The organism is Acidovorax sp. FW305-C-20-28 (genome assembly GCF_058783375.1).
In genome coordinates, this window is record NZ_JBYSYM010000002.1 from 109,288 (window position 1) to 338,045 (window position 228,758).

193 protein-coding genes, 1 other RNA gene, 1 pseudogene and 1 riboswitch (2 of these 196 only partly in view) are annotated in these 228,758 nt (G+C 67.3%); of the genes and pseudogenes, 115 read left to right on the forward strand and 80 right to left on the reverse strand.

Annotation, left to right across the window (positions count from 1 at the left end):
• The 6 genes from AC3WOH_RS03865 to fabB all read left to right on the forward strand — a co-directional run.
• Positions 1–6 carry the final stretch of a hypothetical protein gene (locus AC3WOH_RS03865; RefSeq protein WP_492228091.1) on the forward strand. The gene continues 951 nt to the left of window position 1, outside the view, so the window shows 6 of its 957 coding nt (coding positions 952–957); the start codon falls outside the window, past its left edge; it ends in the stop codon at positions 4–6.
• Between the two features lie 278 nt (positions 7–284).
• The gene (locus AC3WOH_RS03870; RefSeq protein ID WP_184858788.1) at positions 285–1,016 is read left to right on the forward strand and encodes a GNAT family N-acetyltransferase; all 732 of its coding nucleotides are present in this window, start codon (positions 285–287) and stop codon (positions 1,014–1,016) included.
• 126 nt (positions 1,017–1,142) lie between these two features.
• Entirely contained in the window at positions 1,143–2,018 is an 876-nt protein-coding gene (locus tag AC3WOH_RS03875; protein WP_492228092.1) for a CorC family transporter, read from the forward strand.
• Positions 2,018–3,616, forward strand: coding sequence for an apolipoprotein N-acyltransferase (lnt, locus tag AC3WOH_RS03880; protein WP_492228093.1), 1,599 nt, complete (start codon positions 2,018–2,020; stop codon positions 3,614–3,616). The genes AC3WOH_RS03875 and lnt overlap by 1 nt, the downstream gene beginning before the upstream one ends.
• A 179-nt stretch (positions 3,617–3,795) precedes the next feature.
• Complete coding sequence (gene fabA, locus AC3WOH_RS03885) at positions 3,796–4,326, forward strand: 3-hydroxyacyl-[acyl-carrier-protein] dehydratase FabA (RefSeq protein WP_184858783.1); 531 nt, start codon at positions 3,796–3,798, stop codon at positions 4,324–4,326.
• Positions 4,323–5,537, forward strand: coding sequence for a beta-ketoacyl-ACP synthase I (fabB, locus tag AC3WOH_RS03890; protein ID WP_492228094.1), 1,215 nt, complete (start codon positions 4,323–4,325; stop codon positions 5,535–5,537). The genes fabA and fabB overlap by 4 nt, the downstream gene beginning before the upstream one ends.
• A gap of 52 nt (positions 5,538–5,589) precedes the next feature.
• On the opposite strand, the gene AC3WOH_RS03895 is transcribed toward fabB, so the two are convergent.
• Positions 5,590–6,495, reverse strand: a complete 906-nt coding sequence (locus AC3WOH_RS03895) for a LysR family transcriptional regulator (protein WP_492228095.1) — start codon at positions 6,493–6,495, stop codon at positions 5,590–5,592.
• A 155-nt stretch (positions 6,496–6,650) separates the two neighbouring features.
• Here AC3WOH_RS03895 and AC3WOH_RS03900 point away from each other — a divergent pair, with 155 nt between their 5' ends.
• The 8 genes and pseudogenes from AC3WOH_RS03900 (at position 6,651) to AC3WOH_RS03935 (ending at position 14,690) form a co-directional block, all read left to right on the forward strand.
• Complete coding sequence (locus AC3WOH_RS03900) at positions 6,651–7,721, forward strand: type II asparaginase (protein WP_492228096.1); 1,071 nt, start codon at positions 6,651–6,653, stop codon at positions 7,719–7,721.
• Positions 7,722–8,027: 306 nt separating this feature from the next.
• A complete protein-coding gene (glyQ, locus tag AC3WOH_RS03905) occupies positions 8,028–8,951 on the forward strand; it encodes a glycine--tRNA ligase subunit alpha (protein WP_492228097.1) in 924 nt (307 codons plus the stop codon).
• Positions 8,952–8,974: 23 nt separating this feature from the next.
• Positions 8,975–11,110: a glycine--tRNA ligase subunit beta gene (gene glyS / locus AC3WOH_RS03910; protein ID WP_492228098.1), complete on the forward strand. Its 2,136-nt coding sequence runs from the start codon at positions 8,975–8,977 to the stop codon at positions 11,108–11,110.
• Positions 11,111–11,145: 35 nt separating this feature from the next.
• Complete coding sequence (gene gmhB / locus AC3WOH_RS03915) at positions 11,146–11,712, forward strand: D-glycero-beta-D-manno-heptose 1,7-bisphosphate 7-phosphatase (RefSeq protein ID WP_492228099.1); 567 nt, start codon at positions 11,146–11,148, stop codon at positions 11,710–11,712.
• A 76-nt stretch (positions 11,713–11,788) separates the two neighbouring features.
• A complete protein-coding gene (locus tag AC3WOH_RS03920) occupies positions 11,789–12,535 on the forward strand; it encodes a lysophospholipid acyltransferase family protein (protein ID WP_492228100.1) in 747 nt (248 codons plus the stop codon).
• A gap of 22 nt (positions 12,536–12,557) precedes the next feature.
• Positions 12,558–13,511, forward strand: a complete 954-nt coding sequence (locus tag AC3WOH_RS03925) for a M48 family metallopeptidase (protein WP_492228294.1) — start codon at positions 12,558–12,560, stop codon at positions 13,509–13,511.
• Positions 13,512–13,805: 294 nt separating this feature from the next.
• Positions 13,806–14,078 (forward strand): annotated as a pseudogene (locus AC3WOH_RS03930) (MBL fold metallo-hydrolase); the annotation flags it as partial.
• A gap of 195 nt (positions 14,079–14,273) precedes the next feature.
• Positions 14,274–14,690 carry a rhodanese-like domain-containing protein gene (locus tag AC3WOH_RS03935; protein ID WP_492228295.1) on the forward strand — a complete coding sequence of 139 codons (417 nt, stop codon included), beginning with the start codon at positions 14,274–14,276 and terminating at the stop codon, positions 14,688–14,690.
• Positions 14,691–14,751: 61 nt separating this feature from the next.
• Here the strand turns inward: AC3WOH_RS03935 and lysM are convergent, their stop codons facing one another.
• Complete coding sequence (lysM, locus tag AC3WOH_RS03940) at positions 14,752–15,234, reverse strand: peptidoglycan-binding protein LysM (protein WP_184858766.1); 483 nt, start codon at positions 15,232–15,234, stop codon at positions 14,752–14,754.
• Positions 15,235–15,427: 193 nt separating this feature from the next.
• On the opposite strand from lysM, the gene AC3WOH_RS03945 reads away from it, so the two are divergent.
• Positions 15,428–16,195, forward strand: coding sequence for a type III pantothenate kinase (locus AC3WOH_RS03945; protein WP_492228101.1), 768 nt, complete (start codon positions 15,428–15,430; stop codon positions 16,193–16,195).
• A 27-nt stretch (positions 16,196–16,222) separates the two neighbouring features.
• On the opposite strand, the gene AC3WOH_RS03950 is transcribed toward AC3WOH_RS03945, so the two are convergent.
• The 3 genes from AC3WOH_RS03950 to AC3WOH_RS03960 form a co-directional block, all read right to left on the reverse strand.
• Positions 16,223–16,996, reverse strand: a complete 774-nt coding sequence (locus AC3WOH_RS03950) for a tetratricopeptide repeat protein (protein ID WP_492228102.1) — start codon at positions 16,994–16,996, stop codon at positions 16,223–16,225.
• A 53-nt stretch (positions 16,997–17,049) separates the two neighbouring features.
• Entirely contained in the window at positions 17,050–17,712 is a 663-nt protein-coding gene (locus AC3WOH_RS03955; RefSeq protein WP_184858760.1) for a TetR/AcrR family transcriptional regulator, read from the reverse strand.
• A 218-nt stretch (positions 17,713–17,930) separates the two neighbouring features.
• Entirely contained in the window at positions 17,931–18,500 is a 570-nt protein-coding gene (locus AC3WOH_RS03960; protein ID WP_184858758.1) for a phasin family protein, read from the reverse strand.
• A gap of 242 nt (positions 18,501–18,742) precedes the next feature.
• On the opposite strand from AC3WOH_RS03960, the gene AC3WOH_RS03965 reads away from it, so the two are divergent.
• The 13 genes from AC3WOH_RS03965 (at position 18,743) to AC3WOH_RS04025 (ending at position 36,732) form a co-directional block, all read left to right on the forward strand.
• Positions 18,743–20,731 (forward strand): SDR family oxidoreductase, encoded by a 1,989-nt coding sequence (locus tag AC3WOH_RS03965; protein WP_492228103.1) that lies wholly within the window; start codon positions 18,743–18,745, stop codon positions 20,729–20,731.
• 111 nt (positions 20,732–20,842) lie between these two features.
• The gene (gene rfbB / locus AC3WOH_RS03970; RefSeq protein WP_492228104.1) at positions 20,843–21,931 is read left to right on the forward strand and encodes a dTDP-glucose 4,6-dehydratase; all 1,089 of its coding nucleotides are present in this window, start codon (positions 20,843–20,845) and stop codon (positions 21,929–21,931) included.
• Complete coding sequence (gene rfbD / locus AC3WOH_RS03975) at positions 21,928–22,818, forward strand: dTDP-4-dehydrorhamnose reductase (protein WP_492228105.1); 891 nt, start codon at positions 21,928–21,930, stop codon at positions 22,816–22,818. The genes rfbB and rfbD overlap by 4 nt, the downstream gene beginning before the upstream one ends.
• A gap of 13 nt (positions 22,819–22,831) precedes the next feature.
• The gene (gene rfbA, locus AC3WOH_RS03980) at positions 22,832–23,716 is read left to right on the forward strand and encodes a glucose-1-phosphate thymidylyltransferase RfbA (RefSeq protein WP_492228106.1); all 885 of its coding nucleotides are present in this window, start codon (positions 22,832–22,834) and stop codon (positions 23,714–23,716) included.
• A 19-nt stretch (positions 23,717–23,735) separates the two neighbouring features.
• Positions 23,736–24,299, forward strand: coding sequence for a dTDP-4-dehydrorhamnose 3,5-epimerase (gene rfbC / locus AC3WOH_RS03985; protein WP_492228107.1), 564 nt, complete (start codon positions 23,736–23,738; stop codon positions 24,297–24,299).
• 32 nt (positions 24,300–24,331) lie between these two features.
• The gene (locus AC3WOH_RS03990) at positions 24,332–25,288 is read left to right on the forward strand and encodes a glycosyltransferase family protein (protein ID WP_492228108.1); all 957 of its coding nucleotides are present in this window, start codon (positions 24,332–24,334) and stop codon (positions 25,286–25,288) included.
• Positions 25,285–26,433, forward strand: a complete 1,149-nt coding sequence (locus AC3WOH_RS03995; protein WP_492228109.1) for a DUF1972 domain-containing protein — start codon at positions 25,285–25,287, stop codon at positions 26,431–26,433. Before AC3WOH_RS03990 ends, AC3WOH_RS03995 begins: the two co-directional genes overlap by 4 nt.
• Complete coding sequence (locus AC3WOH_RS04000) at positions 26,430–27,311, forward strand: glycosyltransferase family protein (protein WP_492228110.1); 882 nt, start codon at positions 26,430–26,432, stop codon at positions 27,309–27,311. The genes AC3WOH_RS03995 and AC3WOH_RS04000 overlap by 4 nt, the downstream gene beginning before the upstream one ends.
• Before the next feature lie 394 nt (positions 27,312–27,705).
• A complete protein-coding gene (locus tag AC3WOH_RS04005; RefSeq protein WP_492228111.1) occupies positions 27,706–31,557 on the forward strand; it encodes a glycosyltransferase in 3,852 nt (1,283 codons plus the stop codon).
• Between the two features lie 55 nt (positions 31,558–31,612).
• The gene (locus tag AC3WOH_RS04010; RefSeq protein WP_492228112.1) at positions 31,613–33,406 is read left to right on the forward strand and encodes a methyltransferase domain-containing protein; all 1,794 of its coding nucleotides are present in this window, start codon (positions 31,613–31,615) and stop codon (positions 33,404–33,406) included.
• A 25-nt stretch (positions 33,407–33,431) separates the two neighbouring features.
• Positions 33,432–33,938 carry a hypothetical protein gene (locus AC3WOH_RS04015; protein WP_492228113.1) on the forward strand — a complete coding sequence of 169 codons (507 nt, stop codon included), beginning with the start codon at positions 33,432–33,434 and terminating at the stop codon, positions 33,936–33,938.
• Between the two features lie 378 nt (positions 33,939–34,316).
• Entirely contained in the window at positions 34,317–35,489 is a 1,173-nt protein-coding gene (locus tag AC3WOH_RS04020) for a hypothetical protein (RefSeq protein WP_492228114.1), read from the forward strand.
• A 136-nt stretch (positions 35,490–35,625) separates the two neighbouring features.
• On the forward strand, positions 35,626–36,732 hold the full coding sequence (locus AC3WOH_RS04025; RefSeq protein WP_492228115.1) for a hypothetical protein: 1,107 nt from the start codon (positions 35,626–35,628) through the stop codon (positions 36,730–36,732).
• Between the two features lie 140 nt (positions 36,733–36,872).
• On the opposite strand, the gene AC3WOH_RS04030 is transcribed toward AC3WOH_RS04025, so the two are convergent.
• The 10 genes from AC3WOH_RS04030 to AC3WOH_RS04075 all read right to left on the reverse strand — a co-directional run bounded on the left by AC3WOH_RS04030 (position 36,873) and on the right by AC3WOH_RS04075 (position 46,918).
• Positions 36,873–37,535 carry a hypothetical protein gene (locus AC3WOH_RS04030; RefSeq protein WP_492228116.1) on the reverse strand — a complete coding sequence of 221 codons (663 nt, stop codon included), beginning with the start codon at positions 37,533–37,535 and terminating at the stop codon, positions 36,873–36,875.
• Positions 37,536–37,973: 438 nt separating this feature from the next.
• Complete coding sequence (locus AC3WOH_RS04035; protein ID WP_492228117.1) at positions 37,974–39,104, reverse strand: glycosyltransferase; 1,131 nt, start codon at positions 39,102–39,104, stop codon at positions 37,974–37,976.
• Positions 39,095–40,279 (reverse strand): class I SAM-dependent methyltransferase, encoded by a 1,185-nt coding sequence (locus tag AC3WOH_RS04040; RefSeq protein WP_492228118.1) that lies wholly within the window; start codon positions 40,277–40,279, stop codon positions 39,095–39,097. Before AC3WOH_RS04040 ends, AC3WOH_RS04035 begins: the two co-directional genes overlap by 10 nt.
• Positions 40,276–41,019: a hypothetical protein gene (locus AC3WOH_RS04045; protein ID WP_492228119.1), complete on the reverse strand. Its 744-nt coding sequence runs from the start codon at positions 41,017–41,019 to the stop codon at positions 40,276–40,278. Before AC3WOH_RS04045 ends, AC3WOH_RS04040 begins: the two co-directional genes overlap by 4 nt.
• A gap of 33 nt (positions 41,020–41,052) precedes the next feature.
• Positions 41,053–42,000 carry a lysophospholipid acyltransferase family protein gene (locus tag AC3WOH_RS04050; protein WP_492228120.1) on the reverse strand — a complete coding sequence of 316 codons (948 nt, stop codon included), beginning with the start codon at positions 41,998–42,000 and terminating at the stop codon, positions 41,053–41,055.
• Positions 41,997–42,815, reverse strand: a complete 819-nt coding sequence (locus tag AC3WOH_RS04055; RefSeq protein WP_492228121.1) for a class I SAM-dependent methyltransferase — start codon at positions 42,813–42,815, stop codon at positions 41,997–41,999. The genes AC3WOH_RS04050 and AC3WOH_RS04055 overlap by 4 nt, the downstream gene beginning before the upstream one ends.
• A gap of 119 nt (positions 42,816–42,934) precedes the next feature.
• Complete coding sequence (locus AC3WOH_RS04060; RefSeq protein WP_492228122.1) at positions 42,935–43,945, reverse strand: GNAT family N-acetyltransferase; 1,011 nt, start codon at positions 43,943–43,945, stop codon at positions 42,935–42,937.
• The gene (locus AC3WOH_RS04065) at positions 43,942–45,258 is read right to left on the reverse strand and encodes an ABC transporter ATP-binding protein (RefSeq protein WP_492228123.1); all 1,317 of its coding nucleotides are present in this window, start codon (positions 45,256–45,258) and stop codon (positions 43,942–43,944) included. Before AC3WOH_RS04065 ends, AC3WOH_RS04060 begins: the two co-directional genes overlap by 4 nt.
• Positions 45,248–46,051, reverse strand: a complete 804-nt coding sequence (locus AC3WOH_RS04070; RefSeq protein WP_492228124.1) for an ABC transporter permease — start codon at positions 46,049–46,051, stop codon at positions 45,248–45,250. Before AC3WOH_RS04070 ends, AC3WOH_RS04065 begins: the two co-directional genes overlap by 11 nt.
• A gap of 66 nt (positions 46,052–46,117) precedes the next feature.
• Complete coding sequence (locus AC3WOH_RS04075) at positions 46,118–46,918, reverse strand: Crp/Fnr family transcriptional regulator (protein ID WP_492228125.1); 801 nt, start codon at positions 46,916–46,918, stop codon at positions 46,118–46,120.
• Positions 46,919–47,132: 214 nt separating this feature from the next.
• Here AC3WOH_RS04075 and AC3WOH_RS04080 point away from each other — a divergent pair, with 214 nt between their 5' ends.
• From AC3WOH_RS04080 to AC3WOH_RS04115, 8 genes are all read left to right on the forward strand, one after another.
• Positions 47,133–48,581 carry a FecR family protein gene (locus AC3WOH_RS04080; protein WP_492228126.1) on the forward strand — a complete coding sequence of 483 codons (1,449 nt, stop codon included), beginning with the start codon at positions 47,133–47,135 and terminating at the stop codon, positions 48,579–48,581.
• On the forward strand, positions 48,582–50,750 hold the full coding sequence (locus AC3WOH_RS04085; RefSeq protein ID WP_492228127.1) for a CHASE2 domain-containing protein: 2,169 nt from the start codon (positions 48,582–48,584) through the stop codon (positions 50,748–50,750).
• A 55-nt stretch (positions 50,751–50,805) separates the two neighbouring features.
• Entirely contained in the window at positions 50,806–52,335 is a 1,530-nt protein-coding gene (locus AC3WOH_RS04090; RefSeq protein WP_492228128.1) for a tetratricopeptide repeat protein, read from the forward strand.
• Positions 52,336–52,649: 314 nt separating this feature from the next.
• Complete coding sequence (locus AC3WOH_RS04095) at positions 52,650–54,320, forward strand: beta strand repeat-containing protein (RefSeq protein WP_492228129.1); 1,671 nt, start codon at positions 52,650–52,652, stop codon at positions 54,318–54,320.
• A gap of 434 nt (positions 54,321–54,754) precedes the next feature.
• Positions 54,755–56,545 (forward strand): beta strand repeat-containing protein, encoded by a 1,791-nt coding sequence (locus tag AC3WOH_RS04100; RefSeq protein ID WP_492228130.1) that lies wholly within the window; start codon positions 54,755–54,757, stop codon positions 56,543–56,545.
• 182 nt (positions 56,546–56,727) lie between these two features.
• Positions 56,728–59,073: an O-linked N-acetylglucosamine transferase family protein gene (locus tag AC3WOH_RS04105; RefSeq protein ID WP_492228131.1), complete on the forward strand. Its 2,346-nt coding sequence runs from the start codon at positions 56,728–56,730 to the stop codon at positions 59,071–59,073.
• A 105-nt stretch (positions 59,074–59,178) separates the two neighbouring features.
• Positions 59,179–60,720: a methyltransferase regulatory domain-containing protein gene (locus AC3WOH_RS04110; protein WP_492228132.1), complete on the forward strand. Its 1,542-nt coding sequence runs from the start codon at positions 59,179–59,181 to the stop codon at positions 60,718–60,720.
• 201 nt (positions 60,721–60,921) lie between these two features.
• Entirely contained in the window at positions 60,922–61,470 is a 549-nt protein-coding gene (locus AC3WOH_RS04115; RefSeq protein WP_492228133.1) for a hypothetical protein, read from the forward strand.
• A gap of 44 nt (positions 61,471–61,514) precedes the next feature.
• Here AC3WOH_RS04115 and AC3WOH_RS04120 read toward each other — a convergent pair whose 3' ends face one another.
• From AC3WOH_RS04120 to AC3WOH_RS04160, 9 genes are all read right to left on the reverse strand, one after another.
• On the reverse strand, positions 61,515–62,405 hold the full coding sequence (locus tag AC3WOH_RS04120; protein ID WP_492228134.1) for a beta-keto acid cleavage family enzyme: 891 nt from the start codon (positions 62,403–62,405) through the stop codon (positions 61,515–61,517).
• Between the two features lie 11 nt (positions 62,406–62,416).
• On the reverse strand, positions 62,417–63,586 hold the full coding sequence (locus AC3WOH_RS04125) for an acyl-CoA dehydrogenase family protein (RefSeq protein WP_492228135.1): 1,170 nt from the start codon (positions 63,584–63,586) through the stop codon (positions 62,417–62,419).
• 4 nt (positions 63,587–63,590) lie between these two features.
• Entirely contained in the window at positions 63,591–65,561 is a 1,971-nt protein-coding gene (locus tag AC3WOH_RS04130; protein ID WP_492228136.1) for an acetyl/propionyl/methylcrotonyl-CoA carboxylase subunit alpha, read from the reverse strand.
• Positions 65,558–66,373, reverse strand: coding sequence for an enoyl-CoA hydratase/isomerase family protein (locus AC3WOH_RS04135; RefSeq protein WP_492228137.1), 816 nt, complete (start codon positions 66,371–66,373; stop codon positions 65,558–65,560). Before AC3WOH_RS04135 ends, AC3WOH_RS04130 begins: the two co-directional genes overlap by 4 nt.
• A 17-nt stretch (positions 66,374–66,390) precedes the next feature.
• Entirely contained in the window at positions 66,391–67,572 is a 1,182-nt protein-coding gene (locus AC3WOH_RS04140) for an acyl-CoA dehydrogenase family protein (protein ID WP_492228138.1), read from the reverse strand.
• A gap of 57 nt (positions 67,573–67,629) precedes the next feature.
• Positions 67,630–69,243: an acyl-CoA carboxylase subunit beta gene (locus AC3WOH_RS04145; RefSeq protein WP_492228139.1), complete on the reverse strand. Its 1,614-nt coding sequence runs from the start codon at positions 69,241–69,243 to the stop codon at positions 67,630–67,632.
• Positions 69,240–70,148, reverse strand: coding sequence for an SDR family oxidoreductase (locus tag AC3WOH_RS04150; protein WP_492228140.1), 909 nt, complete (start codon positions 70,146–70,148; stop codon positions 69,240–69,242). The genes AC3WOH_RS04145 and AC3WOH_RS04150 overlap by 4 nt, the downstream gene beginning before the upstream one ends.
• Positions 70,149–70,151: 3 nt before the next feature.
• Positions 70,152–70,880: a TetR/AcrR family transcriptional regulator gene (locus AC3WOH_RS04155; RefSeq protein ID WP_492228141.1), complete on the reverse strand. Its 729-nt coding sequence runs from the start codon at positions 70,878–70,880 to the stop codon at positions 70,152–70,154.
• Between the two features lie 177 nt (positions 70,881–71,057).
• Positions 71,058–73,031 (reverse strand): glycosyltransferase family protein, encoded by a 1,974-nt coding sequence (locus AC3WOH_RS04160; protein ID WP_492228142.1) that lies wholly within the window; start codon positions 73,029–73,031, stop codon positions 71,058–71,060.
• A gap of 70 nt (positions 73,032–73,101) precedes the next feature.
• Here AC3WOH_RS04160 and AC3WOH_RS04165 point away from each other — a divergent pair, with 70 nt between their 5' ends.
• The 22 genes from AC3WOH_RS04165 to AC3WOH_RS04270 all read left to right on the forward strand — a co-directional run bounded on the left by AC3WOH_RS04165 (position 73,102) and on the right by AC3WOH_RS04270 (position 99,184).
• Positions 73,102–74,220, forward strand: coding sequence for a carboxypeptidase regulatory-like domain-containing protein (locus AC3WOH_RS04165; RefSeq protein ID WP_492228143.1), 1,119 nt, complete (start codon positions 73,102–73,104; stop codon positions 74,218–74,220).
• A gap of 247 nt (positions 74,221–74,467) precedes the next feature.
• The gene (locus AC3WOH_RS04170; RefSeq protein ID WP_492228144.1) at positions 74,468–74,608 is read left to right on the forward strand and encodes a hypothetical protein; all 141 of its coding nucleotides are present in this window, start codon (positions 74,468–74,470) and stop codon (positions 74,606–74,608) included.
• 278 nt (positions 74,609–74,886) lie between these two features.
• Complete coding sequence (locus tag AC3WOH_RS04175; RefSeq protein ID WP_492228145.1) at positions 74,887–76,203, forward strand: M12 family metallo-peptidase; 1,317 nt, start codon at positions 74,887–74,889, stop codon at positions 76,201–76,203.
• 164 nt (positions 76,204–76,367) lie between these two features.
• A complete protein-coding gene (locus AC3WOH_RS04180; RefSeq protein ID WP_492228146.1) occupies positions 76,368–76,976 on the forward strand; it encodes a hypothetical protein in 609 nt (202 codons plus the stop codon).
• A complete protein-coding gene (locus AC3WOH_RS04185) occupies positions 76,973–78,748 on the forward strand; it encodes a type I secretion system permease/ATPase (protein WP_492228147.1) in 1,776 nt (591 codons plus the stop codon). Before AC3WOH_RS04180 ends, AC3WOH_RS04185 begins: the two co-directional genes overlap by 4 nt.
• A gap of 18 nt (positions 78,749–78,766) precedes the next feature.
• Complete coding sequence (locus AC3WOH_RS04190) at positions 78,767–80,521, forward strand: type I secretion system permease/ATPase (RefSeq protein WP_492228148.1); 1,755 nt, start codon at positions 78,767–78,769, stop codon at positions 80,519–80,521.
• A 54-nt stretch (positions 80,522–80,575) separates the two neighbouring features.
• Positions 80,576–81,937 carry an HlyD family type I secretion periplasmic adaptor subunit gene (locus AC3WOH_RS04195; RefSeq protein ID WP_492228149.1) on the forward strand — a complete coding sequence of 454 codons (1,362 nt, stop codon included), beginning with the start codon at positions 80,576–80,578 and terminating at the stop codon, positions 81,935–81,937.
• A 4-nt stretch (positions 81,938–81,941) separates the two neighbouring features.
• Entirely contained in the window at positions 81,942–83,330 is a 1,389-nt protein-coding gene (locus AC3WOH_RS04200) for a TolC family outer membrane protein (RefSeq protein WP_492228150.1), read from the forward strand.
• 196 nt (positions 83,331–83,526) lie between these two features.
• Positions 83,527–84,627: an MraY family glycosyltransferase gene (locus AC3WOH_RS04205; RefSeq protein WP_184858662.1), complete on the forward strand. Its 1,101-nt coding sequence runs from the start codon at positions 83,527–83,529 to the stop codon at positions 84,625–84,627.
• Between the two features lie 223 nt (positions 84,628–84,850).
• Positions 84,851–85,741: an acetylglutamate kinase gene (gene argB / locus AC3WOH_RS04210; protein ID WP_492228151.1), complete on the forward strand. Its 891-nt coding sequence runs from the start codon at positions 84,851–84,853 to the stop codon at positions 85,739–85,741.
• Between the two features lie 16 nt (positions 85,742–85,757).
• On the forward strand, positions 85,758–86,450 hold the full coding sequence (locus AC3WOH_RS04215) for a response regulator transcription factor (RefSeq protein ID WP_184858658.1): 693 nt from the start codon (positions 85,758–85,760) through the stop codon (positions 86,448–86,450).
• Between the two features lie 77 nt (positions 86,451–86,527).
• Complete coding sequence (locus AC3WOH_RS04220; protein WP_492228152.1) at positions 86,528–87,979, forward strand: sensor histidine kinase; 1,452 nt, start codon at positions 86,528–86,530, stop codon at positions 87,977–87,979.
• A gap of 182 nt (positions 87,980–88,161) precedes the next feature.
• Complete coding sequence (slmA, locus tag AC3WOH_RS04225) at positions 88,162–88,824, forward strand: nucleoid occlusion factor SlmA (RefSeq protein WP_492228153.1); 663 nt, start codon at positions 88,162–88,164, stop codon at positions 88,822–88,824.
• Between the two features lie 222 nt (positions 88,825–89,046).
• The gene (locus AC3WOH_RS04230) at positions 89,047–89,781 is read left to right on the forward strand and encodes a TetR/AcrR family transcriptional regulator (RefSeq protein WP_492228154.1); all 735 of its coding nucleotides are present in this window, start codon (positions 89,047–89,049) and stop codon (positions 89,779–89,781) included.
• 4 nt (positions 89,782–89,785) lie between these two features.
• Positions 89,786–91,582, forward strand: a complete 1,797-nt coding sequence (locus AC3WOH_RS04235) for an acyl-CoA dehydrogenase C-terminal domain-containing protein (protein ID WP_492228155.1) — start codon at positions 89,786–89,788, stop codon at positions 91,580–91,582.
• A 47-nt stretch (positions 91,583–91,629) separates the two neighbouring features.
• The gene (locus tag AC3WOH_RS04240) at positions 91,630–92,070 is read left to right on the forward strand and encodes a DUF2147 domain-containing protein (RefSeq protein ID WP_492228156.1); all 441 of its coding nucleotides are present in this window, start codon (positions 91,630–91,632) and stop codon (positions 92,068–92,070) included.
• 92 nt (positions 92,071–92,162) lie between these two features.
• Positions 92,163–94,586 carry a 3-hydroxyacyl-CoA dehydrogenase/enoyl-CoA hydratase family protein gene (locus tag AC3WOH_RS04245; RefSeq protein ID WP_492228157.1) on the forward strand — a complete coding sequence of 808 codons (2,424 nt, stop codon included), beginning with the start codon at positions 92,163–92,165 and terminating at the stop codon, positions 94,584–94,586.
• 25 nt (positions 94,587–94,611) lie between these two features.
• Positions 94,612–95,127: a DUF4442 domain-containing protein gene (locus AC3WOH_RS04250; RefSeq protein ID WP_492228158.1), complete on the forward strand. Its 516-nt coding sequence runs from the start codon at positions 94,612–94,614 to the stop codon at positions 95,125–95,127.
• Between the two features lie 14 nt (positions 95,128–95,141).
• On the forward strand, positions 95,142–96,341 hold the full coding sequence (locus AC3WOH_RS04255) for an acetyl-CoA C-acyltransferase (protein ID WP_492228159.1): 1,200 nt from the start codon (positions 95,142–95,144) through the stop codon (positions 96,339–96,341).
• 198 nt (positions 96,342–96,539) lie between these two features.
• Positions 96,540–97,436 (forward strand): alpha/beta hydrolase family protein, encoded by an 897-nt coding sequence (locus tag AC3WOH_RS04260; RefSeq protein ID WP_492228160.1) that lies wholly within the window; start codon positions 96,540–96,542, stop codon positions 97,434–97,436.
• Between the two features lie 30 nt (positions 97,437–97,466).
• Positions 97,467–98,312, forward strand: a complete 846-nt coding sequence (locus AC3WOH_RS04265) for an acyl-CoA thioesterase (protein WP_492228161.1) — start codon at positions 97,467–97,469, stop codon at positions 98,310–98,312.
• 86 nt (positions 98,313–98,398) lie between these two features.
• Entirely contained in the window at positions 98,399–99,184 is a 786-nt protein-coding gene (locus AC3WOH_RS04270) for an enoyl-CoA hydratase (RefSeq protein WP_492228162.1), read from the forward strand.
• 810 nt (positions 99,185–99,994) lie between these two features.
• Here the strand turns inward: AC3WOH_RS04270 and AC3WOH_RS04275 are convergent.
• Both AC3WOH_RS04275 and AC3WOH_RS04280 read right to left on the reverse strand, forming a co-directional pair.
• Positions 99,995–102,157 (reverse strand): 3-hydroxyacyl-CoA dehydrogenase NAD-binding domain-containing protein, encoded by a 2,163-nt coding sequence (locus tag AC3WOH_RS04275; RefSeq protein ID WP_492228163.1) that lies wholly within the window; start codon positions 102,155–102,157, stop codon positions 99,995–99,997.
• A gap of 13 nt (positions 102,158–102,170) precedes the next feature.
• Entirely contained in the window at positions 102,171–103,376 is a 1,206-nt protein-coding gene (locus tag AC3WOH_RS04280; protein WP_492228164.1) for an acetyl-CoA C-acetyltransferase, read from the reverse strand.
• Positions 103,377–103,591: 215 nt separating this feature from the next.
• Here AC3WOH_RS04280 and AC3WOH_RS04285 point away from each other — a divergent pair, with 215 nt between their 5' ends.
• The gene (locus AC3WOH_RS04285) at positions 103,592–103,879 is read left to right on the forward strand and encodes a hypothetical protein (protein ID WP_492228165.1); all 288 of its coding nucleotides are present in this window, start codon (positions 103,592–103,594) and stop codon (positions 103,877–103,879) included.
• An 84-nt stretch (positions 103,880–103,963) separates the two neighbouring features.
• On the opposite strand, the gene AC3WOH_RS04290 is transcribed toward AC3WOH_RS04285, so the two are convergent.
• Positions 103,964–104,596: an outer membrane beta-barrel protein gene (locus AC3WOH_RS04290; protein ID WP_492228166.1), complete on the reverse strand. Its 633-nt coding sequence runs from the start codon at positions 104,594–104,596 to the stop codon at positions 103,964–103,966.
• 199 nt (positions 104,597–104,795) lie between these two features.
• Here AC3WOH_RS04290 and AC3WOH_RS04295 point away from each other — a divergent pair, with 199 nt between their 5' ends.
• Positions 104,796–105,101 carry a hypothetical protein gene (locus AC3WOH_RS04295; RefSeq protein WP_492228167.1) on the forward strand — a complete coding sequence of 102 codons (306 nt, stop codon included), beginning with the start codon at positions 104,796–104,798 and terminating at the stop codon, positions 105,099–105,101.
• Between the two features lie 11 nt (positions 105,102–105,112).
• On the opposite strand, the gene AC3WOH_RS04300 is transcribed toward AC3WOH_RS04295, so the two are convergent.
• The 7 genes from AC3WOH_RS04300 to AC3WOH_RS04330 all read right to left on the reverse strand — a co-directional run bounded on the left by AC3WOH_RS04300 (position 105,113) and on the right by AC3WOH_RS04330 (position 113,113).
• The gene (locus tag AC3WOH_RS04300) at positions 105,113–106,276 is read right to left on the reverse strand and encodes an acyl-CoA dehydrogenase family protein (protein ID WP_492228168.1); all 1,164 of its coding nucleotides are present in this window, start codon (positions 106,274–106,276) and stop codon (positions 105,113–105,115) included.
• A 116-nt stretch (positions 106,277–106,392) separates the two neighbouring features.
• Entirely contained in the window at positions 106,393–107,553 is a 1,161-nt protein-coding gene (locus tag AC3WOH_RS04305) for an ABC transporter substrate-binding protein (protein ID WP_492228169.1), read from the reverse strand.
• An 87-nt stretch (positions 107,554–107,640) separates the two neighbouring features.
• Positions 107,641–109,497, reverse strand: coding sequence for an AMP-dependent synthetase/ligase (locus tag AC3WOH_RS04310; protein ID WP_492228170.1), 1,857 nt, complete (start codon positions 109,495–109,497; stop codon positions 107,641–107,643).
• 5 nt (positions 109,498–109,502) lie between these two features.
• Positions 109,503–110,324, reverse strand: a complete 822-nt coding sequence (locus tag AC3WOH_RS04315; protein WP_492228171.1) for an ABC transporter ATP-binding protein — start codon at positions 110,322–110,324, stop codon at positions 109,503–109,505.
• Positions 110,324–111,160, reverse strand: a complete 837-nt coding sequence (locus AC3WOH_RS04320) for an ABC transporter ATP-binding protein (protein ID WP_492228172.1) — start codon at positions 111,158–111,160, stop codon at positions 110,324–110,326. Before AC3WOH_RS04320 ends, AC3WOH_RS04315 begins: the two co-directional genes overlap by 1 nt.
• Complete coding sequence (locus AC3WOH_RS04325; RefSeq protein ID WP_184859350.1) at positions 111,157–112,233, reverse strand: branched-chain amino acid ABC transporter permease; 1,077 nt, start codon at positions 112,231–112,233, stop codon at positions 111,157–111,159. Before AC3WOH_RS04325 ends, AC3WOH_RS04320 begins: the two co-directional genes overlap by 4 nt.
• A 4-nt stretch (positions 112,234–112,237) precedes the next feature.
• Positions 112,238–113,113 (reverse strand): branched-chain amino acid ABC transporter permease, encoded by an 876-nt coding sequence (locus tag AC3WOH_RS04330; RefSeq protein ID WP_492228173.1) that lies wholly within the window; start codon positions 113,111–113,113, stop codon positions 112,238–112,240.
• A gap of 191 nt (positions 113,114–113,304) precedes the next feature.
• Here AC3WOH_RS04330 and AC3WOH_RS04335 point away from each other — a divergent pair, with 191 nt between their 5' ends.
• The 3 genes from AC3WOH_RS04335 (at position 113,305) to AC3WOH_RS04345 (ending at position 115,422) form a co-directional block, all read left to right on the forward strand.
• The gene (locus tag AC3WOH_RS04335) at positions 113,305–114,102 is read left to right on the forward strand and encodes a crotonase/enoyl-CoA hydratase family protein (protein ID WP_492228174.1); all 798 of its coding nucleotides are present in this window, start codon (positions 113,305–113,307) and stop codon (positions 114,100–114,102) included.
• 83 nt (positions 114,103–114,185) lie between these two features.
• Positions 114,186–114,671, forward strand: a complete 486-nt coding sequence (locus AC3WOH_RS04340) for a thioesterase family protein (protein WP_492228175.1) — start codon at positions 114,186–114,188, stop codon at positions 114,669–114,671.
• A 175-nt stretch (positions 114,672–114,846) separates the two neighbouring features.
• Positions 114,847–115,422, forward strand: coding sequence for a bactofilin family protein (locus tag AC3WOH_RS04345; protein ID WP_492228176.1), 576 nt, complete (start codon positions 114,847–114,849; stop codon positions 115,420–115,422).
• Positions 115,423–115,474: 52 nt separating this feature from the next.
• Here the strand turns inward: AC3WOH_RS04345 and AC3WOH_RS04350 are convergent, their stop codons facing one another.
• Positions 115,475–115,900 carry an acyl-CoA thioesterase gene (locus tag AC3WOH_RS04350; RefSeq protein WP_492228177.1) on the reverse strand — a complete coding sequence of 142 codons (426 nt, stop codon included), beginning with the start codon at positions 115,898–115,900 and terminating at the stop codon, positions 115,475–115,477.
• 128 nt (positions 115,901–116,028) lie between these two features.
• Here AC3WOH_RS04350 and AC3WOH_RS04355 point away from each other — a divergent pair, with 128 nt between their 5' ends.
• Both AC3WOH_RS04355 and AC3WOH_RS04360 read left to right on the forward strand, forming a co-directional pair.
• Positions 116,029–117,870, forward strand: coding sequence for an ABCB family ABC transporter ATP-binding protein/permease (locus AC3WOH_RS04355; RefSeq protein ID WP_492228178.1), 1,842 nt, complete (start codon positions 116,029–116,031; stop codon positions 117,868–117,870).
• A 53-nt stretch (positions 117,871–117,923) separates the two neighbouring features.
• The gene (locus AC3WOH_RS04360; RefSeq protein ID WP_492228179.1) at positions 117,924–118,856 is read left to right on the forward strand and encodes a 2-hydroxyacid dehydrogenase; all 933 of its coding nucleotides are present in this window, start codon (positions 117,924–117,926) and stop codon (positions 118,854–118,856) included.
• Positions 118,857–118,878: 22 nt separating this feature from the next.
• Here AC3WOH_RS04360 and AC3WOH_RS04365 read toward each other — a convergent pair whose 3' ends face one another.
• The 6 genes from AC3WOH_RS04365 to AC3WOH_RS04390 all read right to left on the reverse strand — a co-directional run bounded on the left by AC3WOH_RS04365 (position 118,879) and on the right by AC3WOH_RS04390 (position 128,087).
• Positions 118,879–120,366, reverse strand: a complete 1,488-nt coding sequence (locus tag AC3WOH_RS04365) for a TolC family protein (RefSeq protein ID WP_492228180.1) — start codon at positions 120,364–120,366, stop codon at positions 118,879–118,881.
• Entirely contained in the window at positions 120,363–123,536 is a 3,174-nt protein-coding gene (locus tag AC3WOH_RS04370) for an efflux RND transporter permease subunit (RefSeq protein WP_492228181.1), read from the reverse strand. The genes AC3WOH_RS04365 and AC3WOH_RS04370 overlap by 4 nt, the downstream gene beginning before the upstream one ends.
• Before the next feature lie 52 nt (positions 123,537–123,588).
• Positions 123,589–124,887 (reverse strand): efflux RND transporter periplasmic adaptor subunit, encoded by a 1,299-nt coding sequence (locus tag AC3WOH_RS04375; RefSeq protein WP_492228182.1) that lies wholly within the window; start codon positions 124,885–124,887, stop codon positions 123,589–123,591.
• A gap of 245 nt (positions 124,888–125,132) precedes the next feature.
• Complete coding sequence (locus tag AC3WOH_RS04380; protein ID WP_492228183.1) at positions 125,133–126,170, reverse strand: DctP family TRAP transporter solute-binding subunit; 1,038 nt, start codon at positions 126,168–126,170, stop codon at positions 125,133–125,135.
• Positions 126,171–126,228: 58 nt separating this feature from the next.
• Complete coding sequence (locus tag AC3WOH_RS04385) at positions 126,229–127,527, reverse strand: TRAP transporter large permease (protein ID WP_492228184.1); 1,299 nt, start codon at positions 127,525–127,527, stop codon at positions 126,229–126,231.
• The gene (locus AC3WOH_RS04390; protein WP_492228185.1) at positions 127,524–128,087 is read right to left on the reverse strand and encodes a TRAP transporter small permease; all 564 of its coding nucleotides are present in this window, start codon (positions 128,085–128,087) and stop codon (positions 127,524–127,526) included. The genes AC3WOH_RS04385 and AC3WOH_RS04390 overlap by 4 nt, the downstream gene beginning before the upstream one ends.
• 222 nt (positions 128,088–128,309) lie before the next feature.
• Between AC3WOH_RS04390 and AC3WOH_RS04395 the strand changes: the two genes are divergently transcribed.
• The 9 genes from AC3WOH_RS04395 (at position 128,310) to AC3WOH_RS04435 (ending at position 136,782) form a co-directional block, all read left to right on the forward strand.
• Positions 128,310–129,236, forward strand: a complete 927-nt coding sequence (locus AC3WOH_RS04395) for a LysR family transcriptional regulator (RefSeq protein WP_184859376.1) — start codon at positions 128,310–128,312, stop codon at positions 129,234–129,236.
• Positions 129,237–129,432: 196 nt separating this feature from the next.
• A complete protein-coding gene (locus tag AC3WOH_RS04400; RefSeq protein WP_492228186.1) occupies positions 129,433–130,326 on the forward strand; it encodes an amino acid ABC transporter substrate-binding protein in 894 nt (297 codons plus the stop codon).
• Between the two features lie 115 nt (positions 130,327–130,441).
• Positions 130,442–131,341 carry an amino acid ABC transporter substrate-binding protein gene (locus tag AC3WOH_RS04405; protein ID WP_184859379.1) on the forward strand — a complete coding sequence of 300 codons (900 nt, stop codon included), beginning with the start codon at positions 130,442–130,444 and terminating at the stop codon, positions 131,339–131,341.
• Between the two features lie 111 nt (positions 131,342–131,452).
• Positions 131,453–132,208 (forward strand): amino acid ABC transporter permease, encoded by a 756-nt coding sequence (locus AC3WOH_RS04410; protein WP_184859381.1) that lies wholly within the window; start codon positions 131,453–131,455, stop codon positions 132,206–132,208.
• A 3-nt stretch (positions 132,209–132,211) separates the two neighbouring features.
• Positions 132,212–132,880: an amino acid ABC transporter permease gene (locus AC3WOH_RS04415; protein ID WP_492228187.1), complete on the forward strand. Its 669-nt coding sequence runs from the start codon at positions 132,212–132,214 to the stop codon at positions 132,878–132,880.
• A 30-nt stretch (positions 132,881–132,910) separates the two neighbouring features.
• Positions 132,911–133,648, forward strand: a complete 738-nt coding sequence (locus AC3WOH_RS04420; protein WP_492228188.1) for an amino acid ABC transporter ATP-binding protein — start codon at positions 132,911–132,913, stop codon at positions 133,646–133,648.
• Positions 133,649–133,788: 140 nt separating this feature from the next.
• Positions 133,789–134,775 (forward strand): hypothetical protein, encoded by a 987-nt coding sequence (locus AC3WOH_RS04425; protein WP_492228189.1) that lies wholly within the window; start codon positions 133,789–133,791, stop codon positions 134,773–134,775.
• Between the two features lie 56 nt (positions 134,776–134,831).
• The gene (locus tag AC3WOH_RS04430) at positions 134,832–136,319 is read left to right on the forward strand and encodes a hypothetical protein (RefSeq protein WP_492228190.1); all 1,488 of its coding nucleotides are present in this window, start codon (positions 134,832–134,834) and stop codon (positions 136,317–136,319) included.
• Positions 136,320–136,323: 4 nt separating this feature from the next.
• A complete protein-coding gene (locus tag AC3WOH_RS04435; protein WP_492228191.1) occupies positions 136,324–136,782 on the forward strand; it encodes a hypothetical protein in 459 nt (152 codons plus the stop codon).
• A gap of 20 nt (positions 136,783–136,802) precedes the next feature.
• Here the strand turns inward: AC3WOH_RS04435 and AC3WOH_RS04440 are convergent, their stop codons facing one another.
• A complete protein-coding gene (locus AC3WOH_RS04440) occupies positions 136,803–137,729 on the reverse strand; it encodes a MurR/RpiR family transcriptional regulator (protein WP_492228192.1) in 927 nt (308 codons plus the stop codon).
• Between the two features lie 101 nt (positions 137,730–137,830).
• On the opposite strand from AC3WOH_RS04440, the gene AC3WOH_RS04445 reads away from it, so the two are divergent.
• The 5 genes from AC3WOH_RS04445 (at position 137,831) to htpX (ending at position 142,908) form a co-directional block, all read left to right on the forward strand.
• A complete protein-coding gene (locus AC3WOH_RS04445) occupies positions 137,831–139,000 on the forward strand; it encodes a M20 family metallopeptidase (protein WP_492228193.1) in 1,170 nt (389 codons plus the stop codon).
• 26 nt (positions 139,001–139,026) lie between these two features.
• Entirely contained in the window at positions 139,027–140,028 is a 1,002-nt protein-coding gene (locus tag AC3WOH_RS04450; RefSeq protein WP_492228194.1) for a Bug family tripartite tricarboxylate transporter substrate binding protein, read from the forward strand.
• 50 nt (positions 140,029–140,078) lie between these two features.
• Complete coding sequence (gene pyrC / locus AC3WOH_RS04455) at positions 140,079–141,125, forward strand: dihydroorotase (RefSeq protein ID WP_492228195.1); 1,047 nt, start codon at positions 140,079–140,081, stop codon at positions 141,123–141,125.
• Positions 141,110–141,868, forward strand: a complete 759-nt coding sequence (locus AC3WOH_RS04460) for a DUF3025 domain-containing protein (protein WP_492228196.1) — start codon at positions 141,110–141,112, stop codon at positions 141,866–141,868. Before pyrC ends, AC3WOH_RS04460 begins: the two co-directional genes overlap by 16 nt.
• Before the next feature lie 164 nt (positions 141,869–142,032).
• On the forward strand, positions 142,033–142,908 hold the full coding sequence (gene htpX / locus AC3WOH_RS04465) for a protease HtpX (RefSeq protein WP_184859404.1): 876 nt from the start codon (positions 142,033–142,035) through the stop codon (positions 142,906–142,908).
• Between the two features lie 75 nt (positions 142,909–142,983).
• Here htpX and AC3WOH_RS04470 read toward each other — a convergent pair whose 3' ends face one another.
• Positions 142,984–143,682 (reverse strand): SDR family oxidoreductase, encoded by a 699-nt coding sequence (locus AC3WOH_RS04470; RefSeq protein WP_492228197.1) that lies wholly within the window; start codon positions 143,680–143,682, stop codon positions 142,984–142,986.
• 52 nt (positions 143,683–143,734) lie between these two features.
• Entirely contained in the window at positions 143,735–144,868 is a 1,134-nt protein-coding gene (locus AC3WOH_RS04475; protein WP_492228198.1) for a thiolase family protein, read from the reverse strand.
• Between the two features lie 91 nt (positions 144,869–144,959).
• On the opposite strand from AC3WOH_RS04475, the gene AC3WOH_RS04480 reads away from it, so the two are divergent.
• Together AC3WOH_RS04480 and AC3WOH_RS04485 are read left to right on the forward strand one after the other, a co-directional pair.
• Positions 144,960–145,541: a TetR/AcrR family transcriptional regulator gene (locus tag AC3WOH_RS04480; protein WP_492228199.1), complete on the forward strand. Its 582-nt coding sequence runs from the start codon at positions 144,960–144,962 to the stop codon at positions 145,539–145,541.
• Between the two features lie 149 nt (positions 145,542–145,690).
• On the forward strand, positions 145,691–147,262 hold the full coding sequence (locus AC3WOH_RS04485) for a methyl-accepting chemotaxis protein (RefSeq protein WP_492228200.1): 1,572 nt from the start codon (positions 145,691–145,693) through the stop codon (positions 147,260–147,262).
• A 10-nt stretch (positions 147,263–147,272) separates the two neighbouring features.
• On the opposite strand, the gene AC3WOH_RS04490 is transcribed toward AC3WOH_RS04485, so the two are convergent.
• Positions 147,273–148,310 (reverse strand): GlxA family transcriptional regulator, encoded by a 1,038-nt coding sequence (locus tag AC3WOH_RS04490; protein ID WP_492228201.1) that lies wholly within the window; start codon positions 148,308–148,310, stop codon positions 147,273–147,275.
• Between the two features lie 107 nt (positions 148,311–148,417).
• Here AC3WOH_RS04490 and AC3WOH_RS04495 point away from each other — a divergent pair, with 107 nt between their 5' ends.
• On the forward strand, positions 148,418–149,764 hold the full coding sequence (locus tag AC3WOH_RS04495) for an amidohydrolase (protein ID WP_492228202.1): 1,347 nt from the start codon (positions 148,418–148,420) through the stop codon (positions 149,762–149,764).
• Between the two features lie 6 nt (positions 149,765–149,770).
• On the opposite strand, the gene AC3WOH_RS04500 is transcribed toward AC3WOH_RS04495, so the two are convergent.
• From AC3WOH_RS04500 to AC3WOH_RS04570, 15 genes are all read right to left on the reverse strand, one after another.
• Positions 149,771–150,313, reverse strand: coding sequence for a VUT family protein (locus tag AC3WOH_RS04500; RefSeq protein ID WP_492228203.1), 543 nt, complete (start codon positions 150,311–150,313; stop codon positions 149,771–149,773).
• A gap of 9 nt (positions 150,314–150,322) precedes the next feature.
• Positions 150,323–152,053 carry an NAD(P)/FAD-dependent oxidoreductase gene (locus AC3WOH_RS04505; RefSeq protein WP_492228204.1) on the reverse strand — a complete coding sequence of 577 codons (1,731 nt, stop codon included), beginning with the start codon at positions 152,051–152,053 and terminating at the stop codon, positions 150,323–150,325.
• Positions 152,054–152,138: 85 nt separating this feature from the next.
• The gene (locus AC3WOH_RS04510; RefSeq protein ID WP_492228205.1) at positions 152,139–153,215 is read right to left on the reverse strand and encodes a J domain-containing protein; all 1,077 of its coding nucleotides are present in this window, start codon (positions 153,213–153,215) and stop codon (positions 152,139–152,141) included.
• Positions 153,216–153,248: 33 nt separating this feature from the next.
• Positions 153,249–154,268 (reverse strand): lysylphosphatidylglycerol synthase transmembrane domain-containing protein, encoded by a 1,020-nt coding sequence (locus tag AC3WOH_RS04515; protein WP_492228206.1) that lies wholly within the window; start codon positions 154,266–154,268, stop codon positions 153,249–153,251.
• A 12-nt stretch (positions 154,269–154,280) separates the two neighbouring features.
• The gene (clsB, locus tag AC3WOH_RS04520; RefSeq protein WP_492228296.1) at positions 154,281–155,525 is read right to left on the reverse strand and encodes a cardiolipin synthase ClsB; all 1,245 of its coding nucleotides are present in this window, start codon (positions 155,523–155,525) and stop codon (positions 154,281–154,283) included.
• Positions 155,526–155,527: 2 nt separating this feature from the next.
• Positions 155,528–156,295: an endonuclease/exonuclease/phosphatase family protein gene (locus AC3WOH_RS04525; protein ID WP_492228207.1), complete on the reverse strand. Its 768-nt coding sequence runs from the start codon at positions 156,293–156,295 to the stop codon at positions 155,528–155,530.
• Between the two features lie 155 nt (positions 156,296–156,450).
• Positions 156,451–157,368: a cysteine synthase A gene (gene cysK, locus AC3WOH_RS04530; protein ID WP_492228208.1), complete on the reverse strand. Its 918-nt coding sequence runs from the start codon at positions 157,366–157,368 to the stop codon at positions 156,451–156,453.
• A 76-nt stretch (positions 157,369–157,444) separates the two neighbouring features.
• Complete coding sequence (gene rtcA, locus AC3WOH_RS04535) at positions 157,445–158,527, reverse strand: RNA 3'-terminal phosphate cyclase (RefSeq protein WP_492228209.1); 1,083 nt, start codon at positions 158,525–158,527, stop codon at positions 157,445–157,447.
• Positions 158,527–160,353, reverse strand: a complete 1,827-nt coding sequence (locus AC3WOH_RS04540) for a vWA domain-containing protein (protein WP_492228210.1) — start codon at positions 160,351–160,353, stop codon at positions 158,527–158,529. Before AC3WOH_RS04540 ends, rtcA begins: the two co-directional genes overlap by 1 nt.
• 5 nt (positions 160,354–160,358) lie before the next feature.
• On the reverse strand, positions 160,359–161,423 hold the full coding sequence (locus AC3WOH_RS04545) for an AAA family ATPase (RefSeq protein ID WP_492228211.1): 1,065 nt from the start codon (positions 161,421–161,423) through the stop codon (positions 160,359–160,361).
• 15 nt (positions 161,424–161,438) lie between these two features.
• A complete protein-coding gene (locus tag AC3WOH_RS04550) occupies positions 161,439–162,278 on the reverse strand; it encodes a nucleotidyltransferase domain-containing protein (RefSeq protein ID WP_492228212.1) in 840 nt (279 codons plus the stop codon).
• Positions 162,279–162,352: 74 nt separating this feature from the next.
• The gene (locus AC3WOH_RS04555; RefSeq protein ID WP_492228213.1) at positions 162,353–163,570 is read right to left on the reverse strand and encodes an RtcB family protein; all 1,218 of its coding nucleotides are present in this window, start codon (positions 163,568–163,570) and stop codon (positions 162,353–162,355) included.
• A gap of 39 nt (positions 163,571–163,609) precedes the next feature.
• Positions 163,610–164,419, reverse strand: coding sequence for a hypothetical protein (locus AC3WOH_RS04560; RefSeq protein WP_492228214.1), 810 nt, complete (start codon positions 164,417–164,419; stop codon positions 163,610–163,612).
• A gap of 51 nt (positions 164,420–164,470) precedes the next feature.
• A complete protein-coding gene (locus AC3WOH_RS04565) occupies positions 164,471–165,208 on the reverse strand; it encodes a hypothetical protein (protein WP_492228215.1) in 738 nt (245 codons plus the stop codon).
• A gap of 964 nt (positions 165,209–166,172) precedes the next feature.
• The gene (locus AC3WOH_RS04570) at positions 166,173–167,726 is read right to left on the reverse strand and encodes an RNA-binding protein (protein WP_492228216.1); all 1,554 of its coding nucleotides are present in this window, start codon (positions 167,724–167,726) and stop codon (positions 166,173–166,175) included.
• 198 nt (positions 167,727–167,924) lie between these two features.
• On the opposite strand from AC3WOH_RS04570, the gene rtcR reads away from it, so the two are divergent.
• Complete coding sequence (rtcR, locus tag AC3WOH_RS04575; protein WP_492228217.1) at positions 167,925–169,547, forward strand: RNA repair transcriptional activator RtcR; 1,623 nt, start codon at positions 167,925–167,927, stop codon at positions 169,545–169,547.
• A 10-nt stretch (positions 169,548–169,557) separates the two neighbouring features.
• Positions 169,558–170,007, forward strand: an RNA gene (gene rnpB / locus AC3WOH_RS04580) — RNase P RNA component class A.
• A 39-nt stretch (positions 170,008–170,046) separates the two neighbouring features.
• Here rnpB and AC3WOH_RS04585 read toward each other — a convergent pair.
• From AC3WOH_RS04585 to AC3WOH_RS04610, 6 genes are all read right to left on the reverse strand, one after another.
• The gene (locus tag AC3WOH_RS04585; protein WP_492228218.1) at positions 170,047–171,258 is read right to left on the reverse strand and encodes a M48 family metallopeptidase; all 1,212 of its coding nucleotides are present in this window, start codon (positions 171,256–171,258) and stop codon (positions 170,047–170,049) included.
• Complete coding sequence (locus tag AC3WOH_RS04590) at positions 171,258–172,523, reverse strand: YjgN family protein (protein ID WP_492228219.1); 1,266 nt, start codon at positions 172,521–172,523, stop codon at positions 171,258–171,260. The genes AC3WOH_RS04585 and AC3WOH_RS04590 overlap by 1 nt, the downstream gene beginning before the upstream one ends.
• A gap of 105 nt (positions 172,524–172,628) precedes the next feature.
• Positions 172,629–173,417 carry an rRNA pseudouridine synthase gene (locus AC3WOH_RS04595; protein WP_492228220.1) on the reverse strand — a complete coding sequence of 263 codons (789 nt, stop codon included), beginning with the start codon at positions 173,415–173,417 and terminating at the stop codon, positions 172,629–172,631.
• A 77-nt stretch (positions 173,418–173,494) separates the two neighbouring features.
• Entirely contained in the window at positions 173,495–175,171 is a 1,677-nt protein-coding gene (locus AC3WOH_RS04600) for an MBL fold metallo-hydrolase (RefSeq protein ID WP_492228221.1), read from the reverse strand.
• Positions 175,172–175,213: 42 nt separating this feature from the next.
• Positions 175,214–175,966, reverse strand: a complete 753-nt coding sequence (locus tag AC3WOH_RS04605) for a maleate cis-trans isomerase family protein (RefSeq protein ID WP_492228222.1) — start codon at positions 175,964–175,966, stop codon at positions 175,214–175,216.
• Positions 175,967–176,061: 95 nt separating this feature from the next.
• Positions 176,062–177,024: a Bug family tripartite tricarboxylate transporter substrate binding protein gene (locus AC3WOH_RS04610; RefSeq protein ID WP_492228223.1), complete on the reverse strand. Its 963-nt coding sequence runs from the start codon at positions 177,022–177,024 to the stop codon at positions 176,062–176,064.
• Between the two features lie 101 nt (positions 177,025–177,125).
• Between AC3WOH_RS04610 and AC3WOH_RS04615 the strand changes: the two genes are divergently transcribed.
• The gene (locus AC3WOH_RS04615; RefSeq protein WP_492228224.1) at positions 177,126–177,995 is read left to right on the forward strand and encodes a LysR substrate-binding domain-containing protein; all 870 of its coding nucleotides are present in this window, start codon (positions 177,126–177,128) and stop codon (positions 177,993–177,995) included.
• Between the two features lie 9 nt (positions 177,996–178,004).
• Here the strand turns inward: AC3WOH_RS04615 and dkgB are convergent, their stop codons facing one another.
• Together dkgB and AC3WOH_RS04625 are read right to left on the reverse strand one after the other, a co-directional pair.
• Positions 178,005–178,817 carry a 2,5-didehydrogluconate reductase DkgB gene (dkgB, locus tag AC3WOH_RS04620; RefSeq protein WP_492228225.1) on the reverse strand — a complete coding sequence of 271 codons (813 nt, stop codon included), beginning with the start codon at positions 178,815–178,817 and terminating at the stop codon, positions 178,005–178,007.
• 38 nt (positions 178,818–178,855) lie between these two features.
• The gene (locus tag AC3WOH_RS04625; RefSeq protein ID WP_492228226.1) at positions 178,856–180,058 is read right to left on the reverse strand and encodes an MFS transporter; all 1,203 of its coding nucleotides are present in this window, start codon (positions 180,056–180,058) and stop codon (positions 178,856–178,858) included.
• 112 nt (positions 180,059–180,170) lie between these two features.
• Between AC3WOH_RS04625 and AC3WOH_RS04630 the strand changes: the two genes are divergently transcribed.
• Positions 180,171–181,055, forward strand: coding sequence for a LysR substrate-binding domain-containing protein (locus AC3WOH_RS04630; RefSeq protein ID WP_492228227.1), 885 nt, complete (start codon positions 180,171–180,173; stop codon positions 181,053–181,055).
• Here AC3WOH_RS04630 and AC3WOH_RS04635 read toward each other — a convergent pair.
• Complete coding sequence (locus AC3WOH_RS04635) at positions 181,052–181,759, reverse strand: glutathione S-transferase N-terminal domain-containing protein (RefSeq protein ID WP_492228228.1); 708 nt, start codon at positions 181,757–181,759, stop codon at positions 181,052–181,054. The two genes, AC3WOH_RS04630 and AC3WOH_RS04635, sit on opposite strands and share 4 nt — an antisense overlap.
• Before the next feature lie 133 nt (positions 181,760–181,892).
• On the opposite strand from AC3WOH_RS04635, the gene dapF reads away from it, so the two are divergent.
• From dapF to AC3WOH_RS04650, 3 genes are read left to right on the forward strand one after another with little or no spacing between them, the layout of a single operon-like run.
• Entirely contained in the window at positions 181,893–182,771 is an 879-nt protein-coding gene (gene dapF, locus AC3WOH_RS04640) for a diaminopimelate epimerase (protein ID WP_492228229.1), read from the forward strand.
• Positions 182,768–183,466 carry a DUF484 family protein gene (locus AC3WOH_RS04645; RefSeq protein WP_492228230.1) on the forward strand — a complete coding sequence of 233 codons (699 nt, stop codon included), beginning with the start codon at positions 182,768–182,770 and terminating at the stop codon, positions 183,464–183,466. Before dapF ends, AC3WOH_RS04645 begins: the two co-directional genes overlap by 4 nt.
• Before the next feature lie 24 nt (positions 183,467–183,490).
• Positions 183,491–184,477, forward strand: coding sequence for a tyrosine recombinase XerC (locus tag AC3WOH_RS04650; RefSeq protein ID WP_492228231.1), 987 nt, complete (start codon positions 183,491–183,493; stop codon positions 184,475–184,477).
• 9 nt (positions 184,478–184,486) lie between these two features.
• On the opposite strand, the gene AC3WOH_RS04655 is transcribed toward AC3WOH_RS04650, so the two are convergent.
• Positions 184,487–186,844: a putative bifunctional diguanylate cyclase/phosphodiesterase gene (locus AC3WOH_RS04655; protein WP_492228232.1), complete on the reverse strand. Its 2,358-nt coding sequence runs from the start codon at positions 186,842–186,844 to the stop codon at positions 184,487–184,489.
• 263 nt (positions 186,845–187,107) lie between these two features.
• Between AC3WOH_RS04655 and lepB the strand changes: the two genes are divergently transcribed.
• The 26 genes from lepB to AC3WOH_RS04785 all read left to right on the forward strand — a co-directional run bounded on the left by lepB (position 187,108) and on the right by AC3WOH_RS04785 (position 218,763).
• The gene (gene lepB, locus AC3WOH_RS04660; protein ID WP_492228233.1) at positions 187,108–187,776 is read left to right on the forward strand and encodes a signal peptidase I; all 669 of its coding nucleotides are present in this window, start codon (positions 187,108–187,110) and stop codon (positions 187,774–187,776) included.
• Positions 187,777–187,816: 40 nt separating this feature from the next.
• The gene (locus AC3WOH_RS04665) at positions 187,817–189,052 is read left to right on the forward strand and encodes a class I SAM-dependent rRNA methyltransferase (RefSeq protein WP_492228234.1); all 1,236 of its coding nucleotides are present in this window, start codon (positions 187,817–187,819) and stop codon (positions 189,050–189,052) included.
• 220 nt (positions 189,053–189,272) lie between these two features.
• Positions 189,273–190,343: a CobW family GTP-binding protein gene (locus tag AC3WOH_RS04670; protein WP_492228235.1), complete on the forward strand. Its 1,071-nt coding sequence runs from the start codon at positions 189,273–189,275 to the stop codon at positions 190,341–190,343.
• 265 nt (positions 190,344–190,608) lie between these two features.
• Positions 190,609–191,394: an RNA polymerase-binding protein DksA gene (gene dksA / locus AC3WOH_RS04675; RefSeq protein WP_184859488.1), complete on the forward strand. Its 786-nt coding sequence runs from the start codon at positions 190,609–190,611 to the stop codon at positions 191,392–191,394.
• Between the two features lie 53 nt (positions 191,395–191,447).
• Positions 191,448–193,157, forward strand: coding sequence for an STAS domain-containing protein (locus AC3WOH_RS04680; protein WP_492228236.1), 1,710 nt, complete (start codon positions 191,448–191,450; stop codon positions 193,155–193,157).
• Positions 193,158–193,226: 69 nt separating this feature from the next.
• Positions 193,227–193,790 carry an ATP-dependent protease subunit HslV gene (hslV, locus tag AC3WOH_RS04685; protein ID WP_184859493.1) on the forward strand — a complete coding sequence of 188 codons (564 nt, stop codon included), beginning with the start codon at positions 193,227–193,229 and terminating at the stop codon, positions 193,788–193,790.
• Between the two features lie 103 nt (positions 193,791–193,893).
• A complete protein-coding gene (hslU, locus tag AC3WOH_RS04690) occupies positions 193,894–195,222 on the forward strand; it encodes an ATP-dependent protease ATPase subunit HslU (RefSeq protein WP_492228237.1) in 1,329 nt (442 codons plus the stop codon).
• A gap of 253 nt (positions 195,223–195,475) precedes the next feature.
• A complete protein-coding gene (gene mraZ, locus AC3WOH_RS04695) occupies positions 195,476–195,904 on the forward strand; it encodes a division/cell wall cluster transcriptional repressor MraZ (RefSeq protein ID WP_184859982.1) in 429 nt (142 codons plus the stop codon).
• Positions 195,905–195,913: 9 nt separating this feature from the next.
• Positions 195,914–196,843, forward strand: coding sequence for a 16S rRNA (cytosine(1402)-N(4))-methyltransferase RsmH (gene rsmH / locus AC3WOH_RS04700; RefSeq protein WP_492228238.1), 930 nt, complete (start codon positions 195,914–195,916; stop codon positions 196,841–196,843).
• Positions 196,840–197,175 carry a cell division protein FtsL gene (gene ftsL / locus AC3WOH_RS04705; protein ID WP_492228239.1) on the forward strand — a complete coding sequence of 112 codons (336 nt, stop codon included), beginning with the start codon at positions 196,840–196,842 and terminating at the stop codon, positions 197,173–197,175. Before rsmH ends, ftsL begins: the two co-directional genes overlap by 4 nt.
• On the forward strand, positions 197,172–198,917 hold the full coding sequence (locus AC3WOH_RS04710; RefSeq protein WP_492228240.1) for a peptidoglycan D,D-transpeptidase FtsI family protein: 1,746 nt from the start codon (positions 197,172–197,174) through the stop codon (positions 198,915–198,917). The genes ftsL and AC3WOH_RS04710 overlap by 4 nt, the downstream gene beginning before the upstream one ends.
• Positions 198,914–200,401 carry a UDP-N-acetylmuramoyl-L-alanyl-D-glutamate--2,6-diaminopimelate ligase gene (locus AC3WOH_RS04715; protein ID WP_492228241.1) on the forward strand — a complete coding sequence of 496 codons (1,488 nt, stop codon included), beginning with the start codon at positions 198,914–198,916 and terminating at the stop codon, positions 200,399–200,401. Before AC3WOH_RS04710 ends, AC3WOH_RS04715 begins: the two co-directional genes overlap by 4 nt.
• Positions 200,392–201,834 carry a UDP-N-acetylmuramoyl-tripeptide--D-alanyl-D-alanine ligase gene (locus tag AC3WOH_RS04720; protein ID WP_492228242.1) on the forward strand — a complete coding sequence of 481 codons (1,443 nt, stop codon included), beginning with the start codon at positions 200,392–200,394 and terminating at the stop codon, positions 201,832–201,834. The genes AC3WOH_RS04715 and AC3WOH_RS04720 overlap by 10 nt, the downstream gene beginning before the upstream one ends.
• A gap of 48 nt (positions 201,835–201,882) precedes the next feature.
• Positions 201,883–203,061 (forward strand): phospho-N-acetylmuramoyl-pentapeptide-transferase, encoded by a 1,179-nt coding sequence (gene mraY, locus AC3WOH_RS04725; RefSeq protein ID WP_492228243.1) that lies wholly within the window; start codon positions 201,883–201,885, stop codon positions 203,059–203,061.
• A gap of 2 nt (positions 203,062–203,063) precedes the next feature.
• Complete coding sequence (locus AC3WOH_RS04730) at positions 203,064–205,190, forward strand: Mur ligase family protein (RefSeq protein WP_492228244.1); 2,127 nt, start codon at positions 203,064–203,066, stop codon at positions 205,188–205,190.
• Positions 205,190–206,467 (forward strand): putative lipid II flippase FtsW, encoded by a 1,278-nt coding sequence (ftsW, locus tag AC3WOH_RS04735; protein WP_492228245.1) that lies wholly within the window; start codon positions 205,190–205,192, stop codon positions 206,465–206,467. The genes AC3WOH_RS04730 and ftsW overlap by 1 nt, the downstream gene beginning before the upstream one ends.
• Positions 206,464–207,534 (forward strand): undecaprenyldiphospho-muramoylpentapeptide beta-N-acetylglucosaminyltransferase, encoded by a 1,071-nt coding sequence (murG, locus tag AC3WOH_RS04740; protein ID WP_492228246.1) that lies wholly within the window; start codon positions 206,464–206,466, stop codon positions 207,532–207,534. The genes ftsW and murG overlap by 4 nt, the downstream gene beginning before the upstream one ends.
• Positions 207,531–208,976 carry a UDP-N-acetylmuramate--L-alanine ligase gene (gene murC / locus AC3WOH_RS04745; RefSeq protein WP_492228247.1) on the forward strand — a complete coding sequence of 482 codons (1,446 nt, stop codon included), beginning with the start codon at positions 207,531–207,533 and terminating at the stop codon, positions 208,974–208,976. Before murG ends, murC begins: the two co-directional genes overlap by 4 nt.
• Positions 208,973–209,962, forward strand: a complete 990-nt coding sequence (locus tag AC3WOH_RS04750; RefSeq protein WP_492228248.1) for a D-alanine--D-alanine ligase — start codon at positions 208,973–208,975, stop codon at positions 209,960–209,962. Before murC ends, AC3WOH_RS04750 begins: the two co-directional genes overlap by 4 nt.
• Complete coding sequence (locus AC3WOH_RS04755; RefSeq protein ID WP_492228249.1) at positions 209,962–210,756, forward strand: cell division protein FtsQ/DivIB; 795 nt, start codon at positions 209,962–209,964, stop codon at positions 210,754–210,756. The genes AC3WOH_RS04750 and AC3WOH_RS04755 overlap by 1 nt, the downstream gene beginning before the upstream one ends.
• Before the next feature lie 64 nt (positions 210,757–210,820).
• The gene (ftsA, locus tag AC3WOH_RS04760) at positions 210,821–212,050 is read left to right on the forward strand and encodes a cell division protein FtsA (protein WP_184859518.1); all 1,230 of its coding nucleotides are present in this window, start codon (positions 210,821–210,823) and stop codon (positions 212,048–212,050) included.
• 154 nt (positions 212,051–212,204) lie between these two features.
• Positions 212,205–213,458 carry a cell division protein FtsZ gene (ftsZ, locus tag AC3WOH_RS04765; protein ID WP_492228250.1) on the forward strand — a complete coding sequence of 418 codons (1,254 nt, stop codon included), beginning with the start codon at positions 212,205–212,207 and terminating at the stop codon, positions 213,456–213,458.
• 130 nt (positions 213,459–213,588) lie between these two features.
• On the forward strand, positions 213,589–214,512 hold the full coding sequence (gene lpxC, locus AC3WOH_RS04770) for a UDP-3-O-acyl-N-acetylglucosamine deacetylase (RefSeq protein WP_492228251.1): 924 nt from the start codon (positions 213,589–213,591) through the stop codon (positions 214,510–214,512).
• A 12-nt stretch (positions 214,513–214,524) separates the two neighbouring features.
• Complete coding sequence (locus tag AC3WOH_RS04775) at positions 214,525–214,698, forward strand: hypothetical protein (RefSeq protein WP_492228252.1); 174 nt, start codon at positions 214,525–214,527, stop codon at positions 214,696–214,698.
• A 31-nt stretch (positions 214,699–214,729) separates the two neighbouring features.
• Positions 214,730–214,857, forward strand: a riboswitch (TPP riboswitch).
• A 133-nt stretch (positions 214,858–214,990) separates the two neighbouring features.
• Positions 214,991–216,886 (forward strand): phosphomethylpyrimidine synthase ThiC, encoded by a 1,896-nt coding sequence (gene thiC, locus AC3WOH_RS04780; RefSeq protein WP_492228253.1) that lies wholly within the window; start codon positions 214,991–214,993, stop codon positions 216,884–216,886.
• Between the two features lie 176 nt (positions 216,887–217,062).
• Positions 217,063–218,763: a methyl-accepting chemotaxis protein gene (locus tag AC3WOH_RS04785; RefSeq protein ID WP_492228254.1), complete on the forward strand. Its 1,701-nt coding sequence runs from the start codon at positions 217,063–217,065 to the stop codon at positions 218,761–218,763.
• Between the two features lie 73 nt (positions 218,764–218,836).
• On the opposite strand, the gene AC3WOH_RS04790 is transcribed toward AC3WOH_RS04785, so the two are convergent.
• The 10 genes from AC3WOH_RS04790 to gspG all read right to left on the reverse strand — a co-directional run.
• Positions 218,837–220,225 carry a GspE/PulE family protein gene (locus AC3WOH_RS04790; RefSeq protein WP_184859528.1) on the reverse strand — a complete coding sequence of 463 codons (1,389 nt, stop codon included), beginning with the start codon at positions 220,223–220,225 and terminating at the stop codon, positions 218,837–218,839.
• Positions 220,226–220,239: 14 nt separating this feature from the next.
• Positions 220,240–222,882, reverse strand: a complete 2,643-nt coding sequence (gspD, locus tag AC3WOH_RS04795) for a type II secretion system secretin GspD (RefSeq protein WP_492228255.1) — start codon at positions 222,880–222,882, stop codon at positions 220,240–220,242.
• A 4-nt stretch (positions 222,883–222,886) separates the two neighbouring features.
• Positions 222,887–223,705 (reverse strand): type II secretion system protein N, encoded by an 819-nt coding sequence (gene gspN, locus AC3WOH_RS04800; protein WP_492228256.1) that lies wholly within the window; start codon positions 223,703–223,705, stop codon positions 222,887–222,889.
• A 17-nt stretch (positions 223,706–223,722) separates the two neighbouring features.
• Positions 223,723–224,412, reverse strand: a complete 690-nt coding sequence (locus tag AC3WOH_RS04805; RefSeq protein ID WP_492228257.1) for a type II secretion system protein M — start codon at positions 224,410–224,412, stop codon at positions 223,723–223,725.
• On the reverse strand, positions 224,409–225,665 hold the full coding sequence (gene gspL, locus AC3WOH_RS04810; protein WP_492228258.1) for a type II secretion system protein GspL: 1,257 nt from the start codon (positions 225,663–225,665) through the stop codon (positions 224,409–224,411). Before gspL ends, AC3WOH_RS04805 begins: the two co-directional genes overlap by 4 nt.
• Positions 225,666–225,715: 50 nt before the next feature.
• Positions 225,716–226,717, reverse strand: a complete 1,002-nt coding sequence (gspK, locus tag AC3WOH_RS04815) for a type II secretion system minor pseudopilin GspK (RefSeq protein ID WP_492228259.1) — start codon at positions 226,715–226,717, stop codon at positions 225,716–225,718.
• Complete coding sequence (locus tag AC3WOH_RS04820; protein WP_492228260.1) at positions 226,717–227,415, reverse strand: prepilin-type N-terminal cleavage/methylation domain-containing protein; 699 nt, start codon at positions 227,413–227,415, stop codon at positions 226,717–226,719. The genes gspK and AC3WOH_RS04820 overlap by 1 nt, the downstream gene beginning before the upstream one ends.
• 26 nt (positions 227,416–227,441) lie before the next feature.
• Positions 227,442–227,813, reverse strand: coding sequence for a type II secretion system minor pseudopilin GspI (gene gspI / locus AC3WOH_RS04825; protein WP_492228261.1), 372 nt, complete (start codon positions 227,811–227,813; stop codon positions 227,442–227,444).
• Positions 227,810–228,238 carry a prepilin-type N-terminal cleavage/methylation domain-containing protein gene (locus AC3WOH_RS04830; protein ID WP_492228262.1) on the reverse strand — a complete coding sequence of 143 codons (429 nt, stop codon included), beginning with the start codon at positions 228,236–228,238 and terminating at the stop codon, positions 227,810–227,812. Before AC3WOH_RS04830 ends, gspI begins: the two co-directional genes overlap by 4 nt.
• Before the next feature lie 360 nt (positions 228,239–228,598).
• Positions 228,599–228,758: the 3' portion of a type II secretion system major pseudopilin GspG gene (gspG, locus tag AC3WOH_RS04835; protein WP_492228263.1), read on the reverse strand. It continues 305 nt past the right edge of the window; 160 of the gene's 465 nt are visible here — the last part of the coding sequence; the start codon falls outside the window, past its right edge; it ends in the stop codon at positions 228,599–228,601.

The following is a 228,758-nucleotide window of genomic DNA, read 5'->3' on the forward strand; positions in this document are numbered from 1 at the left end:
CCCTGAGGGGCGGATTGCCAACAGCGGGCGCTCCCCGCCTCGCCAGGGGTGTTGCTCTTGCATCCTGTGCGTGGCAGGCTTAACGTGGCGTTGCCAAGCCGGTGGCCCATGGGGCTGGCATGGGCCCGGTGTAGCAGCCATTTTGCTATGAAATAAGGAGCAAACCATGCAGGATGGGCATTGCATGACCCCGTTTTTGAAGGAATTCGACGTGCCTCACTATTTTGCTGCGATGCAGCAAAAACCGCTGGAAATTCCTAGGGAAAACCCTTATATTTGGAGCCATGTTCGCTACCAAAGACTGGCTCAAGGCATCCTGGGACGCGGGCCGGGGCATGCTGCGCCCGGTCACGGGACGCCCGCATGAAAGCGAGGACACCATGTCTGCACCGCTGATGGTCCCCATCCGTTCGCTCGGCCCCTCGTACCGTGAGCGCATCACGGCCCACCTGTTGCAGCTGGAGCCTGCCGACCGCTACCTGCGTTTCGGCTATGCCGCCAATGACGAGCAGATCCGCCGCTATGCGGACCAGCTCGACTTCAACCGTGACGAGATCTTCGGCATCTACAACCGCCGCCTCGAACTCATCGCGATGGCCCACCTGGCATTTTCCGAGCATCCCGAGTACAAGCATTGCGCGGAGTTCGGCGTCTCCGTGCTCAAGCAGGCTCGGGGCCGGGGCTTTGGTGCGCGCCTGTTCGAGCGCGCCGTGATGCATGCCCGCAACGAAGGGGTGAACATGGTGTTCATCCATGCGCTGTCGGAAAATACCGCCATGCTCAAGATTGCGCGCAACGCGGGCGCCCAGGTGCGCCGCGATGGCTCGGAGTCCGAGGCCTACCTGCAGATCGCGCCGGCCAGCCTCGATACGCGCGTGGCCGAGCTGGTCGAGCAGCAGTTCGCCGAGGTGGACTACCAGCTCAAGCGCCAGGCCAAGCAGTTCTGGGACTTTCTGGCCGGGGTGCAGGAAGTGCGCAGTGGCGTGCAGCACGCGCGCCACCAGTCCGCCGAATAATAGGCGGCGCAGCACGGGGTAGGCCGGCCCGCACGGGGCAGCGGCCGCCTGGACGACAGGCGCTGTCACAACAATCCGCTATCCTAGAGCCCCTGATCCACTACCGCACGTCCTGCACAAGAGACAGTGTCTGACCCGCACCCCGGGCGATTGCCCGAAAAGGAAGACAAGCGCACCTTCCTGCAGAAAGTCGCCGAGTTCATCCACCCCGGACCGGACTCGACCGAAGAGCTGATCGAAACGCTGGCCGAGGCCGAGGACAACGACGTCATTGGCGCGGAATCCCGTGTGATGCTTGAGCGTGTCATCCGCATGGCCGACATGACGGCGGGCGACGTGATGGTGGCCGCGCCACGCATGGACCTGGTCAACATCGACGCGCCGTTCGAAGACCTGCTGTACCTGGTCATCACCACGGCGCACTCGCGCTTTCCGGTGTTCCAGGGCGAGCGCGAGAACATCATCGGCATCCTCATGGCCAAGGACCTGCTCAAGCTGCAGCGGGCTCCTGAGCTCAACATCCGCGCGCTGTTGCGCCCGGCCGTGTTCGTGCCCGAGAGCAAGGGCCTCAATGACCTGCTGCGCGAGTTCCGCGGCAACCGCAACCACCTGGCCATCGTGATCGACGAATTCGGCCGTGTGGCGGGCCTCATCACCATCGAGGACGTGCTCGAACAGATCGTCGGCGAGATCGAGGACGAGTTCGACATTCCCGAGGACGCGGGCGACATCTTCGCCCTGGCCGACCGCACTTACCGCGTGAGCGGCGACACGCCCATCGAACGTGTGGCCGAATCCTTCGAGGTCACGTTGCAAGGCAGCGACCGCGAGGAGGCGTTCGACACCATCGGGGGCCTTATCGCCCACGAGATGGGCCATGTGCCCCGGCGCGGCGAGCATGTGCAGCTCGGTGGCCTGCATTTCGTGGTGCTGCACACCAAGGGCGGCGCCGTGCGCTGGTTCAAGGTGTCGCGCATCGAAGAGAGCCAGGCTGGCGACTGATGGGGCTGGCGCGCGGAACGCAGGCATCCAGGATCGCCTTGCCCTTGTGGATCGCCGTGCTGGCCGGGCTGGCGCAGGCGGCCTCGCTGGCGCTGCCCTGGAATGGCCAGCCTAAGTGGTGGCTGCAGATCGCATCCCTGGCCGTGCTGGCCTGGCAGGTGCGCGCAGGCGCCCCCACCTGGCGCCGCAGCGCGCTGCTGGGCTTTGTCTTCGCCACCGCGTGGCTGTGCGGTACCTTCTGGTGGCTCTACATCTCCATGCACACCTATGGGGGGCTGGCCGCGCCGCTCACGGTGGCCGCCATCCTGGGGCTCGCCGCCTTCCTGGCCAGTTACTACGCGCTCGCGCTGGGGGTGTTCGGTCGTCTTGCGGTGGAGCACCGTGGAGGCGCCGCACTGCTGTTCGGTGCTGTCTGGCTGCTGGCCGAAATGGCGCGGGGCTGGCTGTGGACCGGGTTTCCCTGGGGCGCGGGTGGCTACGCCCACGTGGATGGGCCGCTGGCTGTGCTGGCGCGCTACGTCGGCGTCTATGGCCTGGGCTTTGCCACGGCGGTCCTGGCCATGCTGCTTGTGCAGGTGCGTGCCAGCGACCTGCGCAGCCTGCGCGCCTGGGCGCTGGTGCTGGGCGGGCTGGCCCTGCTGGGGCTGGCCACCGCGGACCGCCACTGCGCGGTGGAGCTGTGCCACACGCCGGCGGCACGCGCCCCTGCGCCGCTGCAGCTGGCGCTGTTGCAGGGCAATATCCCGCAGGACGAGAAGTTCCAGCCCGGCTCCGGGGTTCCCCTGGCGCTGCAGTGGTACCGCGAGCAGCTCGACAGCGCCAGCGCCTCGCTGGTCGTGGCGCCCGAGACGGCCATCCCCCTGCTGCCGCAGCAGCTCATCCCCGGCTACCTCGAAGGCATCGCCAAGCGCTACGGCAGCGGCTCGCAGGCCGTGCTGCTCGGCATTCCGCTGGGGGACGAGGCCGAGGGCTACACCAATTCCGTGCTGGGCGCCCGGCCCGGCCTGACCGCGCCCTACCGCTACGACAAGCACCACCTGGTGCCGTTCGGCGAGTTCATCCCGCCCTTCTTCAAGTGGTTCACGCAGATGATGAACATCCCGCTGGGCGATTTCAACCGCGGCGGCCTGGGCCAGGCCCCGTTTGCCTTTGCCGGCCAGAGGATCGCCCCCAACATCTGCTACGAGGATCTGTTCGGCGAAGAGCTGGGCGTGCGCTTTGCCGACCCGGCCGGCGCGCCCACGGTGTTCGTCAATTTCAGCAACATCGGTTGGTTCGGCAACACCGTGGCCATCGACCAGCACCTGCACATCAGCCGCATGCGCGCGCTGGAGTTTGAGCGGCCCATGGTGCGTGCCACCAACACCGGCGCCACGGCCATCATCGACCACCGGGGTGTGGTCACCCACCAACTGGAGCGCCACACGCGGGGCGTGCTGCTGGGCGAGGTGCAGGGCCGGGGCGTGGACGCGCAGCAGGGCTGGGCGATCACGCCCTATGCTTGGTGGGTGTCGCGCTGGGGCCTGGTGCCCCTGGCCGCGCTGGCGGGCGCCATCGTGGCCCTGGCCGCCGTGGTACGCGGCCGAAAAAGCCGGTGATTTCCGGGGGGATGGGGCTTGATCCAGGTCAGCCGAGACCGGGTGCCCCAGTACCCTGACAGGCCAATCCGATGCCGGGCCGGCCGGTGCCTTGATAATAGAGGGCGCAAGCGGGGGCTTGTATTGCGCACAACGATGATTTGAAGCGGCAAGGCCGCTGTTCTGGAGCACGACTGAAAATGGCAGATTCCTTTTCCTACGAACAACTGATCGCCTCGGGTGAGGGCAAGCTGTTCGACGCAGACAGCGGGCGTTTGCCGCTGCCGCCCATGCTGATGTTCGACCGCATCACGCACATCGACAGCGATGGGGGTGAGCACGGGCTGGGAAAGATCCGCGCCGAGCTGGACGTGCGTCCCGACCTCTGGTTCTTTGCCTGCCACTTCCAGGGCGACCCGGTCATGCCCGGCTGCCTGGGCCTGGATGCCATGTGGCAGCTGATCGGCTTTTACCTGACCTGGCTGCGCCTGCCCGGCAAGGGCCGCGCCCTGGGCGCCGGCGAAGTCAAGTTCACGGGCGAAGTGGGCCCGGACGTGAAACTCGTCACCTATGAGATCGACATCAAGCGCGTGATCAAGCGCAAGCTGGTCATGGCCATCGGCGATGCCCGCCTGTACGCCGACGGCAAGGAAATCTACGTGGCCAGCGATTTGCGCGTGGGCCTGTTCAAGCGCGAGGAAGCAGGCGCAGCCGCTGGGGAGGCCGCATGAAACGCGTCGTCATCACGGGCACGGGCATCGTCTCGTGCATTGGCAACGACAATGCCACCGTCACCCAATCCCTGCGCGAGAGCCGCCCTGGCATCCGCGCCATGCCGCAGTTCACCGAGCTGGGCATGCGCAGCCAGGTGGCGGGTGTACCGCAGATCAACCTCGAAGAGCTGATCGACCGCAAGCAGCTGCGCTTCATGGGTGATGCGGCCGCCTACGCCCACATCTCGCTGGCCAACGCGATTGCCGAGTCGGGCCTCACGCCCGAGCAGGTCTCGCACCCGCGCACCGGCCTCATCATGGGCTCGGGCGGCGGCTCGCCTGCCAACCAGATCGAGGCGGCCGACATCCTGCGCAGCAAGGGCATCCGCCGCGTCGGGCCCTACCAGGTCACGCGCTGCATGAGCTCCACCGTGTCCGCCTGCCTGTCCACCAACTTCGGCATCAAGGGCATCAACTACTCCATCACCTCGGCCTGCAGCACCTCGGCCCACTGCATCGGCGCGGCTGCCCAGCAGATCGCCTGGGGCATGCAGGACGTGATGTTCGCCGGCGGCGGCGAGGAAGTCAGCTGGGGCATGGGCCTGCTGTTCGACGCCATGGGCGCCATGTCCAGCGCCTACAACGCCACGCCCGAGAAGGCCTCGCGCGCCTACGACGCCCACCGCGACGGCTTCGTGCTGTCGGGCGGCGGCGGCGCCGTGGTGCTCGAAAGCCTGGAGCACGCGCAGGCGCGCGGTGCCACCATCCTGGGCGAGGTCATCGGCTTCGGCGCCACCTCGGACGGTGCCGACATGGTCGCCCCCTCGGGCGACGGCGCCATCGCCTGCATGCGCCAGGCCATCGCCACGGTGGACGGCCCCATCGACTACATCAACACCCACGGCACCTCCACGCCGGTGGGCGACGTGCCAGAACTGCGCGCCATCCGCGAGGTCTTCGGCGACGCGATTCCGCCGTTTTCGTCCACCAAGTCGCTCACCGGCCACTCGCTGGGCGCCACCGGTGTGCAAGAGGCCATCTACTGCCTGCTGATGCTGCGCCAGGGCTTCATTGCCGGCTCGGCCAACATCGAGACCCTGGAGCCCGCCGCCGAGGGCATGCCCCTGGTGCGCGAGACGCGCGATGCGCCGATCCGCACCGCGCTGTCCAACAGCTTCGGCTTTGGCGGCACCAACGCCAGCCTGGTGCTCCGTCGCTGGGATAACTGACCCGCGCGGTTTTCAGCGCAACCCGCCATCCCGCAAGGGATGGCGGGTTTTTTCATGCCGCCTTTGCCGAAAGGGCCTGGTGCAACAGCCCCGGCAGCATGGCCAGCATGCGGGTGGCGGGCAGGCCCGGGGGCAGGGCACGTGCGTGGTAGCTGTACAGCGACATGGGGGGCAACTCGTGCAGCTCCACCGCCACCATGGCCTGCGGGTCGAGCTGGGTGGCGGTGAGGAAGTCCACCACCGTCCAGCCCATGCCGCGGCGCACCAGGTCCAGCGCCAGGCGCGAGGTCTGCACCTGCAGGCCGGGCCCTGCGGGCGTACCCAGGCGCTGGGCGATTTCGTCGATGGACTGGCGCATGGGGTCGTCGCCCACGAGCCGGATCACCGGTACCTGGGCCAGCCGGGCGGCCGGGGTCACGGCGCGCGGTGCGCGTGTCCACACCGCCTGCGCCACGGCCAGGTACATGCGGCCGCTGACCAGCAGCTCGCTGCGCACCTGCGGGTGCGGGTGCTTGTAGAAGCCCAGGCAGAAGTCCACGCTGCGCGTGAGCAATGCCTGCGTCATCTGGTCCTGGTGGATGGTGCGCACCTCCACCCCCACCTGCGGGTAGCGCAGGGCGTGCTCCTGCAGCACCCGCGGCAGGAACTCGTGCGTGATCGAGGGGATGGCGGCCAGGCGCACGTCGCCCGTGTCACTGGTGCCCAGGTTGCGCGCCGTGCGGCGCAGCGCGTCGAGCTGGCGGTGGATGCCGGTGGACTCGGCTGCCAGCACCTGGGCTTCGGGCGTGGGCGTGAGGCCGGCCGGCGTGCGCACGAACAGGCGGTAGCCCAGCTGCAGCTCGGTGTGTGCCACGGCCTTGCTCACGGCCGAGGGGGTGATGCACAGCAGGCGCGCCGCGGCACTCATGTTGCCGGTCTGCAGCACGGCCTGGAAGACCTCGAGTTGGCGCAGGTTCATGGGTGTGAGTGAAATTCACAAGGGATGGCTGATTATTCCCTGTAAGTGTGCGCGAGTCTCTCATACGATCCGGCACCGCCAACGAGCGGGTGAGGGCCGCCGCAGCGCAGGCCGCGGCAGCCCTCTGCAAAAACAACTGTCTGGAGATTTCTGTGATGCGCATTTCCCACCCCATGCACCGCTGGCTTGCCGGCCTGCTGCTCTCGGCCGCGTCGGCCGTGGCCATGGCCCAGGCCGCCCGCCCCCATGTCGTGGTGCTGGCCACCGGCGGCACCATTGCCGGCGCTGGCGCTTCGGCTGCCAACAGCGCGACCTATGCCGCGGCCAAGGTGCCGGTCGACAAGCTGCTGGCCGGCCTGCCGGAACTGGCCGGCGTCGCCCGCGTCTCGGGCGAGCAGGTGTTCCAGATCGCCTCCGAAAGCTTCACCAACGACCACCTGCTGCAACTGGGCAAGCGTGTCTCGGCCCTGGCCAAGCAGGCCGACGTGGACGGCATCGTCGTCACCCACGGCACCGACACGCTGGAAGAAACCGCCTACTTCCTGAACCTGGTGGTGCGCACCGCCAAGCCCATCGTGGTCGTGGGCTCCATGCGCCCCGGTACGGCCCTGTCGGCCGACGGTGCCCTGAACCTGTACGACGCCGTGGGCGTGGCCGCCAGCAAGGATGCCGCCGGCAAGGGCGTGCTCGTCACCATGAACGACGAGATCCAGAGCGGCCGCGACGTGAGCAAGACCATCAACATCAAGACCGAGGCCTTCAAGAGCCAGTGGGGCCCGCTGGGCATGGTGGTGGAAGGCAAGAACTACTGGTTCCGCGCCCCGGTCAAGCGCCACACCAGCGCGTCCGAGTTCAACATCGACGAGATCCAGGCCCTGCCCGCGGTGGACATCGTCTACGGCTACGGCAACATGAACACCACCGGCATCGAAGCCTACGGCAAGGCCGGCGTGAAGGCCCTGGTCCATGCCGGCACCGGCAACGGCTCCGTCGCGGCCCAGGCCGTGCCCGCCCTGCAGGCGCTGCGCGCCCAGGGCGTGCAGGTGGTGCGCTCGGCCCGTGTGCCTGATGGCTTTGTGCTGCGCAACGCCGAGCAGCCCGACGACAAGTACGACTGGGTCGTGGCCCACGACCTGCGCCCCCAGAAGGCCCGCATCCTCGCCATGGTGGCCCTGACGAAGACCAACGACAGCAAGGAACTCCAGCGCATCTTCTGGGAGTATTGATTTTTGATTTGGCGCACCACGCGTGCGCCGACCGGCTGCCCTTGCGGGCAGCCACCGGTGCGCACCGGCAGACAGACAGCTTGCGCAATCGGTTGGAAAGGCCGGGGCTCCAAAAGGGCCCCGGCCTTTGTACTTGGGGCCGTGTTTTCACGCCCGGGAGCGGCCTGCGCGAGGCCCGCGAGCGAAGGCGTGCTGCAGCGCCGTAAAATCACGGGTTTGCGTGCGCGAGGGGTTCCCCCGCGCAACGGCCTTTTTCTCCATTCCCCCTTTAATGCCCGGCCCTGGCTTGCCAGCGCCACAGACGCCATGTTGACATTCCAGCAAATCATCCTGAAGCTGCAGTCCTACTGGGACGCGCAGGGTTGCGCCCTCTTGCAGCCCTACGACATGGAAGTGGGCGCCGGCACCTCGCACACCGCCACCTTCCTGCGCGCCATCGGCCCCGAGCCCTGGAAAGCCGCCTACGTGCAGCCCAGCCGCCGCCCCAAGGACGGCCGCTACGGCGAGAACCCCAACCGCCTGCAGCACTACTACCAGTTCCAGGTGGTCCTGAAGCCCGCACCCGCCAACATCCTGGAGCTGTACCTGGGCTCGCTGGAGGCCCTGGGCTTCGACCTCAAGAAGAACGACATCCGTTTCGTCGAGGACGACTGGGAGAACCCCACCCTGGGCGCCTGGGGCCTGGGCTGGGAAGTCTGGCTCAACGGCATGGAGGTGACGCAGTTCACCTACTTCCAGCAGGTGGGCGGCATCGACTGCAAGCCCGCCACGGGCGAGATCACCTACGGCCTGGAACGCCTGGCCATGTACCTGCAGGGCGTGGACAACGTCTACAACCTGACCTGGACCGAAGGCGCGGACGGCTCCAAGCTCAGCTACGGCGACGTCTACAAGCAAAACGAGGTGGAGCAATCCACCTACAACTTCGAGCACAGCGACGCCGACTTCCTGTTCACCGCCTTCAACGCGCACGAAAAGCAGGCCAAGCACCTGATGGAGCAGCAGCTCGCCCTGCCGGCCTACGAGCAGGTGCTCAAGGCGGCCCACAGCTTCAACCTGCTGGATGCACGCGGCGCCATCAGCGTGACCGAGCGCGCCGCCTACATCGGCCGCATCCGCAACCTGGCGCGTGCCGTGGCGCAAAGCTACTACGAGAGCCGCGAGCGCCTGGGCTTCCCCATGGCACCCCGTGCCTGGGTCGAGCAACTGCCCAAGAAACCCGCCGCCTGAGCCACCGCCGGAGCCCCTGACAAATGACGACAACGCAAAACCTCCTGGTCGAACTGTTCGTGGAAGAGCTGCCCCCCAAGGCGCTCAAGAAGCTGGGCGACGCCTTTGCCGGCGTGCTGGCCGAGCAGCTCAAGGCCCTGGGCCTGGCCACGCCGGCCTCCACCGTGACCGCCTTCGCCTCGCCCCGCCGCCTGGCCGCCCATGTGACCGCCGTGGCCGCCAAGGCCGCCGACAAGGCCGTGCAGCAAAAGCTCATGCCCGTGACCGTGGGCCTCGATGCCGGCGGCAACGCCACGCCCGCCCTGCTCAAGAAGCTGCAGGCCCTGGGTGCGGACGTGTCCAACCCTGCCGCCGCCGTGGCCGCGCTCAAGCGCGCGCCCGACGGCAAGGCCGAAGCCCTGTTCTATGACAGCGTGGTGCCCGGCGCCACGCTCGAAGAAGGCCTGCAGAAGGCCCTGCAGGAATCCCTGGCCAAGCTGCCCATCCCCAAGGTGATGAGCTACCAGCTCGAATCCGACTGCGAACTGCCCGGCTGGACCAGTGTGAACTTCGTGCGCCCGGCGCACGGCCTGGTGGCGCTGCACGGCAGCACCGTGGTGCCCGTGAAGGCGCTGGGCCTCACGGCCGGCAACAGCACGCAGGGGCACCGCTTCGAGGCCGCCGTCTCGCCCGTGGTGCTGAAAGACGCCGACAGCTACGCCGCCACGTTGCAGAGCGACGGTGCCGTGATCGCCTCGTTCGAAGGGCGCAAGGCCGAGATCGCGCGCCAGTTGGCCGCGGCCGCTGCCCAGGTGGGCAATGGCGCCCGCCCCATCGAGGACGATGCCCTGCTCGACGAAGTGACCGCCCTGGTCGAGCGCCCCAATGTGCTGACCTGCGCCTTCGAGAAGGAATTCCTCGACGTGCCGCAGGAGTGCCTGATCCTCACGATGAAGGCCAACCAGAAGTACTTCCCGCTGCTGGACGCCGCCGGCAAGCTCACCCACCAGTTCCTGGTGGTGAGCAACATCAGCCCTGCGGACGCGAGCTTCGTGATCGGCGGCAACGAGCGCGTGGTGCGCCCGCGCCTGGCCGATGCCAAGTTCTTCTTCGACCAGGACCGCAAGAAGACCCTGGCCTCGCGCGTGGACGGCCTGGCCAAGGTGGTCTACCACAACAAGCTGGGCACCCAGGGCGAGCGTGTGGACCGCGTGCGCGCCATCGCCAAGGCCATTGCCGAGCAACTGGGCGACGCCACGCTGGTGGCCCAGGCCGACCAGGCTGCGCTGCTGGCCAAGACCGACCTCGTGACCGACATGGTGGGTGAGTTCCCCGAGCTGCAGGGCACCATGGGCCGCTACTACGCGCTCAACGACGGCCTGGGCGAAGTGGTGGCCGACGCCATCGAAGACCACTACAAGCCGCGCTTTGCCGGCGACACGCTGCCGCGCAACAGCGCCGGCGTGGTGGTGGCGCTGGCCGACAAGCTCGAAACCCTGGCGGGCATGTTCGGCATCGGCAACCTGCCCACGGGCGACCGCGACCCGTTCGCGCTGCGCCGCCACGCGCTGGGCGTGATCCGCATGCTGGTCGAGAAGGACCTGCCGCTGGATCTGGGGGCGCTGCTGGCCGGCGCCGTGCCGGCATTCGGCGACAAGATCACCGATGCCTCGGCGGCGCTGGCCGACTTCATCTACGACCGCCTGGCCGGCAGCCTGCGCGAGCAGGGCTACAGCGCCCAGGAGGTCGATGCCGTGCTGGCCCTGCGCCCGCAGCGCCTGGCGCTGGTCGAAAGGCAGCTGGCCGCCGTGCGCGCCTTCGCTGCCCTGCCCGAAAGCCCGGCCCTGGCCGCTGCCAACAAGCGCGTGGCCAACATCCTCAAGAAGGCCGGCGAAGTGGACGCCCACGTCAATCCCGACCTGCTCAAGGAAAAGGCCGAACAGGACCTGTACGCCGCGCTGCAGCGCTTCGTGCCCGAGGCCAATGCCCAGTTCGACGCAGGCGACTACACCGCCTCGCTGCAGACCCTGGCCGTGCTGCGCGCCCCGGTGGATGCCTTCTTCGACGACGTCATGGTCAATGCCGAGGAGATGGACCTGCGCCTGAACCGCCAGGGCTTGCTCAAGAGCCTGCACGATGCCATGAACCGGGTAGCCGACCTCTCCCGCCTCGCTGCATGACCTGCTAGGCTGGCGGCTGTCACAAGGGAAATCCCATGAAACTCGCCATCCTGGACCGCGACGGCACCCTGAACCCGCTGGGTGAGGGTTTCGTCACCTCGCCCGAGGAGTGGACCGCCGTGCCCGGTGCGCTCGAGGCCATCGCGCGCCTGAACCATGCCGGTTGGCATGTGGCGCTGGCCACCAACCAGCCGGGCCTGGGGCGCGGGCTGTTCGACGTGGTGGCGCTCAATGCCATCCACGCCAAGATGCACAAGCAGCTGTCGGCCGTGGGCGGGCGCATCGATGCCGTGTTCTATTGCCCGCATGCTCCCGAGGAAGACTGCACCTGCCGCAAGCCCGGCCCTGGCCTGCTCGAACAGATCAGCGACCGCTACGGCGTGGAACGCCACGATGTGCAGGTGGTGGGCAGCTGCCTGGCGCACTTGCAGGCGGGCGCCGCGCTGGGTGCGCAACTGCACCTGGTGTGCACCGGCAGCGCGGCCGGCCTGGCGCCGGGGCAGGGTGTGCCGCCCGGCTACCCCCCGGGCACGCAGGTGCATGCCAGCCTGGCGGCGTTTGTCGAACAGTTGCTGCCGGCGGTGCCGTTGATGGCGGTCTGACCCGCTGCCCAACCCCTTTTCCACACGGGTCCGCTGCGCCATGCTGCAGTGACCCGCGCAAGACGATCCTCACACCATGGCACTGATCCGTTCCATCATTCACCTGGTCTGGATGGCGACCACCTGCATGCCCTATGCGCTGCTCATCATGCTGGGCACGCTGTTCGGTGTGCGTGGGCTGCCGCTGTACCGCATTGCGGCCGCATGGCTGTCGTTGTGCATCAGCGGGGCGCGCGTGCTGCTGGGCATCCGCACCCGCATCACCGGCATGGAGCACCTGCCCCAGGGCGAGAACGAGGGCGCCATCCTGCTGGTCAAGCACCAGTCGACCTACGAGACCTTTCTGATGCCCACGATCATGCCGCACCCGCTGGCCTACGTGTTCAAGAAAGAACTGCTGTACGTGCCCTTCTTCGGCTGGGCCATCGGCCGCCTGGACATGATCCACATCGACCGCAGCCAGCGCGCGCAGGCCTTCAACAAGGTGGTGGAGCAGGGCAAGGCGCTGCTGGCCAAGGGCATCTGGATCATCATGTTCCCCGAGGGCACGCGCATCGAGCGCGGCCAGAAGGGCACCTACAAGACCGGCGGCACGCGCCTGGCAGTCGAGACCGGCGCGCCCGTGGTGCCGATTGCCGTGACCTCGGCCAAGGTCTGGGGGCGCCGGGCTTTCGTCAAGCGCCCGGGCGTGGTGGATGTGTCCATCGGTCAGCCCATCCCCAGCGCTGGGCGCGAGCCGGAAGAGCTGATGCGCGAGGTCGAGGCATGGATCGAGGCCGAGATGCGCCGTCTGGACCCCGAGGCCTACCCCGCAACCCACTGACCGGACCACGGCTTTCCCCATGATGCAGCGGCTCGTGCAATTGGCGCTGGATTTCTTCGACACCCCGCCACCGGGTGCCGCACCCACGCCAGCGCCCAAGGCGGCCGAGCCGCCACCGCCCGCCCAGGCCCCTGTGGCTGCAGCGCCGCCCCGGCCGGCGGGGCCGCCCGCGGTTGCCCTGCCTACCCTGCTGTCGCCTGCCGAGTTCCGCCATCCCGCGGCCAAGCGCGAATTGCTGCTGGGCGAGGCGGTGGTCGCCTATGCGCTGCAGCGCGCGCGCCGGCGCACCATCGGCTTCAGCGTGGGGCCCGATGGCCTGTCGGTGCGTGCCCCCAGCTGGGTCACCCTCGGCGCCATCGACGCCGCGCTGCGCGAAAAGTCCGACTGGATCCTGCGCAAGCTCGGCGAGGCACGCGAGCGCCAGCAGCGCATGGAAGGCGGGCGCATCGTCTGGGCTGATGGCGCCGTGCTGCCCTACCTGGGCCAGCCGGTCACCGTGGTGCTCGATCCTGCGCACGGCTTCAGCGGCCGTGGTGGCCAGCTCAAGGCCCTGGCGGTGGAGGACGCGGCCGGCGCAGTGCCTGTGCAGCGCCTGCATATCGGCCTGCCGCACAGCGCCGGGCCCGCACAGATCCGCGATGCGGTGCAGGCCTGGCTGATGCGCGACGCCAAGCGCCACTTCACCGAGCGGCTGGAGCACTTCGCGCCGCTCTTGGGTGTGCGCTGGACCAGCCTGCGCCTGTCGAGCGCGCAGACGCGCTGGGGCAGCGCCAAGGCCGACGGCTCCATCCGCCTGAACTGGCGCCTGCTGCACTACCGGCCCGCCGTCATCGACTACGTGGTGGCGCACGAGCTGGCCCATCTGCGCGTGATGGACCACAGCCCACGTTTCTGGGACACGGTGGCCACCGTGGTGCCGGACTATGCAGCCCTGCGCAATCATCTGAGAGACGAGCCGGCACCGTTGTGGGATTGAGCCCGAGCGGGGCAGGGTGGCATCGGGCGCGGCAAAATGGCGGGAACCACCGCATCCAGGCCCACCATGATCCCCTTGCAGCTTTTCGATCCCGCCTCCAGCACCTACACCTACGTGCTGCACGACCCGGCCACGCGCCAGGCCGCCATCATCGATCCGGTGGACGAGCAGCTCGACCGCGACCTGGCCACGCTGCAGTCGCTGGGGCTCACGCTGCGCTGGACGGTGGAGACCCATACCCATGCCGACCACATCACCAGTGCCGCACGCCTGGCCGAGCACACGGGCGCCCAGATGGCGGCGCCGGCAGGCTGCGAGATCGGCACGGCGGTCGTGCAACTGCGCCATGGAGACACCCTGGCCTTTGGCGGCGAGACCCTGGAGGCCTTGCACACGCCCGGACACACCGCCGGCAGCATGTCCTACCGCTGGCGCAACCATGTGTTCACGGGCGACGCGCTGCTCATCAACGGCTGTGGCCGCACGGACTTCCAGTCGGGCGATGCGGCCGAGCTCTACCGCAGCATCACGGGCGTGCTGTTCGCGCTGCCCGACGACACGAGTGTCTGGCCCGGCCACGACTACCAGGGCCGCAGCCACAGCAGCATAGCCGCCGAAAAGGCCGGCAATGCCCGCGTGGCGGGCCGCAGCGAGGCCGAGTTCGTCGCGCTCATGGGCTCGCTGAACCTGCCGCGCCCGCGCCGCATGGACGAGGCCGTGCCCGCCAACCAGCATTCGGGCCAGCGCCAGGACGCCGATGGCGTGGCGCAGCAGGCGCCGCGCGAGGCACAGGGCTACGCCGGCGACGTATCGCCCGCACTGGCCTGGCAATGGGTGCAGGACGGTCAGGCCGTGCTGGTCGACGTGCGCAGCGATGCCGAACGCGAATGGGTGGGCCAGGTGCCCGGTGCCGTGCCCGTGGCCTGGAAGCAGTGGCCCGGCATGGCCATGAATGCGGACTTCGATGCGCAGATCCGCCTGGCGGTGCCCGAGGGGGGGCGTGCCGTACTGCTGTGCCGCAGCGGTGTGCGCTCGGTGGCGGCCGCGAAGCGCGCGACCGAGCTGGGCATCACCGCCTACAACATCCTCGAAGGCTTCGAGGGGGATGCCGATGGCCAGGCGCATCGGGGACGCAAGGGCGGCTGGCGCTTTCGCGGCCTGCCATGGCGGCAAGGCTGAGCGGACGCCATGAAAAAAGCGGGCCTGGTAGCCCGCTTTTTCGTTGGAAAGCGCTGTGCGCTCAGAGTGGTGGAATGCGCAGCTTCTGGCCCGGGTAGATCTTGTCGGGGTGGGTGAGCATGGGCTTGTTGGCCTCGAAGATCTTGGGGTACTTGTTGGCGTCGCCGTAGAACTTCTTGGCGATGGCCGAGAGCGTGTCGCCGCGCACCACGTCGTGGTACTGGGCCTCGGGCTCGGGGTTGGTCACGTTCATCAGGTTCTCGACGCTGGTGACGCTGGCCACGTTGCCGCAGCACAGGGTGATCTTCTCCTTGGCCGCCTGCGTCGGGGCGTCGCCCTTGACGGTGACCTTGCCCTGGCTGCCATCGAAGGCCACCTGCAGATTGGTCGCGCCCAGGTTCTGCGTGCCGATGTAGGTCTCGATGGCCTTGGCGGCCGTGGCGTTGAGCTCGTCCTGCGATGGTGCGGCAGCCGTGGCGGCCTGCGCGTCCTTGCCGCCGAACAGCTTTTCACCGGCTTCCTTGATGAAACTGAAAAGACCCATGTCGTATCTCCTAAGGTTGCACAAAACAGGAGAGGCCACTGTAGCGGCAAAGTGCGGCGCCTTGGTGTAAGACGGGCGCGCGACACGATTTTTCACATTGGAGGCCTCTGCTGTCGCCGGGGCGACCTGCGGCGCTGCGGCCTTTGGTGGGCGTGCCGGGTGGGTTGTGCCAAAACTCGGGATAATCCGCCGCATGACTTTCCTGGCCATCGACGTCGGCAACACCCGCCTCAAGTGGGCCCTGTACGACGCCCACCGCCCCGGGGCCACGCTGCTGGCCCACGGCGCCGAATTCCTGGACCATATCGAGAAGCTGGCCGAAGGCAGCTGGGCCGATCTGCCGGTGCCAGAGCGCATGCTGGGCTGCGTGGTGGCGGGAGACGCCGCCAAGCGCCGCGTGCAGGAGCAGATGGAGCTGTGGGACGTGCCGCCGCAATGGGTTGTGTCCTCGGGCGAGGAGGCGGGGCTCATCAACGGCTACGACCACCCTTCGCGCCTGGGCTCGGACCGCTGGGTGGCCATGATCGGTGCGCGCCACCATGTGCTGGCCCAGGGGCCGGCACGGCCGCTGGTGGTGGTGATGGTGGGCACGGCGGTCACGGTGGAATGCATCGACGCGCATGGCCGCTTCATGGGCGGGCTCATCCTGCCCGGGCACGGCATCATGCTGCGCGCGCTGGAGACCGGCACCGCCGGCCTGCACGTGCCCACGGGTGACGTGCGCATGTTCCCCACCAACACGAGTGATGCCCTGACCAGCGGCGGCACCTACGCCATCGCAGGCGCCGTGGAGCGCATGGTGCAGCATGTCCTCCAGCATTGCGGCGAGGAGCCGGCCTGCATCATGACCGGCGGCGCTGGCTGGAAGATGGCGCCCAGCATGACGCGCCCCTTCGAACTGGTGGACAACCTGATTTTCGACGGGCTGCTGGAGATCGCCTCCCGACGTTTTTCAGTCTGAGCGCCTCGCTGGCGCTCAGCGGCTCCATCAATCTTCGAGTTCGGCGCGCGCCATCTCCACGTCCAAGCGCTCCATGGCATCGGCCGTTTCGCAGGCGGCGGCCTTCTCATAGAGCTGGGTGGCTTCCTTCATCTTCTTGTCGCCTTCGAGCATGACGAGGGCATTGGCGTATTCGATCATGGCGATCGCCGAGCCGGGGTTGAGCTTCAAGGCTTCCTGGAACAGCTTGAGCCCCGTGTCTTTTTTGGCGCCATAGGTCATGCCGCCGATCAGCGAGCCCACCTTGTCGATCACCTCTGCGTGGAAGGCGCCCAGTGCGATGCGTGCATCGGCATGCTTGGGGGCCAGGGCAATGGATTTTTCCAGCGATTCCTTGACCTTGCCGCCCAGGCCCTGGGCCAGGGCCTTGGCCACGCTGATGCCCTGGCTGTAGCGGCCCAGGGCATAGGCGTGCCAGTACCAGGCATTGGCGTTGTTCGGGTCTTCGCCGGCCTGGGCCTCGGCGCGCTCGGCCACCTGGGTGAACAGGTCCAGGCGGGTCTTTTCCTTCTGTTCGAGGTAGGTGGCGTAGATGGCCGTTGCCTTGTTGGCCACGGTGATGCCGGGGCCACCGGTGGCCAGGCCCGCCGCGGTGGCCTTTTCGAAATCGCCGCTGTGGAACAGCGCCCAGGCCTGCAGCACGGCCGCATCCTTGGGGCAGGGCTCGGCATCGCCGCTGTGCAGCCGGGCCCAGTGCTTCTTCACGCTCGTGGCATCGAAGCTGTAGTCACCCGCATGGGGAAAAGGGGTCCATTTGGCCATGGTGTGTCTCCTGTGGTTCTTGGGGTCGGGTGTAGGGGGTGGTGCCTGCGTGTTCAGCCCGGTGGGATGGCGTAGGCGCCGACGATTTCCAGCAGGTGGGCGCGTTGCCCGCTCTCCAGGTAGGGCATGAGCAGGTTGAGTACATGGTGGGCCCCACGCAGCAGGGCGGTCTGGGCGCTCTCGGGCTCCAGCGCGCGGCGCGGGTCGCGCACATACTCGAAGCTCAGCCAGTAGGTCAGCACCACCACCATGCTGGTGGCGGTGGCCTCCAGTTCGCGCGTGTCGATGTGCAGTGCGTCCGAGCGGCCCATGCCATCGAGCATGGCGCGCACGGCGCGGGTCTTGTTCTTGAGGATGGCCTGGAAGTGGGTTTCCAGGCGCCGGTTCTTGGACAGCAGGTCGTTGAGGTCGCGGTACAGGAAGCGGTACTGCCAGATCAGCTCGAACAGCGTGTGCATGAAGAACCATGCGTCTTCCACGTTGCGCACCCCATCGGCGGCGGCCAGCAGCTCGGTCAGCGCCTGTTCGTAGCGGTCGAACAGCGCGTTGATCAGCTCGTCCTTGGCAGGGTAGTGGTAGTACAGGTTGCCAGGGCTGATGCGCAGTTCGGCGGAGATGAGGGTGGTGGAGACGTTGGGTTCGCCGAACCGGTTGAACAGGTCCAGCGTGACTTCCAGAATGCGTTCTGCGGTGCGTCGCGGCGCTTTCTTCACCATGTGTGCAGGCCCTCTTCGCGTCGTTTGGGATCGGTCGGTGCGTATCTCTGGCGACACTCTAACCGAGCGGCGGATGCTGCATTGCATCAAATGTGGCATGCCCCCGAAGGGCCGGGGCGCATGCGCCGGGCGCTGCCAGCACCAAGCAAAACGGCTGGCATGCCACAAGGCATGCCAGCCGTCATCTGCCCTGGGGCGGCCAGGGCCGCGCGTGTCGGTCAGGCGCTGGTCGCTGGTGCTGCAGCCTTCTTCGCTGCCGCGCGGGGCTTGGCGGCTGCCTTCTTGGCGGGAGCGGGCGTGCCCTTGGCTGCGGGCTTGGCGGCGGCCTTCTTGGCCACGGCCTTCTTGGCGGGGGCTGCGGACTTTGCTGCGGCCTTGGCGGGCGCTGCCTTGCCCTTGGAGAGGGCGTCGATGCGGGCGTTCAGGGCTTCGATGTCGCGGGCCGAGGGCACGCCCAGCTTGGACAGGGCCTTGGCCACGCGGTCTTCGAAGATGTTCTCGAGCTTGTCCCATTGGCCCTGGGCCTTGGAGCCGATGTCGCTGGCCATGGTGGTCACGCGGCTGGTGGCTTCGGAGATCTTCTCCTCGGCCACGGCCTGGGTCTTGCGCTGGATGGACAGGCCTTCCTTGACCAGGGACTCGAACACTTTGCCACCTTCTTCTTGGGCCTTGGAGAAGGCACCCAGGCCAGCCAGCCAGATCTGCTGGGCCGAGTCCTTGACGGTGCTCGACAGCTGGGCATTGCCACTCTTCTTGTCGGCGCTGAGTTTCTGCAGTTTCTTGACCATGGGGCCTCCGGGGGTGCGATGGATGGGTTGGGGTTGCCGGAGCCAGGGCCCCGACGCATGGACGCACTGTACGCTGCACCTGCGCCCATGTGTAGGCGCGCGCTCCTAAAACCATAGAGCGCGGTCTCTAGGACCTGCCTGCTCCGGGCCCTTCGGCCGCCGCCAGGGCCGCCGCGGGTTTGTGCTGAATCCGCGGCCTGGGCGCATGCGCAAGAATGACCGGATCTGAGAGGAGTCTTTTCATGCAGTATTTCGTGACGGGTGCGACGGGTTTCATCGGCAAGCGGCTGGTCAAGAAGCTGCTCGAACGCAAGGGTGCCGTGGTGCACTTCCTGATCCGGCAGGAAAGCGCCGACAAGGTGGCCGACCTGCGCAGCTACTGGGGCGTGTCGGCCGCGCGGGCGGTGCCGGTCTTTGGCGACCTCACGGCCAAGAAGCTCGGCGTGGCCACCGAGGACGTGAAGAAGCTCAAGGGCCAGATCGACCACTTCTACCACCTGGCCGCGGTCTACGACCTCGGCGCCGACGAAGAGACCCAGGTGGCCGTGAACATCGAGGGCACGCGCAACACCGTGGACCTGGCCAAGGCCATCGATGCCGGCCACTTCCACCATGTCTCGTCCATCGCCGCCGCCGGGCTGTACGAAGGCGTGTTCCGCGAGGACATGTTCGAGGAGGCCGAAGGCCTGGACCACCCCTACTTCCAGACCAAGCACGAGAGCGAGAAGATCGTGCGCCAGGACTGCAAGGTGCCCTGGACCGTGTACCGCCCCGCCATGGTGGTGGGCGACAGCACCACCGGCGAGATGGACAAGATCGACGGCCCCTACTACTTCTTCAAGCTGATCCAGCGCCTGCGCCAGCTGCTGCCGCCCTGGATGCCCACCGTGGGCCTGGAGGGCGGGCGCGTGAACATCGTGCCCGTGGACTTCGTGGTCAACGCGCTCAATGTCATCAGCCACCAGAAGGACATCGCCAAGAAGTGCTACCACCTGGTGGACCCGGTGGGCTACCGCGTAGGCGACGTGCTGGACATCTTCAGCCGCGCCGCGCATGCACCGCGCATGAACCTGTTCATCAACGCCGCGCTGCTGGGCTTCATCCCCAAGGGCATCAAAAAGAGCCTGATGGCCATGGCGCCCGTGCGCCGCGTGCGCAATGCGGTCTTGAAGGACCTGGGCCTGCCCGAGGATATGCTCACCTTCGTGAACTACCCCACGCGCTTCGATTGCCGCGAGACACTGGCGGCGCTCAAGGGCTCGGGCGTGACCTGCCCCAACCTCAAGGACTACGCGTGGCGGCTGTGGGACTACTGGGAGCGCAACCTCGACCCCGAGCTGTTCATCGACCGCAGCCTCAAGGGCACGGTGGCCGGCAAGGTGGTGCTGGTCACGGGCGGTTCCTCCGGCATCGGCCTGGCGGCTGCGCACAAGTTCGCCGAGGCGGGCGCCACCACCATCATCTGCGGGCGCGACCAGGACAAGCTCGACGAGGCCTGCGCCGAGGCGCGTGCCAAGGGCTACGCCTTCGTCGCCTATGCGGCCGATATCGCCGACATGGCCGACTGCGACCGCTTCGTGCAGCTGCTCATCGACAAGCACGGCGGGGTGGATTTCCTGATCAACAACGCGGGCCGCTCCATCCGCCGCGCCATCGAGTCCAGCTACGACCGCTTCCACGATTACGAGCGCACCATGCAGCTCAATTACTTCGGCTGCCTGCGCGTGACCATGGGTTTCCTTCCCGGCATGGTGGCCAAGCGCAAGGGCCATGTGGTGAACATCAGCTCCATCGGCGTGCTGACCAATGCGCCGCGCTTTTCGGCCTACGTGGCGAGCAAGGCGGCGCTCGATGCCTGGACGCGCTGCGCTTCGAGCGAGTTCGCCGACCAGGGCATCACCTTCACCACCATCAACATGCCGCTGGTGCGCACGCCCATGATCGCGCCCACCAAGATCTACAACAACGTGCCCACGCTGAGCCCCGAGGAGGCGGCCGACATGATCGCCCAGGCCTGCATCTTCAAGCCGGTGCGCATCGCCACGCGCCTGGGCATCACCGGCCAGTTGCTGCATGCCCTGGTGCCCCGCGTGGCCCAGATCACCATGAACACCAGCTTCCGCATGTTCCCGGATTCCACCGCTGCCAAGGGTGGGGGCAAGGATGCCAAGCCCCAGCTCTCCGCCGAAGCGGTGGCGCTGCAGCAGATGATGCGTGGCATCCATTTCTGATGGCCCTTCAATCCGCCCCGGCAGGCCCGTGTTGAACTCTGTTACCGGGTAACCGGGCGGGGTGGGATAATCGCGGGTTCTGCCGAGCAGGCATTTCACACAGCCCACCCTATGATTCTGGTTACCGGCGGCGCGGGTTTCATCGGCGCCAACTTCGTTCTTGACTGGCTCGCTGCCTCCAGCGAGCCCGTCGTCAACCTCGACAAACTCACCTACGCGGGCAACCTGCACAACCTGGACGGGATAAAGGGCGACGCGCGCCATACCTTCGTGCAGGGCGACATCGGCGACACGGCCCTGCTGGCCCGCCTGCTGGCCGAGCACAAGCCGCGCGCCGTGGTCAATTTCGCGGCCGAATCGCATGTGGACCGTTCCATCCACGGCCCCGAGGACTTCATCCAGACCAACATCGTCGGTTCGTTCCGCCTGCTGGAGGCCGTGCGCGCCTACTGGAGCGCACTGCCCGAGGGCGAGCGCGCGGCCTTCCGCTTCCTGCACGTGTCCACCGACGAGGTGTATGGCTCGCTCGCACCGACCGACCCGGCCTTCGCCGAGACACGTGGCTTCGAGCCCAACAGCCCCTACAGCGCCAGCAAGGCCGCCAGCGACCACCTGGTGCGCGCCTGGCACCACACCTACGGCCTGCCGGTGCTCACCACCAACTGCAGCAACAACTACGGGCCCTACCACTTCCCCGAGAAGCTGATTCCGCTGATGATCGTCAATGCGCTGGCCGGCAAGAACCTGCCGGTGTACGGCGATGGCATGCAGGTGCGCGACTGGCTGTACGTGAAGGACCACTGCAGCGCCATCCGTCGCGTGCTGGAAGCCGGCGCCCCGGGCGAGACCTACAACGTGGGCGGCTGGAACGAGAAGCCCAACATCGACATCGTGAACATGGTCTGCAGCCTGCTCGATGAGCTGCGCCCGCGCGACGACGGCCAGAGCTACAAGGCCCAGATCACCTATGTGAAGGACCGCCCGGGCCACGACCGCCGCTATGCGATCGACGCGCGCAAGATCGAGCGCGAGCTGGGCTGGAAGCCCGCCGAGACCTTCGACACCGGCATCCGCAAGACCGTGCAGTGGTACCTGGAGCATGCCGACTGGGTGGCCAGCGTGCAGACCGGTGCCTACCGCGACTGGGTACAGACCCAATACGCGCAGGAGCCTGCAGCCGTTGCGGACGCCAGCGCATGAACATCCTGCTCTTCGGAAAAGGCGGCCAGGTCGGCTGGGAGCTGCAGCGCAGCCTGTCCGTGCTGGGCACGGTCACGGCGCTGGACTTCGACAGCACGGGGCACTGCGGTGACTTCTCCAACCCCGCCGGCGTGGCCGAGACGGTGCGCACCCTGCGCCCCGATGTCATCGTCAACGCTGCGGCCCACACGGCGGTGGACAAGGCCGAGAGCGAAGTCGATTTCGCCCGCACGCTGAATGCCACCACGCCTGGCGCCATTGCGCAGGAGGCTGCGAAGCTCGGGGCCTGGCTGGTGCACTACAGCACCGACTATGTCTTCGACGGCAGCGGCAGCCGCCCCTGGGTGGAGACCGATACGACCGCCCCCTTGAGCGTGTATGGCCGCACCAAGCTCGAAGGCGAGCAACTGATCGCCCAATCGGGTGCGAAGCACCTGATCCTGCGCACCAGCTGGGTCTACGCCGCACGCGGCGGCAACTTCGCCAAGACCATGCTGCGCCTGGCACAGGAGCGCGAGCGCCTGACCGTGATCGCCGACCAGTGGGGCGCACCGACCGGCGCCGACCTGCTGGCCGACGTGACGGCCCATGCCATCCGCCACCTGCAGCAGCACCCCGAGGATGCGGGCCTGTACCACCTGGTTGCAGCCGGCGAAACCAACTGGAACGAGTACGCGAAATTCGTGCTGGCCACGGCGGCGAAGCACCCGGTGGGTGAAAAGATCGTCGCCAAGGAAGTTGCTCCGGTGCCGACCAGCGCCTTCCCGACCCCGGCCGTGCGCCCGCACAACTCGCGCCTGGACACCACCAAGCTGCGCAGCACCTTCGGCCTGACCCTGCCGCACTGGCAGGCGGGCGTGGCGCGCATGCTCACCGAGATTCTCTGAAAAATACCACCCCATGACGGCACGCAAAGGCATCATCCTCGCCGGAGGCTCCGGTACCCGGCTGCACCCGGCCACCCTGGCCATCAGCAAGCAATTGCTGCCGGTGTACGACAAGCCCATGATCTACTACCCGCTGAGCACCTTGATGCTTGCGGGCATCCGCGACATCCTGGTGATCAGCACCCCGCAGGACACGCCGCGCTTCGAGCAGTTGCTGGGCGATGGCAGCCAGTGGGGCATCAACCTGCAGTACGCCGTGCAGGCCAGCCCCGACGGCCTGGCGCAGGCCTTCGTGATCGGCGAGTCCTTCCTGGCGGGGGCTCCGAGCGCCCTGGTGCTGGGTGACAACATCTTCCACGGCCACGACTTCCACGAGCTGCTGGGCAGCGCCGCCGATCGCACCGATGGTGCCACCGTGTTTGCCTACCACGTGCACGATCCCGAGCGCTATGGCGTGGCCGAGTTCGATGCCAACGGCAAGGTGCTCTCGCTCGAAGAAAAGCCCAAGGTCCCCAAGTCCAGCTATGCGGTCACGGGCCTGTACTTCTACGACCACCAGGTGGTGGAGCTGGCCAAGGGGCTCAAGCCTTCGGCGCGCGGCGAGTACGAGATCACCGACCTGAACCGCCTGTACCTGGAGCGCGGCCAGCTCAACGTGGAGATCATGGGCCGGGGCTATGCATGGCTGGATACCGGCACGCACGAGAGCCTGCTCGAAGCCGGCCAGTTCATCGCCACGCTGGAGCACCGCCAGGGCCTGAAAATTGCGTGCCCCGAAGAGATCGCATGGCGCAGCCAGTGGATCGACAGCGCCCAGCTGGAGCGCCTGGCCCAGCCGCTCACCAAGAACGGCTACGGCCAGTACCTGATGCGCGTGCTCAAAGAAAAGATCTACTGATTTCCCTGACATCCATTCCATGCAAGCAACCCGACTGGCCATTCCCGATGTCGTGCTGATCGAACCCAAGGTGTTCGGCGATGCACGCGGCTTCTTCTATGAGAGCTTCAACCAGCGTGCCTTCAACGAGGCCACTGGTACGAACCACGAATTCGTGCAGGACAACCACAGCCGCAGTGCCAAGGGCGTGCTGCGCGGCCTGCACTACCAGGTGCAGCAGGCCCAGGGCAAGCTGGTGCGCGTGGTGCGTGGTGCCGTGTTCGACGTGGCGGTGGACATCCGCAAGGGCTCTCCCACCTTCGGCCAGTGGGTCGGCGAGGAACTGAGCGAGGACAACCACCGCCAGCTGTGGGTGCCGCCGGGCTTTGCGCACGGTTTCCTGGTGCTCAGCGAGACGGCGGAGTTCCTGTACAAGACCACCGACTACTACGCGCCGGCGCACGAGCGCTGCATCATCTGGAACGATCCGACCATCGGCATCGCGTGGCCCGACATCGGCGCCAATCCCTTGCTGTCGGCCAAGGACCAGCAGGGCCTGACCCTGGAGAACGCAGAAGTCTTTGCTGCTGCCGCCGTCCGCTGACGGCGGCCCGTGGCGCACCTGAAAAGTCCGGCATGACCCTGCATGTGCTCCTGTGCAGCCACAACGGGGCACGCTTCATCGCCGAGCAGATCGCCTCCATACGCGCCCAGTCCCGGGCCGTGGATGTGATCCATGTCTTCGACCACGCCTCGGACGATGGCACACGGGCCGTGCTGGAGCAGCTGGCGGGCCAGCCGGGCGCCCCGATCGAGCTGCACTGGATCGGCGATGCCCCTGGCCCCGCCATGTCTTTTTTTCGGGCCATGGGCCAGTTGGCGCCCCGCGTCGAGGCAGCAGACAGTGTCTTTCTGGCCGACCAGGACGATGTCTGGCTGCCCGGCAAGGTGGCCGCCATGCTGGAGGCCGCGGCCCACCGGTCCCGGCCCTGGGCACTGTTCCACGATGTGCAGGTGGTCGATGAGGCGCTTGCACCCTTGCAGCCCAGCTTCTACACCGGCAACCCCTACGCCGTGCCGCGCGACCTCGATCCCCGGCGCCTGCTGCTGACCAACCCGGTGATCGGGCACACGCTGCTGCTCTCGGGTGACCTGCTCAGGCACATCGCCCGTCTGCCCGAGCAGGCTGCTTACGTGATGCACGATTGGGCCGTGGCCCTGGTGGCGCAGCGCATGCAGTGCCTGGCCTATGTGCCGCACAGTCTGTCGTTGTACCGCCAGCATGGCGCCAACCTGTTGGGCGCCTCGCGCCAGCGTGGGCTGGGCGAACAGCTGCAGCGTGGCATGCAGTTGGCCGGGCGTGTGCTGCGTCAGGCCATGGCCTGGGCACGGGCCCAGTCGACCGGTGTGCTGCCCGCTGCCTCTCCGGACGCAGGCTCGCCGCCATGGCTGTCGAAGCCCTGGTCGGGCCACAGCCACCACCGGGTTGCGCTGAAGCTCGCATGGCATGCCCTGGCATCGGGTCCCACGTGGCGGCGGCGCTCCCTGGCACTCTTTCTCGCACTGCAGGTGCTGCGCAGGCCTGTGCCATGACGCAATCGCCTTCCGCCTCCAGGCCGCTGCGCATGGCGATTGTCGGGACCGATGGACTGCCCGCACGCTACGGGGGCTTCGAGACCTGCGTGGAGCAGCTGGCTCCGCGGCTGGCGGCCAAGGGGCATGCCGTGCAGGTGTTCGGGTCGTCGGTCGGGCGCTCGACCCGTGCTGCCGATGGCATGGGCCTGCGCCACCGTTATCTGCCCCTGCGTGCCAATGGCCTGTGGTCCGTGCCGTACGACCTGCTCAATTTCCTGCTGTGCTGGCGCCGGGTGGATGCCATGCTGGTGATGGGCGTGTCGGGCGGCATCTTCCTGCCCCTGCTGCGCCGTGTGGCGGGCGCGCGGCGCATTATCGTGAACGTCGACGGGCTGGAGACCCGGCGCGACAAATGGACCGGCTTCAAGCGCTGGTTCCTCGCGCGCAGCGAAGCCCTGGCCGTGCGCCATGCCCATGTGGTGGTGAGCGACAACCAGGGCATTGCCGACATGGTGCTGGCCCGGTACGGCCGTGCCAGCGCCGTCATCGCCTATGGTTGCGACCATGTGCTGCAACTGCCTGCGGGCCAGGTGCAGGCGCTGCTCCAGGAACGCTTTGGCCTGGCGCTGGGCGCTTACCTGCTGACGGTGGCGCGCATCGAGCCCGAGAACCACATCGCCGAGATGATCGAGGCTTTCCTGGCATCGTCTCTGCCGCTCTATGTGCTGGTGGGCAATTTCAGCGCCACGCCGCTCGGGCGCGCCCTGCTCGCGCGCTACCAGGGCGAGCCGCGCGTGCGCTTCATCGATTCCCTGTTCGATCCCGAGGCGCTGGCTGCCTTGCGCGCGGGCTGCCATGTCTATCTGCACGGGCACAGTGTAGGCGGCACCAACCCCTCCCTGGTCGAGATGCTGCCCTACCAGAGGCCGCTGCTGGCCTTTGATTGCAGCTTCAACCGCCACACCTTGGGCAACCAGGGGGGCTATTTTGCCGACGTACCCACGCTGACCCGGCAACTGCAGAGCCCGCAGGCGCATGCCTGGGTGCCGGGGGCGTCGCTCACGGAACGCTACCGCTGGGCGGTGATCGCCGACGCCTATGAGGCGCTGTGCCGCGGGGAGGGCGGTCTGGCTACGCCATTGGCGGCGGGGGCCATCCCATGACCCCGCGCGTCCTGGCCTGCGTGGTGGCCTACCATCCTGACGCTTCCCGCCTGTCGGCCTTGATTGCCCGCCTGCAACCGGAGGTGGCCGACGTGCTGGTCATCGACAACGGCCAGTCCATCGATCCAGGCGCGGCGCCTTGGTCGGGCATGGCCGCAGTGCACTGGCATCGGGCACCGGGCAACCTGGGGGTCGGGGCGGCGCTCAACCTGGCACGCCAGCGGGCACTGGAGGGGGGCTATGACTTTTTGCTGAGTTTCGACCAGGACTCCCTGCCCCCGCCAGGGTATGTGGCGGGCCTGCTGGATGTCTGGTCGCGCGCCGGCGACGCCGCCAGCGGCTGGGCGGCACTCGGGCCTGCCGTGCGGGACGAGGCCTCCGGCCGGGCGCTGCCCGTGCAGAGCGTCGAGCCGCACCCGCGCCCCGCGGGGCCTGCGCAGCAGACGATGGCGGTGGACCATGTGATCACCTCCGGCTGCCTGTACCCGGCGGCGGCCCTGTCGGCGGTGGGCCCGTTCCGGGCCGGCTGGTTCATGGACATGGTCGATACCGAGTGGTGCTGGCGGGCCTGCCACCGGGGGTGGCGTGTCATGCAGACCCAAGCCGTGGTGCTGCAGCACACCATTGGCCAGGCCGGGGTGACGGTGCTGGGCCGCAGGGTGCTGGCGCATCCGCCCCAGCGCATCTATTTCCAGGTCCGCAACACGCTGTGGCTGCTGCGTTCGCGGGAGGTCCCCCGGGGCTGGCGCCGCAAGCTGCTGGCCCCGCTGGCGCGCAAGCTGCTGCTGCAGCCGCTGCTGTCCGACCAGCGGCTGGGGCGCATGCTGGCCGCCGTCCGGGGCGGGCTGCATGGGCTGCTGCGAAGCCCCGGCCGCTAGGGTGCTGGTGCGGGCCAGATGCTTGCCGGGTGTGACCGGTGCCGCAGCAATGCGCAATATTCTGGATCCGGGTGGGAGGCCTGGTGCAACAATCCGTTGCTACTGCCCGGGTAAACGCATGATCTTGGCTGCATACGACAGAATATAGAATTGCAGACCCTCTGAAGGCCGCTGCCGCGGGCTTCAGGCGAACATTCCCACAGACCTGGTCTCTGCCCTGGCATCCACCGCGGTCCTTTGCATTGGCGACGAGCCGGCCTTCTCCGACGAGGGGCATGGCGCCGCCAGCAAGGGCCTGGCCCTTGCCGTGCCTGCACCTTTTTTTGCGGATGCACGCCGGTTTCCATGCGCCACAGACCGTCCCCACGTTCATTTCCAGATCTGAATGCACAACATGCACCCTAGCGAGGCTGAGATCATTCCCTACCACGCCTCACCCGTGCCTCCCGCCCTCGGGGGCGTGCTCGTACTGGCGCCCCATCCCGACGACGAGGTCTTTGGATGCGGCGGTGCCATTGCAGGGCATGTGCAGGCGGGCCACCCTGTGCACGTCGTTCTGCTGACAGCCGGGGGGCATGGCGCAGAAGACGCCGGCCAGGGGTATGCAGCGACCCGCCTGTCCGAAAGTGCCGACGCCGCCCGCGTGCTGGGGCTGCCGCCGCCCCAATGCTGGGGTCTGCCGGACCGTGAAATCACCTACGGCGAAGCCCTGGTGCAGCGCATCATCCAGGCGATCGGCGAGACCGGTGCCGATGTGGTGTATGCCCCATCCCCTTGGGAGCTGCACCCGGACCACCGTGCCACGGCGCTGTGCGCGCTGGAGGCTGTGCGTCGTCTGGAGGGCATCAGCCTGCACCTGTACGAGGTGAGCGCCCCCCTGCGCCCCAACCGCCTGGTGGACATCACCCCGGCATGGGCGCTCAAGCAGCGGGCCATGCAGGTGTTTGCCAGCCAGGAGAAGAAGCTGCCTTACGCCAGTTTCATTTCGGCGCTCAACCGCTTTCGCGCGCTCACGCTGTTCCCGGCCTCGGAGTATGCCGAGGCCTTCGAGAGTTACACCTCGGCCGAGTTGCGCGCTGGCGGCCCGCTGCTGATCGAGGGCGAGAAGCAGCGCCTGCTGGGGCGCGGCGTGGCGGTGCTCCCGCAGGACATGCCGCTGGTGTCGGTCATCATCCGCACCATGGGCCGGCCCACGCTGGCCAAGGCGTTGGGTTCCGTGGCGCTGCAAACCTATCCGCACCTGGACATCGTGCTGGTCGATGCAGCAGGCGATGGCCTGCCCGGCACGCCATGGGCCGGTGGCCCCGTGCCCGTGAGCCTGGTCTCGCAGGGCAAAAAGCTCAACCGTGCGCTGGCGGCCAACGCCGGCATGGCGGCGGCGAAAGGCGAGTACCTGATCTTCCTGGACGATGACGACTGGTTCTACCCGGACCACATTGCCAAGCTGGTGCTGGTCGCGCGCCAGAGCAGCACGGCCCGGGCGGTGCACACGGCGGTGGAATGCGTCGATGCCCAGAGCGAACCGGTGGGGGAGATCTTCCAGTTCCCCTATGCCTCGGGCGAGTTGCGCTATGGCAATTTCATGCCCATCCACGCGGTGCTGTTCCACCGCAGCCTGGTGCAGGCGGGCGGTGCCGCCTTCGACGAGCGCTTCGATCTGTACGAGGATTGGGACTTCTGGCTGCAGGTGGAAAGCCGCACACCATTCCAGTTCGTGCCGGGCGTCTCTGCGGCCTACCGCATCCACGCCGGCGCAGGCGAGGGCGTGCAAGCCGACCGCCAGCGTGCGGCAGACGCCACGGCCCAGCTCTATGCCAAATGGCAGGTGCTGCAATCGAAACAGACCTTTGACGAACTGGTGACGCGTTCGCTGTCGCGGCGCAGTGTGCTGTCGCAACTGGCCGAGCGCACCAAGGACGTGAAGCGGCTGACGCAGGACCTGATGGACCAGCAGCAGCGCGCGATGGATGCCATGCAGGCGGCAGACAAGGCCCGCCAGGATGCGCACCACCTGGGCGAGGCCCACGACCTGGCCTGTGCCGCACGCGATCTGGTGCAGGAGGAGCGCGATGCGGTGATCCGCGAGCGCGACCTGGCCAACCAGCATGGCGCGAACGTGCTGGCGTTGTACACCGATGCGCAGGCACAGATCGGCAATCTGCAGACGACCGCTGCCGCGCTGGGTGCCGAGATCGCGCTGGCGCGCAACCATGCGCACAACCTGCAGACCATGCTGGACGCCACGCAGCACCAGGTGCGCGTGGTGACCAGCTCCCGGTCGTGGAAGGTCACCCGGCCGCTGCGCCTGCTGGCCCGGCTGCCACGCTACACCCGCAGCGTGCTGGCGGCCTATGCCTTGGCGCGCCAGCGCGGGGTGGGCGCTTCGCACCTGCTGCAGCGCACGGTGTCGGTATACCGCACGCAGGGGCTGCAAGGGGTGCGCCAGCGCCTGCGGCGCATGCTGCATGGCACGGGGCACGAACTCGAGGCGATGGACGCGGGCGCCTCCATGCCCGACGCCACCCCTGGCGCCAGCGCGCGCAGCTACGCCGACTGGGTGGTGCAGTACGACACGATGGATCCCGTCAAACTGTCCCGGCTGCTGGCGGAGGTGGCCGACCTGCCGCGCAAGCCCCTGGTCTCCATCGTCATGCCGGTCTACAACCCGGACCCCCAGGACGTGGGCCGTGCCATTGCCTCGGTGAAGAACCAGGTCTACCCCCATTGGGAGCTGTGCATCTGTGACGATGACTCGACCAAGGCCGGCACGCGCGAGCTGCTGGAGGCTGCGGCAGCGCAGGACTCCCGCATCCGCCTGGCCTTCCATGCGAAGAACCAGCACATCTCGGTGGCGACCAACACGGCCATTGGCCTGGCGAAGGGCCAGTACATTGCGCTGCTGGACCATGACGACGAGCTCACGCCGCATGCCTTGCTGCGGGCCATGCAGGCCTTCGTCCGCAATCCCCTGGGCAAGGTGTTGTACTCCGACGAGGACAAGATCGACCAGACCGGCCGGCGCTTCGACCCCTATTTCAAGCCCGACTTCAACCTGGGCCTGCTGCGCTCGCACAACTACATGTGCCACTTCGCGGTCTATGAGGCCGAGTTCATGCGCCAGCTCGGCGGCCCGCGCGTGGGCTTCGAGGGCGCGCAGGACTATGACCTGGCGCTGCGCGCCGTCGACAGCGTGGATGCGGCCGCGGTGCTCCATGTGCCCCAGATCCTCTACCACTGGCGCACAGCGACCGGCAGCACGGCATCGGGCCATGGCAACAAGAGCTACGCCTTCGAGGCCGGCCGGCGCGCCCTGCAGGAGCACCTGCAGCGCCGCGGCCTGCAGGGCGAGGTGCTGGAGGCGCCCGAGGCCTCGGGCATGTACCGCGTGCGCTGGGGCATTCCGGCCAACCCGCCGCTGGTGAGCATCGTCATCCCCACGCGCAACGGCGAGAAGATCCTGCGCCAGTGCCTGGACAGCCTGGTGCAGACCCGCTACCCCAATTACGAGATCATCGTGATGGACAACGGCAGCGACGAGCCCGCCTCGCTGCAGCTGCTGGCCGAGCGCACGGCCTCGGGCCAGATCCGCGTGCTGCGCGACGATGGCCCGTTCAACTTCTCGGCCATCAACAACCGCGCGGTGCACGAGGCCACGCGCGGTGAGTTCGTGCTGCTCATGAACAACGACATCGAGGCGACCCACCCCGAGTGGCTCGACGAGATGGTGGGCCCCGCCCTGGAGCCGGGCGTGGGTTGCGTGGGGGCGCGGCTGTGGTACCCCGATGGCCGCATCCAGCACGCTGGCGTGGTGCTGGTCTGCGGCGTGGCCGGCCATGCGCACAAGCTGCTGGCCCGTGGCCAGCACGGCTACATGGGCCGCGCCGTGCTGGCGCAGGACTTCGTGGCGGTGACGGCGGCCTGCCTGCTCCTGCGCAAGTCGATCTACGAACAGGTCAATGGCCTGGACGAGACCCTCGCGGTGGCCTTCAACGACGTGGACTTCTGCCTGCGTGTGCGCGAGGCGGGCTACCGCAACCACTGGACGCCCTACGCGGAGCTGATCCACCACGAATCCGTCTCGCGCGGCTACGAGGACACGCCGGAAAAGCAAAAGCGCTTCAACTCGGAAGTGAAGATCCTGCAGACCCGCTGGCCCGCCTTGCTGGCCAACGACCCCTGCTACAACCCCAACCTGACCATCGACGCCGAGGACTTCTCGCTGGCCTGGCCACCCCGGGTTTCCTGAGGCGGCGCGCTCGCCGTCCCTGCTCCATGACCGCTTCCTTCCTTTTATCCATCGTATGAGCCGACTTGACTCTCTTTTGCCGCTGCTGGCTTGCCCACGTTGCGGCGGCAGGCTGAACCAGCACCCGAGCCAGGTGGTGTGCGGCGGCTGCGGCACGGCCTACCCGCTGCGCAATGGTGTGCCGGTGTTGCTGCCGGAAACCATCGAGGAAGCAGGCACGGGTGAAGCGTCGGTGGACGATCCGGTGTCGCGCCACCCCTACAGCCAGGAGTCGCTCAAGATCATCGAGGAGCACAAGGATGGGTGGGTGCTGGACCTGGGCGCAGGTGGCAAACTGCAGCGCTGGGACAACGTGGTGCAGATCGACATCTTCCGCTACCCCATGACGGATGTGGTGGGCTCGGCCGACCGGCTGCCATTCCGTGACAACAGCTTTTCCGCGGTGATCAGCCAGGCGGTGTTCGAGCACCTGCAGTACCCGCAGGCCGCGGTGGAGGAGATCCGCCGCGTGCTCAAGCCCGGCGGTGTGGTCAAGATCGACACGGCCTTCCTGCAGCCCGAGCACGGCTACCCTCACCACTTCTACAACGCCACCGAGACGGGTCTGCGCGAATGGTTCCGTGAGTTCGACCTGCGCTGGAGCGGTGTGGAGCCGCACCAGCACCCGCAGTGGTCGCTGAGCTGGTTCCTCGGGGTCTACCTGGACCGCCTGCCGGCCGAAGCCGCGGCGCTGCTGCGTGCCACGGCGCTGGGCGACGTCGTCGATGCGCTGCACCGTTCGGGAACGGGCGCAGCCCTGCCGCAGGACCGGGCCGTCATGGACGCCCTGGGAGCGCTGCCCGAGCATTGCCTGCGCACGCTGGCGGCCGGGGTGTCCATCCGCGCCATCAATCCCCCCAAGACCCTCTCGGCGGCGCCGGTGGCTGCTGGCGCATCGCCCACGGTGGCCACCGACCTGGACCGCAAGCTGGCCGCAGCACGCACCGATCTGGAGCATTTGCGGTCCGAGCTCACCGCCGTGCGCGAGCGGCAGTTGCTGGCCAACGACCTGGCGCGCTACATGTCGCAGTACTACCGCCTGATCACCGGCCCGGGAGGCGATGCGCCTGCGGGCCTGGGGCCGGTGGAGCATGCGGTCTACTACGCCAAGAATGTGGTGCGCGCCGTGCTTCCTGCCAGCGCCTGGATGCGGCTGCGCGACGGCGTGCGCCTGTTCTCCCGCCGCATGAAGGACCGGGACGATCGCAGCGCGCCCGGCGTGGCTGCGGCAGCACCCTTCGTCTCGGTGGTCGTGCAGCCTTCCGATGTGGCGGCACTCACCGCAACCTTCTTCTCGCTGGTGCGGCAGACCTACTCGGCCTGGGAACTGGTGCTGGTGGAGCATGCCGGGCAGTCTCCGGCGGTGAAGCGGGCCATGGCGGATTTCCGTCAGCTGGATGTACGGGTCGTTTCCGCAGGAGATGCCCAGGGTGCCGTCCCCGTGCGTGGCCAGTACCGGCTGGCGCTGCAGGAGGGGATGACGCTGTCCTTCCAGGCCCTGGAAGAAATGTTCACGCTGGTGCGGGCTCGCCCTGATACGGTGGCCATCATGGCGGACTACGATGCCATCCTGGGGCGCGATGACGTGATGCCGCCCATGCGGTGCCAAAGCGCTCCGGTCCCGCAGACCGACTGCGCCTTCGCGGTGGCTGCGCCCTATGTGTTGCTGGCCAGCGAAGCGGTGCGTCGCAGCGGGCCCGGTGGCACCATTGATGTGAACTATCAGCAGGTGGCCCATATCCCATTGGTTCTCTTTCACACGCTGCAAGAGCCATCACCCCGTATGGTTCACCCCCCGGTGATCCATTGAAGATCCACACTATCTCGCTAGACCTATGAAGAAAATTGCACGAAAGATCACGCTTGCCACCGCCCTGGTCGCGGCGCTGCCTTGGCTCGCAGGTTGTGCTGGCCAGCCGCCTGCTGCCGGCGCAGGAGCGGCCCAGGCTGCGTCGTCCAAGCCGCTGACCATTGTGTTCGAGTCGGCGGCGCTGGAGCCCAAGCTGGTGGAGCTGGGTGTAATGACTAACTTCAAGCGCTACTGGCAAGCCCATGTGGACCGCAGCTGGGGCGTGCGTTATGCGCTGGAGGACGGGATCGACCCTGGCCGCACCGATGCCAAGTTCTATGCCGACTACCATGCGAAAGCCTGGACCCTGAAATCGTTCAAGGTGCATGGTGTGGTGCAGGATGGAAAGCATGTGAACGTGGACGTGGAACTCACACTGGTCGACCCGACCGGCAAGAAACCCGACAACACGGTGCGCACCTCCGATATTTGGGTGGATAAAGACGGGCAATGGAAGCACGTCAACCTGGACCCCGTTCTGAAGTCGCGCTGATGAGAAGGGCGGTAGCAGTACCCGCAAGGGCCGGTGGGCACCAGCCGATCGGCCTCGATGGTGTGTTGCTGTCGGCCCGCTGTGCCGGACGGGGCAGGCCACAGGCTTGCCGCGTGCAGCACAGGAAAAAGGACAACGGGCGCTTGTTGCAGAGGTGCAACATCCATCGCCCTAGTTGTGACACCAAACACATTTTATCTGCGCACCCCTGCGCAAACCGGGGGGCGATTGTGTAGGATGCGAATCAACAGTCCATAGAGTCCGCTTGTCTAGTTTGTGTACGCGGGGCGGATTGTTGAAGTATCTGGTGTAAACTTGTAAAGCTATGAGTGTGGGCTTGCTCAGGTGCTTTTTTTAATTTTTATGGAGAAATCTGTGATGAAGAAGAAACTTCTTGCTGTAGCAATGGGCGCCATGCTCGCTGCTGGTGCTGCAAACGCTGTGACCGTGAATCACGCCGGCCTGGGTGATTTGCTGGTTGCTCCCTCCTATTTCATCGGTGGGGGATGGCAAAGTGAGTTGAAGGTTATCAACACGAGCCTGACGCAATCCGTGGTGGCCAAGGTCGTGATTCACGACAACGAGCGCTCCGAAGAACGTCTGGACTTCTTGATCTACTTGTCGCCTGGCGACGTGTGGGTTGGTACCATCGCCAGCCAAGCTGCCGGTGCCAACGGTCAAACGACGCGCTCGGTCGTGACGTCTTCCGACGATTCGATCCTGCTGCCTAACTCCAACAACTTCGCTTCCGCTGCTACCCCAGCAGTGATCGTGAGCGGTGCTGGTGAAGGCCGTGCTCCTCTGACCAACATCGGTTACATCACGATCATCGAATCGCAAGCATTCGACATCGCTCCTAACGCTCCTGGCGTGTCCAAGGCTGCCATCAAGGCTGCATTCGACGCTGCTCCAGCAGTGGTGGCCGACACCAACACGCCTAACGTGCTGGCTGGTTTCCTGACCATCTCCAACTCGCTGAACGGCCAAAACGCTTCGCTGCCTACCCTGGCACTGGCTGACTACAACAACCGCATCAAGCAAAACATCGGTGTTGACTCCAGCCTGGGCGCTCCACGTTCGCAAGCTACGGTGGCTGACATCGAAGACGCACTGTGGAAGACCTCGTTCGTCGTGCCTTACGTTGTTGGTGGCAACCAGTCTTCGCTGGTCTCCTTCACGTTCCCCACGAAGCTGACGTACCGTAACGTCATCAGCGGTCAGTACCCCTTCGCTGCGAAGGTTGCTATCACCGCCGACGTGTTCGACTACAGCGAAAACCGCATCACCGGCCCAGCGTTCAACATCTCGCCTCTGCCTGCTGCATCCGTCACCAGCGTGTTCGAACACGACTGGCTGGCCTTCGGCAGCCAAATCAGCGTGGGTTCGTTCACCGCTGGCTGGGCTAACGTTCGCTACGCCAACCCAACGGTCTCCGTTGGCCAAACCTCGGCTCCTTCTGTGAACCTGGGCAAGTCGGGCGGTCCTGGCATCGTTACCTACATCAACACGATTGGCCCAGAAGTCACGTGGCACTACGCTCCTTCTAACTAAGAAGTTGCGACTCTAGTAAAAAGGCCGCCGGCGAGAGCTCGCGGCCTTTTTTTTTTGGGTGGATGTAATGCGGTATCTAATTGTTATTTTTTTGGCTGCGATGGGCACGTTCGCCCAGGCTGCGAACTTTGTGTCGATGCACCAGTCTGCGCACAAGATCGCCCTGCCCCCAGCGCCCGGCACCTTCGTCTACCCCTTTGACACCAAGGTTGGTTTCAAGGCGCAGTACGATCCAGCAGGTGTGACCGGTTGCGCCATCGGCTTCGGCACCGGTGGTTGTGCCTTCCCTGGCGGCGGTTCCCTCTCCCTTCCTGAGTTCACTGGCTTCCAGATGCAGAGCCAGGAGTTCAAGGTCTATATTCCTGCAGGTTCGCGTTCGTTCCTGTTCTCCGGCTATGCCCCCCAGGGTACCCAGTCGGCCTTCGTGCTGCGCTATGGCAAGGAGCCTACCCGGGTCGCGCCCTTGAACGCTGGCGAGTACTCGGCCGCCCAGGTCAACGAGCGCATCGATACCTCGTTCGCACGCCTGATCAATGAAGATGTCGACCACTTCGTCGTGCACGACGGTGGCGGTACCCTGCGCTTCGTGGGCGGCCAGCTCGACGCCAACCGCGGCAGCACCGACCAGGGCAAGTGGCTCTATGTTCGCCAGCTGAGCGGCGCTGCGCTCTTCGACTACCAGGGCGCCATTGACGTGGACATGCCCAAGTATGCGGCCGGTTATGCCAAGATTTCTTGGACCACCAGTCCCTTCCCGGACCCTGTGGATGCCGCTTCGCCGACGACCCCGACGACGCCCACCACGCCGACGACGCCTACCACGCCCACCACGCCGACGACTCCAACGACACCTACCACGCCAACCACGGCGGGTTCCGTGACCACCAATGTGGTGTCCACTGCCGGCCAGCCGCTGAAGCTCGATATCACGTTGACGCAGACCTCTGCAGACGTCGCCGCCAGCGAGAAGACCAGCGTGTGGATCGCGGCGCGCATCCCGGCCAACGGCCTGTTCTTCACGACCGACGTGTGGTTCTTCCGCAAGGTGGATGGCTGGGCCCAATTGGTGTTGCCCAATCCTGAGACCGTGGCCTATTCCAGCCAGATCACGAATGCGAGCACGCTGAAGTTCTCGCCTTCGATGGACTTGACCGCGGAAGACCTGCGCGCGTTCAACATCGAGATCTACTTCGGCTTCAGGAACAGCAGCGGCGCCTTCGTCAACAAGGGCAAGATCTGGTAACCCACCAGCCGATGCTGCAATGAAAAAGGCCCCGAGGGGCCTTTTTTCATTTCCGAACATGGTGTGCGGTGTGCTGCACCTGCGACGCCGCCGTCGGCGCTCACTGCGCTCAGGGCCGCGTCGCGCTCATGGGCCGCCCGCTACCTGGGAACGTTGGGAACCTGGAAGGGGTTGGCACCCTGGTTTTGCTGCATGTTGGCATTGTTGCGTGCCGCATTCAGGGCCTCGGAAAGGCTGTTGAACACCGTGTTGGCGGAGTTGGGTGAATTGGCCGCCGGTGCCGGTGCTGGCGCCGCCGCGGTTTGTTGTTGCGCCGCTGCTTGTGCGACATTGGCGGTCGGCTGGGGACTGGCCGCCGCAGCAGCAGCCTGCGCGGCTGGGTCTCCCGCTGGCGCCTGCACGACAGGCATCGCTCCCTGAACGGGGGGCTGCCCCTGGGCCACAGGGGCCGGCGCAGCGGGGCCGGAGGCACGGTCGGTCTTCTTGGTGAAATAAATGCTCTGCTGCCCGCCGGGAGCCGACAGCACCACGTGCGTGGGGTGGATCTGTGCCAGTGTGAACTCGCCCAGTGCCTGTCCTTCCCGAAAGCTCGAAAAGGGGCGCCCTTCCGTGGCGGCACTGGCAAAACGTGGGCCCAGGCGCACGTTGGCCATCTTGACGCTGCCCGCAATCACCACGCCGTACAACTGCAGATCCTGGTCGGTGACCACCGCGGGTGGTGGAGGAGGAGGCGGCGGCGGCACAGGCGGCACACGGTCCGGCCATGCCTTGCGCTGGGTATCGAAGGGGTTGGCCGCGCCCATGTGGACAGGGGCGGGTGGGGGGGCTGCGGGAGCGGTCCCCGAAGGGGGAGGCGTTGTTGCGGCAGGGCGCGCAACGGTGCCAGGTGTGGGCTTTTGTGGAGTCTGGGCCAGTGCCTGCCCACCGAGGGCAATGCCTGCTGCAGCCATGGCCAGCGCCACGGAGCGGGGCGGCTGCTTGCCCGTTGGGGCGGAAAGAAAACCAAGAGTAGGCATGTACTCGCTCCGAAGAAATCGAAAGGCCAGGCAAGCCTGGCGAAGGACAAGTGGCGTAGCTGCAGCCTGTTGCCAGGACGGGCGCGCAGAAAAAATGTGCGAGGCAAAGACGGATACCTGGCGGCCTTGCAGCATGCCCAGCCCGTCTGTAGGCAGGATTTTCGCAGAGTGGCGGCTGGGCTTTGCGCTACGGGATGTATCGCCACGCAGAGGTGCTGGCGCCATTCAGCGCGCTGGGTCTGTGTCTGCCTCCTGAGGGGCGGCATGGGGAGGGTCGAATTGGGTCACCAGTTCCTCGCCATGGGTATCCAACCGGCTGCCACGCAAGCGCACAAACACCGAACTCGCCCCGAAGTGCTCCAGTGTGGTGTAGGAGACGAATGCACGGGCCCCGGTTCCCAGGTGTCCGATGCAGATCTGCCGCAGAGGGTCTGGGCTGAGCTCCAGCAGCCAGGCCGTCTGCAGTGCGTCGGGCACTGCCAGCGCAATACCGTTGGCCGTTCGCACAAACGGCTGACGGGGGTCACCCATGGGGTCCGGTGGGGTGTGCTGCAACTGCCGGGCCTTCTGAAGCCAGCGATCGTCGGCATAGTGCTTGCCAAAGTAGGCGGCGGCAGCTGCTTCCATCAGTCCTTGTTTGTGGGGCGCGTTGCGCCAGGCGTGTACCGCCTTCGCTCCGGGCACCATGGCCATGCCCCAGCCCCGACGGCGCAAGCGCATGCAGAGGTCCGAGTCCTCGAAGTACATGAAAAAGCGGGGGTCGAACAGCTTGCCTTCTGCATCCAGGGCGCGGCGATGCACCATGACCGCACCGCCCGAGAGTGCCCGTTGGCGCAGCGGCACTTGCCGGACCTGCCAATAGCGCAGGGCTTCTGCCCCCGTGGCGTGGCGGATCTTGCTTCGGATGGCGGGCTCGCGGCGGGCGCGCTCGGTGGCCCATGCGCGCACGGCCGTGGGCAACCAACTGGGGGGTAAGCGCCATTGCAAGGCCGCGTCCAGGAACTGGCGAGGGGCGACCGCTCCCAGGGTCGTGTCACGGGCCAGTGCATCGGCCAGTGCTGCCGTGCATCCCGGGACCAGGCGCACATCGGGATTCACCAGAAAGAAGCAGTCGGCGGACGAGGCGCGGACCGCCAGATCGCAGCCCCGGCCAAAACCGATATTGCCTTCCGCGCGATGGAGGTGCACGAACCGCGGCAACAGCGATTGCAGCAGGGCCCATTCGGCATCATCGTCACTGTTGTCGACGACGCGCACTTCGATGCCGGGTGCATCGGCCCACACGGATTCGACAGCCGCAGCAATCTCTGCAGCCCCCCGGTAGTTCACCAGAATGGCGCAGCAGCTCAAACCCATGAGCCCTCCCGAAGGGGGGTGGCACGCACCAGGAAGGCATAGGTGTTCCAGCTCTCCGGATCCGCCTTCAGGCGCGGACTACGGGCCCAGTGCTGGGCCCAGTCGTCCGGGGCCGGCACCGGCACGCGCTCCAGGTGTTCCACCTGGAATCCCGCGCTCGCCAGCAGGTCCTGCAAGGTCTTCCAGGTGAAGAAGCGCACATGGGTCACGCAATGGATGCCCAACGGGCAGTAGTCCCAGCGTCCTTCGATCAGGTCGGCCACCACGCCCCAGTGGCCCACATTGGGGATGGACAGGAGAACCGATCCGCCCGGCGCCAGCAGGTTCCGGGCGCGGGCCAGCCAGGCCCGTGGGTCATTGGCATGTTCCAGCACATCCAGGAAGCTGATGCAATCGAATGCGCCTTCGCCGTGCCCTGGCAACCCGGTGAATGGCTGGGTCAGAAAGTCGCCTTGCCACACATGGTCGACCTGGTTGCGCGCTGTGTGGCAGGCCTCTTCCGAATACTCGGCCAGGTGGGTCTCGCAGCCACGCTGTTCCTTGATTGCCTGAAGAAAGCCCCCCTCGCCGCCACCCACATCCAGCACGCGGGTCACACCGGCAGGCAGCAAGGGCAGCATGTCTTCGCGCCGGGCCTGGTGGTAGCTGGCGAAGTCGTGCACGAAAGCGCCGGGCACCCACTGGGCGTTGCTGCGCACGGTGCCGGCACGCACGGCGGCCGCGGTGGTCAGGGTCACCAGCGGTGCGTGCTGCCCGCTGTCGGGCAGCAGGGGGAGTTCGCTGGCGCCCAACTGTTCCAGGTAGCGCTCCATGCCGCGCACGGTGCAGTAATCGGGGCCCAAGGCCGGCGGAAAGCCCGGGTCGAACGCGTGCACGGCCGTGAGCGTGCCCTGCGCATCGTCGAGCGCCCGGGCCAGCCGATCCAGCACGTCGGGCCCGACCATGGCATGGCCGTGGCGCAGCAGCAGCACACGGGCATTTTCCTGCAGTGGTGCGATTGCCGATGCCCGGTTCAGCGCCTGGCTCCACGCCTGCGGACTGGCCGGCTCGGGCGTCTCCTGCCACACCGTGGGCGCTGGCAGGGCGCGGTGCAATTGCTCCCAGCCATAGCGGAATTCTTCCGAAGACAACGGGCTCGATGCGGTGGAGACAATGACCAATGCGATGGTGCTCATGGCGCCTCCTGGTCCAGGGGTTGCGCGTCGGCCGCGAGCATGGCCTGCGCCTGGGCGCGCACATCACCGCGCTGGTGGATCGCCACGCAGGTCGTCGTGAGGGGGAATTTCTGCTGCCACTTGGCCTCGAAGGCCGCTCCGCTGCGCGCTATGCGCTGTGCAGTGGATCGGGGCAAGGGTGGGTGCTGCGGGGTGTTGGACCAGTGCTCGCAAAACGCATCCACGGCGGCGGCCTGCAGGCCCGCCGCCTGGGCCTGCAGCACCAGGTCGGTGGCATAGAAGTCCCAACCCAGCGCCGGGTCCATGCGCAGGCCGCTGTCGCTGCGCACGGCCACCAGCAGCTCGTCCAGGCTGTCCACGAGGCAGGGCAGGGGTGCCGGGCCGCGCAGCACCTGGCTGCGGTCCAGCACATGGCCAGCGTGAACGGCGGCGTCTCCGGCACCGACCACACCATAGGCTCCGACGACGGACAGGCGCCCCAGCCGCTGCTCGGCCTGCGCGATGGCCTGGGCGAACAAGGTGTCCCAGTCCCCGGGCAGGACCACGTCCTGGTGCACCCACACCACCCATTCCTGCGGGGGGCGGGAGTCCATCACGGCGTTGAACACCTGGGCTGCGGACGCGGCGTTCCAGCGCAGCACCAGCGGCTGCTTGCCGGCCGCCATGCAAGGGGACGCCAGCAAGCGCTCGCGCACGGTGTCGAAGCTGCTCACGGCACTGACAAAGAGAAAATCAGACACGGTCAACCATCCTTGGTACGGCTTTGGTCGCCATCATGCGCTCGTGGCCTCCGCGGCCACATAGGTGCGGTACAGGTCGGCAGCCCACCATTGCCAGGGATGGGCCAGCAGATGGCGTTCAAGTGCGGTGTAGGCCTGTTGCAGGCCGCCGTTTTCCAGGGTGACGGGTTCGGTGACTTCCACCGTGAAGTGTCCGCCTGGCCCTTCCTGGCAGGTGTAGAGCGCCAGGGGAGCGCGGCCCGCCCGGGCCAGAAACTGCGGGCCCGACGCCATCAGCCTCCGTGCGCCCAGAAACTCCACGGGCTGCGCCCGGTCCTGCGAGGTGGAGGGGCCATCGCAGGCGATGACCACGATTTCCCCGCGGCGTAGCGCACTGACGAAAACACGCATGCTGTCCTCGAGGTGCATCACCCGCCCAGGCGCCAGCAGCCGGTTCAGCGCCGCAGCCTTGGTGGCAAAGTGCCGGCTGATGGCGGGCGGCACCATGGCATCGTCCGTGAGTCGGGTGGCCATGAGGTTGACCGTGAGACCGGCTTCGGCCAGCGCAGCCAACCCTACATAGAGGCTGTCGAAATGCGCGGTCATGAGCACCACGCCCTGCTTGTTGTCGCGTGCCTTGAGCAGGGGCTCCAGACCGGTGATCCGGGCCCGGATGGCCGTGCGGTCCAGGCGGGTCAGCCGCGCGGCCTCGACCTCCTCGCGCGACATGCACACGAAGCGCCGCAGCGTCAACCGGAGCGGCAGCGTGCCCTCCCCGGCCTGCATGCGCAACTGCGCCATGGCGTGCTGCGTGGCTTCGCGCACATAGCCGTGGCCCAGCGACAAGGTGCGCCAGTCCCAGTCCATTGCATAGTTGATGCAGCCGCGCAGTATCCACAGCGGGCGGGCAAGCCAGCGCGGCAGCCGCGCCAGCAGGGGCAGCACCAGGCCGTAGTCCAGATGTGCCACGCCCCGCGACAGCCAGCGCGGAAACTGTTTCAACGGCTTTGCGCCGGGGCTTCCGGCTTTTTCAACACGAAGATGTGGTACCCCATGGCACCTTCCTGGGCGAGTTCACGGTAGTTGTTCAGCACCAGTGACCAGTACTTGGAGATGCGGCTGCGGTTGCCGGGCTGGCCCGCATTGAATGCATGCACATGGTGGTACAGCGGGCCATACACCTCCGGTCCGATGTCCTCGGTCGACACCAGCTCGAAGCCTGCATCGCGAATGAGGCCGTGGTAGGTCTGCGCGCTTTCGAAGTAGTTGCCCTGGCGGAAACGGACGCCCTCCACGCGCGAACAGGTGATGTCTGCCACCACGGCGCGGCCGCCCGGCCGCAAGGTGCGGAAGATCTCGCCGAAGAACGAAGGCTTGTTGTCGTAGTGGAACGATGACTCGATGCACAGCCCGAAGTCGAACGCGTTGTCCTGCAGGGGCAGGGCCATGGAATTGCCCTGCTGTGCCTGGAAGCGGTCCTGCACTCCATGGGCACGGGCATTGGCCTGCGCCAGCGCCAATTGGCCCTCGGCGATGTCCACCCCGGTCATGCGCGCATGCGGCAGTTGCTTGAGCACATTGATGCTGATCCCGCCGATGCCACAGCCCACCTCCACGCCCTGGGTTCCATCCTTGGGCAAGGCGTCGATGATGTGATGCACCAGCGACTGCTGCGCTTCGTACAGGTGGTCCACCCCGTTCGACCACAGGCCGAAATTGAGCATCACGGTGGGCGGTGCGGCTTCCTTGCTGCCCAGGGCGATCCAGTAGTCGCGGTTCTGTGCGTAAAAATCTGAAACTTCGTGTGCGCTGTGCATAAAATTCGGTAAAAAGGATTGGCACGGGCCCATTGCAGGGGCTCTTGTCCATCATCGTGGAAAACAACGCAGGGGCCTGCAGAGGGCCAAGGGCTGCGCGCAGGCCTCAAGGGCCAAGCTTAGCGAAAATCTGTATCCCCTCCGGTGAGCCACCATGGCTGGCTGCGTATGCCGGCCGGAACGGTGGCCGACATGCGCTGCGTCATGCAGTGCGGGCAGGCGATCTGCTCCGCAGGGTGGATGCCATCCACGGGAGGCGCCATGTCCAGCAGCTGCCGTGCCAGGGGCTGGCTGATCCAGCTGCTCAACACGCTCGCGCCGCATCGGGCTGCGAGCTCGCGCGCGGCGGCCAGCAGGACCGGCGTGTCTGTGAGGGCGCCCAACCAGTCGAGCAGTTCCCAGTCGGCGCTTCCATTGTTCGCGGGTCGCAATACCACGGCCCCCAGGATGCGCCGCGAATAGCGGCCGCGCACCCACCAGCAGCGGTAGGCGCCATCGGGATGGTTGGCAAACCGGTGTCGCCACCAGTGCGCGTCCCGCTGGGGCAGGACAAAGCCCTGGGCGCTGCCACGCAGTGCGTGCCACAGGGCATTGAGCCGCGCGTCCGTGCTGGCCATGCCCCAGTCGACAGGGGAGGTGGTCCAGGGCCGTTTCCAGAAGGGCGCGGCGCAGGATGGGAGGCTCCAGCGCAACTCGAGAATCTCTCCCGCTGGGGTGTACATGCCCAGTTTTTCGCCCAGGCGCGTGTGGCGTGCATTGGGAAATCCGAACCCCAGCGCAAAGCCCTCCGGCGTGCCGACATGGTTTTGCAGGAAGGCCTGGGTGGCGGTGGCGAACGGCCCCTGCCGCGACAGGATGCCCCGGGCCTCGGTCTTGACCATCACGTCGCCCAGTTGCACCGCCTGCACAGGTTCGCCCGCGCAGACCAGGGTCCGGGCCGTGCCGCCATAGTGGGCCAGCAGGCTGCCATCGTCGCCCCGCGTTCCGGTGGCGCGGCCTCGCCCGCCATCGTACTTCCAGCGCCAGAGCGCTTCGCTCATGGGGTGGCCGAACACCTGTGCAAACAGGGTGCGTATCTCGTCCATCTGGGCCGCGCCCAGGTCGACGGCATGCCAGGACCGCGTGCTCACTGGCCGGCCCTGCTGTTCCATTGGTGGGGCAGGCTCACCAGGCCTTGCTCCAGCCCGGTCTGCACCACGCGCAGCGTGATGGCACGCTCCACGATCTCGTAGGGATGCAGGCCTCGCTCGCAGGCCAGGATCACCGAAATCGTGTAGTCGCCCTGCAGCAGGGGCAGGCGCGGCAGGGTGAGCACACCGACTCCCGTGCCGTTGGCATCCCTTTGCAGTTCGACCCCATCGTTGGCATTGCCGGCACTGGCCACCACGGTGCCATTGGCGTGGGCGATGCCGATGGCCATCGAAGGGCAGGGCAGGGCGGGGTCGCTGTCGAATTGCATGCGCAGTTCAAGCGTGGTGCGCCCGGAGTGAATGGCCAGCTCTCGCCCGGCCACGCCATCGGCCAGGGCTTGTATATCGGTGATCACGGCAGTGCCGTCGGGCGCCTTGCGCACCCTGGCGCCATGCGCCACGGAGTCGGCTTCGAACGGGTCGGATGCGGTCGAGGAGGGGCTGGGTGTCCCGGCAGAGGCCGGCCCTTGCGCCCCTTCACGGCTGGGGGCATCTTCCATCACCAGCGAAGTCTCGTAGGCAGCCGTCACCTTGGGCGCTTCATCCCACATCCGCATGCGCCCGCTCTCCAGCCACAGGGCGCGCGAGCACAAGGCCTGCACGTGGTACATGGAGTGCGAGCAGAACAGGATGGTCGCACCCCGGTCCTTCATGTCCATGATGCGGTCAAAGGATTTGCGTGCAAATGCGCCATCGCCGACCGACAGGGCCTCGTCGATCACCAGGATGTCGGGCTCCACACTGGTGGCCACGGCAAATGCCAGGCGCACGAACATGCCGCTGGAATAGGTCTTGACCGGTTGGTGGATGAAGTGCCCGATGTCGGCAAACGCCAGGATGCCGTCCAGGCGCTCGTCGACCTGCGCGCGGCCCATCCCGAGGATGGCGGCGTTCATGTAGACATTCTCCAGCCCACTGAAGTCAGGGCTGAAGCCTGCACCCAGCTCCAGCAGCGCAGCCACGCGTCCGCGTACCGCCAGGGTGCCTTGGGTCGGAGCGAGCGTTCCGCACACCATCTGCAGCAGTGTGGACTTGCCGGCGCCGTTGCGGCCCACCAAGCCCACCACTTCACCGCGGCGGATGTCGAAGTTCACGTCCTGCAGGGCCCAGAAGTCACGGCTGTATTGTTTGTACCGGCCCCACAGAAGCTGCTTGAGGCGGTCGCTGGGCTGCGAGAACAGCGAGAACCGCTTGCCCACGTTGCGGGCTTCGATGGCCAGACCGTTGTCGAGCGCAGGGGTTTCAAACGACATCGGAGAACCCCGTGCGAACCTTGTGGAAGAAGGCCGCGCCTGCCGCTGCCACGGCAGCGCACGCGGCCAGCAGCACCGCCAGGGCCTGCCAGTCGGGCCAGCGGCCATTGAGCAGCACTTCGCGTGTGCCTGTCATCACCCAGGCCAGAGGGTTGAGCAGCAGCCAGGGGCGCACGGCCTCGGGCAGCGCCTCCACCGGAAAGAAGATCGGACTCAGGAACATCAGGGCCGCGACCGCCATGCCCAGCACCTGGCCTACGTCTCGCACATAAGTGCCCACGCCGGCCAGAAACCAGCCCAGGCCGAGCACCAACGGCAACAGCGGCAGCCAGACCAGGGGCAAGGCCAGGGCGGTGATGGGCAGCCCGTGGCCGCTCAGCAATGCCAGCCCTACCAGCAGCAGCGCCGACACCGCAAGGCCCACCGAAGCGCTGGCTGCATTCACCCAGGGCATGATCTCCAGCGGGAATACGACCTTCTTGACCAGGTGGGGCTGCTCCAGCACCAGATTGGGCGAACGATTCACGCATTCCGCGAAGAAGCCGAATACCGCCAGGCCCGCGTAGATGCGCAATGCAAAGGCCAGGTTGCCTTCATCCACGCCATGCCAGCGCACGCGCATGACGTGGCGGAACACCAATGTGTACACCCCCAGCATCAGCAGGGGGGTGAGCACCACCCACACCATGCCCAGCCAGGACTGGCGATAGCGGGCATGCACTTCGCGGCGCGCCAGTTGCAGCACCAGGGGCAGGTGGCGCCAGGGCCACAGATAAGACAGCAGGAATCTCAAGACAGTAACCGTAGTACGAGGGGGCACCGGGGGCGACCCGAAAGGGGCACCATGGGTGGAAGGGGGTCAGGCTTTGGGAGGGTCTGCGCGTCCTTCTGCGATATCGCGCATCAGTTCAGGCTGCATCAGCTTGAGGATGTTGCCTTCCCGTACCAGCACCTTGTGCAGGAACAGCACCTGGAACGCCCGTGTGACCGTCTCCCGGCTGGCATTGATCATGATGGCCAACTCCTGGTGGGTGGGGGCCTGTGCGACCTCGACCACCCCATCGACCGGGCGCTGCGGCAATTGTAAAAGCAATACGCAAAGCCGCTGAAACGGGTTGGGAAGGCTCAGCAGCGTGCGTTGTGCCATGACGGTGCGCACCCGCTGTGCCAGCCGGGTCATCACGGCCTGCGCCAGCGCGGGGTGTCCCAGGATCAGCTCGCGGGCTGCAGCACCATCGAGAAAGGCCACCGTGGATTTCACCGCGGCGATGACGAATTCCGAAGGGGGTTTTCCATCCACCAGGGCCAGCTCACCAAAGTAGTCCCCAGGATCCACGAAGTACATGCCCACACTGCGGCCATCCACCGTGAAATCCACCCCCTGAAGCCGCCCTTCCACCAGAAAACCCAGTTCCTGGGTCGGGTTTTCCTTGCCCATCACCATGGCGCGGCGGGCAAAGGAGCGCAGCGCCATGCGTGCCGACAGTGGCTCCAGGGCTTCGCGCGCCAATGGCTGCAGCAAAGGAAACTGGCTCAACAACTGAACGGAAACGGGCATAGATAGGGAAAAACGCGGCTTGAGCCGATAATACGAAGCCGCTGAAACGGCGCCCAACGGGCGCCAGGAGATGCAGATCCGGAATCGGATCGTGCCATGCACCCGTGGAATGTTTGCCGGCTTGCGCCGAGCAGCGCATGGCGGCATTACACCACTGGCAGCGCTCCCAGCATATTGCCAGCGCTGCGGCGAGTGGTGTGTGACCGTGCTCACACACTGTGAAACAGACATGAGCGAAAATAGGGACCAGAGCTATTTCCTGGCCTGCGCCCGTTTTGGCGCCGCCAGGCATTCTCTGTTGTCCGAAAGGCACACCATGAACCACCGATTGCACCCCATTGCTGCCTGCCTTGCCTTCCCCTTGATGGGGATGGGCGGCGTGGCGCTTGCCTCCACCCCCGGGCAACCCTTGGGCGCGGTCGTGGGCGAAGCCACGTTTGTCATCGGGGCGGCCTCCATCCTGCAGGAAGACGGCAGCAGCCGTGTTCTCGACCGTGGCGCTGCCGTGCGCGTCGGTGACCGCATCGAAACCAAGGCCGGTGGCCACGTGCACCTGCGCTTTGTGGATGGTGGTCGCCTGAGCGTGCGGCCGGCCAGCCGCCTGCACATCGAAAGCTACAGCCATTCTGCGCAGCAGCCGCAGCTGGGCGCCATCAAGTTCCGCCTCGATGAAGGCGTGGTGCGCTCCATCACCGGCAGCTGGGGCGAGGCCGCGCGCGAGCGCTTTCGCCTGAACACGCCCGTGGCCGCCATTGGCGTCAAAGGCACGGACTTCGTCGTGCGCTCCGACATGGAGCGCACGGCTGCATCGGTCTACACCGGTGCCATCACCCTGACCCCGCTGGCCAACAATGGCTGCGGTGCCAGCGTCGGCCCCTGCATCAGTGGCCACGAGAAGCTGCTGTCCGACGACATGAAGGGCCAGATTCTCGAGTACAGCCGTCGCGATGCCACGCCCCTGCTGGTGGCCACCGATACCGTGGCGCGCAATGCGCGCGCGGTGGAAATCACGGCGGCGCGCACTGAAAAAACGCAGTCCCAGACCCTGGATGACCTGCGCGCCGAGCCCACCCCCGTCAAGTCGCTCACGAGCGAGCAGAAGGCGGTGGAAGTGGCCGTCTATACGCCGCCGGTCGCACCGGTGGCCCCTCCGCCTGCGCCCGAGCCACCGGTGACGGTGGCCCCTCCGCCACCCGCTCCGCCGCCAGCGCCAGCGCCGCCACCTGCGGTGGTCGAGCCCACGGTTCCTGTGCAGCCTCCCCAGGTGACCCAGTTGGCCTGGGCTCGCAACCCCTGGACTTCGCGTACCGAGGGCGATAGCTTCGTGGTGGATTACGAAACCGCATTGAAGTCGGGCTGGACGCGCGTGGTGGGCAACCCCTCGTACGCGCTCTTTCAGCAGCCGGATGCCCAGGGCAAGCTGCCCCAGGAGGGGATTGTCAACTTCCGTCTGGCCAACGCCACTGCCCAGTTCTACAAGGACGCACAAACCGCCATCGAAGCCGTGGCAGTGCAGAGTGGCGCCTTGCAGGTGGACTTCGCTCGCTCGCTGTTCCAGACTTCGCTGTACATGGCCAGCAAGAGCATCGGTTCGCAGAATATCCAGTCGACGGGCAATGTGAGCGCCGCGGGGCAGTTCGTGCCGACTTCGTCCAATGCCAACCTCGTCGGTGGTCTGAATGCGAATGGCACCGAAGCCGCCTATGCTTTCGAGAAAAGCCTGCCCCAAGGTTCGCTCAGCGGCGTCACCCTCTGGGGGCGCTGATTGACGCCACGCCAGCTGCCAGCGGACAGACGACGTCCGGTAGGACGACACCGGGCTCTGCTGGCAGGTCTGGCAGCTGCTGCCATTGTCAGCCTGCTGCTTTCACTGCTTTTGGGGCCTGCACTGCTGGCGGTGGAGGAGCGCGCGGGTGACTGGATCTGGCGCCTGGGTTCCCAGAAGACCGAGGAGCGCCGCGTCCTGGTCGTCGATATCGATGAAAAATCGCTTGCCGAAGTCGGCCCCTGGCCCTGGCCACGCAGCACGCAGGCGCGCCTGATCGAACAGATCGCCCAGTTGGGCGCGCGTGAGCAGATCCTGGATGTGGTCTTCACCGATCCGCGCGACGACGATGCCTCGCTGCTGGCTGCCGTGGCCGAGCACCGTCCGGTTCTCGCCCAGGTTTTTGCGCTGGGTGCGTCCGGCCCTGGTACGGGTTTGCCACAGCTCAGCGAGCAGGCAGCCCCACGGGTGGGCCAATCTGCGGGTGCGCTCGACTGGGCCACTTGCCCAGCCCCTTTCTCGGAGGCGCTGGGGCATTTGTCCAACTTTCCAGCGCTGGCGGCGCTGGGTGACATGCCCCAGGGGCGTACCGGGCACATCAGCCCGCGCATCGCCGACGATGGGGTGGTGCGCCACCAGCCCGCCATCATCTGCTGGCAGGGCAAGTCCTACCCCTCGCTGGCCATTGCCTCGCTGCTGCGTGCCACCTCCGAGACCAGCCTGCTGCTACAGCGCGGCGGTTGGTGGGACGCGCCCTGGACCCTGGGCAGCGCTGGCCAGGCCCTGCCCGCGCTCCCGCTGGATGAGCGGGGCAATATGCGCGTGGCCTGGCGTCTGCACCCCGACAGCTTCGTGAGCATCCCTGCCGCCGACGTGCTGGCGGGCCGTGTGCCGAGCGACATCATGACTGGTGCCTGGGTGCTGGTGGGTGCCAGCGCCTTTGGCATGAACGACACCATTGCCACGCCCTACAGCGGCGCCAGCGCCGGGCTGTTTGCGCATGCCCAGATCCTGAGCGCCCTGGTGGACGGGCACACACCCTATACGCCGCGCGCTGCAGTGCCCTTGCAGGCAGCCGCAGCCGTGCTGGGTGCACTGCTGCTGTGGCTGCTTGTGCGGCTGGCCGGGCAGGGCAGTGGGTCTGCACGCGATGCCCAGGCGCTGACGCCATCGCCCATGCTGCGCATGCCGGTGTACCTGTTGCCCATGGCCGCACTGGCCTATGCGCTGGCACTGGTCGTTGCACATGCCCTGGCCCTGTGGTTGGCCGATGTCTGGGTGGGCTGGCTGCTGCCCGCACTCTTCGTGCTGCAGGCAGGGGTGTTTGCCGGCACCATCGAGCATGCGCGCAGCCGCAGTGAGCGCGATCGCCTCTACCAGCATCTGGCCAGCTACCTGCCAGCGCCCGTGGCGGCGGCCCTGGCCTTGCAGCCACCTTCGAGCGCCATCCGCGCCAGCACGCGGCAGGTCAGCGTGCTGCTGGCCGACATCCGCAATTTCTCGGCCTACTGTGAGGCCCGCCCGCCCGAAGAAGCCGCGGCCGTGCTGCACGCTTTCTTCTCTGCGGCAAGCCGCATCGTGCAGGCGCACGGTGGTGTCATCGAGTCCTTCCAGGGCGATGCCGTCGTTGCCGTGTGGAACGGTGCGGATGATGCCCCTGTGCCATCGGCCGCCGAGGACCAGCATGCCCAGGTCCATTCACGGCAGGCCGTTGCCGCCGCGCTCGACCTGCTCGCGGAGTCCTTCAAGCTGCTGCCCGACCCTGCGCCCGCCGGCCTGGAACCCCTGAGCTTGGGGCTGGGCCTGGAGACCGGCCCCGCCATGGTAGGGTCCTTCGGCCTGGCCAGCCGCCGTACCCATACCGTGATGGGGCGCACCATCACCATTGCCAGCCGGCTGGTGGACCTGACCGTGGACCTCGCGCACCCCATCCTGGTGGGGGAGGGCATGGCCGCTCAATTGGGTGGCCAATTCTCGGTTGGCGCGCGGGCCGAAGGCAGTGGTCCGCTGGAAACACAGCACCTGCAGTCCATGGGCACCTTCCTGCTCGAAGGGCTGCGAGTGCCCCACCATATATATGCTGTGCCCCTGGATACCCTGGTGGCCGAGCACCCGCCTGCGCCAGAGGACAGCCAGGTGGACCAACCCACAGCCCATGGCACAGCGTAGGCGGCACTACCGTTTTTCTGCCGACTCCCGCGCAGCCTCCACCCCCCTGGGTTCAATGCCCCGCACGGTGTGGCTGTTTGCTGCGGTCCTGTGCGCGGCCACAACTGCGCAGGCGCAAGGCAAGGGCAGCCCGCTGCCGCCCCTGTCGGCTCCGGCCAAGGAGATAGCGCCAGCGTTCAACGTTCCTCAGGTGTCGCCGGCTGGCGCAGAACCCAGTGCCACGCAGGCCGCCGTGGCTGCCGTGTGCGTGCCGGTGCCCGAAGGCACGCCCGCGGACCGCCTGATCCCCTATGTGATCACCTGTCAGCGCGTGCCCGAATGGCTGGCACAGCTGGGGACCCTGCTCAACAAGGAGGGCCGCTACGACGAGGCTGCCGAGCACCTGGAGCGCTCGCTCATGCTGGCACCCGACCAGATCCAGGCCGGGCTCGACTACGCCGTGGCCCTGGCCGGGGTGGGGGACCTGCTCAGCGCCACCCAGTTGCTGGGCCAGTGGCTGGCCCGGCCCGACCTGCCCGACACCTTGCGCGCCAGCCTGGCCCAGGCCCAGCAGCGCTATGCGGCCGCGGGGCGCGCCAACACCGGCTGGCTGTGGCGCCGCCACGCCGGTCTGCGGCTGGGGCGCGACAGCAACCTGGCTGGGGCCCCCGGCATCACCAGCCTGACCCTGACACTGCCCACCGGCAACATCACCTTGCCGGTGGAAGAGAGCAGCCTGCCCCGCCCCGGCACCTACACCCGTGCCGACCTGCGCATGGACCTGGCACGCCAATGGGCGGACGGCCAGCGCGTGGAGATGGCCGCTGCCGTGCTCTCGCGGTCCAGCCCGCGCGCGCCGCAGACCGAAACCACGCAGGCAGAGCTGGCGGGCGAATATTCCCGCTTGGCGGGGGAGCTGGGCTCTGCAGGCAATACCACCTTGCTGCAGCACTACACCGGCGCCGCCATCGCCAGCCTGCACACGCGCGGCGGCACCCGCTACACCAGCTTGCACCTGGGCACGGGCCTGCAGTTGCAAGACAAATACATGCCGGCCAATGGCACGGGCCTGCCTGGTCCACAAGGCCTGTCGTCTATATGCAACACGCGGGTGGGTGTGGAGGCGCAGCTGCGCAATCTCTATAGCAACCCCGTGCTGTCGGGTCGCTATGCGGGCTTGGCCTGGCTGTGGAGCTGCAACGCCCAGCCCCAGCAGGTGCTGGCCGATGGCGCAGGCCTGGCGATCAGCCAGTGGCAGATCGGCCTGCGTGCTGGCGTGGACTTTCCCACCGACGCCACCCGCCCCGGCGGCCGCCAGCAGCAATACAGCCTGCGTGCCGCGGCCCACCTGGGGCCGCGCTGGTACCTCGATGCGGAGCTGGGCCACAACCGCGACACCACGGCCTACAGCCCCATCCTCGACAACGGCCGTGTGCGCAACACCACCCGCCTGTCCATGCGGGCCGAATACCAGCATCCCCTGCCGCGCCTGGCGCCCGGGGCCGTGGCCGTGCTCGGCTTCGAAGGTTTCAGGCAGACCGCCAACCTGCCGCTGTTTGCGATCCGCAGCAGCGGGCCCTACCTCGCGATCAGAGGGCAGTGGTAGCCCTTGGACGGGGGGCGGCTGTTGGCTTGTTGCAACATTGGGGGCGGTCTGCAAGCCTCGCCAGCAAGCGCACAGTACTTGTGATCCGCATCACGCCCCCTCCGGTGGGTTGGTTGCTACACTTGATCCCAAGTTGGCTAGGCATTGCTCTTGATCACTGGCATTTTTTTAAAAGTGCGTGTGATAATGCCAGAGCAAACTTGTAAAGATGGGGCTGAACTGGCACGCACGGCATGCAAGCGTGGTGCATCAGACGGGCTGGCCTTGCTTTAGCAACTTGTTTTCATTTCTTAACTGTAAATAGGAAGTTTCAAATGCCTCAACAAATCTTTGGTATCGACGCAGCTGTGACCTCGCTGAACCGCGCGTTCAACGACCAGTCGCCTTCGTACGCCGTGTACAACAACCAAGTGACGCAAGCTACTTCGGTTGGCATCAACGCGTTTGCGCTGTCGTTCGGCGCTGGTTTCACCACGCAAACGGAAGACCAACTGTCCACCAAGATCCTGGGCAACCTGGGCGTGCTGCCTAACACCGCTCTGCAAGCAGCCGTCAAGGACTACCTGGTGCAAGTGGGCAAGGCCAACGTTGGTATCGTTGCTCTGCAACTGGCCAACATCCTGTCGGGCCTGGAAACCGCTACCGGCGACCTGGCTGCCTTCAACGCAGCTGCTGTGAAGTGGAACAACGAAGTGACCGCTTCGTACACCTACTCGGCCAACCCAGCCAACACCAGCGCTTCGCCTGTCGGCGACAGCGACACCTCGGTGACCGGCGTGACTCTGTCGCTGACCTCCGGTGACGACTTCATCTCGCCAGCCGCTTCGGAAGCCAAGTTCAAGACCACGGCCAACAACGACACCATCCTGGCAACCACCGCTGGTTTCCTGTCGGCTACCGACGTGGTGGACGGCGGCGCTGGCGTTGACACGCTGAAGGCTACCCTGGGCAACGTGACCGTGACGCCTACGCTGCAAAACATCGAAAAGGTCTTCCTGACCTCGACCGCTGCTTCGGAATTCGTCGCTTCGTCTTCGACTGGCCTGACCGAACTGTGGGTTGACGCCACGGGCGCCGCCACGACCGTTTCCGGCGTGAACCTGGCTACCACCGTTGCCATCTCCAACTCGGTTGCTGGCTACGCCCACACCGTCAAGTTTGCTGGTGCCACCGGCGCTGCTGACTCGGCCAACATCGTGTTCGCTGACGCCACCGGCGCTGACGAAGCGATCGTGACCGCCATCGAAACCCTGAACGTGAAGAGCACGGCTGGTACCGTGGCAGCCACGACCGTCAACAATGCCAAGATCACGGCTGACCTGGCTGAAAAGATCGTCATCACCGGCGACCAAGGCCTGACCACCACCGTGACCGGCGCCAACGTGACCGTGATCGACGCTTCGGCTCTGACCAAGGCCCTGGGCCTGACGTTCACCACCACCGGCTCGACGGCTGTGGCCATCACCGGCGGCGTGGGCGCTGACACGTTCAACATCACCGGCACGGCTGACGCCAAGATCACCCTGGTTGCTGGCGACGGTGCTGACACGGTCAACATCAACGCCCTGGGCGTGAACAAGGTCACCCTGGGTGGCGGCGCTGACACGCTGAACATCACGGGCCTGACCGGCGCTGGCGCCAAGGATCTGGACATCAGCACGGCTGCCAAGCTGGCGGCTTCGGCTTTCGAAGTGACCGACTTCGTCAGCGGCACCGACGTGATCAACCTGACGTCTGCTGCTGCCACGGCCAAGGCTACGCCTACCGGCACGCAACTGGCCAACATCGCCGCTTCGTCGTCGCTGCTGACCGCTGCCCAACTGGCCGCTACCACGGCTGGTGCTTCCAAGGCCATCGCATTCCAGTACGGCTCTGACACCTACATCCTGACGAACGATGCAACTGCAGCTCTGAGCGTGGACGACAGCCTGATCAAGCTGACTGGCGTGGCTTCCCTGTCGGGCGCTTCGTGGACCTCGGCCTAATTGGTCTAGAGAGTCGCCTGCAAGGCTCGGCAAATCGCTGAACCGCTGCAAGCTGCTTTCTCAAAGCCCCCCAGGTGCAAGCCTGGGGGGCTTTTTCTTTGCCGAAGCGTGGGCTAGCCTCCTGCATGGCACGCATCACTGTGTGCCTCGCCTGGGGCAGTTGTAGGCGGCACTCGTGAATTTCTTCAGCCTCTATGGCGCTGCCTGGGTGTTGTACAAGGCAGGTCGTTTACCGACCAGCATGAATGAAGCAGGGCTGGCAAGAGCGGCACTCGTTATTTGAGAATAGTAATAAAAGCAAAATTGGCAATGATTCTCATTTCATATGATAATGAATGTGCAATCATGTAACGAAAAGCATATGCGCCTGCCGACCCACCGGCTCAGTCAAGGTTGCGCCCCTCTTTCCTGCATTCACTGTTCTCAAGGATCCAATGCCTGTTCAAATCTTCGGCAGCGACGCCATCGTCACCACGCTGAACCGCGTGTTCAACGACCAGTCCCCTGCACATTCCGTGTACAACAACCAGGTGGCACAAGCGACTGCGGTGGGTGCCAACGCGTTTGCCCTGTCGTTCGGCGCGGGATTCACCACGCAAACCGAAGACCAACTGTCCACCAAGCTGCTGACCAACCTGGGCGTGCTGCCCAACGCTGCCCTGCAAACGGCCGTCAAGGATTACCTGGTGCAAGTGGGCAAGGCCAATGTCGGCATCGTGGCGCTGCAACTGGGCCAGATCCTGGCGGGCCTGGAAACCGCCACCGGCGATCTGGCTGCATTCAACGCCGCTGCTGCTGCATGGAACAGCGAAGTTGCCGCTTCGTACACCTACTCGGCCAACCCCGCCAACACCAGTGCATCGCCTGCAGGTACCACCGACACGGCAGTGACCGGCGTGACGCTGTCGCTGACCTCCGGTGACGATTTCGTTTCGCCTGCCGCGTCGGAAGCCAAGTTCAAGAGCACCGCCAACAACGACACCATCCTGGCCAGCACTTCGGGCTTCCTGGGCAGCAGCGACGTAATCGATGCAGGTGCTGGTGTGGACTCGCTGAAGGCCACGCTGACCGCCGCTGGTACCGACGCCCCGGTAGCCGGTGTTGGCACCCCTGGTGCCGGCTTCACGATTGCTCCCACACTCAACAATGTGGAAAAGGTCTATATCAAGGCCAATGTGAGCGGTGGTGCTGGCAATGCGGGCGCGGGCGAAGACGGTGGCGCTGGTGGCAACATCATCGTGAATGCCGCTGGTTTCACTGGCACGACCGAACTGTGGTCTGATGGCTCGACCGCTGCCGCAGGCAAGGCAGGCGTTGCCGGTCTGGGCGGTGCCGCCGGCACCATCACCTTCTCGGGTATCAAGCTGGGCACGCAAATCGGTGTGACGGGCAGCTCGGCGTCGGCGACCTTCGAATTCGCCGGTGCGTCGGGCGCTGCCGATGCGGCCACCTTGGCCCTGGCCAGTGCAACGGGCGGCGCAACCCTCACGGTGGGCAGCATCGAGAACCTCACGGTGAACTCTGTGTCGGGCACCAACAACGTGGTGGTCGCTGCCAACCTGGCCGAGAAAGTCACGATCACCGGTGCAGGCGCGCTGACCGCCACGGTGACAGCCCCCAATGCCACGGTGATCGACGCCTCGGCACTGACCAAGGCCCTGGCCCTGACGTTCACCACCACCGGTTCGACGGCTGTGGCCATCATCGGCGGTGTGGGTGCTGACACGTTCAACATCACCGGCACGGCGGACGCCAAGATCACCCTGGTTGCTGGCGATGGTGCTGACACGGTCAACATCAACGCCCTGGGCGTGAACAAGGTCACCCTGGGGGGCGGCGCTGACACGCTGAACATCACGGGCCTGACCGGCGCTGGCGCCAAGGATCTGGACATCAGCACGGCTGCCAAGCTGGCGGCTTCGGCTTTCGAAGTGACCGACTTCGTCAGCGGCACCGACGTGATCAACCTGACGTCGGCCGCTGGCACGACCAAGGCGGCTCCTACCGGCACGCAACTGGCCAACATCGCCGCTTCGTCGTCGCTGCTCACCGCTGCCCAACTGGCTGCCACCACCGCTGGTGTCAACAAGGCCATCGCGTTCCAATACGGTTCCGATACCTACATCCTGACGAACGACGGCACGGCTGCTCTGACGGTTGACGACAGCCTGGTCAAGCTGACCGGTGTGGCATCGCTGGCTGCTTCTTCGTGGACCTCGGCATGATCGCTCAGAGGTGCTGCCTGCAGCAAGGCATGGCATACCGCTGAGCCGCTGCAGAAAGCTTTCTGCAAAGCCCCCCAGGTACAAGCCTGGGGGGCTTTGTTCATGGAGCACGCTACAGATGCTTGTTCCGTGACGGCTGCGGACGCTGGTACGCTGTGCACCCCGCCGTTTGTTTCCCCGCCATGTCCTCAGCCGCCCATCCTATCCATGACCGCCTGGCGCAGCTCGCGCAGCAGCGCGAATTCGCACTGTGCCTGGCCCAGGCGCAGGCCCATGTCGAGCTGCACGCCCAGGACGCAGTGGCCTGGGGCTGGGTGGTTCGCTGTGCCTTCGCACTGGGCGATGGCGCGAAGGCTCTCGAAGCAGCACAGCGGGTGTGCGAGTTGGCGCCCGACAATGCACAGGCTTGGACTACGCTGGGTGACGTGCGGCGCCACTTCGGGTCACTGGACGGTGCCCTGGCGGCTTTTCAGCAGGCCTTGCAACGGGTGGCTGCGCTCACCCCGCCGACCGGCCAGTCGCAGGCGGCACTTGCAGTGCTGTCCAACAAAGTGGGGGATGTTCTGTACACGCAGGGGCGGTTCGAGCCGGCGCAAAAGGCTTTCGAGCAGGCCGTTCACCTCGCGCCACGCTTTGGCCAGGCCTGGTTCCATCTGGGCATTGCGCGCATGGGCCTGGGCCACTATGCCGAGGCACAGGCGCCGCTGGAGCAGGCATTGGCCCACGGTCACCCTCCCGCGCAGGTGCAGTCGGCACTGGGCGCCGTCTTCATGGAGCTGGGGGCGCACCGCCAGGCCCATGCGGCCTTGTCGCAAGCGCTTGCGCTGCAGCCCGAAGACACCATGGTGCTGAACAACCTCAGCATTGCCAGCCAGAACCTGGGCTTGCTGACTGAGGCCGAGACACTGATACGCCGCAAGCTGGCGCTGCAAGAGCGCGATGTGAACGGCTGGATCAACCTGGGCAATGTGCTGCGCGCACAGGCCCGTATCGACGAGGCCGTGGAGTCCTTCCGGCATGCTATGTCGCTCGAGGCCGGCAATGCCACGGGCCTCATGGCCATGGGCCTGCTGTGCCATGAGACCCAGGCTTTGGGGGACGCGCGGCGCTATCTTGTGGAGGCCATTGCATCTCCATCGGCAACCCAGGCCCAGAAGCTGGATGCCATGGTGGAGCTGGCATCCCTGCATGCCAGCCTGGGCGAGCATGCGGCCAGCGAAGCGCTGTTCATGCAGGTGCTGGCCGCCAGGCCGCGCGAGCGCAAGTACTGGGGCAAATGGCTGTTTGCGCTGAACAACCACCCCCACAAGACCCCGCGGCAGATCCTGGAGCAGTACCAAGCGTTCGCGGCCCATTGCTTTGGTGCCGCGCCACCATCATCACCTGCGGCTGCAGTGCCTCCCCTGCCGGAGCGCCCTGACCGGCGTATCCATATCGGCTATGTGTCGGCTGACTTCACGCAGCACCCGGTGCGGCTTTTCCTGCAGCCCCTGTTGGCCCACCATGACCACACGCGATTCGAGGTATCGGCCTTTGCCAACCTTTCGGGCCCGGCGGAGGTGTTGCCGGCCTACCAAACCATGGTGGACCATTGGCATTTCATCAAGGGCATGACCGACCATGAAGTGGCCGACCTGGTGCGCGCCAGCGGGGTGGATGTGCTGGTGGATCTCTCGGGCCACACGGGGGGCAATCGGCTCGATGTGTTCGCACTCAAGCCGGCACCGGTGTCGGTGAGCTGGCTGGGGTTCGGCTCCTCCACGGGACTTGCCGCCATGGACTACTTTCTGACCGACGCGCATGCCGTGCCCGCGCCGGACGATCAGTACTTTGCCGAGCTGCCCTGGCGGCTTGACCGCCCGTTTCTGGCCTACCGGCCGGCACCGGGCATGGGAGACCCAGGGCCTTTGCCGGCGCTAGCGGCCGGCCACGTGACCTTTGCCACACTGAGCCGCTCGATTCGCTTCAACGACGAGCTGTTCGCTGCCTGGGCCCAGGTGCTTTTGCGCGTGCCCGGGTCGGTGCTGCGCATCGACAGCAAGAACATGCGCGATGCCGAACTCGCGCGACAGACCCAGGCGCGGTTTGCTGCGCTGGGGGTGGCGCCCGAACGCATCGCCTGCGGCTTTCACAGTCCGCCCTGGGATGTTCTGCGCGGGGTGGACATTTCGCTGGACTGCTTTCCCCACAACAGTGGCACCACGCTGTTCGAATCGCTGTACATGGGCGTGCCCTATGTCACGCTGAGCGACAGGCCAGGGGTGGGGCGATTGGGATCGGCCATCCTGCACGGCGCGGGACGACCCGAGTGGGTGGCCCATAGCGTGCCGGAGTATGTAGAGACGGTGGTGGCGTTGGCCAGCGACCTGCCACGGCTGGCCCAGGTGCGTGCCACCTTGCGTGAGCAACTGCAGGCCAGCGCCCTGATGGACGAACCCGGCTTCACCCACGCGGTGCAGGAGGCCTGCACCCAGATGCTCGAACGCCATCGCCAAAGGCTGCATGCTGCCAGTCGCTCGTCTGCCTGAGCCAACGAAGCGCTGAAACGTGTCCCCAGGCATCGTGGCTACCGGCCGTCATGGGGCACCGAGAGGGCATGTAAGAATGCAAGCTTCAACAAGGAGAGGCACCGCATGTCAGATTGGACCGCCGGCTATGTGGCCGACATTGGCTATACCTACGGCTACTACCCCGAGCTCAATCCCCTGCGGGTCAAACTGGCTTTCTTGAACCAGGGCCTGGTGTTCCCTGAAGTGGGGGCAGCCTGCGAACTGGGCTTTGGCCAGGGCCTCAGTGTGGGCATGCATGCGGCGGCCAGTGTGGTCGAATGGCATGGAACGGATTTCAATCCGGCGCAGGCCGGCTATGCGCAGCAATTGGCGGCCGTGTCCGGCTCAGGGGCGCGCCTGTACGACCAGGCCTTTGATGAATTTGCCCGCCGCACCGACCTGCCGCAGTTCGACTACATCGGCCTGCATGGCATATGGAGCTGGATCAGCGACGAGAACCGTGCCGTCATCGTGGAGTTCATCCGCACCCGGCTCAAGGTGGGCGGCGTGCTCTACATCAGCTACAACACCTTGCCCGGCTGGGCCGCCTTTGCGCCCATGCGCCACCTGCTGTCACAGCATGCCGCTGTGATGGGCGCCGAAGGCAGCGGCACCCTGAATCGCATTGACGGGGCGGTGGATTTTGCCGAGAAGTTGCTGGCCACCAACCCGCTTTACAGCCGGGTCAATACGTCCGTCGCGGAGCGAATGACCCGGCTCAAGACCTTGCCCAAGCAGTACCTGGCGCACGAGTACTTCAACCGCGACTGGGTGCCCATGCACTTTGCCACCATGGCCGAGTGGCTGGAGCCAGCCAAAGTGCAGTTCGCTTGCACGGCACATGTACTTGACCATGTCGATGCATTGAACTTGAATGCCGAGCAGCAGCAGTTCCTGAAAGGCATTCCCGATGTCAATCTGCGCGAGAGCACACGCGATTTCATCGTCAACCAGCAGTTCCGGCGCGACTACTGGGTCAAGGGGGCGCGCAGGCTCAATGCCATTGACCAGGCGGAGGCACTGCGCTCACTGAAAGTGGTGCTGGTGACCCACCACGCAGATGTTTCCCTCAAGATGACGGGTGCGGTGGGTGAGGTCACGCTCAATGAAGTGATCTATGCGCCGCTGCTGGAACTGATGGCTGACCACAAGCCGCGCACGCTGGGGCAGATGGAGCAGGCCTTGCAGGGCAAGGGCATCAACTTCGCGCAAATCCAGCAGTCCGTGATGGTGCTGGCTGGTGCCGGGGCAGGGCACCTGGCGCCCGTGCAGGAAGATGCTGTGGTGCCCAAGCTGCGCAAGTCCACCGACAAGCTCAACACCTGGCTGGTCAACCAGTCGCGGGGCAGCAACGACGTGGGCTTTCTGGCCAGCCCGGTGACTGGCGGCGGCATTGCCGTCGGCCGCACGCAGCAGTTCTTTCTGCTGGCCATGGCGCAGGGAAAGAAGCAACCAGCCGAATGGGCGCAACTGGCGTGGCAGATCCTCAGCCTGCAGGGACACAAGCTGGTCAAGTCGGGCAAGGCACTGGAAACCCCGGAGGAAAATGTGGCCGAATTGATGGAACTGGCCAATGCATTTGCCCAAAAGCATGTGCCGATGCTGAAGGCCCTGCAAGTGATCTGAAGCCGGCCATCGTTGGAGGTGGCTTCGCCGGCTGTCCAAGGCACTGGCGCTGCCGTCTCGCCGCAACACGGAGCACCTGCCCAACCAGTCGCCAAGGGCTGGGGCCGATGTCCATGGCCCAAATTGGCGAGCAATGTTTTCTTGTAAGCACGAGCCCATAGGCCCTATGCTCTGCAGGTTTCACATTTTTTGGAGCTGTTTGTGGCCGTTGCACTCTCTGCCGAACTCGAAGTCACCATCCTGAACCGCGCGTTCAACGACCAATCCCCCTCCAGCACGGTTTTCTACCAGCAGAAGATGGCTGCTGGTTTCTCACCGCAGAGCTGGGAGGCCTATGCCTTCCAGTTCGGCGCCAATTACCAGCACCTGTCGTCGGGCGCCCTGGCGTTGAAGATCGTGACCAACATGGGACTGTCGTACGACATCGGCCTGCAAGGCTCGCTGGTCTCGTACCTGGACGCCGTGGGCAAGGAGAATGTCGGCATTGTGGCGGTGCAATTGGGCCATGCGCTGCTGGGCCTGGAAAACGCTACCGGTGAGCTGGCTTACTTCAACGCCCCCGCCGCTGCATGGGCCAAGGAGATCGCGGACGCGTACATGTACTCCACCAACTCGGCCAACGGCACCCCTTCGCCCAGGGGCGCTGCCGGCTGGAGTTCCGCAGTGGAGCACCAACCGGTCGACGCGGCAACGGTACAACTGGTGGGTGCTGCAGCCCCCACGGATGTAACCGGCGCATTGCTGGTCTGAGAGCGACTTTCTTTCTCTCGGGAGACTGGGCGTCCTCGGCTCCATCAAGCGATGGATGCCTGCAAGCCCAGCAGCTCCCGCGCCTCCTGCGGCGACGCCACGCTGCGCCCTGCTTTGCGCGCATACTGGGCCAGCCGCTCAATCAACGGCCCATTCGATGTGGCCTTGCTGCCGTCGGGCAAATAGAACGTATCTTCCAGCCCCGTGCGCAAGTGGCCACCCAGTTCGGCCACGCGCTGGTGCACAGGCCAGATCTCCTGGCGGCCGATCACGGTGGCCTGCCAGGGCGCATCCTGGATCTTGAGCTTGAGCAGAATGGGCAGCAGGTCCGGGTCGGCCGGCATGCCCGATTCGACCCCCATCACAAAGTTGTATTCGGGCAGGCGCTCGGTGTACATGCCGGTCTGCACATACATCTCCACGCAGCGCACGATGCCCACGTCGAAGCATTCGAACTCGGGCAGGGTGCCCGTCTCCAGCATCACGTCGATGAAGTCCTTGACCTTGGCGGGCTGGTTGTCGAACAGCATGGGCGGCCAGGCCCAGGTGCCGTTGCTGCGCACCTTGAGGTAGTTGAGCGAGCCAGCATTGCAGGCCGCCATTTCGGGCCGGGTGGCGCGCAGGCAGTCGAGCGGGCCCTGGTAGTGCGGGCCCACCACGCCGGTGGTCTGGTTGATGACAAGGCCAGGGCATTCCTCGCGCATGGCCTGCACGCAGTCGCGCGCCACCTGCGGGTCCCACGAGGGCAGATGGCCCTTGCCCGCCTCCTGCTGGCGAAAGTGCACATGCACCACGGCGGCACCTGCGTCCACCGCACGGCGCGCCTCGCGCGCCAGTTGCTCGGGCGTCACGGGCACATGGTGCTGGGTGGGGTCGGTCAGCACGCCGGTGATGGCGCAGGTGATGATGGCTTTGTCGGAGTGGGGGGTCGTCATGGTGGGTGTCCTCAGATTCCGAGCTGGCGCGCCGCCAGGTCTTTCATGATTTCCTCGGCGCCGCCGCCGATCATCATGACCTTGACCTCGCGGTAGATGCGTTCGCTCACGGTGCCGCGCATATAGCCCATGCCGCCCAGGATCTGCACGGCCTGGTCGGCGCAGAACTGCATGGTCTGGGTGGCGTGGTTCTTGAGCAGGCAGACCTGGGCCACCCACTCGGCACCCGTGTGGCCCGCGTCGGCCTGCGCGGCCACAGCTTCGAGCCAGGCGGCTGTGGAGTGCATGCGCATCTGCATGTCCACCAGCTTGTGGCGTATGACCTGGTGGCTGACCAGAGGGGCGCCGAAGGTCTTGCGCTGGCGCGCCCAGGCCAGGGCCTCGTCGTAACAGGCCTCGGCAAAACCCAGGGCCGATGCCGCCAGGCCAAAGCGCTCGCCATTGAAGTTGCCCATGATGGTGCGAAACCCGTCGCCCTCGGCACCCAACAGGTAGCGTGCTGGCACGCGCACATTGTCGAAGCGCAGGTGGGCGGTGTCAGAACACAGCCAGCCCATCTTGGCCAGTGCGCTGCGCGACAGGCCGGCGCTGTGGCCGGGCACCAGCAGCATCGATATGCCGCCGCTGCCCCGGCTGCCGGGCTCGCCCGTGCGCACGGCCACGGTGATCCAGTCGGCGCGCATGCCCGAGGTGATGAACACCTTCTCGCCATTGACCACGTACTCATCGCCCTCGCGCCGCGCGGTGGTGGCCAGCTGTGCCACATCGGAGCCGCCGCCGGGCTCGGTGATGGCCAGCGCGGCAATGCGTTCGCCGGCCAGCACCGGTGGAATCACCTCATCGCGCACCGCATCGCTGCCGTGCGCCAGCACCGGTGGCAGGCCGATGTTGTGCGACAGCAGGCTGGCCAGCACGCCGCCACTGGTGCCATGGCGGCACAGGGCCTGCCACAGCGGCAGGCGCAGCGCGTAGCTGGCGGGCGTGCCGCCGTACTGCTCGGGGTAGCCCAGGCCCAGCAGGCCCAGTTCGCCCGCACGGCGGTACAGCGCACGCGGGAACTCGCCCGCGGCGTCCCAGGCGTCCACATGCGGGGCGATCTCGGTGCGGGCAAAGCGCGTGACCGTGTCGGTCAAGGCTGCGCGGTCGGCGTGCAGGTCTTCGTCGTCCTGTGAAAGCAGCATGGCCTCACGCCTCCTGCGCCGCAAAGCGCGCCAGCACCTGGCCCGGTGCGACCTGCTGGCCTGGCGCCACCAGCAGCTCGGTCACCGTCACCGCGGCCGGGCAAGCAAGGCTGTGTTCCAGCTTCATGGATTCGAGCACCACCACCGTTTCGCCGGCCTGCAGGGCCACGCCTGCCGTCACGGGCGCGGCCACCACGCGGCCGTTGAAGGGGGCCCGCAGTTCATTGGCGCCACTGGCCGCGCCTGCGCGTGCGGCGGGCTCCCATGAGGCGTCTTCCACCCACCCATCCACGCCACTGGCCTGCCAGTGCCAGCGGTGGGGGGCCACAGTGGCCGTGCGCACCTTGTGCGCGACACCATCCACCAGGCATTGCACGCGGCCATCGGGCAAGAGGGTCAGTGCCATGGCCATGGGCTGCGCCTCGGCCTTGGGGTCCACCAGCAAGCGCCCGGGGGTCGTTTCACGCACGGCGATGGGCAGCACCTCGCCCTGGTAGCGCAGCCGCATGGGGCGTGCAAAGCGGCAGGGCAGGGTGGTGGCGCGGGGCGGGAACAAGGCCGCCATGGCGCTGGGCAGCAGCGCCGTTTCTTCGTGCGCGCGCAGCGTGGCGCGCAGGGCGTCGCCTTGGTGCGAGAGAAAGGGCACGCGCGCCTGCCCGGCGCGGAACTGCGGGTGGTCGAGGCAAGCCGCCAGCAAGGCGCGGTTGCTGGGCAGCCCGAGCAAGGTGGTGCCATGCAGGGCGCGCACCAGCGCATCGATGGCCTCGCCGCGCGTGGCGGCATGCACGATGAGCTTGCCCAGCATGGCGTCGTAGTGGGGCGTGACCTCGGTGCCTGCTTCCAGCGCGTGGTCAAAGCGCAGGCCGCCCAGCGGCGCGGTCTCGAATGCGGTCGCCGGGGGCGCCTCGAAGTGCAGCACCCGTCCCGTGTGCGGCGTGAAATGCGCGTCCTCCGCACACAACCGCACCTCGATGGCATGGCCGTCGAGCGCCACTTGTTCTTGCGCGAGGGGAAGGGGCTCGCCGCGCGCCACGCGGATCTGCCACTCCACCAGGTCCAGGCCCGTGAGCGCCTCGGTCACAGGGTGCTCCACTTGCAGACGGGTGTTCATCTCCATCAGGTAGAAGTCGCCGTGCTCCCCGTCGAGCAGAAATTCCACGGTGCCTGCACCCACGTACCCCGCGGCCTGTGCCAGTGCCACCGCGCAGGCGCCCATGCGCTCGCGCAGGGCGGCGTCGACAGCGGGGCTCGGCGACTCCTCGATGAGTTTCTGGTGCCGCCGTTGCACCGAGCAATCGCGCTCGCCCAGGTGGATGCAGTGGCCGTGTGTATCGGCAAACACCTGCACCTCCACATGGCGCGGGGCCAGCAGGGCGCGCTCGACCAGCAGGTCGCCATTGCCGAAGCTGGCCAGCGCTTCCGAGCGTGCGCTGGCCAGCGCTGGGGACAACTGCGCAGCCTCGGTCACCAGCCGCATGCCGCGCCCGCCACCGCCCGCCACGGCCTTCACCATCAGCGGAAAGCCGATGCGCGCCGCTTCAGTGGCAAAGCGCTCGTCGCTTTGGTCACTGCCTGCATAGCCGGGCAGGCAGGGCACACCTTGCGCCTGGGCCAGCGCCTTGGCGCCGGCCTTGCTGCCCAGCGCGCGGATGGCTGCGGGTGGCGGGCCGATCCAGGTGAGGCCGGCATCCACCACGGCCTGGGCAAAGTCGGCGTTCTCGCTGAGGAAGCCATAGCCCGGGTGCACAGCGTCGGCACCCGTAGTGCGCGCCGCCGCCAGCAGCTTGTCGATGCGCAGGTAGCAGTCCGCACTGCTGCTGCCTCCCAGGGCCACGGCCTGCGTGGCCTCGCGCACATGCAGGGCCTGGGCATCGGGGTCGGAGTAGACCGCCACGGAGGCAATGCCCATGCGGTGCGCCGTGTGGGCGATCCGTCGCGCGATCTCTCCACGGTTGGCGATCAGGATTTTTTTCATGCCGAAGCGCTCCATGGTGGTGGCTTGCGGGCCGTGAATGCGGCCAGCCCCTGCGGCGCCTCCGGCCCGCGCAGGGCATGGGCAAACAGGTGTGCGGCATCGTCCAGCAGTGCGGGCAAGGGCAGCGTGCCTTGCACCTGCGCCAACAGATGCTTGGTGGCGGCAATGGCCTGGGGCGCCGTGCTGGCCAGGCGCTGCACGGCGGCTTGCACGGCCTCGTCCATGGGACCGTCCACCACCTCATCGACCAGCCCGGCCTGTTGCGCGGCGGCTGCCCCACTGCGTGCGCCCGACAGCAGCCAGCGCCGTGCCGCCGCCGGCCCCAACCGGCGCACCACGAAGGGCGCAATCTGTGCGGGCACCAGACCCAGGGTGACCTCGGGCGCCCCGAACTGGGCATTCGCATCCGCAAGCACCAGGTCGCCGCAGCAGGCCAGGCCCAGGCCGCCGCCCATGGCGGCACCTTGCACCGCGATCACCAGCCATTGGGGCAGGCCGCACAGCGCCTGCAGCAGCGTACCGAAGCGGCGGTTCAGCGGCACCAGCGGGTCGGGCATGCCCGCACCGAGCGGCTGGCCGATGGCCTTGGCAAAGCCGCCCAGGCTGCCGCCTGCACAGAAATGCCCGCCCGCACCGCGCAGCACCACGCCGCGCAGCGCGCCATCGTTGCGGGCGCGGGTGCAGGCCGCCAGCAGGGCGTCCACCATGGCATCGGTCAGCGCGTTGCGGCTGGCTGGGTCGTTGAGGGTCCAGGTCTCGACGGCAAGGCCGGCACCCAGCGGCGCACGGGTGATCAACAGGGTATCGGGCATGCGGTGTCCTGGCTGGCTCAGTGGGCGGCAGGCCGCTTGGCGATGCCCATGGTCTTGGCGAGGATGCCCAGCATCACTTCATCGGCCCCGCCGCCGATGGAGGCCAGGCGCCCGTCGCGGAACATGCGCGAGACCTTGTTCTCCAGCGTGAAGCCCATGCCGCCCCAGAACTGCAGGCAGGTGTCGGGCACTTCGCGGTTCAGGCGCCCGGCCTTGAGCTTGGCCATGGAGGCCAGCTCCAGCACATCCTGGCCGCGCACATAGAGTTCGCAAGCGCGGTAGGTCAGGGCGCGCAGGGCCTCGACCTCGGTCTTGAGCTCGGCCAGCTTGAACTGCACCCACTGTTGATCGGCCAGCGCACCGCCGAAGAGCTTGCGTTCCTGCGCCCATTCGATGGTCCAGCCGATGCAGTTGCTCAGCGACTCCAGCGTGCTCGATGCGCACCACAGCCGCTCCTCCTGGAACTGCTGCATCTGGTAGATGAAACCCTGGCCCTCGGCCCCGATGCGGTAGCGCTGCGGCACGCGCACCTCGTCGAAGTAGAGCAGGCCCGTATCGCTGCTGTGCATGCCGATCTTGCGGATCTTCTGCGCCACCTCCACGCCCTTGGTGAGCTGGCCGCCAGGGCCATCGCGCAGGGGCACCATCACCAGGCTCTTGTTGCGGTGCACAGGGCCTTCGCCGGTGTTGACCAGCATGCACATCCAGTCGGCCTGCAGGCTGTTGGTGATCCACATCTTCTGCCCGCTGATCACATAGTCGTCGCCATCCTTGCGCGCCGTGGTCTTGATGCCCGAGACGTCGCTGCCTGCAGCCGGTTCGCTCACGCCGATGCAACCCACCGTATCGCCCGCGATGGCCGGGGCCAGGAAGTCGCGCTTGAGCTCGTCGCTGCCGTGGCGCGCCAGGGCCGGTGTGCACATGTCCGTCTGCACGCCGATGGCCATGGGCACGCCGCCGCAGTGCACATGGCCCAGGGTCTCGGCCATGGCCACGGAATAGGAATAGTCCAGGCCCGAGCCACCGTATTCCTCAGGCTTGCACAGGCCCAGCAGGCCGAGCTTGCCCATCTTCTTGAAGACCTCGTGCGCCGGGAAGATCTCGGCCGCCTCCCATTCGTCCACATGGGGGTTGATCTCTTCGTCGATGAAGCGCTTGAGAGTCTTCTGGATCTCGCGGTGCTCGTGCGTGAAATGCATGGTGTGTCTCCGTTGATTTTTGTGTGGACCAGTGCAAGAAAAAGCGGGAAAGGGGACCTACATGCGCGCCACCCCGAACTGCATGGGGCGGACCGTGCGTGCCTGTGCGTCGGCACATGTGCTCAGGCACAGGGTCAGCACGGCACGGGTGTCGCGCGGGTCGATCACGCCGTCGTCCAGCAGCAGGCCGCTGGTGTAGAAGGCGTCGGCCTGGGCTTCGAACATGGCCACGATCTTGTCGAACTGGGCCTGCGACTCGGCCGCGTCGGGCGTGATGCCTTTGCGCGCCAGGGCGGCTTCGGTCACGATCTGCATGGTGCGCGCTGCCTGCTCGCCGCCCATCACGGCGGTCTTGGCGCCAGGCCAGCTGAACAGGAAGCGCGGCGCATAGCCGCGCCCGCACATGCCGTAGTTGCCCGCGCCAAAGCTCGCGCCGCACTGGATGGTGATCTGCGGCACCGTGGCGTTGGCCACCGCCTGGATCATCTTGCTGCCGTGCTTGATCATGCCGCCCTGCTCACTGTCCTTGCCCACCATGTAGCCGGTGGTGTTCTGCAGGTAGACGATGGGGTGGCCGAGCTGGCACATCCGCTGGATGAAGTGCGCCGCCTTGTTGGCACCCGCCACGTCGATAGGGCCATTGTTGGTGATGAAGCCCACGGGGCGGCCGTCGATGCGCGCCTGGGCGCACACGGTGGCCATGCCATAGCGGGCCTTGAACTCCAGCAGCTCGGAGCCATCCACGATGCGCGCGATCACCTCGCGCATGTCCACGGGCTGGCGCAGGTCGTCGGGCATCAGGGCCAGCAGGTCTTCGGCATCGAGCGAGGGGCCCGGAGCCTGCGTGGCTGCCTGTGGGTTCTCCCAGCCCGATGCCGCCACAATGGCGCGCGCCATGCCAATGGCCTCGCGGTCGTCCTGTGCCAGGTACTCTCCGAGGCCCGAGACGCTGGTGTGCATCTCGGCGCCGCCCAGCTCCTCCTCGGTCGCGATCTCGCCTGTGGCGGCCTTGAGCAGCGGTGGCCCGGCCAAAAAGGCGCGTGAGCGCCCCTGCACCATGACCACCACGTCCGACAGACCAGGCATGTAAGCCCCACCCGCCGTGCCCGAGCCGTGCTGCACCGTGATGACCGGTATACCGGCTGCCGATAGCCGCGCCAGGTTGCGGAACAGGCTGCCGCCGTGCACGAAGCCCTCTACCCGGTAGCGCATGAGATTGGCGCCAGCACTCTCGACCAGGTGCACGAAGGGCAGGCGGTTGTGCAGCGCGATCTCCTGCACGCGCAGGATCTTCTCCAGCCCCATGGGCTGGATGGCGCCGGCCTCGATGCCCGAGTCACTGGCCACCACCATGCAGCGCACGCCCGAGACCATGCCGATGCCGGCCACGATGCCGCCACCAGGCACGGACTTCGCCGGGTCCTTCGTGTCCTGCAGGTAGCCGGCCAGCGTGGCCAGCGGCAGCCAGGGCGTGCCGGCATCGAGCAGCAGCGCCACACGCTGGCGCGGCAGCAGCTGGCCGCGCTTGTCGAACTGCGGCTGGGAGCGGGCCGAGGCCTGCGCTGCGCGGTCCTCCAACGCGCGCAGGGCCTCCAGGCGTGCCAACTGTGCGCTGCGGCGGCGCAGGGCATCCGGTGAGCTGCCATGGAAGCGGGAGCTGAATGCCGTCATTCGACCTCTCCGCGTTGTTGGGGTTGATCGGCAAACACGCGCGGTACCTGGGCGCGGTGGAAGCCCTCGAACAGCCGCACGGCAGGCCGTTGCCGCGTTGCGGCATCGGGTACCTGCATGGGCCAGCCCAGGCGGGCCTGGGGGCGGGCGCCGTCGACGCGCACGGTGGTCCCGTTGATGAAGCTGGCGGCAGGGCTGAGCAGAAAGACGATGGCGGCAGAAATCTCGGCCTCGGTACCGAAGCGCCCCTGCGGCACGGTGTGGCGCATGGCGCGCAGCATGTCGGCCGCGGCGGGGGGGTAGTTGTCCATGCCGCTCGATGCGATGTAACCGGGTGCCACGGCATTCACGCGCACACCGTTTGCAGCCCATTCAAGGGCCGCGGTCTCGGTGAAGCTGACCATGCCGGCACGCGCCGCGCCGCTGTGGCCCATGCCCGGCATGGAGCCCCACATGTCGGCCACGATGTTGACGATGCTGCCGCCCTGGGCCTGCATCCACTGCCGGTGGCACTCGCGCGCCATCAGGAAGCCGCCGGTCAGGTTGGTGTTCAGCACCGCTTCCCAGCCCTTGGCGGAAATGGTGGCCAGCGGCGCCATGAACTGGCCGCCCGCGTTGTTCACCAGCGCGTCGATGCGGCCGTGCTCGGCCAGGGCCTGCTGCACGACGATGCCCACGGCTTCCTCGGAGCGGATGTCGCAGGCATGCCAGGAAGCCCGCCCGCCGTCTGCGGTAATTTCCGCTTGCACCGACTGGAGTTTGTCGGCCTTGCGCCCGACCAGCACCACCTGTGCCCCCAGCCGGGCCAGTTCATGCGCGGTGCAGCGGCCGATGCCCGAGCCGCCGCCGGTGATGATCACCACCTGTCCCGCAAAGAGGTCCGGGGCAAACACGCTCTGGTACATGGCTCATGCCTCCCGAATGAACAGTGCGAGCGCCTCGGCGGTGAGCTCGTCCAGCGACTTGCCGCCCTTGGGGGCAAACCATTGCACGGCCCAATTGAGGGCGCCAAAGAGGAACAGGCGCGCCACGCTGGGAGCGGCCTGCAGTGCGCCCTGCCGGGACAGGGCTTCCAGGGTGGGCATCCAAGCGGCCTCGTAGGCGTCCTTGACGCGGCCGATGCCTTTGCGCTGTGCGGGTGTCAGCGAGCGCCATTCGTAGAGCATCACCGGGATGAAGCCGCTGCGCGGGCCCAGCAGGATCTCGAAATGGTGGCGGATCAGCACCCGCAGCTGCTCTCGCGGCGTGGCGGTTGCGGGCAGGGCGGCCAGCGCCTGCTGCTGGCTTTGCAGGGCCATGACCATGCCTTCGTTCATCACGGCGTGGAGCAGGGCCCCCTTGCTTTCGAAATGGTAGAAGGGCGAGCCGCTGTGCATGCCGGCGGCCGCCGCGATGTCGCGCGTGGTGGTGGCCGCAAAGCCCTTGGTCAGAAACAGCTTGGCGGCACCGTCCATGAGCTTGCGGCGGCGGTTGCCGTCGTCGACTGCTTCGGCGGTCTTGCGCGGGCGGCCGCGTGGGCGCCGGGGTTCGTCCGTGGTGGCCACCGGGGCCTTGCGAGGGCGGGCAACGGGCGTGGGAGGGGCTTCAGGGGCCAGGGTGGCCGAGGGACGTTTGCGCCGGGTAGCGGGGGATTCCATGCTGCGCACGATAGCAAAACACTTTATTTTTAGCAAGCAAGTGCTTTGTAAAAATAAAGCGAATGCGTTAGGGCCATTTCGCCTCGTGTGGCATGCGAGGGCGGGCGTGCAGTCTTTGCAGGGTTCGAACGCCTGCCCCGCGGTCGTGGCGGTGTCCGAGAGGGGAGACTTCCCGCTTTATCCGGGAGGGGCGCTGTTGGCCTGCGCCGGGCATGGAGCGGGTGGGCTGGTCTCGAACAGGTCTCCAGGTCCGGCCCAACGGGTGCGGGCCGTTGCCGTGGATGCGGAGGTAGTGTGTTCCGGGCTGGGGGCCGCAGGCCAGGGCAGCAAGGGCGAGTAGGACAGCCGTCCATCCGCGTGCGCCACGCGAATGCGAAAGCAGCCCTGCGGCTGCTGCTCCACACGGAGTTGGCCCTGGTCTGGCACGGCCGTCGCATTCCCGTTGGAGAGCAGGGCAAAGCTGGCACCTGCCGGCGCTTCCAGCTTCCATGCCAAAACCCTGTGCTTGGTGTCATAGCCGACGTCCACGGCCAGGGTGGCGGGGGTCAGGCGCGCATGCCAGCGTTGCAGCATGGCCGGCACGTCGGCACGGATGTCTTCCATGCCCAGCACGCTGCCGCTGTAGCGCAGTACCTGCTGGGGGAGCTGGGCGGGTGGGCGACCGGCCAGATCCGACTCGTCGGCCACCGACAGCGGCGGCGGGCCAGTGCGCCCCATGGCGGGGCGCAGGCGCTCGAGCCCATGCACAAACCAGGCGGGCACGCCCGGGTCTCCCCAGATGGCAGTGGCTGCGTCGCGCTCCAGGTAGGCCGTGCCGATGGCTCGAAACAGCGTGTTGTTGCGCACTGCGGCGTGCGCTGAAGGGCTGGACAGCAGCCAGCCGGGCACCGACACGGCCAGTACGGCCGCGAGGAGCCCCGCCTGCACCCACCGGGGTCGCTCCCGCCATGCATACGCCAGCGCCAGCGTGCAGATCAAGGAGAGCGCGGCCCATGGAATGATGAAGTACCGCTCGGCCAGGCCCGGCAGGCGCACCAGAGGCAGCAGTGGCGCAAAGAGCCATGTGGGCAGCAAAACGACCCAGAAAAGCAGCAGCACGCCCGGGGGCTTTCCGTGCCGCCACGCGGCCGCAGCTGCCAGTGCCGCAAGGCCCGCAGTCGCCACCAGCGGAGCGCTCCACAACATCGCCGGAACGGCGGCAAACGCCGTCACGGTGTCGGCAAGCAGGTTGCCGGCAATGTCCGCGGCGGGCCGGTATCCGCCCACAAAGTTGCCCAGCATGAAGCCTCGCCAGGCAACGTACAGTGCGATGACGACCAGCCAGGGCCAGGCCACCGCCAGGCGCTGCCGGAAGCTGCCCAGCGGCAGCAGAAAGGGAATGAACCCCAGGGGGATGAAAATCTCCTTGGCGGTGATGGACACGGCAAAGGCGAGGGTGGCGAGCCACCGCAATGGCCGGGGGCCGCCGTCCAGCGCGCGAACAGCCCACCAGATGGCCAGCAGAAAGAACAGCAGGCCTTCCAGGTAGTGCCGCACCATGAGCAGTTGCGTCGCCTGGGCCACCGGCGTGCCCACCAGGAACATGGCCGGTGCCACAAGCGCCGCGATCTCACCGGTCCAGCGCGCAGCAATGCGGTGCAGCAGCCATGCGCACCCGGCCAGCGTCAACAGGTGGTGGACAAAGAAGCCCCGGGGCTCATAGCCGAACAGTGCGATGTCCAGGTCATAGACCAGCGAAAGCCAGGGGGTGAGGCTGAAAGGGACCAGGGCCCGCCACGCCTGCGGCACGGTGAAGTACTCCAGCGGCGTGTACTTCTGGGCGTGCAGCAAGATGGCTGGATCATCACAGCACCACCACAGTTGCGGGATGTCGCCGTAGAGCGCAAACACTGCGCCAACGACCAGTACAAGCACTGCGATGGGATGCGTCAAAAACTTATGCAAGTGGGTGGTCCGGTGGATTGTCAGGGAGGGCGCTTGATTGTTACCCAAGGGGTCGATGCGCTGATCGCATGCGCCCATCCCCATTAATTTGTGCCCAATCGTTGCCTGGGCCATCAATTTGAAACAGGGCGGATCAACCATTTGGATGTAAATACCTTGTTTCTTTTGCTTTGGTGGCCTACTGTTCTCAAGGGGGTTCTTTTGCATCGATGTCATGTGGAGAGCGGAGGGCTGCAATCCCCTACGCTTCGCGTCCTATCAACGAGAGGCAGGTTTCATGAACACATACGGCATTGCCCAATGGGCGCGTGGCGCCATCGTCGCAGCAACCGCTGCTCTGGCACTGGGGGCGCAGGCGCAGGTCATCGATTTCTCGGGCACCCGCGGTGCAGGTGTCAACCAGACGGACGTGCTGCTGGAAAACCTGCGCCTGCTGGTGCCGGTGGCCAATCCGCAGCAGCCCGGCACCACCACCACGGTGGAGTCCAACTACAACATCCTGTTCCGCTTTGACCCCACCACCTTGCACCTGGTGCCTGTGGGCCTGCAGCAGACCGGCGGGTCGGGTGCGGTGCAGTGCGCCAGCGCACAGGTGACGGTGTTCGACGCCCTGCGGGGCGCGAACCAGCCGCTGGTCAATGCGTCGGTCACGCTGGGCACGCGCTCGGCGACCACCAATGCACAGGGCGTGGCCTCGTTCACGGGGCTGGCCCAGGGTTTCTTCACGGTGACCACGACGGCGCCCAATTACTCGCCCGCCAACCAGACCGTGCTGCTCAACTGCGCTGCGCCCAACCAGGTGGCGGTAGCCCTGTCGCCGGCCAGTGGCAGTGCGGGTGGCTTGGCTGCGGGCCAGTTCCGCACCATCCTGACCTGGGGTGAGAACCCGCGCGATCTGGATTCGCACCTGACAGGACCTGCTGCCAGCGGGGCAGCGCGCTGGCATGTGTACTTTGCCTCGAAGAATTCGGGGGACATGTGTGCACTGGACGTGGATGACATCTCCTCCTACGGCCCGGAAACGGTGACCTGCCCACCCACGGCGAGCACGGGCGGTGCAGGAGGGGCCCTGCGCCCAGGCGTCTACCGCTATTCGGTGCACCACTACTCGGGCTCGGGCAACCTCGGTACATCGAATGCCAATGTGCGGCTGGAGCTTTCGAATGGACAGGCCTACACGTTCACGCCGCCGGCCGCGCCCTACACCGGCGCCAACAATGTCTGGACGGTGTACGAGCTGACGGTGCTGGGCGACGGGTCCGTGGGGGTGGCGCCGGTCAACTCGGTGATGGCGAATGTCTCGTCCAGCAGCGTCGCTCGCGAATTGCCGATCGCCGAAGGCACCGGGCTCGGCCAGGCGGAAAGCCCATCGCTGTTCCGGAATCTGGCGAAGTAAGCGGGCCAGGCACTGCCGTCTGGCAGTGTGTCGCGGCGGTATGAGGGGTGACGGTTTGTTCGGGTCGCTCCGGCCCAGGCGACTGGCTGAAGGTGCTTTTGATAGCGCAATAGTGCCGCAGCATGCGCTTTTCGGGGGAATCCGGGGTGCGCTGCGACTGAGCCAGGCAGGGACCCGGCCTCCCGTTTAACAGAGACATTGCAGGGTTAATGGACCTTGGCTGAAGCGCCGGTGATAACGTAAGGGCATGAACACACCGAACCAAACCCCCACGCCAATCCCCGCCGGTCTTGATGCCGACAAGATGCGCAATGACCTGGAAGCGCTGCTGCGCAAGGCTGCCCCGCCACAGGACAAGGCCGCTGCCGACAAGCCCGCAGGCAAATAAGCCGCTGCGCACCATGCCCACGCCGCCGGCCCGCATTGCGGGCGGGCGGCGTTTGCTTTTGGAGCGCTGGGCTCATGCGGTCGGGTGACAGAGTAGGCCGCTGCGAGGGCGACCATTGGTTTTCCATAGCGGCGGTGCGCGGGCACCGGTGATACAGTGGTGCGGCACTTCTGTGTCCTGCAGCCGGACTCTTTCTCTGCCCCCTTTTGTTGGTGGCCTGCTCTTGGCAGGCTGGAGGGTCTGGAAGGAATGTGGCTGACTGAAAGGAAAGCCCGACCATGGCCACCGTTTCCGATCTCCAGCGCATCGTGTACTCCGGCAACCCGCAGGCCGACGCCCTGCTGGACAACCCCTCGCCGTGGAACTTCTTTCCCGATGGCCGCAAGGTGCTGTACTACACCTTCGATGCCAGCCCCGGCAGCGTGGCCGCATCCGATGCGGGGCGCCCGATCACTGCATTCAACGCCGCGCAGCAGCAGGCCACGCGGCAGATACTGCAGCATGCGGCGGCGGTCACGGGCATCACCTTCACCGAGGTGGGCAGTTCTGCCCAGGCGGATCTGCATTTCGTCGCCACCAACATCCCGGGGGCATCGACGGCCGGGCTGGCCTCCACCTTCTACAACTACAGCTACAACGGCAGCCAGACGCTGACCCAGCTCAATGCCGAATCGGTGGTCTACCTGGACAACGTGGAGCATGCCGGCATCAACAACCAGCCGACGGCGGGTGGTGCCGGTTACGAGGTGCTTCTGCACGAGGTAGGGCATGCATTGGGGCTGGCGCACCCGTTCGACTCCGCGCGGCCACTGCCCGCATCGCAGGACAACACCAACAACACCGTGATGTCGTACACGCGTGCCGGTCCCTACAAGACGACGTTCCAGGCCTACGATCTGCTGGCTCTGGACTGGATCTATGGGCGGGATGGTCTGGGCGGCACGTGGGGCATGAATTCCACGAACGGCCCGACGCTGACATTTTCCAGCCAGCCCGTGGGCACGGCGGGGCCCGATGTATTCACCAGCACGCAGGCCAATGAGACGTTCAATGGTGCGGGCGGGGTGGACACCCTTGTGGCCCACGGTGCGCGGGGCGGGTATTCGCTCACCCGCAAGGACGGGGGCTGGCAGCTGGTGGACGGCACCGCCGGGCGCGATGGCACCGATACCTTGCTGCAGATCGAGCGCGTTCGCTTTTCGGACCGCTCCGTGGCGCTGGACCTCGATGGCGCTGCGGGAACGGCAGCGCGCCTGCTGGGGGCGCTGGTCGGCCCTGCCGGGCTGGCCAGCCGGGAGCTGGTGGGGGCGGTGCTGGGCGTGGTGGACTCGGGCGCGTCGCAGTTGCAACTGGCGCAGTTGGGACTGAATGCGGTGCTGGGCGCATCTGCAACGCCGGAGCAGGTGGTGGCGCTGCTGTACGGGAACGTGGTGGGGGGCTCCGCAGATGCCGCCACAGTGCAATCCCTGGCCGGATTGATCCGATCGGGCGCCTATACCAGTGCGTCTTTCACGGTGGCGGTAGCCAACCTGGATATCAATGCCGCCCATATCGACCTGGTGGGGCTGGGCGCGCGGGGGCTTGACTACGTCTGACCACGCCGGGCCCCGAAGGCCCTGACGAAGGGTTTCTCCTGCCCTCGGCGGCCCTGCCCGGGCGTGCATCTTCCGTTGCCTGTGATTCGGGTCACTCCGGGAAGGCGGTGCCCGAGTGGGGTGTCAAAAAATTCATATAGGAACTGGTACACTCCGTTTCCTATATGAATTCTCTCCTGCGCATTCCGCTCAATGCCACACCCGAGCAGGTGGGGCGGCTGCGCGCATTGCAGACCGGGTTTGCCAATGTCTGCAATGCGCTCGCGCCGGTGGTGCAGCAGACGCGGGTGTGGAACCGGGTGGCACTGCACCACCTTACCTACCGCCAGTTGCGTGAGCAGTTTCCCGAAATGGGCTCGCAGATGGTGTGCAACGCCATCTATTCGGTGTCTCGCACGGGGCGCCTGATCTTTCAGCACCCTGCCAGCCCCTTCAATCTTGCGCGGCTGGGGGACAAGCCGCTGCCCCTGCTCCAATTCGCAGACACCTGCCCGGTGTACTTTGATCGCCACACCTTGAGCGTCAAGGGCGGGCAATTGTCCATGTTCACGCTGGACGGGCGCATGCGCTTTCAGCTGGCCCTGCGCCCGGAAGACGAGGCGAGCTTTCACGAGCGCAAGCTGCGCGAGATCGTCCTGTCGCAGCGGGCCGATGGCGTCTATGAATTGTCCTTTTTGCTGGGCAGCGAGACCGATGGCGCCGCGCCTGCGCCAGATCTGTCCATGCCCGATGGCGAGATCCCCGAATACATCATGGTCCACGAGACAGTATGAAACCCAACCTCCCTTCTTCTGAGCTGCGTGAAGCGATTTCCTCGCTGCGACCTTTCTTTGTCCGCTCCAGTTGGTTCAGCTTGTTCTCCAGCCTGCTGGTGCTGGCGCCGTCCGTGTACATGCTGGAGGTCTACGACCGGGTGGTGAACACGCGCAACCACCTGACCCTCGTCATGCTCACCTTGCTGGTGATGGGCGCCTATGTGCTCATGGAGGTGCTGGAGTGGGCGCGCAGCGAGGTGATGCGTTCGGCCAGCGTGGAGCTCGACCATCGCATGAGCGGACGCGTCTTTGGTGTGATCTTCGAAGCCAGTCTCAAGCGCCTGCCCGGAGGGTCGCAGCAGCCCTTCAATGATTTCCGGATGGTGCGTGACTTTCTGTACTCACCAGCGCTGCTGGCGGTGATGGAGGCGCCCATCGCGCTGGTGATGATGGTGCTTTTGTTCATGATCAGCCCGTTGCTGGGCTGGACAGCGCTTGTCTTCGGGGTGCTGCAGGTCATTGTGGCCTGGTTCAACGAGCGCGCCACCAAGCCGCCGCTGATGCAGGCCAACGGCAGTTCGATCGCCGCGCAGCAGTATGCCGACGGCGCCCTGCGCAATGCCGAGGTGATCGAGTCCATGGGCATGCTGCGCGATACCCACAAGCGCTGGCAGAACAAGCAGCGTGATTTCCTGCGTCTGCAGGCACTCGCGTCCGAGCGCGCCGGCGGTTTCCAGGCGATCTCCAAGTTCGTGCAGAACACCCTGAGCTCGCTGCTCCTGGGGCTCGGGGCCTGGCTGCTTCTGCGCAACCAACTCAATGGTGGCGCAGGGATGATGATCGTTGCCTCCATCCTGGGCGGGCGCATGCTGGCCCCCCTGGTCCAGGTCGTGACGCAGTGGCAGACGGTCGTGAACGTGCGGGATGCCTGGATGCGGCTGGACCAGCTGTTGACGGCGCTGCCTGCAACGGCACCGACCATGGCATTGCCGGCTCCCCGTGGAGCGCTGCAGGTCGAGCAACTGATCGCATCGGCTCCCGGCAATCCCGCCCATATCCTGCGGGGCGTCGCCTTTGCATTGAACCCCGGTGAGGTGCTGGTGGTCGTGGGGCCGTCGGCCTCGGGCAAGACCACCCTGGCCCGTCTGCTGGTGGGCCTGTGGCCTGCAGCCGGGGGCAAGGTACGCCTCGATGGTGCCGACGTCTACACCTGGAACAAGGCTGAGCTGGGCCCCTACATGGGTTATCTGCCCCAGGGGGTGGAGCTGTTCGAGGGCACTTTGGCCGAGAACATCGCCCGCTTTGGCAAGGTCGACATGGCCAAGGTGGAGGCTGCGGCACGTGCGGTTGGCCTGCATGAGTTCATCCTGTCGCTGCCGCATGGCTACGACAACCCTGTGGGGGCGGATGGGGCCCGGCTGTCCGGCGGGCAGCGCCAGCGGGTGGGATTGGCGCGTGCGCTGTACGACGATCCCGTGTTCGTGGTGCTGGACGAACCCAATTCCAGCCTGGACGAACAAGGTGATGCGGCTCTGGCCCAGGCCATCCTGGCTGCCAAGCAGCGGGGCACCACCTTCGTCATCATGACCCACCGCACCAGTGTGCTGGCCGTGGCCGACAAGATGCTGGTGCTGCGGGATGGGATCCAGCAGGTCTTCGGACCGCGCGATGAGGTCATCGCAGCCCTGAACCAGGCTGCGCAGCAGGCGCAGGCGCAGGCCCAAGCCCAGGCGCAACAAGGCCCGCAGACAGCGCCGCAGGGTTCGGCCCCGGCCCTGGCTGCATCCTGATATCCACCGAGTCCCCTCATGAAGAAAACTGGTTTTTTCCACCGCAGCGAACTCACTGAAGCCCTGTGGTCCTTCCGTCGGGAGTTCGTCGTGGTCGGTATCTTCAGCATGGTAGCCAATGTGCTCATGCTGGCGCCCACGATGTACATGCTGCAGGTGTTTGACCGCGTCATGTCCAGCCGCAGCGAACTGACCTTGATGGTGATGTCGCTCATCACCTTGTTCCTGTTCGTCGTGATGGCGTTCTCCGAGTGGATGCGCTCCCGCGTGCTGGTGCATGCAGGGCAGCGGCTCGACGGAGTGCTCAGCACCCGTGTCTTCAATGCCAGCTTCGAAGCGCGGTTGAGCCAGACCGGCGCGTCGGTGGCGCGGGCCTTCTCCGACCTGATCCAGGTTCGCCAGTTCGTCACGGGCAACGGCATTCTGGCGTTCTTCGACATTCCATGGGCACCCATCTATCTGGCGGTGCTGTTCTTCCTGCACCCCGTGCTGGGCTATGCAGCGCTGGTGTTTGCGGCGTTCCAGGGGGCTCTGGCCTGGTTCGGCCACCGACAGACGGTGGCCCCCGCAGAGGCGGCTTCCAAGGCCACGGCAGAGTCGGGCGCGTACCTGCAAAGCAAGCTGCGCAACGCGGAAGCGCTGGAATCCATGGGCATGGTCCACAACCTGCGCCCCCATTGGGCCAAGCGCCACGGCACGGCTCTGGAGCTGCATGGCCGCGCGCAAGCGCTCACGCACCGCATCGGTTCCTGGAGCAAGTTCATCCGCTACAGCCAGCAGTCGCTTGCGCTGGGCATAGGCGCCCTGCTGGTGATCGACGGCCAGCTCTCGCCGGGGGGCATGATTGCCGCCAACGTGCTCATGGGGCGTGCACTGGCACCCATCGACATGCTGGTCGGCACGTGGCGCAGCTTCATCGGGGCGCGCAGCGCGTTCGAGCGTCTGGAAGACCTGTTGCGCCTGCATCCGGAGCGGGACGCGTCGCTGTCCCGCGTGGCGCCCAAGGGCGATGTCCTCGTGCGCGATCTGGTGGCAACGGCCCCTGGTCGTCCCACGCCCATCCTCAAAGGTGTGAGCACGGCGGCCTCTGCCGGGACCGTGACCGTCGTCCTCGGCCCCTCGGGTTCGGGCAAGTCCACGCTGGCGCGCTGTCTGATGGGCATTTGGCCTGGAGCCTCCGGCGAAGTCCTGCTCGATGGCCTGCCCATGGAGGGCTGGGATCGGATGGAGTTGGGGCCCTATCTGGGCTACCTGCCACAGGATATCGAGTTGTTCGAAGGCTCCATCGCCGAGAACATTGCGCGGTTCGGCGAGGTGGATCCGGAGAAGGTCATCGCTGCGGCGCGCAGTGCAGGTCTGCACGAAATGATCCTGCGCTTTCCCAAGGGTTACGACACCCCCATCGGTGAAGCGGGGAACCTGCTGTCCGGAGGGCAGCGCCAGCGTGTGGGCCTGGCCCGCGCGATGTATGGCGATCCGGTGATGGTGGTGCTCGATGAGCCCAACGCCAATCTGGACGATGTGGGTGAAGCGGCTCTCGTGCGCGCCGTGCTGGGGCTCAAGTCCAAGGGCTGCACCGTGTTTTTGATCACCCACCGGCCGGGCATTCTGGCCGTTGCAGACCGCCTGCTGGTCCTTCAGGACGGTGCGGTGGTGGCTGATGGCCCGCGCGACGCCGTGCTGGACGCCTTGCGCGCCGGGCATGCCGCTGCGGCAGCGCAGTCTGCGCCGCCCGCAGCGCCCACCGGTGGCCTGCAGCCCTTGCCGGCATGAGCCGGTACAGGGTGGACTTCGTTTTATTGATGCCTTTTTCTGTCGGGTACTGACATGGTCAAATCATTGTTTCCTTTGAATAAGAAGCCGGATCCCGCGCTCGACGGCAACGATGCCCTCGCGCTGCCCTCCACCGCCGATTCGGGCCGCGCTGGACGCATGGGGCTGTGGGCGCTCGCCATCGGTTTCGGAGGCTTCCTGTTGTGGGCCTCGCTGGCACCGCTGGACGAAGGGGTTCCGGCTGCAGGCATTGTGGCCATCGATACCAAGCGCAAGGCGGTGCAGCACCTCAGCGGTGGCATCGTCAAGGAGGTGCTGGTGCGCGAGGGCGACGAGGTGCAGGAAGGCCAGTTGCTGATCCGTCTCGACTCGGCGATGTCCCGGGCCAACTACGAGTCGGTGCGCCAGCGCTACCTGGGCCTGCGCGCCATGCAGGGGCGCCTGCTGGCTGAACAGGGCAACCTGGCCAGCATCAGCTTCCACGCCGATCTCCAGGCGGCGGCATCGGATCCGCTGATCCGCCAGCAGATGCAGAACCAGGAACAGCTCTTCCAGACCCGGCGCAGCCTGCTGCGCTCCGACCTGCAATCCATCGAGGAAAGCATCCAGGGGCAGGAAGGGTTGCTGCAGGCCTATGACGGCATGCTGGCCAGCCGCAAGAGCCAGTTGTCGCTGCTCAATGAGGAACTGGGCAACCTGCGCGGTCTCGTCAAGGAGGGCTATGCGCCGCGCAACCGCCAACTGGAGATGGAGCGCATGGTGGCGGACTCCACGACGGGGATCGCCGATCTGCAGGGCAATACCATCCGCGCCCGCCGCACCATTGGCGAGCTGCGCCAGCGTGCGATGTCGCGCCAGCAGGAGTACCGAAAGGAAGTCGAAAGCAATCTGGCCGACGTCAGCCGCGAGGTGCTGTCGGACAACGAGAAGCTGCACGCCGTCACCGATGACCTCGGGCGGACGGAGATCAAGGCGCCGGCGGCCGGCCAGGTGGTGGGTCTCGCCATCCAGACGGTGGGCGGCGTGATCGCGCCCGGACAGAAGCTCATGGACATCGTGCCCAAGGATGCCTCGCTGCTGCTGGAGGCGCATGTGCCCCCGCACCTGATCGACCGGGTGCATTCCAGCCTGCCTGTGGATGTGCGCTTTTCTTCGTTTGCCCATTCCCCCCAGTTGGTCGTGGATGGCAAGGTGGCATCGATCTCTGCAGACCTGCTGGTGGAGCCGCAAACCAACGTCAGCTACTACCTTGCGCGCATCCAGGTGACGCCGGAAGGCATGAAGAAGCTGGGCAAGCGCCAACTGCAGCCCGGCATGCCGGTGGAGGTGATCTTCAAGACGGGCGAGCGCTCCATGCTGACCTACCTGCTGCATCCGTTGACCAAGCGGCTGGCGGCATCCATGACCGAGGAGTAAAGCCATGACCTTCCAACGACATGCCTCCCTGCCTGCGGGCCGCAGCCGGAGAGGGCCCTCGGCCCGCCTGGGCTGCCTGGCCGCCGCAGTCGCCGGGCTGCTGATGGCCGCGCCAGCGTGGTCCATCGACCTGCGCCAGGCCTACGAGGCCGCCCTGGCCAACGACGCAACCATCCGTTCGTCGCGCGCCACCGCCGATGCCAACCGCGAGCAATTGCCACAGGCGCAGGCGCAGCGCTTGCCCAACATTTCCATTTCTGCGGGGCGCAACAAGAACGACCTCACCAGTGAAACCCAGAACATCCTGGGTCAACCGGTCACCACGGAGAACAAATACTACAGCGGCAACCAAGCGCTCACCATTCGCCAGCCGCTGTACCGTCCCTTCATCGGTGCACTGGTCAAGCAGGCCGAGGCCACGGTGAAGGATGCAGACGCCACGCTCGAAAGTGCGGAGCAAAACCTTGTGGTGCGTGTCGGCGAAGCCTACTTCGAGGCGCTGCTGGCCGAGGAGCAGCTGGCGCTCATCAGCGCGCAAAAGAGCACCTACACCACCCAGCTCGATGCAGCCAAGAAGGGCTTTGCGGCGGGCAGCGGCACCCGCACCGATATCGACGAAGCCCAGGCGCGGCTGGACATGACCCGTGCCCAGGAGCTGGAGGTGCAGCAGAATGTGGAGTTCACCCGCCGCAAGCTCGAAACCATCACCGGCCAGCCGGTGGGAACGCTCGCCCGCCTGGATCTGGCGCGTTTCACGCCAGGAGCCCCCACGCCCAGCCTCTTGGACGACTGGATTGCCCGGGCCGAGCAGGCCAGCCCGGATGTGAAGGCCTTGCGGGCCCGGCTGGAGGCTGCGACCTTCGAGATCGACAAAGCCAAGGCGGGGCACAAGCCCACGCTCGACGCGGTCGCGCAGTGGTCGCGCAACAGCAGTGACAGTGTGACCAGTGTCAACTCGCGCTATGACAACAAGTCCATCGGCCTGCAGCTGACCATTCCCATCTACGCTGGCGGCTACGTCAACTCCACCGTGCGCCAGGCCGTCGCCAGTGCCGAGCGGGCGCGCGAGCTGCTGGAGGCCGCGCGCCTGGACCTCAGTGTGCGGGTGCACCGCGAGTTCCGCGGCATGACCGAGGGCGTGCTGCGCATCAGTGCCCTGGAGCAGGCTGTGCGCTCGGCCGAGCAGGCGGTGCTGTCCAACCAGATGTCGTTCAAGGCCGGTGCCCGCACCACGCTGGACGTGCTGAACGCCGAGCAGCAAAAGACGACCGCTCTGCGCGACCTGGCGCAAGCGCGCTATACCTATGTGGCCTCCCGTCTGCGCCTGCAATCGCTGGCCGGGGATGAGCGCGCAGCCAGCGTGTCCGAGATCAACGCCTGGCTGGCCCTTTGAGTCGGACGCACTTCGCCGCCGTGTCCCGCTCCGAGGGGCCTCCAGTGCAGGGGGGCTCGGCGGGCCGTCGGGCGTCCGGATGCAATCGAGATGCATTCGTGTCATCGCGGCTTGGCGCCATTTGTGTGACCAGCCGCACGCAGGGGTACATGAGGTTACTTGCCGATACAGGCCCTGCAGTTACGATTGGCGCCTCATGATTTGGTTGTCCGTGGTGGGTTTTCTGGTGGCGGCGATGGCTGCGGGGTTCGTCGTACGCTGGGTGCGGGGACACGCGTCCGCCTACGGAAACGGCATGCCGCAGCGCTTTCACATGGGCGATGTGCCCCGCCTCGGAGGCGCCGCCCTGCTGCTGGGCCTGGCCTGCGCCTGGGGTCTGGGCATCCTGCAGTCCTTTCTGGGCGACCCCGGGTCGCTGCGGCTGGGCTGGTGGGTCGGCAGCTGGCTGCTGGTGCTGCTGCCTGCGGTGCTGGGCGGCATCGCCGAGGACATGACCCAGCGGCTGGCTGTGCGCTACCGTCTGGCGCTGACCGGCGCTTCGGGGCTCCTGGCCATCTTTCTCCTGGATCTTTCGGTCCCCCGGCTCGGTCTGCCCTGGTTCGACATGCTGCTGTCGGTCTGCCCATGGCTGGGTCTGGCCATCGTGGTGCTGGCCGTGGCCGGCTTGCCCCACGCCTTCAACATCATCGACGGCTACAACGGCCTGGCCGGCATGGTCGCCATCATCGTCTGCCTCGCACTGGCGCACGTGGCATTGCAGGTGGGTGACCGCTCACTTGCGGCCTTGTTGGTCACCACGGCGGCGGCCACGGGCGGGTTTCTGGTCTGGAACTACCCGCGGGGCATGCTCTTTGCGGGGGATGGCGGGGCCTATGTATGGGGCGTCGTCATTGCCCTGGCCAGCATCTCCCTGGTACAGCGCAATGCCGATGTCTCTCCCTGGTTCCCCATGCTGCTCCTGATCTACCCGGTCTGGGAGACCGTGTTCTCGATCTACCGCAAGGCCGTGCGCGGGGTCTCGCCCGGCGTGGCCGATGCCCTGCATTTCCACCAGTTGATCTACCGGCGCATCGTGCGCGGCGTATTCCACGACGACGAGTCGCGCCGCGTGCTCATGCGCAACAACCGCACCTCGCCCTACCTCTGGGGCTTCACCCTGCTCACCGTGGTGCCGGCCATTCTGTTCTGGAACAACACCCTGGTGCTGATGGGCTTTTGCTGGCTGTTCGTCATCAGCTACGTGGTGGCCTACCTGGCCATCGTGCGGTTCAAGGTGCCGGACTGGTTGAGGCGGTGAATCCCCCCTGAGTCGCCTGCGGCGCCATCCCCCCAGGGGGACGCTCCCAGCGCGGCGGGGCGGCCCTTGCGCGGGAGCACTGGTATGGGGCGCGCCAGTTTTTTGCGGCTGTGGGTGTTGGGTCGTGCAATGGATAACGGAATGCACGGGTACTGCATGCAAGACCGGCCCGCGAATGCGGCACAATTTGCGCATCATCGTTTTCTCTTGACGGCACGCCCCCATGACCGATCTTCTCTCGATTGCACCCCGCGACAAGGCTGAAATCCTGGCCCAGGCGCTGCCTTACATCCGCAAGTTCCATGGCAAGACCATGGTCATCAAGTACGGCGGCAACGCCATGACCGACCCGGCCCTGCAGGCCGACTTTGCCGAAGACGTGGTGCTGCTCAAGCTCGTAGGCATGAATCCCGTGGTGGTGCACGGCGGTGGCCCGCAGATCGAGACGGCCCTGAACCGCCTGGGCAAGAAGGGCGAGTTCGTGCAGGGCATGCGCGTGACCGACGCCGAAACCATGGAAGTGGTGGAGTGGGTGCTCGCCGGCGAGGTGCAGCAGGACATCGTGGGCCTGATCAACCAGGCCGGCGGCAAGGCTGTCGGCCTCACGGGGCGCGATGGCGGCATGATCCGCGCGCAAAAGCTCAAGCTGGTGGACAACAAGGACCCGAGCATCGAGCACGACGTGGGCCAGGTGGGCGATATCCTGTCCATCGACCCGAGCGTGGTCAAGGCGCTGCAGGACGATGCCTTCATCCCCGTGATCAGTCCCATCGGCTTTGGCGAGAACAACGAGAGCTACAACATCAACGCCGACGTGGTGGCCAGCAAGCTGGCCACGGTGCTGCAGGCCGAAAAACTCATGCTGCTGACCAATACGCCCGGCGTACTGGACAAGCAGGGCCAACTGCTCACCGACCTCACCGCGCGCGAGATCGACGCCCTGTTTGCCGACGGCACCATCTCCGGCGGCATGCTGCCCAAGATCTCGGGTGCACTGGACGCTGCCAAGGCCGGCGTGCATGCCGTGCACATCATCGACGGCCGCGTGCCGCATGCCATGCTGCTGGAAATCCTGACCGATCAGGCCTACGGCACCATGATCCGCAGCCATTGAACGTTCGGAGCGCCGCATGAGACTGCTGCTCGTCGAGGACGATGTCATGGTCGCCAGCGGCATCAAGCTCGGCCTGTCCGATGCGGGCTACGCGGTGGACTGGGTCGGCAGCGGCGAGCGTGCCGAAGAGGTGCTGCGCGTGGAGTCTTTCGACGCCGCCATCATCGACATCGGCCTGCCGGCCATGGACGGCCTGGAGCTCACGCGCCGCCTGCGCCGCCCCGACATGGCCAGTCCCTCGATGCCGGTGCTGATCCTGACCGCGCGCGACGCCCTGCATGACCGGGTGCAGGGTCTGGACCTGGGGGCCGACGATTACATGGTCAAGCCCTTCGAGCTGCCTGAGCTGCTGGCGCGCCTGCGCGCCCTGCTGCGCCGCTCGCAGGCCGCCACCACGGCCGTCCTGAGCTTCGGCCCGCTGGAACTGGACACCGCCGGGCGGCGCGCCAGCGTGCGTGCCGATGGCAGCGAGCAGGTGATCGAGCTCGGCCCGCGCGAGTGGACGGTGCTCGAGTACCTGCTCATCAACGCCCCCAAGCCCGCCAGCAAGGACAAGCTGCTGCAGGCGCTCACCGGCTGGGACAAGGAAATCACCCCCAATGCGGTCGAGGTGTATGTCTCGCGCCTGCGCGGCAAGCTGGAGCCGCATGGCGTGGCCCTGCGCTCGATCCGGGGGTTTGGCTACCGGCTGGAACTCCAGGCCGGCTGACACCTCCTCTTTTTCTGCTCGCGGCCCCCACCATGGAAACCCGGATCCCTCCTGCGCGACGGCCCGGACTGCGGGCCATGACCTCCGACCTGCGCAACCGGCTGCTGCTGCTGCTGGTGCTGCCGCTGTGCGTGCTGGCCACCATCGGCGTCTGGCTGGACTACCGCTCGGCCGACGAGGCGGCGGGCCAGCACGACCAGCGCCTGCTGCGCCTGCTGCCGGCCCTGTCCGATTCGGTGCTGGCGCCGGCCATCCGCGACAACGACCCGCCGCTGCTGTTGCTGGCCCCGCCGCTGGAGGACTTTCTGCGCCAGAACGCCGGCTTCTCGGGCTACAGCGTGCGCGACCCGTCGGGCAAGCTGCTGCTGGGCGACGACTGGGTGCACAGCGCCGTGCCCACCACCCAGGCGCCTGAATTCCACAGCATGGAATACGGCGGCGTGACCTACCGCGTGGCCGTGCAGCGTGGCCGCACCGGGGCAGGCGAGATGGTCGTGGCCCTGGCCGATGGCTCCGACCCGCGCCAGCAGTGGGCCCAGCAGCTGCTGCTGCGTGTGCTGCTGCCCAACCTGGTGCTGGTGGCAGCCGCTGCGCTGGCCATCCACTGGGCCGTGCGCCAGGCCTTCAAGCCGCTGGTGGACCTGGCCGAAGCCGTGGAGCACCGCTCGCCGCGTGATCTGAGCCCGATCGACGAAGCCGCCTCGCCGTCCGAGGTGCGGCCGCTCGTGCACTCGCTCAACCGCCTGTTCGCCCTGGTCAATGCCCAGGCCGAGGGCCAGCGCCGCTTCGTGGCCGATGCGGCGCACCAGCTGCGCACCCCGCTGGCCGGCCTGCAGGCCCAGGTGGAGGCCTGGGCCATGATGGCCAAGGCTGCGGCCCCCCAGCGGCAAGGGCCATCCGGGCAGGACAAGAAGGGCCCCGTGTCCACCGACGGGCGCACGCAGGGCGCCATCGTGCTGGGCGTGGACCAGATCGAGAAGCTGCGCAATGCCACGCGCCGCACCTCGCAGCTGGCGCACCAACTGCTGGCCCTGTCGCGCGCTGACGCGCGCAGCCTCGATGCCCAGCAACCCCAGCGCGTGGACCTCAAGGACCTGTGCGAAACCCTGCTCGAGACCTTTCTCGACCCGGCCACCGGCAAGGGCCTGGACCTGGGGATCGAGGTGCAGCCCGTGCACGTCACGGGCCACGGCTGGCTGCTGCGTGAATTGCTGTCCAACCTGGTGGACAACGCCATCAAGTACACCCCGGCCTCCGGCATCGTCACCATCCGCTGCGGCATGCGCCAGGGCAAGAGCGGGCCGCCGCGCGTCTTTCTGCAGGTGGAAGACGATGGCCCTGGCGTGCCCGACGCCGAGCGCACCCGGGTGATGCAGCGCTTTTACCGGGTGCCGGGCACGGTGGGCGAGGGCACGGGCCTGGGCCTGGCGATCGCCGACGAGATTGCGCGCGTGCACCGGGCCTCGCTGACCCTGGGCAGCGGGGCGCAGGGCCGGGGCCTGATGGTGACTGTGGTGTTTCCGCTGTAGCACCGCCCGCTTGCCTGGCCACCCCCGGGGGCTGTGCGAGAATCATTTCCACACATGATTTACGCCCTGCCGCTGGACGGCGGCCTGCCGTTTGCGGCACGCCGGCCATTGGGGCAGGAACCACGGGCCTCCGGGCGCCGAGGCCCTTGCGGGGCCTGCGTGCCTTCACACCATCTTTGCGCATGTCCGATCTTTCACAGCCCACCGAGCCCGCCAGCACTGCCGATGCCGAGGAATCTTCCACAGCACGCAAGCGGCCCAAGCCCGGGGAGCGCCGGGTGCAGATCCTGCAGATGCTGGCGACCATGCTGGAGCAGCCGGGGGCCGAGCGCATCACCACTGCGGCGCTGGCGTCCCGCCTTTCCGTCAGCGAGGCTGCGCTCTACCGCCACTTTGCCAGCAAGGCGCAGATGTTCGAAGGCCTGATCGACTTCATCGAGCAATCGGTTTTCGCGCTGGTGCAGCAGATCACCGGGCGCGAGGTGCCCGACCCGGCCCAGCCTCCTGAAGTGGGGCGGCGCCAGGCGGCGCGCATCGTCGCCGTGCTGCTGCAGTTCGGCGAACGCAACCCCGGCATGGTGCGCGTCATGGTGGGCGATGCCCTGGTGTTCGAGCACGAGCGCCTGCAGCAGCGCATGAACCAGTTCTTTGACCGCATCGAGTCCACGCTGCGCCAGTGCCTGCGGCCTGCCAACCCGGATTCGGCCACGCCCACGGTCGATGCCCAGGTCGCCGCCAGCGTGCTGACGGCCTTCGCCCTGGGCCGGCTGCAGCGCTATGCGCGCTCGGGCTTTCGCCGCATGCCCTCCGAGCACCTGGACGCCAGCCTGGCCTTGATGGTGTAAGAACCTGCTGTTTGCGATCCCCTGTGGGATCGCAAACAGGTTCCGAGCCGCCCTCGCACTGTGGGCCGCCCGGGGCCGCCAGTCCTTCGCACGCCTGCGCGCCGCCGCGGGTCGCTGCCGTGCAACAAAGTTTTGGTACGGTCTCCCTATTTTTGGAGAGGCTTTTGGTGCCGGGGCAAATTTGCTGCAGAATAGTACGAACGTTCGTTTTTATTTGCACGCATGCCCGCCACCTCCGACTCTACCCCGGTCACCCGCATCCCGCGTGCGCGCAGCGGCACGGGCCGCGCCCTGCAAAAAGGCCAGCAGACCAAGGCGGTCATCGTCGAGGCGGCGCTCGGCCTGGCCACGCACATCGGGCTCGAAGGCCTGTCCATCGGTGCCCTGGCCGACGTCACAGGCATGAGCAAGTCGGGCGTGTTCGCCCACTTCGGCTCGCGCGAGGAACTGCAGATCTCCGTGATCCGCGAATACCACACCCGCTTCGAGCAGGAAGTGTTCTACCCCGCCATGGCCGCCCCGCGCGGCGTGGCCCGCTTGAGTGCGCTGTTCGACAACTGGATGAAGCGCACCTCGATCGAGATCGACTCGGGCTGCATCTACATCAGCGGTGCCGTCGAGTTCGACGACCGCAACGGCCCGGTGCGCGACGCGCTGGCCAGCTCGGTGCTCACCTGGCTGGCTGCCATGCGCCGCGCCATCGAGCAGTGCGCGGAGTGCGGTGAGCTGCGCGCCGACACCAATGCCGACCAGATGCTCTTCGAGATCCATGGCCTGATCCTGGCGCTGCACTACGAGGCGCGTTTCCTGCGCACACCCGGCTCCATGGCGCGTTCCGTCACGGGCTTTCAGAACATCCTGGCGCGCTACAGCGCTCCAGCCACCCCGGTGGCAACAGCTGCACCCGCTGCTGCACGCCGCAAAGTTTCCAACCAAACCACCATCCCCAAGGAGTAACCCCATGCCCAGCTATACGCCGCCCCTGCGCGACATGCAATTCGTCATGCACGAAGTGCTCAAGGTCAGCGACGAATTCAAGGCCCTGCCGGCGCATGCCGAAGTGGATGTGGACACCATCAACGCGGTGATCGAAGAGGCCGGCAAGTTCGCGGCCGAAGTCACCTTCCCGCTCAACATCAGCGGCGACACCGAAGGCTGCGTGCTGGACAAGGCGACCCACGAAGTGAAGCCCCCCAAGGGCTTCAAGGAAGCCTATGCCAAGTACGTCGAAGGTGGCTGGGCAGCGCTCTCCTGCGACCCTGCCTACGGCGGCCAGGGCCTGCCGTTCGTGCTCAACCAGTGCCTGTACGAGATGATGAACTCGGCCAACCAGGCCTGGACCATGTACCCCGGCCTGTCGCACGGCGCTTACGAAGCCCTGCACGCCCATGGCACCGAAGAGCAGAAGTCTTTGTACCTGCCCAAGCTGACCAGCGGCGAGTGGACCGGCACCATGTGCCTGACCGAACCCCATTGCGGTACCGACCTGGGCCTGCTGCGCACCAAGGCCGAACCCCAGGGCGACGGCACCTACAAGATCACCGGCAACAAGATCTTCATCTCGGCCGGCGAGCACGACATGGCCGCCAACATCGTCCACCTGGTGCTGGCCCGCCTGCCCGATGCGCCCAAGGGCAGCAAGGGCATCAGCCTGTTCGTCGTGCCCAAGTTCAACATCAAGGCCGATGGTTCGCTGGGCGATCGCAACCCGATCTACTGCACGGGCCTGGAGCACAAGATGGGCATCCACGGCAACGCCACTGCGCAGATCGCCATCGACGGCGCCGTCGGCACCCTGGTGGGCCAACCGCACAAGGGCCTGGCCGCCATGTTCGTGATGATGAACGCTGCCCGCCTGGGCGTGGGCAACCAGTCGCTGGGCCTGACCGAAGTGGCCTACCAGAATGCCCTGGCCTACGCCAAGGACCGCATCCAGATGCGCAGCCTGTCGGGCACCAAGGCCAAGGACAAGGAAGCCGACCCCATCATCGTGCACCCCGATGTGCGCAAGATGCTGCTCACCGCCAAGGCCTATGCCGAAGGCGGCCGTGCCCTGCAGATCTTCTGCACGCTGCTGCTGGACAAGGCCCACGGCCACGCCGATGAGAAGGTGCGCAAGGACTCCGAGGAACTCGTCGCCCTGCTGACCCCCATCGTGAAGGCCTTCATTACCGACAACGGCCACATCGCCACCAACGCGTGCATGCAGGTCTTCGGCGGCCACGGCTTCATCAAGGAATGGGGCATGGAGCAGTACGTGCGCGACAACCGCATCAACATGATCTACGAAGGCACGAACACCGTGCAGTCGCTGGACCTGCTGGGCCGCAAGATCCTGGGCAACAACGGCGCCACGCTCAAGAAGTTCGGCAAGCTGGTGGGCAAGCTGATCGAGGAAGAAGGCGTCAACGAGAAGATGGCCGAGTTCATCAACCCCGTCGCCTACCTGGCCGACCAGATGACCAAGTTCACCACCGAGATCGGCTTCAAGGGCCTGCAGAACCCCGACGAAGTGGGCGCCGCTGCCGTGGACTACCTGCGCGTGGCCGGCCACCTGGTGTTCGGCTACCTGTTCGCCCGCATGGCCCAGGTGGCCCTGCGCGAAATCGCGGCCGGCAACACCGACCCGTTCTACCAGGCCAAGCTGCAGACGGCGCGCTTCTACTTCGCCAAGCTCTTCCCCGAGACCGCGACGCTGATGCGCACGGCCCGTGCCGGCAGCAAGGTGCTGATGGACACCGACCTGGCCCTGGCCTGATCGGCAGCCCCACCCGCGGATTTCGACCTCTCAGCCGGAGCAGCACCATGGTCAAGACAGCAACAGCAGTTCTCATGTTGGCCGCAGCGGCGGCACCGGCCTGGGCGCAGATGACGCCCGAGGGCCTGTGGCGCAACGTCGACGACAAGACCGGCGAGGCCAAGGCCGAGATCCGCATCCGCGATGCCGGTGGCGGTGCCCTGACCGGCGTGCTCGAAAAGCGCCTGTCCAAGGACGCCAAGCCCGACGAGGTGTGCGGCGAGTGCAGCGATGACCGCAAGGGCAAGCCGCTGGTGGGCCTGGAGCTGATCCGCGGCGCCAAGAAGGCTGAAGGCAAGGATGTGTGGGAGGGCGGCAAGATCCTCGATCCCGAGAACGGCCGCAACTACACGCTGCGCATGACGCCCATCGAGGGCGGCAAGAAGCTCGAGGTGCGCGGCTCCATCGGCCCCTTCGGCCGCACGCAGACCTGGGTGCGGGTGCAGTAAGAGACCAAGACAACCGCATGCGCCACGGGCTCGCCGGGTGCAGGCAACAACGAGGGCAGGGCGCTGCCGTCGCCCTCATGGAGAAAACACCGATGTCAAGATTCCAAGTGAAGAAAGTCGCCGTGCTCGGCGCGGGCGTGATGGGCGCGCAGATCGCTGCGCACCTGGTCAACGTCAAGGTGCCCGTGGTGCTGTTCGACCTGCCGGCCAAGGAAGGCCCGAAGAACGGCATCGTCACCAAGGCCGTCGAAGGCCTCAAGAAGCTCAAGCCCTCGCCGCTGGGCGTGGCGGACGACGCGGCCCTGATCGGCCAGGCCAACTACGAAGAGCACCTGGAACAGCTGCGCGACTGCGACCTCATCATCGAGGCCATCGCCGAGCGCATGGACTGGAAGCTCGACCTGTACAAGAAGATCGCGCCCTTCGTCGCACCGCATGCCATCGTGGCATCGAACACCTCGGGCCTGTCGATCACCAAGCTCTCCGAAGCGCTGCCCGAGAGCATCAAGCCGCGCTTCTGCGGCATCCACTTCTTCAACCCGCCGCGCTACATGGTGCTGGTGGAACTGATCAACACGCCCACCACCTCGCCCGAGGTGCTGGACCAGCTCGAAGCCTTTGTCACCAGCGGCCTGGGCAAGGGCGTGGTGCGTGCGCACGACACGCCCAACTTCGTCGCCAACCGCGTGGGCATCGCCGGCATGCTGGCGACCATGAAGGAAGTCGAGAACTTCGGCCTGTCTTTCGACGTGGTGGACGACCTCACGGGCAAGAAGCTCGGCCGTGCTTCGAGCGGCACCTTCCGCACTGCTGACGTGGTGGGCCTCGACACCATGGCCCACGTCATCAAGACGCTGCAGGACAACCTGGACGAGAAGAGCGACCCGTTCTACGCCAGCTTCGGCACGCCCGCCGTGCTCAAGAAGCTGCTGGAACTGGGCAACCTGGGCCAGAAGGCCAAGGCCGGTTTCTACAAGAAGGTCGGCCGCGACGTGTTGCGCTTCGACCTGGAAAGCGAAGAGTACGTGCCCGGTGGCCAGAAGGCCGACGAGGTGTACGGCCGCATGCTCAAGAAGCCCGCCGCCGAGCGCCTGCGCCTGCTGCGCAATTCCGAAGGCGCGCAAGGCCGCTTCCTCTGGGCCATCCTGCGCAACAGCTTCCACTACGCCGCCGTGCACCTGGCCACCATTGCCGACAACGCACGCGATGTGGACCAGGCCATGCGCTGGGGCTTCGGCATGAAGCAGGGCCCCTTCGAGCTGTGGCAGGAAGCCGGCTGGCTCGACGTGGCCAAGATGATCCAGGAAGACATCGATGCCGGCAAGGCCCTCTCCAAGGCGCCGCTGCCCGAGTGGGTGTTCAAGGGCCCCGTGGCCGAAGCCGGTGGCGTGCACACCGCACAGGGTTCGTGGAGCGCATCGGCACAGAAATTCATCGCCCGCCGTGCCCTGCCCGTGTACGAGCGCCAGCACTTCCCCGAGAAGCTGCTGGGCGAGACCTCGCTGCCCGAATTCACCACCGCCGGCACCACGCTGCACGAGGATGACTCCATCCGCGTGTGGACGCTGGAGGGTGCGGACCGCGCTCCCGGCACCGGCGTCGTGATCGCCAGCATCAAGACCAAGATGCATGCCATCAGCCCCGACGTGGCCGAAGGCCTCACGCTGGCCGTGGACCTGGCCGAGAAGGACTACGAAGGCATGGTGATCTGGTCGGGCGACGAGCCCTTCAGCGCCGGCGCCGACCTGCAGGCCATGCTGCCCGCCTTCATGGTGGCCGGCGTGAGCGCCATAGAAGGGGCCGAGGCCGAACTGCAGAACACCATGCTGCGCATCCGCTACGCCAACGTGCCGGTGGTCGCTGCCGTGCGCGGCCTGGCCCTGGGCGGTGGTTGCGAGCTGGCCGTGCACTCGGCCCGCCGCGTGGTGCACATGGAAAGCTACATCGGCCTGGTGGAAGTCGGCGTGGGCCTGGTGCCCGGTGCCGGTGGCCTGACCTACATCGCCCGCCGCGCGGCCGAGAACGCCGCCACCTCCACGGGCAAGGACATCCTGCCCTTCCTGACCGAGGGCTTCACGGCCGCAGCGATGGCCAAGGTGGGCACCAGCGCACTGGAATCGCGCAAGCTTGGCTATGTGCTGGAGAGCGACGTGATCGTGCCGCACAAGGACGAGCTGCTCTACGTGGCCATCAACGAGGCCAAATCCCTGGCCAAGGGCGGCTGGCGTGCGCCCGCCAAGCGTTTGTTCCCGGTGGCGGGCCGCAGCGGCATCGCCACCATCAAGGGCTCGCTGGTCAACATGCGCGACGGCGGCTTCATCAGCCAGCACGACTTCCACATCGCCGGCCTGATCGCCGAAGTGGTTTGCGGCGGTGATGTGGATGCCGGCACCCTGGTGAGCGAGGAGTACCTGATGACGCTGGAGCGCAAGGCGTTCTGCGCCCTCATCGAGCACCCCAAGACGCAGGAGCGCATCCTGGGCATGCTGTCCACCGGCAAGCCCGTGCGCAACTGACCGAGCCCTTGCTGTTGTGTCCACCATGAGCGAAACCACCCGCCCGCCGAACAAGCTGCAGCGCTCGCTGATGCGGCTGGACGAAGCCCCGGCCTTCATGCGCGGCTTCGTGCAGAACATCATCCTGCGCCGCGCCGTGCCCTTCACGGGCACGGCCGGGGTGCGGTTCGTGTCGCTCACGCCCGGCCGCGTGGAAGTGCATCTGGCCAACGAGCACCGCGTGCAGAACCACATCGGCGGCGTGCACGCCTCGGCCATGAATCTGCTGGCCGAGACGGCCACCGGCATGGTTGTGGGCATGAACGTGCGCGACGACTGCCTGCCGCTGGCCAAGGAATTCAGCATGGCCTTTCGCAAGCGCGCCACGGGCGGCCTCAAGGCCGTGGCCGTGCTCAGCGCCGAGCAGCAGGCCGCCATGCAGGCCAGCGACAAGGGCGAGGTCCAGGTCACCGTCACCGTGACCGATGAGGCCGGCGCCGAGCCGGTCGAATGTGCATTTACGTGGGCCTGGGTTCCCTCCAGCCGCCCCGCCAAGAATTGAAGGAGTTCACCACCATGGCCAAACAAGTCCAGGAAGCCTACATCGTTGCTGCCACGCGCACGCCCATCGGGCGCTCGCACCGCGGCTTCTTCCGCAACACCCGGCCCGACGACCTGCTGGCGACCACGCTCAAGGCAGCGCTGGCCGCAGCGCCCGGCCTCGATCCCAAGGCCATCGAGGACATCATTTGCGGCTGTGCCATCCCCGAAGCCCAGCAGGGCCTGAACGTGGCGCGCATCGGCGCCGTGCTGGCCGGCCTGCCCACCAGCGTGGGTGGCATCACCGTCAACCGCTTCTGCGCATCGGGCCTGTCGGCCGTGCAGATGGCGGCCGACCGCATCCGTGTCGGTGAAGCCGACGTGATGATCGCGGCTGGCGTGGAAAGCATGAGCATGGTGCCCATGATGGGCAACTCGCCCTCGCTGTCGCCCTCGATCTTCGAGCGCGAAGGCGATGTGGGCATTGCCTACGGCATGGGCCTCACGGCCGAGAAGGTGGCCCAGCAGTGGAAGGTCAGCCGCGATGCGCAGGACCAGTTCGCCCTGCAGTCGCACCAGAAGGCCCTGGCCGCCCAGCAGGCCGGCTACTTTGCCGACGAGATCACGCCCATCGAGGTGACCGACCGCACGGCCAACCTGGAAACCGGGGAATCGATCGCCAAGAGCCGCACCGTGAGCCTGGACGAGGGCGCCCGCCCCGACACCACGCTCGAAGGCCTGGCCAAGCTGAAGACGGTGTTCGCCGCGCGCGGCTCCGTCACCGCCGGCAACAGCTCGCAGACCAGCGACGGCGCGGGCGCGCTGATCCTGGCCAGCGAGTCCGCCGTCAAGCGCTTCGGCCTGACGCCGCTGGCGCGCTTCGTGAGCTATGCGTCCAAGGGCGTGCCGCCGCACATCATGGGCATCGGCCCCATCGAAGCCATTCCTGCGGCCCTGCGCTATGCAGGCCTGAACCAGCAGGACATCGACTGGTTCGAGCTGAACGAAGCCTTTGCCGCGCAGTCGCTGGCGGTGATGAACACGCTGGGCATGGACCCTTCCAAGGTCAACCCCATGGGCGGCGCGATTGCGCTGGGGCACCCGCTGGGTGCGACGGGTGCGATCCGTTCGGCGACGGTGGTGCATGCGCTCAAGCGCAACAAGCTCAAGTACGGCATGGTCACGATGTGCGTAGGCATGGGCCAAGGCGCCGCCGGCATCTTTGAGGCGGTGTAAGGCTACCGAGCGGGCGATCTGCGTCGTTGGGCGGTGCTCGGAATCCTCACGTACAGGAAGTACGTTCCGGTTCCTGCGCTCCGTCCGCCTAGCAGCTCATCCCGCTCGCTACTCCCTTGAGGGCGGGGTATGAAAACCCAAAGCGTTTGAAGTGTTTTCCATTGAACCGGCGCAGATCGGCTTTTACAGGAGACGAACATGGATAAGCAGACTTTGCAGGTGACGGATGCGGTGTCGTTGGCGCTGCGCGTGTATGAGCCTGAAGGTGGTGCGGGCGCTGCGCGCGCCAGCGTCGTCATCGGCGGGGCCATGGGGGTGCGGCAGGCGTTCTACGAAGCGTTTGCGCGCTGGCTGGCGCAGCAGGGGTTTCGGGTCACGACGTTCGACTACCGCGGGCAGGGGGATTCGCTGCAAGGCCCGATGCGGGCCGTGAAGGCGGATCTGTTCGATTGGGCGCAGGACTACGAGGCTGTGATCACCGGCGCCAAGGCCGCGCTGCCGGCGCAGCCGCTGTACCTGCTGGGGCACAGCCTGGGGGCCCAACTGCCGGGGCTGTTGCGCAACCCGGCGCAGGTCGACGGGCTGCTGAGCGTGGCGGCGGGCAGCGGCTACTGGCGCGACAACGCGCCCCAACTCAAGCGCATGGTGCCGTATTTCTGGTGGGTGCTGGTGCCGCTGGCCACGCGGCTGTGCGGGTACTTCCCGGGGCGGGCACTCAAGAAGGTGGGCGACCTGCCGGCAGGGGTGATCCTGCAGTGGCGCCGCTGGTGCCTCTCCCCCACCTACAGCGTGGGCGCCGAGGGCGCGGCGGCCGCGCAAAGCTATGGCGCGGTGCGCTTTCCGGTGCTGGCACTGTCGATGAGCGACGACGAGCTCATGACCCTGCGCGGCACGCACAACCTGGTCAACCTGTACACCAACACCGAGCGCCGGGTGGAGCGCATCACGCCGGCCGATGTGCAGGCACGCCGCATCGGGCACTTCGGCTTTTTCCGTGACCAGTTCCAGCAGAGCCTGTGGCCGCGCGCGGTGGAGGCGCTGGCCGGGCTGGGCCGTGGACCCGGTACGGCGACAGTCACCGGCACGACGGCCTGAGCCCGTGTTTCGCGGCACACTCTGAGCCCTATGACCACGCCCCGTTCTCCTTCTTCCGCCCATCCTCTGGACGAGGCCCTGCAGCTGGCCGCCGTGCCCGGTGCACCAGGCCAGTACCAGGGGCAGACCCATCCCGGTTACTGGAACATGGTGGGGCCGTTCGGCGGCGTGACGGCTGCCACCTTGCTGCAGGCCATCCTGCAGCACCCGGACCGGCTGGGCGACCCGCTGTCGCTCACCGTCAACTATGCAGGGGCTCTAGTGGAGGGCGCTTTCACCATCCAGGCCGTGCCTGTGCGCACCAACCGCTCCACGCAGCATTGGACGCTGTCCATCCTGCAGGCCGATGCCGAAGGCGCACCCGTGGTCACCACCACCGGCACCGCGGTGACCGCCGTGCGCCGCGAGACCTGGAGCGTGGGCGACATGCCCATGCCCGAGGTCACGCCGCCTGCCGCACTGGAGCCGATTGCACGGCAAGGCGTGGAGTGGATCAACCGCTATGAAATGCGCCCCTTGAAGGGCCCCATCCCCAACACCTGGGATGGCACTGGCGACCACAGCACCACCCAGTTGTGGATGCGCGATACACCGCCACGGCCGCTGGATTTCCTGTCACTCACCGCGCTGGCCGATGTGTTCTACCCCCGCGTCTGGCTGCGCCGTGCGCGCCGCGTGCCGGCCGGCACGGTGTCCATCACCGTGTACTTCCATGCCAGTGCCGAGCAGCTTCGCGCCACCGGTACCGGCCACCTGCTGGGCCAGGCGCGCGGCCAGGAGTTCCGCAACGGCTTCTTCGACCAGACCGCCCAGCTGTGGAACGAGGCCGGCACCATGCTGGCCACCAGCCACCAGATCGTCTATTACAAGGAATGACGGACTGCATGCAGGCGTTGGGTATCCTCCATCGCTCTGCTGTCCGACGTTGACCGTCGCCATCACCGAAACTGAGATCTTTAGCCATGACCGAAGCCACAACCACCACCCAAGACATCCTTGTCCACACCGAAGCCGGTGTCACCACCATCACCTTCAACCGGGTGGACAAGAAGAACTCCATCACGACCACCATGTACGCGGCCATGGCCGATGCACTGGCCGCCGCCGCAGCCGATGTGGCCGTGCGCGTGGTGGTGTTCCAGGGCGACGTGGCGATCTTCAGTGCCGGCAATGACATCGGCGACTTTTTGCAGCAACCGCCCGCCACGCAGGATTCGCCGGTGTTCCGTTTCCTGCACGGCATTGCGGCCTTCCCCAAGCCCATCATCGCGTCCGTCTGCGGCCCGGCCGTGGGCATCGGTACCACCCTGCTGTTCCACTGCGACCTGGTCTATGCCGGCGACAACGCGGCGTTCTCCATGCCCTTTGTGAACCTGGGCCTGTGCCCCGAGGCGGCTTCCAGCCTGCTGGTTCCGCAGATGATGGGCTACCACCGCGCGGCCGAGGCCCTGCTGCTGGGCGAGCCCTTCATGGCCGAGGCGGCGCTGGAAGTGGGCCTGGTGAATCGCGTGGTGCCACCGACCGAGTGCAATGGTGTGGCGCAGGCGCAGGCCAAGAAGCTGGCGGCCAAGCCCTTGTCGGCCTTGATCGAAACCAAGCGGCTGATGAAGAAGGGGCAGACGCAGCCGGTGCTGGAGCGGATGGGCGAGGAGGGCGCGAGCTTTGGGCGCATGCTGCGCGAGCCGGCTGCGCGCGAGGCGTTTTCTGCGTTCATGGAGAAGCGCAAGCCTGACTTCAGCAAGGTTTGATTCCCTGAGATTGATTGCTTTTTCGTGGTCACCGATGTGATGGTGACCTCGTGCCTTGTTGGAGGGCGGGAGCCGGGATGTGCGCCCGGCGGCGCAGTAACTTTCTCTTGGGCCGCCAAGAGAAAGTCACCAAAGAGAAGGCGGCCCCCAGTCTGCGTCCCTCCGCTTCGCTGCGGGCAACCTGCGATGCTCGGTCCTGGGGTGGCGTCGCGGAACTCGCTGCGTTCTTCGAACTCCGCTCAAACATCCGCGACGAGTCAGATCACGAAGTGCGTGTGTCCTTCGGCACACGCACCCACCCCAGGCCCTGCGCTTCTCGGCGCAGCCAGAAGGGGTGGGGAGCGGGGTCAAGGACGGCTGCTGCTATCGCAGCTACGCCTGGGGTCGGTTACGCGCTGCGCGCTGCCGACGGTTTGGGCGTGATCGCCCTGGCGAGCCGAGCGCAGCGAAGGACCACGCAGCCGAGCGAAGCGATGGCCCGTGTGGGTATCCACCCCCTTCTGACCGTGCCGAGAAGCGCAGGGCCTGGGGTGAGCGCGTGCCAAAGGACACGCGCATCGTTGTCTGACTCACCGTGGATGTTTGAGCGAAGTTCACCCGCAGGGGGAACGCAGCGAGTTCCACGGTGCACCCCAGGCACGAGCATCGCAGGTTGCCCGTAGCGAAGCGAAGGGACACGGGCAGCGGGGCGCTGTTTCTTTGCCTACTTTCTTTTTGCGCAAAAAGAAAGTAGGTGCGCCGCCGGGCGCACATCCCGGCTCCCGCCCCTCAATCAAGCAAGTTGATCGACTGGCCGACTGCACGCAGCACTCAGTACCGAGGCTGAAACCGCGCAATGGCCTCACGCGCCGCAGTATCCAGCGCAAACCCCGTCCCAAACCTCTGCGCCAACTCATCCGCCCGCGCAAGGAAGGCCTCCACCCCGGTTCCATAGATGAACTGCATCGCCCCCCCAGTCCAAGCCGGAAACCCGATCCCGAAGATCGACCCGATGTTCGCATCGTGCACGCTCGTGAGCACCCCCTCCGCCAGGCAGCGCGCCGTCTCCACCGCCTGCCGGTACAGCAAGCGGTCCTGGATCTCCTGCACGCTCAGGGCGCTGGAAGTGTCGGCAGGGCGTCCGAACAGCGACGGCAGCTGAGTCCACAACTGTTTCTTGCCACCTGCGGGATAGTCATAGAACCCGCCTCCACCCGCCCGGCCCGGGCGCTTGAGCTCCTTGACCATGCGCTCCACGAGCAGCTCGCCGGGCGTCGCCAGGTAGGTGCGCCCCTCCGCCGCATAGTCGGCACGCGTCTGGTCGAGCACATGCACGCTCAGGGTCAGTGCCGTCTCGTCGAGCACGGCCAGCGGCCCCACGGGCATGCCAGCCTGCATGGCGGCGTTCTCGATCAGTGCGGCGGGCACGCCCTCGCCGAGCAGGGCGGCGCCCTCCATCACATAGGTGCCGAAGGTGCGGCTGGTATAGAAACCGCGCGAGTCGTTGACCACGATGGGCACCTTGCCCAGGGCCTGTACATAGTCAAACGCGCGCGCCACGGTCTCGTCGTCCGTGGCCTGGCCGCGGATGATCTCCACCAGCTTCATCTTGTCCACCGGGCTGAAGAAGTGGATGCCCACAAACTTCTCGGGCCGGCGGCTGGCCTGCGCCAGGCCGCTGATGGGCAGGGTGGAAGTGTTGCTGGCAAAGAAGCCACCCTCGGCCAACTGGGGCTCGGCTTCGCGCGTCACGCTCGCCTTGAGCTCGCGGTTCTCGAACACGGCCTCGATCACCAGGTCGCAGCCGGCCAGGTCGGCGGCATCGGCTGTCGCCTTGATTCTTTCGAGCAGCGCCTGCTGCACGGCCGGCTCCATGCGGCCCTTGTCCACACGTGCCTGCGCGAGCTTGGCGCTGTAGGCCTTGCCGGCCTCGGCCTTCTCCGCGCTCACGTCCTTGAGCACGGTGGCGATGCCCTTGCTGGCCTGGGCCCAGGCAATCCCCGCGCCCATCATGCCGGCGCCCAGGATGCCGACCTTCTGCGGCTTGTAGCGCGGAGAGCTGCCGGGGCGCGACTGGCCGCTCTTGATCGCATTCATGTCGAAGAAGAACGTGTTGATCATGTTGCGCGCCACGGGGCCGGTCATCAAGCGGGCCAGGTAGCGGCTTTCGATGCGCAGCGCGGTGTCGTAGTCGACGGTGGCGCCTTCGACCATGGTGGCCAGGATGGCTTCGGGCGCCGGGTAACGGCCACGCGTGGTCTTCTTGAGAATGGCAGGCGCCACGCTCAGCGCACCGGCCACCTTGGGGTTGGCGGGCGTGCCGCCGGGCATCTTGTGGTTCTCGTCGTCCCAGGGCTGCACCGAGTGCGGGTGGGTGGCGATGCGCGCCAGCGCGGCGGGCAACAGTTGCTCGGGCGTGGCCACCAGTTCGTGCACCAGCTGCAGCTCCAGCGCCTCGCGCGGGTTGAACAGCTGGCCTTCGAGCAGGTAGGGCTGCGCGCCCATCAGGCCGAGCAGGCGTGTCATCTTGGTGATGCCGGTGGCGCCGGGCATCAGGCCCAGGGTCACCTCGGGCAGGCCGAACTGGATGCGTGCATTGTCCACGGCGATGCGGTAGTGCCCTACCAGCGCCACTTCCCAGCCGCCACCCAGCGCCGTGCCGTTGAGGCAACTGACCACGGGAATGCCCAGCGTCTCCAGCGTACGAAAGTGCTTTTTCATGCGCTCGATCTCGCCGAAGGCGGTAGGCGCATCGGCCGGCGTGAGCCGTATCGTGGCCTTGAGGTCGGCCCCGGCGAAGAAGCTGGTCTTGGCCGATGCCAGCACCACGCCCTTGAGCTGGGCGCGGTCGGCCAGCACGCGCGCCGTGGCCTCGCCCAGATCGGCCTGCCACTGGCGGCACATGGTGTTGACGCTGGAGCCGGGCTCATCGAAGGTGATCAGCGCGACCTTGCCGTCGGCGGCATCGAGGAGTTCATAGCGGATGGTCTGCATTGTGGGGTCCTTCCTAGACGCGTTCGACGATGGTGGCGATGCCCATGCCGCCGCCCACGCACAAGGTCGCCAGGCCGTAGCGCAGCTGCTGGCGGTGCAGCTCGTCGATCAGCGTGCCCAGGATCATGGCGCCCGTGGCGCCCAGCGGGTGGCCCAGGGCAATGGCGCCGCCGTTGACGTTGACCTTCTCGTGCGGCACCCCCAGCTCGCGCATGAAGCGCATGGGCACGGCAGCAAAGGCCTCGTTCACCTCGAACAGGTCGATCTGCTCGATGGACAGCCCCGCCTTGGCCAGTGCCTTGCGCGCGGCGGGCACGGGGCCGGTGAGCATGATGGTCGGATCGGCCCCGCTCAGCGCCGTGGCCACGACGCGGGCGCGCGGCGTGAGGCCGTGCGCCGCTGCGGCTGCTTCGTTGCCGATCAGCACGGCCGCTGCTCCGTCGACGATGCCCGAGGCATTGCCCGCATGGTGCACGTGGTGGATGCGCTCCACCTGCGGGTAGCGCTGCAGCGCCACGGCGTCGAAGCCCATGCCGCCCAGTTGCTCGAACGAGGGCTTGAGCGCCGCTAGGCCTTCCAGCGTGGTCTGGGGCTTGATGAACTCGTCTTCCTCCAGGATGGGCAGGCCCAGGAAGTCCTGCACGGGAACGACCGACTGCTTGAAATGGCCGGCCGCGCGCGCAGCGGCGGCGCGGCGCTGCGATTCGACCGCATAGGCGTCGACGTCGGAGCGCGTGAAGCCGTCCAGCGTGGCGATCAGGTCTGCGCCGATGCCCTGGGGCACGAACAGCGTGGCCGAGTTGGTGTCCGGGTCCTGTGCCCAAGCGCCGCCGTCCGAGCCGATGGGCACGCGGCTCATGCTTTCCACGCCGCCGGCCACGACCAGGTCTTCCCAGCCCGAGCGCACTTTCTGCGCCGCCAGGTTCACCGCCTCCAGGCCCGAGGCGCAGAAGCGGTTGACCTGCACGCCCGACGCGCGGAAGTCCCAGCCCGCCTTGAGCGCCGCCACCTTGGGCAGCACCGAGCCCTGCTCGCCCACGGGCGAGACGATGCCCATGACGATGTCGTCCACGGCGGCGGTGTCGAAGCGGTGGCGCCGCTGCAGCTCGGTCAGCAGGCCGGTGAGCAGGCTGATGGGCTTGACCTCGTGCAGGCTGCCGTCCTTCTTGCCCTTGCCCCGCGGCGTGCGGATGGCATCGAACACATAGGCTTGTGTCATGGCGTGTCTCCAGTTATCGCTGCAGTATAGGGCGGTGCGGCTTTATGCAGATCATCTGCTTTGTATAAATGGTGACACGGAGGAGCTGGTATCCCCCCTGGCTGTAGGAACAGGATGGCAGGGGCTGGCTGGTTTGGCTGACGGCGGTCCTGCGCCAGGACTTCGAGACTCATCTCCCAGCCCCTTGTCCATCCTCTCTTCCATCCAGGTGAACCATGAGCAGCAGCACCCAGCGTCGCGAAGCAGATCCGCCGGCCAGCCACCATTCCGCGCCGCAACCGCCGCAGGCCGGGCATGGGGCCTTGGACAAGGAGGGGATCCGCTACATCGCCGCGTGCCTGCTCGCGGTACTGGGGGTCGTCTGGCTGCTGGGGCCGTTCATGGGCATGGCGGCCCTCATCGTGCTGGCGACGCTGTATTTCGTCTGGCGTGAACCCGTCGCGTCCCATGGCCTTGCGTTGCGCTGGGACGAGCACTACGAACAGCCAGGTCGCGTGCAATAGGGCGAGGAGGTAGACGGTTGCCGAAGCTGGCCCGGCGCCATGCTGCTGGCGCTGCCGGGGGCCCGCAGCCCCGGTCGTTCTGCCTCAGAACCGGTAGCGCACGCCCACGGTGGCCATGTCGGCGGGCGCCGTATCGTCCGCGAAGTGCAGGCGGTGGCGCTCCCACTCCAGCACGGCGGCGATATTGGGCGTGAAGCCCCAGCTGGCGCCCACGCCGAAAGACAGGCCCATGCCGCTGTCCCTGCCGGTACGCAGCCCATAGACCGGCTGGGCGGAGGTCACCGTGCGGCTGTAGGTGGTACCGGCCTTGGCAAACAGCTCCAGACGATCGCCGATGGGCGCGCGCCCGACCAGGCTCAGGTTGACACCCTGGGCCTTGGTCCTGCCATCCAGCCGGTACGAGCGGCCGAAATCGAGGTAACCCAGTTCGACGCCGAAGTTGCGGTGAAAGTATCCACCGGTGCTGAGCTTCCAGGCGGTGTCTCTATCGTCGTAAGCCAGTCCGGAGGGTCCGGAATACAGGTCGTACCGGGAACGCCCGCCTGACAGGCCGACGTAGCCGGCCTGGGTAAAGGGCAGGATCGACTTCGACGAGGATGGAGAGGCATCGGCCGGCGCCTGCGCCCGCGCGATGCCGCATACCACGCCGAAGAGGGCGCCGCCGACAGCGGCGATGAGCCAGGGGGAAGTGCTGCTGCTGCGCCGTGCATGTCTCATGGAAGTCTCCCAGGATAAGGACACCGTCGTTCCGGCGCCCGCACGCGCAGGCCGCCTGACTTCCAATTTAGGCGGCCGCTCTGTAACAGCGCGTGGGATTTGGTAAGCGGCTTTTGTAGGAATCGGCCTGCAGGGAAATGCGCAGACAGCACGCTATCCTGTACCCTGTGAACAACAGGTTCTCACCGATATCCAGAACATGGCAAAAACCCTTTCCGAATCCCTGCAACGCCTGGCGCGCGACGCCATCGAGTACGACGATGCGCGCGCCGGCTTCTTCCTGGAGCACCACCTGGCACTGGCCGCCGGCGCAGGCTTGGCAGTGTCCGCGCTGATGGCACCCAGCCGCAGTGCCGCGGCCGTGCGCGGCATCGCCGCCGGCGTGCTGCTGGTGCGCGGCCTCAGCGGCAGGGATGGCGTGCGCGACTGGCTGCAGGTGCGCGGCACCGCCCCGGCCCCGCGCAAGCTCAGCCCCGAGGAAATCCGCGAAACCTGGCTGCTCTGACAGGGAAGGGGCTACTTCCCCAGGCCCATGGCGCGGGTGATCACTTCCTTCATGATCTCGTTGGTGCCGCCGTAGATGCGCTGCACCCGGGCATCGGCGTAGGCGCGGGTGATGGGGTATTCCCACATGTAGCCGTAGCCGCCGTGCAGCTGCAAGCACTCGTCCATCACCTTGCACTGCAGGTCGGTCGTCCAGTACTTGGCCATGCTGGCGGTGGCCGTGTCGAGCCGGTCGGCCGCGACCAGCTCGCAGCATTTGTCCACGAAGACGCGCGCCACCTGCACCTCGGTCTGCAGCTCGGCCAGGGTGTAGCGCGTGTTCTGGTAGCTGGCCACGGGCTGGCCGAAGACCTTGCGCTGCTTGACGTAGTCCACCGTCCAGTCGATGGCCGCCTGGGCCGCCGCCACCGCGCTGATGGCGATCTGCATGCGCTCCCAGGGCAACTGCTCCATCAGGCAGATGAAGCCGCGCCCCTCCATGGCGGTGCCGCCCAGCAGGTTCTCGGCCGGCACCTTCACATCGGTGAAGAACAGCTCGGAGGTGTCCTGCGCCTTCATGCCCAGCTTTTTCAGGCGCTGGCCCTTCTCGAAGCCCGGCATGCCGCGCTCCACCAGCAGCAGGCTGGTGCCCTTGGCGCCCGCCGCCGGGTCGGTCTTGGCGACCACGATCACCAGGTCCGCATGCCAGCCGTTGGTGATGAAGGTCTTGCTGCCGTTGAGCACGTAGTGCGAGCCGTCGGCGCTCTTCACGGCCGTGGCCTTGATGCCCTGCAGGTCGCTGCCGGCCGCCGGTTCGCTCATGGCGATGGCGCCCACCATGGCGCCGCTGGCCAGTTGCGGCAGGTAGCGGCGCTTTTGCTCCTCGGTGCCGTAGTGCAGGATGTAGGGGGCCACGATCTCGCTGTGCAGCCCGAAACCCAGGCCGGTGAAGCCCGCATGCGCGATGGCCTCCATCTGCGCCACCGAATACAGCCGGTCGGCGCCCGCACCGCCGTATTCCTCGGGCAGGCTCATGCACAGAAAACCGTTTTCGCCGGCCTTGCTCCATACGGCGCGGTCCACGTAGCCCTGCTCCTCCCAGGCCGCATGGTGGGGCGCCACCTCCTTGTCGAGAAAGCGCGCAAAGCTCTCGGCAAAGGCCTGGTGGTCGGCATTGAAAAGGGTGCGTTCGATCATGGTGTGGGTCTCCGATGTAATTTTGCAAAGCGCATGCTTTTCAAAATTCTGCCACGGAGCGGCGCCAACAAAAAGGCCGCCCCTGGGGCGGCCTGGCAGGCGAGCCTTCTCGCGGCCTACTTGACGTAGTCCGATACCACCTTCCACTTGCTGTCCTGGATCTGCGACAGGCGCGACAGGTCGCTGCCCAGGCGCTTCTGCGGGCTGAAGCTGGCTTCGGCGCTGCCGAACATGTCAGGCGGGATGACCATGGTGTCCATGGCCTTGATGAAGCTGTCGGTGGTCAGTGCGGTGCCGGCCTTCTGCGCGGCACGGATGAAGGCATCGATGGCGTTGTAGCCGTAGACCGAGAACACGGTGGGGTCCTCGTTGAACTTGGTCTTGTACTTGGTGGCCCAGAAGCGGATGGGCTGCGAGGCCTCGTCCAGGTAGGGGTGCTGCACCGTCATGGTGGCGTACAGGCCGTCCATGGGCTTGCCGCCCAGCTTGTGGATGAGGTCGGTATAGGCCGCGCTCGAGCCGAGGAAGGTGGGGTTGAAACCGGTCTTGCGGGCCTCACCGATGGTGCCGATGGTCTCGCGGATGATGGTGCCCAGGACCACGAAGTCGCACTCGGCCGCCTTCATCTTGGCCACCTGCGACGAGAAGTCGGTGGCGCCGCGCTTGTACGAGGTCCTTTCGGTGAAGTCCATGCCCATGGTCTTCAGGGCTGCTTCGCCGCCGCGCATCACCTCCAGGCCGAACTCGTCGTCCTGGTAGATGGTGCAGATCTTCTTGGCGCCTTTTTCCTTGATGAGCTTGGGCGCGGCCAGGCGGATCTGGTCGTAGTAGGTTGCGGCGAACGAGTACTTGAGCTTGTGGAAGGGCTCGTACATCTCGCGCGCGGCCGTCACCGGAAAGAAGTTGATCACGTTCTTGCTGAACTGCACCGGCATGGCCGCGAGGTTCTGCGCCGTGCCGATGTGCGCCACCATCATGAAGATCTTGTCCTGGTTGACGAGCTTCTGCGCGGCCAGCACCGCCTTCTTGGGGTCGTAGCCCGAGTCTTCCACCTTGAGGTCGATCTTGCGGCCGTTGACGCCACCCTGCTCGTTGGCCTCGTCCACGCGCAGCATCATGCCCAGGCGCACCTGCTTGCCAAAGCCCGCGAGCGGCCCCGACAGATCCTGGATGGAGCCCAGCGTGATGCTGTCCTTGGCCACGCCCTGCGTCTGGGCCTGCGCGGCGGCGCCGGCCATGACCACGGTGGCCAGCGCGGCAAAGTGATGAAGTCTCATGGCACGTCTCCTTGGATGGATCAGTCGTTATAGAACGATGCCCGGCCCCGGGCACCAGCACTTTCCCTATGGGTGGCTTTCAGCCTCTTACCGGTACATGGCCTCGATCTGGGCCGCGTATTTCTGCTGCACCAGCTTGCGCTTGAGCTTCATGGTGGGGGTCAGTTCCTCGTCCTCGGCCGAGAGCTGGGTGTCGAGCAGGAAGAACTTCTTGATCTGCTCCACGCGCGCGAAGCGGGTGTTCACCCGGTCCACTTCGGCCTGGATCAGCGCCTGCACCTCGGGCGCACGCGTGAGGCTGGCGTAGTTGGAAAATGGCACGTCGTGGTCCTGCGCGTACTTCTCCACGTTCTCCTGGTCGATCATGATGATCACCGTGAGGTAGGGGCGCGCGTCGCCGATCACCACGGCGTCGGTCACGTAGGGGCTGAACTTGAGCTCGTTCTCCAGCTCGCTGGGGGTGATGTTCTTGCCGCCGGCCGTGATGATGATGTCCTTCATGCGGTCGGTGATGCGCAGGTAGCCATCGGCGTCGATCACGCCCACGTCGCCCGTGTGCAGCCAGCCGTCGGGGGAGATGGTCTCGGCCGTCTTCTCGGGCAGGTTCAGGTAGCCCTTGAAGACATTCGGGCCGCGCACCTGGATCTCGCCCGTGTCCGGGTCCACGCGCACCTCGTTGTAGCTCGCGGCCGGGCCGATGGAGCCCGGCTTGATGCGGCTGGCCGGCACGCCCGTGGCGGCGCCGCAGGTCTCGGTCATGCCCCAGACTTCCAGCATGGGCACGCCCAGCGCCAGGTACCACTTGACCAGGTCCGGCGAGATGGGCGCCGCCCCGGTGACCAGAAAGCGCGCGCGGTGGATGCCGATGAGCTTGCGCACATTGTCCAGCGCCAGCCAGCGCGCCAGCTGGAACTGCAGCTTCTGCCCGGCGCCCACGGGCTGGCCGGCCAGCACCTGCTCGGCAATGCGCGTGCCCACGCCGATGGACCAGGCGTACGCGGCCTGCTGCAGCTTCGTGGATTCCTTGAGCGCGATCATCACGCCCGAATAGAACTTCTCCCATACGCGTGGCACGGCGGTGAACACGGTGGGCGCGATTTCGCGTACGTTCTCGGGCACGGTGTCGGGGTTCTCCACGAAGTTCAGGCGCGAACCCGTGTACAGCGAAAAGTACTCGCCCCCCATGCGCTCGGCGATGTGGCACAGCGGCAGGAAGCACATGGCCTCGTCGTCCTCGGTGCGCGAGATCAGCGTGTTGTAGCCGCGCACGGTATAGGCCAGGGCCGCATGGGTGTGCATGGCGCCCTTGGGCTTGCCCGTGGTGCCCGAGGTGTAGACCAGGATGGCCACGTCCTCGGGCTTGCAGGCCTGCACGCGGCGCTCCAGCTCGCCTGCGTGCTGGGCGTTCCAGGCCCGGCCCAGCTCGCGCAAAGCGGCCAGGCTGATGACGCCGGGGTCCGAGAGGCCGCGCAGGCCCTCCATGTCGAAGACCACGATCTTGCGCAGCAGCGGCAGCTCGCCGCGCACCTCCAGCGCCTTGTCCAGTTGCTCGTCGTCCTCGACGAAGAGCACCGTGGTGCGCGAGTCCTCGCACAGGTAGTGCACCTGGCTGGCTGCATCGGTGGGGTAGATCCCATTGGACACACCACCGCAGCTCAGCACGGCCAGGTCGGCCAGCACCCATTCGATGTTGGTGCTCGACAGCACGGACGCGCAGTCGCCTGGCGCAAAGCCCAGCGCCATCAAGCCCCCCGCGATCTCGCGCACGGCGTCGGCGGTCTGGTTCCAGGTCCAGCTCTTCCAGATGCCCAGTTCCTTCTGGCGCAGCCAGACCTTGGGGCCGCGCTGGGCCACGCCGTTCCAGAACATCGCGGCCAGGGTGTCGCCCGCGAGCACGTCGGTGCCGGCCGGCTGGATATGTGCAAGGTCCCACAGGTTGGACATGGCCGTCACCTCCAGTTCTTCTTTTTCTTCCAGCGCCGCTCGCCGCGCACGCCGGCATCCTTCATGCCCAGGTAGAACTCCTTGATGTCGTCCTTCTCGCGCAGGCGCTCGCAGCTGTCCTCCATCACGATGCGGCCGTTCTCCAGCACATAGCCGTAGTCCGATGCGTTGAGCGCCATGTTGGCGTTCTGCTCCACCAGCAGGATGGTGGTGCCGCGCTCGCGGTTGATGCGCACCACGATCTCGAAGATCTCCTTGGTGAGCTTGGGCGACAGGCCCAGGCTGGGCTCGTCGAGCAGGATCAGCTCGGGGCTGGCCATGAGCGCGCGCGAGATCGCCAGCATCTGCTGCTGGCCGCCCGAGAGCAGGCCTGCGTCCTGCGCGGCGCGCTCCTTGAGGATGGGAAAGTAGCCGTACACCGCCTCCAGGTCGCGTGCCACGGCGTCAGCGTCGCTGCGCGTGTAGGCGCCCATGAGCAGGTTGTCGCGCACCGAGAGCAGGGCGAACACCTCGCGCCCCTCGGGCACGTGCACCAGGCCCCGGCGCACGATGGCGGCCGGGTCGTTGGCCGTGATGTTCGCGCCCTGGAACTCGATGGAGCCGCGGCGCGGGTCGATGATGCCCGAGATGGTCTTGAGGATGGTGGTCTTGCCCGCGCCGTTGCTGCCCAGCACCGCCGCGATCTCGCCGCGCTGCACCTGCAGGCTCACGCCGCGGATGGCCTTGATCGGGCCGTAGGCGCTCTCCACGTTCTGCAGGCGCAGCAGCGGTGGTGCGTCTGCGGCGGCACCGGCACCCGGGCCGGAGGGGAAGGGTATGACGGTCATCAGGCCATCCTTGCCGGTGCGCTGCCCGCCGGGCGGCGCAGGTTGCTCACATCGTCGATGGTGCCCAGGTAGGCCTCGATCACGCCGGGGTGCGATTGCACCTCGCGCGGCGTGCCCATGGCCACCACCTCGCCCTGGTTCATGGCCAGCACGCGGTCGGACACCTTGGACACCAGCGACATGTCGTGCTCCACCATGAGCACGGTGATGCCGAGCTCGTGCTGGATGTCCTGGATCCAGAAGGCCATGTCGTCGGTCTCCTCCACGTTCAGGCCCGAAGAGGGCTCGTCCAGCAGCAGCAGGCGCGGCTCGGTGCACAGGGCCCGGGCCAGTTCGACCACCTTGCGCACGCCGTAGGGCAGGCCGGCCACCAGGGTGTCGCGGTAGTGCTGCAGGTCCAGGAAGTCGATGATCTCTTCGGCCTTCTCGCGCGCCCGGACCTCGGCATCGCGCACGCGGCGGGTGAACAGCATGTCGGCCCACAGCCCGGTCTCGCGGCGCGTGTGGCGGCCGATCAGCAGGTTGTGCAGCACGCTGGCATGCTCGAACAGCTCGATGTTCTGGAAGGTGCGTGCAATGCCCAGGCCGGCCACCTTGTGCGGCGGCTGGTCGGTCAGCGGCAGCATGCCGTTCGGCCCGGCGTAGGTGATGGTGCCGGTGGTGGGCGTGTAGATGCGGCTGATGAGGTTGAACACCGTGGTCTTGCCCGCGCCGTTGGGCCCGATCAGGGTGAACACCTCGCCGCGGCGCACCTCGAAGCCCACGTTGTTCACGGCCAGCACGCCGCCGAAACGCACGCTGAGGTTCTGGGCGCTGAGCAGGATGTCGTCGGTCATTTCAGCCTATCGGACTTCTGGAAGGACTTCTGCCGCTTGAACAGGCCCTTGCGGTAGAACGGGAACAGCTGCAGCCAGGTGCGCACCTTGAGCCAGCGGCCATACAGGCCCATGGGCTCGAACAGCACGAAGAGGATGAGCACGGCGCCATAGACCACGGCCTGCAGGCCCGGCGCCTGGCCGATGGCGGCCGGCAGCCAGTCCTTGCCCAGCGAGATCAGCTGCGGCATGGAGATCAGGAAGATGGCGCCCAGGAAGGCCCCATGCACCGAGCCCAGGCCACCGATCACGATCATCAGCAAGAGGTCGATGGACTGCAGGATGTTGAACTGGTCGGGCGAGATGAACTGCAGCTTGTGCGCGTACAGCGCGCCGCCGATGCCGGCCAGCGCGGCCGAGAGCGAGAACGACAGCGTCTTGTAGCGCGCCAGGTGGATGCCCATGCTCTGGGCCGAGATCTCCGAGTCTCGGATCGCCACGAAGGCCCGGCCCGTCGGCGAGCGCAGCAGGTTCAGGATGGCCAGGGTGCTGACCACGGCGATCACGAGGCACAGAAAGTAGAAGGACTCGGTGGACTCGAACTTGAAGCCCAGCATCTCGGGGGGCACCAGGTGCTTGCCCGAGTTGCCGCCGGTCACCGACTCCCAGCGCGCGAACACCTCCTCGACGATGAAGCCGAAGGATAGTGTGGCCATGCCCAGGTAGATGCCTTTCACACGCAGCGCCGGCAGGCCCACGATCACGCCCACGGCGGCCGACAGGCCCGCCGCGCAGGCCAGTGACAGCGCGAACGGCCAGCCCATGCCCGTGAGCACCGCCTGCGTGTAGGCCCCCACGCCCAGAAAGGCCGCATGGCCCAGGGAGAACAGCCCCGTGAAGCCCGCCAGCAGCATCAGCCCCAGGCCGACGATGGAATAGATGAGCACGAAGGTCAGCTGCGCCAGCCAGTACTCGGGCGCCACCCAGGGCGCCGCCAGCAGGGCCAGGCACAGCAGCCCGTACCAGAACACATGCCCGCCATGCTTTGCCAGCCGGATGTCCTGCTCGTAGGAGGTCTTGAAGAGAAAGCGCATGGGGTCAGACTTTCTTTCTCAGCTTCTCGCCGAACAGTCCATTCGGTTTGACCATGAGCATGATCAGCACCACGATGTAGGCCGCCGTGTCCTTGAATCCGTCGGGCAGGTAAAAGCCCGAGAACGATTCCACGATGCCGATCACCAGGCCGCCCACGATGGCACCGGGCAGGCTGCCGAAGCCGCCCACCACAGCAGCCGGAAAGGCCTTGAGCCCGATCAGCCCCATGTTGGCGTGCACGAAGGTGATGGGCGCCAGCAGCAGCCCGGCCACGGCCGCCACGGCGGCGGCCAGGCCCCAGGCCAGGCCGTTCAGACGCTGCACCGGGATGCCCATGTAGTAGGCCGCCAGCTGGTTTTGCGACGAGGCCTGCATGGCAATGCCCAGCTTGCTGTAGCGGAACAGCGCGAACAGCAGCGCGCACAGCACGCCGGTGGCGCCGATCACGGCCAGTTGCTCGGCATTGAGCACCAGCGCGCCGAGCTTGAACGACAGGTCCTTGTAGGGCACGGGCAGGGTGTGCGTCTCGGTGCCGATGGCCGGGATCATCGTCACCAGGCCGCGCAGCACATAGCCGATGCCGATGGTCAGCATGACGATGGAGAACGCTGGCTGGCCCAGGATGGGGCGGATCACCATGCGCTCGAGCACGGTGCCGAACAGGCCCATGGCCGCGATGCTGGCCAGCACCGCCACCCAGAAGGGAAAGCCGAGCACCGTCATCAGCGCCAGGCCGCAGAAGGCGCCCAGCATCATGAGCTCGCCCTGCGCGAAGCTCACGGTTTCCGTGGCCTTGTAGATGAGCACGAAGCCGAGCGCGATGAGGCCGTAGATGCACCCCTGGGCGACTCCGCTGATCAACAGTTGCACGAATTGCACCCTGGCCCTCCAGAATATTTATGCAAAGCAGTTGCTTTGCATAAATAATGGTGCCTGTGCCCGGAGGCTGTCGCACTCGGGGCTAACCCTCGGATCCTTTGCAGGTTCTGACAGGTAGCAAGTTCCATATTGACCGCTAGCCACGCCCTGCGCAATAAGGGTTGTGTCCTATGCGGAGCCCGGAGAAGCCCATGTCCATCGAGGTGCAGAAACACGATCGTGTCACGCTGGTGACATTGAGCCGCCCCGACGTCCGCAACGCCGTGGACGCCGCTACGGCCCAGGCGTTGCATGCGGCCTTTCTCCACTTCGAGCGTGACGAGGGGGCCGACGTGGCCGTATTCCATGGCGCAGGCGGGCACTTCTGCGCGGGCTGGGACCTGCAGTCCGGTGCGCGGCTGCAGGCCGAAGGCATGGCGCCCGAGGCGCTGGCGCAGTCGCTGGACTTCAGCGCCGAGAGCATCGACCCGCCCGGCCCCATGGGGCCGAGCCGCCTGCAATTGGGCAAGCCGGTGATCGCCGCCGTCAGCGGTGCGGCCGTGGCCGGTGGCATGGAGCTGGCCCTGTGGTGCGATCTGCGCGTGATGGAGGAGGACGCCTACTTCGGCGTGTACTGCCGGCGCTTCGGCGTGCCGTTGATCGACGGTGGCACGGTGCGCCTGCCGCGCCTCATCGGACTGTCACGGGCGCTCGACCTGATCCTCACGGGCCGCAAGGTCGAGGCGCCCGAAGCCCTGCACATGGGGCTGTGCAACCGGGTCGTGCCGCCGGGTGAGGCGCTGGCGGCGGCCCTGGCGCTGGCCCGCGAGATCGCGGCCTTTCCGCAAGCCACGCTGCGGGCCGACAGGGCGAGCGCGATCGCGCAGGACGGGTTGCCGCCGGCCGAGGCCCTGCTGCAGGAGTGGCAGGGCGGGCGAGCCTGCCTGGCCGATGCCTTGCAGGGCGCCGCGCGCTTCAGCGCCGGCCAGGGGCGGCATGGCAGGTTATGAAAGAAAATGAGCGCAAACGCCCACGCTGATGGCACAGCCCGCTATCAGATGGAGAGCGCACGGGGACACAGAACAGGAGCACCATGAGCAAGACCAGCAGCGCAGCGCCACAGGCCTTCGAGCCCGAATTTGTGGCCGGCCTGAAATCCATCTTCGAGGAAAAGATCGTCTTCAACCAGGTGCTGGGTCTGAAGATCACCAGCCTGCACCCCGAGCGGGTGGAAGGGCGCATCGAGATGAAGCCTGAGCTGGTGGGCCACTACGCCTACAACCGCGTGCACGGCGGTGTGATCAGCGCCGGGCTCGATGCCATGGGCGGCCTGGCCGTGATGGCCGCCATCGGCGGGCGCCACATGGACGAGGCGCCCGAACAGCGCCTGCACCGCTTTGCCAAGCTCGGTACCATCGACCTGCGCATCGACTACCTGCGCCCCGGCATCGGCAGCCATTTCACGCTGCATGCCGAGGTGCTGCGCCTGGGTTCGCGCGTGGCTACCACGCGCATGGAGTTCAAGGGGCCGAACGGAGAGATCATGTCGGCTGGCGCGGCAGCCTATATCGTGTCCTGACGCGAGATCCAAAATAAAAGGCTTCCCGTGGAAAATGTAACCCACGGGATGTGAGTGCCCGCAAACATTGCAAGCGCATGCTACGGGTGAACCGTTTGGTTACCGTTCTTGCGCAATGCACGCATCCATCGCGTAGGCGCGCTCCTACGATGAAACTTCTTTTCAAGGAGTACCGATGGCCGTGCAAAACCCCTTCTTTGGCAAGCGTGAACCCGAGTCGTTTCAGCCCCGCCAAAGTCCCTCCAGCTCCAATGGCCTGAACAGCCCGCTGACCAGTTCTTCCGCCGCCACCGCTCCCTCGTCGGCACCTGTCAGCCCGGCCTTGGCCAAGCCTTCCGCGGCCGCAGACTCCACGGGCAGCAAGCTCACGGTGGGGCCCAATATCAAGCTCAAGGGCGTAGAGATCACCGACTGCGACACCCTCGTGGTGGAGGGCACGGTCGAGGCCACCATGGATTCGCGCGTGATCCAGATTTCCGAACACGGCGCGTTCCGCGGCTCGGCCGAGATCGACATCGCCGAGATCCATGGCGAATTCAACGGCACGCTCACGGTGCGCCAGAAGCTGGTGATCTACAGCAGCGGCAAGGTCAACGGCAAGATCCGCTACGGCAAGCTGGTGGTGGAAGAGGGCGGCCAGCTCGCGGGCGAGATCGAATCGGGCATCGGTTCGGGCAGTTCCTCGTCCTCGGCACTGCGCAGCAGCCCGGCCCAGCCGGTGCGTGCCGAACCCACGGCAATGGCCGCCTGAGGCCAGGTTCTTTTTCCATGGCCGGGGCGCAAGGCCCTGGCCAGATGGCTGCTCAGCCGCCCGCCTGGGGGATGGGCGGCACCGGGCGCGGCCGGCCTTCGCTGTCGATGGCCACGTAGGTCAGGCGCGCTTCCGTCACCTTCACGTAGCGGCCTTGGTCGGCAAAGCGCTCGGCGTACACCTCCACCTGCACGGTGATGGAGGTCCGGCCCACGCGCGTGACGGACGAGAAGAACGACAGGATGTCGCCCACGCGCACGGGCTGCTTGAAGATGAATTCGTTGACCGCCACGGTCGCCATGCGGCCCTGCATGTAGCGCGCCGGCAGCACGGAGCCGGCGAGGTCGACCTGCGCCATGACCCAGCCGCCGAAGATATCGCCATTGCCATTGGTGTCCGCGGGCATGGGGATCACCTTGAGCACCAGTTCCTTGTCGGTGGGCAATTGGGCGGCGGGTGGGCTGAAAATCTCGGACATGGGCACAATCTCGGTTGGGGCTGGCACGGATGCTGGGGGACACTGCGGGTGGACTCCAGGGCAGGCCCCGGAAAAAACCGCCCTGGCGCCAGCCGGGTCGGTAAAAACAACAACCGGAATTGTCCCCCATGCGCCACCACGGCGAATCTACCCTTTCGGCGACGCCGGTATCGGCCGCCCCCCCTTCCGACTGGGCCACCATCGGCCGCCTGCTGCCCTACCTGTGGCAATACAAATGGCGTGTGGTCGCGGCCATCGTCTTCATGGTGGGCGCCAAGATGGCCAACGTGGGTGTGCCCGTGCTGCTCAAGACCCTGGTCGATGCCATGGACCTGAAGCTGGGCGAGCCTGCCACCCTGCTCGTGGTGCCTGTGGGGCTGTTGCTGGCTTACGGCGGGCTGCGCCTGTCCACGTCCATCTTCAGCGAGCTGCGCGAACTGGTGTTCGCCAAGGCCACGCAGGGCGCGGCGCGCTCGATCGCGCTGCAGACCTTCGAGCACCTGCACGCCTTGAGCCTGCGCTTCCACCTGGAGCGCCAGACGGGCGGCATGACGCGCGACATCGAGCGCGGTGTGCGCGGCATCGAGTCGCTGATCTCCTTCACGCTGTTCAACGTGGTCGCCACCCTGGTCGAGGTGGTGCTGGTGCTCACCGTGCTGGCCGTCAAGTTCGACGCCTGGTTTGCCTGGATCACGCTGGCGGCCCTGGCCGTCTACATCCTGTTCACGGTGCTGGTGACCGAGTGGCGCACCCAGTTCCGGCGTGAGGCCAACGAGTTCGATTCGGCGGCGCACACCAAGGCGGTCGATTCGCTGCTCAACTACGAAACCGTCAAGTACTTCAACAACGAAGGCTTCGAGGCGCGGCGCTATGACGAGAGCCTGGAGCGGCTGCGCCGCGCGCGCCTGAAGAGCCAGACCACGCTGTCCATGCTCAATGCGGGCCAGCAGCTCATCATCGCCATCGGCCTGGTGGCCATGCTCTGGCGTGCCACGCAGGGCGTGGTCGACGGGCGCATGACGCTCGGTGACCTGGTCATGGTCAACGCCTTCATGATCCAGCTGTACATCCCGCTCAACTTCCTCGGCGTGATCTACCGCGAGATCAAGCAGAGCCTGACCGATCTGGACAAGATGTTCGTGCTGATGGACAAGCAGCGCGAGGTGGCCGACGCCCCGGGCGCCCAGCCACTCACGGGCCTGGAACACCCCACGGTGCGCTTCGAGAACGTGCACTTCGCCTACGACGCATCGCGCAACGCCGAAGGCGTGGCCAATGGCCGCCCCATCTTGCAAGGCGTGAGCTTCGAGATCCCGGCGGGCAAGACGGTGGCCGTGGTCGGGCCCTCGGGCTCGGGCAAGTCCACGCTGGCGCGCCTGCTCTACCGCTTCTACGACATCCAGCAGGGGCGCATCACCATTGCCGGGCAGGAGCTGCGCGAGGTCACCCAGGCCAGCGTGCGCCAGGCCATCGGCATCGTGCCGCAAGACACCGTGCTCTTCAACGACACCGTGGCCTACAACATCGCCTATGGCCGCACCGGCGCCAGCCAGGCCGAGGTGGAGGCCGCCGCGCGTTCGGCGCGCATCCACGACTTCATTGTCGCCACGCCCACGGGCTACGGCACCATGGTGGGCGAGCGCGGGCTCAAGCTCTCGGGCGGTGAAAAGCAGCGCGTGGCCATCGCCCGCACCCTGCTCAAGAATCCTCCCATCCTGATCTTCGACGAGGCCACGTCGGCGCTCGACTCGGCCAACGAGCGCGCCATCCAGGCCGAGCTGCAGAGCGCCGCCCAGAACAAGACCACGCTGCTGATCGCGCACCGCCTGTCCACCGTGGTCGAAGCGCACGAGATCCTCGTGATGGACGCCGGCCGCATCATCGAGCGCGGTACCCATGCCGAGCTGCTGGCCCAGCGCGGGCGCTACGCCAGCATGTGGGCGCTGCAGCAGAGCGATGGGGCGGCATGAAGCTTGCCTCCACCCATCGGAACCGCTTTTGATTTCACCTTGATTCCATCGCCATGAAACCTGTCCTGCTTGCCCTGTCGTTCCTTGCCGAGGAGCACTGCGCCCAGTTGTCCGAAACCTTTGAACTGGTCTACGCGCCCGAAGCAGGCCAGCACGCCCAGGCGATTGCCGAACACGGCAGCCGTGTGCGCGTGGTGCTCACCATCGGCTCCATCGGCATCACGCCGGCACAGATCGATGCACTGCCAGCGCTCACGCTGATCTGCGCCCTGGGCGCGGGCTACGAGAACATCGCCGTGGCCCATGCCAAGGCGCGCGGCATCGTGATCGCCAATGGTGCCGGCACCAACGACGACTGCGTGGCCGACCATGCCTTCGGCCTCCTGATCGCCGCAGTGCGCGGCATCCCCAGGCTCGACGTGGCGACGCGCCAGGGCGTGTGGCGCACGGCCCTGCCGCTGCCGCCCAATGTCTCGCACAAGCGCATCGGCATCATCGGCCTGGGCACCATCGGCAAGAAGATCGCGCAGCGCGCGCTGGGCTTCGACCTGCAGGTGGGCTACCACAACCGCAGCGAGCGCAGCGACGTGCCCTACCGCTATTTCGGCGACGTGGCATCACTGGCCAGCTGGGCCGACTTCCTGGTGGTCGCCACGCCCGGGGGGCCGGGGACCAAACACCTGGTCAACGCCCAGGTGCTCGACGCCCTGGGTCCGCGCGGCTATGTGGTCAACATCGCGCGCGGCAGCGTGATCGACACCGCCGCGCTGGCCAGCGCCCTGCGCGAGGGGCGCCTGGCGGGCGCGGGCCTGGATGTCTACGAGAGCGAGCCCGCGCCACCGGCCGAGCTGCTGGAGCTGGACACGGTGGTGCTCACGCCCCACGTGGGCGGCTGGTCGCCCGAAGCCGTGCAGGCCTCGGTGGACCGTTTCGTTGAGAACGCGCGCCGCCACCTCGCGGGCGAGGCGCCGGTCTCGCCGGTCTGAGCAGGCTGGCAGAGAGGGGGGCTCAGCCCCCTCCGAGCACCTTGTACAAGGTGATGCGGTTGGTCTGCTCCGCCAGCTGCAGGCTCAAAAGGGTTTGCTGTGCCGCGTACAGCGAGCGCTGCGCATCGAGCACCGTGAGGTAGTTGTCGGCACCGGCCTTGAAGCGGGCTTCCGAGAGCGCGTAGACGCGTTCCGTCGCTGCGAGCAGCGAGGTCTGTGCGCTGATGCGGTCCGTCAGCGTGGCACGCTCGGCCAGCGCGTCGGCCGCCTCGCGGAACGCGGTCTGGATGACCTTCTCGTACTGCGTGAGCGCGATGCGCTGGTTGGCCTGGGCCACCTCCAGGTTGGCCTGGTTGCGGCCGCCGTCGAAGATCGGCAGGCGGATCTGCGGCACGAAGCTCCACAGCAGGTTGCCGCTGCCGAACAGACCCGACAGCTCATTGCTCGCCGTGCCCACGCTGGCCGTGAGCGAGATGCTGGGGAAGAAGGCGGCGCGCGCCGCACCGATGTTGGCGTAGGTGGCTTGCAGGCTGCGCTCGGCCGCCATCACATCGGGGCGCGAGAGCAGCACGCTCGACGGGATCTGCGCGGGCACGGCCAGGAGCTGCAGGGCGCTCTCGCGCAGCATGGGCACGGGGGCGGCGGCCTGCGTGACGCGCTCGCTGCGCCGTTCGTCCGGTACCTGGGCCGCCGCCGGCACCGGGGGCACGGGCTGCACCACGGGCAGCAGGGCTGCCGGCACGGGCGCGCCCACCAGCAGCTGCAGTGCATTGCGGTCGCGCGCCACCTGGCTGGTGAAGGCGGCGACATCGGCGCGCGCGCTGTCCACCGTGGTCTGGTTCTGCGCCAGCACCAGGCCCGAGGTGCCGCCCAGGCGGTGCATGCGCTCGGTCAGGCCGTACGAGGCCTCGCGCGAGCGCAGGGTTTCTCGGGCCAGTTCCAGGCGCGCCTGGTCGGCGGCGAGGTTGAGCCAGGCGCTGGTCACCTCGGCCACCAGGCTCAGCTGCACGCTGCGCTGGCTGTCGGTGGTGCGCAGCACCTCCTGCAAGGCGGCTTCGTTGAGGTTGCGCACCCGGCCGAAGAAGTCGAGCTCGTAGCTCGTGATGCCCAGTTGCACGCTGTACTGCTCGCTGGTCTGCGAGCGCCCGGCCGTGGTCAGGTCGGCCGCGGTGCGGGTGCGGTTGGCCTGGGCCGTGCCGCCCACGCCGGGCAGGCGGTCGGCGCGGCTCACGCCGTACTGGGCCTGGGCGCGCTCGATGGCCAGGGCTGCGGAACGCAGGTCGCGGTTGTTCTGCAGCGCCAGGGTGATGAGCTCGCGCAGTTGTGCCGACTGCACCACGGCGTCCCAGCCCAGCGGGGCATAGGCGGCGCTGTCGCCGGCCACCGTGGCTGCGTTGTCCAGGGCCGTGGGAACGGGCGCTGCAGGCCGGTCGTAGCCCGGGGCCAGGTTGGTGCAGCCCGCCAGGACCAGCAGGGCGCACAGTGGGGTCAACAGGGTTCTGGAGCTCATGCCTGGGCCTCCGACACGTCGCCTGCAGTGTGGGCAGTCGCCGCCTTCTTGCGCGCTGTGAACCACGAGCGCACCAGCAGGAAGAACACGGGCACGAAGAACAGGCCGAGGACGGTGGATGCCACCATGCCCCCCAGCACGCCGGTACCGATGGCCTGGCGGCCACCGGCACCCGCGCCCGTGCCGATGGCCAGGGGCAGCACGCCGAAGCCGAAGGCCAGCGAGGTCATGAGGATGGGGCGCAGGCGCATGCGCACGGCTTCCACCGTGGCGTCGTAGAGGCTTTTGCCCTGCTCCTGCAACTGCACCGCGAACTCCACGATCAGGATGGCGTTCTTGGACGCCAGACCCACCGTGGTGAGCAGCCCCACCTGGAAGTACACGTCGTTGGTCATGCCGCGCGTGTAGGTCGCTAGCAGGGCGCCGATCACGCCCAGCGGCACGGCCAGCATCACCGAGAAGGGCACGCTCCAGCTTTCGTACAGGGCCGCCAGGCACAGGAACACGAAGAGGATGGAGACCGCATAGAGCAGCGGCGCCTGCGAGCCCGAGCGGCGCTCCTGCAGCGAGGCGCCGGTCCATTCCAGGCCGATGCCCACGGGCATCTTGGCCATGATGGTCTCGATGGCCGCCATCGCATCGCCCGAGCTCGCGCCGGGCGCGGTGTCGGCCTGCAGCTCCAGCGCCGGGCTGCCGTTGTAGCGCATGAGCTGCGGCGGGCCGCTGGTCCAGGAGGTGGTGGCAAAGGTGGAGAAAGGCACCATCTCGCCATTGCGGTTGCGCACGCTCCACTGGCCGATGTCCTGCGGCAGCATGCGGTAGGGCGCGTCGCCCTGAACGTAGACGCGCTTGACGCGGCCCTGGTGCACGAAGTCGTTCACATAGGTGCCGCCCATGGCGCTGGAGAGCACGTTGTTGATGTCCGCCGTGGTCAGCCCCTGGGCCGCGGCCTTGCGGTCGTCGATGGTGACCTTGAGCTCCGAGGTGTCGTCGAAGTTGGTGGTGCGCACATTGGTCAGCACCGGGTACTCGCGCGACAGCTCGATCAGCTGGTCCTTGGCGGCATTGAGCGCGTTCTGGCCCAGGCCGTTCAGGTCCTTGATCATGAAGTTGATGCCCGAGCTCGACCCCAGGCCGCGCACGGCCGGTGGCAGCAGCACGAAGATGCGCGCATCGCGGATCTTGGCCAGGTCGCGCGTGGCCTGCCGGGCAATGGCCTCGGCCGACTGGCTGAACAGCGGGCGTTCGGCCCAGGGCTTGAGCCGGATGAACATGTTGCCCGAGTTCTGGTTGCCGTTGTTGCCGGCGATGGAGTTCACGCGCAGCACCTCGGGCTTGGCCAGGAAGTAGTCCTTCATCTGGTCCAGCACCACGCCCAGGCGCTCGTCGGTGGCGCCCGAAGGCAGGGTGATGGAGGCGGTCACGAAACCCTGGTCTTCATTGGGCAGGAAGGAGGTGGGCAGCTTCTTGAACAGGAAGGCCACGCCCGCGAGGATCACCAGGTAGATCACCACCACGCGCAGACTGCGCTTGAGCAGGCCACCCACGGCGCCCTGGTAGCGGTTGGCCGTGCGGTCGAAGCTGCGGTTGAACCAGGCAAAAAAGCGGTCGCTCAGGCCGAGCAGGCCGCGGCGTGGCGCGTCGCCGTGCGCCGAGTGCTGGCCTTTCTCGATGGGCTTGAGCAGCGTGGCGCACAGCGCGGGCGTGAGCGTGAGGGCCACGAACACCGACAAGGCCATGGCCGAGACGATGGTGATCGAGAACTGGCGGTAGATCACCCCGGTGGAGCCGGTGAAGAAGGCCATGGGGATGAACACGGCCGACAGCGTGAGGCCGATGCCGACCAGCGCAGGCGTGATCTCCTTCATCGACTTGCGCGTGGCCTCCTTGGGCGGCAGGCCCTCCTCGCTCATCACGCGCTCGACGTTCTCCACCACCACGATGGCGTCGTCCACCAGCAGGCCGATGGCCAGCACCATGGCGAACATGGTCAGCATGTTGATCGAGTAGCCCAGCGCCGAGAGCACGCCGAAGGTGCCCAGCAGCACCACGGGCACGGCGATCGCGGGGATCATCGTGGCGCGAAAGTTCTGCAAAAAGATGAACATCACGATCACCACCAGCACCATGGCTTCGGCCAGGGTCTTGACCACTTCCTCGATGGAGGCGCGCACGAAAGGCGTGGAATCAGAGCTGATCACGCCGTTGATGCCGTCGGGGAAGAAGGGCTCGAGCTCCTTCATCTTGCGCGCCACGGCGTCGGCCACCTCCATGGCATTGGCGCCGTCGGCCAGCACGATGCCGATGCCGGCACCGGGCTGCCCGTTCAGGCGCGACTTGACCGTGAGGTTGTCGGCCTCCAGGCCGACCCGGGCCACGTCGCCCATGGTGACCAGCGAACCGTCCGTACCGGACTTGAGCACAATGCCCTCGAACTCGGGCACCGTCTGCAGCTTGGTGCGCGCGGTGATGGTGGCGTTGAGCATCTGCCCCGCGGGCGCGGGCTGCTGGCCGAGCTGGCCTGCAGAGACCTGCACGTTCTGCGCGTTGAGCGCAGCGATCAGGTCCGAGGGCATGAGCGCGAACTTCTCCATCTTCGCCGGGTCCATCCAGATGCGCATCGCATAGGAGGTGCCGAAGACCGTCACGTCACCCACGCCATCGAGGCGTGCGATCACGTCCACCACGTTGCTGGTGATGTAGTCACCGATGGCGACCTGGGTCACCGTGGGGTCGGGTGAGGTGAACACATAGGTCACCAGGAAATCCTGGCCGCCCTTGTTGACGAACACACCGCGGCTCTTGACGGCCTCGGGCAGGCGGTTCATGGCTGCCTGCAGCTTGTTCTGCACCTGCACCTGGGCCACGTCGATGTTGGCGCCGGGCGCAAAGGTCAGCGTGGTGCGCGAGCGGCCCGCAGAGTCGCTGGTCGAGCCCATGTAGAGCAGGTTGTCGATGCCCTTGAGCTGCTGCTCGATCACCTGGGTGACCGAGTTGTCCACCGTGCCGGACGACGCGCCCGTGTAGGTGGTGTTGATGGTCACGCGCGGCGGTGCGATCTCGGGGTACTGCTCCAGCGGCAGCGTGAAGATGGACATCGCCCCCGCCAGCATGATGACGATGGACAGCACCCAGGCGAAGACCGGGCGGTTGATGAAGAACTGGGCCATGGATCAGCGGTGTTGGGGTCGCAGGTCGGACGGGAGCGGGCGCTGGCCAGCCTCAGGAGCTGGCGGCGGCGGACGAGGCGGGCGCAGCGCCCGCCGGTGCCCCCTTGTCGCGCGGCTGGACCACCAGGGGCTTGACCGTCTGGCCCACGCGGGCCTTCTGGAAGCCGTCCACCATGACCTTCTCGCCGGCCTTCACGCCCGAGATCACAAGCCAGCGGTTGCCCACCGCCTGGCCGAGTTCCACCGGGCGCTTGGTGAGCTTGTTGTCCTCGCCGACCACCTGCACGCTGGGCTCGCCCGCCGGGTTGCGCACCACGGCCTCCTGGGGCAGCAGCAGCGCCTGGGGCGCCACGCTGGTGGCCAGCTGGGCACGCACATACATGCCGGGCATCAGGACATGCTCGGGGTTGGGGAAGGTCGCGCGCAGCGTGATGGCGCCCGAGGTCGGGTTCACGGCCGTGCCGGTGAATTGCAGGCTGCCTTCCACCGGGTAGGTCGAGCCGTCTTCGAGCACGAGGCGCACCTTGGCCTGCTGGGTGCCCACGCGCGTGAACTTGCCTTCCTGCCACTGCCGGCGCAATTGCAGCAGCTCGGCGCTGGACTGGGTGATGTCCACCTGGATCGGGTCGAGCTGCTGGATGGTGGCCAGCGCGTTGGCCTGGTTGGCCGTGACCAGGGCACCGGCCGTGACGGCCGACAGCCCGATGCGCCCCGAGATGGGGGCCAGGATGCGGGTGTAGCGCACGTTGATGCGCGCGGTGTCCAGGGCCGCCTGCGCCACGCCCACGTCGGCCTGGGTCTGCTGCACGGCCGCCTGGCTTTCGTCGAAGACCTGGCGGCTGATGGCGTCGATCTCGACCAGTTCCGCATTGCGCTTGGCATTGACCTGGGCCGTGCGCGCCGTGGCCTGGGCCTTGGCCAGGGCCGCCTGGGCGCTGGCCTGGGCGGCTTCGTAGGTGGCGGGGTCCACCTGGTACAGTGGCTGGCCGGCCTGGACCAGTGCGCCCTCGGTGAACAGGCGCTTCTGGACGATGCCATTGACCTGGGGGCGGATGTCGGCGTTCTGGAAGGCCGCGGTACGGCCCGGCAGCTCCGTGCTCAGGGTCTGGCTCTCGGGGGCCAGCACCACCACGCCCACCGTCGGTTCGCCCGCGGGCTTGTTGCCGGCACCGGCCTGGGCCGGCTGGTCCTTGCCGGAGCAGGCCACCAGGCTGCCAAGGCACAGGGCCGCCATGCAGGTTCGCACCCAGGCCGGGTGTAGCCGGGCGGTAAGGGCGGGGCGGGCAGGGGAAGAGGCCAGCGTCAGCGAGCCCGTGGCAGCCGGGCGGCCGGCATTCAGAAGGAACGGCATGGGGGACGGTGAGTCAGAGTTGCAGGCATTGTGGGGGCCATATGTGTACGCACGATAAAGTTGGCAAAGCCAAAGCCCGTTGCCGGGTTTTTTTCTGACGGATGCGCGTCGGCCCCCATCCGGAGGTGGCGCTTGCAAGCATCGGGCCAGCCAGGCGCCCACGAAAAAGGCGCCCCCCGGTCAGGGGAGGCGCCTTGGCGATTGTGTCGGCAGCGCTTATCGGTTGCCGGTATGTGCTTATGCGTTTATTGCTTGCGCGCAGCGATGGCCTTTTCGGCCTGGGTCACGAGGTCGGCACCGATCTGGCCCTTCCACTTGTCGAACACGGGGCGTGTGGCTTTCACGAAGGCCTCGCGCTCGGCGGGGGTCAGTTGGGTCACGGTCACGCCATTGGCAGCGATGTCCTTGAGCAGGGGCTTGTCGGCCTCGACCATGCCTTTGCGCGCGATGGCGATCTCTTCCTTGCCGGCATCGATGGCGGCCTGCTTGACGATCTCGCGGTCGGCCGGCGTCCAGGAGTTCCAGATGTCCTTGTTGACCACGAAGATCAGCGGGTCGTTGATGTAGCCCCACATGGTCACGTGCTTTTGCGCCACGGTGTGCAGCTTGGCCGCCATGTAGACGGCGATGGGGTTTTCCTGGCCGTCCACGGCGCCGCTGGCCATGGCGGGCTGGGCGTCGGCCCAGCTCATCTGCGTGGGGTTGGCGCCCAGCGCGGTGAAGGTATCGAGGAACAGCGGCGAGCCCACGACGCGGATCTTCAGGCCCTTGAGGTCTTCGGGGCTCTTGATCGCCTTCTTGGAGTTGGAGATCTCGCGGTAGCCGTTCTCGCCCCAGGCCAGGGGCACCACGCCGGCCTTGTCCAGGGTGGCGAAGATGCTCTTGCCGACTTCGCCCTGGGTCAGGGCGTCCACGGCGGCGTAGTCGGGCATCAGAAAGGGCAGCGAGAACAGGTTGAGCTGCTTGACCTGGGGCGACCAGTTGATGGTCGAGCCCACGGCCATGTCGATCACGCCCTGGCGCAGCGCCGAGAACTCGCGCGTCTGGTCGCCCTGGATCAGCGAGACGCCGGGGTAGAGCTTGATGTTGATGCGGCCCTGCGTGCGCTCGCGCACCTTGTTGGCCCACAGCTCGCCGCCCTTGCCCCAGGGGAAGGCAGTGCCCAGCACCAGCGACATGCGGTATTCGCTCTTGTAGGCGGTCTGGGCGATGGCGGCGGGGGTGGTGAAGGCCAGGGCCGCGGCGGCGGCCACGGCGGAGGTCAGGAAGGTGCGCAGTTTCATGGTTTCAGTCTCCTTGGGATCGTTGTCGGTACTACGGTAGGGGCAGATTCGGTCGGGCTCAGTAGCCGAGCCGCGCAGGCAGCCACAGCGCCAGCGGCGGGAAGGCGATCACCAGCACCATCACGAGGAACATGGCGAACAGCATCCAGCCGACCCAGCGCACGGTCGACTCCATGCGCACACCGGCGATGCGGCACGAGACCATGAGGTTCACGGCCAGCGGCGGGGTGAACTGGCCCAGCGCCACCTTGAGCGTGAGGATCACGCCGAACCAGACGGGATCCCACTGGTAGTGCTGCATGATGGGCAGGAGCAGGGGCACGAAGATCAGGAAGATGGAGATGCCGTCCAGGAACATGCCCACGGTGATGAGCATCACGATCAGCAGGGCCAGCACGCCGTATTCGCCCAGGCCCGAGTTCACGATGGCCTTGGCCACCGGGTCGATCACGCCCAGGGTGGACAGCGAATAGGCGAAGATGCCTGCGAGCGAGACCACGATGAGGATCACCGCCGACAGTTCGCCCGATTCGCGCAGGATGGGGAACAGGTCGCGCACCTTGATCGTGCGGTGGATCACCATGCCCACGAAGAGGCCGTAGAACACGGCCACCACGGCGGCCTCGGTCGGCGTGAACCAGCCGGCGCGCATGCCGCCCAGAATCAGCACCGGTGCGGCCAGGCCCCACAGGGCCTCGCGCAGGCTCTTCCAGAAGGGCGGGCGGGGCATCTCGGCTTCCAGCGCGCCCATCTTGTGCTTGCGCGCCATCCACACGGCCGGCACGATCAGCGCGATGCCGGCCAGGATGCCGGGCACCATGCCCGCGGCGAACAGGGCCGGCACCGAGGCGCCCGGCACCAGCACCGAGTAGATGATGAAGGCGACCGACGGCGGGATCAGGATGTCGGTGGCCGCTGCCGCCCCGACCACGCTGGCCGAGAACGAGGGCGGGTAGCCGGCGCGCGACATGGCCGCGATCATCACGCCGCCCACGGCGGCCGCGTTGGCCGGGCCCGAGCCCGAGATGCCGCCCAGGAACATGGCCACGGCAATCGCCACCAGCGGCAGCATGCCCGGGCCGCGCCCGACCATGGCCACGGCGAAATTCACCAGGCGCAGGGCCACGCCCGAGCGGTCGAAGATGGAGCCCACCAGCACGAACATCGGAATCGCCAGCAGCGGGTATTTGCCCAGACCGGCGTAGAAGTTCTGCGGCACGGCCAGCAGGCCGAACCACTGGCTGTCGGCATTGGCCAGGGCGATGGCGGCCGCGCCGGCCAGGCCCAGGGCGGCGCCGATGGGCACGCCCACGAACATCAGGCCCAGAAAGGCCACGAACAGCAGCGTGGCGATCATGGCTGGGCGTCCCCGGCAGAGTCTTCGGACGCAGGCGTTTCGCGGCTGCGGCGTATGAGCAGGCCCACGGCCCGTGCCGCGATCAGCGCCGAAATGATGGGCAGCCAGATGGAGTACCACCACTGCGGCACGCCGATGCCGGGCGAGGTCTCGCCAAAGCGGTAGTCGTCCCAGACCACGCGCACGCTGAGCACGGCGATCAGCCCGAACAGCAGGGCCACGGCCACGGCGCCCAGTTGCGCCAGGCGCTTGCGGCGGGCGGCCGAGCCGCCCTCGGCAAAGTATTCGATGCGGATGTGCTGGTCGCGCGCCACGGCGGCCGAGCCCGCCACCAGGGCCAGCACGATCATCAGGAAGACGGAGATCTCTTCCGTCCAGGCAAAGGAAGAGCTGGTGAAGTAGCGCACCAGCACGTTGGCGAAGGTGATCAGCGCGAGCGCCGCCATCACGATGACGGTGAGCCAGTCCTCGATGCGCAGGGAGCGGGGTTCGTCGGAGTCAGGGGCGGCGACGGGCACGGAGGCGTCGGTCACCGGCCCTTGGGGAGGGGTGGAGGACATCGGAGCGGCGGTACAGGAGAACAAACAGGACGGGGCCGGTCGCTCTGCCCGCCGGTGTTGTGCACCTGGGGCCGTGACGCGGGAGCGCGCTGTGGACGCAACTTTCCCTATTATGCGGTGCGTTGCTATGTGTGCACACCAATGGTGCGCTATGGATAAACCCTTGTACAGGCTTTCCATGACAGGCCGGCACGCTCCGGGGCCCGCGCCGATAATGCCGTGATGGAAACCAAGTGGCTTGAAGATTTCGTCAGTCTTGCGGAAACGCGCAGCTTCAGCCGGTCCGCCCAGTTGCGGCATGTGACGCAGCCCGCTTTTTCGCGGCGCATTCAGGCCCTGGAGGCCTGGGCCGGCACCGATCTGGTGGACCGCAGCTCCTACCCCACGCGCCTCACGCCGGCTGGCAAGACCCTGTACGACCAGGCGCTGGAGATGCTGCAATCGCTGCAGAACACCCGGGCCATGCTGCGCGCGCACACCAGTGCGGGCAAGGACATGATCGAGTTCGCCGTGCCGCACACGCTGGCCTTCACCTTCTTCCCGGCCTGGGTGTCGAGCCTGCACGACCGGTTCGGCCCCTTCAAGAGCCGGCTGATCGCCCTGAATGTGCACGACGCCGTGATGCGCCTGGTAGAGGGTGGCTGCGACCTGCTGATCGCCTACCACCACCCTTCGCAGCCCTTCCAGCTCGACGCCGACCGCTACGAGATGGTGAGCCTGGGCCAGGAAGTGCTGTCCCCGTACTCCAAGGCCGATGCCGACGGCCAGCCCCTGTTCCGGCTGCCCGGTCGCGCGGGCCAGCCGCTGCCCTACCTGGGTTATGCGCCCGGTGCCTACCTGGGCCGGGTGACGGAGCTGATCCTCAAGGAGTCGGGCACGCCCATCCACCTGGACCGGGTCTACGAGACCGACATGGCCGAAGGCCTCAAGGCCATGGCCCTCGAAGGGCATGGCGTGGCCTTTTTGCCCCACAGTGCGGTCAAGAAGGAGCTGCGCACGCGCCGGCTGGTCAGCGCCGCACCGCCGGACACCGAAGGCCTGCAGATGACCATGGATGTGCGCGCCTACCGCGAAAAGCCCTCGGGCAAGGAGGCGCCCAAGGGCACGGCCCAGGCGCTGTGGTCGTACCTGCAGGCCCAGGCCGGCTGACTTTCTTCATGCCTAGGGTAAATACGGATATAAACAGTTTGCATAGTTGCCCGCGCAAACGGCATTGGAGTTTCATGGTAACGACACGTACAGTCGCCTCCATTGCTGGATCAGCGATGGCGATGTAGTCTCTTTGGGGCCTGGGTGGCACGAAGATTGCAGATCTGATTCCACTTCCTATTTACCGAGACACCGCATGAAAGTTCAGCATTGGGGATTGGCGTGGGGCCTGGCGGCCTTGTGCTGCGCATCCGCGGCGTCTGCGCAAGGGGTGCTCGAACGCGTGGGCGCCGGAGGCAAGCTGGTGATCGCGCACCGCGAGTCGTCCGTGCCGTTTTCCTACATCGACTCCAAGAGCGGCAAACCGGTCGGCTACGCCGTGGACCTGTGCCTGCGCCTGGCTGAGGTGGTTCGCAAGAAGACCGGCAAGAAGGACATGCCGGTCGAGTTCCTGGCCGTCACGCCAGCCAACCGCATCGCCATGATCGAGCAGGGCAAGGCCGACATGGAGTGCGGCTCCACCACCAACAATGCCGAACGGCGCCAGAAGGTGGCCTTCACGGTGCCGCATTTCATCACCGGAGCCCGCCTGCTGGTGAAGTCGGGCAGCCCCATCGACAAGGTGGAAGACCTCAACGGCAAGAAGCTGGTGTCCACCAAGGGCACGACGCCGCTGAAGGCGGCCGACCAGGCAAACCGCGAGCGCCTGATGGGCATCACCATCCTGGAAGCCCCGGACCATGCCAAGGCCGTGGAAATGGTGGAAAAGGGCGAGGCCGATGCCTTCGTGATGGACGACGTGCTGCTGTACGGCCTGGCGGCCGGACGGCCCAACCCCGGCGCGCTCAAGGTCGTGGGCCGGTTCATGACCACCGAGCCCCTGGCCATCATGCTGCCCAAGAACGACCCCGAATTCAAGAAACTGGTGGACGAGGAGATGCGCCGCCTGGTCAATACCCGGGAAATCTATCCCATATATGAGAAATGGTTTGCCAAACCGATTCCCCCCAACAATACGACGCTGAACCTTCCGGTCAGCTATCTGTTGCGGGACTTCTGGAAATACCCTACCGACCAGGTCCCGTTCTGACTAATATCGCTGGTCGCGTGGTTCCTTTTTTTGGTTTTTTGCCCGCCGGTACGTCCTGGCCGGGTAAATCTCTAAAATCCCCCCCTTTTTTCGCTTCACACACAAGGAGATCCCAATGAAGAAGCATTTGCTCGCGGTTGCCGTGACCGCTCTGGCTGCAGGCAGCGCATTCGCCCAAGCCAACGACACCCTGGCCAAAATCAAGGCCTCGGGCAGCGTGACGCTGGGTGTTCGTGAGTCTTCGGGTCTTTCCTACACGGTGGGCAATGGCAAGTACGTCGGTTTCCACACCGAAATGGGTGAAATCATCCTGGCCGACATCCAGAAGCAACTGGGCCTGGCCAAGCTGGAAACCAAGTACCAGCCCGTGACCTCGCAAAACCGCATCCCCCTGGTGACCAATGGCACCGTGGACCTGGAGTGCGGCTCCACCACGAACAACGCCGCGCGCCAGAAGGACGTGGCCTTTGCCGTGACCACCTACGTGGAAGAAGTGCGCACCGTGGTGAAGGCCAACTCGGGCATCACCTCGATCAAGGACCTGAATGGCAAGACCGTGGCCACGACCACGGGCACCACCTCGGTGCAGACCCTGCGCAAGCACGAGCGTGCTGGCGGCATCGACTTCAAGGAAGTCTTCGGCAAGGACCACGCCGACAGCTTCCTGATGCTGGAAACCGGCCGTGCCGACGCCTTCGTGATGGACGGCTCCATCCTGGCGGCCAACGTCTCCAAGTCCAAGAACCCGGCCGACTACAAGATCGTTGGCGAAGTGCTGTCGGTGGAACCCATCGCCTGCATGCTGCGCAAGGATGACGCCGCCTTCAAGAAGGCCGTGGACGACAGCATCAAGCGCCAGATCGCCGACGGCTCGCTGGCCAAGCTGTACGACAAGTGGTTCATGCAACCCGTGCCTCCGACCAACACCAAGATCGGCCTGCCCATGTCCGACGCCACCAAGGCTGCCTGGGCTGCTCCGAACGACAAGCCGATGGAAGACTACGCCAAGAAGTAATCTTCGGGATGCTTGCGCCCCTTCGGCCACCATGGTTTGAAGGGGCTTTTTTGTTGGGTCCGCAAAGGATTGCGCCCAATGCAATACCAAGACAAATAAAGGGGTGATCCTATGAGTTGGGATTGGCAGGTGTTCTGCCAGGACACCATGGACAGGGAAGTCGTGCAAAGCTGCTTTGGCAAAGGCGGCGACATCACGTACCTGGACTGGATGCTGTCGGCCTGGGGCTGGACGGTGTCTGTTTCGTTGCTGGCCTTGCTGCTGGCGCTGGTGCTGGGCTCCATCATCGGTACGCTGCGTACCCTGCAGGGCCGGCCGATGATCGTGCGCCTGGGCAATGCCTGGGTCGAATTGTTCCGCAACATTCCGTTGCTGGTTCAGATTTTCCTGTGGTACCACGTCATACCCAGCCTGTTCCCGGTCCTGAAGGGCGTTCCCGGTTTCGCGCTGGTGGTGCTGGCGCTGGGCTTCTTCACGTCGGCGCGCATTGCCGAGCAGGTGCGTTCGGGCATCAACACCCTGCCCCGTGGCCAGCGCTATGCGGGCATGGCCGTGGGTTTCACCACGTTCCAGACCTACCGCTATGTGCTGCTGCCCATGGCCTTTCGCATCATCATCCCGCCGCTGACCAGCGAGACGATGAACATCTTCAAGAACTCTTCCGTCGCGTTCGCCGTGTCGGTGGCCGAGCTCACGATGTTCGCCATGCAGGCGCAGGAAGAAACCTCGCGCGGCATCGAGGTCTACCTGGCGGTGACGGCGCTGTACATCGTCTCGGCATTTGCCATCAACCGCATCATGGCGTTCATCGAGAAGCGCGCCCGCATTCCGGGAATGGTCGTTGCCAGCGGCGGTGGAGGGCACTGACAAATGATGAATCTCGACTTTGGTTTTTACAACTGGGACCTGATCTCCAGTTTCGTGCTCAAGGGGCTGTACTTCAGCCTGATCCTCACGGCGGTCGCCACGGTCGGCGGCGTGTTCTTCGGCACCCTGCTGGCGCTGATGCGCCTGTCGGGCAAGAAGTGGCTGGACGTGCCTGCCACCATCTACGTCAACGGCATGCGCAGCATTCCGCTGGTGATGGTGATCCTGTGGTTCTTCCTGCTGGTGCCGGCCATCATCGGCCGCCCCATCGGTGCGGAAGTCTCGGCGGTGATCACCTTCATCGCCTTCGAGGCGGCCTACTTCAGCGAGATCATGCGCGCCGGCATCCAGTCGATTCCGCGCGGCCAGGTCCATGCCGGCCAGGCGCTCGGGATGACCTATGGCCAGAACATGAAGCTGGTGGTGCTGCCCCAGGCGTTCCGCAACATGCTGCCGGTGCTGCTCACGCAGACCATCATCCTGTTCCAGGACACCTCGCTGGTCTACGCCATCGGTGCGTACGACATGCTCAAGGGCTTCGAGGTGGCGGGCAAGAACTTCGGCCGCCCGATTGAAGCCTACCTGGCCGCGGCCGTCCTGTACTTTGTGATGTGCTATGCGCTGTCCTGGATGGTCAAACGCCTGCACCAGAAGATCGCGATCATTCGCTGATGCAAAAGAGATTGGATTGAGGAACAAGAAATGATCGAACTCAAGAACGTATCCAAGTGGTATGGCCCCGTGCAGGTGCTCAACGAGTGCTCGGCGACCATCAACAAGGGTGAAGTGGTGGTGGTGTGCGGGCCTTCGGGCTCGGGCAAGTCCACGCTCATCAAGACCATCAATGCGCTCGAGCCCTTCCAGAAGGGCGAGATCACGGTCGACGGCGTGAAGCTGCACGACCCCAGCACCAACCTGCCCAAGCTGCGCAGCCGCGTGGGCATGGTGTTCCAGCACTTCGAGCTGTTTCCCCACCTGTCGGTGACGGAGAATCTGACCATCGCCCAGGTCAAGGTGCTGGGCCGCACGCCCGACGATGCCAAGAAGCGCGGCCTGAAGATGCTCGAGCGCGTGGGCCTGATCGCCCACAAGGACAAGTTCCCGGGCCAGCTCTCGGGTGGCCAGCAGCAGCGCGTGGCCATTGCCCGTGCGCTGAGCATGGACCCCATCGTGATGCTGTTCGACGAACCCACCTCGGCGCTTGACCCCGAGATGGTGGGCGAAGTGCTGGACGTGATGGTGGGCCTGGCCAACGAAGGCATGACCATGATGTGCGTGACCCACGAAATGGGCTTCGCCCGCAAGGTGAGCAACCGCGTGATCTTCATGGACGTGGGCGGCAAGATCCTGGAAGACTGCTCCAAGGACGACTTCTTCAACCACCCCGAAGCGCGCCAGCCGCGCACCAAGGACTTCCTCAACAAGATTCTGCAGCACTGAACGGTTGCAGGGCACGGCGCTCCTGGCGGGGCGCAGTGTGCAGGAAGTCACACAAGGCGCTTTCGGGCGCCTTTTTTTGCGCCAGGCCGGTAGGTGTGCCGTGCTACGTTTGCCGCTTGTTCCACTTCCGTGCCTGCGCCATGCGTTCTGCGCCCCTCCTGCTCCAGGTTCACCGGCTGTTTCTCGGGGTGGGGTTGCTGCTGGCGTTGCTGCCGGGCTGGGCCACAGCCCAGGCAGGCGCTGCGTCGAAGGCCACCGTGCCGCCCCCGGCGTGCGAACGCCTGGTCCAGGTGGCCCAGGCGCTCGCACTCGCAGGCCCGGGCACCGCGGGCCGTTACCACTGCGACGCCCAGCAGCGTACCCGTACAGGGCAGGCGTTGGCCCTGCGCTACCGCGGGCCTGAGGTGGCAAACGGCAGCAGCAACCTGGTGGGCTATTACGAGGTGGACCGCGGCACGCAGGCCGTGCATGCCTGGGACCTGGCGACCGGCAAGCGGGCCCCTGGTCCCTTGGCCGATGGCGCTTTGCCACCGCCCACGGTGATGGCCTGCGGCCTGGCCTTCGAGCTGCCGGTGCATTACCGCATTACCCGTCCCCAGCGCAGCGAGAGCGAAGGCAGGACGGTTTGCGCCTTCGATGTGGTGGCGGCGAAAAGCAAACCCGTGCAGCTCGACTGCAAGGGCCGGCGCGAGGGCGGGTCACCACCCTACAACGTCTGCGACTGGGCCATCGGTTCAGACGCTGACAAGACCACGGTCCGGGTGGCGCACACCCGCATCGACCGGGATCGGTGGGGCATCGATCCTTTCGTGTACGACAACGGAGCCTGGCGCCTGCCCAACGCCTACGCGGATGCTGCGCCCGCTGAGCGCATCGACTTCTTTGGCCGCCCGGCCTACCAGGGGGCGGTGGTCTCGCGCCTGGTGTGGTACCGCACCCGCACCAAGGCCTACGATGCCATTTACGCGGGAGCGGGAGACGCCAGGGCCGTGTTGGTGCAACTCACCCCCGAGGTGGCGGTGGTACTGGTGAGTCCGCCTGCCGACGATCCCGCCGCGGACGTCGTGGAGTGCCGGATCTTCTGTGGCAGCCTGCGTATCGCAGGACGCCCCGATGCCGCGCGCTGATGCCAAAGTGACTCTTGCCTGCCGTACACACTGTCTCCTGACCAAGGCCTTTTGGCATGAACCGCACCCCTTCAAGCAAACTGCACTTTGCATTCCCCCCGGATCTGCCGGAACCTTCGGCCCTGCGCGACCTGCTGCAGGCCTTTCCGGCGTTGCGCCCGCCCTCCGCTGCGGTGAGTGGCTCCTTTGCCTTCCATTCGGAGCCGCCGAGCACGGTGGCGCGCTACTTCGGGGAAGAGGGCCATGCCGGCGGGCAGGCGGCCGCGCAGCACCTCGGGGTCTTCGGTGTCGAGCCCGACGGATCGACGATTGCCGTGTGGCGGGCACCGCAAGGGGGCATGCCCGTGGTCTACCTCAGCTCCGAGGGCGGTGGGCGGGTGCTGGCCAGTGACATGCAGCAGTTCCTGCGGCTCCTGGGGGTTGGCTACGACGAGTTCGCGCTGTACGGCAACCTCGACGAGCCGCCCGAGGACGACGGCGACGTGGCGCCCGAGCTGCTCGCGTGGTTGGCCGCGCAGGGGCTGTCGGTGCCCGAGACGGGGGAGGACATCCTGGCCGAAGCAGAACAGCGCTGGCCCGACTTCGATGGCTGGATGGAGGACGCCATCGCAGGGCGGCTTTTGGAACCGGTGCGGGTGGGGGCGCCCCCGGTGCCGGCACCCGTGGCCGCTGTCCCCGAAGGCAATCTCTGGGACCAGATGCTGGCCTGCATCGGCCGCCCCATCGACGATCCGCTGGTGCTGCAGTGGCTGGCCGCCGTGGGGGCCAAGCCGCTCAAACCCGCCACGCCGCACAACGACAGCACCTACGTCAGCGTGCGCGCCACGGGCATCGAGGTCAGCGCCGAGATGGCCCCCAAGCACCGTGCCTTCTGGCCTCCGCGCAAGGACGGGCGCATCTGGCGCACCTATGTCACACGCATCATCCTGCCCGTGAAGGCTGCGCCGTTGGTGCCGTTGCCCGAAGGTTTGTCGTGGGAGCGCTTTCCGGGCCCTGCGGACGGAGATGATTTCGTGGAGCAGCCAGTCAGCGCCACGCTGGAGCTGGCCTTCCAGCGCGCGGTCAAGGGCAGGGGCCTTGCACGCATCGACGCCCGGCTGCCCACGGAGCGCGACTTCATGGAGGCCAGTGCCGACTACGAGCAGACCAAACCCTTGGTCTATGTGGAGGATGCGTTCTTCGTGACCTGGTGCGCCCTGCAGGGGCTGCTCGACCCCGTGCGCTACCCGGCGAGCGTGCTCGCGCCCTGGCGCGAACGCACGGCCACGCCGCTGCAACTGCTGCACGGCCCCTGCGGGCGCGTCGTCTGGACCGATGACCTGGCACCCGGTGCATCGGGATTCTGGGACGATTACTACATGGGCTTTGGCACACCCGATGCAGAGCGCTGGGTCACGGATGTGAAGACCGTGTTCCGCTCGTCCAACCATTTCCGCGAGCCGGACGAGGCCATGACACCCGACAGCTGGGAGGGGTTCGACCGCATCGCGCCCCAGATCGCCCGGCGCTTCGAGGCCTGGCGCCGCAAGGCGCGAGAGGGCTGACGGCATGGTGCGCCGGCGTTCCATCCTGTCGTGGGGCACCGCGGGTGCGGCGGCCCTTTCCTCTTGGTCCACCCAGGCCGCAGCCCCCATGGAAAAGACCCTGCTCTTCGAAAGCGCCGTGCACCCCTGGAAGGTCTACTACATGCGCGAAAAGCCCACCTGGCAGACGCGCGACCAGTACTACCAGGTCACGCACCAGGGCCAGCCCTTCGTGCTGCCCAAGGAGCTGTTCCGCAGCGTGCGGGATGTGGACCGCTTCATCGCCGCCTCGGGCTTCGAGACCCAGGAGACGCATGCCGATTCGGTGCTGCTGGTGTTCGAGAACCGCACGCGCAAGCCCGATGGCTTCGAGGAGCGCGCCATGGTGGCCGTGATGGCGCAGTCCGTGCGTGCAGGCAAGGGCTACCAGGTGCGCATCGCCAACCTGCAGGGGCAGGTGCTGGCAACGCTCGAACGCGAATAGGGCGCGCGCGGGCCCGGTGCTCACCTGCCTGCCCGGGGCCTGCGCGCGGGGGCGGGTTCGGCCACGATGAGCTGCTGCTCCTCCACATCCTTCCACAGCATGTCCCGGCGCTTGAGCGCCTCGGAGACCGCCTCGTGGCGCAACTGCGCCACGGCCGACACCAGCGCATTGCACAGGAAGAAGGCAGCGGTGTACGAGTCGAAGGGCGAGGCGTTGGAGGTGCGCACCAGGATGCGTTCGTGCGCCAGTGCCGCCAGGGGTGCCGAGGCGCTGTCGGTGAGGGCCAGCACCTGGGCCCCGGCCTCGCGAAAGCGCCGGGCCAGCTTTACCGGCCCGCTGGCATAGCGGCGGATGCTGAAGGCCAGCAGCACATCCTCGGGCTGGATCCAGAGCAACTGGTCGGTGGCGTCCACCGCGCCCGCGCCCAGCTCGTGCACACCGGGGCGGCACATGTTCAGGTGCAGCGCCAGCCAGGCCGCCACGGGGGCGCTGTTGATCTGCGCGAGCACGAAGACACGGCCCTTGCCCTGGGCCAGCCGGTTGGCGATGGCCTCGAAAGCCGCCATGTCCAGGCCATCGCGCGTGGCCGTGATGTTGTGCTGGTCGTGCAGCAGGGCGTCGTCCACGCACTGCTGCAGGCTGCGCCGGGTGCCTATCGTCACGGGCGCGCGCTGCCCGGCCGTCTGCAGCAGGGCCGTGACCTCGGCGCGGGCCTCGCGCTGGGCTTCGGCATAGCTGTCATAGCCGAGCTTGGCGAACAGCCGCACCACCGTGGAGGCGCTGGTGCCCGTGCGGGCGGCCAGCGAGGTGGCCGACTCCAGCAGCGCATGGGGGTAGTCGCGCTCCAGCGCCTCGGCCAGAGCGCGTTCGCTGGCGGTCAGGCCGGCACCCTGGCGGGCCAGCCGCTCAGGCAGCAGGCCATCGGTTGTTTGCAATGGTAATTTCATTTATGTCGATTCTATGAAAAATATATTGCAAACAATGCGGGTGCATGCAACACTTTCGCCCCACAGCCACTCCGCTTGGGGCGTGGATGACAAAGGAAAACATGCAGGATACCCTTGAAGAAAGCCGTGCCCAGGTGCGCGCACGCATCCTGGCCTGGCTGGCGGGCCAGCAACAGGCCATGCAAGACCTGTTGCAGAAGGTGGTGGACATCGACAGCGGCAGCCGCGACGAAGCCGGGGTGACCGCGGTGGCCGCCGCGTTGCGCGAGCGGCTCGTGGCCGCCGGTGTGGCGGTCGAGTTCGTGCCCGTGCCGGGCTATGGCGTGCTGCTGCAGGCCCAGGTGCCCGGGCCCACCGACGGGGCACCCATCCTCCTCATGGGCCACATGGACACCGTCTACCCCGCAGGCACGGTGGCGCGCCGCCCCTTCCGTGTCGACGCGGGCCGGGCCTACGGCCCCGGCGTGGCCGACATGAAGTCGGGCCTGGTGATGAATGTCTTCGTGGCCGAGGCCTTTGCGCGCTGCGGCGGGCTCAGGGCGCCGCTGCGGCTGTTCTTCTCGTGCGACGAGGAGATCGGCTCGCCCGCCACACGCGAGCAGATCATGCAGGCAGCCCGCGGCGCGCGCGCCGTGCTCAATGCCGAGCCCGGCCGTGTCAGCGGCAACCTGGTCACGAGCCGCAAAGGCTCCATGGCCGTGGAATTCGAGGTGGACGGCGTGGCCGCGCACGCGGGCATCAACCCTGCGGCCGGTGCCAGTGCCATCGCCGCCATGGCGCACAAGATCCTGGCCCTGCACGCGTTGACCGACCCGGCCGTGGGCACCACCACCAACGTGGGCGTGGTGCAGGGCGGCATCGTGCCCAACATGGTGGCGCCATTGGCCAAGGCCGAACTCGACGTGCGCTACACGGCCGAGACCGATCCCGACGAACTGTTCGAGCGCGTGCGCGCCATCGTCGAGGTCGAAAGCCTGCCGCGCACCCAAGGGCGCATCACCGGCATGCGCCGCACCCTGCCCATGAAGCCCACGCCCGATGCATTGCTCGCGCTGTACCAACGCGGCGCCGAATCCCTGGGCTTTGCCGTGCAGGGCGAGTTCACCGGCGGCGCGGCCGACAGCGGGCTCACGGCCTCGGTCGGCGCGCCCACGCTGTGCGGCACCGGCCCCGTGGGCGGCCACCCGCACACCGAGCGTGAGTACTGCGAGCTGTCCACCCTGGTCCCGCGTGCCCAGGCCGTGGCGCTGGCCATCTTCGACCACCCCTGACTTCCAACGATCCGAGAGCAGACCCCATGAACCCCTTGCTGCAACCCAACCGCCGCCACGTCCTCAACGCCGGGCTCGGGCTGGGCCTCGCGGGCCTGGCGCCGCTGGCCGCCCAGGCCGACGAGAAATTCCCCGCGCGCCCTATCACCCTGGTCGTGCCCTTCCCACCCGGAGGCTCGGTGGACATCATGGCGCGCCAGTATTCGGAGCCGCTGTCGCGCATCCTGGGCGTGCCCATCGTGGTGGAAAACCGCGCGGGCGCGGGCGGCTCGGTCGCCTCGCTGGCCGTGGCGCGTGCCAAGCCCGATGGCTACACGCTGGTCGTGTCGTCGCAGAGCAGCCACCTGGCCAACCCGCTGACCCAGCCAAAAGTCGGCTACGACCCGGTCAAGGATTTCGAGAACATCGCCATCCTGGGCCGCCAGCCCAACGCGCTGGTGGTGCACGCGAGCCTGCCCATCAAGTCGGTCAAGGAGTTCGTCGAGTACGCGAAGAAGAACCCTGGCAAGCTCAACTACGGCAGCGGCGGCATCGGCAGCATGGGCCAGCTCAACGTGGAGATGTTCAAGGCGGTCACGGGCGTGTTCACCACCCATATCCCCTACCGCGGCGGCACACCGCTGATCACCGCCGTGCTGGCCAACGAGGTGCAGTTCATCCTCGACAACCTGGTCATCATGCTGCCGCATGTGCAGTCGGGCAAGGTGCGCGCCCTGGCCGTGGCCTCCGACCAGCGCCTGCCGCAATTGCCCGACGTGCCCACCATGGCCGAGGCGGGCTACCCCGAACTCAACCTCACCTCGTGGACCGGCCTGGCCGCACCGGGTGGCACCCCCGAGGCCATCGTGCAGACCCTGCACAAGGCCGTGCGCCAGGCCGCGATGGCGCCGGCCATGGTGGCCAACCTCAAGGAGCGCGGCGTGATCGTGCCCGAGGAAATGAGCCCCGCCGCCTTCGAGAAGATGATGGCCGAGCGCATGGTGAAGTTCGGCGACGTGGTGCGCAAGGCCGGCATCACTGCCGAGTGATGGGCCTGCCGGAGAGCAGGGCGGTGGCCGGGAATGGGACAATAGCGCCCATGACTGCAGCCGCCCCCACCAACACCCTCACCATCACCCGCCCCGACGACTGGCACCTGCATGTGCGCGACGGGGAGCCCTTGCTCACCGTGGTGCCGCACACGGCCGCCCAGTTCGGGCGCGCCATCATCATGCCCAACCTGCGCCCGCCCGTGACCACGGCCGAGCAGGCCCTAGCCTACAAGCAGCGCATTCTGGCGGCCGTGCCCGCGGGCGTGCAGTTCGAGCCGCTGATGACGCTGTACCTCACCGACAACCTGCCGCCCGAGGAAATCGTGCGCGCACGCGCGGCCGGCGTGGTCGCCGCCAAGCTCTACCCCGCTGGCGCCACCACCAACAGCGACGCCGGCGTGACCGACCTGCGCAAGACCTACAAGACGCTTGAAGCGATGCAGAAGAGCGGCATGCTGCTGCTGGTGCATGGCGAGGTGACCAGCAGCGACATCGACCTGTTCGACCGCGAGGCGGTGTTCATCGAGCAGCAACTGATTCCGCTGCGCCGCGACTTCCCCGAGCTCAAGATCGTCTTCGAGCACATCACCACCAAGGATGCGGCCGACTATGTGAACGCGTCCGACCGCTTCACGGCCGCCACCATCACGGCGCACCACCTGCTGTACAACCGCAACGCCATCTTCATCGGCGGCGTGCGTCCGCACTACTACTGCCTGCCCGTGCTCAAGCGCGAAACGCACCGTGTGGCCCTGGTGCAGGCTGCCACCAGCGGCAGCGCCAAGTTTTTCCTGGGCACCGACAGCGCGCCGCACCCCGCCCACCTCAAGGAACACGCCAGCGGCTGCGCCGGCTGCTACACCGCCCATGCGGCGATGGAAATGTACGCCGAGGCCTTCGACAACGCGGGCGCTCTGGACCAGCTCGAGGCCTTCGCCAGCTTCAATGGTGCCGACTTCTATGGCCTGCCGCGCAACACCGGCACCATCACGCTGCGCCGCGAATCCTGGACGCCACCGGACAGCTTTGCCTTTGGCGAGGCCGAGCTCAAGCCCCTGCGCGCCGGCGAAGCGCTGCCGTGGCGCCTGGTCTAGAGGCTATTGACTGGGCCGCCGCCTGGCTGGCCCCGTACCGGGCCACCGGGCAGGCCGTGGCCCAGCAGGTGCTGGAGCAGGGGGCGCCCGTGCACCAGGCGCTGCAGTGCCCATCGGCACCGGTGCAGTTCGCGCCGCAGCATGACCTGCCCGAGGGCACGGCCTATGAGCAGCACATCTTCGACACCGGCCGCGTGCCCACGCGCGAGAACCTGCACGACTTCTTCAATGGCCTGGTCTGGCGGCAATTTCCGCTGGCCAAGCGGCGGCTGAACGAGTTGCAGGCCGGCGCCATCGCGGCGCACGGCATTGGTGCGGTGCGCGGCTCGCTGCGCGATGCGATCACCGTGTTCGACGAGAACGGCGCCCTGCTCGATGCGCCCGACCCGATCTGGCAGGCGCTGCAGGCACGTGAATGGACGCGCCTGTTCGGGGACCTGCGCCCGCTGTGGCATGAGGCCCGGCTGCTGCTGTTCGGCCACGCATTGCTGGAAAAACTGGTGGCACCGCGCAAGCCCATCGTCGCGCATGTGTACCGAGTGCAGTGCGCTATGGATTCAATAGCGAATTCCGACGCCTGGCTGGCGCAGCAGATCGAGCCCGCGAACTGGTCCACCAAGCCTTTCACGCCGCTGCCGGTGCTGGGTGTCCCTGGCTGGTGGCCGGCCAATGAAGATCCGCAGTTCTATGCCGATCCGCAGGTGTTCCGCCCCCCCCGTGCCGTGTCGGACAAGGCGCAGTAATTCCCGTCAGCGACTGTGTGATAAGGGTGTTCTTCGCGATTCGCCCTACCATACCGCGACGGGAAACTGCGGCATGCGGTCCCTGGGGGCAGGGCGCTTGAATCGCGCCCGGATACCCCCCATCTAGTCCGCAGTTCCTTGTCTACCCACGGAGAGCACAGAACATGAAGCGGATTATTTTGTTTGTACTGACCAACCTGGCCGTCGTTGTCGTGCTGGGGGTGGTCGCGAGCCTGCTGGGCGTGAACCGCTACCTCACGGCCAACGGGCTCAACCTGGGCGCGCTGCTCGGCTTTGCGCTCATCATGGGCTTTGGTGGCGCGATCATCTCGCTCCTGATCAGCAAGCCCATGGCCAAGTGGACCTCGGGCGTGCGCGTGATCGATGGCTCCGGCTCGCCCGACGAGCGCTGGATCGTCGAGACCGTGCGCAAGTTCGCCGACCAGGCCCAGATCGGCATGCCCGAAGTCGGCATCTTCGAAGGCGATCCCAATGCCTTCGCCACGGGGGCCTTCAAGAACTCGGCGCTGGTCGCGGTATCCACCGGCCTGCTGCAGGGCATGACGCGCGAGGAAGTCGAGGCCGTGATCGGCCACGAGGTGGCCCACATCGCCAACGGCGACATGGTGACCATGACGCTGATCCAGGGCGTGATGAACACCTTCGTGGTGTTCCTGTCGCGCGTCATCGGCTATGCGGTGGACAGCTTCCTGCGCAAGAACGACGAGAACAGCTCGGGCCCCGGCATCGGCTACTACGTGACCACCATCGTGCTCGACATCGTGCTGGGCTTCGTGGCCGCCATGATCGTGGCCTGGTTCAGCCGCCAGCGCGAGTTCCGCGCCGATGCGGGCGCTGCCCAGCTCATGGGCCGCCGCCAGCCCATGATCAACGCCCTGGCCCGCCTGGGCGGCATGCACCCGGGCGAGCTGCCCAAGAGCGTGGCCGCCATGGGCATTGCCGGTGGCATCGGCAAACTGTTCAGCACCCACCCGCCCATCGAGGAGCGCATCGCGGCGCTGCAGAACAAGCAGGGTTGATGCGAGGGGCGTGCCCCTGACGGAAAAAGACAACGCCGCCGGGTGCGAACCCGGCGGCGTTTTCTTTCTTGGCGCTCAGCCTGCGTAGGCGGGCGCAGCGCTGGAAAGGGACTGCTTCACATGGCGTGTGGTGTCGTCCGCCAGCACCTCGGCCAGGCCTGTCTCCACGCCCTGTAGCGCCAGGCGCGCCACGTCGAGCGGGGCGGCCTTGGGGGCGTCGAGGCCGCGCGTCATGTCGGTGTCCATGTAGGCCACATGCAGGCTGGTCACCTGCGTGCCCTGGGCACGCAGTTCGTTGCGCAGGCCGTTGCTCAGCGACCAGGCGGCGGCCTTGGAGGCGCTGTAGGTGGCCACGCCGGGAATCGTGAGCCAGCTGAGCACCGACAGCACGTTGAGCACAGCGCCGCCGCCGTTGGCCTTCAGCACCGGGGCAAAGGCCTGGGCCACAGCCCAGGGACCGAAGAAGTTGGTCTCGAACTCGGCGCGGGCCGCCGCCATGGCATCTGGGGTGCCGAGGAAGCTCGATCCGCGCGAGATGCCGCTGTTGTTCACCAGCAGCGTCACGTCGGGGCAGGCGGCCACGGCGGCGGCGATCTGGGCGGGGTCGGTCACATCCAGCTGCACGGGCACCACGCCCGGCAGGGTGACGGTCGATGGGTCGCGCGCTGCGGCGTAGATCTTGCGCGCACCGGCAGCCAGGGCCGCCTGGGCAAAGGCCAGGCCCAGGCCCCGGTTGGCACCGGTGATGAAGACGACGGAGTTCTGGAGTTTCATGGAGCAGTCCTTGGGAGAAGAGGGTGGAGGGAGAAAAAGTGGGAGGCGGCAGTCACAGGGCCTGCAGCACCGTGGCAATTCCCTGGCCGCCGCCGATGCATTGCGTGGCCAGCGCGTAGCGCCCGCCCTGGCGTTGCAGCAGGGCCGCGGCCTTGCCGGTGATGCGTGCGCCCGTGGCGCCCAGCGGATGGCCGATAGCCATGCCGCCGCCGTCGAGGTTGATGGTCTCGGGCTTGAGGCCCAGCTCACGGATGCAGGCCAGCGCCTGGGAGGCAAAGGCTTCGTTGATCTCCTCCACGTCCAGCTCGGCCGCCGTGATGCCGGCGCGCTCCAGGGCCTTGCGCGATGCGGGAATCGGGCCGATGCCCATGTACGCCGGGTCCACGCCCGCCGTGGCCATGGCCACGATGCGGGCCAGTGGTGCCAGGCCATGGCGTGCCGCATAGGCCTCGCTGGTCACGAGCACGGCGGCGGCGCCGTCGGTCAGCGGCGACGAGGTGCCGGCCGTGACCGTACCGGTGTCGCGGAAGGCCGGCTTGAGGCCGGCCAATGCTTCGGGCGAGGTGCCGGGCCGGATGCAGCCGTCCTCGGCCACCACCTGGCCATCGGCCAGGGTGATGGGCACGATCTCGCTGCGCAGCAGGCCGGCTTCGCGCGCCGCGGCCGCCTTGCGGTGCGACTCGAAGGCCAGTTGCTCCTGGTCGGTGCGCGATACACCGTAGCGCTCTGCCACGTTCTCGGCCGTCTCGCCCATCGAGATATAGGCATCGGTCTCTTCGTACAGCACGGGGTGGGGAGAAAAGGTCAAGCCACCCTGAGGAACCATGCTCATCGATTCCACGCCCAGGCACAGGTAGGCCTCGCCCAGGCCTGCCTCGATCTGCGCGGCGGCAATGTGCACGGCCGACATGGACGAGCCGCAAAAGCGGTTCACCGTCATGCCGCTGACTTCGTGCGGCAGGCCCGCCAGCAGCGAGGCAATGCGCGCAATGTTGTTGCCCTGCGCGCCCTCCGGGTAAGCGCAGCCGGCGATCACATCGTCCAGCGTGGCCGGGTCGAGGCCGGTGCGTTGCACCAGGTCCTTGATGAGTTCGGCAGCCAGGGTGTCGGGCCGCACCGCGGCCAATGCGCCCTTGCGGGCGAAGTGGAAGGGGGTGCGGGCGTACGCGGAGATCAGGGCTTTCATGGGCAAATCCTGGTTGGTTAAATGTCAGTCGACATGAATAAATATAAATGTCGATCAACATGTAAAATAAGTCAAGCACCAGGAGGCAACCATGAAAGTGACAAGGGCGCAGGCCGAGGCCAACCGCGAACGCATCGTGGATGTGGCAGGCGCGTTGTTCCGCGAAAAGGGTTTCGACGGTATTGGCCTGAACGAGCTGATGCAGGCCGCCGGGCTGACCCGGGGCGGCTTCTATGGCCATTTCGAGTCCAAGGACGAACTGGCCAGCCTGGCCTGTGAGCGCGCACTCGCCGCCAACAACCACTACTGGGAGGAGCTGGCGGCCAAGCCGCCGGCCGAGGCATTGCAGGCGCTGGTGGGCTTTTACCTGTCGGACCAGCACTGCCAGCACATGGCCCATGGCTGCGCGATGGCCGCGCTGGCCGGCGATGTGGCCCGTGCCGGCCCAGCACTGCAGGGGCCCTTCGAGGCCGGGGTCGAGAATTTTCTGCAGGTGCTGGAACCGCTGGTGCGAGGCCAGGGGCCGGCCGAGCGCAGGGAGCAGGCCCTGGCCACCTTGTCGCAGCTGGTGGGGGCTTTGGTGCTCGCGCGGGCCGTGCAGAGCCCGGAACTGTCCAAGGATCTGCGCGCTGCGGCGGGGGCCGCGGTGATGAGGGAGCGAGCGGCGGGCTGATCCGGGTGGAGGCTTTCTGCCAGCCACGGGGATGGTGGGCGGCTGATGGGGCTCAAGTTGGCGTCATGGAATGACGATATAAGGGAAAACCCGGGTTTTTGGCCTTGCGCTGCCCGGAGCACCATTGACCCCAGGAGTTGATTCCCACCATGTCCCTCTCCCAAACGCGTGTCGCGTTCCGCCTGGCCCTGGCCTTTGGCGTCGTCTGTCTTGTCATGTCCCTGTCCGCCGCCGTGGGCATCTGGCGGCTGGCGGAACTGCAGGACATTGCCGATGACCTGGGCGGCAATTCCTCCGAACGTGCCCTGTTGGCGCGCGAGTTGCACGCCATCGTGGTGCTCAGCTCGGTGCGCGCCGAAACCCTGCTCGAAATCGACAACCCGGCCTATGCCGCACGCATCGATGCCGACCGCAAGACCACCTCGGCCCGCTCCAGCGAAGTGCGCAAGCGCCTGGACGAACTGGCCGAGGATGCCCCGTCCCAGCGCCTGTTCGACGCCATCGACAAGGCCGGCAACCAGTTCCGCAGCGTGCGCGACGACCTGGTCAAGCGCCGCAAGGCCGGTGAGGCCCTGCCTGCCGATGCCATTGCCGGCACCTTGCGCCCGGCCGCCGATGCCTATGCGAAGGCCGTGGACGAACTGGCCGAGTACCAGCGCCAGCGCGTGACCGATGCGCGCGAGGCGGCCCTGCGCAGCGAGCGGCAGGGCAAGCTGCTGCTGGCCACGGGCTCGGCCGTGGGCCTGCTGTTGAGCCTGGTGTGCGCCTGGCTGCTGTCGCGCTCCATCCTGCGACCGCTGGCCCTGGCTTCGGGCGTGACCGACCGCATCGCCGAGGGTGACCTGACCTCGCACATCCCTGCCGTCGACGCCGGCAACCGCGATGAGCTGCAGGCCCTGATGGCCCGCCTGGGCGGCATGCAGGAACGACTTGCCGCACTGGTAGTGGGCATGCGCGGGGCGAGCAGCTCGGTGGCCGATGCCAGTGGCGAGATCGCCGCGGGCAACACCGACCTGTCGGCGCGCACCGAGCAGACGGCCTCCAACCTCGAGGAGATCGCGGCCAGCATGGAAGAGCTGCTGGCCACCGTGCGCCACAGCGCCGATGCCGCCGCGCAGGCCAGCAGCCTGGCGACGGGCGCGAGCGGCGTGGCGCAGCGCGGCCGCGAGGCGGTGGACCGCGTGGTCGGCACCATGGACGGTATCGCCCAGTCCTCGCGCCGCATTGCCGACATCACCAGCGTGATCGATGGCATCGCCTTCCAGACCAACATCCTGGCACTCAATGCCGCGGTGGAGGCCGCGCGGGCCGGGGAGCAGGGGCGCGGCTTTGCCGTGGTGGCCAGCGAGGTGCGCAGCCTGGCCCAGCGCAGCGCCACGGCCGCCAAGGAGATCGGCGGCCTGATCAGCGAGAGCGTGCGCCAGGTGGACGAAGGCTCGCAGCTCGTGCACGCGGCGGGCGGCACCATGGGCGAGATCGTCGACTCGGTGAAGCAGGTGGCCACCATCATCGGCGAGATCAGCACGGCGGCGCGCGAGCAGACCTCGGGCCTGAGCCAGGTGGGCGAGGCCGTCTCGCAGCTCGACCAGATGACGCAGCAGAACGCCGCGCTGGTGGAGGAGTCATCGGCCGCCGCCCAAGGCCTGCGCATGCAGGCGCAGCAGCTGGCCGAGCTGGTGGAGGCCTTCCGCCTGCCGGCCAGCAGCATCGCACTGCGCTGAGCCAGTCCTTTCAACCGGCTGCCACATCCACCCGCCAGCGCCGGCGCGGCGCGCGCAGTGCATGGCGCTTGCGGTACTCGGCGGGCGGCATGCCCATGTGGCGCACGAAGATGCGCCGGAAGGCCGCCGGGTCCGCGTAGCCGCAGGCCGCGGCGATGCTGGGCACACTCTCCAGCGTCACCTCCAGCATCACCTTGGCGCGTGCGCAGCGCAGGGCATGCAGGTGGTCGAGCGGCGACTGCGACAGTTCGGCCTGGAAATGCCGCAGCAGCGTGCGCGTGCTCACAGCGGCCGCCTCGGCCACGCGTGTGAGCGAATAGGGCTCCTCCAGGTGCTCTTCCATCCAGGCGATGGCGCGCGCCAGCGTGCTGTCGCGCGTTGCGGGGATGTGCTGCTGGGCGTTGGCCTGCAGCGCGGCCTGGGCGCGCGCCGGGTCGGGGCGCATGACCGTGGCGCAGGCCTCGCCCAATTCTGGGCCCAGCGCGTGGCGCACCAGGGCGATGGCCAGGTCCACGAGCGTATGGGGCAGGGCGCCGCTGAGCCAGGGGCCGTCCTCCGCCCAGTCGCGCCCTGGGGCCAGCGCGATGCCGGGGAAGTCCCGGGCAAAGCCGGCCATGTAGAACCAGGGCAGGCAGGCCGTGCGCCCCTGCAGGCGGCCACTGGCCGCAGCCAGCCAGGCGCCATTGCCCACCGTCAACAGCCTGCACCCGGTGTCGATGGCAATCCCGATCTGGCGCACCAGGGCCGGGTGGCGCTCGACCACCTGCCGTATGGCCGGGATGTCCGCCGCATGGAACGAGGGCACGAAGACCGCCTGGGCAGGCCCCACGTCTGCGCTGTCGCTGTACGCCTCCCAGGGCGCGGGCAATGCCGGCAAGGGCTGACCGCCCGCGTCCAGCAGGCGCCAGGCCAGCCGCGGCGCCTGGTGGCCCTGCCGCAGGCGGGCCAGCAGGTTGGCGCTGCGCAACAGATCGATGAACTGCAAGGCGTTGCCCAGGGCGGACCCGGGCAGCAGGCGGATGTCGACGCGAAAGAAGCTGGCAGGCATGGCGATATTGGCTTTGTGGATGGCGATTTTCGCTTGTCATGAAACAACTTGCTGCTCTTAGCATGAACGGGCGTTCGTTTTCCTCCACCCCTGCACCTGCCCTTCCAATGCACAAAAAACTCTCCGCCATCGCCTTCGCCGCCAGCCTCGTGGCCGGCAGCCTGACCCTGGTTTCCACCGCCCATGCCCAGGCGCTCGACGCCACCGGCCTGCAGGCCATCGATGCCGCCGTGAATGGCGTGGCCGGCAAGATGGTCAACTGGCGCCGCGACATCCATGCCCATCCCGAACTTTCGGGCCAGGAAGTGCGCACGGCCAAGCTGGTGGCCGAGCACCTCAAGCGCTTGGGCATGGAAGTGCAGACCGGCGTGGGCGGCACCGGCGTGGTGGGCATCTTGCGCGGCGGCCTGCCGGGCAAGGTCGTCGCCTTGCGCGCCGACATGGATGCGCTGCCCGTGCCCGAGAACACCAACCTGCCTTTTGCTTCCAAGGTCAAGGCCACCTACCTGGGCAAGGAAGTGCCGGTGATGCACGCCTGCGGACACGATGCCCACGTGGCCATGCTCATGGGCGCGGCCGAAGCGCTGGCCGGCATGCGGGCCCAGTTGCCCGGCACCATCAAGTTCATCTTCCAGCCCGCCGAAGAAGGCGCGCCGGTGGAGCCCGATGCCAATGGCAAGGTCCCGAGCTTCGGTGCCAAAGCCATGGTGGAGCAGGGCGCGCTCAAGGACGTGCAGGCCATCTACGGCCTGCATGTCACGGCCAACCTGCCGGCCGGTGTGGTGGGTTACCGCAGCGGTCCGCTGATGGCGGGCTCGGACAACATCAGTATCCAGGTGGAAGGGCGCGGCGGCCACGGCTCTTCGCCCTGGAACGCGGTGGACCCGGTGGTGGCGGCCAGCCAGGTGGTGCTGGGCCTGCAGACGGTGGTGAGCCGCCAGCTCAACATCAGCAAGGAGCCGGCCGTGATCACCATCGGCTCCATCCATGGCGGCACGCGCTACAACATCATTCCCGACAACGTGGAGCTCCTGGGCACGCTGCGCACCTTCGACGAAGAGATGCGCCAGGAAGCGCTCAAGCGCATCACCGCCACTGCCGAGTCGATTGCGGCATCGAGCGGTGCCAAGGCCAAGGTGCGCTTCGGCCCCGTGGCCTACCCGGTGACGAGCAACCCCGCTGCCTTGACCGAGGCTTCGCTGCCCGCGCTCAAGCTGGCCACGGGCGGCAAGACCATGGTCATCCCCAAGGTCAGCGGCTCGGAGGACTTCTCCGAGTTCCAGAAGGTGGCGCCGGGCTTCTTCTACTTCCTGGGCGCACCACCCAAGGGGGCGGACTTCAACAAGGCACCCTCCAACCACTCGCCGCTGTTCGACATCGACGAAGACCAGTTGCCCGTGGGAGCCCGCACGCTGGCGGCGCTGGCGGTGGACTTCCTTCAGCGCAGCAAATAAGGCGGGTCAGGCGGCCGCGCCGCCCGAAAGGCGCTGGCCCATGAGCAGCCGGAACGGCAGCAACAGGGCCACGCCCAGCGCGAGCTTCACGGCCAGGTCGCCCAGTGCCCAGGTGACCCAGGGGTCGCTGGTGCCCGCAAACGCGATGCTCCAGAACACGGCCGTGTCCAGCACGGCGGCCAGCAGCGTGGCCACCAGCGGCGCGCGCCACCAGCTGCCATGGCGCAGCCGGTCGAACACGCCGATATCGAGCCACTGCGACAGCAAAAAGGCCGTGCCCGAGGCCACGGCGATGCGCGCCGGTGCCAGCACCAGCGAGGCCGCCACAGCCACCGCAAACCCCACCCAGGCCAAGCGCCGTGCTTGCAGGGGCCCGTGGCGGCGGTTCACCAGCTCGCTGACCAGAAAGGCCACCGGGTAGGTGATGGCGCCCCAGGTCAGCCAGTCGTTGATGGGGAATTGCACCAGGATGTTGGACGCCAGCACCACGGCGGCCATGGCCAGCGCGGCGACGGTGAATTGCGTGCGTGTCGGGGTGGTGAGCAGCATGCGTCTTCCTCAGGCGGTACCCAGCATGGCGCGGGCCACGGCCTCGCCGACCTTGATGCCGTCCACACCGGCCGACAGGATGCCGCCGGCATAGCTGGCGCCTTCGCCCGCGGGGTACAGGCCCGCGGTGTTCAGGCTCTGCAGGTTCTCGCCGCGCCCGATCTTGAGCGGGGACGAAGTGCGCGTCTCCACGCCCGTCAGCACCGCGTCGTGCATGTCGAAGCCCTTGATCTTGCGGCCGAAGGCCGGGAAGGCTTCGCGCAGCGCTGCGATGGCATAGCCGGGCAATGCGGCATGCAGGTCGCCCAGCGCCACGCCGGGCTTGTACGAGGGCATCACATCACCGAGCTGCTTCGATGGCCGGCCGGCGACGAACTCGCCCACCAGCTGCCCTGGTGCGCTGTAGTCGCTGCCGCCCAGCACATAGGCGTTGGATTCGAGCTGGCGCTGCAGCACGATGCCCGCGAGTGGGTGGAACTGCCCGGCCGGCTGTGCCTCCACGCCGTAGGTGCCGCCCAGGTGCTGGGCAAAAGCCTCGGCATCGCGTGGGTAGTCGCTGGGGTCGATGCCCACCACCATGCCGGCATTGGCATTGCGCTCGGCGCGCGAGTACTGGCTCATGCCGTTGGTGACCACGCGGCCCGGCTCGCTGGTGGCGGCCACCACGGTGCCGCCGGGGCACATGCAGAAGCTGTAGACGGCGCGGCCGTTGGCCGCGTGGTGCACCAGCTTGTAGTCGGCCGCACCCAGCAGCGGGTGGCCGGCGTGGCGGCCCCAGCGCGCGCGGTCGATCACGCCCTGCGGGTGCTCCACGCGGAAGCCGATGGAAAACGGTTTCGATTCCATGGCCACGCCGCGCTCGTACAGCATGGCGAAGGTGTCGCGCGAGCTGTGGCCCAGCGCCATCACCACATGGTCGGCGCGCAGTTCGGTGGTCTCGCCCGTGGCCTGGTTCAGCACCTTGAGGCCGCGCAGGTGCCGTTGGTCGCCCGTGCCCTCGACGATCACGTCGGTCACGCGCTGCTCGAAACGGATCTCGCCGCCCAGAGCGGTGATCTGCTCGCGCAGGTTCTCCACCACCTTCACGAGCTTGAAGGTGCCGATGTGCGGGTGCGCCACGTAGAGGATTTCCTCGGGCGCGCCGGCCTTGACGAATTCGCCCATGACCTTGCGGCCCAGGTGGCGCGGGTCCTTGATCTGGCTGTAGAGCTTGCCGTCGCTGAAGGTGCCGGCACCGCCCTCGCCGAACTGCACATTGCTCTCGGCATGCAGCTCGCGCTTGCGCCACAGGCCCCAGGTGTCCTTGGTGCGCTCGCGCACCGTCTTGCCGCGCTCCAGCACGATGGGCTTGAAGCCCATCTGCGCCAGCACCAGCGCGGCAAAGATGCCGCAGGGCCCGAAGCCCACCACCACCGGGCGCAGCGGCAGCTCGGCAGGCGCCTGGCCCACCGGATGCCAGGCCATGTCGGGCGTGGCCTGGATGTGCGGGCGGCCAGCATGCCGGGCCAGCAGCGCGGCCGTGCGCGAGGGGTCGGCCAGCGTGAGGTCGATGATGTAGACCGCCAGCAGGTCGGCCTTGCGCGCATCGAAGCTGCGCTTGTGCACCTGCACGGCGGCGATATCGGTGGGGGCGATGCCCAGGATCTGGACGGCCTGGGCGCGCAGCGCGTCCAGCGGGTGCTCGGCGGCGTCGGCCGGCACGGCTGCCAGCGGCAGCTTGAGTTCGGAAAGGCGGATCATGGTCTTGCAGGCCCGTGTCGATCGGGCGGAGGCAATGTCGTGGGGCCGCTATTTTAAAGGAGGAGGCCTTTCCCTGCCTGCAGGATCAGTCAGCGTCCAGCAGGTCTTCGCGTTGCGCCCTGAGCCACTGCTTGAGGTAGTCGTTGTCTTGCACCGCCTGCACCTCCCGCTGCAGCAGCGGAATGTCGTGCTCCAGCGCCTGGATCTGGCTGCGCAGCTGGGCCATGAGCTGGGCAGGCTGCAGCTTGCGCCGCGAGGTGATGCCCAGTTGCTCGCGCATGTTCGCCTCCAGTGTGGACACCTCCTGCTGCAGCTCGGCCAGTTGCTCGGTGAGCACCTGGTTGTAGCGCTGCAGGTGGCTGTCGCCCACGGCCACCAGGTGCTCCGCGTCGATCTGCTCCACCTCGAGCTGCAGTTGCAGCAGGTCGAGCAGGCTGCCCGAGGCATAGGCCTGGTTCACGCGCTGCATCAGCGCGGTCTTGCGCTGGCGCTCGGCCTCGTCGGGCTCGCGGTCGGGGTGCAGGGCGCTCGCGAGCTTGCGGTACACGGCGCGCACCGACTGGCTGGCTTCCTGGGCAGCCTCCTGCTGCTGGCGTTGCTGGGCGTTGGGCTTGCGCGCGCGGCTGGCGTGGTGGCGCTCGCGCTCCTGTGCGGCACGGGCCTGGCGCGCCTGCATTTCCTCTTCGACCCGGCGCACGATGTCCTCGGGGGATTCCGGGCCGTCGCTCGGCGGATCTGCCGGGTCCTCCGCCGGGAACTGCGAATTGGTAGTGGCGTCTTCGGCAAACTGCGCGTGCAGCGCCTGCATGGCCGTGCGGGTGGCCGGTTCGCGCACGTTCTCGGCGAGATCCCGGGCGAGCCGAGCGATCACGGCATGCAGGTTGCGCAGCAGGGTGCGCCCCAGGCCCTTGCGGGCCGATGCGTCCACCAGCGCCTGCACCAGGTCGGCGTGCGCGGTGTAGTACCGTTCGAGCAGGGGCGCCACGTCCCGGGCGTAGCGCTGGTGGTAGGCCTCGATGGCCTGGTTCCACGCCGCGAGGATGGCGCGCTGCGCATCGATCTGCGCGAGCAGCGCATTGAAGGATTGCTGGGCCGGTGTCAGCGGGCGCTGGCCCGGCTGCTCGGCAATGCGCAGCAGGCGGTTGTCTGGAGAGGAAGGCATGAAGGCGCCGATTGTGCCTTCTGCGCCAGACCGTCAGCCCGGGCGGCTCTTGCTGCGCCAGCGCAGCTCGACCACACCAAAGGCCAGTGCGGCCAGGGCCAGGGGCGCGAAGAAATACAGCGTACGGTAGGCCAGAATGGCCGCCAGCGCCTGGGGCGCGGGCATGTAGGCCGAGAGCACGGCCGTGCCCACGGCCTCCAGAACGCCCAGGCCCGCGGGGATGCGTGAGATCAAACCTGCCACCGCGCCGAGCAGCACCGTGGCCAGCGCCGCCACGTAGGGGGCCTGCTGGCGCGTGAGCAGCCAGATGGCGCACGCCATCACCATCCAGTTGGTGGCCGACAGCACCACCTGCAGCAGGCCCGTGCGCCAGTGCGGCACCGTAAAGCTGTGGCCGCGCACGGTGACGGGCCGGCCCTGGCGCAGCACGCAGGCCATCAGGTACAGCAGCGTGACGGCCGCCATGGCGCTGCCGATCCACGGCAACTGGTGGCTGGCCATGTCCCAGCCCTCGGGCAACTGCGGCGTCCAGAGCCAGAACACCGCACCGGCCAGCACGAAGTAACCCAGCCAGTTGGTGATGATGCTCAGCGCCACCACCTGCCCGATGTCGCCCACGGACATGCCCTGGCGCGAGTACAGCCGGTAGCGCACCGTGACCCCGCCGATGAGTGAGCCCAGGTTCAGGGTGAAGGGGTAGGCGATCAGCGTGGTGCCCACCGTGCGGGCCACGGGCAGGCCGTGCCGCGTGTAGGCCCGCCCGAACAGGTCGAAGGTGCTGTAGATGCCATGGCTGGCGAAGGCCAGGGCGGCGGCGCCCAGCAGCACCGGCAGGGGCATGGCGGCCAGCGCGCTCCACACGGCGCCCCAGTCCACATTGCGCGCCTGGCGCAGCAGCAGCGCGCCGATCAGCAGCACCACGGCACCCGTGGCCAGCGTCATCACCCAGGGCCACCAGCGGCTGGAGCGCACTGCGTGCCAGCGGCCGCCGCTGCGCGGTGCAGGCGGCGCCTCTCCATGCAGGGGATGGGGGGCGGGCGCGCTGGTGCTCATGGGATGCCGATCTTACGTGGCCGATGCCGCCTGCGGATTGTCGGTGGCCAGGGCTTCGGCCTGCGCCTGGGCCTTGACCAGCGAGATCGTGGGCTCGTGGCGCGGCAGCCAGCCAGCCCAGGCCGGGAACCAGCGCATCAGATGGAACACGCAGTAGCTGCGCACCAGCCGCAGGCCTTCCCAGGCGCCCTTGGGCGAGGGCTCCACCTGCTTGCAGCAGTGGTCCATGAGATGGGCCATGCGCTCATGCAGGGTGGCGTTGAATGCGCGGTCGCGGATGATGAGGTTGGCTTCCAGGTTGAGCGACAGGCTCAGCGGATCGAGGTTGCTCGACCCCACGGTGGACCACTCGTCATCCACCAGGGCGACCTTGCCATGCAGCGGCCGTTCGCAATACTCGTAGATGCGCACGCCGGCACGCAGCAGGTGGTCGTAGAGCAGGCCGGCTGCGGTCTTCACGATGGGCATGTCGGGCTGGCCCTGCAGGATCAGGCGCACGTCCACGCCACGGCGCGCCGCGCGCCGCATCTCGCGGATGAAGCGGTAGCCCGGGAAGAAGTAGGCATTGGCGATCACCACGCGCTTGCGCGCCGAGCGCAGGGCGATGCGGTAGTGGCGCTCGATGTCGTTGGTGTGGTCGTGGTTGTCGCGCGTGACGAAGATGGCGTGGGCCGTACCGGCGTAGGGCAGGCCACGCGCCGGAACTGCCTTGGCCCGGCTGCGGCGGCGCTCTGCCGGGCTGAGCACGGCCTCGTGGGTGTACTGGTGCATCTGGGCCACGATGGGACCGCGCACTTCCACCGCATAGTCCTGCTTGGCTTCGGGGCCGAAGTCGGCCACATGGTCGGCCGAGTAGTTGATGCCGCCGATGAATCCATGCTCCCCATCGACCACCACGATCTTGCGGTGCATGCGGCGCAGCAGGTTCAGGCGCTGGCCGAGCACGCGCTTGCCGGGGTCGAAGATGCGAAAGTGCACGCCGGCCTCCACCAGCTCGCCGACGAACCGCTCCGACAGGTCGGGCGAGCCGAATCCGTCCACCAGCACATGCACCTGCACGCCGCGCGTGGCAGCGGCGAGCAGCGCGGCATGCAGCTCCTGTCCGATCTTGTCGTCGAAGAGGATGAAGGTTTCGAGCATCACCTCGCGCCGGGCGCGGGCGATGGCCTTGAAGACGCGCGGGAAGAAGTCTTCGCCGTTCTCCAGCAATTCGAACTGGTTGCCGGGAACCCAGCGGGACGATTGGGCCGCGCGCATTTTCATAGCGAAATCTCCGCGGCCAGGGGGGCGTGGTCGGACAGCTTGTCCCAGGGCTTCTTCGGCAGGTGCAAGGGGGTGTGCACAGCGGCCTTGCGCACGTAGATGCGGTCCAGTGCCAGCAGCGGCATGGATGCGGGGAAGGTGCGCACCGCACGCCCCGTGGACTGCACGAACACCTCGTGCAGGCCGGCGCGCTCGCGCAGTATTTCGTGCGCGCGGCCGCGCCAATCGTTGAAGTCGCCGGCCACCACGACGGGCTCCTCGGGGTCGAAGGTGTTCACCAGGTCGCACACGCTGCGCAACTGGCGCTGGCGGTGTGCCTCCTGCAGACCCAGGTGCACACAGATGGCGTGCACGGGGCTGTGGTGCTTGGGCGGCTGCAGGATGCAGTGCAGCATGCCACGGCGCTCGGGTCCGCTCACCGAGATGTCATGGTTTTCGTAGTGCGTGATCGGGAACTTGGACAGCAGCGCGTTGCCATGGTGGCCGTTGTCGTACACCGCATTGCGGCCATACGCGTACTGGGTCCAGATGGTGTCGGCCAGGAACTCGTAGTGGGGCTCCTGGGGAAAGTTCTCTACCCGGCCCGCATGGCGGTGGTGCGTGCCCAGCACCTCCTGCAGGAAGACCAGGTCGGCCGCCACGTTGCGCACCGCATCGCGCAACTCGTGCAGCATGAAGCGCCGGTTGAAGGTCGTGAAGCCCTTGTGCACATTCACGGTCAATACCTTGAAGGCAATGGGCTGGGAGGTGGGTGTGTGCGCCATGGAAACAATCTGAAAAGCTGCTGCACCGCCGTGGTGCGCGCCCCTGCGGCGTGCGCCGCCAGGGTCTTGCCTTGATTGTTCCGGCCATGGGCCGGTGGCGCTGTAGGACGGTGGGCCGTCAGCGCGTGCAGCGCGGGCCCACGCCGCCGCTCAGGTCATGCGGGCAGGAAGCCTTCGACCGAGAGGTAGCGCTCGCCCGTGTCGTAGTTGAAGCCCAGCACGCGGGCGCCCGCGGGCAGCTCGGGCAGCTTCTGCGCAATGGCGGCCAGCGTGGCGCCCGAGGAGATGCCCACCAGCATGCCTTCCTCGCGGGCGCAGCGGCGCGCGTATTCGCGTGCGGGCTCGGCATCGACCTGGATCACGCCGTCGAGCAGGCTGGTGTCGAGGTTCTTGGGCACGAAGCCCGCGCCGATACCCTGGATGGGGTGGGGCGAGGGTGCGCCGCCCGAGATCACGGGCGAGGCCGAGGGCTCCACGGCAAACACCTTGAGCGCGGGGAATTTTGCCTTGAGCACGCGCGCCACGCCGGTGATGTGGCCGCCGGTGCCCACGCCGGTGATGAGGGCGTCGAGCCCATCGGGGAAATCCGCCAGGATCTCCTGCGCCGTGGTGCGCACGTGCACGTCGATGTTGGCGGGGTTTTCGAACTGCTGCGGGATCCAGGCATCGGGCGTCTGCGCCAGCAGCTCCTGGGCGCGGGCGATGGCGCCCTTCATGCCCTTCTCGCGCGGGGTCAGGTCGAAGGTGGCGCCATAGGAGAGCATCAGGCGGCGGCGCTCTATGCTCATGCTGTCGGGCATCACGAGGACGAGCTTGTAGCCCTTGACAGCAGCCACCAGCGCCAGGCCGATGCCGGTGTTGCCCGAGGTGGGCTCGATGATGGTGCCGCCGGGCTTGAGCGCACCCGAGCGCTCGGCGTCTTCCACCATGGACAGGGCAATGCGGTCCTTGATGGAGCCGCCGGGGTTGCCGCGCTCGGCCTTGACCCATACATTGGCCGCGCTGCCGAACAGGCGGTTGATGCGCACGTGTGGCGTGTTGCCGATGGTCTGCAGAATGTTGTCGACTTTCATGGCGTCTCCTGGTCAAGAAAAAGAGGTGGGTGGCAGTGCAAGGCGGCATTGTGGCCCAGTCCCGCAGCCTTGTACCTCACCGGGGGAACACCCGGACCAGAATGGCACCATCGTCGCGCGGCTCGGTGGTCACGCGCACCGGCAGGCCGGCACTGATCACTGCGGCATTGGTGCGCGTGTGGTCGGTGAGCTCGCTGGCCGTGTAGCAGGCCTCCTGGCCCGTGAGCCATACGGCCAGGGCCAGCGGCAGCATCCACTGGTCGGCCAGGTGGGGCCCGGTGGCCGCTGTGCTGCGCTCATAGGCCCGCACCTCCTCGGCCAGCTTGCGTGCCACAGTCTCGGCCGACAGGCCGCGCTCGCCGAACTGGCAGAACACCTCGGTCACCTGTGCATATTCCAGCGTGGCCATGAGCACATTGCCCGGCCCTTCGTGCTGGCGCACGCCGGGCGTGCGCAACTGGCCGGCCTCCTGCGTCCAGCCCAGGCGCCGACCCAGTTCCTCCAGCTCGCGTGCGGCCACGCTGCGCGCCAGGCCCGGGGCCAGCGCCTCGGCCCAAGCGGCCACCGGCGCCCCGCGCTCCACCAGGTCGAACGGGGCCAGTGCCTCGGTGGCGGGCGTGATTTGCGCATGCAGCAGGCCGCCGCCCGCAGGGTAGAAGCCACGGCGCTCCAGCGCCAGCTCCAGGTCCACGCCCAGGCGCGCGAGCAGCGGTGCATAGGCGCGCTGCAGAAAGTCGAACGGCGGCGCCATGGGGTTGTGCGTGCCGCCGGCCAGCTGCACGCGGCTCACGCCATCGGCCAGCATCAGCGCGGGCAGCACGGTCTGCAGCACCAGCAGGCAACTGCCCGCACCGGCGATGCGGAAGGTGTAGTCCCCCGCCTGCACCGCACCGGGCGTGAACTGCAGCGACTGGGAGCCCAGTTCCGCGCCCTCGGCCTGCCCGCCGCTGACCTGTGCCGCCGCCTGCACGCAGGCCAGGTGCTGGCGCATCAGCCCCGGCTTGGCGCGGCCGGCTCGGATGCGTTCGATGCGCAGCGGCCGGCCCGTCACCATGGACAGTGCCAGCCCCGTGCGCAGGATCTGGCCGCCGCCTTCGCCTTGGGAGCCGTCGAGAACAATGGGCTGAAGGCCCTTGGATTGTGAAAAAGTCGAGTTCATCAAGTCATGTAGAAAACGTCGCCACGGGGCGTGAACGGCAAGCGCCGGCCCGCGGCCAACAGGTAGGCATGCGAACGGCGCACGCTCAGGCGGTCGCAGTCGGCGTCGGTGATGATCAGCAGCGGCCCGTCCTCGGGAAAGTCCGTGCTGTTCTCCAGCAGGGTGATGGCCGGTTGCAGCACGGTGCCGCCGCGTCCCTTGATCTCGACACGGTGGGCAATGTCCTGTGCTTCCAGGTACCCGAGGTCGTAGGGCGCGGCATCGCAGCACACCACGCGCACCGCGGGCACTTCCTTGGCCTGTGCATAGCCCGCAATGCTGCCCAGGGCCTTGGCCAGGGTGTGCCGGTCCATGGAGCCGGAGGTGTCGAGCACCACGCCGAAGGTGCGGCCCTCCAGCCAGCGCGGGTCGGGTCCCACCTGCGGGCGCGGGATGTCGGGCGTGGCCGATTGGCGCCGGCTCAATCGTGCGTAGGTGCGCCGTGTCTCGATGGGCGGAAAGTGGTGGTCGAACCAGCGTGCCAATTCCACCTCCCACGGAATCGGTGGTTGCAGCAGCGCCCGGATCTCCTCCAGCAGGGCAGCGGGCAGCAGGCCCCGGCCCTGGGATTCGTGCAGCACCAGCCCCTTGCCCAGCTGTTCCTTGTAGAAGGCATCGAGGTCGGTGAAACCAGGCTGGCCCGGGGACAGCCGGCGGTCGAGCATGTCCCCTTGTCGGCCCGCCAGCGTGAGCAGTTTGCGCATGCGGCGCAGGTCGACCACGATACGGTCGTAGACCTCCTCGGCCGACAGACCGCGCAATTCCAGGTCGTGCAGCAGCCCGAGGGCCGGGGCGCTGCCCACCTGCATCTGGATGAGCCAGTCGTTGATCACATAGTCGCAGGCCACATTCCACAGGTAGGGGTCGCGCCCCTGCCGGCGGCCCATGTGGCGCAAGGCCACATGCAGGATCTCGTGCGCGATCACGAAGCGCGTTTCCTGCTCGGTCAGGCCCGCTGCGGGATTGAGGTAGATGGTGCGCAGGGTCTCGTCCACGGCGCCCACCATGATCTCCTCGCGCCGGCACAGCTCGGCGTCTTCGAGGATGTCGAAGGCCGCCACCATGGAGCCCAGCAGCGGAAAGCTGCTGATGAACCAGCTGCGGGCGCGCTCGGTCGTGCCGCGCGGGACACTGCGTGCGTCCCCTCCCAGCGCCTCGCGGGTGCCGGCGGCGATCTCCACCGCCTGGGCCACCGAGTTGGCGATGCCTGCCGCGAACACCTCGCTCCAGCTGTCTTGCGTTGAGACTGTGCCCCAGCGCGTCGCCGCGGGCCGCTCGGGCCAGTCTTCAGGTGCCTGCAGGCTCGTGCCCCGGGGGCCGGCGAGGCCCATGGACTCTGCCCAGGGCGGAACACCGCTTTCGCAAAACTGGCGGTACCAGCGCTCTTCGTCCCAGGCGGGCGCATCGGCCGGCATCTGCATGTCGGCAGGGCATTCCCCGAACTTCACGGAGGCTAGGAAGCGGGTGGTCGCCACATCGCAGGCGGCGCACCACTGCGGCCAGTCGCCGCGGTCGCGCTGGAACAGTTCCATGGCATAGCCGAGCACGCCGCGCGCGAGGACGAACGCCCATTCGCCCGCTGGCGCGTTGCGCTTGGGATGCACATGGATGCAGTGGTTGTGCAGCACCACCAGCCAGCCGGCCGCGGGGCACTGCGAGGCGGTCGCCGCGCGCACCCACGTGACCCGCCGCGCCAGCGGGCCGAAGATTGGGTGCGAGAGCACCAGGGCCATGCCGGCCTCGTAGGCCAGCGTGGCCGGGCTGGGCTTGTGGCTCGTCTTGGCCATGGTGTTCAGGCCGCCTTGGCCTGGCGTTCGACCAGGCGGGGCAGGTCGCGCACGACCTCGATCATGTACCACGCGGGCAGCGTCTGCCCCGTCTCTTCGGCCACGGCGATCTGGGCCATCTCCAGGCTGATCTGGGCGAGGTCCTTGAGCAGGGCCTTGGAGCGGTGCACCAAGGCCTGCAGGTCGCCGGTGCTGGCGCTCTTGTCCTGCGGCAGGGTCTTGAGCAGCCGGGCGCGGAAGGCCTGGGCCAGGAAGTACAGCACGTCGCGGTCCTCGGGCGCATGGGGCCAGCGGGAATCACCCTTGAATATGGCTTCCAGGCGGTGCCGGTCGGCCGCCAGCTTGCCGAAGGCCTTGAACTGCGCTGCATGCTGGGGCGTGAGGCAGCCATAGGCCAGCGCCTCCACCATGGACGGGGAGGGCGCATCGCCAAACGCATGCAGCGCATCGCTGAGCATGTGCCAGGCGCGCGGCGTGGAGAAAGGCTCCTCGTGCTTGGGCGGTGCGCTCCACAGGTGGTCGGGGCGCTGCTGCAGGTACTCGATCACCATGGGGTGGATGGCGCTGGCCGATGCCCAGTCCATCCATTCCGATGCCGACACCTTCAGGTGCACGTGCACCATGCGGTTCATCAGCGCGGAGGACATGGGCTTGACGATGGCCGAATCCTGCGCGCGGTTGCCGGCACCGATCACGATGGAGCCCTTGGGCAGGGTGTATTCGCCGACGCGGCGGTCGTGGATCAGGCTGTAGAAGGCTTTCTGCACGTCCTGCGAGCAGGCATTGAGCTCATCCAGGAAGATGCAATAGGGCTCCTTGCGCGCAATCATCGCCGGGGGGCAGAAACGGGTCACGCCGTCGGTGATCTGGGGCACGCCCATCAGGTCCTCCGGTGCCAGCTGGCTGCCCAGCAGCGACACGCATTCCAGCCCCACGCTGTGCGCGAACTTCTCCACCAGGGCCGACTTGCCCACACCCGGCGGCCCCCAGATGAAGACCGGGCGGGTGATGGCAACGTTCAGCAAGAATTCGCTGAGCTGGGAGGGCGACAGGGCGTGCGTGGCTTGCATGGGCAAGGGTTCGGTTCAATCGGTGGTAAAGCGCAGCACGGTGTCGTGCAGCAGGTCGTCCAGCGCGCCATGGCCCGGAACGGGCAGCGGCTGCACGGGCTCGGCGGCATTGCGTGCCAGCTCGGCCTCGATGAAGGCGTGGATGCCGGGCCAGCGCGGGCTGGTGGCAGCCTCGCCGGCGCGCATCTTCACCTCCAGCAGTGCGTTGATCTCGGCAACCAGTGCGGCGTCGGCCACGGGGTCCAACGTGTGCTGGGCTAGCTCTGCAAAGCGCATGGGCGGCACGCCCGGGCGCGCGCGTATCCAGCGCGCAGCCAGCAGGGGGCGCAGCACGTACAGGTACTTCTTGTAGCGCACCGCGTCGGCCTGCAGGTGCTCGCGGAAGTTCTTCTTGGCCATGGAGGCATAGTGGTGCCAGCCCTTGGCGTTGGAGAACACGGTCTCGGCCAGCGCGCGAAAGCGCTCCATGGTGCCGCCTTCTTCGCGGTAGACCACGGGCGAGCGCAGCCATTCGAGCAGCGTGGGGTTGGACTCGCGCATCAGGCCCAGCGCCTTGCGCAGGTCCCAGCCGTTGATGTCCAGCTCGCCGCTGATCGGCACCTCGATCACGTCGCGCCCCGGGGTCACCGTGAGGTACCAGGGCAGGCGGTTCACGTAGATGAAGCGCACGTCGTAGTCGCTGTCGGGCGAGGCAAAGCCCCAGCCCCGGCTGCCCGATTCGCAGGCAAACAGGATGGTGACCTGGTGCTGCGCCTCGATGGCACCCAGGTTCTCCATGATCTGCGCGCGCATGGCGGGATCGATGGGGTGGGCCGATTGCAGGAATTCCTGTGTGTCTTGCTGTTCTGTATGCATGTGCTGATGCAGGCGCTGGTCTGGCCAGCGCCGGCTCCGTTCAAAAATGGTTGCGGTGGATGTGCAAAAGTGGCCTATCCCTTCACGCACACCACCTGCTTGAGCGTGTAGACCACCTCCACCAGGTCCTGCTGGGCGGCCATCACGGCGTCGATGTCCTTGTACGCCATCGGGATCTCGTCGATCACGTCGGCGTCCTTGCGGCATTCCACGCCCTCGGTGGCAGCGATCTGGTCGGCGATGGTGTACATCTTCTTGGCCTTGGTGCGGCTCATCTTGCGGCCTGCACCGTGGCTGCAGCTCATGAAGCTCTCGGGGTTGCCCTTGCCGCGCACGATGAAGCTCTTGGCGCCCATGCTGCCCGGGATGATGCCCAGCTCGCCGGCCTTGGCGCTCACGGCACCCTTGCGGGTGACGAGCACGTCCTCGCCGAAGTGCGTTTCGCGGCTCACGTAGTTGTGGTGGCAGTTCACCGCCTCCACATGCGCCTCGAACGGCTTGGTGATCACCTTGCGGGCTGCAGCGATCACGCGCTGCATCATCACCTCGCGGTTGGCACGCGCGAACTTCTGCGCCCAGCCCACCGCACGCACGTAGTCGCCGAAGTACTTGGCGCCTTCTTCGAAGTAGGCCAGGTCCTGGTCGGGCAGGTTGCGCTGGTGCAGCTCGGCGTCCTTCTTGGCCAGCTCGATGAAGTGCGTGCCGATGGCATTGCCCACGCCGCGCGAACCCGAGTGCAGCATGAACCACACGCCACCATGCTCGTCCAGGCAGACTTCGATGAAGTGGTTGCCGGTACCCAGGGTTCCCAGGTGCTTGTGGTTGTTGGTGTTGCGAAAGCGCGGGTAGTCCTCGCAGATCGCGTCGAACTCGCCCTTGAGCGCGGCCCAGGCCACATCGGTCTCGTCGGGCGGCGTTTCCCACGCACCCTTGTCGCGGCCCATGCGCTTGGGGTTGCTGCCGTGCGGCACGGCCTTCTCGATGGCCGAGCGCAGCGGGCCCAGGTTGTCGGGCAGGTCGTTGGCGTGCAGCGTGGTCTTGCAGGCCATCATGCCGCAGCCGATGTCCACGCCCACCGCGGCCGGGATGATGGCCTTGAAGGTCGGGATCACCGAGCCCACCGTCGCGCCGATGCCGTAGTGCACATCGGGCATGGCCGCCACGTGCTTGAACACGATGGGCAGGCGCGCTGCGTTCTCCAGTTGCTTCTGGGCCTCGTCTTCCACGGGCACTCCCTGGGTCCACATCTTGATGGGGACGCCGTTTTCCACATTGCGTTGCAGGTAGTTCATTTCGTTGTTCCTTCTTGTCATTGTTTCTTCTCGGGGTGTTCAACCGCTCACCAGGTCGAACACCGATTCCACGATCTGCTTGGGGCCCATGCAATTGCCGCAGGTGCAGTGCGCGGGCCGTTCCATGGCGCTGGTGTCCAGCGCCAGGATCTTTTGCGCAAAGCGCTGGCGGTTGCCTTCGTCCAGCATCCAGGCCTTTATCGCCTCGCAGAATTCCGGCTGGTCTTCGGCAAAGGCGTTCTGGATTTCGTTCTGTCCCCAGAAGTCCCAGTAGCTGGCAGCGGCGTAGTGCAGCACGGCGCTTTCCCGCTCGTCGGCCAGCCAGTGCGCCAGCAGCGGCTGCACATCCACGCCGCCCTTGTGGAACATCAGCAGGATGTCGAAGGCGTTCGCGCCATCGAACGGGCTGGGCTCGCGCCCGGTGTGTCCCAGGCCTTCGCGGAAGAAGGCCAGCGCGAAGGCATCCACGGCGGCGCGTTCCTTGGGCGACAGGGCATCGGCCGGGCAGTTGCCCAGGCGGTCCAGGTACAGCTCGGTCGAGTGGTGCAACTCCTTGCCCTGGGCCATCAGCTCCAGCATGCGGGGCAGGAAGTACAGCAGCTCATCCGCTGGCTGTTCGCTGCTCTTGGCCGAGCCGTTGTACTCGTAGAAGTGGCGTGCCGTGAGCTGGCGCAGCGGCAGGCGGCGCAATTCGCGCTCCGTGGCCTCGTCCACGCAGCAGGGCATGCACACGTCCAATGTGTGCGTTGGGGCTCCGTACTGCTGGAAGGCCGTGTACGCAGCGTCCACCACCGTGCGCAGTGCGGGTGGCAGCAGGGCGTCCTGAACGGTGGCTTTGGCTTTCATCATGATCATCATCTCCATGCGCTTCACGCGCGCTGTGTCCCATGTCTGGCGCCGCTACTGCACCATTCCCTGGGCCGCAGCGCGCGCATAGTTCTTCAACTCCTCGTCGTGTGCCGGCACGCTGCGGATGAATTGCTCCACCCGTTCCTGCAGCTCCCGGGGGCGCAGCAGGGCGCGGCCTTCGTGGCCGATACCGTGCAGGGCCGAGACCTGCACGTCGCGGCAGGGCACCTCCAGCATCTGGCAGAACAGCTGCCACATGGCATCCCGCCATTCGGGGATCTGCCGGGCGTTCCAGAAGGTCGGCCAGACATCGAACCACATGTAGCAGACGAAGCCCAGGCGGCCGCTGCTGGTGCCGATGGCCTCGTGCACCTGGGCCCTGCGCGGGCCGATGCCGTCGCTCCACAAGCGCGGGAAGGCCTGCAGCATGCGCATGGCGTCCGCCAGCGGTACCGAAGGGTCGAGCACCTGGAGCGGGATGTCACCGGCATTGGTGCTCATCACGCAGTTCAGGCCCATGCCCACCTGCTCGTCGCTGTAAGGCGCCAGGTCGGTGCCGGCGTTGGCGAAGAGCACGGTCTGGATGTGTGTCCACTGCAGCGGCGTGGCGTCGAACATGGGCTCGTCCATGTCCCAGTACCACTCCTGCTCTTTCCTGCCCGGCACGGGCCGGTCGAAAAGATAGCGCAGTGCATCGGCGTACAGCGTGGCATCGAGTCCGATCAATTCGGGCGTCCATGCCTGCGGTGTTTGCCTCGCCAGGCGCTTCTTACGTGCGGTCTGTTTCATGGTGTTCCTCTGTTCTTCTTTTCATCTATCTGGTGGACGCGGCGGGATTCGAACCCGCATCTTTGCAGCGACCACGGTTCTTGAGTCCAGTGGCCCAGTGAACGGTTGGAAACGCGCGCCAGTGGCAGACCCGTCATCGGAGCCAGCACCTGCATCCTCAACCTTGCCCGTTCACCGACTCTCCCGCTGCACTCGGTGTTACCCGACCTGCCGGCAATAACAACATTTTTGGCAGTGGCGCTCCCTTCTGTGCCAGCGCGCCCTTCTTAACAAACAGAGGTGACGAGAAGCGGAGGGTTGTGAACTGAGCTACCTGCAACGCAGGCCGGGATTCGGACCCGGGACCTCCATGGCCGCGGCCATGGCGCTCTTCCTGTAAACCCACCTGCATTCACCTCATAAAACTGCAGCCAGGCCATCTCTTTGCGACAAGGGGGGGATGAAACGGCTTGCTCTACCAGCTGAGCTACCGCCGCTGTTGCCAGCGGGCGGACGGGGATCGAACCCGCGACACAGTAGTACCATCTGCATTCGTCAAAGAAACGCCAAACTCTTCGGTTGACAAAAAGCAGCGACAAGATCGATGAAACGTTTTGCGTGCTCTATCCACTGAGCTACGGCTTTGCAACCGGCAGGATTCGAACCTGCGACCCCGAGATTAATAGTCTGTAGTTTCACCAGCATTCGCTGCAAAAAAGCAGTGCGACAAGAACGGCAAGACATCGACCGCGCCGCCGAAGCGGCGCTGGGATTCGAACCCCGGTCCAACCAGATGTAGTCCTGCCTGCATTCGCACATAACCTGGGTCCCCGTTCGGCGACAAACGGTGGGTGTGACTGGCTTTGGATGTAGTCACACCTGCATTCGCCGAACGACGACGTTCAATCATTCATCCATCATTCCTTCCTTCCTTCCTTCCTTCGGATCGGGAGCCGCAGACGCTGGTCCGCGGCTCCCTCTCACTTCAGATCGAGGTTTCCTCGATCACTCCCACCCAGTGGTCAGCGCCCAGCCCGCCAGCTGCGTACAGGGCCAGCAGGGTGAACACTTCGTCGCTGAAGCCGCCGATGTTCAGCACATCGTCGCGCTCCTGCGCCTGGGTGGTCGCATGGGGCTGGATGTCGATGCACACCAGCCGTGCCGCCGGGTTGCGCGACTTGAACAGGGCCCACTCCTTCATCGTTGCCGTCGAGCGGCCACGTGCCGAGTCGGCCCACGACTCGTTGTCGGACACCAGCACCACCAGATCAGCCTGCGCCTTCTCCTGGTTCAGCAGGGCCAGCGGCGCGCTGCACGCCGTCCCGCCGCCACCAATGGCGGCCAGCTTGGACGCATTCGTCATCACCGAGTCCCGCGGGTTGAGCTGCAGTGCAACCACCTTCGTCTCGAACGGCAGCACGCGGGCATCGGCGTTCTTGCGCAGCACTGCGGCGGCCACCAGGGCGGCGACGTCGATGCAGCGCACGGCCGTCGTGGCACCCTTGCGGTAGCCCGTGACTGGCGAGCCCATGGAGCCCGACACGTCGGGGCAGACCACCACCCGGCCCGCGAACTGCGGCACGTTGGCCAGCGCCAGTTCCATCGCGTCCTGCAGGGCTTCCTTCACCACCGTCGGCACCTCGGGGCCGGCTGCGGTGTAGGCCGCCATCAGCTGGTACGGCAGCACCCGTGCCTTGGCAACGGCCTGAGGATCACGCAGCTTCGCGGCCACCGCATCGGCCACGCCAGGCAATGCGAACACGCCGTGGCGGGCAAAGGTGTTCAGGTTCTGGCGCACCATCTGCCACGAGCCGTGCTCTGCGATGCGTGCCCAGGCCTGGGCATCCAGCTCCAGTGCGGTCAGCATCTGGAAGGGGACGTCCGGCACCTCGGCGGCCTGGTCGCGCTTGTAGCGCTCGAAGGCCTGTGTCAGCGGTGGCAGGGCTGCTGCGTCATAGGGGCGGCCGATCAGCCAGGCGAACCAGGCTGCACGCCATGCCTCGGCAGGCTTGGGGTGAACCATCTTCACCACATCCGCCAGCGAGGGCGTGGTGCCCACCGATGCGTTCAGCAGCTGTGCCTCGGTCGCCGAGAGCAGCCACTGCTGCACCAGCTTCTTGGGGCGGGTTCCCAGCGACTTGCGGCCTGTGGCGCCCGAGCGCAGCATCTGCACGAAGTTGCGCAGCATCTTGCCGTTGTCCACCACGCGGCCGAACACCTGCGCCAGAAGTCCGACGTCCCGTTGGGCCAGCGAGGCTGCCAGCAGCGCCGGCATGTCCTTCATGTGGCCGGCCCGGCGGGCATACACGGCCGTCTTGGCCACGAACACGGGGTCCACGTCAGCAGCCAGGGCCAACATGGTGTCGAGCTGGTCCTCGGCCTTGGCGTAGAACGTGTTGTTCAGGCAGCCCGTGGCCGCCAGCTGGGCCAGGCGGTGCTTGGGCGACAGCAGATACGCTGCGCCGCCGGCCTCGTTCAGGGCATTGGCGGTGGGCACCAGGGTGCCGCGCAGCGTCTGGAACAGTTGGGTGTTGACCATGTTGAACTCCTGAAATTTTGTCTTCTTGTCGGTTTCGGAGTATTCATTGCAATGGGTGTGCCAACGGCTTGGCGTGTACGGTGAAATTGATGCAAGTGATTGATTTGCTTGGTTATTTTTGATTTCTGGAGAATTTTTGCCGTTGGTTGTGGTGATGTAGAATTTGAAAATACTATTTATTGGGCTAGTTTTTTATCCATGAAGAAGGTCGTCGTCATTGGCTTTCTTGGCACCCAGCTCGATTCGGGCAAGGGCGCAGGCCGCTGGGAGAAGTGGCGGCCCACCGTCTCACTGGTGCAGCACGAGGACATGGTGGTGCAGCGCCTGGAGCTGCTGTACACGCCGGCCCACCACGAACTCGCGCACCAGGTGCGCAACGACATTGCCATTGCCTCGCCGGAGACCACGGTGCGGCTGGTGCCCATGGAGATCGCCGACCCCTGGGACTTCGGCGAGGTCTATGCCAAGCTTTTCGACTGGACGCAGGCCTACCGCTTCGACACCGAGCGCGAGGAGTACTGGACCCACATCACCACCGGCACGCACGTGGCGCAGATCTGCCTGTTCCTGCTGGTGGAGTCGCGGCGCATTCCGGGCGTGCTGGCGCAGACTTCGCCGCCGCGGCGCCAGCAGATGGGCGACCCGGGCAGCTATGCGCTGATCGACCTGGACCTGTCGCGCTACGACGTGATCGCCCAGCGCTTTGGCGCCGAGCAGCGCGATGCGGTGGACTTCCTCAAGAGCGGCATCGCCACGCGCAATGCGCGCTTCAACGCGCTGATCGACGAGGTGGAGCGTGTGGCGGTGCGCTCGCGCGCGCCCATCCTGTTCACCGGGCCCACGGGGGCGGGCAAGTCGCATCTGGCGCGGCGCATGTACGAGCTCAAGAAGGCCCGCCACCAGGTGGAGGGCGAATTCGTGGAGGTCAACTGCGCCACCCTGCATGGCGATGGGGCTGCGTCCACGCTGTTCGGCCACAAGAAGGGGGCTTTCACGGGTGCTGCGGCCGACCGGGCGGGTCTGCTGCGCACGGCGCACAAGGGCGTGCTGTTCCTCGACGAGATCGGCGAGCTGGGCCTGGACGAGCAGGCCATGCTGCTCAAGGCAGTGGAGGAAAAGCGCTTCTACCCCATGGGCAGCGACCGCGAGGTGGCCAGCGATTTCGAGCTGATCGCCGGCACCAACCGCGACCTGCGCACCGAGGTGGCGGCCGGGCGCTTCCGTGAAGACCTGTACGCGCGCATCAACCTCTGGAGTTACCAGTTGCCCGGCCTGGCCCAGCGGCCCGAGGACATCGAGCCCAACCTGGACCACCTGCTGGCGCGCACCGGCGCGGAGCTGGGCCGCACGGTGCGCCTGTCGGCCGAGGCGCGCACCGCCTACCTGCGCTATGCCCAGTCGCCCGATGCGCTGTGGAGCGGCAACTTCCGCGACCTCTCGGCCAGCGCCACGCGCCTGGCCACCCTGGCCGACGGCGGCCGCATCGGCCTGCCCCTGGTGGAGGCCGAGATCGCGCGCCTGCAATGGCTGTGGCAGCCGGCCAGGGAAGCGCGCGATGGCCTGGGGGCGGGTGGGGATGCCATTGATCTGGGTACGCTGCTGGACGCTGCCCAGATCGAGGCCATGGACTTGTTCGACCAGCTCCAGCTGGCCGCCGTACTGCGCGCATGCCGGCAGGCGCGCACTCTGTCCGAAGCGGGGCGCCAGTTGTTCCAGGCCTCGCGCGCGCAGCGTACGGTGGTCAACGATGCCGACCGCCTGCGCAAATACCTGGCGCGATTTGACCTTACGTGGGAGCGCGCCAGCTCCGGTGAACGATAATCCACCCCGTGAAGCGCGCCAGACCGCCGCTGGTGCAATCTGGGAAACCAGGCACTGGAGGAACGTCCGGACTGCACAGGACAGCGTAGCAGCTAACGGCTGCCCACCGTGAGGTGAGGATCAGAGCAACAGAGACGAGTCTAGACAGGTGCCTGTACGAGGTGTTCTGTGAGGCGCCAGCGCAAGCTGGCGAGAGGACAGCGATAGCTGTCCGAACCTGGCGAAAGCCAGGTCCGAACAGCCACCCCAAACAGGCAGCGGGCATGCCCGCAGCCTGTTTGGGGTGAAACGGGCAATCTCTACGCGCAGCAATACCAAGTAGGCCAGCGTTGATGTGGTTCCGCAGAGCTGGCGGGTAGGTAGCATCGAGCCGGTGTGGCGACACCCGGCCCAGAGTAATGGCGGTCACGCCGCGGGCAACCGCGGTGCACAGAATCCGGCTTATCGGCGCGCTTCACACTTAATTCCACGGCCGGTCTTGCCGGCGCAGCCCAGCGCTTCAGGCAGGCTTGGGGCAGTGCATCGCATGCCCTTGCTCCAGCTCCTTGGCGCGCTCCACGGTATCGGGGTGGCTGCTGAGCAGGGACCATACCGGGCCCATGGCCTCCAGCTCTTGCTTCTTCGCTGCGGTGGTCTCCGCCGGAGCACTCGCGCCTTCCTTGGCTGCGGTGGCGGCTTTCTTCTTGTAGGCCTTTTCTTCGTCGTCCTCTTCCTGCGCAATGGCCAGCAACAGCTTGCCCATCGGTGCAGTAGGCAGTTTTGCGTGGCCCATCAGCGCAATGGCAAAGCAGTCGGCTTCACGTTCGTGGTTGCGGCTGTAGGCCAGGCCCGTGAGCACCGAGGCGCCGGTGGAGACGATGCCCGACACGTCGCCGAGCGCCAGCCCCATGCCCATCTGCAGCACGCCCTGTTGCACGATCATGCGCGTGGTGTGGCGGTTGGCGACGTGGCCGATCTCGTGGGCCAGCACGCCGATCAGGGCATCGTCATTGAGCCCCTGCTTCTCGGCCGCCTTGGCCAGGCCATCGGTCATCACCACGGTCCCACCGGGCAGGGCAAAGGCGTTGGCGCCCATGCCCGAGCGGAACGACAGGGTGTAGGTGGGCCGGTAGCCCGGGTAGCGTTGCAGCCCGGTGGGGACCTGCTGCACCAGGTCATTGAACCGGGCCTGCAGCTGGGCCTGGCGCTCCTTGGACAGCTTGCTGGGCTTGAGCGTGCCCTTGTCCATCTGCGTGAGCACATTGCTCGCCACGCTGGTTTCCCATGACACGGGTACGAAGCGCGTGAGCTCCGTGGCCGCCCAGGGCGTGCCATAGCGGTAGAACAGGGTCAGCCCGACGATGGCGACGGCCGTCACCCCCAGCAGCATGGGCCAGCGCGTCTGCATGCGCTCGGCCAGGCCGGGGCGGGCGCCCGCGGCCGCCAGGGCGGCATGCCATTGGGCCACGGCATCGATCTCCAGGCTGCCATGGTCGCGCAGGTCCACCACCGCGCGCTGCTGCGGGCGGCGATCGCTCCAAGCCTCGGGCCAGCCTACCTCGTTCCAGGGGAACACCGAGGGCGCAGCGCCGGGCTGCGACAGCGGGTGCAAAGCCAGCGAGGGGCCCTTGGGCGTGGGCTGCAGGCCCACCAGCACGGGCCTGGCCTGGCTGCTCAGGCCGTCGAACCAGCGCCCAGGTACGAGGTCCACCGAAGGGGCTGCCGTGTCCATCAGCCGATCAGGTCCAGGCCTGCCGCATCGGCCAGCGCGTCACCAATGCCGCCTTCCTTCTGCTGGCGCACCATCGCACTGGTGACCTGGTCGACGCCGCCCTTGACGTGCAGGGTGACGGACTCGGCCTTCATGCGGTACTCGTTCACGCGGGCGAAGGGGCGGTACAGGCCCAGGGTGAGCAGGGTCATGAACAGGTTCTTGATGCGCAGCAGCATGAAGCTGCTTGTGCGCAGCTGGCATTTGAAGCGCGCCACCTGGCTCAGCCCGATGTTGTCCCACATGAGCTGGAACATGCGCGCCTCGCGGTAGGCCCGCGCCGGTGCCGAAGCCATGAACAGAAAGAAAATCCCGCCGAAAAGACTCACCGCCATCAAGATGACCATCCACGGCCCCGAAGTGTCACCGCGCATGACCAGGGTGATCGCGGCGCTCACCAGTCCGAACATCGCTGCACTGATGACGGCCACCAGCAGGATGAAAACCACCACCGTCGCCAGCCAGATCTTGACGAAATCCATGTACACCGGCTTCCAGCGGCCGGTTTCATTGCCCACCTGGGCGCGCAGCACCAGCAGGCTCTTGTAGTTGAATTCAAGGCGGATGACGCAGGTGATCGACAGCAACAAACCCAGGGCGATCAGACCCCAGATGCCGGCCGCCATGGTGGGCAGGTCGGCATCGCCGCTTTCGTCAGCGGCCAGTTCCCGCAGTGCGTCAGCCGACTCGGGAGCCAGGTACTGGATGCCGAAGAACACGCCAAACCACACCAGGGCAATGGCGAACACGGGCCAACTGGCCTTGTAGACCTCGCGCCAGGAGGCCGTGAACTGCAGGCGCAGGCCGCGCCAGCGCGTGGAGCCCAGGCGAAAGCGCATGGCGCTGCCCCAGATGAAGGGCGAGAGCAGGGCGCCCACCAGCAGGAACACCCCCACGGCGGTGTCCTGACCGGTGTTGACGGCGATCTGGTAGGCAATCGTGAGCATCACCAGGATGATGAAACCCTTGACCATGCGGCTTTGCTGGGCCGTGAATTCGAGCGGGCTGCCAGCCACCAGGGTGTGGCCGTAGAAATACTGGGCCGTGCGCCGCCGCGCCCAGGGGGTGTAGAGGCCCAGGGTGAGGATGGTCAGCAGCACGTTGACGATCCATACCCGGAAGTATTCACCGCCGCTGCCGGTGAATTCGAGCGGGTGTGCGTCGATTCCCTGCGGCGCGAAGGCCGAGGCGGGCGCCGCACCGGCCCCTGTTTGCTGATGGTCCATGGACTCGCTCCCTCCTGTTTGGAAGGCAGTGTATCAGCGGCCTGTGGCGCCCTGCCATCCCTCGGAATGGTGATTGCTCACTTTTTGGTAGCTAGAGAGCTCCGCTCAGAATCGTTCCCAGGGCTGCAGATAGCGCCACTGGCCCTCGGGCACCTTGGCCAGGGGCACGCGGCCGATGCGGATGCGCTTCATGCCCACCACGCGCAGGCCGACGGCCTCGCACATGGCCGGAATCTGGCCCGGGCGGATGCCCTTGAGTGCAAAGCGCAGGCGGGTCTCGTTTTGCCAACTGACCTTGATGGGGGGCAGCGGCCGGCCGTTGAACGACAGGCCGTGGCACAGCCGCTGCAGGCCGTTGGCCGCGATCTCGCCGGCCACCTCCACGATGCACTCCTGCTCCAGCGACTCGATGTCCTCGGCCAGCTTGCGCGCGATGCGCCGGTCCTGGGTGTAGACCACCAGACCGCTGGCCTCGGTGGGCAGGGGTGTGAAGCATTCGAGCTGGCGGAAGTGGCGCTGCAGCACGCGGATGCCCGAGGCGTCCTCGGGCAGGTGCGAGGCGGTCGAGAGCAGCGTCAGGGCGGGCGCGGCCCCCTGGCTGCGGCTGCCGTGCGCGGCACCGGCCTGGCCGGGAGCGCCCAGCCCGGCCTCGAAACCGGCGGGCTTGTGCAGCAGCAGGGTGACGGGCGTCAGCTCCAGCAGGCTGGCATCCGGGTCCACGGCCACGCTCTGGTGCGGCGCCACACGCGCGCCGGGGGCTTCGACGACGGCGCCATCGACGCTCACGAAACCGCCTTCGATGAATTGTTCGGCCGTGCTGCGCGAACAGTCGAGCTGCTCGGCCACGCGCTTGGCCAGCCGGACATGGCCGGCTTCGGGGTTCTTTTCAGTCATGGTTCGATTGTCCCCTGCGCCATGGCGCAGCACATGGCCTGGATCGGGCGCAGCCCGGGCCAGGGCTGCGATGCGGCTCAAGGGGCGTTGCCATTGCCGGGCTCCAGCCCGCGGATGCGTTCGACATGCGCCAGCAGCGAGCGCTGGGCCACGGGCCACATGCGCGGCGGCACGTCGTCGTAGGCGTGCCGCACCCAGTCGTCCATGCTGCCCTGGGGCAGGGCCTGCATGGCAGCCAGCACCTTGGCTTCGCGCGCCAGGCGGTGGGCTTTCAGGCGGGCGATCGCGCTGCGCGCCTCGCCCAGCACGTAGCCATGCGCGGGCAGGATGAACTGGGCCTGGTGGGCTTCGCAGGCTGCGTCCAGCGCGTCCAGCGAATCGAGGTAGTCCGCCATGTTGCCGTCCGGCGGGTCGATCACCGTGGTGCTGCCGTTGAGGATGTGGTCGCCGCTGAACAGCAGGCCGTCTTCCTCGAGCATCAGGCACAGGTGGTTGGCTGCGTGGCCGGGGGTGTGGATCACCTGCAGGGTGTGGCTGGTGGCGGGGTCGGGTACCTGGGCGGACAGCACCAGCCTCTCGCCATGGGCGAGCTCGCGCTCCGGCGTGAAGGCGCTGGCCACCCGGGCCGTGGGGGCCGAGCGCAGGCCCAGGATGGGCGGTGCGCTCTGGCCCGCACGTGCGCACAGGGCTTGCAGCGGGGCTGCCCCCGGGGAGTGGTCGGGGTGCGAATGCGTGCAGACGATGGCGCGGATGTCGCCGCCCGCAGCGCGCCAGAGCTTTTCCAGGTGCTCGATGTCGGCCGGGCCGGGGTCGATGGCGATGAAGCCGGTGGTCGGGTCGCCCACCAGGTAGCTGTTGGTGCCCGGGCCGGTCATCACGCCGGAGTTGGGGGCCGTGAGGCGCTGCACATTCTTGAGCAGGGGCACGGGGTGGTCGGTCTGCCAGTCCAGCGGGTGCACTATCTGCCCGTCGGGGCAGACCAGGGCCAGTTCGCCGAAGGGCATCTCGTCTTCCATGTAGCGCGCCTCCTTGCCGGCCAAGAGGCCCGCGCGCGGGCAGCTCACCCACAGCGGCTGCTCGCCCGCAAGGGCATCCAGCACCGCCTGGGTGTTCTTGAATTTGGCCAGCCGCTGCAGCGTGCGGATGGTCGGGAAGATCATGAAGAACTGGCCTGCCTCGTGGCGCGCGATGGCATCCGCCGGGCGCACCCACACGGGCTCGAACTGCTCGGCCTCGTCGGCTACCGGGGTCTGGCCTTCGGGCATGCGGGCTGCGAGAAACGGTACCTCGAAACGCCGCGGCAGGTCGCGGTCGGCCGTCCAGTAGGCCAGCAGGTAGACGCTGTCGGCCGCCAGGCGCAGGCCGCGCGCCTCGCACTGTGTGGCAAAGGGGGCGCTGCGGTCCAGGGCGGCAATGTCGGCGGCGTCGGCCATGCGGCCGTCGGCGTGGCGTGCCAGCAGCACGCCCAGTTCCTCGAAGCTCTCGCGGATGGCGGCGATCGCCTGCGTCAGGTGCAGGTCGCTCTGGGCCGGCCGGCGATCCGCCACGTGGTGCGACTGGGCGTCCAGCGCATCGATGCCGCCGCCCGGGAAGACATAGGCGCCCGGGGCAAAGCTGGCGTTGGGCGAGCGCCGCGTCATCAGCACCTCCAGCGCACCGTCGCCCTCGGCATCGCGCAGCAGCAGCACGGTGGCGGCCAGGCGCGTGGGGACGGGTTCGCGGTGGGGATGGAGTTGTTGGCTTGGGCGGGGCATGGGGCCATTATCGGGTTTTGCCCCGCCCCCTGCAGGGCGCGGTCAGTACCTGCCGCTCAGCAAGGCGCCTGCGTTGGGTACCCGGGTTTCCAGCCCCAGGCGCTTGAGCATGGCCCAGGTGGTGCAGGCGGCTGCCGACACCACGGGAATGCCCAGCCGGTCCTGCGCCACCTGCACCGACGCCAGCGAAGGCATCTGCACGCAGGCCGAGATCACGACCACGTCCACGCCACGAGTGTCCAGACGCTGCACGATCTGCGCGGGCGCGGCCGGGTCCTGCGCGCCCACCTCCAAGTTGTCGGCAATCTCCAGCGACAGGCGGTCGTGCACTGCGATGCCCTCGTGCTCGATGTAGTCCACCACCAGCTGGGTCAGCGGCTTCATGTACGGGGTCAGCACCGAGACCTTCTTCGCGCCCATGGCCTTGAGCCCTTCGACCAGGGCTCCGGCGCTCGACACCACGGGCGCGGGCTTGCCGTTGGCCACGGTGACTTCGTGCAGCCGCTTCTCGGACAGGCGGTGGTAGCCCAGGCCCATGCTCATGATGGCCACCAGGCAGGCGTAACCCATCACGTCCATCTTGCCGTCCGACAGTTCCAGCGCGCAGCGGTCGGAATCGCGGTCCATGGCGGCCAGTTCTTCCTTGGTGACCTTCTGCATGCGCATGCGGCTGGCGTGGAAGCTGAAGCGCTCGGGCAGGATCTGCTCGCGGGCGCGCAGCATGGCGGGGATCTCGGTCTCCATGGTGGTGTTGGAGCTGGGCACGATCTGCCCGATGCGGTAGGTGCGTTGCATGGCGGGGGCCTTTCAGGAAAAAAATGGCAAAGCGCTGCCCTGCCCGGCACGCGGGGCGCCGGGAATGGGGTCACGGAGGTGCGGTAGTCGGCGGGTTAGTCGGCCTTGATGCCGGCGGACTTGATGGTCTTGGCCCAGTAAGCGGTTTCGGTCTTCACGAGGTCACCGAGCGCCTCGGGCGGCAGGTAGCGCAGCTCGATGCCAGCGGCATCGGCGCGCTGGCGCGTCTCGGGCATCTCCAGGGCCTTCTTCACGTCGGCCGTGAGCTTGGTGACCACGGCGGGCGGCGTGGCGGCCGGGGCGAACAGGCCCACCCAGGCTTCGAGCTTGAAGTCGGGCATGCCGGCTTCGGCCACGGTCGGCACATTGGGCAGGCCGGGGTGGCGCTTGCTGCCGGTCACGGCGAAGGCCTTGAGCTTGCCGCTCAGCACATGCTGCATCACGGAAGGCGGCGTGGTGATGAACACCTGCACCTGGCCGGCCAGCACGTCGGCCACGGCCGGGCCCGAGCCGCGGTAGGGGATGTGGGTCATGAAGGTGCCGCTCTGCTGCTTGAAGATCTCGGTGCCGATGTGCGAGAGCGAGCCGTTGCCCTGCGATGCGTAGTTCACCTTGCCCGGGTTGGCCTTGAGGTAGGCGATGAATTCCTTGAGGTTGTTGCCCGGTACCGAGGGGTGGGCGGCGATCACGTTGGTGGCCACGGTGAGCAGGGCCACCGGGGCGAAGTCCTTGGCCTCCCAGGGCAGGCTGGGGGTGAGTGCCGGGTTGCCAACGTGGTAGGCCGAGTACGAGATCAGCAGGTTGTAGCCATCGGCCTTGGCGCGGGCCACGGCGCCGTAGGCCACGTTGCCGCTGCCGCCCGCCTTGTTGTCGATCACCACGGGCTGGCCCAGCACGCGCGCCAGGGGCTCGTTGAGCAGCCGGGCCGAGGTGTCCACGACCCCGCCGGGCGGGTTGGGCACGGTGAGCGTGATGGCCTTGCTGGGGTAGTTGTCCTGGGCCATGGCCAAGCCTGACAGGGCAAGCGTGGCAGCCATCAGGCTGTGTGGGATCTTCATGGTCGTCTCCGCCGGGTTGTTGTGGTCTGGGCGTATTGTCGAAACGGCGGGGTTTGCAGTCCAATATATTGTTGGTCTTGATTTAGACCGAGAAAGTATCAATGGAACTGCGGCACCTGCGTTACTTCATTGCCCTGGCCGAAGAGCTGAGCTTCACGCGCGCCGCGCAGCGCCTGCATGTCTCGCAGCCGCCGCTGAGCCTGCAGATCGCCCAGCTCGAAGAGGAATTGGGCGCCCAACTGTTCGTGCGCACCAGCCGGCGCGTGGAGCTCACACTGGCCGGCCAGGCCTACCTGGTCGATGCGCGTGCCGTGCTGGAGCGGCTGGGCACGGCGCGCCAGCGCGTGGCGGCCATCGGCCAGGGGCAGGCCGGGCGCATCGAGGTGGGGCTGTCGGGCTCGCATTTCCTCGGGCCGTTTCCGGCCGCGCTGGCGCGCTACCGGCAAAGCCACCCGGGCGTGGACGTGGTGTTGCACGAGATGCAGCCCTCGCTGCAGCAGGCGGCACTGCGCGACAAGCGCATCGACGTGGGCATCTCGCGCACGGCCGTCAATGACGACCAGCTCGCCAGCACCCTGCTGTGGCCCGACCCGGTGGTCGCGGCCCTGCCGCCGGGCCACCCGCTGGCCGCGCGCAAGGCGCTGGCCTTGCGGGACCTGCGCAGCGAAACCTTCGTGATGCTGCGCCGCGACTCGTCGGCCCATGCCGAGCACATGGTGCAGTGCTGCGTGCAGGCCGGCTTTGCGCCGCGGGTGGCGCAGACCACGGTGGAGCTGGCGGCCGTGCTGAGCCTGGTGGCCGCGGGGCTGGGTGTGGCCCTGGTGCCGTCTTCGCTGGGCACGCTGTTCGGGCCCCGCGTGGTGTTCAAGCCTCTGGGCGCCAAAGGACCCAGGGCTGACGTGCATGCCGTGCAGCGGCGCGACAATCACCTGGGCGTGGTGCCGGCCTTTGTGCGTGTCGTCGCGGGCTGATTGGATCGGTCAATCCCAATGGGGGGCCAGACCTTCGGGGTCAACCAGGCGGCCGCCGCGGTCCAGCGCGGCGATCTGCGCGATCTCCGCATCGCTCAGGCGCAGCTGTTGCGCCAGGAGGTTGCTGGCCAGGTTCTCGCGCCGGGTGGACGAGGGGATGACCGCGTAACCGAGCTGCAGTGCCCAGGCCAGGGCCACCTGCGCTGGGGTGGCGCCGTGCGCTTGCGCAATGGCCGCGATCACCGGGTCGCCCAGCACCTTGCCATAGGCCAGCGTCATGTACGAGGTGATGTGGATACCCTGGCTGCGGGCGAACTCGGCCACGGCACGGTTCTGCAGGTAGGGGTGCAGTTCGACCTGGTTGGTGGCGATGGCGTCGGCGCCCACGGCGGCAATGGCCTCCTGCATCAGCGCCACGGTGAAGTTGGAGACACCGATCTGCGCGGCCAGGCCCTGGGCCTTGGCTTCGGCCAGGGCACCCATGAACTCGGCCACGGGCACCGCGCCGCCGGGCGAGGGCCAGTGGATCAGCGCCAGGTCCACCTGCTCGGTGCGCAGCCTGGCCAGGCTGTCCTTGAGGCTGGGGATGAGCTTGTCGGCAGCCAGGCTCTCGGTCCAGACCTTGGTGGTGAGGAACAGTTCGCTGCGCGGCACGCCGCTGTCGGCAACGGCCTGGCCGACGGCCGCTTCGTTGCCGTAGATCTGGGCCGTGTCAATGAGGCGGTAGCCCAGGTCGAGGGCGTTGCGCACCGAGTCCATGGCGGCCTGGTCCTGCAGGCGGAAGGTACCCAGGCCGAAGGCGGGGATGGAGGAAGAAGGCATGAAGAAATACTCCGTGTGGGTGTGAAGGGGGAAGGGTGTCAGTGGCCCACGGGCACCGGGCCGTTGGCGCGCACGGGGATGCCGGCGCGGCGGTCCAGCACGCCGCTGTAGTGAGTCAATGCCAGGGAGGCCAGCACCACCAGGGCGCCGATCCAGGGGGTGTGCATGAGGCCCAGGTGCGTCACGATCAGGCCACCGGCCCAGGCGGCCCCGGCAATGCCCAGGTTGAAGGCGGCGATGTTCAGGCCCGAGGCCACGTCCACCGCCTGGGGCGTGAAGCGCTCGGCCTGCTTGACCACATAGACCTGCAGGCCCGGCACGTTGCCGAAGGCCACGGCGCCCCAGAGCAGCACGGTCACCAGCGCCAGCCAGGGGTGGGGCGCGGTGAATTGCAGCAGCAGCAACACGGCGGCCAGCAGCGCGAACACGATGCGCAGCGCAGGGATGGGGCCCAGGCGGTCGGCCAGCCGGCCGCCCCAGAGGTTGCCCACCGCGACCGACACGCCATAGACCAGCATTACCCAGCCCACGGCGCCCGCACTGAAACCCGCCACCTCGGTCAGGATGGGCGCGAGGAAGGTAAAGGGGATGAAGCTGCCGCCGTAGCCGATGGCCGTCTTGGCATAGACCAGCAGCAGGCGCGGCTCGGCCAGCACCCGGGCCTGCTGCAGCAGTGAGGCCGGTGGCGTGTGGACGATGTTGCGTGGCACGAACAGCGCACTACCGATGAAGGCGATCACTCCCAGGGCCGAGACGGCCAAAAAGGTCTCGCGCCAACCGAAATGCTGGCCGATGAAGGTGCCCAGCGGCACGCCCGTGACCAGGGCCACGGTGAGGCCGGTGAACATGGTGGCAATGGCGCTGGCGGCCTTCTCGCGCGGCACCAGGCCCGTGGCGATGGTCGAGCCGATGGAGAAGAACACCCCGTGCGCCAGGCCGGTGAGGATGCGCGCGGCGACCAGCGATTCGTAGCTCGGCGCCTGCCAGGCCAGCAGGTTGCCGGCGGTGAACAGCGCCATCAGCGACAGCAGCAGCGCCTTGCGCGGGAGCTTGCCGGTGAGGGCGGTGAGCACGGGGGCGCCGATGGCGACGCCCAGGGCATAGAGGCTTACCAGCAGGCCCGCCGAGGGGATGCTGATGGCGAGGTCGGCCGCCACGGTGGGCAAGAGGCCAACGATCACGAACTCGGTCGTGCCGATGGCGAAAGCGCTGAGCGTCAGCGCGAGCAGGGCAATGGGCATGGAACACTCCTGTGGGAATGGAAGGAGTGTCCGGACTTCGGCCTTGCAGAAAAAGGAGGTTGTCGTCGATAGATTCTTGATTTGAAGTCAAGAATAGGGGAGCATGGCGGCCATGAAAACCACCCTCGAAGAGTTGCAGGCCTTTGCCGCCGTGGTCGATGGCGGCTCCATCACCGCGGCCGCCGACCAACTGGCGCAGACCGTCTCGGGCATCAGCCGGGCGCTCTCACGGCTGGAGAAGAAGCTCGACACCACCTTGCTGCGCCGCACCACCCGGCGCATCGAGCTGACCGAGGAGGGCCAGGCCTTCCTGCAGCGCACGCGCGCCATCCTGGCGTCCATCGACGAGGCCGAGGAGAGCATGGCGGCGCGGCGCCAGCAGCCCTCGGGCCGGCTGCGCGTGAATGCGGCCACCCCGTTCATGCTGCACGCCGTGGTGCCGTTGGTGCCGGCGTTCCGCAGCGCCTACCCCGGCATCACGTTGGAACTCAACACCGACGAGATGAACATCGACCTGCTGGAGCGGCGCACCGACGTGGCCATCCGCATCGGCGCGCTGCAGGACTCGACCCTGCATGCGCGCCCGCTGTGCACCAGCCGCCTGCGTGTGCTGGCCAGCCCCGGTTACCTGGCACGCGCGGGCAAGCCGCGCAGCGTGGCCGACCTGGCGGGCCACACGCTGCTGGGCTTCAACCAGCCCGAATCGCTCAACCGCTGGCCACTGCGCGGAGCGCATGGGGACGAATGGCCCACCGTGCCCGGCCTCACCGCGTCCAGCGGCGAGACGCTGCGCCAGCTGGCGCTGCAGGGCGTGGGGGTGGTGTGCCTGTCGGACTTCATGACCGCGGGCGATCGCGAGAGCGGCCGCCTGGTGCAGGTGCTGGCGCGCGACACGGTGGACGTGCGCCAGCCGATCAATGCGGTCTACTACCGCAATACGCAGCTGGCCGCGCGCATCGCATGCTTCCTGGATTTTCTCCAGGAGAGGCTGGCTTAGCCCCGGGCAGGAATGTTCAATCCCTTGGCCACGGCGGGGCGCTCCACGAAGGCCTTCAGCACGCGCTGAACTTCCTTGAACTGGTCAAATTCCACCAGCTCTCCTGCGCCATAGAAGCCCACCAGGTTGCGCACCCAGGGCAGGGTGGCGATGTCGGCAATGGTGTAGCTGTCGCCCATGATCCACTGGCGGCCGGCCAGGCGCTGGTCCAGCACGCCGAGCAGGCGCTTGGACTCGGCCACGTAGCGGTCGCGCGGGCGCTTGTCCTCATAGTCCTTGCCGGCGAACTTGTGGAAGAAGCCGAGCTGGCCGAACATGGGGCCGACCCCGCCCATCTGCCACATCACCCATTGCAGGGCCTCATAGCGGCCTGCCGTGTCCTGCGGCAGCAGTTGGCCGGCCTTGCTGGCCAGGTAGACCAGGATGGCGCCGGACTCGAACAGCGCCAGTGGCTTGCCGTCCGGCCCGTTGGGGTCGAGGATGGCGGGGATCTTGTTGTTGGGGTTGAGCGACAGGAACTCGGGCGAGGTCTGGTCGTTGGTCTCGAAGCTCACCAGGTGCGGTTCATAGGGCAGGCCCAGCTCTTCCAGCGCGATCGACACCTTCACGCCATTGGGCGTGGGCAGCGAGTACAGCTGGATGCGGTCCGGGTGCTGGGCGGGCCACTTGCGGGTGATGGGGAAAGCGGAAAGGTCTGCTGCCATGGGTTCCTCGTTCGGGTTGCCGGAAGAAAGAAGCGCCAAGCCTAAACGCCTTGGGCTATCCGTGTGCAATGGGGGTATTGCCATTGCCGCCGTCTCTGGCAAGCCTGCCTCTGCAACGACGATAATCCGGCACATGAAGATCCACTTCACCAAAATGCAGGGCGCGGGTAATGACTTCGTCGTGCTCGACGAGACCCGGGCGCGGCTGAACCTCACGGCCGGCCAGTACCGCTACCTGGCGGACCGCCATTTCGGCGTGGGCGCCGACCAGATCCTGACCGTGCGGCCCTCGCCCGCCGAAGGCATCGATTTCGAATACGTGATCCACAACGCCGATGGCGGCGAGGTGGGCCAGTGCGGCAACGGTTCGCGCTGCTTTGCACGCTATGTGCGCGACAAGGGCCTGACGGACAAGGACACCATCCGCGTGCAGACCCTGAGCGGCGTGCTCTCGCCAAAGCTCAATGCCGACGGCCGCGTCACCGTGGACATGGGCGTGCCCGTGCTCGACGAGCCGCGCGTGCCCTTCGATGCCAGCGCGCTCTCCCCCACGGTGCAGGGCAACGGCCGTACTTGGCCGCTGGCGATCGACGTGCAGGGCATCCCCGTTACCGTACCGGTGGCCGTGGTGTCCATGGGCAACCCGCATGCCGTGCAGTTGGTGGACAACGTGGACACGGCGCCGGTTCTGCTGTGGGGCCCGCTGATCGAGAGCCATGCGCGCTTTCCCGAGCGCGTGAACGCCGGCTTCATGCAGATCGTGGGCCGCGGCCATGTGCGCCTGCGCGTGTTCGAGCGCGGCACGGGCGAGACCCTGGCCTGCGGCTCGGGCGCCTGCGCGGCCGTGGCGGCGGGCGTCCGCCTCGGCCTGCTCGACAGCGAGGTGCATGTGGACATGCACGGCGGGCGCCTGACCATCGCCTGGAGCGGCAAGGACACAGACTCCCTTTTCATGACCGGTCCGGCCACCACCGTATTCGAAGGCCAGATCGACATCCCGGACGCAGCATGACCAACCCCAGCACCCCTATCTCGCCCATCACCGAAGACGATATCGCCCGCTTCCTGGAGAACACCCCCGGCTTCTTCGAGCGCCACGCCGAAGTGCTGGCCAGCGTGCAGATCACCAGCCCCCACGGGGCCCGCGCCGTGAGCCTGCAGGAGCGCCAGGCCGAGATGCTGCGCGAGAAGATCAAGGGCCTGGAACACCGCGTGATGGACATGGTGCGCAACAGCAGCGAGAACACCGCCATCGCGAACAAGGTACACCAGTGGACCAGTGCGCTGCTGCAGGTCAAGGACCCGTTCGACCTGCCCGAGGCTGTGGTCGAGGGCATCCGCACGCTGTTCGACGTGCCCCAGGCCACCGTGCGCGTGTGGGAAGTGGCCGGCCCCTATGTGGATGCCGACTTCGCCCAGGGCGCGAGCGAGGACGCGCGCGCTTTTGCCTCGTCGCTGACCATGCCCTTCTGCGGCCCCAACCTGGGCTTCGAGCCTGCGGGCTGGCTCGATGCGCCAGGCGGCGTGCAGGCCCAATCGCTGGCCCTGCTGCCACTGCGCCAGGGTGCGATCGACAGCGCCACGCCGGCCTTCGGCCTCTTGGTGCTGGGCTCGCACGATCCCCAGCGCTTCGATGCCACCATGGGCACCGATTTCCTCTCGCGCATTGCCGAGCTGTCCAGCTCGGCGCTGGTGCGCCTGCGCTGAGCGGCCGGGCGGACGGCTGCTCACATGACCACCGCCCCTTCTTCACCCTCGGCAGTTCCTGATCCGCAGGTGCTGCGCTACCTGGAGCATGTGCGCGTGGAAAAGCGCCTCGCGGCGCGCACGCTCACGCTCTACACCCTGGACCTGGAAAAGCTCGCGCAGTTCGCGGCCGGCGTGGGCGTGCCCCTGCTGCAGCTGCAGACGGCGCACATCCGCCGCTTCGTCGCGCAGATGCACAGCGGCGGGCGCAGCGGGCGTGGCATCGCGCTCATTCTCTCGGGTTGGCGCGGGTTCTTCACTTGGGCCGGGCGCCAGGGCCTGGTGCCGCACAACCCGGTGCAGGATGTGCGCGCCCCCAGGGCGCCCAAGCCCTTGCCCAAGGCCCTGGGCGTGGACGATGCCGTGCGCCTGGCCGAATTCGACAACAGCGGTGCCGACCCCTGGCTGGAAGCACGCGACGCGGCCATGGTGGAGCTGCTCTATGGCTGCGGCCTGCGCGTGGGCGAACTCGCGGGGCTCGATGCCGTGGCCAGCGCCGAAACCGAGCGCCAGGGCCGCGGCTGGATCGACCTGCAGGCGGGCGAGGCCCATGTCTTCGGCAAGGGCAGCAAGCGGCGCAGCGTGCCCGTGGGCCGGTCTGCGATCCAGGCGCTGCAGGCTTGGCTGGCGCTGCGCGCCGGGCCGTTCGGCGGCGAAGGCTCTCCGCGGCTCGATGCGGCGCTGTTCCTGGGCCAGCGCGGCGCGCGGCTCACGGCACAGTCCATCTGGTTGCGCCTGCGCCAGCGCAGCCAGCAGGCGGGGCTGACCACGCCGGTGCACCCGCACATGCTGCGCCATTCGTTCGCCAGCCACCTGCTGCAGTCCAGCGGTGACCTGCGCGCGGTGCAGGAATTGCTGGGCCACGCCAACATCACCACCACCCAGGTGTATACGCGCCTGGATTTTCAGCACCTGGCCAAGGTCTACGACGCTGCACACCCCAGGGCACGCCGCAAGCCCGGCGCCGGCTGAGGCGAAGGATCAGGTGACGGCCGCAGGCTGCGCGGCAATGAAGGCCGTCACGGCAGGCAGGTCCAGTGGCCGTGCAAAGAAGAAGCCCTGACCCGTCACGCAGCCCAGGCCCTGCAGCAGCTGGGCCTGCTCGGCCGTCTCGATGCCTTCGGCCGTGGTTTCCATGTGCAGTGCCTGCGCCAGCTCGATCACCGAATGCACGATGGCCTCGGACTCGGGGCTGCTCTGGATGGGCGCGATGAAGGACCGGTCGATCTTGAGCCGGTCGAACGGAAAGCTGCGCAGGTAGGCCAGGGAGGAGTAGCCCGTGCCGAAGTCGTCCAGCGCGATGCGCACCCCGGCATGGCGCAGCCGGTGCAGCGTGGCCATCACGTCGTCCGTGTCCTGCAGGAAGACCGACTCGGTGATCTCCAGTTCCAGCCGCCCCGGGGGCAGGCCGCAGCGCTCCACCACGGCGAGGATCTTGTCGGCCAGCAGGGCATCGTCGAACTGGCAGACCGACAGGTTCACCGACATCACCAGGTCCCCGGGCAACTGGCGTGCGGCCTGGCAGGCGCGCTCCAGCACCCACAGGCCGATGTCGCGGATCAACCCGGCCTCCTCGGCCACGGGGATGAACTCCACGGGTGACACGCTGCCGAAGCGCGCGCTGTTCCAGCGCAGCAGGGCCTCCAGCCCCGCGATGCGGCCCGAGGCCAGGTGCCACTGCGGCTGGAAGGCCAGGTGCAGCTCGCCTGCCGCCAGGGCGCTGCGCAGCCCGTCCTCCAGGGCAATGCGCCGGTGCGCGCGCTGGTCCATCTCGATGGAGAAGAACTGCACCTGTCCGCGCCCACGCTGCTTGGCCTCGTACAGGGCCAGGTCGGCATGGTGCAGCAGGGCGTCGACGTGGTTGCCGTCGTGCGGCAGAAAGGCCACACCGATGCTCAGGTGCGGCGTGATGGCCAGGCCCGAGAGGTCACAGGGCTGTTCGATGGCACGCACCAGGCGCTCGCAGAACACCTGCACCTCGCTGCGCGAGCTGGCCCCGTCGAGCAGGATGGCGAACTCGTCCCCGCCCAGCCGGGCCACGAGGTCGCGGCTGCGCACCTGCTGGGCCATGCGCTGCGCCACGGTCTTGAGCAGCAGGTCGCCGTTGCCGTGGCCGTAGGCATCGTTCACCCGCTTGAAATTGTCCATGTCCAGGCACAGCAGGGCCGCAGCGCCGGCGCCCGCGCTGTCCAGCGTGCATTGCTGCTGCAGGCGGTGCTGGAAGTGGCGCCGGTTGGCCAGCCCGGTCAGCACATCGAAATGCGCCAGGCGGTGCATTTCGTCCTCGGCATGCTTCTTGTGCGTGATGTCCACGCCCACGCCGCGCCAGTCCTGCCGCGTCTGGTCGAGCCGCCAGGTGGGTTTGGCAGTCAGGGCCCACCAGCGCAACTGGCCGCCGATGACGAGGGGGACAGGCAGGTCGCGGAACGGCTGCGGTCCCTGCAAGGCCACCTGCAAGGCCTGCAGGTGGCTGCTCGGGTCCACGCCGTGGCTGGCGCCCCGGTGGGTGCGGGCGATCAGCTCCACCAGGCCCAGGTCGGGGTCGTCCTGGCGGCTGTAGCACAGGGCCTGGTCCAGGCGGTTGGAGGAGTGGCGCAGCGTGCCCTCGCTGGAGACCTCCCAGAGGAAGTCGCTGGTGTTCTCTTCGAAGTCGCGCAGCAGCAGGCCCACGATCTGCTGCTGGTGGGCGGCATCGGCTTCGGCCGCGAGGCGCGAGCCGTAGGACCGGGCCATCACGCGCACCGAGGCGATCACCACCAGGCCATAGGTCACCAGCAGCACCAGCAGTGTCGCGGTACCCGGCTGGTCCAGTGCCCGCACCAGGCCCACGGCCGAGCCCCCCGCGAGCAGCAGCACATAGCTCAGGGCCGCCTCGGGCACGGTCACCAGCGCGAAGCCCCCGGCGCAGATCATGCCGCAGCTGATCGCCAGGATCATCATCTGGTCCGGCGCCGGGGCTGAGGCGAAGAGCAGCGCCGGTATGCTGCCCCACAGCAGGCCCAGCACGCCTGCGTGGCGGGCGGCGCGCCGGATGGCCTTGGGGGAGGCCAGCAGGCGGGGCGGGCGCTGGCGGGCGCGCTGCCAGGCGCGCAGCCCCTGCGCGGCCACGAACAACAGGGCCAGCACCCAGGCCCAGAGCCAGGAGGGGACTGTTGCCAGGCGCCAGGCGATGAAAAACCCGTTGAAGATATTGACGGCCATGGCCAGCGGGGTCAGGCGCAGCATGGCCTGCAGCTGCTGGGCGCGAAAGCTCGCGGCCAGCGGCTCGTCCGCCTCGTAGGGGGCCAGCCATTGCTGCACACGCACGGGCAGCAGCGATAGGGCGTGGAGTTCTGCCATGCAAGCGGTTTGGTTGGGGGCAGCGGTGACCAGCACCGGTGGTGCGGCGGGCGCTGCGTCATCACACATCCAAGGGTTTGGCGGAACACACGGTCTTGCCGAGCCCATTGTGCTCCTGTCCGGCGGGGCGTGCGCACGGGTAACACCTGAGGTGCTGGAGGCGGCCGGTCGATGGCGGGAACCTTTGGCCGCCGGCCGGGCTCCGATGGGTGGCGCAGCGCCCTGGCGCCGCCCGACCCTGGAACCACTGGAGGAGCAGATTGATGGGACGCTGGATCAAGGCCAACAAGGGATTTCTCGTGCTGCTGATGTGCTTCGGTCTGTTCCGCACGGCCGTGGCGGACTGGAACCCCATTCCCTCGGGCTCCATGCGGCCCAACCTGGTCGAAGGCGATGTGGTGTTCGTCAACCGCCTGGCCTACAACGTGAAGATTCCGCTCACCGACGTGGTGCTGGCCGAGCTGGCGCAGCCACGGCGTGGCGACGTGGTGACTTTCTCGTCGCCGCTGGATGGCACGCGCCTCATCAAGCGCTTGGTGGCGGTGCCCGGCGATACGGTGGAGATGCGCGACGAAGTGCTCATCATCAATGGTGAAGCCGCCCACTATGGCGCGCCCGAGGCACTGCAGGAGGCCGTGGCGGACCTGGGGCAGACCGTCGGGGCCACGCGCCTGACAGAGCAGGTGCAGGGCCACGAACGCCGCGTGCAATGGCTGCATGGCGTAACGGCACGCAGCAGCTTTGCCCCCATCACGGTGCCCGAAGGCGAGTACCTGGTGCTGGGTGACAACCGTGACAACAGTGCCGATTCGCGCTACATCGGCCTGGTGCCGCGCCACCTGCTGATCGGGCGTGCGCTGGGCGTGCTGGTCTCGGCCGACACCGACCGCTACTTCCTGCCGCGCTTCGAGCGCTTCGGCCAGCGGCTGTAGACCCTGCCGGAGGGCGCCCAACGGCGCGACAATCAGGGGCATGAAAACCCTCAGACTTCGCCCTGGCAAGGAGCGCTCGCTCCTGCGCCGCCACCCCTGGATCTTCGAGTCGGCCATCGCCAAGGGCGGTGGCGACAGCGGCGAGACAGTGCGCGTCGAATCGCACGAGGGCCAGTTCCTGGCCTGGGCCGCTTTCAGCCCCAGCTCGCGCATCCGCGCCCGGGTGTGGAGCTTCGACGAGGCCCAGCGCATCGATGCACCGTTCTTCATCGCCGCCTGCGCGCGCGCCATCATCGCCCGCGCGCGCTTCGATGTGCAGAGCGACGGGGTGCGCCTGGTGCACGGCGAATCCGACGGCCTGCCCGGCCTGATCGTGGACCGCTACGGGGACACCCTGGTCGCGCAGTTCACGAGCGCTGGCACCGAGCGCTGGAAGAATGTGCTGGCCGACGCCCTGCTGCGCGAGACCGGTCTCACCAAGCTCTACGAGCGCTCGGATGCCAGTGTGCGCGCGCTCGAGGGGCTGGAGCCGGCCACGGGCTGGCTGCGCGGCGGGCCGGTGGCCGGCGCCGAGGCGCCGCCCGTGGAGCTGACCATCCACGAGCACCAGTGGAAGCTCACGCTCAATATTGCCGAAGGCCACAAGACCGGCTTCTACCTGGACCAGCGCGACAGCCGCAAGCGCTTTGCCGAGTACGCCCGCCGCCTGGGCTTCCAGCATGTGCTCAATTGCTTTTGCTACACCGGTGGCTTCAGCGTTGCGGCCCTGGCCGGCATGCGCGCCGCCGAAGCGGCGGGTGGCCCGGGCGGCGGACGCGTGGTTTCCATCGATTCCTCGGGGCCTGCGCTGGAGCGGGCCCGGGCCCATGTGGCACTCAACGGCTTCGACCCGAACCGTGCGAGTTTTCTCGATGCGGACGTGAATGCCTCGCTGCGCCAGTTCCTCAAGGAAGGGCAGCGCTTTGACGCCATCATCCTGGACCCCCCCAAGTTCGCCCCCACGGCCGCCCACGCCGATCGGGCTGCACGCGCCTACAAGGACATCAACCGCCTGGCGCTGCAACTGCTCACGCCGGGCGGCGTGCTGTTCACCTTCTCGTGCTCGGGCGGCATCAGCGCCGACCTGTTCCACAAGATCGTGGCATCGGCGGGCGCCGATGCGGGGGTCGATGGCTACATCGTGGAGCGCCTGGCGGGTGCGCCGGACCACCCCATGACCCTGGATTTCCCCGAGGGCGAGTACCTCAAGGGCCTGGTGGTGATGCGCAAGTCCTGATGGGGCAGGGCATCTGGGGTGGGAATTAACGCAATCAAATTGCGTCAACAGGGTCATTTTTGCTCATTTTTATGGAGCATGGAATGACGGATGGGAAAGGTATTTCTGCCAAAAATTGCGGTATGGGATGCCATCCGCTCCTGAGCGGGAACGGAGGTTCGCCGCTACACTGTCCGCCGATTCCACTGCGGGCAACCGCCTCCCTTCCTAGGTTTTTTCCATGTCCCTCATTCCTGCCACCATCCTCACCGGCTTCCTGGGCTCGGGCAAGACCACCTTGCTCAAGCGCCTGCTCAGCGAAGCGCACGGCCAGAAGATCGCCGTGATCGAAAACGAGTTCGGCGAAGAAAACATCGACAACGACATCCTGGTGACCGAGTCCAAGGAGCAGATCGTGCAGATGAGCAATGGCTGCATCTGCTGCACCATCCGCGAAGACCTGCGCGAGACCCTGCAGCTCCTGGCCGCCAAGAAGCGCAAGGGCCTGCTCGACTTTGACCGCATCGTGATCGAGACCACGGGCCTGGCCGATCCCGGCCCCGTGGCGCAGACCTTCTTCATGGACGAGGAGATCGCCGAGACCTACCTCATCGACTCCATCGTCACGCTGGTGGATGCCAAGCATGCCCCCCAGCAGCTCAACGACCGCCAGGAAGCGCGCCGCCAGGTGGGTTTCGCCGACCAGATCTTCCTGTCCAAGACCGACCTGGTGAGCGCCGAGGAGACCGACGCGCTGATCCATCGCTTGAAGCACATGAACCCGCGCGCGCCCATCAAGGCCGTGCACTTCGGGGAGGTGCCGCTCAAGGAGGTGCTGGACCTGCGTGGCTTCAACCTCAATGCCAAGCTCGACATCGACCCCGATTTCCTGAAGGAAGAGGACGGCCACGACCACCATGGGCATGGGCACCATGATCATGATCATGAGCACGGCGAGCATTGCGACCATCCCTCGCACCAGCACGGCGGCCATGGCCACCACCATCACCATGACGACGATGTGAAGAGCTTCGTGTTCCGCTCGGCGCGTCCTTTCGATCCGGCCAAGCTCGAAGACTTCCTCGGGGCCATCGTCAACATCTATGGGCCCCGCATGCTGCGTTACAAAGGTGTTCTCTATATGAAGGGGACCGAACGCAAGGTGATCTTCCAGGGCGTGCACCAGCTGATGGGCAGCGACCTGGGGCCTCAGTGGGCCGAGGGCGAGGAGCGCCTGAGCAAGATGGTCTTCATCGGCATCGATCTGCCCAAGGACATCCTGCTGCAGGGGCTGGAGCAGAGCCTGGGTTGACGCGCTTCTCGTGAGTCGCTTCGGCCCATCCCCCTGGGGGGGGGCGGCCGCACGGGCGGCCCGGCAATGTCAACAAATATCCTGTGGACTGATTTCTCTCGAAGTTCGGCGAGATGGGTGGCAAGATGTGTCGTATCCGCAACGTTTTCGTTTGCGCCAGCGCAGGTCGATACAATCGCGCCCCGGTAAAACCCCGGAAGGCTTGCCATCCGCCCTTGGTTGCCAGCGCAGCCTCGGCCCGCCCGTACAGCGAGGAGACCAGGAAGTGAAAGCCGAAACCAGCAAATCCAAGGTGGCTGCGAAAGCAGCGCCGAGCGCGGTGAAAAGCAAGACTGCTGCGCCCGTGGCCGTGAAGGCGGCTGCCAAGGTACCTGCCAAGGCTGTTCCCAAGGTGGTTGCCGCTCCGGTTCCTGTAGCCCCCGCCGCCGAGCCGCCGGCGGGATCCGATGTACCCGTGCGCACGACCCGGCCTTCTTCCCGATTGGCCCAATTGACCGTACCATCCATGGCACAGGCAACGGCTTCCACCGCTGCCAAAGCCAGCTACCAACAGACCATGCCCACGACCGCGCAAGTGCCCACTTTCACTGCTGCCAAAAAAGACCCCAAGCTGGCCAACAACTGGAAAGCCAAGACGGCCCAGGAGCTGACCGACGCGGAAGTCCTGGCCATGCCTGACAGCGAATACATGAACGACAAGCAGATGGCGTTCTTTCGCCTGAAGCTGGTCCAGCTCAAGCAGGACATCCACAACAGTGCCGGTGAAACCACCGAGCACCTGCGTGAAGACACCGTGGTGGTGCCCGACCCTGCCGACCGCGCCACCATCGAGGAAGAGCACGCCCTGGAACTGCGCACGCGCGACCGCGAGCGCAAGCTGCTCAAGAAGATCGAGCAATCCATCGCCCGCATCGATGCAGGTGACTATGGCTACTGTGACGAGACCGGCGAGCCCATCGGCGTGGGCCGGCTGATTGCCCGCCCCACGGCCACACTGTCGCTCGAAGCACAGCAGCGCCGCGAGCTCAAGCAGAAGATGTTTGGCGACTGAAGTCTGCCCGGCCTGAACATACCCCTGCGCACGCACCCTCTCTCGCCTATCCCATGAGCAAGGAAGAAACCACGCCCGGCGGCCTGCTGTCCAAAATGGTGCGGTTTGTGCGCAACCCCACGACCAACTGGACCGAGCTCGACTCGCTCCAGGATGATCGGGAGAGCCAGTACAGCAAGCAGATGCTCAAGGAGATGATCGAGCGCAAGCGCCGCAACGATTTCGTGCGGCGCCGCGAGTTCGATCAGCTGCGCAAGCTGCGCCAGCGCGAGGTGCTGCAGGGGCAGCGCACCGAGGATCCCACGGCGCGCCCCTCGTTCTTCCAGAGCAGCATGGCCTCGCCCGATGAGCGCGCCGTGACGCTCAAGAAGATCGACGAGATCGAAGCGCAGATGTCTCAGCAGTGGTGGAAGAGCAAGGCCAATGCCGATGCCCCCACCCAGCCAGCCGATTTTCGCGGGGAAGATGAGGCCGCTGCGCGCGCCTTCGCCCCGACGGCCCCCGTCAGCCTGGCCGCGCCCATCGGGCCGGCCCCTGCGGTCAAGCCCCTTTTTGAAGACGACAGCATGGCGATCGGCCAGTTTGGCGGCTCGGATGCGACCATGCGGGGGGAGCCGCCGCGGGAGGAACTGGCTTCGTTCGACCCGAGTCCGGCGCCAACGCCCGAAACCGCATCCGCACCGGAGGAATTCGTGCACGAACCCGACCTTGAAGAAGCCGCCATTCGCTTTGCCAACGGCGATCACGCCGGGGCGGAGTCCGGCTTGCTCGATGTGCTGGCACAGCACCAGCAGGACGACCCGGCGCAGCAGCTGGAAATCTGGATGACGCTGTTCGACCTGTACCGCGCCACCGGTCAGCACGACCGCTTCGACACCCTGGCCATCGATTTTGCTGCGGGCTTCAGCCGTTCGGCCCCCCTGTGGTTTTCCATGCCCGAGCAGCTCGGCCTGGTGCAGGAAGAGTCCCCCAAGGCGGGCATGGCCCGCCGCGATTTCAGCTGGAATGCACCCGCGCGCCTGACGGTTTCATCCATAGCGGCCTTGCAGGCCTCCATCGAGCGCTCGGCGTCGCCCTGGACCCTGGCCTGGACCCGTATCTCGGGCATCGATGATGCGGCCGTGCCCCTGCTGGCCGACCTGTTCACCAAATGGGCCGACCGCACCGGCCAGTTTGTCTTCTCGGGGGTGGATCGCCTCAACACCTTGATGGAGATCATGACGCAGTCGGGCGACCGGGCGTCTGGCCCCGAATGGTGGCGCCTGCGCATGGCGGCCTTGCGCATGATGGGCCGGCCCGACGAGTTCGAGCTGGTGGCGCTCGATTACTGCGTGACCTACGAAGTCTCCCCGCCTTCGTGGGTGGCGCCGAAGATGGGCTACTCGGACGACACGACCACGTCCAGCGCCCAGGTCGCAGCCCCGGCCGAGCGGGACATGCTCGCGTCGGACTTTGGTTTCGAGGCCTCGGTGCCCGCGGATGCGGTGCCTGCCGCGTCGCTCAGCGGCCACATCGATGGCGATGCGACCCCCTTGCTGGAGCCTTTCCAGGCCATGGTGCGCCCCGGCGTGCCGCTGATCATTGCCTGCGACAAGTTGATCCGCGTCGACTTTGCCGCGGCGGGCTCGGTGCTCAACTGGGCCGCCGAGCAGCAAAGCCAGGGCCATGAGGTGCATTTCCAGAACCTGCAGCGTCTGGTGGCCATTTTCTTCAACGTGATCGGCATCAACGAGCACGCCTGGGTTCTTCCCCGCAAGAACTGACGGCGCTTGCCGGGGCCCGCGGAGGCTCCCGGCTTGAAAGTCCTGCGCAAGCCCCCATCTGCGGCAGCTATGGATTCCTCACAAGACAACCCGGTGTTTCACGGCACCACCATCCTGAGTGTGCGCCGCCAGACCCCTGCCGGCGTGCAGGTCGCCATTGGCGGTGACGGCCAGGTCACCCTGGGCAACATCGTCGTCAAGGGCTCGGCCCGCAAGGTGCGCAAGCTGCACCACGGCAAGGTGCTGGCCGGCTTTGCCGGGGCCACGGCCGATGCCTTTACGCTGTTCGAGCGTTTCGAGGCCAAGCTCGACAAGCACCAGGGCCATCTGGTGCGCGCCGCCATCGAACTCACCAAGGACTGGCGCACCGACCGTGTGCTGCGCCGCTTGGAGGCCATGCTGGCCGTGGCCGACCTGGAGGCCTCGCTCATCATCACCGGCAACGGCGACGTGCTCGAGCCCGAGCAGGGCATCGTGGCCATCGGCTCGGGCGGGGCCTACGCGCACTCGGCAGCCAAGGCGCTGCTCAACCACACCGACTTGCCAGCGCAGGAGATCGTCAAGAAATCGCTGGAAATCGCGGGTGAGCTGTGCATCTACACGAACATGCACCACACCATCGAAACGCTGTGAGCGCCTTGCCCGGTGCCGTGGTGCCGGGCCTTCCCTCCTTCCATGGCGCCAGTCGCCGCGTGCTGCGGCGGCTGGCCCCTCCCTTGCTACCAGGTGGATCCCCATGTCGTCCATGACCCCCCAAGAAATCGTCTCCGAACTCGACCACCACATCGTCGGCCAGGCCGGTGCCAAGCGCGCGGTGGCCATTGCACTGCGCAACCGCTGGCGCCGCCAGCAGGTCGAGGGCACGCTGCGCCATGAGATCACGCCCAAGAACATCCTGATGATCGGCCCCACGGGGGTGGGCAAGACCGAGATCGCCCGGCGCCTGGCGCGCCTGGCCGATGCGCCCTTCATCAAGGTAGAGGCCACCAAGTTCACCGAGGTGGGCTATGTGGGCAAGGATGTGGATTCCATCATCCGTGATCTGGCGGAGATCGCCGTGAAGCAGACCCGCGATGCCGAGACCCGCAAGGTGCGCACGCGCGCCGAGGATGCCGCCGAGGAGCGCATCCTTGATGTGCTGATCCCGCCGGCCCGTTCGGCGGCAGGCGCGGAGCCTGCGGCCGCCGACAGCACGGCGCGCCAGGTCTTTCGCAAGAAGCTGCGCGAAGGCGCGCTCGCCGACAAGGAGATCGAGATCGATGTGGCCGAAAGCCGGCCTGCGCTGGAGATCATGGGCCCCTCGGGCATGGAGGAGATGACCGAGCAGTTGCGTGGCATGTTCAGCCAGATGGGCCAGGACAAGCGGCGCACGCGCAAGCTCAAGATCGCCGAGGCCCTCAAGCTGCTGGTCGAAGAAGAAGCGGCAAAACTCGTCAACGAGGAAGAGATCAAGACCCGCGCCATCGCCAATGCCGAGCAGAACGGCATCGTCTTCATCGACGAGATCGACAAGGTGGCGGCACGCCAGGAGAGCAGCGGCGCCGACGTCTCGCGCCAGGGCGTGCAGCGTGACCTGCTGCCGCTCGTGGAGGGCACCACGGTGTCCACCAAGTACGGCATGGTCAAGACCGACCACATCCTGTTCATCGCCTCGGGAGCCTTCCACCTGGCCAAGCCCAGCGACCTGATCCCGGAGCTGCAGGGGCGCTTCCCGATCCGGGTGGAACTGGGCTCGCTGTCCGTGCAGGACTTCGAGGCCATCCTGGTCCAGACCCATGCCTCCCTGGTCAAGCAGTACCAGGCCCTGCTGGCGACCGAAGGCGTCACGCTGGAGTTCACGCCCGAAGGCATCACGCGCCTGGCGCACATTGCCTTCGAGGTCAACGAGCGCACCGAGAACATCGGCGCCCGGCGCCTGTCCACGGTGATGGAGCGTCTGCTCGATGAGGTCAGTTTTGATGCAGCGCGACTATCGGGTCAGACGGTGGTTATTGATGCTGCCTATGTGGACGCGCGCCTGCAGACGCTGAGCCAGAACGAGGACCTGTCGCGCTACATCCTGTGACCTTGGGTGCCACCTTTGAGGTATCACTTGCATAGCCTGCGCTAAGTGCTTCTTTCTCAAGGACTTTTGCTCGCTTCGACTCTTCGAAGACTCAGCTAAGTCCTTGATTTCATTGCAAAAGTTTGTTGTGCACCCTCTTGCTCGGTGTGCTTTTCCTGCTACAGTGCAAAAAAGTGCAATTAAGTGGTGAAAAGTGCCCTCAGAGCCTGCGTTCAGGCCCTGGGTGGATTCCAACCGAGTGGGAAAGCTGTCCGTGTTCCAAGGTGCCTCGTCGCTCAGTCTCGATGCGAAGGGTCGGCTGTCCGTGCCGACCCGGCATCGTGACGTCCTGGCGGCCACGGCGGGTGGGCAGCTCACCATCACCAAGCACCCCCACGGCTGTCTCATGGTGTTCCCGCGTCCCGAGTGGGAGAAGTTCCGCGAGCGCATCGCCGAGTTGCCCATGTCCGCCCAGTGGTGGAAGCGCATCTTCCTGGGCAATGCCCAGGATGTGGAAATGGACGGCACGGGCCGGGTGCTGGTCGCCCCCGAGTTGCGCGAGGCTGCGGGCATCTCGCGCGAGACCATGTTGCTGGGCATGGGCAACCATTTCGAACTCTGGGACAAGGCCACCTACGACGAGCAGGAGGCCAAGGCCATGCAGGGCGACATGCCCGATGTCTTCAAGGACTTTTCTTTCTAGGGGCGCGCGGTGACCGAGGCTTTGCAACACACCACCGTCCTGCTGGAGGAGGCCGTGGACGCGCTGCTGGGCGGCGCGGGTCCCGAGCCGTCCGGCACCTTCGTGGATGCCACCTTCGGACGCGGAGGGCACTCGCGCCGCATCCTGCTCAGGCTGGGGCCACAGGGGCGCCTTGTGGCATTCGACAAGGACCCGGAAGCCATCGCCGAAGCAACGCGCATCCACGATGCGCGTTTTTCCATTCGGCACGAAGGATTTCGCCACCTCGGCGAGCTGCCCGCCGGCAGCGCCGCCGGGGTGCTGATGGACCTGGGCGTGAGCTCGCCCCAGATCGACAGCCCCGAGCGGGGCTTCAGCTTCCGTTTCGATGGTCCCCTGGACATGCGCATGGACACCACGCGCGGTGAAAGCGTGGCCCAGTGGTTGGCAACGGCCGAAGTTCAACAGATTGCGGAGGTGATACGTGACTACGGTGAAGAACGGTTTGCTGGCCCCATTGCAAAGGCGATTGTTGCGTGGCGCCAAGAGCGGGGCCCTCTTGCAACCACCGGTGAACTGGCCAGTCTCGTGGCTGGCGCGGTCAAAACCCGCGAGCCGGGCCAGAACCCTGCAACGCGCACATTTCAGGCTCTTCGGATTTTCATCAACGCCGAGCTTGAAGAGCTGCAACAGGCGCTAGAGGCCAGCCTCTCGGTGCTGCAGCCGGGTGGGCGCCTGGCCGTGATCAGCTTCCATTCGCTCGAAGACCGCATCGTCAAGCAGTTCATCGCCAAGCACTCCAAGGAGGTCTACGACCGCCGCGCGCCGTTCGCCGCGCCCCAGGCCATGAAGCTGGTGGCGCTCGATCGCATCAAGCCCGGTGAGGCCGAAGTGGCCGCCAACCCGCGCGCGCGCAGCGCCATCATGCGCGTGGCCGAGCGCACGGAGGTGCCTGCATGACGCGGTTGAACCTGGTGCTGCTGCTGGCGGTACTGGCGAGTGCACTGTTCCTGGTGCACACCCAGTACCAGTCGCGCCGCCTGTTCACCGAACTCGACCGGGCCACGGCCGAGGCGCGCCGGCTGGAGACCGAGCACCAGCGCCTGCAGGTGGAAAAGCGCGCCCAGGCCACGCCGCTGCGCGTGGAGAAACTGGCGCGCGCGCAGCTGCAGATGCGCACGGCCACGCCGGCCATCACCCAGTATGTGTCCGACCCGGCCGGGGTGACGGCCGTGGCGGCGACGACCTCGCCGTCGGCTGCACCGGCCACGGCCCCGGGAGCGCAGCCGTGAGCCGCAGCGTCCTGTACACCTCCAGCCCGCTGCTGGCCAGCAAGACCCCGGTCTGGCGCAGCAAGTTCATCGTGGCCGTGATCGCGCTCGGCTTCCTGGGTCTGGGAGCGCGCGCGGCCTATGTGCAGGTGTTCGGCAATGCCTTCTTCCAGCGCCAGGGCGAGGTGCGCTTTGCACGCACCCTGGAGATGCCCGCCAATCGCGGCAAGATCCTGGACCGCAACGGCCTGATCCTGGCCTCCAGCGTGCCGGCGGCCAGCATCTGGGCCATCCCCGAGGACGTGGAGCAGGACCAGCCCGAGGTCAAGGCCAAGATGAAGCAGCTGGCCAAGCTGCTGGAGATGCCGCTGTCCGAGCTCAATGCCAAGCTGGCCGATGAGGACAAGACCTTCGTCTGGATCAAGCGCCAGCTCGACTGGGATGTGGGCCAGCAGATTGCGGCTCTGGGCATCAAGGGCATCTACCAGCGCAAGGAATACAAGCGCCAATACCCCGAAGGCGAGGCGGCCGCCCACGTGGTGGGCTTCACCAATGTCGAGGACCATGGCCAGGAAGGCATGGAGCTGGCCTTCAACAAGGAACTGGCGGGCAAGGCCGGTTCGCGCCGCGTGATCAAGGACCGCCTGGGCCGCGTGGTCGAGGGCGTGGGCGAGACCGTGCCCCCGGTGGACGGCCGCGACATGCAGTTGTCCATCGACAGCAAGGTGCAGTTCTTCGCCTACCAGAAGCTGCGCGACCAGGTCACGGCGCACAAGGCCAAGGCCGGCAGCGTGGTGGTGCTCGATGCGCACACCGGCGAACTGCTGGCCCTGGCCAACTACCCGAGCTATGTGCCCGACAAGCGCCAGAACCTCACGGGCGAGCAGTTGCGCAACCGCGCGCTGACCGACGTGTTCGAGCCCGGCTCGACCATGAAGCCCTTCACCATCGGCCTGGCGCTGGAGAGCGGGCGCGTGCGCCCCGAGACGCCGGTGGACACCAACCCGGGCCGCATCACCATCACGGGCTCCACGATCTCGGACACGCACAACTACGGCCTGCTCACGGTCGAGGGCGTGATCCAGAAGTCGAGCAACGTGGGCACCACCAAGATCGCCATGCAAATGCCGGCGCGCGAGATGTGGGAGACCTTCTCGGCCGCGGGCTTTGGCCAGAAGCCGCAGATCGGCTTTCCGGGCGTGGTCAGCGGCAAGCTGCGGCCCTACAAGACCTGGCGCCCTGTGGAGCAGGCCACCATGTCCTATGGTTACGGCCTGTCGGCCAGCCTGTTCCAGATGGCGCGTTCCTACACCGTGTTCGCCAATGGCGGCCGCGTGATCCCGGCCACCATGTTCAAGACCGACGAGCCCGCCGTCGGCGTGCCCGTGTTTTCCGAGCGCACGGCCGACCAGGTGCGCAAGATGCTGCAGATGGCCGCCGGCCCCGGCGGCACGGGCCAGAAGGCCCAGACCCTGGGCTATTCGGTGGGCGGCAAGTCCGGCACTGCGCGCAAGCAGGTGGGCAAGAACTACGCCTCGGGCAAGTACCGCGCCTGGTTCACGGGCATGGCCCCCATCGACAAGCCGCGCATCATCGTGGCGGTGATGATCGACGAGCCGAGCAACGGCGTGTTCTACGGCGGTGCCGTGGCGGCGCCCGTGTTCAGCGAAGTGGTGCAGCAGACCCTGCGCATGATGGGCGTGCAGCCCGACATGGCCGTCAAGCCCCAGATCGTGGCCAACCCGGTGGAGGAGTCCCTGTGACCCAGGTGCTGCATTCCTCCCGCGATGCCGTGCAGTGGCTGCGCAGCCGCGTCACTGGCACGTTGCAGACCGACAGCCGGCTGATCGGCCCGGGCGATGGCTTCATCGCCTGGCCCGGCGCGGCCACCGATGGGCGCGCCCACGTGGCCGACGCCCTGGTGCGCGGCGCCACGGCCTGCCTGGTCGAGCAGGCGGGCGTGGACGCATTTGCCTTCGAGGGCGACCACATCGCGGCACTGCCAGGCCTCAAGGCCGCCACCGGCCCCATTGCGGCCGAATGGTTCGGCCATCCCGCAGACCGGCTCGACGTGCTGGCCGTGACCGGCACCAATGGCAAGACCAGCACCGCCTGGTGGCTGGCGGACGCCCTGAACCGGTTGGCCGGCAGGGGCTGCGCCGTGGTGGGCACCCTGGGCATGGGGCGCCCGCCCGCGCTGGACTACACCGGCATGACCACGCCGGACCCCGTGCGCCTGCAGCGCGCCTTCGCGCAGTTTGCGGACGAGGGCCTCGCGGCCTGCGCCATCGAGGCCTCGTCCATCGGCATCGCCGAGCGGCGCCTGGATGGCACGCGCATGCGCGTGGCGGTGTTCACCAATTTCACGCAAGACCACCTCGACTACCACGGCAGCATGGCCGACTACTGGCTGGCCAAGCGCGAGCTGTTTGGCTGGAACGGACTGCAGGCCGCCGTGGTGAATGTGGACGACCCGGCCGGTGCGCAGCTGCATGCCGAGCTGGGGGGAACGGGACTGGACCTGTGGAGCATTGCCCTTGATGCCGAGGCACGCCTTGCCGCGCGCGACGTGGCGCTGGGCGAGCAAGGCCTGCGCTTCGCAGTGGTCGAAGGCGCCGCGCAGCAGGTGCTGCAGACCCGTGTGATCGGCCAGTACAACATCCTGAACCTGCTGGGCGTGATCGCCACCCTGCGCAGCCTGGGCGTGGCCCTGGCCGATGCCGTGGAGGCCTGCAGCCATCTGCAGCCCGTGCCGGGCCGCATGCAGCGCCTGGTGGCAACGGGCCAGCCCCTGGTGGCCGTGGACTATGCCCACACGCCCGACGCCCTGGACAAGGCGCTGCGCGCGCTGCGCCCGCTGGCGCAGGAGCGCGGCGGCCGGCTGTGGTGCGTGTTCGGCTGCGGTGGCGACCGCGATGCCGGCAAGCGCCCGCTGATGGGTGCCGTGGCGCAGCAGCAGGCCGACCGCGTGCTCGTGACCAGCGACAACCCGCGCAGCGAAGACCCTGCGACGATCATCCACCAGATCCTGCAAGGCACGATCGCCGGCGCCTCGGTGCAACCCGAGCCCGACCGCGCGGCCGCCATTGCCGCCGCCATCGGCCAGGCCGATGCCCTGGATGTGGTGTTGATCGCAGGCAAGGGACACGAAGACACCCAGGAGACGGCGGGCGTGCGTCTGCCGTTCTCCGACATGGCCCATGCGCAAGCCGCGCTGCAGGCCCGAGGAGCCCGCACATGGGCATGACGATGATGATGAACCTGCGCCAAGCGCATGCCCTCATCCATGAGCGCATCGCTGCGGCGCGCCTGGTGGGTGACGGCGACACGGCCGTGCAGCGCGTGCACACCGACACCCGCACGCTGCAGGCGGGCGACCTGTTCGTGGCGCTCAAGGGCGAGCGTTTCGATGCCAATGCCTTCCTGGACCAGGCACGTACCGGTGGCGCTGCCGCTGCCGTCGCGCATGGCGGCCTGGAGGCGGCGGGCCTGCCCGGCATCGCGGTGCCCGACAGCCTGGCGGCGCTGGGCGCCCTGGCCACGGGCTGGCGCGCGCAGCTGCGTCTGCCGCTGATCGGCGTGACCGGCAGCAATGGCAAGACCACGGTGACGCAGATGGTCGCGTCCATCCTGCGCGCCTGGCAGGGCGATGCCGCCTTTGCCACGCAAGGCAATTTCAACAACGACATCGGCGTGCCGCTGATGCTGCTGCGTCTGAACAATACGCACCGCGCCGCCGTGATCGAGATGGGCATGAACCACCCTGGCGAGATTGCCGTGCTGGCCGCCATGGCCCAGCCCACAGTGGCGCTGGTGAACAACGCGCAGCGCGAGCACATGGAGTTCATGCACACCGTGGAGGCCGTGGCGCGCGAGAACGGGTCCGTGTTCGCGGCGCTGCCCGCCGATGGCGTGACCGTTTTCCCGGCGGGCGATGCCTTCACGCCGCTGTGGCGCGAACTGGCCGGTGGCCGCCGCTGCATGACCTTCGGCGAGGGCGGCGAGGTGGCGTGCACATCGGCCGAATGGACGCAGGGCGCCTGGTCCGTGCAGGTGCAGACCCCTGCCGGCGCGCTGGAATGCCGCCTGCAGATCGCCGGTCGCCACAACGTCACCAACGCCCTGGCAGCCACCGCCTGCGCCCTGGCTGCGGGGGCACCGTTGGCCGCCATCGCCCGGGGGCTCGATGCCTTCGCACCGGTCAAGGGCCGCTCGCGCGCCTTCAGTGTGGAGCACGCCGGCCGCGAGATCACGGTGGTGGACGACACCTACAACTCCAACCCCGATTCGCTGCAGGCGGCCATCCAGGTGCTGGCGGCCTTGCCGGGCCCGCACCTTCTGGTCGTGGGCGATATCGGCGAGGTCGGGGAGCAGGGGCCGCAGTTCCACACCGAGGCAGGCAGCCAGGCCAAGGACGCGGGCATCGCAGCGCTGTACGCGCTGGGCACGCTGTCCGCACACACGGCGCGCGCCCATGGCGCCGCCACGCATTTCGAGAGCATGGAGCAACTGCAGGCTGCAGTCTGCGCCGCGCTGCCCAGCGTGGGCAGCGTGCTCGTCAAGGGTTCGCGCTTCATGAAGATGGAGCGGGTGGTGGAGGCCATTGCGGCCGCCACAGCGCCGCAAGCAACACAACAAGAACAAGGAAAGTCCGAGGGAAGCCATGGCGCCACACATTGATACGACGAACGCCCGCCCGGCGCGGTGCCTGCAACAGGGAGGTGCCGCATGCTGCTGATCCTGTCGCAATGGCTGCAGGGGCTGTCGCCCGAGCTCGGCTTCTTCCGCGTGTTCCAGTACCTCACCTTCCGTGCGGTGATGGCCGCGCTCACGGCGTTGATGATCGGCCTGGTGGCCGGCCCCAAGGTGATCCGCGTGCTCACCTCGCTCAAGATCGGCCAGCCCATCCGCGGTTACGCCATGCAATCGCACCTGTCCAAGAGCGGCACGCCCACCATGGGCGGTGTGCTGATCCTGCTGTCGATCGCGATCTCCACGCTGCTGTGGTTCGACCTGTCCAACCGCTTCGTGTGGATCGTGCTCATCGTCACCATGGGCTTTGGCGCCATCGGCTGGGTCGATGACTGGCGCAAGGTGGTCAACAAGGACCCCGAAGGCATGCGCTCGCGCGAAAAGTACTTCTGGCAGTCGGTCATCGGCCTGATCGCCGCGGTCTACCTGGTGTTCAGCATTTCCGAAAGCTCCAACGCCCGGGTGTTCGAGCTGTTCATGACCTGGGTGCAGTCGGGCTTTGCGCTCGACCTGCCGCCCAAGGCCGGCCTGCAGCTGCCCTTCTTCAAAGAGGTGAGCTACCCGCTGGGCGTGCTCGGCTTTGTGGTCATGACCTACCTGGTCATCGTGGGGTCGAGCAACGCCGTGAACCTGACCGACGGCCTGGACGGCCTGGCCATCATGCCCGTGGTGATGGTGGGCTCGGCCCTTGGTGTGTTCGCCTATGTCACCGGCAGCTCGGTGTATTCCAAGTACCTGTTCTTCCCCAACATCCCGGGGGCGGGCGAGCTGCTGATCTTCTGCGCCGCCATGGCCGGCGCGGGCCTGGCCTTTCTGTGGTTCAACGCCCACCCGGCCCAGGTCTTCATGGGCGACGTGGGCGCGCTGGCGCTGGGCGCGGCCCTGGGCACCATCGCCGTCATCGTGCGCCAGGAGATCGTGCTCGCCATCATGGGCGGCATCTTCGTGGTCGAAGCCCTGTCGGTGATGCTGCAGGTGACCTGGTTCAAGTACACCAAGAAGCGCTACGGCGAAGGGCGGCGTCTGCTCAAGATGGCGCCGCTGCACCACCATTTCGAGAAGAGCGGCTGGAAAGAGACCCAGGTGGTCGTGCGCTTCTGGATCATCACCATGCTGCTGTGCCTGATCGGCCTGTCCACGCTCAAGCTGCGCTGACCATGACGACCACGCCCCACGACCCCCACGCCAGCGGCAGCGAGCCAGGCGATCACCTGCCCGTGCCGGCAGGCGACGCCTTGCCCGAGCCCGCAGGCGCGGACCTGCCTGTGCCGGCTGGCGACGAGCCCGTGCGCGCGCCGGGGCCCGAGGCCGTGCAGGAGGAGGTCATGGGAGCCGGCAACGCCGATGCCGTGTTGTCGCCCGAGCAGGCGCCTGCCAGTGCGGCGCCAGACGGCGCATCGGCCGACGCGCCGTTGGACGCCGTGGTGCAGCCCGTGCCCGTGCCCGTGCTCGCGGCCGCCCCGGCGCAGCCTGCCGATGGCTATGTGGCACCGGCCATCTCTGCCGCCAAGGCAGCCGCCGACTTCGTGGCGCAGATCTTTGCCGAGGTGAATGCGCCCGAGACGCCCGAGCCTTCGCCGCTGCTGGCCGCGTCCGTGGACGCGCCCGAGGGCGAAGCCGAGGCGGCGCAGCCCCAGGGCCGCCCGGGCGAGGGCATGCGGCCCTACGAGGGCAAGCACTTCCTGGTGCTGGGCCTGGGCGCCTCGGGCCTGGCCATGGCGCGCTGGTGCGTGCGCTGCGGCGCGAGTGTCACCGTGGCCGACACACGCGAGGCACCGCCCCAACTGGCGGTATTGCAGCAAGAGCTGCCCGGCGTGCGCTTTGTCTCCGGCCCCTTCGACGCCAGCCTGGTCGAAGGCGCTGCCGGCGTGCATGCGGTCTACCGCTCGCCCGGCCTGAGCCCGGCGACCATCGCGCCCGTATGGACTGCGGCGCAGGCCATCGGCCTGTCCACGGGTGGCGAGCTGGGCCTGTACGCCGCGGCGCTGCAATTCCTGCGCGCTTCGCATGGCTATGCGCCGGCCGTGCTGGCCATCACCGGCACCAACGGCAAGACCACCGTCACCTCGCTCACCGGTCAACTGGTGGAGCGTGCGGGCAAGACCGTGGCCGTGGCCGGCAACATCGGCCCCACGCTGCTCGACACCCTGGCCGCGCACATCGACGCCGAGACCCTGCCCGAGGTCTGGGTGCTGGAGCTGTCCAGCTTCCAGCTCGATGGTGTGGCGGGCTTCGAGCCCACGGCCGCCACCGTGCTCAACATCACGCAGGACCACCTGGACTGGCATGGCGACATCGGCGCCTATGCGGCGGCCAAGGCGCGCATCTTTGGCGACACGGCCCTGATGGTGCTCAACCGCGAAGACCCCGTGGTCATGGACATGCTGGGCACGGCGTCTGCCGCTGCGGCCCAGGCGGCGCAGGCCGCCTCGGGCAAGCCCGCACCGGGCGCGCGCAGCAAACAGCCTGTGAAGGTACCGCTGCGGGAGCACCTGACTTTTGGCATCGACATGCCCCGGCGCCCCGGCGACTTCGGTATCGAGACCGTGGGCAGCATCCCCTGGCTGGTGCGCGCGCACGAAGCGGACGAAACCCGCAAGCGCAGCACCCGCCGCCGTGCGGTTGCGCCAGGCCAGGGCGGTGATGCCGCCACGGCCGTGCCGCTGGACGAGGACGAACTGCACATCCAACGCCTGATGCCGGCCGACGCGCTGCGCATCCGCGGCCGCCACAACGCCTCCAACGCGCTCGCGGCCCTGGCCCTGGCGTCGTCGGCCGGCTGCACGCTGTCGGCCATGCTGTTCGGCCTGCGCGAGTACCGGGGTGAGCCCCACCGCGTCGAGCCCGTTGCGCTGATCAACGGCGTGGAGTTTTTCGACGACAGCAAGGGCACCAATGTCGGCGCCACGGTGGCCGCGCTCAATGGCCTGGGCGCCGACCGGCGCATCGTGCTCATCCTGGGCGGCGACGGCAAGGGGCAGGACTTTGCCCCACTGGCCACGCCCGTGTCGCGCTACGCACGCGCGGTGGTGCTGATCGGGCGCGATGCCCCGCTGATCCGCACGGCCTTGCAGGACGCGGGCGTGCCGTTGATCGATGCAGCCACGCTGCCCGAGGCCGTGCACCAGGCCGCGCAGCGCGCGCATTCGGGCGATGCGGTGCTGATGTCGCCCGCCTGCGCCAGCTTCGACATGTTCACAGGCTACGAGCACCGCGCACGCGTGTTCTGCGAGACCGTGCTGGCCATGGCGCACGATGCCGGCCAAACCCTGGAGGGCATGTGATGGCTGCGACCGCCAAAGCCCCCGTGGGCCTGCCGCAACGCCTGGCCGGCTGGCTGGGCCGCCTCAGCGGCAAGGCCGGCGAGGTGCTGCCGGTACGCGTGGGCGGCACCGAGTACCGCCAGTCCACGACCACGCCCGCGAGCGTGCTCGGGTTCGACCAGGCCCTGCTGTGGGTGGTGGTGGGCCTGCTCGCCTGGGGGCTGGTGATGGTGTATTCGGCCTCCATCGCCATGCCGGACAACCCGCGCTTTGCCAACTACGCGCCCACGCATTTCCTCACCCGCCACATGATGTACTTGGTGGTGGGCTTCGTCGCGGCGCTGCTGGCCTTCCAGGTTCCCATGCGGACCTGGGAGCGGGCGGCACCCTGGCTCTTCGTGGCGGCACTGCTGCTGCTGGTCGCGGTACTGATCCCGGGCGTGGGCAAGGTGGTCAATGGCGCCCGGCGCTGGCTGTCCATCGGGCCGGTGAGCTTCCAGCCCTCCGAGGTCGCCAAGTTCGCCGTGCTCATCTACGCTGCCGACTACATGGTGCGCAAGATGGAGGTCAAGGAGCGCTTCTTCCGCGCTGTGCTGCCCATGGGCACCGCCGTGGCCATCGTCGGCGTGCTGCTGCTGGCCGAGCCGGACATGGGCGCCTTCATGGTGGTGGCGGTGATCGCCATGGGCATCCTGTTCCTGGGCGGCGTCAATGCCCGCATGTTCTTCCTGATCGCGGGTGTGCTGGTGGGCGCATTCGCCCTGATGATCGCCAGCTCCCCCTGGCGACGCGAGCGCGTGTTCGCCTACCTCAACCCCTTCAGCGAAGAGCATGCGATGGGCAAGGGCTACCAGCTCTCGCACTCGCTGATTGCCATCGGCCGCGGTGAGATCTTCGGCGTGGGCCTGGGTGGCAGCGTCGAAAAACTGCACTGGCTGCCCGAGGCGCACACCGACTTTCTGCTGGCCGTGATCGGCGAGGAGTTCGGCCTCCTGGGCGTGCTTGCGCTGATCGTGCTGTTCCTGTGGCTGACGCGCCGCATCATGCACATCGGCCGCCAGGCCATCGCGCTGGACCGCGTCTTCGCGGGCCTGGTGGCCCAGGGCGTGGCGATCTGGCTGGGCTTCCAGGCCTTCATCAACATGGGCGTGAACCTGGGCGCGCTGCCCACCAAGGGGCTGACCCTGCCGCTCATGAGCTTCGGCGGCTCGGCCATCCTGATGAACCTGGTGGCGATTGCGGTGGTCCTTCGCGTGGACTATGAGAACAAGCACCTGATGCGGGGGGGGCGCGTATGACGGCACCCAAGACCGCCCTCATCATGGCCGGCGGCACCGGCGGCCACATCTTCCCGGGCCTTGCCGTGGCCGAGGAGTTGCGCGCGCGCGGCTGGCGTGTGCACTGGCTGGGTGCGCCTGGCAGCATGGAGTCGCGCATCGTGCCGCCACAGGGCTTTGCGCTGGAGACCATCGACTTCTCGGGCGTGCGCGGCAAGGGGCCGGTCACGCTGGCCCTGCTGCCGCTGCGCCTGCTGCGTGCCTTCTGGCAGGCGCTGCAGGTGGTGCGCCGCGTCAAGCCCGATGTGGTGGTGGGCCTGGGCGGCTACATCACCTTCCCGGGCGGCATGATGGGCGTGCTGTGCGGCAAGCCCCTGGTGCTGCACGAGCAGAACTCCGTGGCCGGCATGGCCAACAAGGTGCTGGCCGGTGTGGCCGACCGGGTGTTCACTGCGTTTCCCGATGTATTCAAGAAGGGCCGGTGGGTGGGCAACCCCTTGCGCGCCCCGTTCACGCGCCAGGCCGAGCCGGCCGAGCGCTTTGCCGGCCGCAGCGGCCCACTGCGCCTGCTGGTCGTGGGCGGCAGCCTGGGCGCGCGGGCGCTCAACGAGATCGTGCCCCAGGCCCTGGCCCTGATTCCGGCCGCGCGCCGCCCCGTGGTGCTGCACCAGAGCGGCGCCGCCCAGATCGACGCACTGCGCGCCAACTACGCCGCCGCCGGGGTCGAGGCCGAGCTGACCCCCTTCATCGACGACACCGCCACTGCGTTTGCAGAGGCCGACATCATCGTCTGCCGTGCCGGCGCGAGCACCGTGACCGAGATCGCCGCCGTGGGCGCGGCCGCCCTGTTCGTGCCTTTCCCCTCGGCGGTCGACGACCACCAGACCACCAACGCCCGCTTTCTCGTGGAGGCCGGGGGCGGTTGGCTGGTGCAGCAGCGCGAGCTCACGGCCCAGGGCCTGGCCGTGGTGCTGAGCAACACAGAGCGCCCGGAGCTGCTGCGCCGGGCCACAGAAGCCAAGAAGATGCAAAAGACCCACGCCACCCACGAGGTGGTGACTGCCTGCGAGGAGCTTGCAACACCATGAAGCACGCCATTCGCCACATCCATTTCGTAGGCCTCGGGGGCGCCGGCATGAGCGGCATCGCCGAGGTGCTGTTCAACCTCGGTTACCGCATCTCCGGCTCGGACCTGGCCGACAGCGCCACCCTGCGCCGACTGCAGGGCCTGGGCATCAAGACCTGCCTGGGCCATGCGGCCGCGCACATCGACGGTGCCGACGCCGTAGTCACCTCCACCGCCGTCACGGCCGACAACCCCGAGGTGCTGGCCGCGCGCGACAAGCGCATCCCCGTGGTTCCGCGTGCGCTGATGCTGGCCGAGCTGATGCGCCTCAAGCAGGGCATCGCGATTGCCGGCACGCACGGCAAGACCACCACCACCAGCCTGGTAACCAGCGTGCTGGCCGAGGCGGGGCTCGACCCGACCTTCGTGATCGGCGGGCGCCTGAATAGCGCTGGCGCCAATGCCAAGCTGGGCAGCGGCGACTACATCGTGGTCGAGGCCGACGAGTCCGATGCCTCGTTCCTGAACCTGCTGCCCGTGATGGCCGTCGTGACCAACATCGATGCCGACCACATGGAGACCTACGGGCACGACTTCGGCCGGCTCAAGGGCGCCTTTGTCGACTTTCTGCACCGCATGCCGTTCTACGGCACGGCCATCCTGTGCGTGGACAGCCCGGCCGTGCGCGACATCCTGCAGAGCGTGACCTGCCCGATCACGAGCTACGGTTTCTCCGAAGATGCCCAGGTGCGTGCCGTCAACGTGCGTGCCGAAGCCGGCCAGATGCGTTTCACCGTGCAGCGGCGCAACGGCGTCACGCTGCCCGATCTGGAGATCGTGCTCAACCTCGCGGGCGAGCACAACGTGCTCAACGCGCTCTCGGCCATTGCCGTGGCGGTGGAGCTGAACATCCCCGACGAGGCCGTGCAGCGCGCGCTGGCGGGCTTCAAGGGCGTGGGCCGGCGCTTCCAGAGCTACGGCGATCTGCCTGCGAAGGAGGGCGGCCGTTTCACCGTGATCGACGACTACGGCCACCACCCGGTGGAGATGGCGGCCACGCTCGCAGCGGCGCGCGGCGCCTTCCCCGGGCGGCGCCTGGTGCTGGCCTTCCAGCCACACCGCTACAGCCGCACGCGCGACTGCTTCGAGGATTTTGTCAAGGTGATCGGCAACGCCGATGCCGTGCTGCTCACCGAGGTCTATGCCGCCGGTGAGGCGCCCGTGGTCGCGGCCGACGGCCGTTCGCTGGCCCGCGCGCTGCGCGTGGCCGGGCGCGTGGAGCCGATCTTCGTGGACGAGGTGGCCGACCTGCCCCAGGCCATTGCCGACAACGCGCGCGATGGCGATGTAGTGATGTGCATGGGCGCAGGCTCCATCGGTGCCGTGCCGGCCAAGGTGGTGGACCTGCTGCAGAACAACGACAACCCGGGCAATACCAAGGCGCTGGCCGGGAGCGCGACATGACGATGACAACGAAACTGGGTACCAACGTGGATGTGAAGGCACTGGGCAAGGTCGCGGTGCTGATGGGCGGCGCCTCCGCCGAGCGCGAGGTGTCGCTGATGTCCGGCACCGGTGTGCTGCAGGCCCTGCGCTCGCGCGGCGTCGACGCGCATGCCTTCGACCCTTCGCAGAACGACCTGGGCGAGCTGCGCCGCGATGGCTATGCGCGCTGCTTCATCGCGCTGCATGGCCGCCACGGCGAAGACGGCACCGTGCAGGGCGCGCTCGAGCTCCTGCGCATTCCCTACACCGGGCCGGGCGTGATGGCATCGAGCATTGCGGTGGACAAGATCATGACCAAGCGCATCTGGCGCGCCGAAGGCCTGCCCACGCCGGACTGGCGCCTGGTGGGCAGCGTGGCCGAGACCACGGACGCGCTGGCGGCGCTGGGCGCGCCGATGATCGTCAAGCCCTCGCGCGAGGGCTCGACCATCGGCCTGACCAAGGTGACTTCACCCGAGCAGTGTGCCCAGGCCTACGCGCTGGCTTCGCGCTACGACCCCGAGGTGCTGTGCGAGCAGTTCATCGCGGGTGAGGAGACCACCTGCCCGATTCTGGGCGAGGGCGCCGCTGCCTATGCGCTGCCGGTGATCCGCATCGTCGCGCCCGAGGGCAACTACGACTACCAGAACAAGTATTTCACCGACGTCACGCAGTACCACTGCCCGAGCGGCCTGCCCGAGGCCGAGGAGCGCGAGATCCAGCGCCTGGTGGTGGCGGCATTCCGCTCGCTCGGCTGCCGCGGTTGGGCGCGCGCGGACATCATGATCCGCGCCAGCGACCGCCAGCCCTTCCTGCTGGAGATCAACACTTCGCCCGGCATGACGGGCCACTCGCTCGTGCCCATGTCGGCGCGTGCGTCGGGCATCAGCTACGAAGACCTGTGCGTGGGGGTGCTGGCCAGCGCCACCATGGACACACCCGCCGGCAGCACCCTGGGGACCTGATGAACAACACGCTGCCCGCACCGCTGGACGTCAAGCTCATGAACATGACCGCATCGGTCCTGTTCGTGGGCTGCGCCATGCTCGTGCTGGCAGCGGGCGCGTGGTGGGTGCTGCGCTACCCGGGTTTTGCGATCGCCCGCATCGTGGTGCAGGGCGAGCTGGTGCACAACAACGCCGTCACGCTGCGCGCCAACGTGGCGCCGCACCTGGTGGGCAACTTCTTCACGGTGGACCTGCGCGCTGCGCGCGCGGCCTTCGAGCAGGTGCCCTGGGTGCGCAAGGCCTCGGTGCGGCGCGAGTTTCCGGGCAGCCTGCATGTGTCGCTGGAAGAGCACGATGCCGTGGCGTACTGGGGGCCCGAGTCGGGCTCGGCCATGGTCAATACCCAGGGCGAGGTGTTCGAGGCGAACGTGGACGATGTGGAGCAGGACGGACTGCCGCGCCTGCAGGGGCCGAGCGGCACTTCGGGCGAGGTGCTGCAGATGTATGGCCTGCTGCAGCCGGTGTTCGAGCCGCTGGGCATGGATGTGGAAGAGCTGCTGCTGACCGGCCGTGGCGGCTGGCGTGCCACGCTGGACACCGGGGCTGTGGTGGAACTGGGCGGTGGCACACCGGCCGAGCTGGTGGCACGGGCCAAGCGCTTTGCGCGCACCCTGACCCAGGTGGCCGCCCAGTACAAGCGCCGTGTGGACGCACTGGAATCGGCGGACCTGCGGCACGCGGGGGGCTATGCACTGCGGCTCAAGGGGGTGACCACGACCGAAGCGGCTGCGGCCGCTGCACCACGGAGGTAGCCACATGGATGCAACGACGATGACGCAGCGGGCAGCGCAGAACAACGAAGGGCAGTGACGGAATATGGCAAGAGAATACAAAGACGTGGTGGTCGGCCTGGACATCGGCACGGCGAAGATCATGGCCGTGGTTGCCGAAGTCCTGCCCGGCGGCGAACTCAAGCTCGCCGGCCTGGGCGTGGCCCCGAGCAATGGCTTGAAGCGAGGCGTGGTGGTGAACATCGACGCCACGGTGCAGAGCATCCAGCAGGCGCTGAAAGAAGCCGAGCTGATGGCCGACTGCAAGATCCAGCGCGTCTACACCGGCATCACGGGCAGCCACATCCGCGGCCTCAATTCCAGCGGCATGGTGGCCGTCAAGGACAAGGAGGTCACCTCGGCCGATGTGGCGCGCGTGGTGGAGACGGCCAAGGCCATCAACATCTCCTCCGACCAGCGCCTCCTGCTGGTGGAGCCGCAGGAATTCGTGATCGACGGGCAGGACGTGAAGGAGCCCATCGGCATGAGCGGCATCCGCCTGGAGGCCAAGATCCACATCGTGACCGGGGCCCAGAGCGCGGCCGAGAACATCATCAAGTGCGTGCGCCGCTGCGGCCTGGAGGTGGAGCAACTGCTGCTCAACCCGCTCGCATCGAGCCAGGCCGTGCTGACCGACGACGAGCGCGAACTCGGCGTGGTGGTGGTGGACATCGGTGCCGGAACGACGGACGTGGCCATCTTCACCGGTGGCGCGATCCGCCACACGGCCGTGATCCCGATCGCGGGCGACCTGATCACCAGCGACATCGCCATGGCGCTGCGCACGCCCACCAAGGATGCCGAGGACATCAAGGTCGAAAGCGGCTACGCCAAGCAGCTGCTGGCCGACCCCGAGAGCCAGGTCGAGGTGCCCGGCCTGGGTGACCGCAGCCCGCGCATGCTGAGCAAGCAGGCGCTGGCCGGCGTGATCGAGCCGCGCGTGGAGGAGATCTTCTCGCTGGTGCAGCAGGTGATCCGCGAGTCGGGCTACGAGGAAGTGCTGTCCTCGGGCATCGTGCTCACGGGCGGCAGCGCCGTCATGCCCGGCATGATCGAGCTGGGCGAGGACATCTTCCTCAAGCCCGTGCGCCGCGGCATTCCCAAATACGCCAGTGCCCTGTCCGACATGGTGGCCCAGCCCCGTGCATCGACCGTCATGGGCCTGCTCGAAGAGGCGCGCCTGGCGCGCCTGCGGGGTTTCAAGGTGGCTCAGAAGAGCGGCTCCATGAAGACGGCCTTCGGTCGCTTCAAGGACTTCATCGTGGGGAACTTCTGATGCGGCATTTCCACCACCACAGTCCTGCCCGTGCCGGCCCCCGAATGCCCGGCGGGCGATGGCGATGTACAGGACCGCCATGCCACTGCCCGCACCCAGAGACAGTTTTTCACATTTGGCCAATGCATACGAAGACAGAATCAGGAGTTCCAACATGACCATCGAAATGATCGAAGCCGAAACTTTCAACCAGGGCACCCAGATCAAGGTGATCGGCGTGGGCGGTGGCGGCAGCAACGCCGTCGAACACATGATTGCCCGCGCCGTGCAGGGCGTGGAATTCGTCTGTGCCAACACCGATGCGCAGGCGCTCACGCGCAGCTCAGCGCACAGCGTGATCCAGTTGGGTGCCAGCGGCCTGGGGGCCGGCAGCAAGCCCGACAAGGGCCGTGATGCTGCTGAAGCGGCCGTCGAGGACATCCGCGCGGCCATCGATGGCGCGCACATGCTGTTCATCACCGCCGGCATGGGCGGCGGCACGGGCACCGGTGCTGCACCCGTGATCGCGCGCATCGCCAAGGAGATGGGCATTCTCACCGTGGGCGTGGTCACCAAGCCCTTCGAATGGGAAGGCGGCCGCCGCATGGCCAATGCCGACAACGGCCTGGCGGAACTCGAAGCCAACGTCGATTCGCTGATCGTCGTGCTCAACGAGAAGCTGCTCGAAGTGCTGGGCGACGACATCACCCAGGACGAGGCCTTTGCCCATGCCAACGACGTGCTGAAGAACGCCGTGGGCGGCATTGCCGAGATCATCAACGAATACGGCCAGGTGAACGTCGACTTCGAAGACGTGCGCACCGTGATGGGTGAGCCCGGCAAGGCCATGATGGGCACGGCCACGGCCAGCGGTCCCGACCGCGCCCGCATCGCGGCCGAGCAGGCCATCGCCTGCCCGCTGCTCGAAGGCATCGACCTGTCGGGTGCCAAGGGCGTGCTGGTGCTGGTCACGGCCAGCAAGGGCAGCCTGAAGCTGTCCGAGTCGCGCCTGGCGATGAACACCATCAACGCCTACGCGTCCAAGGATGCGCATGTCATCTTCGGCGCTGCCTACGACGACACCCTCGGCGACGAGATCCGCGTGACCGTGGTGGCCACCGGCCTGTCGCGCCAGAATGCGCGCCGCCAGCCCATCTCGGTGGTGCAGGGCGGGCTGCGCACCGGCACCGACAACATGGCCTACCAGATCCCCGTGGCAGGTGCCCCGGGCGCGATGGGCAACGCCATGGGCGCGGCCGTTCCCGGCCATGCCGGCGCCGGTGGCGCCCAGGCCGACTACGGCAGCATGTCGGTGCCCAGCGTCTGGCGCACCAACCGCACGCAGGCCGCGGCCCGCGTGGACGCGCTGTCCTCGGGTGGCATGGACGACCTCGAAATCCCGGCCTTCTTGCGCAAGCAGGCAGATTGAACGCCGGGTGAAGGGGCTGCCCGACGGCTCCTGAGTCTTCTCCCAGGGGCCTTCGGGCCCCTTTTCCATGGGCCTGGGCGCGGTGGTCCTATTGCCAGCGGGGTTGGGCCTGCCCTTTTACAATCGGGGCATGCTCCAGCAACGCACCCTCAAGACCTTGACCCGCGCCGTCGGCGTGGGGCTGCACAGTGGCCAGCGGGTCGAGCTGACCCTGCGGCCGGCCCAGCCCGACACCGGCATCGTGTTCCGCCGGGTCGACCTGCCGCAGCCGGTGGATATTCCGATCCGCGCCGATGCGGTGACCGATACGCGCCTCGCATCGACCATCGGGGTGGGCAGCGCCAAGGTGCATACCGTGGAGCACCTGATGTCGGCCTGCGCCGGTCTGGGGCTGGACAACCTGTATGTGGACATCACGGCCGAAGAGGTGCCCATTCTCGATGGGTCGTCGTCGTCCTTCGTGTTCCTGCTGCAGAGCGCGGGCATCGAGCTGCAGAATGCGCCCAAGCGCTTCATCCGCATCAAGCGGCCCGTGGAAGTGCGCGAGGGCAGTGGGGCCCAGGCCAAGTGGGCGCGCCTGACGCCCTACCATGGCTACAAGCTGAGCTTCGAGATCGATTTCGACCACCCTGCGGTGGATTCCACCGGCCAGCGCGTGGAGTTCGACCTGGGGTCGGGCAACTACAGCCGCGACATCGCACGTGCGCGCACCTTCGGCTTCACGCGCGACGTGGAGATGATGCGCTCCAACGGCCTGGCCCTGGGTGGGGGGCTGGACAACGCCATCGTGATGGACGACTACAAGGTGCTCAACAGCGACGGACTGCGCTACGACGACGAGTTCGTCAAGCACAAGATCCTCGACGCCATGGGCGACCTGTACATCATCGGCCGGCCTCTGCTGGCCGCCTACAGCGCGTTCCGCTCGGGCCATGCGATGAACAACCTGCTGCTGCGCGAGCTGCTCTCGCAGCCCGATGCCTGGGAAGAAGTCACCTTCGAGGACGAGCGCCAGGCACCGCGCGGCTTCGCGCAACCTGCGCGCGCCTGGTAAGCCGGCGGCCCCATGCTGCTGTTTCGCTGGGTCGTCATGGCGCTGCTGCTGGCGGCTGCCGTGTCCTTCGCCTTCTATGCAGGCACGGGCCAGCCGCACTACAAGCGCTGGGGGCTTGTCGTGCTCAAGTGGACGGTCATCGCCGCGGTGTTCTTCTTCGCCGTGGTGATCATCGGGCGCATCTGAAACGCCGCCACAGGGCGGTGTGGCTATACTGGCGCCTGCTCCGGGGTGTGCGAAAGCGCTGAGATGCAAAGGGCCTGATGGTGGATCCGTCAGGCGGCCTGCGAACCCGACGAACTTGATCCGGTTCATACCGGCGGAAGAAGAGCCGACCTTCATGCCTGCGCGCGCACGCCTTTTTTTCGGCTGCCTGGGTGGAGCATGCCGTTCATGCGCCATGCCCTGGCGCGTGCGCGGGGCGCCAGGTCCATTCCGGAGCACATCCCTTTGCCACCGGAACCTGGAGACCTGCCCCATGAATGCACCCGATCCCCTTGCCCGCGAACAATTCGCCGAGCTGCTGGCCGCAACGCGCGAGCCCTTTCCGGCCTCGCGCAAGGCCTACCTGCCTGGCCACCTGCACACCGATCTGCGCGTGCCCGTGCGCGACATCGCGCTGACCAACGGCGAGCAGGTCAGCGTCTACGACACTTCGGGCCCCTACACCGACCCCGAGGCCGTGATCGATGTGCGCCGTGGCCTGGCCAGCGTGCGCGGCGGCTGGATCGCCGGCCGTGGCGATACCGAGGCCTACGAAGGCCGTGCGCCTCTGGCGCTCGACGACGGCCAAAAGAGCGAGGATGCCGTGCGCCTGGCCCAACTGCGCGCCGAGGCCGCGGCCCTGCAGCGCCAACCCCTGCGCGCGCGCAGTGGCGCCAACGTGACGCAGATGCACTATGCGAAGAGGGGCATCATCACGCCCGAGATGGAGTACGTGGCCCTGCGCGAGAACGGCAAGCGTGAGTGGATGGCGCAGTACCAAGCCGATGCAGGCCGTGAACGGCGCCTGGCAGGCAACCCCATGGGCGCCAGCATTCCGCGGGTCATCACGCCGGAGTTCGTGCGCGACGAGGTGGCGCGCGGGCGCGCCATCATCCCCGCCAACATCAACCACCCCGAGGTGGAGCCCATGGCCATCGGGCGCAACTTCCTCGTGAAGATCAACGCCAACATCGGCAATTCGGCCGTCACCTCCAGCATCGAGGAAGAGGTCGAAAAGCTGGTCTGGGCCATCCGCTGGGGCGCCGACAACGTGATGGACCTGTCCACCGGCAAGAACATCCACACCACGCGCGACTGGATCGTGCGCAACAGCCCCGTGCCCATCGGCACCGTGCCCATCTACCAGGCGCTGGAGAAGGTGGGGGGCATCGCCGAGGACCTGACCTGGGCGATCTTCCGCGACACGCTGATCGAGCAGGCCGAGCAGGGCGTGGACTACTTCACCATCCATGCCGGCGTGCGCCTGGCCTACATCCACCTCACGGCGGCGCGGCGCACGGGCATCGTCTCGCGGGGCGGCTCCATCATGGCCAAGTGGTGCATGGCGCACCACCGCGAAAGCTTCCTGTACGAGCACTTCGAGGACATCTGCGACATCATGAAGGCCTACGACGTGTCCTTCAGCCTGGGCGACGGCCTGCGCCCGGGCTGCGCCTCGGACGCCAACGACGAGGCCCAGTTCGCCGAGCTGCACACCCTGGGCGAGCTCACGCAGACCGCCTGGAAGCACGACGTGCAGACCATGATCGAAGGCCCGGGCCATGTGCCCATGCACATGATCCAGGCCAACATGACCGAGCAGCTCAAGACCTGCCACGAGGCGCCGTTCTACACCCTGGGCCCGCTGACCATCGACATCGCGCCGGGCTATGACCACATCGCCTCGGCCATCGGCGCGGCCATGATCGGCTGGATGGGCACGGCCATGCTGTGCTACGTGACGCCCAAGGAGCACCTGGGCCTGCCCGACCGCGACGACGTCAAGCAGGGCATCATCGCTTACAAGATCGCCGCGCACGCGGCCGACGTGGCCAAGGGCCACCCCGGTGCCCGGGCGCGCGACGACGCGCTGAGCCAGGCGCGCTTCGACTTCCGCTGGCAGGACCAGTTCAACCTCGGCCTGGACCCGGAGACGGCCCAGGAGTACCACGACGAGACCCTGCCCAAGGACAGTGCCAAGGTGGCGCATTTCTGTTCGATGTGCGGTCCCAAGTTCTGCTCCATGAAGATCACGCAGGAAGTGCGCGATTTCGCGGCCAGCAAGGGGCTGGCCGAAGGGCAGGCGCTGGTTTCCGGCATGCAGGACAAGGCGGCGGAATTCCAGCGCACCGGGGGGCAGCTGTACGTCCCCTTGACGCCGGTCAAATAAGCACGGCTACTGCCCCCGCAGTTCCGCTGCTGGGGGCGGGCAGGGCGGTACATACCCTCTGCGGCAGAGCCGCTGGGCGCGCATACAGTCGCGCCCACACAGGCGCCGAGGGGACAACTGGCCCTGTGGCACCAAAGTTGCTATGCTGTAGTTGTCAATAAATGTAAGGAAGAGCGATGAACCTGCTCAGCCGTCTTTCCATCCGTGCACGCCTCTATTTCGGCACGATCTTCTCGCTGGTTCTGCTCGTCGTGATCGGTGCCATGGGCTACCTGGCCCTGGAGCGCACCCGAAGCACCCTGGACCAGCTGTTCTCCCAGCGGGTGCAGACCCTGACCGATGTGGCCGAGTTGCGCACCACCCTGGGGGACCTGCGCCGCCTCGAAAAGGACATCATCATCAGCTTCAACAACTCCGTCGAGGTGGCGGCCTTGCGCGAGAGCTGGAAGAAGTCGCTCGTGGCACTCAACAAGGGCATGGCCGATGTGCGCCAGGTGCAGTCGGGCGATGCGGCCTTCGTGGCGGCCATCGACAAATCCCTGGCCGAGGTCAAGGAGTACGAGGCCGGCATCTCCCCCGTGTTCGAGCAGATCGAGCGCGCCCAGATCGACGGCGCCGTGGGCGGGGCCTACGCCGACCGCCTCAAGAAGCACATGGAAGCCACGGACAAGCTGCTGTCCGACCTGTCCGTGACGGCACGCACCAAAATGGACGAGGCGCGCGAAGGCGTCAACACCCTGACCACGACCATGTCCGGCCTGATCGGCATCGTGCTGGTGCTGGCCCTGGCGGTACTGATTCCGCTGACCTTCTTCAGCGTGCGTTCCATCACCCGTTCGATCTCGCAGGCCAGCGCCCTGGCCGAGCGCATTGCGGGCGGCGACCTGTCGCGCGATGTGGAGGTCAGCTCGCAGGACGAGGTGGGCCAGCTCGTGGCCTCCATGGCGCGCATGCAGGACGCCTTGCGTGGCCTGGTGCAGCAGGTGCAGGAGGCGGCCGGCAACATTTCCACGGCCAGCACCGAGATCGCCTCGGGCAACCATGACTTGAGCCACCGCACCGAGCAGACGGCCGCCAACCTCGAAGAGGCTGCCTCGTCGATGGAGCTGCTCACCAGCACCATCGGCCAGAGTGCCCAGTCCTCGCGCCAGGCCAGCGATTTCGCCTCGTCGGCCGCCGAGGTGGCCGGGCGTGGCGGCGTGGTGGTCTCGCAGGTGGTGACCACCATGGACCAGATCACCACCAGCTCGCGCAAGATCGCCGACATCACGGGCGTGATCGATGGCATTGCCTTCCAGACCAACATCCTGGCACTCAATGCCGCCGTCGAAGCGGCGCGGGCCGGCGAGCAGGGCCGGGGCTTTGCCGTGGTAGCCAGCGAGGTGCGCAGCCTGGCCCAGCGCAGCGCAGCCGCGGCCAAGGAGATCAAGGGCCTGATCGGTTCGTCGGTGGAGCGCGTGGAAGATGGCTCGCGCCTGGTGAGCCAGGCCGGTGCCACCATGGACGAGATTGTGGGCAGCGTGCGCCGTGTCTCGGACATCATCAGCGAGATCACGGCCTCGTCGGCTGAGCAGCGCGACAACGTGGGCCACATCAGCCAGTCGGTGAGCCAGCTGGACAACATGACGCAGCAGAACGCCGCGCTGGTCGAGCAATCCACGGCGGCCTCGGAGTCCCTGCGCGAACAGGCGCTGCAGCTGACCCAGGCCGTGAGCCAGTTCAAGCTGCAGCCCGGTGCCGGGGCGCCTTCGGCCCACCATCCGGGCAGGGGCGGCAGCACACCCGCACCCCAGCGCGGCATCCCTGCGCCGATGAACAACCCACCGCTGGTGAAGAAGGTGACGGCCGGCAGCCGGCCGGCGCTGCAGATCCGCTGACCGTTGATCCACACCATGAAAAAGGGCCGCTTGCGCGGCCCTTTTCCTTGTGGCGCCCAGGGGCGTCGTGCGCTCAGTCGCGCGTCACCCGCAGCACTTCCTCGCGGCTGGTGATGCCGGCCGCGATCAGGCGCTCGCCGTCCTCGCGCATCAGTGCCATGCCGCCCGCCAGCGCGGTGGTTCGGATATCGGCTTCGGCGGCCTGGTTGTGGATCTGGGCGCGGATGGCATCGTTGGTCACCAGCAGCTCGAACAGGCCGGTGCGGCCCGTGTAGCCGGTCTGGCTGCAATGCTCGCAACCCGCGCCCTGGCAGTGGCTGCAGTACTTGCGCACCAGGCGCTGCGCGAGCACGCCCAGCAGCGACGACGACAGCAGAAAGGGCTCCACCCCCATGTCGGTCAGGCGCGTCACGGCACTGGCCGCATCGTTGGTGTGCAGCGTGGCCAGCACCAGGTGGCCCGTGAGCGAGGCCTGGATGGCGATCTGCGCGGTCTCGAAGTCGCGGATTTCGCCGATCATGATGATGTCCGGGTCCTGGCGCAGGATGGCGCGCAGGGCCTTGGCGAAGGTCAGCTCGATCTTGCTGTTGACCTGGGTCTGGCCCACGCCGGGCAGCTCGTACTCGATGGGGTCTTCCACCGTCATGATGTTGTTGCGCGTGGCATCGAGCCGGCCCAGCGCCGCATACAGCGTGGTCGTCTTGCCCGAGCCCGTGGGCCCGGTCACGAGGATGATGCCGTGCGGCTGCCCGATCAGGCCTTCGAAGCGCTGCAGCGTCTCGCCCTGCATGCCCACGGCCTCCAGGCTGAGCTTGCTCTCGCTCTTGTCCAAGAGGCGCAGCACGGCGCGCTCGCCATGGGCGCTGGGCAGGGTGGAGACGCGCACGTCGATGGCGCGCGTGCCCAGGCGCAGGCTGATGCGCCCGTCCTGCGGCAGGCGCTTTTCGGAGATATCGAGGTCGGCCATGATCTTCAGGCGCGAGATCAGGGCTGCGTGCAGCGCGCGGTTGGGCTGCACCACCTCGCGCAGCGAGCCGTCCACGCGAAAGCGCACGCTCGAATGGCGTTCGTAGGGCTCGATGTGGATGTCGCTCGCACCATCGCGCGCGGCCTGCGTGAGCAGCGCGTTGAGCATGCGGATGATGGGTGCGTCGTCGGCTGTTTCCAGCAGGTCTTCCACGGCGGGCAGGTCCTGCATCATGCGCGACAGGTCGGCATCGGACTCGACCTCGCTGACCACGGTGGCCGCGCTCGATTCGCCCTGGGCATAGGCGGCGCTGATGCGCTGCGCCAGGGCCGGAGCCTCCAGCGATTGCAGGTGGCGGACCTTGTGCTTGCGCATCACTTCCGACAGCGCGGTCACATCGGGCGCAGGGCCGTGCCACAGCACGAGCTGCTGGCCATCGTCCTCCAGCAGCAGCTGGGAGGTGCGGGCAAAGGCGTAGGGCAGGGGGTGGCGCATGGGGCGATCGGTCCTCAGAGCGTCTGGCGCGTCACCGTGGCGCCGGGTGCCAGCTGGCGCACCATGGCGGCCGCCGCTTCGGCCGAAGCCTCGTTCTGGTAGGGACCGACGCGCACGCTGGTGCGCGGGCCCTGGTTGGTGTCCACCGGCTGCTCGGCGATGGGCAGCGCCGAGGTGCGCAGCTTGTCCAGGGCCGCACGTGAGGCGGCATCGTCGCCGAACAGGCCGGCACGCACATAGTAGGTCGACGGGGCGGTGGCGGCCGCGGCCACCGGGGCGCTGCCCGCACGCGCGGGGGCTTCACTGATGGGCACGCCCGAAGGCGTCGGGCGCGGGGCCGGGGCGCCGGGGGCCGTGAGGTCCTGCATGGGGGCAGGAGGGGCCACAGCGGGTTGTGCGCGCGTGGCCGGGTCGGCGCGCTGGGGCAGCTCCGGCAGCACGGGGGCGCCCGATACCGAGCGCAGCGGCAGGCTCGATGCGGGTTGCGTCACCTGCTGCAGGCCACGGATCGCGTCGTACCGGTCCACCATCAGGGCATCGCTGGTGGCAGCATCGCGCACCACCACGGGGCGCAGGAAGACCATCAGGTTGGTCTTGTTGCGCTGGCGCTTTTCGCTGCGGAACAGGCCGCCCACCACCGGCAGGTCACCCATCACCGGCACCTTGTCCTCGCCCTGCGAGTAGCTGTCTTCGAGCAGGCCACCCAGCACGATGATGCTGCCATCGTCCACCACCACGTTCGACTCGATCGAGCGCTTGCTCGTGGTCGGGCCGTTCACGGAGCTCAGGGTGTTTTCGTTGATCTTGGAGACTTCCTGGTAGATCGACATCTTCACGGTGCCGTTCTCGCTGATCTGCGGGCGTACCTTGAGCATCAGGCCCACATCCTTGCGCTCCACCGTGGTGAAGGGGTTCACCGTGTTGCTGCCGCCGGTGTTGGCGTACGAGCCGGTCGGGAAGGGCACGTTGTTGCCGATCACGATGCGCGCTTCCTCGTTGTCCAGCGTCATCAGGTTGGGGGTGGACAGCACATTGGCATCGCCGCTGTTCTGCAGGAAGTTGGCCAGGGCGCCCAGGTAGTACTGGCCATTGATGCGCGGCGCCAGCGCCAGGTTCAGCCCGTTGCTCAGGCCCCCTCCGTTGCCCGTGGGGAGCAGGCCGGTGTAGTTGCCGGCGGCCACGTTGGCGGCAGCGCTCAGGATATTGATGCCTCCACCCTGGGTGGAGTTGGTGCCGATGACGCCGACCGTGCCATCGCCCTTCTTGCCGATGGCGCCTTGCCACTGAATGCCGAACTCCGCCAGCTTGCTGGCCGAGACTTCCACGATCAGGCTTTCCACCAGCACCTGGGCGCGGCGGCCGTCGAGCTTGTCGATGACGGCACGCAACTGGCGGAACAGCGGCTCCGGTGCGGTGATGATCAGCGAGTTGGTCGTGGGGTCGGCCTGGATCAGGCCCCCGGTGGAGGGCTGGTTGCTGTTGCTGCTGCCCATGCCCGAGCCGGAGCCCATGCCGGAGCTGCTGCCCAGCCCGCCAAGGCTGCTGTTGCTGCTGTTGGAGCTTCCACTCAGGCCACCACTGTTGCTGCCGCCACCCGACAGCGAAGGGGACGAGGTGCCGCCGGAAATCGCCGGCGTGCTGGCGCTGGCGCCGCCCGTGGTGTTGCCCCCCATGCTGGCCATGGCAGCGCGCAAGGTCACCGCGAGCTTGGTGGCATCGGCGTTCTTGAGGTAGACCACATGGATGTTGCCCATGGAGGCACTGCTGCCCGGTACCGGCGGCTGGTCGAGCTTGTCCACCAGCGCGCGCACCATGGCCACGCGCGCCGGGTTGGCGGCGCGCAGGATCAGCGAGTTGCTGCGAGGCTCGGCCAGCAGCGTGGTCTTGAACGAGGTGTCCGCCTGGCCCTGCGCGGCGGCCGGCGCGGCGCCGCTGCCGCCGTCGATGAGGCGCGCCACCAGGGGCGCGAGATCGGCCGCGAGGGCATTGCGCAGCGGGATGATCTCCACGTCGCTGGCGTTGGAGACGTCCATGGCCGCGATGATGCGGCCAAGGCGCTGCAGGTTGTCTGCGTAGTCGGTGATCACCAGCGAGTTGTTGCCGGGGTTCACGTTGATGGTGTTGTTGGGGCTGATCAGGGGACGCAGCACCGGCACCAGGTTGCCCGCGTTTTCGTAGTTGAGCTTGAAGATCTGCGTCACGATCTGCCCGCCGCCGGGCGTGCCGCGTGCCGAGCCCGACTCGCTCACGCCCACGCTGCCGCCCTGCAGCTTGGCATCGGCCTCGGGCACCACCTTGTACAGGCCGGCCGATTCGACCACCGTGAAGCCCTGCAGGCGCAGCGCCGCCAGGAACTGCTGGAAGGCCGCCGAGGGGGGCACGGCGCGCTCGGTGATCAGCGTGAGCTGGCCCTTGACGCGCGGGTCCACCACCACGTTGCGCCCGGTGATGGTGGCCATGGTGCGGGCCACGGCCTCGATTTCGGCATTGGCGAAGTTCAGCGTGACGGGTTCATTGCCGCGCACACTGCTGGTGCCCGTGCCCACCGCCGTCTGCGCCAGGGCCAGCGGGCTGCTCGTGAGCAGCATGGCGGCCAGGGTGATCGAGGTGACGGCGAATTGCAGGTGCGGCGAAAGGGAGGAAGTGGAATGCGTCATAGGGTCAACCCACGTTGATGAGGGAGCGCGCGCCGTTGCGCCGTCCGATGATGTTCAGAAGATTGGTGAGCGCCGCTTCGCGGTCGGGCGCCGCACTGGCCTCGCCCGCGAAGCGCAGGCGCTGGCCCACCCATTGGCCGGTGCCGCTCAATTGCAGGTGGCCGCCCAGGGTGCTCAAGGTCAGGATGGGGACTTCGCCGCCCTGTACCGCCAGGCGGTAGCTGCCCATGGGGCGCAGGGTGGACAGGCGCGACGACATGTCCAGCGCATCGAGCTGGATCTTGCCCTCCAGCACCATGCGGCCGGCCTGCCAGGCCGCCTGCAGCCCCTGGGTCTGCAGCACCAGCTGGCCCTGCGGCTGCAGCGTGTTCCAGGGGGTCCCCAGGCCCGAGAGCAGCGCGGCGGGCCAGCGGCTCTGGCCGTCGCCCACCACCACGCGCAGCTGCGAGAAGCCCAGCGCCAGCCGTGCCTGCAGTGGCTGCACGGTGCAGCAGGGGGCTTGTATCTGTGCGTGCGCGCCGGTCAGGGTGGGGCGCAGTGTCCATTGCAGGCGCCCAGGCAGAGCCGTGCGGTCCTGGCTGGCGGTGCCGCCGGTCAGCACCAGCTGGGCCGAGCCGTTCCAGACCGTGCCACGTGCTTCGGACAGCAGCAGCTGTCCGCCCGTGGCGCGGGCCAGGCCCTGGGCCAGCCACTGCGCCGGGGCAAAGACCACCAGGGCAGGCAGCAGGCCTGCCAGGGCGCCGCCCACGGCCCAGCCCCAGGGCGAGCGCGGTACGGCGCCGGTGGCGCGGGAGGAGGAGCGGGGGTTGCGGGTGGCGGACACGGGGCGTTTCGTGCGGTTCACCGGGTGGGCAGGGTCAGCACCAGCGTGCCGTCCCAGCGCGGAGCACCACCGGGCGCCGCGCCTGCCGGCGCGGCTGCAATCGGTGCAGGGTTGGCGCCCGCGGCCGGCATGGCTCCGGGGATCGGGGGCACCAGCGGGCCTGCGGGGGGGACGCCGGGACCGGGTGGCACCATGGCGGGCAGCGTGGCGGGCTGGCCCGGGCGGGTGCCGCTGTTGCCCGCTGCGGCAGGTGCGGCCGGGGCGGTCGGGGCAGTGGCGCGGGTCAGGCGGGCCTCGATGGGCACGGCCCGGGCATTGCTGCGTGCCAGCGCCAGCCACTGCGCCAGGGCATCGGCCGAGGCGGCCTTGAGCGTCACGGTGGCGCGGTCTCCTGCCACGTTGAGCTGGGCGGCCGTGCCCAGGCGCTGGGTCAGGCCGTTGCGCAGGGCGCCGGTGGCGTCGCCTGTGCTGCTTTGCGGCACGGCCTGCAATTGCTGGGCTTCGGCCTGCAGGCCGCGCATGCGCTGCAGCTGGGTGTCCAGTTCGGCATGGCGCTTGGGGGCCGTGCGCAAGGTCTGCAGTGCGGGGGAAATGGCCACCCACCACACCAGGGCCAGGCCCACGATCGCGGTCGCGCCGAGCACGAGGTTCTGCTCGCGCGGGGCCATGGCCTGCCATTGGGCCTTCAGGGGAGCGAACTGGCTCATGGGGCGGTCTCCGCACGCAGCACCAGGCTGCCATCGTCCAGGCGGCCGGTATAGCCGGCAGCCCTCAATCGGGTGGTGAGCACAGGTTCCTCTGGGGGGGCCAGCTGCAGGCCGCGCAGGCGCAGCTCGCCGGTGGTGAATTCGAGGCCCGAAGGGATGCGGCCATCGGGCAGCGCGCTGCCGGCAGCGGCCATCATGGGCTCCAGGTCGCGCGGCGAAAAGCTGCCCGATGCCTGGCGCAGCAGCGCCATTTCGCGCTCCATCTGTTCCAGCGGCGCGACCACGGCCTGCACCTGCGGGAAGGTCTGCGTGAGGGTGCTGCGCAGGCTGGCCTGCTTGGCGGCCAGTGCCTGGCGCTCCTGCCAGGCCCAGACGTTCAGGCCCGCCAGGTGCGCCAACACGAGCACGCCGAGCGCCCAGCGCGCTGCGCGCCACTGGGGGGCGTACAGCAGGGCGCTCAGCGCGCCGCCGGCCTTGCGCAGGGCTCGCGAGCGGCTGTTGCTGGAGAGCTCGAACTGCGCCAGGTCCCAGTCGCTGCGGGCCGCGTCCATGGCCCGGGCGCTGGCCGTGTGCAGGCTCACCGGGTGGCCCAGCGCGTGTTCGGCGAGCTCCGCCACCGCCGGGTCGGCGCGCAAGGGGGTTGGTGGGGCGGCGCCACCGGCAGCGCTGCCAAAGCCCGCCAGGGCCAGCGTGGCCGGCGTCAGGGGCAGTACCGAGATGCCTTCATCGGCACCCAGGCCGCACAGGATCAGTTGGGGGGCATCGGCCGAGCCGATGGCCGAGACCTCGGGCCCGCCACTGGCCGTGGGGCCGGGCGCGAACTCGGGCACCACACGGGCCACGCGCCGGCCGGCGGCTTCCAGGGCCTGCAGGTGGGCACGCAGCCAGGCGCGGTCGCACACGGCCACCCATACCGGCACACCGGCCTGGGCGCCCGGTTGCAGCGCAAAGTGCAGTTGGGCCGGATCGTCGAGCAGGCGGTCTTCGAGCAAGCCCTCCAGCACCGAGCGCAGGCGCGGTGTCTGCTGGCCGGGCCCCAGGGGCAGACCGGGCGGCAACTGCACCTTCTGCCACGAGAGCGCCTCGACCGGCACCACGGCAACCACCTCGCCGGGGCGGGCGGTTTCGGGCAGCAGGGCCGCTTCGGTGAGCGCATGGCGCTGGGCGGTGTGCCCATCCGCCGTCAGCGTATAGCCGTACTGGGTCGATATCCCCGGAGGGGCGGGCGGCAGGGAGAGTATCAGCGTGCTCATGGGCGGGTAGTGCGGATCATTTTAGGCGGTGGCTCCTGTACTGCGTGCATTCAGCGCAGTGTCTGTTGCGCCGGAGCGGCAGTTGTGTCCCGGTCGAAGGCGCCGCGTTCCCGCCACAGCGTCGTCACTTCCAGGCCCAGCTTGCGCACCAGGGAGCGCTCGTCCACGGTGGTGTTGTCCATGCGCAGGCGGCCGCGCACCTCGAAATAGGCCGAGGCGATGGCCAGGTCGTTGGTGTCAAACGGCACCCGGCCCAGTACCTCGACCACTTCGGCCATCGAGCGGAAATGCTTGGACTCGCGGGCCTGCACGAGCTTCTGGGCACCGGCCATGTCCACCCCGTCGATGGCGGCCCAGACCACGTCGATGCCCGCCGTGTTGAGGTTGACCGGGGTGCGCACGGGCAGGATGGTGACATGCGGCAGCAGCGCGGTGACGGTCGGCTGCGAAAGGCCGAGCCAGCCCAGCTGGGACACCGTCTGCGGCATCAGCGGTGCGTTGCCATCGCCCCCGGTGCGGGCCTGGGCCTTGCGCAGGTTCTCCACCAGCAGTGCCAGCTCCTGCGACGGCAGGCCCAGCCGCTCGAACAGCCGGGTGAACTGCTTGAGGGCCCCGGCCTGCACCTGCCCGCCTTCGGCCAGGCTGGTGATGTTCAGGCGCGACTGCAGGTCCGTGATCTGGCCCGAGAGAAAGGCATCGGTGGTGTCGGTGCTGGCGTCCTCGACCTGGGCCACGCCGCGCTCGGCCGCGAGAAAGCTGGACAGGCGGGCCTCCTGCAGGGGCACGGCCCAGGGTTCTGCCAGGTGGTCGGCGCCCCCGGCGCGACCGTCTTCGCGCAGGATCAGGCGCGACCAGTCCAGTGCCCCCACGAGTATCCAGGCGGCCTGCACGCGGTCGCGCTCGGCGGTCTCGACCTCGATGGCGCGCCACTGCTGCCACAGCGAGGCCGCGGCGAACGTGGCCACCAGCGTCACGGTCAGCATGGCTGCGAGCAGCGCCGCTCCGCGCTGGGGCCGGGCAGGGCGTTGCCGGCGAGGGAGTGTGCGGCGCATCAGGTGCGCCCTCCGCCCAGGGTCGGGTTGGCCCAGTCGCGCACGATGGCGCCGGTCAGTGCCTGGCCCGATGCCAGGGTGATCTGCAGCCGCACCCCGTCGGGGAGTCCGGCGGCCGGGGTGCCCGGGGCCTGATCCGCACTCGACAAGGGGTTGGACCAGGTGCCGCCGCGGAAATAGAACAGCTGCCAGTTGCTGATGGGCACCAGGCTGATCTCATAGCGCCGGGCCTGCTCGTCGGGGGTGCGCGCCCACTGGGCGGCCAACTGCCAGGCCTGCTGCCAGTCGCTGCGGTTGCGCACGGGCGGGGACTGCCAGCGCACCCACTGGCCACCGCCTTCCACGCCGGGCATCTCGCGCCGGGTCCAGGCCACGACCAGGGCGCCTTCGTCGGGTACGGCCGTGGTACGGCGTGTGATGCGCAGCACCTGGCCGTCCCAGTCCAGCGGGGTGGTGTTGGCCAGCGGCAGGATGGCGTCGAGGTCGGCGTTCCATTGCGCCAGGGCCGACTGGATCACCAGCATGCTGTCGGCGCGCTGGCGTGTCTGCTCCTGTGCGCGCACCATGCCATCGATGCCGCGCCAGCTCATGATGGCCAGGATGGACAGCAGCGCAATCGCGACCAGCAGTTCGATCAGCGTGAAGCCGCCCTCGGCACCCGGTGGGGTGCGGCGGGGGCGTTCAAAGGAAGCATGCATGGTGGGGGAAGTTCCGGAGCCCATGGTCAGTAGCGCCCCAGGATGGTCGAGATACGCAGGATGGAGTTTTCCCCGTCGAGCACCTGTGCATCCACGCGCCGAAAGCTCGGGTTGGGCGTGGGTCGCACGGTCACGCGCACATCCAGTCGCCGGCCCGCCTGCTCGCAAGGCTGGGTACTGTCGCCGACGCTGGGCATCTGGCGCGAGAGGCGCATGCGCACCAGCTCGTTCTCGGCGCACAACTGCGCGAGCACGATGTCGGACTGGCGCAGCGCATTGCGCGTGAGGGCACTGGTGGATTGCAGCCCGGCCATCAGCGCGATGGCCACGATGCTCAGCGCCACCAACACCTCCACCAGCGTGAAGCCGCGCTGGCGGGCCGAACGAAGGGGGCTCATTGAACCGACTCCACGCTGAAGGGCCGCAGCCCGTCCGTGACCACGCGCAGCGCCTGGTCGGGATGGTCCCGGTGCGTGAGTTGCACCTGCTGTGCGCCGATCACCGGCTCGGGACCAAGCAGCAGGATGGCATTGCCGCGCACCTGCGTGCCCTCCGCCAGCCACTGGTGCGGCAACGCCTCGGCCGGCAGCCCCTCGAAACGAAAGCCCTGCGGTCCGCCACGCCAGCGCACCGGCACGCCATTGGCCCGCGACTGCGCCCGCCCCGCTTCGAGCAAGGCCGCCAGCCGCGCCGCCTCGCGCTCGAGCTGCGTCTGCCCGTTGTCGCGCAGCGACAACGCAATGCCCGCCGTCGCGAGCGCCATGATGCTGATGACCACCAGCAATTCGAGCATGGTGAACCCACGCGAGCGACGGCGTGTCATGCGTGGTTGGCAAGCAGGGCGCACAGCGCTTGCAGTGCTATCGCGAACGTCAAGGGTGTGCATGGGGTACCGATGAAACGGTCACGGCGCCAACAGAAGGCGGCCGGCCGCAGCGCCGGGCCGCCCCAAGCAAGGCCAGCCCCCTCGGGGGGGCAGGGAGCGACACGCAGTGCGCGACCGTGGGGGCTCCGGCCTTGCGCCGGGCCGCCCCAAGCAAGGCCCGGCCCCCTCGGGGGGCAGGGAGCGACACGCCAGTGCGCGACCGTGGGGCTCCGGCCTTGCGCCGGGCCGCCCCAAGCAAGGCCCGGCCCCCTCGGGGGGCAGGGAGCGACACGCAGTGCGCGACCGTGGGGGCTTCGGTCACTGCCAGCTGCCGATATCGGCATCCTTGCCTTCGCCGCCCGACTGGCCATCGGCACCGAACGACATCACGTCGATCTCGCCCTTGATGCCGGGGTTCAGGTACTGGTAGGGACGGCCCCAGGGGTCGTTGTTGAGTTTTTCGAGGTACAGCTTCCAG

What these genes read in the sequence shown, in the direction of transcription:
- AC3WOH_RS03870 (WP_184858788.1), top strand. Translation starts at nt 285, where the DNA reads ATGTTCGCTACCAAAGACTGGCTCAAGGCATCCTGGGACGCGGGCCGG.
- lnt (WP_492228093.1), top strand. Translation starts at nt 2,018, where the DNA reads ATGGGGCTGGCGCGCGGAACGCAGGCATCCAGGATCGCCTTGCCCTTG.
- fabA (WP_184858783.1), top strand. Translation starts at nt 3,796, where the DNA reads ATGGCAGATTCCTTTTCCTACGAACAACTGATCGCCTCGGGTGAGGGC.
- fabB (WP_492228094.1), top strand. Translation starts at nt 4,323, where the DNA reads ATGAAACGCGTCGTCATCACGGGCACGGGCATCGTCTCGTGCATTGGC.
- AC3WOH_RS03895 (WP_492228095.1), bottom strand. Translation starts at nt 6,495, where the DNA reads ATGAACCTGCGCCAACTCGAGGTCTTCCAGGCCGTGCTGCAGACCGGC.
- AC3WOH_RS03900 (WP_492228096.1), top strand. Translation starts at nt 6,651, where the DNA reads ATGCGCATTTCCCACCCCATGCACCGCTGGCTTGCCGGCCTGCTGCTC.
- glyQ (WP_492228097.1), top strand. Translation starts at nt 8,028, where the DNA reads ATGTTGACATTCCAGCAAATCATCCTGAAGCTGCAGTCCTACTGGGAC.
- glyS (WP_492228098.1), top strand. Translation starts at nt 8,975, where the DNA reads ATGACGACAACGCAAAACCTCCTGGTCGAACTGTTCGTGGAAGAGCTG.
- gmhB (WP_492228099.1), top strand. Translation starts at nt 11,146, where the DNA reads ATGAAACTCGCCATCCTGGACCGCGACGGCACCCTGAACCCGCTGGGT.
- AC3WOH_RS03920 (WP_492228100.1), top strand. Translation starts at nt 11,789, where the DNA reads ATGGCACTGATCCGTTCCATCATTCACCTGGTCTGGATGGCGACCACC.
- AC3WOH_RS03925 (WP_492228294.1), top strand. Translation starts at nt 12,558, where the DNA reads ATGCAGCGGCTCGTGCAATTGGCGCTGGATTTCTTCGACACCCCGCCA.
- lysM (WP_184858766.1), bottom strand. Translation starts at nt 15,234, where the DNA reads ATGGGTCTTTTCAGTTTCATCAAGGAAGCCGGTGAAAAGCTGTTCGGC.
- AC3WOH_RS03945 (WP_492228101.1), top strand. Translation starts at nt 15,428, where the DNA reads ATGACTTTCCTGGCCATCGACGTCGGCAACACCCGCCTCAAGTGGGCC.
- AC3WOH_RS03950 (WP_492228102.1), bottom strand. Translation starts at nt 16,996, where the DNA reads ATGGCCAAATGGACCCCTTTTCCCCATGCGGGTGACTACAGCTTCGAT.
- AC3WOH_RS03955 (WP_184858760.1), bottom strand. Translation starts at nt 17,712, where the DNA reads ATGGTGAAGAAAGCGCCGCGACGCACCGCAGAACGCATTCTGGAAGTC.
- AC3WOH_RS03960 (WP_184858758.1), bottom strand. Translation starts at nt 18,500, where the DNA reads ATGGTCAAGAAACTGCAGAAACTCAGCGCCGACAAGAAGAGTGGCAAT.
- AC3WOH_RS03965 (WP_492228103.1), top strand. Translation starts at nt 18,743, where the DNA reads ATGCAGTATTTCGTGACGGGTGCGACGGGTTTCATCGGCAAGCGGCTG.
- rfbB (WP_492228104.1), top strand. Translation starts at nt 20,843, where the DNA reads ATGATTCTGGTTACCGGCGGCGCGGGTTTCATCGGCGCCAACTTCGTT.
- rfbD (WP_492228105.1), top strand. Translation starts at nt 21,928, where the DNA reads ATGAACATCCTGCTCTTCGGAAAAGGCGGCCAGGTCGGCTGGGAGCTG.
- rfbA (WP_492228106.1), top strand. Translation starts at nt 22,832, where the DNA reads ATGACGGCACGCAAAGGCATCATCCTCGCCGGAGGCTCCGGTACCCGG.
- rfbC (WP_492228107.1), top strand. Translation starts at nt 23,736, where the DNA reads ATGCAAGCAACCCGACTGGCCATTCCCGATGTCGTGCTGATCGAACCC.
- AC3WOH_RS03990 (WP_492228108.1), top strand. Translation starts at nt 24,332, where the DNA reads ATGACCCTGCATGTGCTCCTGTGCAGCCACAACGGGGCACGCTTCATC.
- AC3WOH_RS03995 (WP_492228109.1), top strand. Translation starts at nt 25,285, where the DNA reads ATGACGCAATCGCCTTCCGCCTCCAGGCCGCTGCGCATGGCGATTGTC.
- AC3WOH_RS04000 (WP_492228110.1), top strand. Translation starts at nt 26,430, where the DNA reads ATGACCCCGCGCGTCCTGGCCTGCGTGGTGGCCTACCATCCTGACGCT.
- AC3WOH_RS04005 (WP_492228111.1), top strand. Translation starts at nt 27,706, where the DNA reads ATGCACCCTAGCGAGGCTGAGATCATTCCCTACCACGCCTCACCCGTG.
- AC3WOH_RS04010 (WP_492228112.1), top strand. Translation starts at nt 31,613, where the DNA reads ATGAGCCGACTTGACTCTCTTTTGCCGCTGCTGGCTTGCCCACGTTGC.
- AC3WOH_RS04015 (WP_492228113.1), top strand. Translation starts at nt 33,432, where the DNA reads ATGAAGAAAATTGCACGAAAGATCACGCTTGCCACCGCCCTGGTCGCG.
- AC3WOH_RS04020 (WP_492228114.1), top strand. Translation starts at nt 34,317, where the DNA reads ATGAAGAAGAAACTTCTTGCTGTAGCAATGGGCGCCATGCTCGCTGCT.
- AC3WOH_RS04025 (WP_492228115.1), top strand. Translation starts at nt 35,626, where the DNA reads ATGCACCAGTCTGCGCACAAGATCGCCCTGCCCCCAGCGCCCGGCACC.
- AC3WOH_RS04030 (WP_492228116.1), bottom strand. Translation starts at nt 37,535, where the DNA reads ATGGGCGCGGCCAACCCCTTCGATACCCAGCGCAAGGCATGGCCGGAC.
- AC3WOH_RS04035 (WP_492228117.1), bottom strand. Translation starts at nt 39,104, where the DNA reads ATGGGTTTGAGCTGCTGCGCCATTCTGGTGAACTACCGGGGGGCTGCA.
- AC3WOH_RS04040 (WP_492228118.1), bottom strand. Translation starts at nt 40,279, where the DNA reads ATGAGCACCATCGCATTGGTCATTGTCTCCACCGCATCGAGCCCGTTG.
- AC3WOH_RS04055 (WP_492228121.1), bottom strand. Translation starts at nt 42,815, where the DNA reads ATGCACAGCGCACACGAAGTTTCAGATTTTTACGCACAGAACCGCGAC.
- AC3WOH_RS04065 (WP_492228123.1), bottom strand. Translation starts at nt 45,258, where the DNA reads ATGTCGTTTGAAACCCCTGCGCTCGACAACGGTCTGGCCATCGAAGCC.
- AC3WOH_RS04080 (WP_492228126.1), top strand. Translation starts at nt 47,133, where the DNA reads ATGAACCACCGATTGCACCCCATTGCTGCCTGCCTTGCCTTCCCCTTG.
- AC3WOH_RS04090 (WP_492228128.1), top strand. Translation starts at nt 50,806, where the DNA reads ATGCCCCGCACGGTGTGGCTGTTTGCTGCGGTCCTGTGCGCGGCCACA.
- AC3WOH_RS04095 (WP_492228129.1), top strand. Translation starts at nt 52,650, where the DNA reads ATGCCTCAACAAATCTTTGGTATCGACGCAGCTGTGACCTCGCTGAAC.
- AC3WOH_RS04100 (WP_492228130.1), top strand. Translation starts at nt 54,755, where the DNA reads ATGCCTGTTCAAATCTTCGGCAGCGACGCCATCGTCACCACGCTGAAC.
- AC3WOH_RS04105 (WP_492228131.1), top strand. Translation starts at nt 56,728, where the DNA reads ATGTCCTCAGCCGCCCATCCTATCCATGACCGCCTGGCGCAGCTCGCG.
- AC3WOH_RS04110 (WP_492228132.1), top strand. Translation starts at nt 59,179, where the DNA reads ATGTCAGATTGGACCGCCGGCTATGTGGCCGACATTGGCTATACCTAC.
- AC3WOH_RS04120 (WP_492228134.1), bottom strand. Translation starts at nt 62,405, where the DNA reads ATGACGACCCCCCACTCCGACAAAGCCATCATCACCTGCGCCATCACC.
- AC3WOH_RS04125 (WP_492228135.1), bottom strand. Translation starts at nt 63,586, where the DNA reads ATGCTGCTTTCACAGGACGACGAAGACCTGCACGCCGACCGCGCAGCC.
- AC3WOH_RS04130 (WP_492228136.1), bottom strand. Translation starts at nt 65,561, where the DNA reads ATGAAAAAAATCCTGATCGCCAACCGTGGAGAGATCGCGCGACGGATC.
- AC3WOH_RS04135 (WP_492228137.1), bottom strand. Translation starts at nt 66,373, where the DNA reads ATGCCCGATACCCTGTTGATCACCCGTGCGCCGCTGGGTGCCGGCCTT.
- AC3WOH_RS04140 (WP_492228138.1), bottom strand. Translation starts at nt 67,572, where the DNA reads ATGCATTTCACGCACGAGCACCGCGAGATCCAGAAGACTCTCAAGCGC.
- AC3WOH_RS04145 (WP_492228139.1), bottom strand. Translation starts at nt 69,243, where the DNA reads ATGACGGCATTCAGCTCCCGCTTCCATGGCAGCTCACCGGATGCCCTG.
- AC3WOH_RS04150 (WP_492228140.1), bottom strand. Translation starts at nt 70,148, where the DNA reads ATGTACCAGAGCGTGTTTGCCCCGGACCTCTTTGCGGGACAGGTGGTG.
- AC3WOH_RS04155 (WP_492228141.1), bottom strand. Translation starts at nt 70,880, where the DNA reads ATGGAATCCCCCGCTACCCGGCGCAAACGTCCCTCGGCCACCCTGGCC.
- AC3WOH_RS04160 (WP_492228142.1), bottom strand. Translation starts at nt 73,031, where the DNA reads ATGCAAAAGAACCCCCTTGAGAACAGTAGGCCACCAAAGCAAAAGAAA.
- AC3WOH_RS04165 (WP_492228143.1), top strand. Translation starts at nt 73,102, where the DNA reads ATGAACACATACGGCATTGCCCAATGGGCGCGTGGCGCCATCGTCGCA.
- AC3WOH_RS04170 (WP_492228144.1), top strand. Translation starts at nt 74,468, where the DNA reads ATGAACACACCGAACCAAACCCCCACGCCAATCCCCGCCGGTCTTGAT.
- AC3WOH_RS04175 (WP_492228145.1), top strand. Translation starts at nt 74,887, where the DNA reads ATGGCCACCGTTTCCGATCTCCAGCGCATCGTGTACTCCGGCAACCCG.
- AC3WOH_RS04180 (WP_492228146.1), top strand. Translation starts at nt 76,368, where the DNA reads ATGAATTCTCTCCTGCGCATTCCGCTCAATGCCACACCCGAGCAGGTG.
- AC3WOH_RS04185 (WP_492228147.1), top strand. Translation starts at nt 76,973, where the DNA reads ATGAAACCCAACCTCCCTTCTTCTGAGCTGCGTGAAGCGATTTCCTCG.
- AC3WOH_RS04190 (WP_492228148.1), top strand. Translation starts at nt 78,767, where the DNA reads ATGAAGAAAACTGGTTTTTTCCACCGCAGCGAACTCACTGAAGCCCTG.
- AC3WOH_RS04195 (WP_492228149.1), top strand. Translation starts at nt 80,576, where the DNA reads ATGGTCAAATCATTGTTTCCTTTGAATAAGAAGCCGGATCCCGCGCTC.
- AC3WOH_RS04200 (WP_492228150.1), top strand. Translation starts at nt 81,942, where the DNA reads ATGACCTTCCAACGACATGCCTCCCTGCCTGCGGGCCGCAGCCGGAGA.
- AC3WOH_RS04205 (WP_184858662.1), top strand. Translation starts at nt 83,527, where the DNA reads ATGATTTGGTTGTCCGTGGTGGGTTTTCTGGTGGCGGCGATGGCTGCG.
- argB (WP_492228151.1), top strand. Translation starts at nt 84,851, where the DNA reads ATGACCGATCTTCTCTCGATTGCACCCCGCGACAAGGCTGAAATCCTG.
- AC3WOH_RS04215 (WP_184858658.1), top strand. Translation starts at nt 85,758, where the DNA reads ATGAGACTGCTGCTCGTCGAGGACGATGTCATGGTCGCCAGCGGCATC.
- AC3WOH_RS04220 (WP_492228152.1), top strand. Translation starts at nt 86,528, where the DNA reads ATGACCTCCGACCTGCGCAACCGGCTGCTGCTGCTGCTGGTGCTGCCG.
- slmA (WP_492228153.1), top strand. Translation starts at nt 88,162, where the DNA reads ATGTCCGATCTTTCACAGCCCACCGAGCCCGCCAGCACTGCCGATGCC.
- AC3WOH_RS04230 (WP_492228154.1), top strand. Translation starts at nt 89,047, where the DNA reads ATGCCCGCCACCTCCGACTCTACCCCGGTCACCCGCATCCCGCGTGCG.
- AC3WOH_RS04235 (WP_492228155.1), top strand. Translation starts at nt 89,786, where the DNA reads ATGCCCAGCTATACGCCGCCCCTGCGCGACATGCAATTCGTCATGCAC.
- AC3WOH_RS04240 (WP_492228156.1), top strand. Translation starts at nt 91,630, where the DNA reads ATGGTCAAGACAGCAACAGCAGTTCTCATGTTGGCCGCAGCGGCGGCA.
- AC3WOH_RS04245 (WP_492228157.1), top strand. Translation starts at nt 92,163, where the DNA reads ATGTCAAGATTCCAAGTGAAGAAAGTCGCCGTGCTCGGCGCGGGCGTG.
- AC3WOH_RS04250 (WP_492228158.1), top strand. Translation starts at nt 94,612, where the DNA reads ATGAGCGAAACCACCCGCCCGCCGAACAAGCTGCAGCGCTCGCTGATG.
- AC3WOH_RS04255 (WP_492228159.1), top strand. Translation starts at nt 95,142, where the DNA reads ATGGCCAAACAAGTCCAGGAAGCCTACATCGTTGCTGCCACGCGCACG.
- AC3WOH_RS04260 (WP_492228160.1), top strand. Translation starts at nt 96,540, where the DNA reads ATGGATAAGCAGACTTTGCAGGTGACGGATGCGGTGTCGTTGGCGCTG.
- AC3WOH_RS04265 (WP_492228161.1), top strand. Translation starts at nt 97,467, where the DNA reads ATGACCACGCCCCGTTCTCCTTCTTCCGCCCATCCTCTGGACGAGGCC.
- AC3WOH_RS04270 (WP_492228162.1), top strand. Translation starts at nt 98,399, where the DNA reads ATGACCGAAGCCACAACCACCACCCAAGACATCCTTGTCCACACCGAA.
- AC3WOH_RS04275 (WP_492228163.1), bottom strand. Translation starts at nt 102,157, where the DNA reads ATGCAGACCATCCGCTATGAACTCCTCGATGCCGCCGACGGCAAGGTC.
- AC3WOH_RS04280 (WP_492228164.1), bottom strand. Translation starts at nt 103,376, where the DNA reads ATGACACAAGCCTATGTGTTCGATGCCATCCGCACGCCGCGGGGCAAG.
- AC3WOH_RS04285 (WP_492228165.1), top strand. Translation starts at nt 103,592, where the DNA reads ATGAGCAGCAGCACCCAGCGTCGCGAAGCAGATCCGCCGGCCAGCCAC.
- AC3WOH_RS04290 (WP_492228166.1), bottom strand. Translation starts at nt 104,596, where the DNA reads ATGAGACATGCACGGCGCAGCAGCAGCACTTCCCCCTGGCTCATCGCC.
- AC3WOH_RS04295 (WP_492228167.1), top strand. Translation starts at nt 104,796, where the DNA reads ATGGCAAAAACCCTTTCCGAATCCCTGCAACGCCTGGCGCGCGACGCC.
- AC3WOH_RS04300 (WP_492228168.1), bottom strand. Translation starts at nt 106,276, where the DNA reads ATGATCGAACGCACCCTTTTCAATGCCGACCACCAGGCCTTTGCCGAG.
- AC3WOH_RS04305 (WP_492228169.1), bottom strand. Translation starts at nt 107,553, where the DNA reads ATGAGACTTCATCACTTTGCCGCGCTGGCCACCGTGGTCATGGCCGGC.
- AC3WOH_RS04310 (WP_492228170.1), bottom strand. Translation starts at nt 109,497, where the DNA reads ATGTCCAACCTGTGGGACCTTGCACATATCCAGCCGGCCGGCACCGAC.
- AC3WOH_RS04315 (WP_492228171.1), bottom strand. Translation starts at nt 110,324, where the DNA reads ATGACCGTCATACCCTTCCCCTCCGGCCCGGGTGCCGGTGCCGCCGCA.
- AC3WOH_RS04320 (WP_492228172.1), bottom strand. Translation starts at nt 111,160, where the DNA reads ATGACCGACGACATCCTGCTCAGCGCCCAGAACCTCAGCGTGCGTTTC.
- AC3WOH_RS04325 (WP_184859350.1), bottom strand. Translation starts at nt 112,233, where the DNA reads ATGCGCTTTCTCTTCAAGACCTCCTACGAGCAGGACATCCGGCTGGCA.
- AC3WOH_RS04335 (WP_492228174.1), top strand. Translation starts at nt 113,305, where the DNA reads ATGTCCATCGAGGTGCAGAAACACGATCGTGTCACGCTGGTGACATTG.
- AC3WOH_RS04340 (WP_492228175.1), top strand. Translation starts at nt 114,186, where the DNA reads ATGAGCAAGACCAGCAGCGCAGCGCCACAGGCCTTCGAGCCCGAATTT.
- AC3WOH_RS04345 (WP_492228176.1), top strand. Translation starts at nt 114,847, where the DNA reads ATGGCCGTGCAAAACCCCTTCTTTGGCAAGCGTGAACCCGAGTCGTTT.
- AC3WOH_RS04350 (WP_492228177.1), bottom strand. Translation starts at nt 115,900, where the DNA reads ATGTCCGAGATTTTCAGCCCACCCGCCGCCCAATTGCCCACCGACAAG.
- AC3WOH_RS04355 (WP_492228178.1), top strand. Translation starts at nt 116,029, where the DNA reads ATGCGCCACCACGGCGAATCTACCCTTTCGGCGACGCCGGTATCGGCC.
- AC3WOH_RS04360 (WP_492228179.1), top strand. Translation starts at nt 117,924, where the DNA reads ATGAAACCTGTCCTGCTTGCCCTGTCGTTCCTTGCCGAGGAGCACTGC.
- AC3WOH_RS04365 (WP_492228180.1), bottom strand. Translation starts at nt 120,366, where the DNA reads ATGAGCTCCAGAACCCTGTTGACCCCACTGTGCGCCCTGCTGGTCCTG.
- AC3WOH_RS04370 (WP_492228181.1), bottom strand. Translation starts at nt 123,536, where the DNA reads ATGGCCCAGTTCTTCATCAACCGCCCGGTCTTCGCCTGGGTGCTGTCC.
- AC3WOH_RS04375 (WP_492228182.1), bottom strand. Translation starts at nt 124,887, where the DNA reads ATGCCGTTCCTTCTGAATGCCGGCCGCCCGGCTGCCACGGGCTCGCTG.
- AC3WOH_RS04380 (WP_492228183.1), bottom strand. Translation starts at nt 126,170, where the DNA reads ATGAAACTGCGCACCTTCCTGACCTCCGCCGTGGCCGCCGCCGCGGCC.
- AC3WOH_RS04385 (WP_492228184.1), bottom strand. Translation starts at nt 127,527, where the DNA reads ATGATCGCCACGCTGCTGTTCGTGGCCTTTCTGGGCCTGATGTTCGTG.
- AC3WOH_RS04390 (WP_492228185.1), bottom strand. Translation starts at nt 128,087, where the DNA reads ATGTCCTCCACCCCTCCCCAAGGGCCGGTGACCGACGCCTCCGTGCCC.
- AC3WOH_RS04395 (WP_184859376.1), top strand. Translation starts at nt 128,310, where the DNA reads ATGGAAACCAAGTGGCTTGAAGATTTCGTCAGTCTTGCGGAAACGCGC.
- AC3WOH_RS04400 (WP_492228186.1), top strand. Translation starts at nt 129,433, where the DNA reads ATGAAAGTTCAGCATTGGGGATTGGCGTGGGGCCTGGCGGCCTTGTGC.
- AC3WOH_RS04405 (WP_184859379.1), top strand. Translation starts at nt 130,442, where the DNA reads ATGAAGAAGCATTTGCTCGCGGTTGCCGTGACCGCTCTGGCTGCAGGC.
- AC3WOH_RS04410 (WP_184859381.1), top strand. Translation starts at nt 131,453, where the DNA reads ATGAGTTGGGATTGGCAGGTGTTCTGCCAGGACACCATGGACAGGGAA.
- AC3WOH_RS04415 (WP_492228187.1), top strand. Translation starts at nt 132,212, where the DNA reads ATGATGAATCTCGACTTTGGTTTTTACAACTGGGACCTGATCTCCAGT.
- AC3WOH_RS04420 (WP_492228188.1), top strand. Translation starts at nt 132,911, where the DNA reads ATGATCGAACTCAAGAACGTATCCAAGTGGTATGGCCCCGTGCAGGTG.
- AC3WOH_RS04425 (WP_492228189.1), top strand. Translation starts at nt 133,789, where the DNA reads ATGCGTTCTGCGCCCCTCCTGCTCCAGGTTCACCGGCTGTTTCTCGGG.
- AC3WOH_RS04430 (WP_492228190.1), top strand. Translation starts at nt 134,832, where the DNA reads ATGAACCGCACCCCTTCAAGCAAACTGCACTTTGCATTCCCCCCGGAT.
- AC3WOH_RS04435 (WP_492228191.1), top strand. Translation starts at nt 136,324, where the DNA reads ATGGTGCGCCGGCGTTCCATCCTGTCGTGGGGCACCGCGGGTGCGGCG.
- AC3WOH_RS04440 (WP_492228192.1), bottom strand. Translation starts at nt 137,729, where the DNA reads ATGAAATTACCATTGCAAACAACCGATGGCCTGCTGCCTGAGCGGCTG.
- AC3WOH_RS04445 (WP_492228193.1), top strand. Translation starts at nt 137,831, where the DNA reads ATGCAGGATACCCTTGAAGAAAGCCGTGCCCAGGTGCGCGCACGCATC.
- AC3WOH_RS04450 (WP_492228194.1), top strand. Translation starts at nt 139,027, where the DNA reads ATGAACCCCTTGCTGCAACCCAACCGCCGCCACGTCCTCAACGCCGGG.
- pyrC (WP_492228195.1), top strand. Translation starts at nt 140,079, where the DNA reads ATGACTGCAGCCGCCCCCACCAACACCCTCACCATCACCCGCCCCGAC.
- htpX (WP_184859404.1), top strand. Translation starts at nt 142,033, where the DNA reads ATGAAGCGGATTATTTTGTTTGTACTGACCAACCTGGCCGTCGTTGTC.
- AC3WOH_RS04470 (WP_492228197.1), bottom strand. Translation starts at nt 143,682, where the DNA reads ATGAAACTCCAGAACTCCGTCGTCTTCATCACCGGTGCCAACCGGGGC.
- AC3WOH_RS04475 (WP_492228198.1), bottom strand. Translation starts at nt 144,868, where the DNA reads ATGAAAGCCCTGATCTCCGCGTACGCCCGCACCCCCTTCCACTTCGCC.
- AC3WOH_RS04480 (WP_492228199.1), top strand. Translation starts at nt 144,960, where the DNA reads ATGAAAGTGACAAGGGCGCAGGCCGAGGCCAACCGCGAACGCATCGTG.
- AC3WOH_RS04485 (WP_492228200.1), top strand. Translation starts at nt 145,691, where the DNA reads ATGTCCCTCTCCCAAACGCGTGTCGCGTTCCGCCTGGCCCTGGCCTTT.
- AC3WOH_RS04490 (WP_492228201.1), bottom strand. Translation starts at nt 148,310, where the DNA reads ATGCCTGCCAGCTTCTTTCGCGTCGACATCCGCCTGCTGCCCGGGTCC.
- AC3WOH_RS04495 (WP_492228202.1), top strand. Translation starts at nt 148,418, where the DNA reads ATGCACAAAAAACTCTCCGCCATCGCCTTCGCCGCCAGCCTCGTGGCC.
- AC3WOH_RS04500 (WP_492228203.1), bottom strand. Translation starts at nt 150,313, where the DNA reads ATGCTGCTCACCACCCCGACACGCACGCAATTCACCGTCGCCGCGCTG.
- AC3WOH_RS04505 (WP_492228204.1), bottom strand. Translation starts at nt 152,053, where the DNA reads ATGATCCGCCTTTCCGAACTCAAGCTGCCGCTGGCAGCCGTGCCGGCC.
- AC3WOH_RS04510 (WP_492228205.1), bottom strand. Translation starts at nt 153,215, where the DNA reads ATGCCTTCCTCTCCAGACAACCGCCTGCTGCGCATTGCCGAGCAGCCG.
- AC3WOH_RS04515 (WP_492228206.1), bottom strand. Translation starts at nt 154,268, where the DNA reads ATGAGCACCAGCGCGCCCGCCCCCCATCCCCTGCATGGAGAGGCGCCG.
- clsB (WP_492228296.1), bottom strand. Translation starts at nt 155,525, where the DNA reads ATGCGCGCGGCCCAATCGTCCCGCTGGGTTCCCGGCAACCAGTTCGAA.
- AC3WOH_RS04525 (WP_492228207.1), bottom strand. Translation starts at nt 156,295, where the DNA reads ATGGCGCACACACCCACCTCCCAGCCCATTGCCTTCAAGGTATTGACC.
- cysK (WP_492228208.1), bottom strand. Translation starts at nt 157,368, where the DNA reads ATGAAAGTCGACAACATTCTGCAGACCATCGGCAACACGCCACACGTG.
- rtcA (WP_492228209.1), bottom strand. Translation starts at nt 158,527, where the DNA reads ATGAACTCGACTTTTTCACAATCCAAGGGCCTTCAGCCCATTGTTCTC.
- AC3WOH_RS04540 (WP_492228210.1), bottom strand. Translation starts at nt 160,353, where the DNA reads ATGGCCAAGACGAGCCACAAGCCCAGCCCGGCCACGCTGGCCTACGAG.
- AC3WOH_RS04545 (WP_492228211.1), bottom strand. Translation starts at nt 161,423, where the DNA reads ATGCAAGCCACGCACGCCCTGTCGCCCTCCCAGCTCAGCGAATTCTTG.
- AC3WOH_RS04550 (WP_492228212.1), bottom strand. Translation starts at nt 162,278, where the DNA reads ATGCATACAGAACAGCAAGACACACAGGAATTCCTGCAATCGGCCCAC.
- AC3WOH_RS04555 (WP_492228213.1), bottom strand. Translation starts at nt 163,570, where the DNA reads ATGAACTACCTGCAACGCAATGTGGAAAACGGCGTCCCCATCAAGATG.
- AC3WOH_RS04560 (WP_492228214.1), bottom strand. Translation starts at nt 164,419, where the DNA reads ATGATGAAAGCCAAAGCCACCGTTCAGGACGCCCTGCTGCCACCCGCA.
- AC3WOH_RS04565 (WP_492228215.1), bottom strand. Translation starts at nt 165,208, where the DNA reads ATGAAACAGACCGCACGTAAGAAGCGCCTGGCGAGGCAAACACCGCAG.
- AC3WOH_RS04570 (WP_492228216.1), bottom strand. Translation starts at nt 167,726, where the DNA reads ATGGTCAACACCCAACTGTTCCAGACGCTGCGCGGCACCCTGGTGCCC.
- rtcR (WP_492228217.1), top strand. Translation starts at nt 167,925, where the DNA reads ATGAAGAAGGTCGTCGTCATTGGCTTTCTTGGCACCCAGCTCGATTCG.
- AC3WOH_RS04585 (WP_492228218.1), bottom strand. Translation starts at nt 171,258, where the DNA reads ATGGACACGGCAGCCCCTTCGGTGGACCTCGTACCTGGGCGCTGGTTC.
- AC3WOH_RS04590 (WP_492228219.1), bottom strand. Translation starts at nt 172,523, where the DNA reads ATGGACCATCAGCAAACAGGGGCCGGTGCGGCGCCCGCCTCGGCCTTC.
- AC3WOH_RS04595 (WP_492228220.1), bottom strand. Translation starts at nt 173,417, where the DNA reads ATGACTGAAAAGAACCCCGAAGCCGGCCATGTCCGGCTGGCCAAGCGC.
- AC3WOH_RS04600 (WP_492228221.1), bottom strand. Translation starts at nt 175,171, where the DNA reads ATGCCCCGCCCAAGCCAACAACTCCATCCCCACCGCGAACCCGTCCCC.
- AC3WOH_RS04605 (WP_492228222.1), bottom strand. Translation starts at nt 175,966, where the DNA reads ATGCAACGCACCTACCGCATCGGGCAGATCGTGCCCAGCTCCAACACC.
- AC3WOH_RS04610 (WP_492228223.1), bottom strand. Translation starts at nt 177,024, where the DNA reads ATGAAGATCCCACACAGCCTGATGGCTGCCACGCTTGCCCTGTCAGGC.
- AC3WOH_RS04615 (WP_492228224.1), top strand. Translation starts at nt 177,126, where the DNA reads ATGGAACTGCGGCACCTGCGTTACTTCATTGCCCTGGCCGAAGAGCTG.
- dkgB (WP_492228225.1), bottom strand. Translation starts at nt 178,817, where the DNA reads ATGCCTTCTTCCTCCATCCCCGCCTTCGGCCTGGGTACCTTCCGCCTG.
- AC3WOH_RS04625 (WP_492228226.1), bottom strand. Translation starts at nt 180,058, where the DNA reads ATGCCCATTGCCCTGCTCGCGCTGACGCTCAGCGCTTTCGCCATCGGC.
- AC3WOH_RS04630 (WP_492228227.1), top strand. Translation starts at nt 180,171, where the DNA reads ATGAAAACCACCCTCGAAGAGTTGCAGGCCTTTGCCGCCGTGGTCGAT.
- AC3WOH_RS04635 (WP_492228228.1), bottom strand. Translation starts at nt 181,759, where the DNA reads ATGGCAGCAGACCTTTCCGCTTTCCCCATCACCCGCAAGTGGCCCGCC.
- dapF (WP_492228229.1), top strand. Translation starts at nt 181,893, where the DNA reads ATGAAGATCCACTTCACCAAAATGCAGGGCGCGGGTAATGACTTCGTC.
- AC3WOH_RS04645 (WP_492228230.1), top strand. Translation starts at nt 182,768, where the DNA reads ATGACCAACCCCAGCACCCCTATCTCGCCCATCACCGAAGACGATATC.
- AC3WOH_RS04650 (WP_492228231.1), top strand. Translation starts at nt 183,491, where the DNA reads ATGACCACCGCCCCTTCTTCACCCTCGGCAGTTCCTGATCCGCAGGTG.
- AC3WOH_RS04655 (WP_492228232.1), bottom strand. Translation starts at nt 186,844, where the DNA reads ATGGCAGAACTCCACGCCCTATCGCTGCTGCCCGTGCGTGTGCAGCAA.
- lepB (WP_492228233.1), top strand. Translation starts at nt 187,108, where the DNA reads ATGGGACGCTGGATCAAGGCCAACAAGGGATTTCTCGTGCTGCTGATG.
- AC3WOH_RS04665 (WP_492228234.1), top strand. Translation starts at nt 187,817, where the DNA reads ATGAAAACCCTCAGACTTCGCCCTGGCAAGGAGCGCTCGCTCCTGCGC.
- AC3WOH_RS04670 (WP_492228235.1), top strand. Translation starts at nt 189,273, where the DNA reads ATGTCCCTCATTCCTGCCACCATCCTCACCGGCTTCCTGGGCTCGGGC.
- AC3WOH_RS04680 (WP_492228236.1), top strand. Translation starts at nt 191,448, where the DNA reads ATGAGCAAGGAAGAAACCACGCCCGGCGGCCTGCTGTCCAAAATGGTG.
- hslV (WP_184859493.1), top strand. Translation starts at nt 193,227, where the DNA reads ATGGATTCCTCACAAGACAACCCGGTGTTTCACGGCACCACCATCCTG.
- hslU (WP_492228237.1), top strand. Translation starts at nt 193,894, where the DNA reads ATGTCGTCCATGACCCCCCAAGAAATCGTCTCCGAACTCGACCACCAC.
- ftsL (WP_492228239.1), top strand. Translation starts at nt 196,840, where the DNA reads ATGACGCGGTTGAACCTGGTGCTGCTGCTGGCGGTACTGGCGAGTGCA.
- AC3WOH_RS04720 (WP_492228242.1), top strand. Translation starts at nt 200,392, where the DNA reads ATGGGCATGACGATGATGATGAACCTGCGCCAAGCGCATGCCCTCATC.
- mraY (WP_492228243.1), top strand. Translation starts at nt 201,883, where the DNA reads ATGCTGCTGATCCTGTCGCAATGGCTGCAGGGGCTGTCGCCCGAGCTC.
- AC3WOH_RS04730 (WP_492228244.1), top strand. Translation starts at nt 203,064, where the DNA reads ATGACGACCACGCCCCACGACCCCCACGCCAGCGGCAGCGAGCCAGGC.
- ftsW (WP_492228245.1), top strand. Translation starts at nt 205,190, where the DNA reads ATGGCTGCGACCGCCAAAGCCCCCGTGGGCCTGCCGCAACGCCTGGCC.
- murG (WP_492228246.1), top strand. Translation starts at nt 206,464, where the DNA reads ATGACGGCACCCAAGACCGCCCTCATCATGGCCGGCGGCACCGGCGGC.
- murC (WP_492228247.1), top strand. Translation starts at nt 207,531, where the DNA reads ATGAAGCACGCCATTCGCCACATCCATTTCGTAGGCCTCGGGGGCGCC.
- AC3WOH_RS04750 (WP_492228248.1), top strand. Translation starts at nt 208,973, where the DNA reads ATGACGATGACAACGAAACTGGGTACCAACGTGGATGTGAAGGCACTG.
- AC3WOH_RS04755 (WP_492228249.1), top strand. Translation starts at nt 209,962, where the DNA reads ATGAACAACACGCTGCCCGCACCGCTGGACGTCAAGCTCATGAACATG.
- ftsA (WP_184859518.1), top strand. Translation starts at nt 210,821, where the DNA reads ATGGCAAGAGAATACAAAGACGTGGTGGTCGGCCTGGACATCGGCACG.
- ftsZ (WP_492228250.1), top strand. Translation starts at nt 212,205, where the DNA reads ATGACCATCGAAATGATCGAAGCCGAAACTTTCAACCAGGGCACCCAG.
- lpxC (WP_492228251.1), top strand. Translation starts at nt 213,589, where the DNA reads ATGCTCCAGCAACGCACCCTCAAGACCTTGACCCGCGCCGTCGGCGTG.
- AC3WOH_RS04775 (WP_492228252.1), top strand. Translation starts at nt 214,525, where the DNA reads ATGCTGCTGTTTCGCTGGGTCGTCATGGCGCTGCTGCTGGCGGCTGCC.
- thiC (WP_492228253.1), top strand. Translation starts at nt 214,991, where the DNA reads ATGAATGCACCCGATCCCCTTGCCCGCGAACAATTCGCCGAGCTGCTG.
- AC3WOH_RS04785 (WP_492228254.1), top strand. Translation starts at nt 217,063, where the DNA reads ATGAACCTGCTCAGCCGTCTTTCCATCCGTGCACGCCTCTATTTCGGC.
- AC3WOH_RS04790 (WP_184859528.1), bottom strand. Translation starts at nt 220,225, where the DNA reads ATGCGCCACCCCCTGCCCTACGCCTTTGCCCGCACCTCCCAGCTGCTG.
- gspD (WP_492228255.1), bottom strand. Translation starts at nt 222,882, where the DNA reads ATGACGCATTCCACTTCCTCCCTTTCGCCGCACCTGCAATTCGCCGTC.
- AC3WOH_RS04805 (WP_492228257.1), bottom strand. Translation starts at nt 224,412, where the DNA reads ATGAGCCAGTTCGCTCCCCTGAAGGCCCAATGGCAGGCCATGGCCCCG.
- gspL (WP_492228258.1), bottom strand. Translation starts at nt 225,665, where the DNA reads ATGAGCACGCTGATACTCTCCCTGCCGCCCGCCCCTCCGGGGATATCG.
- gspK (WP_492228259.1), bottom strand. Translation starts at nt 226,717, where the DNA reads ATGCGCCGCACACTCCCTCGCCGGCAACGCCCTGCCCGGCCCCAGCGC.
- AC3WOH_RS04820 (WP_492228260.1), bottom strand. Translation starts at nt 227,415, where the DNA reads ATGCATGCTTCCTTTGAACGCCCCCGCCGCACCCCACCGGGTGCCGAG.
- gspI (WP_492228261.1), bottom strand. Translation starts at nt 227,813, where the DNA reads ATGAGCCCCCTTCGTTCGGCCCGCCAGCGCGGCTTCACGCTGGTGGAG.
- AC3WOH_RS04830 (WP_492228262.1), bottom strand. Translation starts at nt 228,238, where the DNA reads ATGACACGCCGTCGCTCGCGTGGGTTCACCATGCTCGAATTGCTGGTG.